Consider the following 230,686-nt stretch of genomic DNA (forward strand, 5'->3'; position numbering starts at 1 on the left):
ACAACATCACTTTTGATGATATTTCTGCTGTCATGGATGCAGGCGCACAAGCAGGTGTATTATTAAAGCAAGAACATCACTTTATTGAAAATGTGCTTGAACTTGAAGAACGCAATGTCCCTTCAAGTATGACTACACGTGAAAATGTCATTTACTTTACCTTAAATGAAGCAGAAGACAGTATTCGACAAAAACTGGCTGAATACCCATATTCTAAATTTCTCGTTTGTAATGAAAATATTGATCAAGTGATTGGTTATGTCGATGCCAAAGATATTTTGGTGCGTATCCTCAATAACCAAAAAATTAATCAACTCAATGAATCGACTATTCGTAATGTACTCACTATTCCAGATACCTTAACGCTTTCTGAAGTACTTGATCGATTCCGTGCGAGTAAGGAGAAATTTGCGGTTGTTATTAATGAATATGCATTGGTCGTCGGCGTCATTACCCTCTCTGATATTATGATTACAGTCATGGGTGACTGGGTTACCCCGATTGAAGCAGAGCAACAAATTATTAAGCGCGATGATAATTCATGGTTGATTGATGGCAGCACCCCCATTGAGGATATGAAACATGCTCTCGAAATTGATGAAATGCCTGATGAAGAAAACTACGAAACACTCGCTGGCTTTATGATGTACCGCTTACGTAAAATTCCACGCCCTGCGGATGTTGTAATTTTTGGTGGTTATAAATTTGAAGTGGTGGATGTAGACCATTTTAAGATCGACCAGCTGTTAGTGACTCGCTTGCTTCCAGAACCTAAAGATGCAAGTGACACAGAACCACAAGAATAAGTACTAGCTGTTCTTCATAGCTAAAGCCTTACAAACCCTGTAAGGCTTTTTTACATTCATTCAATACTCGTCCATAGCAATTTTGCACCTAGACATATTAGATAAATGTATTTTATTGAATAGAAAAAAGAATGGGGTTGTTAAAAATATTTAAAAATCAGCATGATTTAAATACGACTGATTTCACTTCAATATTAAATAAAGCGAACACACTCAAAGGTGATTGCCTTAAAGTATGGTACACCATTTGATTCCAATCCATGCAATCACTAATACACCTTTACCTTTTGATGTCAAAACGATGCTTTCTATTTTTGCGTCTTGCACACACTGTCGGAAGCTATTAGGTATATGGTATTAGCTTTGTGGAAATGGGCATGTTTGACAATTGCTGGACAATCAATACATCTCTTGCCACCTTTAGTCCTATCAACTTATTTATTGTGTGGGCTAGCAGTAATCCATTTTGATGAACGCTAATAATTCACAATTAAGGGAGCTGTTATTATTTGCTTTCTGATGCTGGTCACCGCTGTAATTTTTGAAATATTTCCACTTTATTTAATACTGGTATTAAAACTTCCCCCCCAAAAAAAAGAGCAACTCATAGTACTCTTTTTTATTTTTAAGGCTTATTAAAAGATTAATACTTTTCTAATAAAGCCTCTAAAACAGCTTGATAGTGGATCAAAATATCATCTTCTAGAATTTTGTATGCATTGTCGAACTGTACCATTGGCCAACCTTGCTTCCAGAAAGGGAAAACATTATGTAAATCTTCAGTAACTGTGGCATCTTCACGAGTAATCGCTTGCGCAATTTGAGCCAGAACTTGTGCAGTTTCAGCACCATCAATTGCTAAATAATCAATCCCTTGCGCTTTTAAAATACGAATACGGTCTTTTTTATAGCGAATTTTTTTCGCTTGAGTCGAATTCAAATGTAACGCCAAAGTTACCGCTTCAACGAATTTCTCTTCAAAAGATTGATGTAATGCTACTAAAGCTTGTTTGTGTGCTTCCTGACGTCCAGCCTTGCCTCCATCACGAATGATTTGATTGGCTTCAACATTGAGCTTATCGTTTTTCATAGACTTTAAGATGTCTAAAATTTCGATATCACTTAATTGCTCAGGAGATTGTTCAGTCATGCACTGCTCATTTACATTAAAAGGAATTGGGTATTCTCTCATATTTCCAACATAAAGAGCAGTCTTAACTTGATGTGTAGCCATGCACCATGAGGAGAAGCTTCAATATATGCGCATTACACAATATTCAAGCTCACTTCACGATCAATCATGCTCTTGATTAAATGACTTCAACCACGATTTTACCAATATGCTCACCTGTATCCATAGCACGATGTGCATCTTGAATTTGGTCAAACTTAAAAGTTTTGTAAATCATCGGAACGCATTGACCTTGCTCCAACAACGGCCAAACATGCTCTTGTAAACCTTGGCTAATCTCTGCTTTCTCAGCCGTATTTCGCGCACGCATAGTTGAACCAGTAATGGTCAAACGCTTCATCATAATTTGACCAAGCTTGACCTCTTTGGCTTTTGCTCCACCAAGGAAGGCGATATAAACCAACCGACCCTCTTTACGCAATAAATTCAAGTTTTGTTCAAGATAAGGTGCACCCACAATATCTAAAATGACATCAACCCCTGCCTGATCGGTTTTTTCTAAAATATAACTTTCAAAATTTTGTATTTTATAATTAATAGCATCCGTTAAGTGAGCAATGGCTTGAACTTTTTCATCCGAACCTACGGTTGCAAAGGTTTTCAGACCCAGTGCATTACACAACATTAATGCTGTAGTCCCAATACCGCTGGTGCCACCATGAATGAGTACAGTTTCTCCTGCTTTAGCTTTCCCCATTTGAAACACGTTAGCCCATACGGTAAAAAATGTTTCTGGAATTGCGGCAGCCTGTACATAACTTAGGCCAGTTGGAATATTTAAAGTTTGGCTTTCAGGCACAACACAATATTCAGCATAACCACCACCATTGGTTAAACCACACACCTGATCACCAACTTTAAACATTTGAACACCTGATCCAACTGCAACAACTTCACCAGCAACTTCCAAACCCGGTACAGGGGTCACGCCTTTCGGCATTGGATATAAACCTTGACGCTGCAAAATATCTGGTCGATTCAATCCAAAAGCATGGACTTGCACCAAAACCTCATCGGCTTTAGGTTCTGGCACTGTAGTTTGCTCAATGGCTAATTTTTCTGGTCCACCTACTTCGGTAATCACTATCTGATGCATCATTGGATTTGTCATGGTGTTTCCCTATATTGCTTTATATTTTCACGTTGTATTTGACCATAAATGAATAAACGAATGAAGTAAAACGTCCTTATCAATTCGCCTAAGTGAGTTTACGCTAGGCCTAAAAAAGCCCCTTTTCAGGAGCTTTTTTAGAACATTTATCTTTGTGGTAATGGAATATATTGCGAATCCGAATTCTGAACTTTACGCTCCCCAACCACCACATCCAGAGTTAATGGTTTACCAGCACGTTCGACTTGAATTTTGACTGTACTATTCGGCGCTTGCAATGCAACATAATTAATCAAATGCGCTGCAGAGGTAATTTTCTCTTCATTCACTTGCGTAATTTTATCGCCTTTTAATAATCCTGCTTGTGCTGCGGGTCCATTTTTCAGTACGTCTGCAACCACCACGCCTGCCTGTTTCGGCTCGATAATATTTTCTTGCTGTATAGGCATTAAGCTAATACCTAACCAACCACGAACTACACGACCATCTTTCAAAATTGAGTTAAGTACTTGCTGACAGATTTTTGCAGGAATCGCAAAACCAATACCCAATGAGCCACCCGATTGCGAGAAAATAGCCGTATTGACCCCAATCAAATTACCAGCCACATCAATCAAGGCTCCACCTGAGTTACCAGGATTAATTGCCGCATCAGTTTGAATAAAGTCTTCATAAGTATTAATGCCTAAATCTGAACGCCCTGTTGCAGAGATAATCCCTTGGGTCACCGTTTGACCAACACCAAATGGGTTACCAATCGCTAGTACCACATCCCCCACTTCATTACCACTCAGCTTAAAAGGTAATACAGGCAGTTTATCCAGCTCAATTTTAATCACAGCTAAATCAGTATCAGGATCTGTCCCAATAATTTTAGCAGCCGCACGTCGACCATCTTGAAGTGCAACAATAATTTGATCGGCCTGAGAGATGACATGATTGTTAGTTAAAATATAACCGTCCGGACGGACAATCACCCCAGAACCCAGACTATTTTCATTTTGTTCAGGATTTAATTGTTCTGGAAGTTGATTACCAAAAAACTCTCTAAATGCTGGATCATTCATAAGTGGGTGATCAAGTTGCTTAACTTTCTGTGTGGTAAAAATATTGACTACCGCAGGTGCAGCAACTTTTACCGCTGCACTATAAGACACTACCCCACCCGTTCTGGACGTATCGATCAATGGTTCAACTTTTTCAGCAGGCATTTTTACGCCATCAGGAGCAACTGGCGCTTTTGGTTTTTGATATTGTTGCCATGCAATAAAACCAATAATCACAATAATGAGTAACACCCAAGGTAACCATGTAAAGGTCCGGCGCACGTTTCTATCCTCTTAAAATATTTTAATTTCTTAATGACGAAGAATTTATGCTTATTGTAAAGGCAAATACAGTTCGATACACAAAATTCATGCAAGAGTTTTGTGATGCTTTAGTTACAATTTAAAGTATATTTTGATGATATTAATTCGTAACTTAAGAGACTTTTATGGCGACTCTGCAAGAAATTCTGCAATGGTGTAATGACACGTTAAAAACTCAAGAGTTTAAAGACTATGCGCCCAATGGTTTACAAATTGAAGGACGCTCTGAAGTTAAAAAAATTCTCTGCGCAGTCACTGCTTCTCAAGAGGCAATTGATGCTGCGATTGCACAGCAAGCTGATCTACTTTTAGTGCATCATGGTTATTTTTGGAAAGGCGAACCCTACCCAATTACAGGAATGCGTGGAAATCGTATTAAGACACTGATCTGCAATGATATTTCATTGGTCGCTTATCACCTCCCTTTAGATTCACACCCAATACTCGGCAATAATGCTGCAATTGCCGACATTTTAGAGCTAGAAAATATTGAGGCTCTAGATCCTTCGGAGCGTCACCCTATTGGCAACATAGGTTATTTAAAACAAGCAATTTCTCCAGAATCTTTTAAACAAATCCTCACGGAACGTTTAGGCTTTAACACTATTCATTTAAATGCGAATAAAAAAACCATTCAAAAAGTGGGTTTTTGTACAGGCGCTGCACAAGACTTTATTAGCAAAGCTGCTGATCAACTTTGTGATGCCTACATATCTGGAGAAGTGAGTGAACGAACGTATTATGAAGCGAAGGAATTGGATGTTCATTACTACGCTTGCGGACATCATGCAACTGAACGCTATGGTGTACAACGCCTAGGACAAGCTGTTTCACAACAGTTCAATCTTGAGTATAGTTATTTCGAATTAAACAATCCGATTTAATTTGGGCTTGGCAAATTTTCCTTACTTAAAATATGGATTTACCGTATTTTTTATATACGTATAAATTCGAGCGTTATTCTGTATTGTTATTTAAAAGTATTGCGCAAATTTAGCCTAGAATCCTTTACAATAGTGCCACTTAATGTCAAAACCCAGCAAAATGCAAGGAATTGAAATCATGACAACGATCACTTTACCAGCACTTCCATATGGCTATGAAGATCTTGCTCCTCATATCAGCAAAGAAACTTTAGAATACCATCACGACAAACACCACAATACTTATGTTGTTAACTTAAACAACCTAATCAAAGGTACTGACCTTGAAGGTAAAACTTTAGAAGAAATCATCAAAGCTTCTGCTGGTGATGCAGCTAAAGTAGGTGTTTTCAACAATGCAGCTCAGGTTTGGAACCACACGTTCTACTGGAACTGTATGGCTAAAAACGGTGGCGGTAAAGCGACTGGCGCATTAGCAGCTAAAATTGATGAAACTTTTGGTTCATACGAAAAATTTGCTGAAGAGTTTGCTGCTGCAGCTACAACTCAGTTCGGTTCTGGCTGGGCTTGGTTAGTTGCTGACGAAGTAAATGGCGCGCTTTCTATCATGAAAACTTCAAATGCAGATACTCCACTTGCTCACGGTAAAGTTGCAGTATTAACAATTGACGTTTGGGAACATGCTTACTACATCGATTTCCGTAATGCTCGTCCTAAATACATCACAACTTTCTTAGAAAGCCTAGTGAACTGGGACTATGCAAACGCGAAATATGCTGGTCAAGCAGCTGGTGTTGAAAAATAATTTTTATTTTTCTGTATAAAAAATCACCCTTTACGGGTGATTTTTTCATTTTTAGGCTTTAGCTGCATAATTATAAATCAAATAAAACAATTATCTTCATGAACGGGTTGACGACACCTACTTTCATCCCTAAAATGCGCATCAGATTCTCCAATAGCTCAGTCGGTAGAGCGACGGACTGTTAATCCGCAGGTCCCTGGTTCGAGCCCAGGTTGAAGAGCCAAGATTCTAAAAAACCCACACATTATGTTGTGGGTTTTTTATTGCCTATATTTTAAAATCAATCTAATTGAAAATTGTAATTTCGTTGCATTTTGAATATCTTCACTACAGAACAACAGTACAGAGAATAAGAATGAATCTGCCTTGGCTAAAATCCCTGATTTTTTGGATTATTATCATTGTGGTTATTTTTGCAGCCTTTCAATGCACGCAAAAGTCTGAAAATAATAAGTCCGCTTCTGCCCTCATGTACGAACGCTTATATCAATGTAGCCGTGATTTAGCTGGAAAAAACCCTAGCGTCTTAACCGCTATTCAAAAGCAAATTCATACCAATATGACTCAACAAGAACTCATGCAATTAATCAATTCATGTCGCCAAGCCAATCCTCTCAAAACGCAAGCCACTTATATTGAAGCAATACAGCATATTAAATAATCTTTTTGTCTATTTTTAATTCATTTAACTGAAAATGTTGGAATTTTTTAACTTTTTACTTGACCTCTTAGACTTAGCCCCCTAAAATGCGTTCCAGATTCTCCAATAGCTCAGTCGGTAGAGCGACGGACTGTTAATCCGCAGGTCCCTGGTTCGAGCCCAGGTTGGAGAGCCAAGATTCTAAAGACCCACTCACTTTGTAGTGGGTTTTTTATTGAGTTCAATTTGTGTTTACATCGATTCAAACGCTGTTTTTTATTATTGGCTGTCTGGCAAGTTCCGTTTTGCTTTTGATGCTATTGCAACATTTATTTTGGAAACGTCAGCAATTTTATCAAAAGCCCCTCATTACAGCCTTTGAACAGAAAATGTTTATTCGACTGAATGAAGCACTGCCTGAACATCATATTTTGGCACAAGTTGCCTTTAGTGCCCTCATTACCAGCAACCATTTCAAAATACGTCAACAATTCAATCGAAAGGTCACAGATTTTGTGGTGTTAAATCGCGATATGAAAGTGATAGCAATTGTTGAATTGGATGACCCAAGTCATATTGGTAAAGAAGATGAAGACCAGCAACGCGACGCCATGCTTACCGAAGCGGGTTACACGGTATTTCGTTATACTTCTATACCTAGTGCACGTGAACTACGTAAAGATTTACTTTAATTGTCTTAAATAATAATATTGATGAACATTTACCCTAAAAAGAATCTCAACAAATTACCTAAAATTCACAACAAAATTAAAACCATTTTCAATTAATTTTTATTCAACAAATACTTACACTAGCAGCAGAGATCAAAAATCCCAATTTACAGGTATAGAACATTTTTGGCATTTAGAACACAGTCAAAAGATAATTGGATGCTCAAGTTTAGGACAACAAAATAGTGAATGAGCTTTTACTCCCAGCACCAGTATTAATTCTCTCAGAAGAAATAAATTTAGACCTTCGCCTTAAAATATTATTGATGGAGTTAGGCTACCCTGCGCACTTAATTCACTCTACACCCTATCTAGATGATGCCCTTGAAATCTATCGTTTGCATTTACCCAATATTGCGCTGATCGATCTGAATTTTACTCAAGTGCCTTTACACGATTTAATACGTTCACTAAAAGCGTACCATCCTTATGTCATTATTATTTTGATGGCACCACAGGGACAAACTGAGCAGATTTTCCGTGGCATTCAATCGGGTGCACATGGTTACTTTTTTATAGAACAGACTGACCGTGAGATTTTACAGCAGATCAGAACAATTTTAAGGGGCGGTGCCACCTTACATAGTGAATTAGCACAGTATATTCTTAATGCACAGACTCAAAGCCAAGCTCGGCAATTCATTAACCAATTTAAAGAAGCACCAAGTCAATTATTCACGGCAATAGAGTTAGAAATTTTATCTTTACTTGCTAAACAGCTTAATACTCGAGAAATCGCCCATCAACTTGGGATTCCACTTTACAGCGTAGAAGGACGGATTAAATCGATTTACCGACATTTAACCCATAAATAAGAAAGAGCCTACTTGAGGCTCTTTCATTTGACTACTATTTAATAATTTCTAACAAAGTACGTTGGGCATTATGTGGCTCATCCCCTTCTGCAACTTGAGCACGTACCCATGAACCATCACCTTTTAATAACCATGCTTGCTGATTGTCTTTTAGATAATTGAGTAAGCCTTGTTGATAAATCCGCTTTTTCAATGCTGGATCTTCAATTGGGAAACATGCTTCAACACGGTTAAACAAGTTACGATCCATCCAATCCGCACTCGAACAATACACATGCGGATTACCATTATTACTAAAATAGTAAACACGTGTATGTTCCAAGAAGCGTCCTACAATAGACCGCACACGAATATTTTCAGACAAGCCTGGTAACTCTGGACGCAAGCAACAAATTGAACGAATAATCAGGTCTATTTGAACACCAGCCTGTGAAGCCTCATACAGCTTATTAATTAACTGCACTTCCGTTAGCGCATTCACTTTCACAATAATCTGTGCAGGTTTTCCTGCTTTGGCATTGGCAATTTCATCGTCAATAAAATTGATTAATTGCGCATGTAGCGTAAATGGTGCATGCAAAAGTTTTTTCAACTTTGCCATTTTGCCCATACCTGTCAACTCTTGGAAAATGCGATGTACATCTTCACACAACTCTTTGTCAGTTGTCAGCAAACCATAGTCGGTATAAATACGGGCATTACCCGCATGGTAATTTCCTGTACCTAAATGGACATAGCGTACCAATTTATTATTTTCACGGCGGACGACTAAAATCATTTTGGCATGTGTCTTATACCCGACAATACCATACACCACCACAGCACCTGCTTCTTGTAAAACATTGGCCACTGCAATATTCGACTCTTCATCAAAACGAGCACGTAACTCAATCACCGCGGTGACTTCTTTACCATTCCGCGCTGCCTCTGCCAAGACTTGTACAATCTCAGAATCGGCTCCACTTCGGTACAACGTTTGCTTAATCGCTAGAACTTGTGGATCTCGTGCAGCTTCACGCAAAAAGTTAATGACTGGAGCAAAGGATTCAAACGGATGGTGCAATAAAATATCTTGCTTTTGCATCGCTGAAAAAATGTTTTCAGCTTTTTTCAATACTTTTGGAATCACAGGTGTATGTGAATCATAGCGTAAATGAGGACGTTTAAAATTTGACAATAATCGTGCCAAATTTACTGGACCATCCACTTTATACAACTGCTCTTCTTCTAAATCGAATTCATCAAGCAAGTAGTCATAAATATGTTTAGGACAATTTTCGGTCACTTCCAAGCGTACCGCACGACCAAAACGACGTGAATTTAGCTCACCTTTTAACGCTTTCGCTAAATCTTCGACATCTTCATTTAAAGCCAAGTCCGCATTCCGCGTTACACGGAACTGATAACAACCCGTTGCAGTCATTCCTGGGAATAGGTCGGAAACATGCTCATGAATAATTGCAGATAGCATGACATGGTGTTCTTTGCCACCCGTCAACTCATCGGGTAAACGTACAACACGTGGCAATGAACGTGGTGCGGGAACAACAGCTAAATCAATTTGACGACCAAAGGCATCTTTACCTTCCAAAGTCACAATGAAGTTCAAACTTTTGTTAACTAAACGAGGGAATGGGTGTGCAGGGTCTAAACTAATCGGGGTTAATACTGGGGCAACCTGTTCTTGGAAATACTTTTTCACCCAAGCAGATTGAGCGGGGGTAAGCTCACCACGACGCAAGAAACAAATGTCTTCTTCACGCAACTTCGCTAAGATTTCTTCATTTAAAATACGGTATTGGCGTTCAATTGCAGCATGTGTTGTTTGAGAAATTTGATCCAAAACCTGTTTAGGGGTTAGACCATCGGGGGTATGACTTTCATTGCCCAAATCCAACTGTTCCAACATGCCCGCAACACGAATTTCAAAGAACTCATCTAAATTTCTTGAAAAAATCAGCAAGAAATTCATGCGTTCTAGCAATGGATGCAACGGATCGACAGCTTGCTCAAGAACACGTAAATGGAAATCTAAAATAGAAAGTTCACGATTAATAAATCGATCATTATAAGTATATTCAACTGGCTCTAATGGAGTCTGTGCCGCCGTATTCATAATCAACCCATGATTTTAAGACGTTATCTGTATAGTCATAAGTATGCTTCAATTTTGTGACATTTTCATAAAAAAGCCCAAAATAATTTGGGCTTATAGTGCTTTATGCTTATCGCTGAATTCGGTCACCTTAAGGGATTTGGCTATAACGCATATATTTGCGAATCATTTTTTTACGAATTTGGACTTTTCGATCATTCTGATGATCTTGATAATATTTGGGGTTGGGTAAAATTGCAGCTAAAAATGCTGCCTGATCACGCGTTAAACTTCGCGCACTTTTGCCAAAATAATGCTGTGTTGCTGCTTCAACCCCGTAAATATTTTCACCAAACTCAACCGAGTTTAAATAGACTTCAAGAATTCGCTGTTTAGACCACATACGCTCCATCATCCAAGTAGCGACGGCCTCTTGCCCTTTACGAATAAAAGAACGCTTATTGTATAAAAATAAGTTTTTCGCCAACTGCTGAGAAATAGTCGATCCGCCCGCAACCACTTTGCCTTTGTCTTGGTTACGTTCTAAAGCGTATTGCATGCCTTCCCAGTCAAAACCATGATGGTGCATGAATTTTCCATCTTCAGATGTGACCACAGCACGTTTTACATAATCGCTAATCTCATCATAATCCCGCCATGTGTGCTGAATTGGTTTTGATGGTTCAGACCAGTAATCTAGACGCATGAACATAGTTGTTTCGACTGGATGTGTACGCCACCACAGCAAACTGCTAAATATCCATAGCTGTACAAGTAGAATAAAACTGACAATGACTAACAAAGTTCGAACAAAAAAAGCTTTCATGTCAGTAAGTTGCTCCAAATATTTCCATTCTTTCGTGCTAAGCTTGGTCAAAATATAGATTCAAAGTCAAACAATAGCATGTCTCATTCAACACCACCTTGGCTTCCAAGCAAACTGAATATGCAAGATTGGTGGCTCACAACCCTTTTCATTGCGGTCAATGTCGGGTTATTTCTCTGGCAAATTTTCTCTGGAGTCAATGTCAGTGATCCAAGCCTACCAGATGCCATACGCTGGGGAGCTGATTATGCACCTTTAACCTTTTTAGAGGAACCCATCCGCCTATTCACGAGCATGTTTTTTCATTTTGGACTTATTCATTTAATGTTAAACATGTGGGCATTGTATATTTTTGGCAGTGTCGCAGAACAGCTCTTTGGTCGTTTTTATTATTTCATGCTCTATCTTTCAGCAGGATTAATGGGCAGTCTCTTTAGTGGTTCTTTGGCAATACATGACACAGTAAATATGTTGAATCAGCAAGTAATTGATCCCTCTTTACTGCCACATGTCAGTGCAGGCGCTTCTGGTGCTGTGATGGGCTTAGGTGGTGCTTTAACCTTACTTTCTCTCTTTCCTGTTCTACCACAACAACGCTTTATTCTAGATAAAAAGACCTTAATTATGGTCATGGGCATTAACTTGGTGATTGGACTCACGATCTCTGGAATTAATAATGCTGCGCATGTTGGCGGAATGCTGATGGGCGCAGTCCTTGCAGGTATTTGGTATCTGTGCCAAAAGTCGCAAAAACCTGCCCTAAGCTTCATTTTGGGTACAACTGTAGCTATCGTGAGCTGCTGGTTTCTATACCAGTATTGCCTGCAACAAGTTCAACTGATTCAACCAATTTGGGCTGAATTATTACAGGCTATGCGTCAACGCTATCATTTTTAAAGACAGAGAGATGAATCTTAAGATTGATTCATCTCTCTTAAACTTTGTAATGGTGGGATATCACAGAGATAACTCAAACGATAACGCCCAATCAATGCGCATAACACCATCATATTCACAGGTAGAATCAACCAGATTTCCCAATGGGCTTGAATGCTTAGATTCATTCGATAACTAGCAATTGCACTGATCAATTCGGCAAAGAAACAAGCCACAATACCTGCCAGTAACCCCATAAATCCAATTTCCAGTGTCAGCATATTTTTGAGCATACGTTTGGAGCTACCAAATGAACGAAGTAAAGCGACTTCCCTTTTCCGCTCATCCATCAATAAATTAAGACAGGCAATTAAGACCAAAATGCCTGCAAGGCTGACCAGTGTAGCCAGAATGGTCACAACCTGAATCAACACATTCATCAAGCGCTTAATTTCATCCAGTATTAAGCCCACATCTATAAAGACCGTATTACTAAATTGCTGAATTAATTGAATCAGTTGTGGTCTGTCTTGCTCTGGAACATAGAAACTGCCTAAATAACTACCTGCATTTTCATCCAAAGTTTGTGGAGAAAAAATAAAGAAAAAGTTCGGGCTAAAACTTTCCCATTCAACTTCTCTTAAATTGACTACTTTGGCGTGTAGCATGCCTTCAGGCAAACTAAAGCTTAACCGATCACCCACCTGTATACCCAATTCTGTCGCAGTTTTTGCTTCTACAGAAACCTCTCCGACATGCGTGAAATTTGCTTGTCCTTGTACAATTTTATTATCCGTTGGTAGGCTACTGCTTTGAGTTAGATTCAATTCACGACGCAATGAGTTATTTTCCTTGACCAATTGTTCCGAAAAAGGTTGTTCATTTTTTGCGACTAATCGACCACGAATATTGGGATATAAAGGCGTGCTGTTCCAGCCATGTGCCAGTAATTGCTGCTTGAATTGGGGTACATCAAATGGTGGCAAACCGTAAACAAATTGATTTGGCGTACCTTGTGGCAACTGCTGTTGCCAACGCTCTAACAAATCAGTACGCAGGACAGCCAAAACAGTGATTAAACTCAGACCTAACGCCAACGCCGTAATCTGAAACGCAGTCTGATAAGGTACTTTGACATAAGCCGAAACTGCCATTTTTAAGCGTTTTAAAGCTTTCAAAACCAGCCAGACCAAACCATACAAAAGTACACTCAGGGCAATGATGCCACCAATCACCAAACTGGTCAGTGGCAAATTTTCGGTAAGAATGATACTAAAAATAAATAAACTCAGTGTACCCGACACTAAGGTCCACAAGAAAACATGCATAGATTGTGTTTGCTGACGAATCACACGGATTGGCGGGGTGTACATCAACTGCCACAAATTCGGCAAAATAAAACCTGTCAATACCACTGCACTGGTCAATATGGCAATCGGCAAAGGGCCTTTCAGCATTGCCCATGCAGAAAATTGTAGCTGCAAGTTCGGAATCAGTTGTAGCATGAGCTGTAATAAGCCATAACCCAATACAACGCCAAGTAATACACCAATCAAAATCGCGATGCTCAACATAAATAATAAAAGATAAGCATAGACTTTTAAGATTTGGGATTTAGAAGCCCCCATACAACGCAATAACGCAATATAGTCTTGATTTTGTTGTACATAGCGTTGACTGGTCAATGCAATCGCGATACCACACAGCAAAATAGTCAGAATATTCGCCAACTGTAAAAAGGTATCTAAATTCTCTATTGGGCGTATCAGACGAGTATTGCCTTCGGTAGCATTACGAAGCTTCAAGCCATTCACATCTTCTGCATTAACTCCTGTGACATTCTTTGTCGTTTTCTGTTGTTGTTTGAATTGTGTTTGAAACTGTTGAATATTATTCGTATCGCCCGCCATCAATAGACGGTAATCAATTCGACTGCCGACTTGAATAGCATTGGTTCGTGCAATATCTTGTTGTGCAATCATCACTGTCGGTGAAAAACTTGAAAAGCCAAGCTCCTGATTGGAGTCATGTTGAATCTTTGCAGTGACTTTAAACGTACCATCTGCAATTTGAATTTGGTCTCCCAACTTTACCCGTAATAAGTCCATCACCCGTGGACTTAACCATACCTCCCCACTTTGAATAGGACGATGTAGCTCAGGTTGTAACTGAAGCTTACCCCGCAGCGGGAAATGTGCATCAACCGCTTTCACATTCACCATGACAAATTGCGACTCTGTATGCGCCATGGAGTTAAACACGGTGACTTGCGACTGTTTTAAGTGTTGGGCTGTCGCCAGATCTTTCCAACGTTGTTCAATTTTCGACTGATCTGACAACACCAAATCTGCCGCCATCAGCTCTGCGGCTTGTAAAGTCACTGCATTCTGGATTTGCTCATTACTAAATTTCAGTGCAGTCGTCACACTAATCGCCAGTACTAAAGCAATAATCAGCAAATACATCCCACTACTTTTCAGACTTTGCTGCAATAAAGGTCGAAATAGAGCACTCATACGTGATCACCACCCTGCACGTGTTCATGCAACTGACCTTCAAATAAATGGAGATGACGTTGGCATTGTCTTGCCAATTTCAAATCATGAGTAACCAGTACCAAGGTGGTGCCTAGTTCCTGATTTAAAGCAAACAGTAACTGCTCAATCTCTTTGGCTGTTTGACTATCTAAATTACCTGTAGGTTCATCTGCAAAAATAATTTTAGGTTGGCTAATTAAAGCACGTGCAATCGCCACACGCTGTTGTTCCCCACCAGAAAGTACTTTTGGCGTTTGCTCTGCCTGTCGCTCTAATCCGACCTTTTTAAGTAGCTCTAAAGCACGGTGTTCTGCCTCTGCATATTGAAAATTAGCGTGCAAACGCAAAGGTAACATGACATTTTCTAATGCGGTTAAGTGAGGCAAAAGTTGAAAAGATTGAAAAACAAAACCAATATATTTCAAACGGACAAGCGCTCGTTGTTCTTCATTAAGCGCAGCAATATTTTCTCCACAAACAGTTAATTCACCACCACTGGCTTGATCTAAAGTAGCCAAAATTCCCAATAGAGTTGACTTACCAGAACCCGAACGCCCTGTAATGGCAATTTGTTCACCTTTCATAATATCGAGATTTAGATTTTCAAAAATTGAGAGACTTTTATCTGCAAGTTGTATTTTTTGTGTCAAATTCTGGGCAGAAATTACGGCTTGTGGCATGATGAATCTCTCTTCTATTGTGCTCAGGTTTTCGTCAGTTACTATGCGTCAATCTCGTTTTAAAGTATTCGTTTATTCTTGGGTGATAGGGCTAATGCTCTGCCTAAGTCCAGTGATGGTTTCAGCTAAAACTATTCTGATTCTCGGTGATAGTATTAGCGCAGGTTATGGTTTGCAGCCACAGCAAGGATGGGTCACACTGTTACAAAAACGATTAGACCAACAGTATCCGAAACAACATCAAGTGGTCAATGCAAGTGTGAGTGGTGAAACTACCAGTGGTGCTTTAGCACGTTTACCCAAATTACTTGCAACTTATAAGCCAAATATTGTGGTTATCGAACTGGGCGGAAATGATGGTTTACGTGGTCAACCACCACAAATGATTCAACAAAATCTAGCACGATTAGTTGAGCAAAGCCAAAAGACGAAAGCCAAAGTCATTTTGTTTGGAATGAAAATTCCGCCCAATTATGGCACAGCCTATAGCAAGGCTTTTCAACAAAACTACACGGTTGTCAGTCAACGCTATCAAGTGAAATTACTGCCCTTCTTTTTAGAAGGCATCGCGGGTCATAAAAATTTAATGCAAAAAGATTTAATTCATCCTAATGTTCAAGCACAGACTCAATTACTGAATTTAGCTTATCCATATATTAAAGGCGCTTTATAAAGCGCCTTTAATCACATCTATATTTTTATAGATCAGATGTCTTAGAAATCAAAAAAAATCACTTCACCTGTTTCAAGTGAATATTCCGCACCGACAACAATCATCTTGCCTTTCGCAATTAATTGTTCCAATACAGCCGAACCATGACGTAATTGATTAACTGAAGCAAACACATTTGAACGAACAGCATGGTTCGAAAGTTTTTTCAAATCGTTTTTCAACTCAGTTTGCATCAAGGTTTCAACAGAAGGACGCACACGGTTCACAATCGACATCAAATTATTTGATGGTGGACACTCTGGGTTCATTAAAGTGTCAATGGTCGCTTGAATGGCACCACAATGGCTATGACCAAGAACAACTACTACTGCACAGTCATAACGTTCAGCAGCAAATTCCACACTACCCACTTGCGAAGGAGCAACCACGTTACCCGCGACACGAATAACAAATAAATCACCTAAGCCTTGGTCAAAAACCATCTCGGCAGGAACACGCGAGTCTGAACAACCAAGTATAATTGCAAAAGGATTTTGATCTTCTGCCATTTCAGCACGTTCTTGGTGCGTCAATTGTTTAGGAAGGGTTGTTTCCCCAGAAACAAAACGTTGGTTTCCTTTTTTAAGACGGTCTAATGCTTCTTGAGCCGTTAGCATTCTTTTTTCCACCATGATTTGAAGTTTCAATATTCTAATACCAGCAAAAAGGAATGTCACTTGCAAAAAAGAATACGGCTGAGCCTTTTTAGATTGGCAAAAAAGTTCAAGTGCTTTTTGTTGTTACCTTGAAGTAAATCACATTATTTTATTTTTATATCAATCATTTCAATAAACTTGTTCGTGACATTTTAGTGATTGTATTTACAATAGATCTTTATAAAGTCAAAGATTATTCTTTATACCAATTCCAGTTTTTTGCAGTTTCAAGAATAGATTTTCTACAACAAAATTTTAGCGATAAGGATTTAAGTCAATGACACAAACTCGTAAATATTTTTCTCATTTTGTTACTGCAATGGGAATCCTAATTACGATGTCATTGCCCAATGTTGCTTCAGCTAAAAATCCACAACTTTCTCCCGAGCAAATTACGCTACAAAATTTTTTACAACAAGAACGTGAAGACTGTGGATTAAAAACCAAAACCCTCAAAGTCGGAGATATTTTTTGGAGCTATAACGAAGGAGGATCGAGCCAGAAACCTACTGTTTTACTGATTCATGGGTTTGGAGGAAATCGTGACAATTGGAATCGCGTTGCTTCTTATCTCACTCCCAACTATCACGTCATTGTGCCCGACCTACCCATTTATGGGGACACCAAAGTTCCATCCAATTTTGATATTGCTGTTCCGAACGTCACCTCCAGCCTTCGACAATTTGCTGAAGCTATAGATATCGAGAATAAATTGAATATCGCAGGTCACTCTTTAGGTGGTTCAATTGCAACTCTTTATGCTGCGCAATATCCTTTTGATACACAAAGTTTATTTCTATTAAATAGTGCAGGCATCTACAAAAAAGCCAACACCCCCTACACGAGAGACCCACATTTTTTAAAGCATATTATTATGTCAAAACCTGGTGATTATGATGAGGTTCGTCATGAGATCATGCAGAATCCCCCCAAACTTTCTCCAGAACTTAAACATGCTAAAGAACAACTCTTGATTGCACAATCAGGTATAAATAATCTCGTCATTGAGCAAATTTCGACATTAAATCGCATCTATACCCCTGAAACATTTGCTCGAATTACCCGCAATGTAGAAGCACCGACTTTAATTTTGTGGGGCAAACAAGATAAAATCTTTAATGTTGAAGTTGCAGATGAATTAAAATCTCTGTTGAAACGTGCCGAAGCACCTGTCATCCTGAACAATGTGGGTCATATGCCTTTATTGGAAGCAGATAAACAAGTTGCGAATTATTACCTCCCATTTCTCGCAAAGACCCAAAATCTGAAAAATCCATTGGCGGATCAACTGATTCCTTTACATTAAATTTGAGCTTTTATGCAAAAACACCCGATGATTGAGCAACTGATCGAAGCTCATCTACAATTTTTAAATCATGAATTTACTCAGTCAGAAACCATTAAAAATGAATTTGTTGAGTTTTATCATTGGTTCAGAAAACAAAAATTAAAACAAATTTGGACAGTTGAACAGATTCATCAATTGATTGATCAGCAAATCTTAAAGACACCTGCCAGTGATTTTTTAATTGAACAAATTGCAGAACATATTCGCTTTGCCTTGGTTCATCCCGCAAATGACCAAACTAAAATCGCAGATGCCATTCCTGTGCTTACTGTCGATAAAATTGCTCAATACGTTGCCAGTAAAAGTGGGCATAGACAACGCTTAATTCATACCGTTGTGAATAACCCTGCTTTCGCTGCCATGATCACGCAACTGATTCAACACGCGATTCATGACTATTTAGATAATTCTGTCATGGTCAAGCATGTGCCGGGCGTTTCTCGTTTTATGAAAATGGGGAAATCTGTTTTAGAAAGTGTGACTGATTCAAACTTAGATCAAGCCATTCAGCATTATTTACAAAAAAATATTCAGAAACTCAGTCAAATGAGTGAACAAGTGTTAAATCAGCATTTTAATGACGATAAGCTTTATCATTTTCAAGCCAATTTATGGCATAAAATTAAAGACCTTCCGCTCAATGTGTTAAAAAATTATATCGAAATTGATGACTTACAACACACTGTTGGTTTAGGTCATGAAATTTGGGATCACTTACGTCAAAGTGAATACATGGCACAACAAGTGAAAGATGGCATCTCTGCATGGTATGCACGGAATCAAGACCGAAGCTTTGATTTATTGTTCCGTGACTTAAATATTGATGAAGCATTAATCCAAAATCAGTTACAACATCTGTTAGAACCGATTATTCAGAATATGCTGCAATCAGATTACCTCACTCAACGTGCACGTCATTATTTAGAGAAGTTCTATTATTCTGACAGTACCTTAGCAATCTTGAAAAAAGGCGCTGAATAGCGCCCTTTTGTTCTACATTTAAATCAGCTTAAAACTCATATTTCAGACTTGCATAATAAGCACGACCTGGTTCGTTATAAGTTTGGTTCACAGAGTTATCACGTAATAATTTTTCATCAAACAAATTGCTAACACCAAGACGACCACTGATTTGATCCGTAAATTTATAGCCTGCATTAATGCCTGCTATACCATAACTTTTCACGGCAGTAACATTCATAGCGCCATTTTCAGTATTCGATTCTGCATATTGACGTGGCTTTTGGCGACCATACTGGGTATATACAAAGTTCACATCCATGGCATCGGTCACGTTATAGTTAAAGATGGAGTTAATCGTATAATTCGGTACAATCGACAGCGGATTACCTGTTTTTTTATTCTCCGAATCCATCATATACGTTACATTATTGGTCCAACTTGCATTATCAAAGCTTAAGGTTACACTTCCTTCGAGCCCTTGAATCAATGCTTCAGGCACATTTTCCCACTGTAAAATGTTATGACCCGCTGTTGAAGTGGCTAAAACAGTTTCTCCTGCTGTAATTTTATTTTCATAATCGTTTCTAAACCACGTTAAGCTGGCATTGACCATATCTTTTTCGAATTGAACACCCAGTTCTTTATTAATCGAGGTTTCAGGTTTTAGATCCGCATTACCGATTAAATAGCATTGGGAAATTTGTGTGGCTTTAATTGGGCAACCATTACCACGGGTATATAACAAATAACCTTCTGAAGTTTGATACATATTTGGCGCTTTATACGCCTTTGCAATGCCACCTTTCAGGGTAAAGTAATCGCCCAATTTTTGGGTAATGTTTAAGCTCGGACTCCAATTCGAACCTGATTTATCATGATCATCAAAACGAACACCAAGGACTAAATCAGTACTATCTGTCACCTTAAAGTTATCTTCAATATAGGCAGAAGCGATTCGTGATTGCATGCTTTCACGGTCAGCAGATAAGTTGATGAGTCCAGAAGCATCAGTTTGTACTGTGCTCGATGGATCCTTGAAGTCATCTTCTACCCATTCAGCACCCACAGTTAAAACTTGAGGAACAACAATCTCTAAAGGAATATTCGTTTCCGCATTAAAACGCAACGTCTCTAATGTAGAAGTCTTTTTATTAAATGAATTTGGACTCCCTTCTGGCCCACCAGCAAGAGATTCTGGAATACGTTTATTCTTGGTTTTATCGTATTGTGCGATGAGTTTAGTATCGCCCCAGTCCCATTTTCCTTCATGCGTTAAAGCATAACTGTCCCGATACATGGTATTGGTTTCTTGGCCTAATAAGCCTCGGACATAATCTGCATTGCTAAAGCTTCCACCTGTACCAGCAGCATCAAAGTTACTGTTTTGAATATCACCTGTATATTCATTGCCTTGTCGGCCTGTTGCAATATCCAACAAAAGGGTTTGCTGATCATTCACTTGCCAAGCCAGTCGTCCTGCAATATCTTGATTTTCTACACCTTCACGACCTGCCGCACGCGTTCCCGACGCAGTGAGCGGATTAATATCTGGTGCATCTGCATCGGTCTGGTTGTAATTACCATACAAACGATAAGACAAAACATCTTTAACAATCGGACCACTTAAATTAAAGCCAACACGATTGGTTGCTCCCTCTTTGGAATCTTCAGGCTGATTGGTATAAAGCTCAACCGAACCATGTACTTCATTGGTTACTTTCTTGGTTTTAATATTGACCACACCACCCATGGCACCTGAACCATAACGTGCAGCAGCAGGACCACGTAACACTTCAATCGATTCAATTGCATCTGCTGGAACCCAGTTTGAATCTCCACGTGTATCACGTTCACCACGCCAACCATAACGAACTGAGTTTCTAGAGTTAACGGGCTTACCATCAATCAAAATTAAGGTATTTTCGGGCCCCATACCACGAATATCGATTTGACGGTTATTGCCACGTTGCCCTGTTGCACTGTTGCCTGTCAAATTCACACCAGGCATACGACGAACATATTCAGAAATGTCATTCACTACAGGAAGCTTATCTAAATCTTCTTCAGTAATGATAGATGCCCCTAGGGATTGCTTTACTTGCTCTTCGGCAGTCAGAACAATTTTTTCAAGTTTGGTTGGATCTGTTTGTTGTGTCGTAATTTGCGCAGTTGAAGAAGTTTGCTGTTCTGTCTGTAAATCTTCAGCATTACTCATCACACTCATGACCGACAAAATTGAAAGTGTTAATGCTGATTGGACAATACGTCTGTTCATACAAATATCCCAAAGGTGTGGAAGATAGAAAAAAACGTGAAATTTCGGTTTCAGAGTGTAACAAACATAAATATAAATGCAATTATTATTAATAATGATTCTCATTACTATTTAATATTTATTGAAAATTAGGGGAGTTTTGTATGCAACAGGCATAAAAAAACCTCCATATTATGGAGGTTTTTAATGTATTACGCTCAAGTAATTACTTGAAATATGCACCTTCTGCTTGGGTATGATCTGTCTGGTCAATCACACGCTGTAACTCTGGAACGTGTTGTTTCAAAGTCGTTTCTACCCCTTGTTTCAAGGTCACATCAATTGCTGAACAACCTTGGCAACCACCACCAAATTTAAGTACAGCAGTTAGACCATGCTCTTCATCTTCAACCACTTCAACCAAAGCACAGTTGCCACCGTGACCTGCTAAACCTGGATTGATTTCAGATTGTAAAACATAAGTAATACGCTCTTCGACAGAAGCATCAGGCCCAACACGTGGAACTTTTGAATTTGGCGCACGGAAAGTCAACTGACCACCAAAACGATCTTTGTTGTAGTCAATGACTGCATCTAATAAATATGGAATAGATGGTGCGTCAACATAAGCAGGGAAATCTGGATAGTCTTGCTTATAATCTGTTGGCACAACTTCTTCAGGCGCACTATATGCCATACAACATTCAGCACGAGGTGTTCCAGGATTCTCCACAAAAACACGTACACCAATACCTGGAGTATTTTGTTTCGCCAGTAAATCACGCAAATACTCTTGTGCAGTTGGTGTAATCAATAAGTTTGGAATTTCTTCTGCAACTGCAGTGCTGGTGTTCTCAGTCGACATAACAATATTTCCTCAAGCTGAAGTCGCTATTTTAACTGAAGATGCGGGTAAATTAAAAAAAATCAACTAAAATTGTCGGATTTATTCTAAAAGTCCTGTGCAATGAATCAATTAATGGCATTATTGAAGTTGAGTCATTAAAAATTGAACCTTTTCTATATGCTAAATCTGCCTTTCAACCATACTGTTGCGCTGATTATCATTACTGTGGTGGTTTCCCTTCTGGCATTCTCTAATCAGAAATTGATGAGTCGCTTGATCTTTTGGCCACCTGCAATGCAAAAAGGACAATATGACCGTTTTATCACGCATGGTTTTGTTCATGCGGATGGCGCTCATTTGCTCTTCAACATGATTACCCTATTTTTCTTTGGGAGTATTATTGAAAGCTTTTATCGTCAGTATTTTTACGACCTTGGCTTTGCCCTGTTTTATTTGGGTGGATTAATTTTTGCTATTTTACCCAGTTACTTAAAACACAAAAACGACTTCCAATGGGCCAGTCTTGGCGCTTCAGGTGCCGTGTCTGCGGTTCTGTTTGCTTATATCCTGTTTGAACCATGGAAGCTGATTTTTGTATTCTTTATTCCTGTACCTGCGATTATTTTTGCGGTGCTCTATATTGCCTATAGCATTTGGTCAGGAAAACGGGGCAACTCTCATATTAATCATAGTGCACATTTATGGGGTGCAGCTTATGGCGTTGTTGTGACCATTTTACTTGAACCCCGTTTAATTCCACACTTCTTCAATAAACTGACTCAACTGCCATTTTAAATATGTTGGATGCAGGCTTTATGTCATTAATAAAGGGGCGAAGACCTAATAGTCTCTGCCACTTCTCTCTTCTTTTTTTAAAATAAATTTTTATCTCATCTCAGCTTTTACATAAAACAAATCGCAGCAATAAAGCAATTTGACTAAAATTAAGTTTAAAACAATAGAATATGGAGAATAAATATATGTATAAATTTCTCATGATTATCGCTACTTGTCTCAGCTTAAACATACTCACGGCTTGTGCTGTACATACACGCGAAGGCAGTATTGTTGTTGACCCGAATGGAAACTTAGGACACTACGAACATGGTGGTGATTTCTGCCCACCAGGTCAAGCCAAGAAAGGGCGTTGCTAAGTCACAGCTTAACTTGAATTTTTCTTTGACTGTCAGTCGATTGACTAGACTGACAGTGCCTGATGATTTCAACTTTCCTTAATATCTATGCAAATTTTTGCGCACTCTTCCAAGCTTTTCACAAACTGAGTTTAAAACTTTAGACGCTCGGGACATAAATTGGTAGTTAATGCCACCCCAAACTTTAATTTGGCATAGATAATGAATACATCTGTATATTAATACTGTTATCAGACGAGATTTTTTGCATGTCCAGCTCTTTAGAGGGTCTACAGTTCCCTGTTCAACCCGATACTCAAAAACCAAGTACAACTCGCACAGGCAAGGAAATTATTGCTGAGGCATTATCGATTGTAGACAATCAATCTGCCCAGCAAGTGCTCAAAGAAAAGAAATGGCGTAAAAACTATCCAAAGTACTTTAAAGCCTTGGTCGAACATGGTATTCGCAATTGCAGCAATCCGATTAGCATTGCAAGACAAGGTCTGCATAAAGCTCAACATAGTTTTGAGTTTTACCGTAATGGTCAACGTTATTTATTAAAAGAAATGATGGATGTGCCCTTAGCTCAGTTACATACTGTTCAGTTAAAAGGTGAAAGCTTAATTGAACCAGAATGGTACATTCCTTATCATGGGCAAAACCTCAAAGGTGAAGCTTTACTTGCACAAGTTCAAAAATGGGAAGATGACGGCATTATTGAACCTTCTCATGCAGACGCCTTGCGTTTAGCCAATGCACACCCTGAATGGTTCGATCTTTCTGACCGCACAATGGTGCTATTTGGTGCAGGTTCTGAAGCAGGTCCACTGACATGGCTGTCTAAATGGAAAGCCAATATTGTGGCTGTAGACTTACCGAATACCAAAGTTTGGCAAAAAATTCTCAATACCATTCAAAATGGTAATGCAACCTTATATGCACCAAGTCAGACTTCCCTTCCCGACCAAACACCAACTCGTGAACTCAGTGCAAAGCTTGGGGCAAATTTACTGACTCAAACTCCTGAAATTGCACAATGGCTATTACAAAGCGAACATCAACTGGATTTGGCAGCAATTGCTTATCTCGATGGTGAAAAACATGTCCGCGTTGCTATGGCCATGGACAGCATTATGAAAGTCGTCAGTGAACAAAAAGCCGATACCAGCTTAATGTTTATGTGTACGCCGACTGATGTCTATGCTGTACCCAAAGAAGTCGTTGAATCTTCAGCAGACAAATTCCGTTATCGCTCTCAAATTCAGAAGCTACTGACCAAGGGCATGGCAACGGCATCTTTACAGCATTTTTTCCAGAAAAACCTGCATGACCTAATTAAATCTGACAATGGTCAAGCTTATGGAATTGCAGACTGTTTGGTCATCGAGCAAGGTCCAAACTACGCGTTAGCGAAACGTATTCAGCAATGGCGCGCAACTCTGGCTCGTCATGAAGGGCAACGTGTAAGTATTAATATTGCCCCATCGACCACCACACACTCGGTAACCAAAAATCCGCTGCTCAAAGCCGCTTTTAATGGTGCCAGTTTATTTGATGTCGAAGCATTTAAACCTGAAACGACCAATGCCATTATGGCAGCGCTGTGGATTCATGATTTACGTAATCCTGACTCGGTCGCAAATCCTGAAACTGTAATGAATCATCCTTTAGAGTTGATGATGCAGGGGGCCAATCATGGTGGATTATGGCGTGTAGCTTATTTGGCACGAACAGCGCTACCGTTTGCTGCAATTTATGGCTTTGCGACAGATAAACTTCCACTAAAAAAAGCGTTGGCGAAGTTAAAGAGCTAAATATTATAAAATCTAGGTAAATCAGGCCTAATCGCTTGGAATAGCAAAGGGCGCCATCTAGTCTGGCGCCCTTTGCTGATCTCCGTCCCAAATAAGTTTAAACAGTTAAATTCTTTTTTAATTCATCTTCAACAATCGTCAATTCAATTTCACTGAACTTACGAATTTCCCCTTCAGCATGTTTTTCTAATATTCCACCGATTAAAGGTACTTTCACTTTGACAGTCCATTCTAATTGAAATTCAATATGTTGATCTGAGCCTTTAACTGAACGATTGCAACTGGCTTGTAAAGGTAAATTCGCACCTAAATCGACAGTAGATGTCATGGCTTCGAGATTACTAACATCTGTACGGTGCAAGCGAAATGCATCTTTTAATAGTTTTTTGGCAATGTCTGGAATGTTTACGTCTAAATTATAAGCACGTTTCAGAGTGTAGATGTCGCCTACTTTTTTTGATTCTAAAATTTCCGAATTTTCACCTGGAATTCGGCGACAAACTTGTTCATGTAGGGTCGTATCAGCAGCTAAACGTTTAAATTCTTCTAGAGATACACCCTGTATGGTTGCATTGACAATAAACTGATGTGCCATGACGGTTCCTTCTTTTTTTGTTTTATCCTGTTGGAAAAGCGCGAGTATTTTCATTACAAAACAACGTTGACTATACGTTGATATCATGACTGATTAAAGTCAATTCTGTTTAGACTGTCATTGACCCATTTTTTATTTTACGTATTGGAAATGCCAAAAGTCACACTGATTTCTGATAAGCACTTGATCTTTAAATAATGATGCTGAAATTCAATGATGGCGTAGAATTCTGTTGCACCATCATCTAAACCTGTTACAGCCCAAGTTGTACCTTTAGGAAAAAGGTCAAGCCAAGCTCCTTGATAAAAGTCTGAAACTGAATCAAATTGTAAATATTGTTCTGGATTTTGAATAATTTTACGGGCAAGTTCATCAAACTGCTGTAACTTGGCTTGATTAAAATGGATCAACATTCTCTTGCACAATCCTACTATTCAGCTTTTATGCCTGCCAATTGTTGTTTTTTCTGGACTTTAATCCATTGCCACCAACCAAAAGCGGCTAAACCAACAAAGGCAGCGTATAAACCTGCAGTCAAAAACAGATCTTTATAAATAAACATCCCGACATAAACAATATCTACAAACACCCAAAGTACCCATGTCGCAATATGTTTGCGGCTAGTCCAATAGGTTGCCAATAAGCTAAATGCTGCCAATTGTGCATCTAACATCGGCACCGCTGCATCTGTCCAGAATTTCAGACTTAATCCAAAGGCCAATCCAGCCAGTGCAGATAACAATATTTGCCAAATTACCCTACTAGTTTTAATCGGCTCGATACGGATATCATGGTCTTGCTGCTTACCTTTCAGCCAATGATAAAACCCGTAGAAATTCACCACCATAAAGAAAAACTGTAAAATTGTTTCTCCATACAATTTAAAAGTATAGAACAAATAAGCATATAAAACGAAAGCGAGAAAATTAAACCACCAACACCACATATTGCGTTTAATGGTTAACGCCACGCCAATCACGCTGATGATGACAGCAAAAATTTCCAGTCCAGACATCAATGGTTCACTTTAAAAACTGATGGCACATTATGAGAAATTTTTCATAGAACGCAAGTTGCAATAAAAAGAGGCAAACTAGATGATATTGAAACTTTTGATGCGATTAAAAGACGAGATCTGTGGATTCAGGATGCGTCTTAAACTCAGACTTATGTTCTGCACCATTTCGGTCAACATGGCTACAAAACACGCCATACTTTCCAACATAATATTCAAGTGACTGGTCATAGAAATTCCAATAAATCGACCACTCATTTAAATCTAGCTTGCGAATTTGGGTTAACGCTTTAGCAGGTAATTTTTTAAGCAGATTATGTTGGATTTCTTCTGCTGCTTGAATATCGCGAATATGAATATTTTGCTCAAAAAACTGTTTCACAGCATCATCAAACAGCAATTGATCATAATATTCAATTTCGATTACTTTGCTTTCTATTAATTTTGTTTCCGTCAGTTCTGTTTGAGCATCTTCGGGTAGGGTTTTAGAAAAATAGCGAGCACGATACTTTTCAGTCACTTTGATTTTGATAAAAATCTGCCACGCTGCTGTCAGGGCAAAGCCTAATAAACACAAAACAATAATTTTAAACATATTGTCCCCCTATTCAGGCATATCTTCAGCATTACAGTCACTTATATCATACGCTGTTTTATATTTTGGATGAGCCCAATTATCTTAAAAATCAGTTAAATGCATATACAGTTCGTTAAAATTTGTGATTTACTTCAAATTTAAGGGCTACTTTTTATTAAAAGATCAAACCTAAAACACACCAAAAAAACAACAAATCTCTACTGTTCCAATGTCACGAATTCACATGAAATAAGCGTGTTTTCAGGAAATAAGAACAAACAATGATTAGGGCAGCAAAAATTCAGGATATTCCTGAGATTCTTCATGTATTGCAGGAAAGTATCCGTTCCTGTGTACAAGATCATCAACGTGTGGAAAGTAAAATTCAGGCTTGGCTGGAAAACAAAACACATAGTAATTTATTGTTATGGATGCATTATAACGACAGTTGGATTTACAGCATCAATCAACAAACTGTCGGCTTTATTATGGTCAGTGACACTGGCAAAATACTGCTGAATTATACGCTGCCAGAAATGCAACATCAGGGTATAGGTTCTGCCTTACTCAACAGCGCTATTTCCCATTTGAAACTCAGAAATTTGCAACAAATCACCCTTGATAGCACACAAACAGCAATGTCGTTTTACCAAAAGCATGGCTTCCAAATCCGTGCATATGCAACTCCAGAGCAACACACTATCCCCATGATTAAATATATTTAGTCTTTTACATTTTCAATTGATCTCGCCCTGCATTTTTGGCGAGATAAAGCTGCTGATCTGCCGCTTTCATTAGTTCATGAATATCAGGGTAATGGTGATTTCGATCAATATAAGCAGCACCAACACTTATGGTCACGTATTGTTTATGATCGCCACGATTCATATGTTCGAACTGATGCTGACGAATAATTTGAAGCAAATGCTGCAATGATTTTTCAACCACCACCACAGGCATATTCCGCAATATAACCGCAAATTCCTCACCGCCGTAACGGGCTAAATAAGCGTGCTCAGGCAAATTACGTTGAATTACTTGGACCAATTGTTGCAGGATTTCATCTCCTTTGAGATGTCCATAATAATCATTATATTTTTTAAAATAATCAACATCTAACATAGCAAAAGCCAACACAGCATTATGCTGCTGTGCAGTTTCATTAAACTGACGCTGAATTTCTGAATTCAAGGCACGGCGGTTAAAAGCCCCTGTTAGTGCATCGGTTTGCGCCTGTATCTCTAGCCTTTCATTTAGCTCACTTAACTGTACAGTGCGTTCTTTTACTTTTTGATCCAATGAGGAATTAAGTTCTAATAAATTATTATTCAACTTCTCAATTCGATCGGAGTGATAAGCATAATTTCTTGATTGTTGTACCATGATTAAAAAAGCATAAAAACTGGTCGAAGCAAAAGATAAGTTAACTGAATCGATCCAATTTAAACTCAGTAAAAAATCATGTAGAAAAGTGACACACAACAACACCACTGCCCATAAATTAATAGTGGAATATGGTTCGTGCCTATTTACGGTTTGATAGAATCCGTAAGCGAAGTTCAGCACCACAATAATTCCCAACAAAAAACTATAAAATGCCAATTTTTCAAAAACTTCAGGCATTGATAAACAAGTAATGACTATGTCAAAACTCAATACAAATACAGCTATGGTAAAAACTGCGGGATGCAAATAGCGCTGATTGAGTAAAAACATGTAATTGATAAAGAAAAACGCCGATAGATAGGTAAAAATATATTCGAGCCGTGTTCCCCATAACCAATCAATATTGGTAAACACCGTATAGACATAGGGTGCAGAAAATAAATTGTGTAAAGCTAAAAAAATAATAAAGACGCCAAACACTAAGAAACCATGGCTTTGGTTATGTCTGGCCCCTCGGAAAATGGCAAATAATATGGTGAATACACCAACGCCAATGACTGCACCGCATACGCCCGCAATGCTCATCATTAGTTGTTGGAATTGGCGGTTCACTGTTTGACTCACCCCAATTCGCATTGGATTTTCTAAACCGCCATGTAAACTCTGAAAACTCGATACCTGCATGGTGACAGTAAAATATTCACTTTCGGCAATGAAATAAGCAAAGCGTGGTGCATTTTCGGTTTTATGAGTTTGAATGGTTTTGCCAACCTTACCTAGTCTTAATAGAAAGTCACCATTTAAATACATCCGATAAGCGCCATATTGATTTGGAATCCAAATGGCAATACGGCGTCCTATAAACTCTTTCGGTATCTTAAAATGACCAACAAAAGTGCCATAAGTATTTTGCGGGTAACCCATTTCTTTAAAGGAAATCGGTAAAAGTACGGTTCTAGAGGATCTGGTCGGTGTTGCGGTTTGCAATAATTGCTTTGGATAATACTGCCATTGTCCTGACAAATACGTGGTCGTATTTTCTTCAAATGGGACTGAATTAATATTCTTTTGATGCGCGTAATAAGACTCGGCAACTGGTTCATACAGTGCCCAACTGGATTGCTGTAACAGCAACATGAAACATGTCAGCGCATAAAGGATAAAATGCAATATCGTATATGGCTTAAATATTCTTATCTTCAAGTCGCGTTTATTCCTTATTCGCGAATTTGATTTTTAATATAAAATAAAATGCACTAAAAAACGTTTATTTTCAGTAGCAAGTTTAACCATAGCACGCTTTTTCCTAAATATGCTATGGTTTATTTTTCAAATATTATTAGTCACGTGTTTTCACGTCATATAATTCAATTTCAAAAATTAAATTCGAGTTGGCTGGAATAATATTACCCATTTTTCGCTCACCATAGGCTAAATGCGCAGGTACAATCAGTTTACGTTTACCACCCACTTTCATGCCCATAATGCCCTGATCCCAGCCCTTAATCACACGGCCCGTACCAATCACACATTCAAAATAGTTGCCACGGTCAAGTGAAGAATCGAATTTAGTTCCGTCTTCCAACCAGCCTGTGTAATGTGTGGTAATTAAAGCGCCTTTTACAGCTTCTTTACCTTCGCCTACAACTAAATCAATAATTTCTAATTCGTTTGACATATTCAATACTCCTCGAACACGCTTAAGTTTACTGTAACTGAATCCACTCAATTTGTGCTTGAGCATGATCACCTATGAGCGTCCACTCACCATCCATCACATTCAACTGCAATTGCATGGTACGTTCGCACAATTGCTGAATGGCTTCGGTAGTCGCTGGTGATAATTGCCAAACTTCAACATTACTGAGGGTTTTTAATTTGCTATTGCGTTTATACCACTCTTCAACTGCCGTACCGTAAGCAACCACGGCAACCGACTTACAACGTGCGCTGGCTTTTTTGACTTTATCTTCGTCAGGACAACCCACCTCAATCCAATGTACCAACTGACCTGTCAGGTCTTTTTCCCAGAGTGCAGGTTCATCAGTTTCAAATAGATCTTTGGTAAATTCCAACTGTTCGCTCGCGTAACGTGCAAATGCCAAAATTCGAACCATCAAACGTTCAATGGTTTCTGATGGGTGCAATGCCATGGTGAGTTGATAATCACCATATTGGTGAATATCCATGTTGGCAATATTTAAATCTGCCTTATAAATTGTTGCTTTTAACGCCATGAAATGATCCTCAAATTTGGCGCCTAGCATATAAGATTTAACACAATTTTGCTGAACAGTTTTAATCCGTTTCCGTATCTATACGGCAGGCAAGTAACTGAGTTTCGAATAACGCCCAATCTCGTTCAGTTTGTACAATTACTTCAATACGGTTATCGACATTTTCAGGTGCAGACTGATAATTAAACTGATTCGGATTAAAATTAAAACTTTTCCAACCTTGATTGGTATTAAAAATACCCTTGATTCTGAGCCACTGCTGCTGTTCGCATAACAGGTCAAGTAAATCGTAGAAATCAAATTGCCAACGCTTGGAAAACTTCCACCCTGCCACACTATAACCCTGCGCAGTTTCTACATAATGATAAGGTAGTTGCTTAATTTCAGGTAATGCAGACTCATTACTGTACTTTTTTTGAATCTGAATTAATGGCTGGATTTTGCGTTGTATACCTTGATATGGCAAATCAATTTCTACCAGTTGGAGTTGCCCCAAAGTAGGTTTTAACCATGTCTGAGCATAGGCCAGATATTCCTGCTGCAACTGTTGTAAAGCCTGTTCATCAACCGCTTGCATATGTTCCGCATGTGAAATCACCACGATTTGCGCGGCTTTCAACTGATCAGCATACAGATTCTGTTTCACCCATTCCTGTTCATGCAAACGCGAACCATCCACCACCGTAACTAAAGCACGCATTTGAATTTGGCTTTGCCAATGTGGTTCAGTCAGTTGCTCTAACAGTTGAGCTGGATGACCCAAACCTGTAGGTTCTATGAATAAACGATCAGGTTGAGTTTCAGACAATAAACGAGATAATGCAATTTGCATGGGCAATTGACTGCTGCAACACAAACAACCGCCTAAAAGCTCCTTTACGGCATAACCTTCGGTTTGCGGAAGCAGATTTTGATCCACCCCTATTTGACCAAACTCATTCATCAAGACAGCCCAGACTTCGCCTTTAGGCTTTTGTGCCAATAAGCTATTCAGTAATGTAGTTTTTCCTGCACCTAAAAATCCAGAAATAATATGGGTCGGTACGGATTTTTGTGGGGTCAACAGTTTCAAAATGAGATGCTCGCAAGCCAAACAAAAAGTGAAGATTAATGTAATAGTATAACAAAATCTTCACTTTCGCTGCATGTACATATTACGAACTCATATGTCGTCGAATGTATTTTTAAACCGATATTGAATATAAATTTAAACAAACTGGCTCGGATCCAACATGTGTAAGGTAATCTTTTTCACCTCATCTCGACTTTGCTGAATATGGGTGGCAATTGCCGCGATTGCTTCTTCAGTTTTTTGCTCAAAAATTAATTTTAAAATATGTTGATGTTCCTGATATGTGGCTTCAATACGGTACTGTTTAGAAAAATCTAAACGGCGGATAATCCGTATTTTTTCACTTAAGTCTAAGTGAATTCGCGCCATCTCATTATTGCCTGCTGCACGAACCAAAGCGCAGTGAAAATCCTCATCCAGTTGCGAGAGTTGCTTTATGTCATTCAGATAATCTTGCGGTTCCACCATCCAAATTGCTTTCAGTCTTGCCAACTCACTGGATTGCTCACAATCTTGCTGTGACAACTTATAAATGGCATCTTTTTCCAGCACAATCCGCACATCATACAGTTCTTCATAATAGCGGAAGTTCAGTGGTCGGACTTGCCAACCACTGCGGAAACTGACCTCGACATAGCCTTCTTGCTGCAAGCGATACAAAGCTTGCCGAATTGGAGTTCGACTCACCTCATATGCTTGTGCAACTTCAGACTCAGTAAAACGTTCACCTGGCATTAATTTGAAATCGAAAATATCGTTCTTAATGCGTTGATACACCAGCGCGGACAAATTGTCTGCACTTTTACTTGTCGCGCTTTTCATTTCCTCTACTCAACTCTATTCCATATACACCAAAGGTTCTCCGCTGTGTACGGTTTGTCCCGCACGACAAATGACCGCTTTAACGATGCCATCTTCAGTCGCATACACAGGCAGCTCCATTTTCATGGCTTCAATAATAGCAACTGTTTCACCTTTTTTAATCTCCTGACCAGACTCAACAAAAATTTTCCAAATATTCCCCGTCATAGACGCATTCACAGCCAAGAAATCTCCAAAGTCCTCGAACTGTTGCTGAACGATTTCTTCGGGTTGCGTGCTATGTTCCTCTTTCCAACGCCCGACTTCTGCACTGAAAGCGTGTTGTTGCTGTTGCTTGAATGCGGCAATGCTTTCCGCTTCGTCCTGTAAAAATTGGGTATAATTGGCAAAATCAAACTCAGTTTCTTCAATTTGAATCTGCGCTACACCATGTGCAAAATCGGTACGCCATTGATTCAATTCTGCTTCGGTAACAGGGAAAAATTTAATTTGGTCGAAGAACTGCAAGAACCATTGCTTATCACCAAATTGTTTGTTTTGTTTAAATTTATTCCAGATAGGCAAAGTACGCCCCACCAACTGATAGCCACCCGGTGAGTCCATACCATAAATACACATGTACATACCGCCAATACCGACCGTCCCTTCCGCAGTAAAGGTACGTGCAGGATTATATTTCGAACTGAGTAAACGATGACGCGGATCAATTGGCACCGCACAAGGTGCAGTCAAATAGACATCACCTAAGCCAAGCACCAAATAATTGGCATCAAAAATAATGTCGCGGACTTGTTCACGGCTGTCTAAGCCATTAATCCGTTGAATAAAATCAACATTGTTGGGCAGCCATGGTGCTTTGGCGCAGACACTTTCCTGATAACGCTCCACAGCGCCCAAAGTCGCACTGTCCTCAAATGCCATTGGCAAATGCACAATCCGAGATGGAATTTTGAGCTGGCTTAAATCTCCCATTGAAGATTCCAACTCAAGTAAATGTGCAATCAGTTGTGGCTGTGAAATCACCAGACCATCATATTTAATTTGCAGTGAACGCACCCCAGGTGACAGTTCTAAAATGCCATCTTGGTTGGCATTACGAATCATTTGCATCAATTGATGCACGCGTAAACGTAGCGCCAAATCTAATACATTTTCACCATATTCCAGTAGAATATAACTGTCTCCTGCCTGACGATAGATTGTTTTTGGTGTTGTTGTGGTTTCCTCACGTAAAGACAGTATGGTACTACCTAGCTCGATTTCTGCTGGTCTTTCTGCAACCATTTGAGCAGTAGCAAAATGCTCAATCTGTTCAATTTGCTGACGTTCTAAAGCATTGGCTTGCTCGACTGTCATCGGGTAAAAACTAATTTTATCATCAGCTTTTAATTGTCCTACTTTCCACAGCTCTGCTTTGGCAATCGTCACTGGACAAACAAAACCACCCAGACTCGGGCCATCTTTTGCCAAGATTACAGGAAAATCTCCCGTGAAGTTAATTGCCCCAATTGCATATTCACAGTCATGTACATTGGAGGGATGTAAGCCTGCTTCACCACCATTTTCACGTGCCCAACTTGGTGTAGGACCCGATAGACGAACCCCTAAACGGTTCGAGTTAAAATGTACTGTCCATTCGGTTTGGAAAAACTCTTCAATATATTCTGCTTTAAAAAAATCTGGGGCACCATGCGGACCGTAAAGCACACCAATTTTCCATTCACGCCCATAACTTGGAATTAAATCAAGTGCGAGATCTTGAGGCTCTGCTGCCGCCAAAGTTAATCCAGTATGCGGCATATCAGGATCAACCAGTTTAATCATATCTCCAGTACGTAATGTACGACCTGCATGTCCGCCAAAGTTACCTAAAGCAAAAGTTGCACGACTGCCTAAATATAGTGGGACATCCAAACCATGACGTACAGCCAAATACGTTCGACATCCCGACTCAACTTGACCCAGTTTAAGCACCTGCCCCGCCTTCACCTGAATCGCCGACCAGAATGTAATCGGCTGATCATCCAAGGTTGCACAACAAGGTGCACCTGTTAAAGCAATGGTCGTTGCTGTGTGGAACTTGAGTGTAGGTCCGAGTAAGGTAAATTCAAACCCAGCAGCATTTTGTGGATTACCCACAATTTTATTGCCCAATTGGAAGGCATAATCATCCATTGGCCCTGAAGGTGGCACACCAATATCCCAATAGCCTGTCCGTCCCGGATAATCTTGAATCGAGCTTAAAGTTCCCGGCTGCAAAACTTCAATTACTTTGGGCACATACGTAAAATCATCTAACATCCGTGTCCAAATGTTCATTTCGGCAAAACGCTGATCAGCAATGACTGCACGGGCATAATCCAAGTTGGTACTAATACCATTAAGGCGTGTTTCACTCAGCACTTGCTGTAATTTTGCAATCGCTTGTTCACGGTTTTCCGCATGCACAATGATTTTGGCAATCATCGGATCAAAGTATTGTGAAATTTCTGTGCCCGTCGCCACCCATGTATCTACACGAGCGTGTTCAGGAAAATAAACTTCAGTTAATACCCCTGGACTAGGCTGGAAATTTTTAACTGGGTCTTCAGCATAAATACGCACTTCAATCGCTGCGCCTTGTGGCTGAATATTCTGTAATTTTTCCCAATCTAAGCCATCACCCGCAGCCACTTTGAGCATACATTCAATTAAATCCAGCCCTGTTACCATTTCTGTCACAGGATGTTCGACTTGTAGACGAGTATTGACTTCCAAGAAATAAAACTCATCACGTGCAGCATCATAAATAAACTCGACGGTGCCCGCGCTACGATAGTTAACCGAAGCACCTAGTTCTACTGCCGCTTGATGCAACTTTTGACGCGTCGCTTCAGGCAATAATGCAGCAGGCGTTTCTTCCACCACTTTCTGGTTACGGCGCTGCAATGAGCAATCACGCTCACCTACTGCCACTACTTGACCCAAGCCATCGCCAAAAATCTGGACTTCAACATGACGTGCTTTATCGACAAAACGTTCTAAAAACACGCCTGCATCTTTAAAAAATTGTTCACCTAAACGTTTGACACTAGCATAGGCATCTTGCAGTGCTTCAGGCGTATCACAGCGGGTTAAACCAATACCGCCGCCTCCTGCGGTGCTTTTCAGCATAATTGGATAACCTATTTCTGCCGCAGCAACCAATGCTTCTTCTAAACTATTGAGCAAACCTGTCCCCGGTGTCATTGGGACATGTGCAGCAGCAGCCAATTCACGCGCACGATGTTTCAGACCAAATTCCAAAATCTGTTCGGCAGTTGGCCCCATAAAAGCAATATGGTTGGCTTCACAGGCTTGTGCAAATTCAGCACTTTCAGACAAAAAACCATAGCCTGGAAAAATTGCTTCAGCACCTGTTTGTTTAGCAGCAGCAATTAATTTTTCAATCGATAAATAGGTATCAGCGGGTTTGGTTCCTTGTAAGTCCACTGCCAGATCAGCATTTTGAACATGCTGCGCATAACGGTCACTGTCCGAATACACCGCAACACTAGTGATTCCTAATTTTTTTAAGGTACGAATCGCACGTACAGCAATTTCACCACGGTTGGCAATTAATACGGTTTTAAACATGAGTGTTCCTATTTTTTTAATATGTTGTTTGTAGTTGTTGTGCAGTACGATGCTGAATATAGGCGCGCCAGCCCCCAAAGTGACTGATGTTCTCAGCATCGGCTAAACCATAAGGCTCGCAAATAAAACCCTTGACCCAACGCCCATCACTCAGCTCAACATTGCCCATCCCCAATGGCGTTGGAATTTCAGCGACAAACTCACCAAATCGAGCTGTTGGCACATCCCAGAGTTCCACGATAATTTCCTGTCCGTTACTTTGACGTGCCAAACCAGGTTTTGGCGGAATCGTGCCATTCAGTGCATACAAGGCATAATTGGCTGAGGTTTTAGTAGTTTCAACATGCACTGCTTGGCGTGTGCTAAGTTGGAAATTCAGGGGCATGCCTGTTAAATGTGCACCTACTACCGCCACACGAATATGCTGTGCAGATGGTGTTGAAATTGGCTTTACATTTTCAGGATAAGGACGTCCTGTCGCACCTAAAGGCAATTGCAGATGCGCTTGCCATTGACGACCAAAATCTGCCAAAGCACGGTCATGCCATGCTGGTGCAATCAAGCTGATGCCAAACGGTAAACCATCTTCGCGGAAACCCGCAGGGAGTGCCAAAGCACTTAAGTCGGCAAGATTGGTAAAATTTGTATAAGTGCCAAAATGTGAATTATATTGAATCGGCTCCTGCTGCATTTCTGTAAGGGTATGAATGGTTGGTGATGTAGGTACAACCAAGGCATCAAACTCTGACAGCAACTCTTGAATTTGTCGCGCCAAATCATTTTTGAGATATTCGGCTTTATAAGCATCGAGTGCCGTATAGTTTTTGCCTTGTTGAACAATCTCCAAGACGGTTGGATCAAATGCTTCTGGAGATTGTGAGAGTAATGTTTCAACTGCTATCGTACGCTCAGCCACCCACGGGCCTTGATAAAGCTGTGTTGCCAATTGTTCAAAAATTGAAAATTCAATTTCAGTCAACGTGACATTCATTTGCTTTAGCTGTGCAAGGGCTTGCTGAAAAGCCTGCTCTGCTTGCACATCACCAAAGAATTGCAAAGTTTTTGGAATCGCAAAATGAAGTGCCGAAGATAATTTTGCGGGTGCTGTTTTAGGGTTATGTCGTGAGTAACTATCACGCACATCAAATTGTTCCAGTACCTGCGCCACGACCTCCGCATCGTCTACCGTTAAGGCAAATATGGAAATACAGTCAATACTTTTTACGGCTGGCATTAAACCATAATTTGAAAAACGTCCTTTGGTTGGTTTTAACCCCACGATATTGTTAAAAGCGGCAGGTACACGACCAGAACCTGCGGTATCTGTGCCTAATGAGAATGGTACCAAACCACGTGCCACCACACTGGCAGAACCTGAACTTGAACCGCCACTAACATACTCAGAGTTAAAACTATTCGGGACTGCCCCAAATGGAGAACGTGTACCGACCAAGCCTGTTGCAAATTGATCAAGATTGGTTTTGCCCACCACTATCGCACCAGCCTGTTTCAGCAAACGTACAGTTTCCGCATCTTCAGTCACCATATCTTTTAAAAGCATACAACCTGCTGTTGATGCAAAACCGACAACATCAATGTTGTCTTTTACTGCAAATGGAATGCCATACAGGGGAAACTGTTCAAATAATGCTGTACTTGCCGCACTATGTTTTTCTAATTCTTCAATCTGTTGTTGCAAAATTTGGGGAGTCGCCAGGGAAATCCACGCTGTATCTTCTGTATCAAAAGCCTGTACCCAGTTGATTAAATCCGTCAATTGAATATGTTGTGTTTTATAGGCATTTTGCCATTCTGCGATGGTCCAGCCAAAAGATTGAAGTATGCTCACTTTATGCATCCTATCTTGTATACAAGTTAAGATTCATAAAGCGAATTTTATGCCAATATTTATTTATTATTAAAAATCAATATTTTGATTAAATTTACATACAAACCTACATTTAAATGAGTACTTGGAAATAAAAGGATGCATTTTTTTAATACAGTAAAACATACGTTATGCACTAAAGCGTGCTGCATTTTAAAACATGAATAAGCCAATAGAAGGTAGAAATAAAAAAGCAGCAAAAAAACGTGATGGTAAATTTAAAAGACCATGAGTAAAAAATTTCCTTCCCCCATTTTCAGGGAGAAGGAAGGACCTAAACTGGTAAATATTTTTATTGATTATTTAGATGAATAAGAAATTTTCATCCCCACGGCATAACCAGTATTATCTTTGAAATCACCAACGACACGGCCATCTGATACCTCACCTTTTACATCACCAAACCACATATAACGACCACCTAAACTAAAAGCGACATTTTGGTTAATGTTGTATTTAGCCGCTAAACCCACACCCCAATAACCTTCAACAGGACCTAAAGTTGGTGCAGGTGCACCTGCACCAGAGTCCCATAAACCAGAAACAGACATTGCAAGTTTTGGTGATAAGCGCTTACCAACACCAAGTTCAACAGCGGTTTGGTCATCATGATACGTTACTAAAGGCAACCCTCGTCCATTTTGTAACGCATATGCAGTGGTCGCTTTTAATGCTGGTGGATAGTAAGCAAAATCACTCCATGGCACCCAACGGACTCTAGCAAATACAGCCGTAGTCTGATTTAAACCCGTTTGCAGATTTAAGTTCACAGACTCTGGCGTTGTCACACTGCCTCTATTGGTATGTGAATAATCGAAGCCAATTAGGTCTTCCAAAGGAACATCTTCTTTAATTGCTGTTTTATGTTCAATTTCAGAACGATAAGTTAACGATGCAAGAATACCTAGCTCAGGCTTGGCATAGCTCATACCCGCAACCCAACCTACAGCCATATCATCAAAACTATTGTTATATCCACTTGAGGCTTGATACGTTAAACCACGTAAATGTACATCTGCTTGTAGTTCTTGTAATGCAGGACCACCATAGATCATAAAGTTTTTATTGAGGTTATAACCCAATAAAGTTGTGAGGTTTTTTGACTTTACCTCAACGCGTGTATAGGCATCAGATGCAGGTAAATTGGTCGCGATAAAATTATTCTCGCCTTCAAATTTTACTTTTGCACCATATGGCTCATCATAAATGAGCGCCAAACGGAAGCTTGGGTTTAAGTCAGTTTTTACGGCATAACCCATTGTTTGAAAATCTTCTGTCAGATCAGATATATGATTTCCACTCGTGTCAGTCCCCTGTACATCAGGATCAATATGCGTATAACTTACTTCTGCATAGGTACCCTTTTCAAACAGCGCATCGATTTGCTGTGGCGAGCGCTCTAAACCAGCAGCAAAAGTTTGACCAGACAATACCGCAATATTGAGGTATTTTTTCTTATTGAATTTCATCTCTATTCCTTTAGTCAATTTAAACAAGTGAACGTGTTTCGATCCTATAAATACACGCACTTATTAAAGATTAAATAGTGAACTACTTAATCTCGGTGGTTACCCATGTGGGGTAATTCAGATAGTTTTAGCTTGCTGCTATTACGCAGTATTTTTAATACTCAAAACTGTAATCCAGAAAATAACGCTCACTATTTTAGATGCTCAATTCGATCCGATGAGCTCAAGTAAACAAAGCTATATTTGAATTAAGAGAGTTCTGCTCACGATTACGGTATAGAGCCCCAAAAATGGAATGATACTCATGTCCTTGTCATGAAACAGTGATGTACTTTTTTTTTACACCAAAATCTGTTATTTCTTATTTATCATCCTGATTCCAAATTCTTTTTAGCAGCAAACTCTTGTAATCCCACAAGAGCAAAATATCTATGTTCTTTTCGAATCCAATAGTTACTATCTTTAATCGTTCGATTTCACATCGATATTTTTCAACAAGTAACATATTTCTAAGAAAACCATAGTCATCCTTAATTATGGATTTCTTAAAAATATTACTTACGAATTTCACTCATTCACTGAGATGCAATCGGCATCTGAAGATTAGCAGTCTCAAAGAATGAAACACCCATGCAAAAGAATGGTTAGTGAATGGTTTTGAAGGAGAAAAAATTAAAAAAATGCTGCATAAATAATCCAGAAAAAATGCACTAGACCATATGCTACTATTCATCAATCATGATTAAATTTTAAACCTTCAATTTAACATCAAGATGTCACAACTTAATGATCATCATCAGAAACAAAGCCCTTTAAAATTCTTGATTTTTTAATTGCTTAACAATGGATGTCACAGCAATAAAATTGCTACTTTTACGATCTACTCTCTAGTTCTGTTATGCAATTTTAAAACCCAATTGTTGACTTATAATCAAGAATATTTTGCAGATTCATCGATTTTTCAGCATCAAAGACTTAATTATACTTTTGCCCAATTCAAAAAATTTGGTTGAGTCATTCAATGAAAAACATTCTGATTGTCAATGGTGCAAAACAATTCGCGCATTCAAATGGCGAACTTAACGACACACTAGCCAATTTTGCAAACACCCATTTAAGTCAACAGGGACACAATGTTCGTATTACAAGAACAGATGCTCAATATGACATTCAGCAAGAAGTTGAAAACTATGTTTGGGCGGATGTAATTATTTATCAAATGCCAGGTTGGTGGATGGGTGCGCCATGGACTATGAAGAAATACATCGACGATGTTTTTACTATAGGTCATGGTACGTTGTATGCCAATGATGGGCGTTCACGTAGTGATGCCAGCAAAAAATATGGATCAGGTGGTTTAATTCACGACAAAAAATATATGCTTTCTCTCACGTGGAATGCTCCGATCGAAGCATTTGAAGATCAAGAACAATTCTTTGAGGGAGTTGGGGTCGATGGTGTCTATCTACCCTTTCACAAAGCAAATCAATTCTTAGGTATGCAAGGTTTAGACACGTTTATTGTCAATGACGTCATTAAAGCACCGAATGTACCTCAATATTTAGAAGCCTATCGCGCACACTTAGACACGATTTTTACAGTATAAAGGACATCACCATGTTAACTGTCATTGCAGAAATTCAAATTCATGAAGGTATAGTACATTTTGAAACTGTCCTGAATGCATTTAAGAATGTCACGCCTAAAGTGCTACAGGAAGCAGGTTGTTTTGGTTATGAGCTTTATATTGATCAAGACAGTAACGCCAGTTTCCAGTACAAACCTAAAAATTCGATTATTATGTTTGAAAAATGGCTGTCTTTAGCGCATTTGGAGCAGCATTTAAACACGGCGCATATGCAAGACTTTCAACAAAAGGTGAAAGATGCCGTAAAAGAAACAAAAATTCGGATTATGCACTTGGGGCTAAATAATAATTAAATCCTTCGTAGCATGATGATTGTGTATGAAATTATCACAAGACAGTTAAAAACTGATAAAGTAGCCTGCGCTTAGCAGGCTTTTTTATGCCAAACTCAAATATAGGCACTCAATTTAAAACGGGTAACCAAACGGGTAACAATCAAAGCGCTAAGTTATAAAATTATGCAACTCAAGAGGTTACATCTGAAATGCTTCTCATGATCGACAATTATGACTCCTTTACTTACAACATCGTGCAATATTTTGGCGAGTTGAACCAAGAAGTAAAAGTAGTCCGTAATGATGCCGTGACCTTGGAAGACATTGAACGATGGCAACCGAAGTATTTGGTCATTGGTCCGGGACCTTGCTCACCTACTGAAGCAGGCATTTCTATTCCAGCCATTCAACATTTTGCTGGAAAAATTCCATTACTCGGTGTGTGCTTAGGTCATCAAAGTATCGGACAAGCTTTTGGCGGTAATATCGTTCGCGCCAAAACCGTTATGCATGGGCGTTTATCAGACATGTATCACAGTGACAAGGGAATTTTTAGCAATCTACCTTCACCCTTCTCTGCAACCCGCTATCACTCTTTGGTGATTGATCAAGCGAGCTTGCCAGATTGCCTAGAAGTTACTTGCTGGACCCAAGAAGCTGATGGCTCAATGGAAGAAATTATGGGCGTAAAACATAAGACACTGCCTGTCGAAGGTGTGCAGTTCCATCCAGAATCGATCCTCAGCCAACACGGACACCAAATCTTCAAAAACTTTTTAGAGATTTATGCATAAATGAATATTCAACAAGCTTTAAATCATATTACCAAGAATATCCACCTGACTCAGCCACAAATGGAAGAGGTCATGCGGACTATCATGAGTGGTGAAGCCACCGATGCACAAATTGGTGCGCTCATGATGGGACTGCGCTTAAAAGGCGAAAGCATTGATGAAATTACGGCAGCTGCACGCGTGATGCGTGAGTTCGCCACAAAAATTGATGTGAGCGATGTCCCAAATCTGATTGATATTGTCGGAACGGGTGGTGATGGGCAGAATTTATTTAACGTTTCTACCGCTTCAGCTTTTGTCATCGCTGCGGCTGGTGCCACCATCGCCAAACATGGTAACCGCGGTGTATCAACCAAATCTGGCTCATCTGACTTATTAGAACAAGCAGGCATTAATCTTGATTTGAACATGCAACAAACTGAGCGTTGCATTCGTGAAATTGGCGTTGGCTTCCTGTTTGCACCCAACCATCATAAAGCCATGAAATATGCAGTGGGTCCACGTAAGGAACTCGGTATCCGTAGCATCTTCAACTTACTCGGCCCGCTTACGAATCCAGCTGGAGTAAAACGTCTGGTGATTGGTGTGTTCTCGAATGAATTGTGTCGACCAATTGCAGAAGTGATGAAGCAACTTGGCGCTGAACACGTGATGGTGGTGCATTCTAAAGACGGACTAGATGAAATTAGCCTCGCATCATCAACTTATGTTGCTGAACTAAAAGATGGCGAAGTGACTGAATGGGTGATTAATCCTGAAGATGTCGGGATTGAATCGCAAACCCTCACAGGCTTAATTATTGAAGATTCTGCTGAAAGTTTAGCCCTGATTAAAGATGCGCTCGGCCGAAAAAAATCTGATCGTGGCGCCAAAGCCGCAGACATGATTGCCTTAAATGCAGGCGCAGGCATTTATATCTCTGGTTTAGCCAAAACTTATAAACAAGGTGTGGCTTTAGCACATGACATTATTTACGGTGGGCAGGCTTTAGAAAAAATGAGTGTGCTATCTGAATTTACCAAAACACTCAAACAATACGAAGCTTAAGGAAGGATGCTCACATGGTTGATATCGCAAATACAATTTTAGGCAAAATTGTTGATCGTAAACATGAAGAACTGGCAGCACGCCTCAAGCAACGTAGCCTGCATGATGTGGAACAATGGGCACAAGAAGCAACACCCGTGCGTGGTTTTGCTCAAGCATTGATGAAGAAGCGCCCAGGTGTCATTGCTGAAATCAAAAAAGCATCACCTTCAAAGGGGATTATTCGTGAAAACTTTAATCCTGCTGAAATTGCAGCACAATATGAACAAGCGGGTGCGGCTTGCCTATCGGTTTTAACTGATGTCGATTTTTTCCAAGGTGCAGATGAGAATATTCAAATCGCGCGTACACACTGTGCTTTGCCAGCACTGCGCAAAGATTTTCTAGTAGACCCGTACAATGTCATCGAGGCGCGTGCCCTGCATGCTGACTGTATTTTACTGATTGTCGCCTGCTTGTCGGACCAACAATTAGAAGAAATGTCAAAAACCGCATTCGAGCACAATTTGGATGTCTTGGTTGAAGTACATGATGAGGAAGAACTTGAGCGTGCTCTACAACTTTCTGAGCGCTGCTTGTTAGGGGTGAATAACCGTAATCTTAAAACCTTTGATGTGGATTTAAATACATCAATTCGTTTGAAGAAATTACTCGATCCCTCTCGCTTACTCATTACTGAAAGTGGCATTGCAACCCCAGAAGATGTTCGTATGATGCAAGAGCATGATATTCATAGCTTCTTGGTCGGTGAAAGCTTCATGAAGCAAACTCGTCCAGATCATGCCTTCACCGCATTATTTGGTCAGCCTGTCGAAATTTAAACGGATGCCATCAGAATAAATTTTGTACTCTGATGGCAACTTAGTCGTATTCAACTCAAGCCCACCCTTCCATAAGATCAATTCAAATAAAAGTTTCCAAACTAGGCAATCACGACTTAGCCGACTCCTCAGGTACTTGAACAATCAACATCAAAACTTTTCTAACTAAGGGAATAAAGATTAAAATCAGTGGATAAGCGATGAGCCAAGACATCGCCCATGTTAGCAACCACTTTTCTACGAAACCATGCATTAAGCCTTTATTCACAAAAAGATTAAAACAAGACAGGGAGCCACTCATCAGCCCCGATAAGAACAAAGGCATGAGCCAAGACATATGCTTAACATGAATTTTTGCCATAAGAATCACCTTTTTGATTTACGATTTACAGAAGAAGTCATACAAATGGAGTAAGAGGCTAGGCTCAATGGTTTAAATCCCTCTAAGTTTCCGCTATAGCTCAACGAGCTATCTCAAGTCAAATCCGCAACTTTTCTAATGTAATCAACTCTTTTTTTTCATAAAAGATCTTTCCCTGTTGATGTATTAGGAGAACCAATCACTCAATAAGATATATCTTAATATATCTTTTATGTTTTTCCATCCCATTATTGTTATCGAATCATTCAACTTCTTTTCTTACCAACCAAACCGCATAAAAACATCTTTCCCATAAATCAGTGCTTCACTTGGTGTTATTTTAGAAAAACAAAAAAACTCACCAGCAATCTCTTATTTACATTCTACACAACAGCCAATGTATGTAATTCAGTTCAATTTACTGCAAAATCCGACTATAATTGCCGTTTAAACCCCATCTTGCAGTTATTTCTGGACATTATGAGCAAACATGATTCATCGCTTTCTAAAGATCAGTACAACTTACTGAAGGCTTTTAAAAAGCAAATTAATCATCCACATTCAACCCCTGCTGAACAGCAAGTTGAAGCGAAAAAGCAAGCTGCAATAGCTGAGCCAGATGATGCCGAATTATTTCTAAAATCCATGCAAGGTGTACAAAAAATAGAGGCAGGCAACATCGCTCAAATTGCCAAAAGTCCAAAAAAGAAATTAGACGCTCAGGTTTTAGCAAAGCGAGCAGCGGCTGTTGGTCCAACTGAATCTGAAATGGCTGAACTTTCCGATACACAAGCCATGCTTAACCCTGTAGCCAGTCAAGCAAACTTGAGTTACCGTATTGCGACGTTGCAACATAAAGTTTTTGAAGATTTAAAAGCTGGTAAATTACGCTGGTTTGAAGCTGTAGATTTGCATGGCTGTACTGTAGAACAAGCCCGTGCTGCCGTATTACAAATTATTCAAATGGCAAAAGATGAAAATCAAAATGTCATTAAAATTGTCCACGGCAAAGGGCCTGAAGCCATTTTAAAAACCTATGTCAACGGTTGGTTACGTCAACATCGTGACGTACTGGCATTTGTCAGCGCACCTGATAATCAGGGGGGTACGGGCGCGGTTTTAGTTCTACTTAAACGTTCAGAAAAAAATCCGAAGCACAAACAGTAATCGGATTTTGATATTAAACACGGTATTTTTTCGGTTTTCTGGTACAATGCCGTCCTTGTTCAATATAAGAGTAAGTGAAAACGTCTTATGTCTATGCAGCAATCCTACGCAAATATTTTAACTGCCGTTGGTGAAGACCTGAATCGTCCAGGTTTGGTTGATACACCTGTGCGTGCTGCTAAAGCGTTTTCGTATTTAACGTCTGGTTATAGTAAGACGCTAGAAGAAGTCACCAATAAAGCGGTGTTTCCATCAGACAACCGTGAAATGGTCTTGGTGAAAAATATTGAATTTTATTCGCTCTGCGAACACCATCTCCTACCTTTTTATGGTCGTGTACATATTGCCTATTTACCTGAAGGCCATGTGCTTGGCTTGTCTAAATTTGCTCGCATTACTGAAATGTTCGCACGTCGTTTGCAAATTCAAGAAAACTTGACCCAGCAAATTGCAGAAGCGGTTGCTGAAGTCACTCAAGCACGTGGTGTTGCTGTGGTGATTGATTCTGCGCATATGTGCATGATGATGCGCGGTGTCGGTAAACAAGAGTCAACAACTCGTACCGTTTCATTTATTGGTGAATTTAAAACCGATAAAGAATCACGCCGTGAATTCCTCAGTGCAGTGCCTGAAAGTTACTGATTCATCTCAAATGAATTAAAAAATAAACCCCGAATCTTTCGGGGTTTATTTTTATCTTATTGCGAACGCTGATTCACACGCTTCGACAACTGCTCAGCGGTTTCAACACGTTCTGAATAACGATCTGTTAAATAGGCTGCCTGACCACGAGTCAACAAAGTAAATTTATACAATTCTTCCATCACATCCACAATACGTGTGTAGAAAGAGGAATCTTTCATGGAGCCATCTTCTTCAAATTCCAAGAATGCTTTTGGAATCGAAGACTGATTTGGAATGGTGATCATACGCATCCAGCGTCCTAAAATACGCATTTGATTGAGCGCATTGAACGATTGCGAACCACCACACACTTGCATCAAGGCCAGCGTTTTACCTTGTGTAGCACGAATGGCACCTGCTGCCAGTGGAATCCAGTCAATCTGTGCTTTAAAAATCGAACTCATGGAACCATGACGTTCTGGTGAACACCAAACCATGCCTTCAGACCAAGCCAACAGTTCATGCAACTCTTTGACTTTTGCATGTTCCAGATCAGCATCCTCTGGCAAAGGTAAGCCTTTAGGGTGGAAAATTTTCACTTCAGCGCCGAAGTATTCCAGAATTCGACCCGCTTCCTGTATTGCTAAACGGCTATAAGAACGCTCACGGTTTGAACCATACAACAGCAAAATGCGTGGCGGATGCTGAATAGCTTTCGCTTGGACTTGCTCTAGTGTCGGCTTTGGTAATAACGCTAAATCAATATTTGCAAAACTCATCCCAGAACCTCAGTTTTAAAATATTTTTTGCGTAACCATAAAGACACACTGACCAATGCAATTAACACAGGAACTTCCACTAAAGGGCCAATAACCGTGGTAAATGCGACTGGAGAAGCCAAACCAAAGGTTGCAATCGCAACAGCCAATGCCAATTCAAAGTTGTTGCCCGCAGCCGTAAATGAAATCGCAGTGGTACGCGCGTAGTTATTGCCCATCCATTTACTCATAAAGAAGCTGATAAAAAACATCACCACAAAATAAATGGTCAATGGAATCGCAATACGCAATACATCCATCGGCAGACTGACCACTTCACCACCTTTGAGGCTAAACATCGCTACAATGGTGAAGAGCAATGCCATTAAACTGAGTGGACCAATTTTTGGCAGAAAATGGGTTTGATACCACGCCAAGCCTTTTTGTTTGACTAAAATCAGTCGGGTTAAAAAGCCCAATAAAAATGGAATGCCCAAATAGATCAGTACCGCTTGGGTAATCATCCAAAAACTAACTTGAATGACTTGAGCATCAACCCCGAAATATGGCGGTAAGAAACTCAGGAATAACCATGCATAACTGCTGAAGAATAAAATCTGGAAAATACTGTTAAATGCAACTAATGCTGCAACATATTGGTTATCGCCACATGCCAGATCATTCCAAACCAAAACCATGGCAATACAACGTGCCAGCCCAATTAAGATCAGTCCTGTCATGTATTCGGGATAAGATTGTAAAAATATGATTGCCAAGACAAACATCAGACACGGTGCAATCAACCAGTTTTGTACCAGTGACAGCATCAAGGTTCGCTTATCTTTAAAAACTTCTGGTAAAGCTGCATAGTCCACCTTTGCCAACGGTGGATACATCATCACAATAAGACCAATGGCAATTGGAATATTGATACTGCCGACATGCATTTGATTTAAAGTAACCGAAGCTTGAGGGATAAATACCCCTATTGCCACTCCAAGCGCCATGGCAATAAAAATCCACAAGGTTAAATTGCGGTCTAAAAAAGAAAGTCTAGAAGTCGACATGTATTTTCTCAATCAGGGAGATATGTTTTTGTATCGAATAGATCTCATTCGATAGATTTTTTGATCAGCTTAAAACAAACAAGCATCCAATCTTCTAAATACAAGACACCTTCGACTCTGATTTTATTTAATCAGGACTCCATCTAGGTATTAAATTCATTCAAACATCAGTTATCGGACAATAGACCTACTGAATAAAGTGAATCAATCACAATGGACATTGGTCGAAGTATTCAAATAAAGAGTTTCTCTGTCTGTTTGCGCTGACTGAGCAATGATCTTTAACACCGCATTCGCCCATTCAGGTAAGTCTGGATTTACGCGGTAATATACCCACTGCCCTTTGCGCTGATCTAATAAAACCGACAAATTTCTTAACAATGCCAAATGTCGTGAAATCTTAGGCTGACTCAATTGCAATAATTCCGTCAGTTCACATACACAGACATTTTCTCTCACGAGTACCCATTTAATGATATCTAAGCGAGTGGGGTCAGAGAGACATTTAAAGAAATCAGTTTGATCCATTTTACAGCCCAAAAATTAATAATTGCAAATATACGTATATCCATATATAAATGCAATAAAGTTTATTTAACAAAAGATGATGTCTAAAAAATGATTAAGATTTATCATAATCCTGCTTGTGGTACGTCCAGAAATACCCTTGGTCTGATACAAAATACAGGTCAAGAACCAGAAATTATTGAATATCTTAAAACTCCGCCTACTAAAGAGGAACTGATTGATTTAATCAATCGCTCAGGATTATCAGTACGGGACGTTTTACGCAAGAATGTTCCACCTTATGAAGAATTACAACTAGAGCAGTCAACGCATACCGATGACCAACTCATTGATTTTATGTTGCAATATCCAATTTTAATCAATCGTCCTTTTGTGGTAACGGAACTTGGCGTAAGGTTATGCCGTCCCTCTGAAGTCGTTCTTGAAATTCTTTCTGCTCCACAACGTGGTTCTTTTAGCAAAGAGGATGGTGAATTACTCATCGATGAACAGGGACAACTGATCAAAAAATAAAATAGACTGCAAAAAAGGCACTTCGAAAGTGCCTTTTTCTTCGCTTAAGTTCAGAAGAATCGAACATAGCCCAAGCTCAATTTATTCCAGTCCTGATGATCTTGATATTGGTATTCCCACCCTACACGTAATGCATTCTGCGCATTCAAAGCATATTGTACTTGTGAATTCAATCGAACTTGCCACTGGTGCGAATCTTCCCAATATGGCAATTCGACCTGCACAATCGAATTAATATGGTCTGCCCAAATGTTCTGACAACCGACCGTCGGCCCCATACCCAATCGCCAGCCTTTATCTAATGATTTTCCACCTTGAAGATAGGTTTGCATTTGCGCATAACATAGATTCTCTCGTTTTGAATCTGCATAGCTATAACCCATCTGCATTTTTAAACTGGCAACACCATGTTGATCCTGTTCACTAAAACGCCCTGAAGAATCTGTCGCTTCTTGTTGCCAACCTAGATTAAATCCCCATGTCAACGGGGTTTTAAACGCTGTAATCGGGTTATAAGAATTTACTGTCAGAAAGTCGAGATGTTCGACCTTTAACTCATCCTCACGCAATTGAATGGCGCCATCCCAAAACAACAATTGTGTTCCGACGCGGTAACCGCCTTGAGGATCAATCAAATCATGATAGGCTTGACGGTGTCCCAACTCAATAAATTCATCGCCTTGCACAGTTCCTGCTTTTACCGAGAAATTTCGAGCGTCATGTGATTGTGTCGGATCAATATGTGGACGTTCAGGTTCTTTACGTTGCCTCTCTAAATCAATCGCACTGCGTAAAGTCAGTAATTCACGTAGATTAGGCTGTGCAAAAGCAACATCCACTTTACGTGCAACCAATTGTAAGTACAAATCGTCATAGGCCATTTCTAAAATTTTGGCACGATCTTCCACAGAATAAGCTGCCAAAATATCTAATCTTTGTTTTTGTTCAGCAAAAGCAACCTGATGGGCTGTTTTAGCCAAACTTTGCCCATGCTGTTTGGCTTGCGCCAATAATTGAGTTTCTAAGGCAGGACGATAGACTGTTTCACGAACAATTCCTTGCTGATCAATCGCTTTAATGGTCTGCATTGGAATTGCTGCGACTTTAAACTGCTGACTTAAATTGAGTTCGGGACGTACCAAATCAATCAATCCTAACAGTCGGTAAGCACAGTTATCACTAACAAAATAATAGGGAAAAGTCACATGTTGCATTTCCCAAATATGCTGTACCAAAAAGCGTGTTTCTTCTGGATTTAAATTAAGTTCATATTCCCACAAATCACGACTTTCTAAATCACCATATTCTTTTACTTTGCGATAATACGGCATTAAAGAATATTCACCGGGGTATTGCCCTGTTAAACCTTTCCAAGCAAAAGACCAACCATCCGCGCTTGCGACCGTGGCTGCATAGTTCACAGCATAGGAAACCAAATTTAATTCTTTCTGATCTTTGGGGTCTAAACGCAATAAAGTATGCCCAAACATCGAACTCGGATTACCCATAAAGTCAGTTGCATAAATTAAAGTCGCTTTATAGGGCTTAATTTCGCCAATCCATTTGTCTAATTCAGGACATTCAACGTGTGGTAAATCTGTCGCGGGAATATTCAGTCGCTTGATTAACCATTGACTGCGTGCTGGAAATTTACAACGTACTGATTGATTCGGCGCTGCGGATAAAAACAATGCTTCGATATTGGCATTTAATTCATTTTGTAAATGTCCACCTCTTTCTGGGCTAAGAAAGTAACCTGCATAATGAACTTCACTTTGCCCTTTGGCATTGGCATACATTAATCTTTGCCAAGTTGTTTCTTGCGCTAGATGTTTCTGGGTCGCCATTTCAACATAGTGGATAGATGATGTCGGTTCAACGGCATACGCCAGACTAGAACCGAATAAAGCCGTAAATAAAGCAATCTTTTTCATTCAAATTTAATTTTTTAGATATAAAAAACCCTGTCAGATTGACAGGGTTTTACAACAATCGATTAGACGTAAGCTTTGAGGACTTGGTCTTTTGCCATTACAGCTTGTAGCGATGTGAGTACTTGGTAGGAATCTTTATTCTCTGTAGAGTAAATCTCAGCAAAGTTTTGCTTAGATACGGCAAAGAAACGCGCTTTATCTTCTGCTTTAATATTGAGTAATTCAGCTAACACATTCAAGCTTTCGCCCTGACCTACCGCCATATCACGCGCCAATGCTTCTGCATTTTCATTGGTAAATGTGACTGCTTGTGCAGTGACTGTACCCGAACCACTACAACCGAGAGTACCAAAAGTGATACCAAATAATTGGTTAGCAAATAAACCATTTGTTGTAGCAGCAAGTAACTTCGGCACTTTACCTGATTGGCCCGCCCAAATCTCAGAACCAATACCGCAACCTGCATCGCTATCTGCAAATGCTGCTGTAGAACCTATTGCCAATACTGCTGCTAACGCTACTTTTTTTAACATTGCACTTCTCCAGAATTATTCTCTGAGTGTTCTAATTATTTACATGTAATAATGGATTACACAAACTTAGATTATCCGCATATCTTTAATAACGCAAAACAATTTATATTAAAGTTAAAAAAATAAAACTAAATTATTAATATTCATCATTATTTAACTGCCAATCACCCTTTGAGTTGCGTATTCCAAGTATTTTCAAGACTAAAACTAGACTTAACAATAGCAACAAATACCATGAACCTAGCTTGCCCCAACCCACCATATGCCAAGCATCAACCTGACTTGGATAAAGCCAGATTTTGTAAAAAGTACTCACGTTTTCTGCAAGCCAGATAATAAAAGCCAAGACCCACAAAATAGGCAACATCGGCAATTGAATGGTGTGATGTTGCAACTCAAAACGAATCTTAGTTTTCCAAAACATCACAATACTCCAGCCAAACAGTACATAGCGAATATCTGGAATAAAGAATTTGCTCATAAAATTCAAATAAGACAACACTGCCAAGGTCAACATATGACTGAATTTTGGCAAAGCCTTAAAAGACACGGTATAAAGCCGTAAAGAACGCGCAAAAAAACTTCCGACGGCTGAATACATAAACCCAGCAAATAAAGGCACTGTCCACAGTTTAAAAATTGCAGGTTGTGGATATTGCCATGAAGCAATGGCTGGATGCGTAAGGAAAATTTCCATCCCCATTGCCATAATGTGAAATAGGGCAATGACTCTGGCTTCTGCCCAAGATTCTAATTTTAAATATAATAAGCAGCACTGAATAATTAAGGCATAAAACAACAGGTAGTCATAACGATAAAAACCATAATGTTGTTCATAACCTAATGGCGCAGTAAATACAAAAGCCAATAATAAAAGTATTCCAAATAAGGCAGCCGAAGCTGCCTTATAAGAAAACTCAACACAAGATTGAGCAACACGCAACACTGTAAATACTCAACCTAAATTTATAGATACTTTGCGCTATATTCATGTACGGTGTCGATGAACACTTTCGGATGATCTGGGTTCACCCATTGGGTAATACCATGACCCAAATTCGCAATATATCCCGTTTTTTCACCATTGGCATACGCGTCATCTAACATGGCTTGAGTGGCTTTTTGAATCGTTTGTGAAGAACCATATAAAGTTGCAGGGTCTAAGTTACCTTGTAATGCTGCACGACCATTGACAATTTTACGTGCTACAGACAGTGGCGTCGTCCAGTCTAATCCAAGTGCATCTGCACCTGTTGCAACCATTGGCTCTAGCCATTGACCACCACCTTTAGTGAATAAAATCACTGGAATTTTGCGACCATCTTTTTCACGTTTTAAGCCACAAACAATTTTTTGCATGTAATTTAATGAAAATTCGATATATTCACGATGTGCTAATGCCCCGCCCCAACTATCAAAGATTTGAACAGCTTGTGCGCCCGCATCAATTTGTGCGTTTAAATAGTCAATGACTGCTATAGCCAATCGATCAAGCAAAGCATGTAAAACTTCAGGCTGTGCGTACATCATGTTCTTGGTAAAGCGGAAGTCTTTGCTAGAACCACCTTCAACCATATAAGTCGCTAAAGTCCATGGGCTTCCCGAAAAACCAATTAAGGGTACCTGACCGCCTAAAGCAGAACGAATGGTCGATACCGCATTCATGACATAATCTAAATCCGACTTTGCATTGAATGTCGGTAAATTCATGACATCTTGTTCAGTACGCACAGTTTTATGAAACTTGGGACCTTCGCCTGCCTCAAAATACAGACCTAAACCTAAGGCATCTGGAACAGTCAAAATATCTGAAAATAAAATTGCGGCATCTAAGTCATAACGACGTAAAGGTTGTAAGGTTACTTCACATGCAAACTCAGTATTTTTACATAAAGAAAGGAAATCACCTGCCTTTGCACGTGTTTCACGATACTCAGGTAAATAGCGTCCTGCCTGACGCATCATCCATACAGGCGTAGTATCAACAGGCTCACGCAATAAAGCACGCAGAAAACGATCATTTTTTAAGGTCGCCATTGACTTTCCTAACTTAATTTAATCTTTGCAGCATCATAACAAAAAGGATTAAATTTTAATAACTTCTCGCATGATTAAAATTTAATGTTCTTGTTGGACAAACGTCTATTTAAACAAAACAAATACTGCATCTGCCATTTTTTTCTGCAATACTTGCGTAGTTTGTCACTTAGTAAATGAATAATTCTTAAGGTTGAATTACATGTTCGTTCGCACAATACTCGCAATGAGTTTAGGCTGCCTTTTTGCTGGCACAGCTTTTGCCACAGCTACTACTGCTGAACAACCATTAAAGCCCAAAGTCGTTACCAATACTGCCGTAGAAGACCCAATTAATCCTCTTGCTGTAGGCGCAGCATCTTCAGCACAAGATGCACAAATTACGCCTCAAGAACAGCAAGACTTAAATAAAGCGTCACAGACTTTACAAAATCTTCAACAATCTGAAGATAACACAGCAGATATTGGAACTGCTCCAGCTAGCGCGGCTGTAGCAACGAGTTCAGCAACAGCAACTACCTCTCCTGCTGCAAAAGCTTCTTGGACACTTGATGGTCTGAATAATGCATCTTGGTTTGACAACATTGGTAAAGGTCAATTCCCTGTTTATGCACGAAGTCAAGTCATGTTGAATAACTCACATGCTTCACCAGGTGCGATTGACGGTACCAGTGGTAAAAATACATTAAAAGCACTTGCTACTTTTCAGCAAATGAATGGTTTACAACCAACTGGGACTTTAACTAAACAAACTTGGGATGCCTTAGTGGCTAAACAAGGGAATCGTCCAGCATTCGTAGAATACACCATTACCGATGCTGACCTTAAAGGTCCATATGCACCATCTATTCCACACGACTATGCATTACAAGCCAAAATGAAAGGTTTGTACTACACTCGTGTGACAGAGATGTTAGGTGAAAAATTCCACATGGATGAAGATTTCTTGAAGAAACTTAATCCAAAAGCAACATTCAAGAAAGCTGGTGAAAAGATTATTGTGACGAATATTCGCAATGAACTCCCAGAAGACATTCATTTAATTGTTGCGCATAAAGGTGCAAAACAACTGTATCTATTTAATAGTCGCAACCAAATGATTGCTTCTTTCCCAGCGACTATTGGTAGCTCGGATACCCCATCACCAGAAGGCACCTATAAAGTAACTGGCGTAGCACCAAACCCTTGGTATAGCTATTCTCCAAGCAACTTTGTACAAGGTAAAAACTTAAAGCCACTTTCTTTACCACCTGGTCCAAATGGCCCTGTAGGTAACATTTGGATTGGTTTAAGCAAAAAATCATTCGGTATTCACGGTACACCTAACCCATCTGCAATTTCAAAAACTGCATCGCATGGTTGTATCCGTTTAACCAACTGGGATGCCAACGACCTCGGTAAAAAAGTTCGTTCTGGCGTAACGGTGAAATTCTTAGAATAATTCTAGAAAATAGCGCTGAATAGCCTGCATGTGCAGGCTATTTTTTTAAGTTAAATTTCTGATGATATTTAATGTTGCAAAAATAGAATGAATTGTCGCTTATATAAGATTTAAACCACATAATCGAAACGCTATGATGAATCCATGAACAAATTAAAAATAGGATAACGATCATGCAAAGTTATTTACATCGTAGTGAAAATCGCGGTCATGTCAAAGCAGGATGGCTAGAGTCTAAACATAGTTTTTCTTTTGGTAGTTGGTACGATCCAAAATATATGGGTGTAAGCGTATTACGTGTCATTAATGATGACTTAATTGCAGCCCATAATGGCTTCGGCACACACCCACATGACAATATGGAAATTTTGACCTGTGTACTTGAAGGGACTATTTCTCATAAAGACAGTATGGGTAATGAGCGTCATATTTCTGCGGGTGAATGGCAGCTCATGAGTGCGGGTACAGGTGTACAACATAGCGAAATTAATCAGGGCGATATTCCTGTACACATGCTACAAATTTGGATACATCCTGATATCCGTAATGCTGAACCTAATTATCAACAGATTCAACGTGATCCAAAATTACAGCCGAATCAATGGCATGTGATTGCAGGACCCAATAGTGATGCGGCAATGCATATTCGTCAGCAGGCTGAAGTCAAAACTGCCTTTATACAAGCGACGAATACTTTGGCGATCAAAGCGACGCAGAAACTCAATTATGTCCACGTAATATCTGGCGAGCTTGAAATTGCGGGTGAGACCTTAAAAGCTGGTGATGCTTTAGCATTTGCTGAAGAGGCTGAAATCCAAGCGTTGACAGACAGTCAATTGATTTGGTTTGATTTACCGGTTTAATCAGTACATGCTTTTCTAAGTATGAGATTGATTTAATAATTTCTTTGAATACGACTCACATTGATAGCTCTAAAATAAAAAACCTCACAATTGTGAGGTTTTTTATTCTATTTAGAAATTAATAGCCCCATGCTTTTGGGTCTAATGGTAAATCTACAGCAACTGAAAGCCCTGTATCATTACCATGCATATCTGAATCGCTCACCCACCCATTTAATTTCAAAGGAATATCTGGGCGAAGATAATGTGACCATGTTAAATCGAGTGCTTTCACTTCATCTTTTTCTGGAAATGCTTGGTTAATATCCAGATTAGATTGATTAACTTTAGCCACTAAAACACGTCCAGACACACGGTTCATAGGATCCAAACGAATATTACCGCCGACTGAATACATTTCACCATCACCGCCCATTGCATGACCTAATGGGAAACCATGTTGGTAATAACCATCTTTATATACATAATGATTATACGAAATACCTTTCACATCACCATTTGTACGGGTGTCCGCCCACTCTGTATACAGTTGGAATGGCTTATTTTTAAAACTTGAAGAATAATCTATACCAGCTAAATACATTTTTTTAGATGGAAGCAATCCAGCCTCATCTTCACCCACGTACTGACCATAAACGCTCAGCGGTGTATTCAACCATTGGTTTAGATTTAAACGCGCATCAAAACCTGCAAGTTGGTTTGATTTATCATCATCGGAATTATAGAAATTATCATTGCCTTTAATTGCATTCCATAATGAATCCCAACTTTCCGAGCGTCCTTCACCACCCCATTGAATCATGCGCGATGCACCTAACTCTAAATAAGGCAAAGGCTGTGCGGTTAAACGTAATCCAATCAGTTTTGTGTCTGGAATAGCATCATAATCTGCGAGTTGACCTGCAAATGCTTGATACTGCCAAGGTCCAATCCATGACAACCATTTCGTTTCAAATGCACTTTGGTCTGCACGTTGCATGGTCAAACCATAAACAGGACGGCTTGCATCACCACGGATTAAACTCCCCTCATGTCCTGGTCCCCAATACGTTGGCATTTGACCAGCAATCAGCCACTGGTTCCAAAGCTTGCCTGCCAAGTATGATCCTTCAACATTTACATATTCCCCGTTATCGATCATCGGGTCATGTTCAACGTTTATTTTTAATTTGGCATCCCAATTCTCGCTACCCGCATTTAATTCCAATGCACCCACATATTGAGATTTGTTACTTGCAGCAAACGCTTGTGGAAATTGCTTTTCATCTGTTGCCGCGTAAAGACTCACTTTCGCCAGATGATTATCCGCTTTTAAACTCGCCAAAACAGAGTCAATTACTTTTTGTTGTTCTGGTTGACTAACACGTGCTTGGGATAATGCACGTTGAATTTCATCCCCACTCATTGGCCATGTTGAGGTACTAATTTGAATAACGCCTTGTTGATTTAACCAGTTCAAATCCGAACGTAAATCTTCATTATTCACGACAATCCCTTGCGCAAAACCCGATGACGCTGACACCATCAACAACGCCGAAACTAAAGCTCTTTTTAAAAACATTATCGTGACTTTCTCGTTACTTAATTCTGCCGACTACCATATTTTCTTTGATTGAATATTGCAACCTGAGTATTGATTTTTGTTGTAAATCATCAACAAAAAACCCGCCGAAGCGGGTTTTTTTATAAATATAGACCTTAGTCTTTACGGCGCATGTGTGGGAATAAAATCACATCACGGATACTCGGCGCATCAGCAAATAACATGACTAAACGGTCAATACCAATACCTTCACCCGCAGTAGGAGGCAAACCGTATTCAAGTGCTTCAACAAACTCTGCATCATAGTGCATGGCTTCATCATCACCCGCATCTTTTTCCGCAACTTGTGCTTGGAAACGTTCAGCTTGATCAATTGGGTCATTTAACTCAGAGAAACCATTTGCTAATTCACGACCACCGATAAAGAATTCAAAACGGTCAGTAATATGTGGATTATCATCATTACGACGTGCTAATGGTGAAGTTTCAGCTGGGTATTCAGTAATAAAGGTTGGTTGACGTAATTTAGTTTCAACCGTTTCTTCAAATACAATCGTTTGTAATTTACCTAAACCAAAACCTGGCTTCACTTGTTCTTTTAATTCTTCACGAATAAATTGAGCAAGGAACTCACGGTCACCTACATTTTCAGGGGTAAACTGTGGGTTATTCTCTAAAATCGCATCAAACATAGAGATTTTTTTGAATGGCCCTTTGAAGCTAAACACTTCACCTTGGTAAGGCACATCAGTTGTACCTAAAATATCCAAAGCCAACTTTTCAAGCATATTTTCAGTCAATGCCATCAAGTCTTTATAATCAGCGTAAGCTTGGTAAAACTCGATCATTGTAAATTCAGGGTTGTGACGCGTTGACACCCCTTCATTACGGAAGTTACGGTTAATCTCAAACACACGTTCAAAACCACCAACCACTAAACGTTTTAAATAAAGTTCAGGCGCAATACGCAAGAATAAAGGCATATCTAAAGCATTATGATGCGTTTCGAATGGACGCGCAGATGCACCACCCGGAATGACATGCATCATTGGTGTTTCAACTTCCATGAAACGTTCGTTGTTTAAGAATGCACGGATCCCTGCAACAACTTTGGCACGAATTTCAAACGTCTTACGTGTTTCTTCATTTACAATCAGGTCAAGATAACGCTTACGGTATTTAACTTCTGTGTCATTTAGACCATGGAACTTATCTGGCAGTGGACGTAGTGATTTGGTCAATAATTCAAAATGTTGAATGTGAACATATAAATCGCCTTTGCCCGAACGACCAATATAACCTTCTACTGCAATAATATCACCAAGGTCTAAACCTTTGATGGTTGCCAAAGTAGCTTCGTCTAACTCTTTACGTGCAACATAAAGCTGAATACGACCTGTCATATCTTGAATCACGATAAATGATCCACGGTTCAACATGACACGACCTGCAACTTTCACATAAACATGCTCAGCTGCTTCAATCTGTTCTTTCGATTGATCTTTAAATTGTTCTTGTAAATCTTGTGCATAATGTTCGCGCTTGAACGAGTTCGGCCATGGGCTAACGCCCGTTTGTTTGGCTTGCTCTTCAATTTGCTTCAACTTGGCATGACGCTGTGCAATTAAATCGTTTTCGGAAATAGGTTGTTCAGAAGTCGATTGAGCGTTGTTTTGCGTCATCTCTGCCTCGTAAAAAATACTAAAAAATGAAGTGCTATAGCATAGCAGATTCATTCATGATTTCGTATGATTTCTCTTAAACAAAATAATGACCGTGAATTTAACTTTCTTTTCTACAACTCTATTATTCTATTGTTCTGCTAGTTCTCGAACACGCTGCAATCCTTGTTCAAAAGCTTGCTCCATCATGTATTTATAATCTTCTGTCGTTTCCAGTTCGACACTCAGTATTGTTTTTCCATCAACTTCTTCTAAAGAATATTGTTCGAGCAATCCTTGCCACTGCTGAACTTCAGGGCTAGTTAAATCCTCCACCCCATCTTGTAATAGACCTTGATATTGAAAAATAACTGAACAATTCGGTAAATAAACTAAAATGGTAGCAATCAAACCATCGCCATGACTGTCTATAAATAAAGTTCTTCCACCCACTGTCCAATCAGACTGTATTTTTGACCCTTCCGTAAAGAACTTGGTCCATTCAGTATAAGTATCTGCTGACCAAAGAATCTTCCATATCTTTTCAGGACTTGCATCTATACAAACACTAAAACGAAGATGTTCCATCATTTCATTTTCTCAAGCGAGTTGCTTCTTTCCAAACTACTGAATAATTTCTACATGTAGTAAAATAAATCGTTAAAAAATATTTATAAACTTAGCGAATTACTCCAAAAATACAATATATCTCTCTGTTTTATCTATTATTAAAAACTACATCACCATATTGCACATACTACTCTTAGACCAAATGCTAAGATCAATGCCAACTGAAGATTCGTAAAATGAAGATAATTTAAAAAAGTTGAAAAGTGAACGTTTATTAATCCGTTCTATCTTTGCAAAAAGAGAGCCTATGAATGCGATAACAATCAATATAGACCAATCGAAAATTCTTTTTTTTCATGGATTAGACTCTTCTAAAGAATCGACTAAATTCCATGCAATTGACTCAGCAAAAAAATATTGCATTGATGTGGATTATAGAAATTTAAACTATTCCACTGTTGCCGAATTTTATCAAAATGCTTTAGCGACTATTAAACCTGACTTATTAATAGGTCACTGTTTAGGTGGATATTGGGCGCTCAAAATGTCCTTACAGCACAGAATTCCTTGCATTGTAGCGAATCCCACTCTAACTCCAGATTTCCGCACAGATTATCCTGCAATTACTGAATTCGATTTAGAACATGATATTCCTCAAATTGCCTATATTGAACTTGGTGATGAGGTTTTAGACATGTACGCGACCACAGCTTTTTTAGAACCCTACATGCAAGTTGAAGCAGTTGAAGGTGGACATCATCGACTGGCTGCTCCAGAACGCGTCAACCAACTGATTCATTATATGGAACAGACCTTTTTTTAGCGCAATAAAAAAGCCAATCAAACGCAGTTGATTGGCTTTTTCTCTACAGCTCTAACACGCCTAAGCGACAGCAGCGTGTAATGGCTTTGAGTTTTCTTCCAACACTGTCCACACTTTGAAGCCTAAATCTTGATGCAAAGTTGGTAAATCTAAGAAAATGCTCGCACCCAATACTTGATGCTGACATTTATCCATTAATTGTTTCACCGCTTTTAAGGTTCCACCTGTGGCAAGGACATCATCTACGATAATCACTTTTTGTGGCTGAATATTGGCTGCAATTTCTAAACGATCGACACCATATTCAAGGCTATAACCTACACCAACCACTGGAGGTGGTAGCTTTCCTGCTTTACGAACCAATAAAAGTCCTTTGTTTAAGCGTTGCGCCAATAGACTTGCCAACACAAAACCACGTGCTTCTACCGCCACAAAACTTTCTACTTCAGCCAACTGTTCTTCTGGAATACTTTCAATCAATGCATCGGCTAATGGGCCAATATTACTCATAAATAATGGAGTCAAATCGTAGAAGCAAATCCCAGGTTTTGGGAAATCTTGGACAGTACGAATGTGCGACCACAATACAGCAGACAAATTTTTCATGGGAGAGAATTTAAGAACGGAAGGAATAGGTGAATTTTAACGCTTTTTCAACGCTCAGGATAGATAATCATCAGGTTTTCAGCCGAAAACAATTTTAATCACTTTTTATAACATTATGATTTTTATAAATAATTTTTATATAAAATATTAACTATAGACTTATATGATTATAAAATAGCATTTTCACAGTTTTAAATCTGCTCGACTTTAGTCGCAGAAAATTGGACTTGTTCTGTTGCTCATCAAGCCTCTCTAGATTGTCTAACAAAAATACAGCGCAGTGATTGAATTGATAAGTTTTGTCCCACTCAGCCATTCCGATTCAGAATTCTCTAATTAAAATCCGATATTTGCTTTACATTCGTCCTAGAACTGCGTAAAAATTTAGGCGAAAATAACGCTAGCCATTAGATCATTAGAGCCATGCGGTATATGAGTTATTACTGATCTAAATGACCCGATCAGAATTGGAGAATCAGATGAAAAAGTATCAATGCATCGTTTGTGGATGGATTTACGACGAAGCAGAAGGCTGGCCGCAAGACGGTATTGTTGCGGGCACTAAATGGGACGATATTCCAGATGACTGGACCTGCCCAGATTGTGGTGTTTCTAAAGCCGACTTTGAAATGATTGAAATTTAATAATAACTAAAAGACCCTTCTAGTGGTCTTTTTTTACACCTTATCTTTGGAGAAAGAAATGCAGCCTATCGTTATCATTGGTTCAGGCATGGCTGGCTATACCGTGGCACGTGAGTTTCGTAAACTCAATGCGGAACAAGAACTTATTATGATTACCGCTGATGATGCCAGCAACTATGCGAAGCCAACCTTATCTAATGCATTAGCAGGCAAAAAATCTCCTGAACAAATCGCCTTAGGTGATGCTGAAAAAATGAGCTCACAACTCAATATGCGTATTGAAACGCATACTTGGGTTAAAGAAATTCGCAGTGAGCAAAATCAACTTGTCTTAGAAAAAGATGGTCAATCGAGTACCTTAGACTATGCAAAACTGATTCTTGCTATAGGTGCAAATCCAATTCGTTTAGCAATTGCTGGAGATGGCAGTGATGATATTCATGTAGTCAACTCTCTCAATGACTATAAAGCATTCCGTGAAAACCTAGACAAACGTCAAGATAAACGTGTGGTGATTTTAGGTGCTGGATTAATTGGCTGCGAGTTTGCCAATGATCTACAAAATACGGGATATCATGCCACAGTCATCGATTTGGCTGCCCAACCTTTAGGTCGACTACTGCCTGCACATATTGCTTCTGCCTTCCAAGAAAATCTGGAAGAAACAGGCATTCATTTTGTATTGGGTACGACTGTTGAGAAAGTATCTAAAGTCGAAAATGGCGATTATCTTGTCACTTTAGCCAATGGACAATCTGTAATCGCTGATATAGTACTTTCAGCAATTGGTTTACAGCCAAATATTAGCTTGGCTAAAACAGGCAACATTCACACCAGTCGTGGCATTTTGACCAATAGCCATTTGGAAACCAATCAAGCGAATATTTACGCAGTGGGTGACTGTGCAGAAGTGAATGGCACACTACTTCCATATGTAATGCCAATCATGCAACAGGCACGAGCACTGGCAAAAACCTTAAATGGTGAACATACCGCAGTACATTATCCTGCGATGCCTGTAGCAGTCAAAACGCCTGCAGCACCACTCACAGTTTTACCAGCGCCGATTGATGTTGACGTTAATTGGGAAACAGAAGAATTTGACGATGGTATGTTAGCCAAAGCCTTTGATAGCTCAGGGACTTTGCGTGGTTTTGTACTGTTAGGTGCAACTGCAGCGAAACAACGATTAGCACTAACCAAGTTAGTTCCAGACTTGATTCCTGTATCAATTTAAGTTCAAAATAGAGAGGACGTTCACATTTTTGAATGTCCTCTTATTAGGGGAGAAAGAAGAATGAATAGCGCATTACAATTCAAAAATTCACCTTATACCCCGTTTATGCATGAAACCAAGGTAAACTTGGGGAATGGAATTGAATTACACGTCGAAGTTGGCGGTCAACCTGAACATCCAACCATCTTACTCATTATGGGGTTAGGTGCTCAATTATTATTCTGGCCCGATTTCTTTTGTAAAACACTGATTGATCATGGCTATCGTGTTGTTCGTTACGATAATCGTGATATTGGATTGTCTTCTAAAATACGCCATCAGGGACCACGTCTAAATACCATTAAATTGATGGGTCGTTTTGCACTAGGCTTAGAAAACCAAGGTGCACCTTATAATTTACATGATATGGCCGATGATGCCGCCTTGCTCATTGAACGCATGGGACTGGAAAATGTCTTTGTTTTGGGTGCATCTATGGGCGGAATGATCGCACAAATTCTAGCTGCAAAAAATCCAGATAAAGTCAGCAAATTAGGACTGGTGTTTACCAGCAACAATCAACCTTTACTTCCTCCTCCTTTTCCAAAGCAATTGTTCAGCCTTATTGGCCGACCAGAATCGAATGATGAGGAAGGAATTATTAACCACAGCTTAAAAGTATTTAACATTATTGGTTCACCTGGTTATATCAATCAGCTGGAAACCATGCAAACCGCTCGTAAATTATATCAACGAAGTTATTACCCAGCGGGTGTACTTCAACAGTTTTTAGCAATATTATGTACAGGCTCCTTGCTACATCTGGACAAGCAGATTCAACAACCGACTCTTGTAGTTCATGGTTCACGTGATCGCTTGCTCCCGCCTAGCCATGGTAAAGCTGTTGCAAAAGCAATTACAGGCGCTAAATTTGAATTAATTGATGGAATGGGGCATGATATCCCACCGCATTTCATTCCTCATCTTAGCGGATTATTTGCTCATCATTTTAAATCTTAAACATTAGGACACTATGGCTGCATTACCATCCCTGAGACAGCTGTCATACCTTGTAACACTGTCTGAAACGCTGCACTTTACTGAAGCGGCGCGTCGTTCGTTCGTGACCCAATCTACCCTTTCGGGTGGGATCATGGAACTTGAACGCTTACTGGGTGGCGTCCTCGTTGAACGCGATCGCCAAAATGTACGTTTAACCCCGCTTGGCGAACAAGTTGTCGCTCGAGCCCGTGTTCTACTTGCTGATGCTCAAGACTTAATGCGCTTAAGTCGTGAAATGAGTGAGCCTTTGACTGGCGATCTACATTTAGGTGTTATTCCAACGATCGCGCCTTTTATTTTGTCGCAGTTACTTGACGAAGTGCATAAGCAACTTCCTAAAATTCAGTTGCATCTGCACGAAGCACAAAGCGAAAAAATTGTTGAAAAACTTGAGCATGGTAACTTAGACATGGTGTTGTTGGCACTGCCATTTGACACGCGTGGACTTAAAGTTGCTGATATTGCAAAAGAAGACTTGTTCTTGGTATGTCATAAATCTGACCACCGTTCGGCACAAGCGGTAACGCTGGAAGATTTAGATTTATCACGTTTGATGTTGCTGGAAGAAGGTCACTGCTTACGTGATCATGCTTTAAGTGCTTGTCCGATTGGCGAGCGTAAAAATGATCATCGCTTAAAGGCAAGCTCATTACCAACTTTAATTGAAATGGTCTCTGCAAACTTGGGCTTTACCCTTTTGCCGGAAATTGCGTTGCATACCAATATGATTAAAGCCAACTCTGATTTGGTTGTGAAATCTATTCAAGATGCTCCAAGCCGTACTTTGGCCCTGATTACACGTAAGAGTACACCCTTGCAAAGCGAATTTGATGTGCTGTTGCAAATTCTGCAAAAAATTACCTAAGAACGAATTTTCAAATTCAAGCTTTAAAAACCCAGTGTCCGCGCTGGGTTTTCCATTTTTACAGTACTAATACTCTTAAAATCACTCGGCATCACTTAATACAATATATCTGCAATTAATTGTTTTTATTTTGTATCACCTCTTTAAATAATGCGTTTTTTAAGAAAACTTTCAGGTTCAGAATTTATAAATGCGCAATGAACAAAAGACCTTAGTCGACTCTCAAAAATAAGAACAATTTTGAGTTTTTGTGATCGCTAATCTCCCGTACTAAAAGTTTTTAGAAGATATCTCTATGCTTGCTCGCTTTGCATCTCCTTGGTTTCCACTTTCACTAGGATTAATATGTTCGCTCAGTGCGTCATTCAGTATGGCAGCCGAGCCTCCCAAAGTTGACCCCTCTACTCTGACTATTATTGGCTATCATGAAATTACCGATCAGAAAAATGCCCTGATCCCTGATTATGCAGTAACGCCACAACAGTTTAGTCAGCACCTTGATTGGCTACAGAACAATGGTTTTCACTTTATCAATGTCAACCAACTTATCCAAGCTCACCAAGGCAAATACCGTTTGCCGAGCAAACCTGTATTATTGACCGTAGATGATGGCTATCAATCATTTTACACTCATGCTTACCCTATTCTAAAAGCCAAACATATTCCTGTAGTACTTGCTGTCGTTGGTTCGTGGCTTACCCCAAAAGCCAATCAAGCAGTACATTTTGGTGATGATATTATTTCACGTGACAAAATTCTGACTTGGTCAGAACTGAAAGAAATGCAGGACAGTGGTTTGGTCGAAATTGGGAATCACAGTTTTAATTTACATTGTGGCATCAATGCCAATCCACAAGGTAACTCTGAACCTGCGGCCATTACACGTCAATATGATGCAAAACACCAGCGCTATGAAAATGATCAACAATATACCACCCGTATCACCCAAGATCTAAAGCATAACAACGAGTTACTCCAAGCTCATGGTTTAAAAGCACCGCGTGTCATGGTTTGGCCATATGGTCGCTATAACATGCAGGATGTGAATATTGCGAAACAGTTAGGTATGCCAATTACCATCACTCTGGATGATGGCCCCGATCATGTGCATGGTTCTTTGCAAACGCTGAACCGGGTTTTGGTTGAAGGCAATATGAGTACCGCCGATCTGGCACAAGAAATTAAAAATCGTGAAATGAATTTGGGCGATAACAACCGCCCACAGAAAGTCATGCATATTGATTTAGACTATGTTTATGACCCTAATCCTAAACAACAAGAACGCAACCTTGACATTTTGCTAGATCGCATTCGTGCTATGGGAGTCAATACTGTTTATCTTCAGGCATTTTCAGATTCTGATGGTGATGGTTCTGCCAACATGGTGTATTTCCCAAATCGTCATTTACCGATGCGTGCCGATCTATTTAATCATGTGGCTTGGCAAATTCAGACTCGAACCCAAGTCAGCCGTATTTATGCTTGGATGCCTCTCTTGGCATGGGAACTCCCTCAAACCGACCCTGTAAGCAAAGATGTGGTTGAGACCCAACAAGTCAGCCAAGATCATTTAAACATGGGGTATTTACGTTTATCGCCTTATTCTCCACGCGCACGCCAAACCATCAGTGAGATCTATCAAGATTTAGCAAAATCTACACCGTTTAATGGCATTCTGTTCCATGACGATACCACCCTATCCGATTATGAAGATGCCAGCCCAAATGCTTTAACGGCCTATGCAGCACAAGGCTTACCGGCTGATTTAGCAAAAATTCGTGCAGATGATGCATTGTTGCAAAAATGGACTGCATATAAAACCAAAACCATTGATGATTTTGCCATGCAGCTTGCCAGCCAAGTCCGTCAGTACGAACCCTTCCTGCTCACTGCACGTAATTTATATGCGCAAGTTGCATTAAAACCTTATGCAGAAAACTGGTATTCACAGTCACTCGAAGAGTCCTTAAAACGTTATGACTTCACTGCCATTATGGCAATGCCGTATATGGAACAAGCGCCTGATACAGACCAGTTTTATCGTGACATCGTTCAACGGGTTAATTCTTTCCCAAATGGTATGAAAAAAACGGTCTTTGAGCTGCAAGCGACCAACTGGCGTAATAACCAGAAAGTTCCTTCACAAGAACTGGCAAGTACCATTCAGTCTTTATATACCCAAGGTGTTATGCATGTTGCCTATTACCCTGACGACCCAATTCAAGGACATCCAGACCCAAAAGTCATGCATGATGTCTTTGCAACCAAATCTTCTCAATTAATTCCATAAAGGCAGTTGAGTATGTTACCTCATTTCAATCTTTGGCTGCGTCACGCGCTCAACTTTGTGTTTTATTACCCGTTGTTCATGTCTTACCTGTGGATGTTAGGTGCACTGATTTTCTATCGTAAAGAACGCAAACAACCTGCCTATCAACAACCCAAGACATTACCGCACTACCCTCTAGTTGCAGTACTAATCCCTTGTTTTAATGAGGGTGATAATGCAGAAGAAACCATTAGTCATGCTTTAAAACTCGACTATCCGAATTTTGAAGTCATTGCGATTAATGATGGTAGTTCAGATAACACCGCTGAAGTATTGAATCGATTGGCACATCAACATGAACGCTTACGTGTGGTACACCTTGCGAAAAATCAAGGTAAAGCCATGGCGTTACAAGCGGGCAGCCTAGTAACAGAAGCAGAGTTCTTATTAGGAATTGATGGGGATGCACTCCTTGATCCTCATGCAGCGACATGGATGATGCAACATTTTATTGCAAATCCCAAAATTGCAGCAGTGACAGGCAATCCACGTATTCGGACCCGTTCAACACTCTTGGGACGTATTCAAGTGGGTGAGTTTTCTTCAATTGTGGGAATGATCAAACGTGCTCAGCGCAGCTTCGGACGACTATTTACAGTCTCAGGAGTGATTACCGCATTTCGTAAAACTGCCGTACATCAAGTTGGATATTGGTCGCCAAACATGCTCACCGAAGACATTGACATCACTTGGAAATTGCAGCGTGCAGGTTGGGACATTCAGTTTGAACCGAATGCACTGGTGTGGATTTTAATGCCTGAAACGCTTTCTGGACTTTGGAAACAACGTCTACGTTGGGCAATGGGTGGCGCTCAGGTCTTAATCAAAAATTTGGATGTATTCATTCAACCCAAACTCAATTTTTTATGGCCACTAATGTTAGAGCTTTGCCTGACTTTGGTTTGGTCTTATTTAATGTTGTTATTGGCAATTCTATGGATCATTCATTTAATTTTCCCAATCGCTGCACTCAGTGGAATTAGCTCACCATTTTTACCTTATGGCAGTGGTGTTTTACTGGGAGCAACCTGTCTCATTCAGTTTGCTTTAAGCAAATGGATGGATAGTCGTTATGAACCGAACCTAGGCAAGAACTACTTCTGGATGATTTGGTATCCATTTGTATTCTGGCTCATTACTATAAGTGCCACCATTATGGCTTTTCCAAAAGTACTGTTACGTGGTGAAGATAAGCGCGCGCGCTGGGTCAGCCCAGACCGTGGTATCCGTTTATAATACGCAACACGATTAGAGTATCTCAAAATGAAATCTCAACATGATTTAGTGATTGATTTGCGTCATTTATTGCCTTGGCATAAACGCTATATGTCGAATACCACTACGGCATTAATGTGGGGTGCGTGGCTTCTGCTTTGGCGTCCCTTCTTACTGGTATGGATTCTCATACAATTACAGAAAAGTACAGCGGTACACCATCTGATCAATGCGCTAAGTATAAGCATTGAATATGGTGGATTAGAACTGCTGCTCTGTAGTGTGGGTTTATTGCTCTGGAGTCGATTTATGCCGTCTGCGAGTGATAAAATGGCACACTCAGAACACCCCTTAGCCACACAGCAATATGCTGACTATTTTGAGCTCAGCAACCAAAAAATTGTACAATCCAGACAGCATAAAATCACCGTGGTTCATCATAATGACCAAGGACAAATCGTTGATTTAGAATAATGAAATACGTTTTTTAACGTACTCTAATCTTATAAATTGACCTCAAGCTATCTTGGGGTCTTTTTCATCTCTATTAGATTGAAGTCTAAACAAAGCGTGCAACAAGTTTCGATTGCTGTTCCATCCTAAACATGAAATCTAATCTTTCTGTATCTATCCCTTAACACTTCAATTTTTCAGCTCTAATCACGCTAGAGTTTAAATGTTTTACGTAGTCCTATACCTCTAACCATATAAATGAAAGCTCTTAACTCGACAATACTCATCACATCTTCATGAGTCTTTTCATAAACCTTCAATCTCCCCCCTTGATGGGGCGATGTTTCAGACACAAAAAAAGCGCTGACGATGCAGCGCTTTAATTCCGTCTCTTAGGAACTTTAAGAAACGAACTGGAGGAAAATCCAGTATAAACCACCTGATAAACAAATGGTGGCAGGAAGTGTAAAAATCCATGCCGAAAGAATTGTTTTCACAGTTGCAAAATTCAAACCTGATTTGTTCGCGACCATCGTACCTGCAACTGCACTGTTTAATACGTGAGTTGTTGACACAGGCATACCAAAACCATCGGCTGCTGCAATTGTTGACATTGCTACAAGTTCAGCAGACATCCCTTGACCATACGTCATGTGATGCTTACCAATACGTTCGCCTACAGTCACTACGATACGCTTCCAACCTACCATTGTACCTAGACCTAAAGCCAATGCCACAGCCACTTTTACCCAAGTTGGGATGTACTGTAAAAAGCTATCCAAATTGCTACGGTACTCTTTTACCACCTTTTGCTGCGCTTCTGGCATCGCAGGTAACTGGTCTGCTTTATCCAAACGCTTAAACGCAGTCGTACTCAAATACATATCATTGCGGATAGATGAGATTGCATCTTCAGGAATATTCTTTAAGTCGCCATATTGAGCAACACGGTCACCTAAATGATCGGTCAAACTTGCCAAAGCAGGCACCACTTCTGGGGTGATTTCTTTGGTTTGAATATAAGCTGTAATGGTTTGACGCGCTTGTTCATCTGGAATATCTGCATGTGCAGGATACATCGCCACAGCAGCTTGAGATGACAATTGTTCAAATGACTGAATATGGGCGTGGTCTAAATTCTTGTTGAGTGAATACGCCAATGGTACTAAACCAATCAAAATTAACATGATTAAGCCCATGCCCTTTTGACCGTCGTTTGAACCATGTGCAAAACTTACACCTGTACAAGTAAAAATTAGAATTGCACGAATAAGTGGCGGTGGTGGTTTGTTGCCTTCAGGTGGCTGGAACAACTCCAACTGGCGTTTGAAGATTGTTTTTACCAACAAGAAAACCACAGCAGCAAATGCAAAACCAATTAATGGAGAAAACAGTAATGCTTTACCCACTTTAATTACTTGGTCCATATCTACACCGCTAGCACCACTACCTGAGTGTAATAGGTAATTCATAATCCCTACACCCAGAATAGAACCAATCAAAGTGTGTGAACTCGATGCAGGAATCCCCAAGAACCAAGTGCCTAAATTCCATAGAATTGCAGCAATCAGCATGGCAAAGACCATAGCAAAGCCTGCCCCTGAACTCACATTCATGATCAGTTCAACTGGCAATAAGGCGATAATGCCGTAAGCAACCGCACCACTGGCAACCATAACCCCAAGGAAATTACAAAAACCAGCCCACATCACTGCAACAGGTGCAGAAAGAGCATTGGTATAAATTACTGTTGCTACTGCATTGGCTGTGTCATGGAAACCATTGACAAACTCAAAGCCCAGTGCAATTAGTAATGCCGTCGCTAAAAGAATAACAGAATACAAACTTAATGGTGGTACATGCGACAAGTCAGCAGATACCTGAAACCCAATATAAATGAGGGTCGCAATAATGACCGTAAAAAACACCGGCATAAAAAACTTCGGTGTTGGAACATGCACATTCGTCGACTTGTTCGATGCTGAATGCATACGATCTTGGACGGGAGGAGTTTTTGAATTCATGCAGACGGTTAAGAGGATAATAAAATCCCCTTATTGTTAAATTAAATTATGACAATTATATGACAAACAGGTGTCATATAAAGCCAAATTTTTAACAATTGACCTGTTTTAAATCACTCCGCGCTACAATGGGGAGGATTTTTGACTGTAAATCTGTTTTTTTCAAATACTTATAACAAAAAAATATTTCATGTAAAAAAGTAGTTGATTTTCAGAATTGTAAATAAAATTATCACTCTCCGATGCGCTTTCACCTTGAAATTGAAACCGATTCATCATGCCTATGTAATATTGCATTTCAATGAAATAGCAAAGTAACTGTTATTTCTTACATGAAAACTGCTAACTTGACAGTCAAAAAGCTGAATTAAAATAAAATTAGCCCTGAGTTCTGCTAAAATATGCTCCATTTCAAGACTTGCCGTGTATTGGGGTTATTTATGTCCACGCTTACCACCCTTAGAAAACTTCTCGCTGAGCGTATATTGATCATCGATGGTGCGATGGGCACCATGATTCAGCGTCATAAGCTTGAAGAAGAAGATTATCGTGGTGAGCGTTTTGCCGATTGGGCACATGACTTAAAAGGTAACAATGACCTTTTGGTTCTGACACAGCCTCAAATCATTCAAGGTATTCACGAAGCTTATCTTGATGCTGGTGCAGATATTATTGAAACCAACAGTTTTAACGGCACACGTGTTTCTATGTCTGATTACCACATGGAAGATCTTGTTCCAGAGATTAACCGCGAAGCAGCACGTTTAGCCAAAGCAGCTTGTGAAAAGTATTCAACTCCAGACAAGCCGCGTTTTGTAGCAGGTGTACTTGGGCCAACATCGCGTACTTGTTCCATTTCACCGAATGTAAATGACCCTGCCTTTCGTAACATTACTTTTGATGAGTTAAAAGAAAACTATATTGAAGCGACACATGCGCTCATTGAAGGCGGTGCAGATATCATTTTGATTGAAACCGTTTTTGATACATTAAACTGTAAAGCAGCGATTTTTGCGGTCAAAGAAGTGTTTAAACAAATTGGTCGCGAATTACCAATCATGATTTCAGGGACCATTACCGATGCATCGGGTCGTACCTTAACAGGTCAAACTGCGGAAGCGTTCTGGAACTCTGTACGTCATGGTGACTTACTATCGATTGGTTTTAACTGTGCGCTTGGTGCAGATGCCATGCGTCCTCACGTAAAAACCATTTCCGATGTCGCAGATACTTTCGTTTCAGCTCACCCAAATGCGGGCTTACCAAACGCTTTTGGTGAATATGATGAAACGCCGGAACAAACTGCGGCATTCTTAAAAGAATTTGCAGAAAGCGGCTTAATCAATATTACTGGTGGTTGCTGTGGTACAACACCAGATCATATCCGTGCGATTGCCAATGCGGTAAAAGATATTACTCCTCGTCAAGTTCCTGAAACTGTACCTGCATGTCGTTTGAGTGGTTTAGAACCATTTAATATTTATGATGACTCACTTTTCGTGAACGTGGGGGAACGTACTAACGTTACAGGTTCAAAAAAATTCTTACGCTTAATTCGTGAAGAAAACTTTGCTGAAGCTTTAGAGGTTGCACAGCAACAAGTGGAAGCTGGCGCACAGATTATCGACATTAACATGGATGAAGGGATGCTCGATTCGCAAAATGCGATGGTGCATTTCTTAAACCTTGTAGCTTCTGAGCCAGATATTTCACGTGTGCCAATCATGATTGACTCATCAAAATGGGAAATCATTGAAGCTGGCTTAAAATGCGTGCAAGGTAAACCCGTTGTTAACTCGATTTCATTAAAAGAAGGTTATGACGAGTTTGTCGAAAAAGCTCGACTTTGCCGTCAATATGGTGCCGCAATTATTGTGATGGCCTTTGACGAAGCTGGGCAGGCCGATACTGCTGAACGTAAACGCGAAATCTGTAAACGCTCATACGATATTTTAGTGAATGAAGTGGGCTTCCCTGCCGAAGATATTATTTTTGACCCGAACGTGTTCGCAGTGGCAACTGGTATTGAGGAACACAACAACTACGCGGTCGATTTTATTGAGGCGACAGGTTGGATTAAACAGAACTTACCGCATGCCATGATTTCTGGTGGTGTATCGAACGTTTCATTCTCGTTCCGTGGTAATGAACCCGTTCGTGAAGCGATTCACTCTGTGTTCTTGTACCATGCCATTAAGCAAGGCATGACCATGGGTATTGTGAATGCTGGTCAAATGGCAATTTATGATGATATTCCAGCCGAGCTAAAAGAAGCTGTTGAAGATGTCATCTTAAACCAAAACCAAGGTGAATCTGGTCAAGCTGCGACTGAGAAACTGCTTGAAGTAGCAGAAAAATACCGCGGACAAGGCGGTGCTGCCAAAGAAGCCGAGAACCTTGAATGGCGTAATGAGTCAGTCGAAAAACGTCTTGAATATGCATTGGTTAAAGGTATTACCACTTATATTGACCAAGACACCGAAGAAGCTCGCTTAAAATCAAAACGTCCTTTAGATGTGATTGAAGGGCCGCTGATGGACGGTATGAACGTTGTCGGTGACTTGTTCGGTTCAGGCAAAATGTTCTTACCACAGGTTGTAAAGTCTGCCCGTGTAATGAAACAAGCTGTAGCATGGCTCAACCCATACATTGAAGCTGAAAAGGCTGAAGGACAATCTAAAGGTAAAGTCCTCATGGCAACGGTTAAGGGTGACGTACACGATATTGGTAAAAATATTGTAGGCGTGGTACTTGGCTGTAATGGTTATGACATTGTTGACCTTGGGGTGATGGTCCCTTGCGAGAAGATCTTACAAACTGCAATTGATGAAAAATGTGACATCATTGGCTTGTCTGGTCTGATCACTCCATCTTTAGATGAAATGGTATTTGTTGCGAAAGAAATGCAACGTAAAGGTTTTAACATTCCTTTATTGATTGGTGGTGCGACGACGTCTAAAGCACACACGGCAGTAAAAATTGACCCTCAGTACCAAAATGATGCGGTGATTTATGTTGCCGATGCTTCACGTGCTGTAGGTGTTGCAACCACTCTATTATCGAGAGAAATGCGTGGAAACTTTATTGCAGAGCACCGTGCTGAATATGCCAAAATCCGTGAGCGCTTAGCCAACAAACAACCAAAAGCTGCCAAATTGACTTATAAAGAGTCGGTTGAGAATGGCTTTAAAATTGATGAAAGCTATGTACCACCAAAACCAAATCTTTTGGGAACACAGGTTCTTACCAACTACCCGCTTGCGACGCTCGTAGACTATTTTGACTGGACACCATTCTTCATTTCTTGGAGCTTGGCAGGTAAATTCCCGAAAATTTTAGAAGATGAAGTGGTGGGTGAAGCGGCAACTGACCTTTACAACCAAGCACAAGCGATGTTGAAAGATATTATCGATAACAACCGTTTTGATGCTCGTGCTGTATTTGGTATGTTCCCTGCTCAGCGCACTGACGCCGACACAGTAAGTGTATTTGATGAAGCAGGTCAAAATATTACGCACACCTTTGAACACTTACGTCAGCAATCTGACAAAGTGACAGGTAAACCAAACTTGTCTTTAGCAGATTACATTCGTACTGATCGTGAGCAGCAGGACTACTTAGGCGGATTCACTGTATCAATTTTTGGTGCAGAAGAATTGGCAAATGAATACAAAGCCAAAGGTGATGACTACTCTGCAATTTTAGTTCAGTCATTGGCTGACCGTTTTGCTGAGGCCTTTGCAGAACATTTACATGAACGTATTCGTAAAGAGTTCTGGGGTTATAAAGCGGATGAACAGCTCAGCAATGAAGAACTGATTAAAGAGAAATATGTCGGTATTCGACCTGCACCGGGTTACCCTGCTTGCCCTGAGCACTCTGAAAAAGCAGTGTTGTTTGACTGGTTAGGTTCTACAGACAAAATTGGCACCAAACTGACTGAACATTTTGCAATGATGCCACCATCTTCAGTCAGTGGTTTCTATTATTCACATCCACAAAGTGAATACTTTAACGTGGGTAAAATCTCTCAAGACCAACTTGAAGATTATGCAAAGCGTAAAGGTTGGTCACTTGATGAAGCAAAACGCTGGTTAGGACCGAATTTAGATGATTCGATTGTTTAAATCCCCCTTTAATAAAGGGGGAAGAAAATCAATTTTTATCAAATAAAAGAATCTCCCCCAACCCCTCTTTAAAAAGAGGGGGACTTTCGCGTATCACTTGAATTACGTGACAGTTCCTCCCTTTTTTAAAGGGAGGTTGGGTGGGATTAAAATTTGACAAATAATTGTAGATCAGATACTTTCAAAAAAATTCAGACGCTACAGACTCAAGAGAGCTGAATATTGATGAATATTAAATTAGAAATATCTTATTTAATAAGGGTTTGGTGACCGATATCAATTGGGCATTTTCCATAGGAAATGCAGTAGTGCCTCTTAAATAAAAGCATGGTTTTATTTAAGAGCTATATTACATCCATGTATCCGTGAATTGATAGCCAAAACGACTTACGGCATTAAAAGCTTTAAGGAGTTTTTATGCCTGTTCGTCAGACTGCGCTTAAAGAACAAACCCTATCTCAATACAAAAATCATTCTTATGAATATTTACTACTCTCTTGGCTCTTAAGTGATGGCTGGGATGCAAGTATGCCTAGTTTGGATGTATATGCCAAAACTGATATTCAAATTTTAGATGGCCGTACTGTATATCGTATCCAAGTCAAAAGCTTATATTCTGTAGATGATAATATTGTTGTTGAAAATAAATGGGAAGATGCTGATATTGACTATGTCATATATTTCTCTAGAAATGCAGAATGGGGCTATATTGTTCCAGCATTCAAGGAAAAAAAGCGAAATTTAAAATCCCAAAATCATATTCGCTTTCATCAACATCCTACTAATTTTTTGAAAAATTTTAATAAAATCTAATTTACACCTCCCTTTAAAAAGGGAGGAACCCCTCGAATTCAAAACCTCAACAAAATTCACGTAAAGTCCCCCTTTCCCAAAGGGGGATTTAGGGGGATTCCAATCTATGTTTAGCAATCCAATAAATCTGCTCCACCACAGCATCAGTTTCAGTCAAAATCTGCCTGTTACTAAACCTCAGCACCACAAGTCCTAATTCACTTAAAGCTTGATCACGAATTTGATCAGCCGAACGACCATCTTCGGTGTAATGTTGCCCTCCATCACACTCAACAACAAGCTTCGCAGTGGAACAATAAAAATCTACGATGAAGTTAAGAATTGGCTTTTGCCGATAAAACTGTAATCCTAAAATTTGCTTACGGCGTAATCTTTGCCATAGCCAGTGTTCAGCATCGGTCATATTGTTGCGTAAAGCACGCGATGGAAGTTTTAAGTATTTGTTATAAGGTTGCATCACGACGCTCTTTTTTTAAATATTCTTTTAAGAATCTTGGCATAATATCTGCCAGAGAATAACAATGCACGAAACATCATCATGAACGCAACCCAACTTTTTCTCGGCGTGATCTTTAGCTCAATTGGTTTAGGCTATTTTCTCTATGGCAAAAAACAAAAACTGACTGTGCCCTTTGTAGTCGGTCTGGTTCTAATGGTTTTCCCTTATTTTATAGAAAGTAATGTTTTGCTGAGTGGCATTGGGATTCTACTGTCGATCATTCCTTATTTTTTACGTTTTTAGAATGACTTAGCGGTTTCAAGCGATTCAAATTTAATGTCGGTCACATTCCAGTGATGCATCATTTCACGTAAAAACACAAAGTAAACCAAGCTAAATATTCCTTGTTTCGTGACCTTAGCCAAATAATATTCCCGACACTCAAGAAATGCATTAAAGCCACTTTCAAGCTGTATTCGACCTATGCTGTGTTGATTCGGAAAAAATAAACTCAAAACTTGCTCAAATAAAGTATCCGTACTGATTGCACTTTTAGGCTGAGCATATTGGATGGGAACCGATTCTAATATTTCTTCAATTACATAGATCATCAATTCAATGGCAAGTTCATCTAGTACCCCATGACGCATACTGTTCGACTGAATAAAACTTAAGCCTTTATTGATCTGAAAATGCCGCCCTTCTATGTCAAAACTAAGCTGTTCCAAGCCTAAGGAAAATTTGATTGGAAAATCTGGATCTGTCATTACATCTATCCTCCAGAATCGAAGCGCGTAATGATCCGTTATATTCAGTCATTCATTACAACAAAGATGCCAAAAAACAACGCGCGACCTTATTCTTCTCACAAGATAGCGCGTCTAAATGTAAAGTTCTGCTGTAATCAGTTTAATTTGCTTGGGTCTTAGGTAAAAATGCGGTGGCAAAACCCAGTAATGGCAATAACGAACACACGCCAAATACCCATTCAATGCCTTTCAAGTCTGCCAAATAGCCCAAACCTGCTGCGGCAATACCGCTCACGCCAAACATTAAGCCGAACATTAAGCCCGCAATCATGCCCACTCGTCCAGGTACAGCTTCTTGTGCATACACCACCATGGCAGCAAAAGCAGAAGACAGCACCAAACCAGTCATGACAGACAATACCGTAGTCCAAAACAGATTGGCAAAAGGCATCATTAATGCAAACGGTGCCATGCCTACAAATGAAACCCAAATCACCGCTTTACGTCCAATTTTGTCGCCAATTGGGCCGCCTGCAAAGGTTCCCAATGCCACCGCAGCTAAGAACGCAAACAAATGTAACTGTGCCGATTGCAGGCTGATATGGAATTTATGCATCAAGTAAAAAGTAAAGTAATTACTGATACTGGCAATATAAGTAAATTTGGCAAACATCAGCACGCAGATGGTCGAAAGTGCGATTACTAACTGGCGCCCGTGCAATTTACTTTGCACTTGTTGTGCTTTGGCTGCCAGTTGTTTTTTACTGTGACTAATACTCCAACGACTCACGCCAAATAATACCCAAATGGCAAGTAGTGCAAATACAATCAACAAGGCCACTGCATGTTGCCCAAAGGGCACAATAATCAGTGCAGCTAATAAGGGTCCAATTGCAGTTCCTGTATTACCTCCCACCTGAAAGGTCGATTGTGCTGTACCAAAACGCCCACCCGATGCCATACGCGCCACACGCGAAGCCTCAGGATGAAAGGTCGATGACCCCACCCCAATCAGAGCAGACCCGATAAGCAATACTGTAAAACTAGGAGAAAACGCCAACAATAAAATACCACTCAAGGTCACCAGCATACCCAGTGGCAATAAATACGGTTTGGGATTTTTGTCGGTATAAAGACCAATCCAAGGTTGCAGCAATGATCCAGTAATTTGATATACCAATGAAATGAGTCCAACTTGTGCGAAACTCAGTGAAAAGTTGGTTTTCAGCATCGGATAAATCGCAGGCAGAACGGCTTGAATCAAGTCATTCAGTAAATGTGCCAGTGCCACAGCACCTACAATTTTCACAATCATCCCTTGTGGCTGAAGACTTGCCACAGCTTCATCCATGCTTTCCTTCGTCTGTATTGAAGACGTCATAGCTGAAAAACTCCAATCATTGATATTTCAAACAATATTGTAAATTGTCATTCACAACGTTATCTTCCAATAATCCCTGTATAAGTGACAAATTTCATGAAAATATCAGATTCACTGATTGAAACAGAAATGTCTGAACTGGTGATTGGACTTTCCTCTGAACATACTTACCGCGAAATTACTCCTGCCCATCACCATTCACGGGCACAATTCCTGTATGCCTCGACTGGGATTATTCAGGTCTTTACTCCAAATCATGTTTGGTTGATTCCACCTATGTGTGCACTGTGGATTCCGGCTTATGTCGAACATAGTGTGATTTCTTTAAGTCGGGTCAAAATGAATACCGCCCTCGTAGAATCCCAAGCGGCATCAGTATTGGGTCAACAGTGTTTTATTATTCGGGTCAGTAAGTTATTGCACGAACTCCTCATTCGTTTAAATGTGATTGAGCAAATTCCTACGTCAGAATTATTGAGTTCGGATGAGCTTTCCCGTGCAATACAAATTTTAATTTTTGATGAAATTCAGAAAGCCAATTCTTTACCGATTCAGATTCCTTGGCCCCAAGACAAACGGCTATTGAATATCTGTCAAACGCTCTTACATGAACCACAATATCCTAAAGATTTAAGCACATGGGCAGATGAAATTGGCACCAGCACCAGAACCCTGATGCGGATGTTCCAAAAGGAAACTGGGATGTCATATCGGGCATGGCTACAACAAATGCACATTGCTCAAGCCCTGAGTAAAATCGCCAGTGGTGAGTCGATTGCACAAATTTCAAGGGGACTGGGATACAGTAATCCAAGTGCATTTAGTGCCATGTTTAAACGGCATTTAGGACAGACACCACAGCAATTTAAATATAAAGATGAATAATACAGCCCATATCGCTTAGGCTTTTAATCGGTCAACAAACAAAATACCATTGAGATGATCTACTTCATGTTGCACGATGCGTGCTGGAAATCCTTCAAACGTTGTTTCCATAACATCACCTTCTAATGTGTGATAGAGCACTCTAATGACTTGCGCTCGCTCCACCTGCGCACGTTGATTGGGCACACTTAAACAACCTTCTTCACCCAGACACGTGGTTTCAGAAAACTCTAATATTTGCGGATTAATCATGACCACAGGTTGCATTTCAGGTGCGTCGGGGTATCGTAGATTCGGGCGCGAAGCAGCAATAATAACCTGTTTAGAAATATACAATTGTGGTGCGGCGATACCGACACCATTACGCTCTAACATCGTTGCATGCATAACTGAAGCCAATTGCATCAACCATTCGCTATTAAACTCTGCTTCAGCAACAGGCGCAGCTTTTAATTTTAAGATCTCTTCTCCGCGTTGGGCAACGGGTAAAATTACACTCATGCGCTGTTCCTAATGTCAGGACTCAATGATTGGTTTCTGTCTATTCTGAACCAGTTATACGTAAATTGAAATCATCAGTTTAATGATGAATTTCTAAGCTTTATCTATTTTTGTGCAGCTTTTGGCAGTTCAAATGGGCTTTTACTGCACTGTTTATTCAAGTCTAAGCCAACATACGTCGAGTGTCGGATTCAATATGCATTTTATTCTATTAAATTTTGCTTAATTCAATCCAGCAACATTGCCGTTCAGCAGATGTAGGAAAAACAAGATGTTTCACATTCTGATTGGAATGCATGTAGATGCTCTGGTGTTGCTCAAGTCTAAAGTGATGGCCATCCACAAACAATTCGAGTGTTGAAATACTTTGATTAAAGATAAACACCACATCTGCTGAGGAGAAAAACTCAAGCGCGGATGAAGTTTCTATCCATTGATAGCGGGCAGTATAACGCTGCGGTGAATAGATTAAATTAAAGTCACGGATCACCTCTGCCAGTAGATTACAACTGACTAAACTATCACCACTAAACTGTACCGACTGTAGTGTCTTTAAAGTGAGCGCTACTCCATCAATATTCAGATGAATGCCAGTGCCATCCAATACCGTCAAAAAGCGTTGCATACCGTTAAACTGAGAAAAGGTTCCCGAAGTCGTGACGTCTGCCATGGAAATGCGCCAATCAAAATCGGTTAAACTCTCACCTGCACTACGTGCCAGTTCTAGGGTATACCCTGCTCCATTTTTCCAAGGCATTTTTTTATAGTGATTTGCTGTAAGCAACTCGATCATGGCGTAAATTTCCCTTTTAAATCGTAATGATTGGCTAGACAAAACAGTCATGCATGTGTAATAAGCTACTGGTTTGACCATGCACGGCGAAAAATGAATAAAAATATTCTTTATTTTAAATTTTCAAACCTTTACACACTTGAATTAGCGATGAAACAGCAGTAGCAATGTGTTCTTTACATCCCGCAGCAATCAACCTTCGTCCGTTAATTCTGCTAATTCAGGGTTAACCCTCCAATGGCTACAATTCAATCCATCATCTGATTTATCTTAACGTAGCACACACTTATTTGTATATACAGGATTATACATAATAACTAATCTTGCCATGATGGCTCAGCGTTGCGACTTGAGCACCCATTCATGGATTTGTTGCAGAAAGCTATTCGTAAATCCTTATTCAGCAGTATAATTCTCAGATAAGTACACCACAGCAAAATCTATCGTTCTAGTAATTCGTTTATTGAAAACCAAACTCAGATCAACCAAGAAACTTTATCAATCTCGTTTAATTCCTATTCTGCTAAGTGAAAATGGAAACTTGGAGGAATATAAGAACTTTACCGCAAGCAAGAAGAGGGCTGCTGCAAATAGTGAACTGATTAGGCAGGTCATCTACCTGAGTGGTCACTTAAATTTGAGTAGATCAAGATACATTTACCTTTTGAATCTTTGCACAACAGCGCCGATTAAACATAACAACTATATAAACCCAATCAGCATGAGCTTAGAAATTTTCTTATAAACTCAACCACCTGCTAAATTAATATTGGTAAAATACAAAGGGTTATTCCAATTCTCAGAATAACCCTTTGTTGTAATAATGTTCTGAATCAGATCTATTTAAATGATGACAAAATTTTAGAATTCCTTGGTAATACTAAAAATTACTGCATCATCAGCATAAGTTAAATCTTTATTAATATTTGAATCGACATAATACAAATCAAAAATAAAGTCATTATAGTTATAATTACCACCTACTTTATAATCATAATATGAATCTTCTTGGTCTGTTGCCCATAAAACATCATAAGCATCATGACTTGAAAACTTGTTGTAACCTACTTGGGCATAAGTATTCCAATTTTTAGCTATTGGATAGTTATAACTGGCTTCATAACGTAACATTTTCCCAGTATTGAAAAAATACTCTGGAGAATAATAAAAAGTAAAATTTAATGCATCATCTTCAGTTAATAAACTCATACCTGTTGCAGCAATAGAATATTCTTCATAATCCGCATCGGTTAAAGATTTATCCGAACCAGGGTAATTAATATCCCCATACTGAATATTGAGCTTGAAATGATCATTAACGAGATAATCATATCCTAAATAATAATCTAGCTCTATGCTACTCCCAATATCAAGTTCACTATTGGAGGCAAAAATTTGTGCATATAAACCCGAATCATGATCTATGCGTAAAGTACCTTGTATTGCTGGATCACCTTCTGTTTGTGAATAACCACGCGAATAGTAATCAGTTAAAAATGAAACTGTACCACTGGTTGAAAAATCCTTAAAAACACTTGATTCTTCAACATTTTCTGCGTGTACACTCGAAATTGCCATGACCAACCATAAACCGCATACTAGCTTATTTTTCAACTTTTGCATTCCATCAATTCCATGATTTTTATTTTGTTTTTTTATTGTCATTATTTTTTAACAAAAACATAGAACCAATTCCTATAAATCAATAGGAACCATTAGAGAATAGATAACCAATGATCGTGATTTTTCCAACATAAATAATAGAAAATATTAAATAGTACAAAAATTTAAGATAAAATTTAAAAAACACTGATTAAATTTTCTCAAATAGTGACTATCACAAAGAGTGAACATCCTTATAAAAAAGAGCTTATTCAATAAACTCATCCACATCATAAATATATTTACATCAATAATTAATAGAAAGTCTCTCTCACAAATCAAAAGTGATCATGCTTTTATTTTATTTAAAAGATCTAATGTATAAATTTCTTGCTTCGATCAGATTCAAAATATAATAACTCAATCCCTTTATACAATTTTTTTATTTATTGAAACACAGTAACTTTTATTTAAATTCAAGCATAAAGTTTGCATTTTCTATATCTATGACTTATGAAATATCAAAACTAAGTGAAATAAAACAAGGTCTGAAGAGATGGGTCCTCCCCTTCAGACCTTAAGAAGCATTTGGTGTTTGCTCTATGCCATTAATTTGAACTTTTTCAGCTGAAGATGCGAGAGCCATTTAATTGCAGCTTAAGAGTGCCAATTAATTTTATTCTTCAAGCTGACTAGCGCTGCACCCTAGCTTGTCTATTACGATTTTGTTTAAAAGTTAAATCCAAGCACGATTATGATTGAAATTCATCATTATTATTGGACAAATATCATATTAAGCGAATTATACAATATTTATCCTATCGAAAATTTTCTACTTAATTTAAACATTTTTCTAGCAACACTGATAACATCCACTTTATTCATTAACTTGGTTTATTGAAGTATCGGACACCTCAACACAAAAGAATATATTTTTATGGAAATCAAGCAAATAAAATATTTTTTGACGGTGGTTGAAGCAGGCAGTATTGGTAAAGCTGCCCAAAAACTCGATGTCGGCGCTTCGGCCATTAGTCAGCAAATTAGTAAGCTCGAACAAGAGCTAAGCATTCGCTTATTACAGCGTAATGCTTTTGGCGTCACGCCTACACCCGCGGGTCTGGCCTTTTTAAAACACTCTCAACTTATTTTGCGTCAAGTTAACTTCGCAATAGACGCTGCGCATTCAGCTCGGCTTTCAGGCCATGTCAGCCTTGGTTTTCCGCCAACTATTACTGCTTTAATTGGCATCCCTTTAATGAAACTAATGTCTGAACGCTATCCAGACATTCGTCTAGAAATTGTGGAAACCTTGTCTGGGAATCTAATTCAGTCGATTAATTCGCGTCAGCTTGATATTGCCATTATTTTTACCAATGAAATTGATAAACAGTGGTCGATACAGCCTTTGGTACGTGAACAAATGTATTTAATGGCACGCAAAGAAGTGCTCGAAAAATACGGTCTTGCCGACTGTATCAAAAGCGGAATTATTCAGTCGCAGCAAATTGGTGATATTCCTTTAGTACTACCAAGGCAGCGTCATAGCTTAAGAAAGCTGCTTGAGCACAAGATTGGACAGCTTAATGTTGTCTATGAAATTGATGGTCTACACTTACTCATGGACAGTCTAATTCACCTTGACCTTGCGAGTGTCCGCCCCGGAAGTGCTTGTTTGCAAGAATACAAACATAAACTTCAATTACTAAAATTGATCGATCCTGAAGTTGAGCGAATCAATTACTTGGTGAGCCTTGCCGAAGAAGAATTATCACCTGCTGCACTTGCTGCAAAATCGGCAATTAAAGCGTGTGTGAAAGAACTGATTCAAAACCAAATTTGGCCGTGTTCTGAAATTATTTTATAAGGGGTCATTAATTTTATTAAATACCTGATTAATTTTTCCCCCTCACTCCCTCCTGCTTTTTAAGATTACATTTTCCTTGGAATGATAAGTGGATTTCTGCTTATCACAATATAGATGTGTAGTTTGAACTGGAAACAAGGCATCACATTTTCTACGAAGGATACCTTTAAATCTCATCTCTACCCCATTTCCTATTTAGGTTTATTGAATGAGTCAATTTTAAAGCCCTCAATTGAAGATCGTGAATGTTTCCATTTTGTCAGGCCAAGGAGGTCTCCAATGGATGTCGTGAATAACCGTAGGGCTACTTTTAAAAAAATATTAAATGTAACGAGTGGCAACTTTTTAGAACAGTACGATTTTTTTCTTTTTGGTTTCTATGCTACTTATATCGCAGCAAAATTTTTCCACTCTGAAAATGAATATGTCTCTTTAATGATGACATTTACCGTATTTGCTGCGGGTTTTCTTATGCGTCCTCTCGGCGCTATTTTCTTGGGCGCTTATGTCGACAGAGTTGGTCGACGTAAAGGTCTTATTGTGACTTTAAGCCTTATGGCAATCGGAACCATCTTAATTACCTTTGTACCAGGTTATGAAACCATTGGTATTATTGCGCCAATTTTGGTGGTGATTGGACGTCTATTACAAGGCTTCTCGGCAGGTGTTGAATCTGGTGGTGTATCGATTTATCTAGCTGAAATTGCAACAGATAAAAACCGTGGATTTATCACAAGCTGGCAATCTGGCAGCCAACAAATTGCGGTTGTATTTGCAGCATTACTTGGCTACTGGCTCAACACCATTTTAACTACTGCTCAAGTGGGTGAATGGGGCTGGCGTATTCCGTTCTTAATTGGTTGTTTGATTATTCCTTTAATCTTCTTGTTCCGCCGTACGTTAGAAGAAACTGAAGACTTTAAAGCGCAAAAAACTCATCCATCGACCAAAGAAATTTTCAGCACGCTTGCGAGTAACTGGCGCATTGTACTTGCAGGTATGATGATGAGTGCCATGACCACAACCACGTTCTATTTCATTACGGTTTACACCACAGTATACGCAAAACGTACTTTAGAAATGTCGGTCACAGATAGCCTTTTAGCAACCGTATTTGTAGGTTTATCGAATTTCTTCTGGTTACCAATGGGTGGCTTACTTTCAGACAAAATTGGTCGCCGTCCAGTGTTAGTGGGTATTACGACACTTGCGATCTTTACCAGTTATCCAGTTTTAAGCTGGTTGGTGAGCGACATTAGTTTTTCAAACTTACTGATCACGCTTGCTTACTTCTCGTTCTTCTTTGGTATGTACAATGGGACTATGGTAGCAACCCTTGCCGAAGTAATGCCAAAACGTGTTCGTACCGTTGGCTTCTCTTTAGCGTTCAGTCTTGCAGCCGCTATTTTTGGTGGTATGACGCCAATGGCATGTACTTACCTTGTGGAAAACACAGGCAATGCAAGCACCCCAGCTTTCTGGCTCATGCTTGCTGCGGTATGTAGTCTCATCTCAAGCTTGTATTTATGTCGCGGTTCTAAGCAGAACAAATCTGACGCGATTGCTGAACCTGCAAAGGTTAGCGCTTAAAACAACTAACTACTTAACCTGAAATTTTAATGAACAGTACGGCGCATGTTGCAGCCGTACTGTGCTCTCCTGTCATTAAAAGTGAGATACTATGAAAAAGTCCCCTATCTTCATGACCATCTGCCTAGCTAGTGCAGGCTTAGGTTCAACGCTTGCTAACGCAGATACCCTCGAAGTGATTAGCTCTGGCGGTTTCTATTCATCTATGGAAAAACTCATTCCAATATTTGAAAAGCAAACTGGTCATACGGTTCACCTTTCGTCTGGTTCATCAATGGGTGCATCGCCAACTGCAATTCCAAACCGTCTCGATCGTGGTGAACGTTTTGACATGGTGGTCTTGGCTGCTCCTGAACTCAGTAAGCTTGCAGAAAAAGGTTATGTCGACCCAAATTCACAAAGCGCTTTAGTCAATTCAAGCATTGGTATGGCTGTACCTAAAGGTGCGCCAAAGCCAGACATTAGCTCTGCGGCAAAGTTTGAAAAAGTTTTATTAAATGCTAAGCACATCGGCTATTCGGCAAGTGCGAGCGGTACACATCTTGAAAAAGATGTTTTTCCAAGCTTTCCACCTGTCGAGTACAAAGTGATTGCTGGTAAAGCAGAAAAAGTAGTCGGTGACCGCGTGGCAAAACGTATTGCTGAAGGTCAGTTTGATATTGGTTTCCAGCAAATTAGTGAAATCAAACCTTTTACTGGCCAATATGGTCAAGTTGATTTAGTCGGCCCAATTCCTGCCCCTTATCAAAAAGTCACCGTGTTTGCTGCTGGTATTGGTAAAAACTCTGAACATGCAAAAGTCGCAAAAGAACTTATTCAATTTGTGAAATCACCTCAAGCGACACAAATTATTGAAGAACAGGGTCTTGAGCAGGTTAAACAATAAAAGCTCTAAAAGGCAGCATTTTGAGAGAATGTTGCCTTTACTCTTTGAGCGGTTTACGCAGCACAATAGAACAAAATGTATAGCAACAAACCAGTGTAGAATAATGAACAAAGGACAATGTAGTATTTGCCGTGGAACTCAAACAATTAAAATATTTTATTGCAGTGATCGAGTCTGGAAGCTTGGGTAAAGCTGCAAAAAATCTCGATATTGGAACTTCTGCATTAAGTCAGCAAATCTCAAAATTAGAAAGCGAGCTTTCTATTCGCCTTTTACAACGTACTGCTTTGGGTACAGTTCCTACCCCTGCGGGTTTAGCTTTTTTTCAACAGGTTCAACTGGCACTTAGGCACTTAGACCATGCTGTAGATTCTGCACATTCTTCACGTTTAAGTGGTCATGTTACCGTCGGTTTTTCGCCAAGTGTCGCGTCGGTTATTGGCACGCACTTTTTAAAACTCATGAGAAACCGCTACCCCGACATTAAAGTCCGTCTCATTGAAGGCTTATCGGGTGACTTAAAAGCTTTAGTTAATGCAAGACAGCTCGATGTTGCCATCATCTTTAGTGACGATGTCGACCCACAGTGGGCCATACAGCCTTTAGTCAAAGAGCAAATGTTTTTAATCTCGCCTAAAGAAGTGCTGAGTCAGTACCACCTTGAAAGCTGTATCGACACTCAAACCATTACGCATACACAGCTAAAAGAACTTCCGCTGATTTTACCGAGTCAACGACATGGACTGCGTTTGTTACTCGAACAGAAAATTCATCAGCTTAAAGTGGCCTATGAAATTGATGGACTGCACTTACTCATGGAAAGTATTAGCCAACTTGAAATGGCAACTATTCAACCTGCGGGCGCATCGTTAAACTCGCGGCAAGACCTCTGTTTACTACGCATTGTAGAACCTGCCATTGAACGTATTAACTATTTAATTAGTCTATCTGAAGAAGAACTCTCACCTGCTACTTTAGCCACCAAAGTAGTGATTCGTGCTTGTGTGACTAACTTAATTAATGAAAAGCGCTGGCCCGGTGCGAAACTCATAAACACTTAAGCGCTTAGTGTTTATTTTTACTAAACACCCATTCAAGCTTAGCCTCTCACTTCACCTTCCTTTTTAAAGCTACATTAACCTTAGCTGAGAAAGGGAGAAATCCATGCATGATGTAATTGTGATTGGTGGTGGGAATGCCGCACTGTGTGCCGCGCTCACGGCAAAAGAAAGTGGCGCGTCTGTGCTTGTCATAGAAGCAGCACCTAAAGAATGGCGTGGTGGTAACTCACAACACACTCGTAACCTCCGTTGCATGCATGATGCTCCTCAAGATGTATTGGTTGATGCCTACCCCGAAGAAGAATATTGGCAAGACCTACTTAAAGTCACTGCCGGAAAAACCAATGAGCACTTAGCTCGTCTGGTTATTCGTAGCACGGCGACCTGTCGCGACTGGATGCGTAAACATGGCGTGAATTTTCAGCCACCACTATCGGGTGCTTTACACGTTGCACGTACCAATGCCTTTTTTATGGGTGGTGGTAAAGCCCTCATTAATGCGTATTACCGAAGTGCCCAAGAGCTTGGCATCGAGATTTTATACAACACAAAAATTAAAGATCTAAAGTTAAACCAAGGACATTTTGAAGCTGCAATTGCGGAAGATGGCCGTGTGTTTAAAGCGAAAAGCTGTGTATTGGCCGCAGGTGGTTTTGAGTCAAATCTGGAATGGTTAAGAGAAGCATGGGGACAAAATGAAAACGGCGAGTGGCCTGCCGATAATTTCATTATTCGCGGAACCCGCTTTAATCAAGGCAACTTACTCAAATTTATGATAGATCAAGGCGCCGATATTATTGGTGACCCATCACAATCGCACTGTGTCGCCGTAGATGCACGCGCACCGTTATATGACGGCGGCATCTGCACCCGTATTGACTGCGTTTCTTTGGGTATTGTGGTCAATAACAAAGCCGAACGTTTTTACGATGAGGGCGAAGACTTCTGGCCAAAACGTTATGCGATTTGGGGTCGCCTTGTTGCCAAACAACCTCAGCAAATTGCTTATTCCATTATCGACTCAAAAGCCATTGGTCGCTTTATGCCACCTGTGTTTGCGGGTGTGAAAGCAAATAGCATTCAAGAACTGGCCGAAAAAATCGGACTAGATGCAAAAACCTTATGTCACACCGTAGAAGAATTTAACCAAGCCTGTTTACAAGGCACCTTTAACCACACGGTTTTAGATGACTGCAGCACCCAAAATATTGTTCCAAACAAAACCCATTGGGCCGTTCCTCTCGATCGCCCGCCGTTCTATGCCTATGCGCTTAAACCCGGCATTACCTTTACCTATTTAGGCTTAAAAGTTGAAGACGATGCTGCTGTACGTTTTAACAATAAGCCAAGCCGCAACCTATTTGTCGCAGGTGAAATGATGGCAGGTAACGTACTCGGTCAAGGTTATACCGCAGGCGTTGGTATGTCGATTGGCACAACGTTTGGACGCATTGCCGGAAAAAATGCAGCCCACTATGCACTTTCACAAGGAGTTGAACATGAATGCTAGTACTAAAGCCCTAATTCCAGTTGTTCAGCTCTCTGACCATGAGCAGGAAGTTCAAAGAGCCCTACAAATTTGTAATGCTTGTCGCTACTGTGAGTCATTTTGTGCTGTATTTGCAGCGATGACCAAGCGTCTTGAGTTTAATCAAGCCGATATTCATTACCTCGCAAACCTGTGCCATAACTGTGGTGCATGTTTACATGCTTGCCAATATGCCCCGCCGCATGAGTTTGGTGTAAACATTCCAAAAGCGATGGCGCAAGTACGCTTGGAAACTTACCAAGAGTTTGCTACCCCTCAACCGCTAGGCCGACTTTATAAGTCTGTTGGGATTCCATTCGTTTCGGCGTTATCAGTTATTTTCTTTTTATGCATGTTAGCTGTGGTTTGGTACAAAGGCACCGACCTATTTGCAGGCTATCAAGGTAATTTCTATGCGATTTTCCCGCATAACTTTTTAGCTCTATTGTTTGGAGCGACCTTTACAGTTGCGATTGTTTTGCTCGGCATTGGGATTAGTAAATTTTGGAGACAGACGTCTAAAGTTATTCACGGCAAAGTTGAGAAACCCGACCTTATTCAAGCCTCTCAAAATGTGTTAACGCTTAAATATTTAGATGGTGGACATGGCAAAGGCTGTAATGAGCAAGATGACCGTTACACCCAAATCCGCCGCGTGTTCCATCACCTGACTTTTTATGGCTTTATGCTCTGCTTTGCAGCCACAGGCGTAGCGACTTTATATCACTATTTCCTTAACCTGCATGCGCCGTACCCTATCTTTAGCTTGCCTGTAATTTTAGGTACGTTGGGTGGGCTTGGCTTAGTGATTGGACCATCTGGCTTACTCTATTTAAATCTTAAACGCCATCCATTACATGGTGACCGTGAGCAAAAACCAGTAGATCGAGGCTTTATTTTCCTTTTAATTTTAGTCAGTGCTTCAGGCTTAGCTCTTATGGCATTTCGCAATACACCTTACATGGCACTTTTACTGATTTTCCATTTAGCTACGGTCATGACATTCTTTATTACTATGCCATTTGGAAAGTTCGCACACGGTTTTTACCGCAGTGCTTCTTTACTCAAATTTGCCATCGAAGAACGTATTTCTAAAAAGTCATAATTTCATTCAAAAGTATTCACTATCTTGGCGTAGTGAATACTTTCATTATTTTAAGCTCAAAATACTTCATAGCTTGCCTATTTCTTACTATTTAAAATTCCCAAGCCATAGATTGGCCACTTGGTACTCGCTTTAATGTTATTAATCAGCATCGCTACCAAAACTAAAGACACTGCACCGACCAAAACAGGGAAAATTAGAAAACTCCACTGGTAATGTATGCTGCTCGCAGTAAGCAAAATAACCAACGGATTAGCCCCTGCAGGTGGATGAACGCATTTAAACACTTGCATGAGCGCAATTGCGCAGCCCACTGATAAAGCAATTGTAAAAATAGAAACACCAACAAATTTTAGAAAAAACAAACCTACAAAAGCCGAAATAAGATGCCCAAATATAATATTTCTCGGCTGTGCCAAAGGCGACTGCGACACGGTATAGAGCAATACACAGGTCGCGCCAAACGGCGCCATGATAAAGATATTATGAGTGAGCTTGCTCAACCACAGAAGTATAAAAATACTGACTGTCCCCCCAACAAGGCTTCTTAAAACATCAATTTTAGTGGGCGATCGAGCCAGTTTTTCTTTGCCATAAAAAATCGAGAACATGGTTTTTTTCCTCAAACAAAAATTTGCTTTTTAAAAAGCATATAGATAAAATTTCAAATAGTACAGATCTGTACTATTTTATTTTTTGGAAAAGTTTTATGTCAAAATCTGCCTTAAAAATATTAGATACAGCCGAGAAGTTATTTAATGAAAATAGTTTTGTCGGGGTTGGCGTTGACTTGATTCGCGATGAATCTGGTTGCTCTAAAACCACTATGTACACGTACTATAAAAATAAAAATCAACTAGTTAAGTCTGTACTCGTTGCACGTGATGAACGGTTTAAGCAAAGCCTTTTGGGCTATGTGGGAGATGCAACAGGGTTGGAAGCCATCAATAAAATTCTGGATTGGCACACCAATTGGTTTAGACAAGATTTTTTTAAAGGCTGTTTATTTGTAAGAGCAGTCGCTGAATCTAACCAAGATGATCAAGACATTATTTCTATTTCTAAAGCTCATAAACAATGGATTAAAGTATTGATTGCGGAAAACTGCAATATACCGAATGGTGAAGCTTTATCTGAGCTGATCTATACGGTGATTGAAGGCTTAATTAGCCGCTTTTTAGTCGATGGTTTCGATGAAATACTTGCGATAAACATGAAAAATTCTATTAATCAATTATTTAATATTCATCAACATTAGCATGAGAACTTAAAATGGAAGTGGACCATATTTTTATTTGTGTACAATCAGGCGCTCCCGAAGCTGAAACTTTAAAAAAATTCGGTCTAACAGAAGGTTCATCCAATAAGCACCCAGGTCAAGGTACCGAAAACAGACGCTTTTTCTTTAAAAATAGCTTTATCGAATTAATCTTTTTAAATAACCCAGAAGAAGCCTCAAGTGATCTCACAAAACCGACTCTGCTTTTTGAACGACTCAGTGCTCAAAATAATATTGCGTCCCCTTTTGGTATTTGTTTTCGCCCTAAAAATAAAGATGATAACGGTGCAAAATTTCCTAATTGGGTTTACAAGCCAAGCTATTTACCAGCCAGCTTAGAAGTAAATGTTGCCAAAGATTCTGTGGTATCTGAACCGATGTGGTTCTTCCTTTCATTTGCTTCACGACCAGACCTTGCTGCAAAAGAAAAACAACAACCACTTGTTCATAGCAAAGATTTATCAGAAATCACTGCGATTAAAGTTTCTATTCCAAACCTTGAAAAGCACCCTACTTCATTGCTGTTCAATTCGCTTGATGATTTTGAAGTGACTAATGGATCGGAGCATTTAATGGAAATTAGTTTTGATCATGAACATCAAGGAATAATTCATGATTTCAGACCAGAGCTGCCGCTTATTTTTAAATATTAAAAACGCTTAGTTTCTAATAAAAAACTGTGATTTATTGCAAATCACAGTTTTTATTTAAATTGAATCACATTAAAAACGACAATAGCTTAAGCAATTTTTCCATCAATAATGCCTTTCTCTTTTAACTTAGCCAGTTCTTCTACTGTTTTAAATCTCGATAAGATTTGAGCCGTATGTTCACCTAGCTCTGGCGGTGCATGATGATATTCAACTGGAGTATCAGACAACTTGATGGGTGAGCCAATCGTTTGGAATTTTTCATTTAAACGATGAGGAATATTCACCACCAAGTTGCGATGTACGATTTGTGGTCTGACAGGAGAATGGATTTTCCTGTGATAGTTTAATATTTTATTGAGGTTGCCCAATTCAATTTGGGCTATTACCAGCCTTTTTTCCATTTAATGATTCATTCATAAGCTCTTTTTTATCTATTTAAAACATCTTTCCGAAGCCGTAAGTTTAGGATGATTCATATTTTTATACTTATTTCCTAAATCATCCTGTTTTTGCTTTTCACATCCAAAATTTGATGAGGGGTAGATTGAGAGGTAAAACCACAGACAAAAAAATAAGCCCTTGTAATTACAAGGGCTTATTTAGATATTTGGCGGAAGCGGTGAGATTCGAACTCACGGAGGACTCACACCCTCGTCGGTTTTCAAGACCGGTGCATTAAACCGCTCTGCCACGCTTCCATGTGCGCAAGAATACTAAGCTTTTTCATTTTAGACAAGTAAAAAATAGCGTTAAAGCATTCAAGTGCATATTGTTTCATCAATTCCTTAAAGTTTGGCTGCAATTTCAGCACCATCGCGGATTGCGCGCTTTGCATCAAGCTCTGCTGCAAGTTTTGCACCACCAATAATATGATAATTGGCTAAAGTAACTTGCCCTTCATTTGGCATTAAATCTTTTACAGATTCTTGCCCTGCACACACCACGATGGTATCGACTCGAAGCAACTGATCCTGACCATTCGTTTCAACCCACAAGCCTTCATTAGTTACCGCTTTATATTGCACACCACGTAACATGCGTACCGCATGCTTTTTTAATTGGGCTCGATGGACCCAACCCGAAGTCTTACCCAATCCAATGCCTAACGGCGTGGTTTTACGTTGTAATAAATAAATTTCACGGACAGGCGCTTCAACTTCTGCGCGCTGTAAGCCACCTTCTGTCATATAGTGCGCTTCAGCATCGACGCCCCACTCTCGCTTCCACTCTGCCAAAGGTTGTGGCTGCGGTTGGTGTGGAGGTTTTAATAAAAACTCAGACACATCAAAACCAATTCCCCCAGCGCCAATCACGGCAACACGGTGACCGACTGCTGCTCCACGCAATACTTCAGCATAAGAAAGTATATTCGGTGCATCACCACCTTTAATCTTTAAGGCTCGTGGCACGACTCCCGTAGCCACAATAATCTCATCAAAACCTTCACGCTCTAATTGCTCTCGGTTTACTTTGGTATTTAAGCGTAGCTCAACCCCTGTTTTTTCGATTTGTACTTTAAAGTAACGAATGGTCTCGTGAAATTCTTCTTTACCTGGAATGACTTTGGCTAAATTAAATTGCCCACCCACTTCATGACTGGCTTCAAACAATGTCACTTGATGTCCACGTTCTGCCGCAACTGTCGCTGCCGACATGCCTGCCACACCGCCCCCGACCACAGCAACCCGTTTTGGTTTTGCAGTTTTGACATAAACCAATTCAGTTTCAAATGCTGCACGTGGGTTGACCAAACAGGTTGCACGTTGGTTTTTAAAAGTATGATCTAAACACGCCTGATTGCAGGCAATACAGGTATTAATCTCATCTACCCGATTAGTCGCAGTTTTATTGACCCAATAAGGATCTGCCAAGAATGGACGCGCCATCTGTACCATATCAGCTTTGCCTTGTGCCAATATTTCTTCTGCTGTGTCTGGCATGTTAATTCGGTTTGAGGCAATCACAGGCACTGTCACATGCTTTTTCACTTCTGCAGTATAGTCAGCAAAAGCCGCACGTGGCACCGAAGTCACAATAGTTGGAATGCGTGCTTCGTGCCAGCCAATACCTGTATTCAATAACGTAATGCCTGCTTTTTCTAAGGCCTGTGCAACGGCAATCACCTCTTGCATGGTGTTACCATCATGGACCAAATCCAACATGGATAAACGGAAACAGATAATAAATTTTTCACCGACCTTTTGACGGATTGCACGAACAATTTCAACCGCAAAACGCATCCGATTATCAATCGAACCACCCCAACGATCTTGTCGTTGATTAACATGGCGACTCAAAAATTGATTCAGCAAATAGCCTTCAGAACCCATAATTTCCACACCATCATAACCTGCCAATTTTGCAAGATGTGATGTTTCGGCATAATCTCGAATAGTCGCCAAAATCTGCTTTTCGCTCATTTGACGTGGTTTGAATGGTGAAATTGGTGATTTGATAGGGCTGGCAGACACCACGAAAGGTTGATAACCATAACGCCCTGAATGCAAAATCTGCATCAAAATTTTTGCGCCATGCTTATGCACAGCATGTGTCACCAAACGATGTGGTGCAATATCCCCCATGGTATTCATGGTACCACCTGCTGGAAGTAGCCAACCTTGACGGTTCGGTGAGATTCCGCCCGTGATGATTAGCCCGACGCCCCCTTTCGCACGCTCGCCAAAATAGGCTGCCAATTTAGGATAATTATAAAAACGGTCTTCTAAACCTGTATGCATAGAACCCATCACCATGCGATTTTTGATGGTGGTAAACCCCAAATGAAGAGGTTTCAAAATATTTGCATAGGGCGTTGTCATGGCGAATCCTTATAATTTATTAGCTGTGCAACTTGTTGCATAATACTTTAACGTGAATTTTTATTTTGTTTATGACTTTATCAGACTGATTCTTTAAATAATCAGTCAATACAAAAAAAAGTGTAGCCCTATTCTATTTCTAGTGGGCTACACTTTTATTATCTAGCAATACAGTGCTGAAGGTTTACTTCCAGTATTTTAACTTCGACGTCTGGCCAATCCCCACATTAAAACTATTGGTTGGGTCGAGTTTTTGGTAGTGCTGTTTTAACGCAGGCTTCGCCACATATAAATGACCAACATTGTGCTCCGCAGGATATTCAGCACCACGATCATCCAGCAAATGCCACATTTGATGCTCCATCGCCAAAGGATCAACGCCTTTTTTGACGATGTAGTCTTGATGGAATACATGGCATAAGAAATGACCGTAATACAGTTTATGTATGATCAGCTCATCCATATCTTTCGGCAAAGTTTCTACCCACTCGCGGTCATTACGGCGCAAAGCTATGTCAAGTGCCACAATATCTTCCACTTCACTCCGATGGGTATCTCGGTAGCGAATAGCTGCGCCTGCGACCGCAAAACGATGTAAAAAAGCTTTGCGTCCCTCTTCCTCTGTACAATGGAAAAAATTGCCTGTCGTACGCTGAGCGAAATAGTCACTCAGGAATTGCTGTACTAGCTCTACATCCTGATTTTCAATACGTAAAATCAAATGATGTTCATACTGATCACGGAATTGGTTCATGCGTTCAGGCAAATGATTCGGCATAAACTTGGTAATCAATTGCAGAACTTTATCTGACAACCCTTTCATGCCAACTTTTTCTAAGTAACCATCAACTTTGTCTTTCATGGCAAAAGCAGCAGGCACTTTGGCAGTACCGAATTTTTCAATAAAGACAAAGGTATCTTTACCGTATTCTGCGCCAATGTCATAGGCCACGCGGTGAATGTATTCACCTGCAATGGGTAAGCGCGGTAAATCAGTTAATAGAAAACGACGAATCTCAGTTAAGTCATCCTGTGAGTTGGTTCCCACATAAAACACCTGACTCGGAATCTTCTCAAAAGTATCTAGTCGAACCGCAAATACGCAGATTTTACCTGCTGAACCTGATGCTTCAAATAAGCGTGATGGATCGGCATTGAATCGTGCAGGAGTTGCCTCATTCACCTGTTTCACGTCATGTGCATAACGCTGGTCAGATGCACAACAACTTGGATTATGCTGTACATCCGCAGTTTGGTATTGCTGATTTTGCAAACGTGAAAGAATTTCTTCTGGTGTATGTCCTAAGTCCACACCCAAATGGTTAATCAGCTCCAGTTGACCCGATTCATTAACTCGTGCATACAGCGCCAACTCAGTATATGCTGGACCACGACGTACCAACGCACCACCTGAGTTGTTGCATACCCCACCTAAAACTGATGCACCAATACACGAAGAACCAATCACTGAATGCGGTTCACGATTAAAGGGCGCCAGTTCTTTTTCTAAACGGTCTAATGTTGCTCCAGGAAGGCAAATTACCTGCTGCCCATCACGGATGATTTGAATACCTGCCAAACGTCGCGTGCTCATCAGTACCACAGGTCGGTCATAATCATCACCAAAAGGCGTTGAGCCACCGGTCAATCCAGTATTAGCCGCTTGCATAATCACAATACAGTCTGCATCCACAGCCGCTTGCAACACTTGCCATTGTTCCAATAAAGTTCCCGGAACGACAACTGCAAGCACTTGACCTGCACCATAGCGGCGTCCTTGGCGGTACAAGCGCGTTTCACTTTCTTGCGTCAGAACATGTTGCTTTCCAACAATGTCGATGAGTTTTTGAATCGTTTGCTGTGAATCTGAATGGGGTTGCATAAGGAATGTTCCTCTCCCAAATTTGAATATGGAATCGTATATATTGAAATTTTTGGATACTTGCCCCCTTTTCCAAAGAGGCAAGCAATTTAAAGCGACAAGCTCAAATCAAAAATAGTCAGGCCCTCCCTTTTTAAAGGGAGGTTGGGAAGGATGTCATCTTACTTAATGAATTATTTTAAGAATAAAATCACTCGACTAATTCACGCTCTAAATGGACCAAGCAATCCTCAGTAATATCTGCAATGGTCTTCGCCCCCGTTAAGGTCATGGCGACACGCATTTCTTTATCAATCAACTCTAAAAGATTTGAAACACCCGCACCGCCCGCTGCACCTAATGCATAAACGAAAGCACGACCAAGCATACAGGTGTCCGCACCCATCGCCAGCATACGCACCACATCTAGACCATTACGAATACCAGAGTCAGCAAGAATTTTAATATCACCCTTCACTGCATCAGCAATTGGAGGCAATGCACGTGTTGTCGATAACACACCATCAAGCTGACGACCACCATGATTTGACACCACAATACCATCTGCACCAAAGCGGACTGCATCTTTGGCATCTTCAGGGTCTAGAATCCCTTTAATCACCATTGGGCCATCCCAGAATTCACGGATCCATTCTAGATCTTTCCATGAAATTGACGGATCAAAGTTGGTGCCTAACCAACCAATATAATCTTCTAAACCTGTCGGTTTGCCCAAATATTTAGAAATGTTGCCTAAATCATGTGGACGTCCCATCAAGCCTACATTCCATGCCCAATGCGGGTGGAAACAAGACTGCATATAACGACGCATCGCGGCATTCGGACCACTCATCCCTGAATGTGCATCACGGTAACGCGCGCCCGGTACAGGCATATCCACAGTAAACACCAAGGTTGAACAGCCTGCTGCTTTGGCACGCTCCAAAGCATTGCGCATAAAGCCACGGTCACGCAACACATATAACTGGAACCACATTGGGCGCTGAATGGCAGGTGCCACTTCTTCAATTGGACACACTGAAACAGTCGACAACGTAAATGGAATGCCTTTTTTATCCGCTGCCACAGCCGCCTGCACTTCACCGCGACGCGCATACATACCAGTTAAACCCACTGGCGACAATGCCACAGGCATCGACAAAGTTTCATCAAACAGTTTGGTTTCAAGACTCAGCTCTGACATATCGTTCAGAACGCGTTGTCTTAAAGCAATTTTAGAAAGATCTTCTACATTTCGCTTCAGGGTATATTCTGCATATGCTCCACCATCAATATAGTGGAAAAGGAATGGCGGTAAACGACGTCTCGCAGCTTCGCGATAATCATTTGCAGATGAAATAATCATGGTTATATCCTGTTTAAACGGCTCGAACGTTGTCGACGAGCTTCTTCCTCATCAATCGAACGTACTTGCTGAACTACAAACTCAATGTGTCCACACACAGCCTTGCGTGCGGCTTCTGGGTCTCGGCGCTCAATGGCATCAATCACTTGCAAATGCTGTTCATGCAATTGATCAAAACGGTGCGCTTCGGAATAGACTTTACGTCGGCCTAAAGCCACGTTAAATTGCAACAAATCGAACACGCCTCGCATGACTTGAATCAGCACCAAATTGTGTGAAGCTTCTGCAATCGCCAGATGAAAATTGGCATCGGCACGTGCCGCTTGCTCATCATCGCCCAAAGACTGGAAGTGAGTGATTTGGTCATAACAATCACGGATGTGCTGAATATCTTCAGGAGTAGCACGCAAAGCTGCATGCCAAGCGGTGCCACCCTCCAAAATAATTCGAGCTTCCTGCACATCGAAACGATAAGCAGGATCTTCATCAATCAATTCACTCAGTGGTTGCACGATTTGATGTTGTGACCAAGAGCTTGGTAATTGCTGTAAATAAGTTCCCGCTCCGACTTTGCTGACCAGCATGCCCTGACTGGTCAGTTGCTGAATAGCCTCACGCAAAGAGGAACGGGAGACACCGAGTTGTTCACACAACTTTCTTTCAGCGGGTAAACGATCTCCGACTTTCATTTGTTGGGTTTCAATCAAATGACGCAAACTTTGTAAAACTCTATCAGAGACCTTCATACCGCTGTCCTTCAATCTACGGGTGTTATGGAATCATCCATGGGAACACATATGCTTGTAAGGTAATAATAATACCGATCATTACCGTAAAAGTGATACTGTGTTTCACTGTAAAACGGAACAAATCAGATTCTTTACCAACCAAGCCTACTGCCGCACAGGCAATTGCAATAGATTGAGGGGAAATCATTTTACCTGTCACACCACCACTGGTATTGGCAGCCACCAATAACACTTCTGGTACACCAATTTGTTGTGCAGTCGTTGCTTGTAGCGCACTGAACAAGGCATTTGCAGACGTATCTGAACCTGTTAGGAACACCCCGATCCAGCCCAAGAATGGCGAGAAGAAAGTAAATGCATGTCCAGTATGCGCCAATGCCAATGCCAAAGTCGCAGACATGCCTGAATAGTTAGCAATAAAGGCAAACGCCAATACCATTCCAATTGAATAAATTGGAGTTTTTAATTCATTCAGGGTTTCGCCAAAAGTCACTACCGCTTCACGTGGTTTCATTTTTAAATAAATGATGGTGATTACCGCGGCAATCATGATTGCAGTGCCCGTCGCAGACAACCAATCAAACTTGAAAATGGCGTCATAGTCTTTGATTTCAGGCACAACAGGTGGCATTTTTTGTACCACTTGATGCAAGAACGGTACCTTAATTGCAATCACAAGGTCATGCAATGCACCATCTTTAGCGAATAAATCTTTAAATGGTTTGATACTCCAAATCGTCACCATCACGGTTAAGATCATGAATGGAGACCATGCCTTCGCGATTTGACCAATTGAATATTTCTTCTGTTGATCTGCATTCAAGCTATTTGCATCAATATGCATATCTTCAGCTTTGAAACGGAAAATATGTTTCGGTTTCCAGTATTTCAATAAAATGGTCAAACTCACCAAAGAAGCAATCGCAGCGGTAATGTCTGGTAACTCTGGACCTACAAAGTTAGAGGTAAGGAATTGTGCCAACGCGAATGAACCGCCACCAACCAATACCGCAGGCCAAGTTTCTTTAACACCGCGCCAACCATCCATAATTGCCATAATCCAGAACAGTACGATTGGCACCATAAACGGAAGTTGGCGACCCACCATCTGGCTGATTTCATGAGTGTCTACACCAGACACCTGACCCGCCACAATAATTGGAATACCCATCGCACCAAACGCTACAGGTGCAGTGTTCACAATTAAACACAAGCCTGCTGCATATAATGGTTTAAAGCCAAGGCCCACCAATAAAGCCGCAGTAATCGCGACAGGCGCACCAAAGCCTGCTGCACCTTCTAAGAAAGTACCAAAGGCAAAGCCCACCAACAGCATTTGTAAACGCTGATCTTCAGTAATGGACAGAATGGATGAACGGATAATGTCAAATTGGCCCGTTTTCACCGAAATTTTGTACAGGAAAACCGCACCAATAATAATCCATGCGATTGGCCACAAACCGTAAAAGAAGCCATAAATCAAAGAAGCAAATGCCATCATGGTCGGCATTTGATAGGCAAATAAAGAAACCAACAATGCTAAAACAACAGTAATTGTTCCAGCTACGCTGCCCTTCATACGAAATACAGCCAGCGCTAAAAAGAAAAAGATAATTGGAATAAGTGCAATTAAGCTGGAAAGCCAGATATTGCCAATAGGATCGTAAACTTGTTGCCAATGTTGAAGCATTGTCATCTCCTTGAAATGCTTGCCAGAACCTCGAGTTGGTCCAATCATCCTGTGGTAAAATACCAAATTGGTCAGACCAATAAACCAAAAGCGTAAAAAAATAATAGCTGTTTGCACCATTATAGTAATTTCAAACACCAAACAGGTCAATAAAAAAGCATAACAAATATATTGGTCAGACCAATATATTAAATCAATAAACACAACACATTTCATTTAGAAAAAATTAACAATATTGGTAAAACTATTGTTTTTATTTATTTTTTCAGCCATGTAAGCTTCGGATTAAACAATTACTCAACTTTAGTCGCATTCATTCGTTTGTTGAGGATTTATCCAGTTTTAAAAGCATTCCTCTGATTTTTATATAAATTACAAACCTCAAAAATGCACCAAGATGTTGCTTTTTCAGACGTCAATTTCTGCTTATCGATCAGAAAATTTATTGTTTTTTTTATTTTGACTTTGTTTTGCGAAAACAAGCGTCTGGAAAAGTGCTACAATCGCAAAAATATGTATTCTTTCAGGCCACCTATTCTCGGTGCCTATATTTATATCGTTAGGATTAACAATGACTGATAATGCAACTATCTTGCAGAATGTCCCAGTTGGCAAAAAAGTTGGTATTGCCTTCTCTGGTGGTCTAGATACTTCAGCTGCTTTATTGTGGATGAAACAAAAAGGCGCAGAGCCTTATGCATATACGGCAAACTTAGGCCAGCCTGATGAGGATGACTACGATGCTATTCCGAAAAAAGCGGAAGCATATGGTGCCGTTAAAGCACGTTTAGTGGACTGCCGTTTGCAACTTGCACTTGAAGGTATTGCAGCGATTCAATGTGGTGCATTCCATATCAGCACTGGTGGTATGCCATATTTCAACACGACTCCACTGGGTCGTGCAGTAACAGGTACTATGCTTGTTACCGCGATGAAAGAAGATGACGTGAACATCTGGGGTGATGGTTCAACGTATAAAGGGAACGACATTGAGCGTTTCTACCGTTATGGCTTATTGACTAACCCTGCACTTAAAATTTACAAACCGTGGTTAGACCAAACTTTTATTGATGAATTAGGCGGCCGTGCAGAAATGTCACAGTTCCTCATCGACAATGGTTTTGACTACAAAATGTCGAAAGAGAAAGCTTACTCAACTGACTCAAACATGTTGGGTGCAACTCATGAAGCAAAAGATCTTGAATACCTCAATGCAGGTATCAAAATTGTAGACCCAATCATGGGCGTTGCATTCTGGAAAGATGACGTAAAAATTGATGCTGAAGAAGTATCTGTTACTTTTGAAGAAGGCTTCCCTGTTGCGCTTAATGGTCAACGTTTTGAAAATCCGGTTGACTTCATTCTTGAAGCGAACCGTATCGGTGGTCGTCATGGTTTAGGTATGTCTGACCAAATCGAAAACCGTATTATCGAAGCAAAATCTCGTGGTATTTATGAAGCACCAGGCATGGCGTTACTTCATATTGCTTATGAGCGTTTGGTTACAGGTATTCATAACGAAGACACGATTGAACAATACCGTATTAACGGTTTACGTTTAGGTCGTTTGTTATACCAAGGACGTTGGTTCGATTCTCAAGCACTTATGTTGCGTGAAACTGCACAACGTTGGGTTGCTAAAGCGATTACAGGTACAGTCACTTTAGAATTACGTCGTGGTAATGACTACACCATCATGAATACCGAATCTCCTAACCTCACTTATGAAGCTGAGCGTTTAACTATGGAGAAAGGTGATTCAATGTTTACGCCGATGGATCGTATTGGTCAGCTTACTATGCGTAACCTTGATATTACAGATACACGCGCAAAACTCGGTATTTATACCAACTCTGGTTTGTTGGCTGTAGGTACTGGTTCTGCAGTGCCACAATTGAAAGACAAAAACTAAGTTTTCAATTGCTCAATAGCTAAAGAAAAAAACCGCCTTAAATTGGCGGTTTTTTTCTTTATCAAGCTCATCTTACATATCTTGATACTTCACAGATGAAATAGCTTCAATTAAAGCACTGCTTATATTCCACAATCACAAAAAAACAATAAAAAGCTTTTTGTATTTACCAGAATTAAGCCATTTATACGTAAATCAGCTTAGCATTACTGAGTGATATAGATTATCATCTGATTTATTTTTTAGTCCGAAATCGCCTTGAATACGATTACTCTTTTGCAGCCAGACGATTGGCATGCCCACTTACGTGACGGCCTCGCCCTGAAACGCACAGTTCCAGATTTAGCAGCCCAATTTAAGCGTGCGATTTGTATGCCAAATCTTGTTCCACCTGTGAAAACTGTGGAAGAGGCGCTTGCTTATCGTGAGCGAATTATGGCTCATGTGCCTGAAGGCAATGCATTTGACCCGCGTATGGTGTTGTATTTTACGGATAGCACTCCTGCAAGCGAAGTCAAAAAAATCAAAGATTCTGAATTTGTAAATGCCATCAAACTTTATCCAGCGGGTGCAACCACCAACTCGGACAATGGCGTAAGTGATATTCGTAAAGTCTATGCGGTAATTGAGCAACTTGAAGAACATCAAGTGCCATTACTGTTACATGGTGAAGTTACCCATAACCATGTCGATATTTTTGACCGTGAAAAACGCTTCTTAGATGAAGTTTTAGCACCATTATTAAAGCAGTTCCCGCAGTTAAAACTGGTACTCGAACACATTACCACCAGTGAGGCTGCACATTTTGTGCTAGAACAAGACCGTAATGTGGCTGCCACGATTACCCCTCAACATTTATTGTTTAATCGCAATGACATGTTGGTCGGTGGCATCAAGCCGCACTTCTACTGCTTACCAATTTTAAAACGCCAAACACACCAACAAACCTTGTTGGAAGTGGCAACCAGTGGTAATCCTAAGTTCTTCTTAGGTACAGATAGTGCACCTCATTCAAAAAATGCCAAAGAGAATGCTTGTGGTTGTGCAGGTTGCTACAGTGCGCCAACGGCAATTGAACTGTATGCTCAAGCTTTTGACCAAGTTAATAAACTCGAACGTCTAGAAGGCTTCGCGAGCCACTTTGGTGCAGACTTCTATGGTCTTCCACGTAATACTGAAACCATTACGTTAGTCAAAGAAGAACAAGTCATTCCTGAAAGTTTTGATTATTTAGATGGTGACAAGATTATCCCGCTTTATGCTGGTAAAACCATCCAATGGAGAAAAGTGTGACAAATGAAACTCTACCAGTAATTGGTCAGCGTTTCCGTGGTTTTTTACCTGTGGTGGTCGATGTCGAGACTGCAGGTTTTAATTCACAAACTGACGCGCTGCTAGAAATAGCCGCGATTCCAATTATTTATGATGCAGAAGGCAAATTCGTTCCAGGTGAAGCCCATCATGCACACATTAATCCATTTGAAGGCGCAAATCTGGACCGCCGTTCGTTGGATTTTATTGGAATTGATCCATTTAATCCCATGCGTGTTGCGATGGCTGAAGATGAAAAATCGGCACTAAAACGTATTTTCAAAGCAGTGAATGACGTACGCCGTCAACAAAATTGCACCCACGCGATTTTGGTCGGCCACAATGCGCACTTTGATTTAGGTTTTGTTCAGGCTGCGATCGCGCGTACTGGCACTAAAAATCAAAATCCATTTCACAGCTTCTCTGTATTTGATACGGTAACCTTAAGTGCAATTACTTTTGGTCAAACAGTACTTGCTAAGTCATGTATACAAGCTGGAATTGAGTTTGATGGTAAAGAAGCTCACTCGGCTTTGTACGATACAAAAAAGACTGCTGAACTGTTTTGCTATATTTTAAACAAACTCTCTCCTCACCTACTTGACACTTTGGTGGCGGATCAATAAGATACCGCCATCTTCTAAACGTCCCTATCGTCTAGAGGCCTAGGACATCGCCCTTTCACGGCGGTAACCGGGGTTCGAATCCCCGTAGGGACGCCATCTATTTGCTCTCGCAAATCTTTTTAAAAAATTTCATCGAATTCTATTTTTAGAATCATTTATACTCTTGTGTTTTATTTTTCACCCTAAACTTATGTTAAAGAAAATATTACTGGTTTTACTCATTCTTTCCCCTTCAGCTGTTTATCTTTATATTGCCAATAAAGAACAGAAATCTGCACCATCCGCAGCTAATGCCACACCATCAGAAAAAGCACACGATCCATACCAAACGCCAGAACATTAAATTTGCTTAGGCTTTTCACTTATCAATAATTCAAGCCTGTTGAAATTTCAGTTTTCTTAGTATTAACCATATGAAATCTCATTCAACTTAGTCTCATAGCTTGATCAAACCCTTCATCTCTTGGCTATTGAATGAATAAAGCTTTACCTTTATCAATAAAAAAGATCGAGATATCGAATCTTTAGAAACATAAAAAAATTGCGTTATATCCTGTAAGCAAGACATTTTTTACACAAACAAACCCTTATTTTCGAAATATTGTAATAACTTATTTGACAGTAAAGAAAAAAATACATAATATACGCATCACCTCGCAACGTCCCTATCGTCTAGAGGCCTAGGACATCGCCCTTTCACGGCGGTAACCGGGGTTCGAATCCCCGTAGGGACGCCATCTTATCGTTTATACGATCATTCAAAACTCACAATTCATTATTATTCGATTGCAGATTTGTAGTTTTGCACTACAATAGCGCGCTTCATTATTCTATTTTTTTCTCTCTTATGCAGTCATCTCAATCTCCGAATGATGCTATGCATCAGGGCAATTCTGCGCCTTTAAAACGCGCTATGAGTACTCGACATCTAGTCATGATTTCACTTGGTGGTGCAATCGGGACTGGCCTATTTTTAGGGTCGGGTGAAGTCATTGCACAAACGGGGCCTGTAGGTGCCATCATCGCTTATATTTTAGGTGGAATTATTGCCTATATGGTGATGCTATGTCTGGGAGAACTCGCGGTACATATGCCTGTATCGGGTTCTTTCGGCGCTTATGCACAAAAGTATATTGGTCCAGGGACAGGCTACACGATTACATGGTTATATTGGCTAACATGGACAGCAACACTCGGCACAGAATTCACTGCTGCCGCTTTGCTGATGCAAGAATGGTTTCCACACATATCTGTCTGGATTTGGACGCTCATCTTTGCTGCCATTATTTTTGGCTTAAACATGAGTTCAACCCGATTATTTGCTGAATCAGAGTTTTGGCTATCTCTAGTCAAAGTCGTTACTGTCATCAGCTTCATTATTTTAGGTCTATTGGCCATTTTTGGCGTGCTATCTTTTCATGGTTATAGCTCTGCGCCCTTATTTAGCAATATTACCGCAGAGGGCTGGTTTCCACAGGGTTTCTTCCCTATTTTTGCCACCATGTTGATTGTGAATTTTGCCTTCTCTGGAACAGAACTGATTGGTGTTGCTGCGGGTGAAACTCAAGACCCCGCGAAAAATGTACCTAAAGCGATTAATGCAGCCATTTGGCGCCTATTAATTTTCTTCGTAGGCACAATTGTCGTGATCAGTGCTCTATTGCCACACGAAATGGCGGGATTAGGTGGTAATGGCGTGAGCAGCAGCCCCTTTGTGACCGTGTTTAACTATATTGGTATTCCCCATGCAGAAGACATTATTCGCTTTGTGATTATTACCGCACTTCTATCAGCTGCGAATTCAGGCTTATATGCCGCTTCCCGTATGATGTGGGCTTTATCTGACAAGAAACAATTACCCGCAGTATTCTCAAAGGTGAATCACAAAGGTATTCCTTTTGTTGCCATTATTGTGACCATGTTTGGCGCAATTCCAGGTTTGCTGTCTGAACAATTTGCGCCTGAAACCATTTTCAAAAACCTGCTGGGTGTAGCCGCATTTACGATGGTCGTGGTGTGGATGAGCATCTGCTTAAGTCAGTTCAATTTCCGTCGCCAATGGTATAAACAAGGTCATACAGCGAAAGAATTAGGCTTTGCAGCGCCATTATTTCCAATTGTGCCGATTTTAGGCTTTGTATTCTGTTTTATTACTGGCATCAGTATGGCCGCAGATCCTGAAATGCTAGCGGGCTTTATTGGCTGTTTAATTTTTATTGCCTTGTGTTATCTCAGCTATTACGTGTTTTATCGAAAGCAAAACTAACACATAAAAAGAGTGGTCAAAGACCACTCTTTTTTTTAAGCTAAATATAAATAATGTTCTCTATAAAAAGCCTGCCCCTGTATGAAAATCATTTTTATTCATGGTATGAATCAACAACATTATGATGAAGAGACTTTAAAACAGCATTGGTTAAATTTATTTAAAACGGGCTTGAGTCATGCCGAGCAAAATATCGAACTTAAATCACTGGATATCAAACTCCCTTTTTATGGCGATTTACTCACTAAACACCAACTCAATAACAGTTTAGATTTAAATACAATGCTTCCTAAATCACTGTCGTATTTACATTTTCCTTTTCATCTTTGGCATAACACGTCAATTATTGAAGAGCATAGTCCATGTATTACCCCTTTGCCTTGTTTTAATCCAGAACAATCGGAGTCACTTACTCAACGTTTATCTGTCATTACAGCACTCACCAAAGATCATGCATTCAAAGAATTGATCATGTTCCTCAATCATTACCCTAAACTCCATGAAACACTCATGCATAAATTTCTCATCGAGACCTACTTATACTTGTCAAATTCTGATTTTATGCATGAAGTTCACCACAGAATTATGTCTCATCTTCATCCAAGCAAAGATCATATTATTGTGGCACATTCATTGGGTACAGTGATTGCCTATAACTTATTACATCAATTTAACCATTTTAGAGTACATCGTTTTATTACTCTCGGTTCACCGCTTGCCTTTAAGGTGATCCAAGAAAAACTTACCTTACCGATTTCTCGGCCACCTCAACTACATGGCGATTGGTTTAATTTTTATTCTCCTGATGATTTCCTGACCGCCTTCCCCTTATCTGAAGCACCTTTCAATTTTGAACCACCGATCATTAATCAGGCAATCACAACACTTGTAGATAAGCCTCATCAAATTACAGGTTATTTAGCACATCCAGCCGTTATCAAAAGCATTGTGGATGCATTAAAGCTCGGAAAATAAACAATCTAAATTGTATTTCCATATTTTGTATTCTTTTTACCCACTCAAACCTTTTTTAATGATTATCTTCAAAAAAATGTTTGACACCCCCCTATATTCACCCTAATATACGCCCACCTCTGAAACGTCCCTATCGTCTAGAGGCCTAGGACATCGCCCTTTCACGGCGGTAACCGGGGTTCGAATCCCCGTAGGGACGCCATCTAATTTATGGTTTAGTTTTCAGAAGTACCTGCCTCATTAAGTCCCTATCGTCTAGAGGCCTAGGACATCGCCCTTTCACGGCGGTAACCGGGGTTCGAATCCCCGTAGGGACGCCATATTCAGAGATGTTTATCTCTTAAAAAAACCTGAGCATAATGACTCAGGTTTTTTTATGCCTATATTTTGAGTTATGCTCTCTTTGAGCAAAATAAAAAACATATTGAATAAAAGGCAATTGAAACAACAAAATGCAGATTCAACTTTATCATAAACCCAATTCTCGCTCACAACGTATTGTCTGGCTTTTCGAAGAACTTGGTCTCGATTATGACATTCTGGTTTGCGACACACTAGACGATGCCAATACGCATCAATTACAGCAAGCACATCCTTTAGCAAAATTTCCAACAGTCAAAATAACAGAACTTGAACATACTTTTTTCTTATCTGAAACCAGCGCTATTGCCGAATGGTTCAGTACTCACCAGCAAAGTTTAGGTGCAATGAATTTAGACAGTTCTGCCTTAGTGGATTATTACTATTGGAAAAACTTCGCTGAAGCCACATTTATGCCAAATTTGGCATTAAAACAGATCTTTTCCCAATTGGCGATCCGAACACCTTGGCTTATCCGTTTTATTCCACGAGCCATTCAATATGGATTTAATCAAGGCTATTTAAATCCCCTACTGCAACAACAAATGCAAATGATCAATCAGCATCTCACCACACAACCGTGGGTCGCAGGCTCTCAATTCACCATCGCTGATATCTTACTCTGGTTTCCATTACACTCCTGCACCCATCTAAATGACCGTTATATGCGCTACCCTGCGATTAATAGTTATTTACAACAGATTGAAGATAGACCCGCCTTTCAACGGGCTTTGTCAAAAGGTCAATGGTCTGCCCCAATCTTCAAACAGTATTGGGCCGTAGCCAACTAATATTAAGCACTTTTGCGGGAGTTGATTTGCCCTTGAATCACGGCTTTTAAATTCCCCTTCACATAATGGAAGAACACTTTAAGCGGAGAAAGTTTCGGATTTGGCTGTTTACCCTGCGCAATGGTCTTAAATTGAGCGGCATACCAAATAATTTCCATAATGGCCATTTTATCCACTATTGGAATACCTGTTTTAATCTTATCCACCGCATAACGGACATCTAGCCCAACCAATAAACGTTCGGTCAAATCGGTTTCTACGGCAAATGGACGTGCAATCCCGATAAAATCACAGGCGCCACTATCAAGTGCAGCATTCATGCCTTGCGCTGTACGGAAGCCACCTGTCACCATCAAGTGACAACTGACTTGTTGACGGATTTTTTCAGCAAAGTCGAGGAAATAGGCTTCGCGAGCGATGGTGCTGGCTTTACGTTTATCTTCTTTTGCTCCTGCCATGGCAGGTGCTTCATAGGTACCGCCCGAAATTTCAATCAGGTCAATACCTGCTGCATCAATCGCTTTAAACACAGCAATCACATCTTCTTCAGTGATGCCACCACGTTGGAAATCAGCAGAATTCAGTTTAACCGAAATAATAAAGTTATCTGATGTCGCTGCACGAACAGCTTGGTAAATTTCTAGCAAAAAGCGCATACGATTTTCAATGCTACCGCCCCATTGATCTTGACGTTTGTTGGTCAAGGGCGAGAGAAACTGACTAATCAGATAACCATGTGCACCATGCAGTTGCACACCTTCAAATCCCGCTTTTTCACAGACCTGCGCTGCATGGGCAAAGCGTTGAATAATGTCTAAAATTTCATCTTCACGAAGTTCACGTGGTGTACCAAAAGTGGTAGCAAGCATTGGACTAAACGGCACTGCCGAAGGGGCTACGGTTTCTTTATTTAAACCTTTCGGGCATTGTCGCCCTGGATGGGATAGCTGAACCAACTGCACCATCCCATATTGCTTACCCAAAGCTGCCCATTGACTCAGCTCAGCCATGTCACGTTCAGATTCAACTACAACAACACCGGGCTCATTCTTGGCACGAAAATCTACCATGACATTCCCCGTAATTGCACAGCCCAAGCCCCCTTTTGCCCAAGCTTCGTATAAACCTAAATGTAATCGATTCGGTTGTCCCGCATGGTTGGCTAAAGCCTCACTCATTGCGCCTTTAATAATACGGTTTTTAAAGGTTGTATTTCGAATTTGCAAAGACGCTGCAATATGACTCATGGGAACTTCCTCATTTTTTTATTTAGGTGTTTTACTCTAATCAGTTTGTTACTGAGGTCAAGTCATTTCTGACAATTTATTTTGTCAACTTTGTCAATTGAATGATATTGACTGGCTTGGATCAATTGCTGGGTATACAGATGTAAAGGATGAGCAAATAGTGCTTCCGTGGTCTGCATTTCAATCATTTGCGATGCACGTAATACCAAAACTTTTTGACTAATCGCACGTACCACATGTAGGTCATGGCTAATCAATAAATAACTCAGTTGATACCGCTGCTGTAAGCGGCGCAATAGCTGCACAATTGCTCGCTGTGTCGTACGGTCTAAAGAAGATGTCGGTTCATCTAAGATAATCAACTGTGGTTTTAGCACCAACGCTCGCGCCAAAGCCACCCGCTGACGCTGACCACCTGATAGTTCATGAGGATAACGATGTTTGAACCTATCATCCAACTCAACATCCAATAGAGCCTGACTCACTTTCGCTTCAATATGATTTTCATGTTGATAACCGAGCGTCAATCCTTCAGCAATAATCTGTTGTACGGTTAAACGTGGGTTTAAGCTGCTAAAAGGATCTTGAAAAACAATCTGGAAATTGGCACGAAGCGGACGTAATTGTTTTTGATTCAGGGCATTTAAATTCTGCTGTTGAAACAGAATCTGTCCTTGACTCTGAATCAAACGCACAATAGCTAAGGCCAAAGAACTTTTACCCGACCCACTTTCCCCCACAATACCAATACATTCTCCTTGCATTAAGGTTAGATGAGGAATTTCAACTGCAATCTGCTGACCCTTCACACGATTCAGCCACCCCTGTTTAATTGGATACTGTACCAATAACTGTTCGAGTTGCAGTAGAGTCGGTGTCAGAGCAGGCGCCAGTGCCTCACCAAAATCATGGTTCATTAATTCACTAGTATAGGATGTTGCAGGATGTTGAAACACCTGCTCGGTAGCACCCTGTTGCTCGACACGTCCCTGATTCATCACAATCACATCATCCGCATATTGGCGAACCAAATTCAAATCATGGCTAATTAGAATCAGTGACATCTTGCGCTGCTGTTGCAGCGTCTTAATCAAATCTAGAATCTGTATTTGCAGGGTCACATCCAAAGCAGTTGTCGGTTCATCTGCAATTAAAATTTCAGGGTCTAATGCTAAGGCAGCAGCGATCATTACCCGCTGTCGTTGACCACCCGAAAGCTGATGAGGATAACGCTTTAGCAGAGCTTCTGTTTGAGTTAATCCAACATCATTTAATAACTGTATCACCCGCTGACGGACAACTTGTTTAGATAAGCCTTGTAGAATTAAGGTTTCTCCAACAATTTTTTCAACCTGATGTAATGGATTCAATGCAGCCATTGGGTCTTGGAAAATTAGGGCAATTTTATGACCACGAATAGACTGTAATTGCTGGGCAGAAAGTTTGAGTAAATCAATATCAGCATAATTGACTCTGCCTGATCTGAGCAAACTTGAGGGCAATAAACCTAGTAGCGCTAAACAACTGATCGTTTTACCCGAACCACTCTCCCCCACCAGAGCCAATGTTTTACCCCGATGCAATTGAAAGGATAAATTGTCCAGTAATGTCATTTGTTCGTGTTGAATATGCAATTTTTGGACATCTAAAATCACACTTGCTGCATGGTTATTGTCGTGGATCGAATGCATCTCGTGCAGCCTCCCCAATATAAATCAAAAGTGACAAGACAATTGCCAGCGTGAAGAAACCTGATAAAGCCAACCACGGTGCATTTAAATTGTTTTTACCCTGTAACAAGAGTTCCCCCAAGGAAGCCGTATCAGCAGGTAATCCAAGCCCCAAAAAGTCCAAAGCAGCTAAAGCAGTAATATTGGCAGTTAACATAAAAGGGAGCTGTGACAAACTGGAACTAATGACATTCGGTAAAATATGCCGAACTATAATACGTGTATCAGAAACCCCTAGCGCACGCGCAGCTCGAACATAATCGAAATTTCGTGCACGTAAAAACTCCGTCCGAACTAAATTCACCAACGTGGTCCAACCGAAGAACAACATGATCAAAAATAACCAATACACACTCGGAGTAAAGATACTGACTAAAATCATCACCATAAACAGCATGGGCAAACCACCCCAAACTTCTAATATACGTTGACCAATTAAGTCGACCCAACCGCCATAATAGCCTTGTATTGCACCCACAAAGATACCAATCACCGCCGAAAATAGTGTTACAGCAAAACCGAACAATAGAGAAACACGTAAGGCATATAAAATTCTGGCGAGCACATCTCGGCCTTGATCATCCGTCCCTAACCAATTTTGCGCTGTTGGTTCAGACGGAACAGGGACAGCTAAATCTAAATTTGGCGTTTGTGCTGCGTACCGAATCACGGGCCATACCGCCCAGCCCTGATCAGCAATCAATTGCTGTACTACAGGATCTTTATAATCAGCTTCTGTTTCAAATACCCCGCCAAATGTGGTTTCGGGATAGCTCTTAAATACAGGAAAATAAAAAGACTGCTGATATTTGACCAATAAGGGTTTTTCATTGGCAATTAAATTTGCAGCTAAGGACACTGCAAAAATCAGACTAAATAAAATTAAGCAAAGAAACCCCAAACGGTTTTGTCGAAAACGTTGTAGACGTGTTTGAATCATGGGAGACATTAGTGTTTCCCTCGCGATTCAAAATCAATTCGTGGGTCAACCCATTGATAGAGCACATCACAAATTAAACGCAGAATTAAGCCCAATAAGGTGAAAATAAATAACGTCCCGAAGATGACGGGATAATCGCGCTGAATAATGGCTTCAAATCCTAACAACCCTAAGCCATCAAGGTTAAATACAATCTCGATAAATAAATTGCCGACAAAGAAAATACTGACGAATGCCTCGGGTAAACCCGCCATAATCACCAATACAGCATTCCGAAATATATGCCCATACTGAATACGAGATTCACTCAAGCCTTTAGCACGAGCTGCCCAAACATAAGGTTTGTTTAGTTCTTCCAAAAAAGAATATTTGGTTAAATAAGCCAAACTGGCAAAGCCTCCCAAAACCATCGCTAACAATGGCAAGCTTAAGTGCCAGAAATAGTCTTGAATTTTGCCCAGCAAACTCAATTGTTGAAAATTATCCGAGACCAAGCCTTGCAACGGGAACCATTGAAAATAGCTGCCACCTGCAAAAAAAACAATTAACAAAATAGCAAAAACAAAAGCTGGAACTGCATAGCCAATGGCTAAAATAAGCGAGGTAGTTTTATCAAACCATAAACCATGTTGCTTGGCTTTTTTAATCCCCAAGGGAATCGCAATAGAATAAATCAGCAAACTGCTCCACAACCCGAGTGAAACAGAGACGGGCATTTTTTCCCAAATTAATTGCGTCACAGGTTTATCTTTAAAAAAGCTCACGCCAAAATCCAAGCTGACATAATTCTTAAGCATTACGGCAAAACGCATATACGCTGGCTGATCAAAACCATACTGGGCTTCAATCTGACGAAGCATCTCCTGACTCAGCCCTTTTGCACCTTGATAATTACTGTTTTCTGTAGAGATACCTGCTTTTGCGGCTTGCAAGCGCTGAAAAGACTCTGCCTGCTGAATGGCACGCTCTACGGGACCACCGGGAGCAATCTGAATCACGGCAAAATTAATGCACAGAATAAAAAATAAGGTTGGAATGATCAGGAATAACCTTTTTAGAATATACGTACCCAATTACTTATCCTTATCTTCAGCATTATTTATCCCCAAATCTGGCTGCATCACTCAAAATGAAGATGCCCTCTCGTAGTTATTTACCGAGAAATTGACTGACTTTTTTGGCTTGTGCAGGGTCACTCCACCAATAGTCTAAGCCTAAAGATAATTTTGGCTTCACTTTAGGTTGATGATACATATTCCAATACGCATACCAATTGTCATTTTTACCATAGGTTAGGATTTGATAGTAACCTGCACGTAGTAATCGATCCAACACTCGGGTACGTAGAATTAATTGTTGCCGATTGGGTGCTTGAATCACCTGCTGAACAGCAGCATCGATGGCGGCATTTTGTATGCCTGCATAATTATAGTTACCAAACTCACGTGCTGCACTGCTACTCCACATTTGCGCTTGCTCGCTGCCAGGGGAAAGCGATTGTGGCATTTCCAAGGTGGTCACATCAAATTCGTAACGACGCATTCGTTCCATATATTGCGAGACATCAACCTGACGTAACTTCACATTGATACCTAATTTTTTTAGGTTTCGAACCCACGGCATAATCGTACGCTGTGCACCTTCTTGATAAAGCAACACTTCAAACTGGATCGCCCGTCCATTTTTACCATACAACTGCCCTTGTCGATATTGGTAACCCGCCTTCAGCAAAATAGTGCGTGCTTGGAGTAAATTCGGGCGATTGAATCCACCTGCATCCGATTTGGGATACCGCCAATTGGAGAGCGCACCTTGTCGCTGCACAGGATGTAACTTGGGTAAATAAGGTTGTAATAATTTTAACTCAGCAGCACTCGGTTGTCCCGTTGCTGCCAATTCGCTGTTCTGAAAATGGCTTTGCAAACGCTGATACTGTCCATAGAACAATGCTTTATTCAGCCATTCAAAATCATAGGCATAACTTAATGCCTGACGAAAATAAATATCATTAAATGGATCTTTCCGCGTATTCAAGACCAAACTCTGATTGACCACGGGTCGGGCAAAACGATGACTATATCGCTTGACCAATCCTGCTGTTACAGCAGGAAATTGATAGCCCGTGACCCATGTCTTGGTCTTCTTTTCTTCATGTAAAGTGTACTGTCCCGACTTAAAACCTTCAAAGGCAATATCATTATTACGGTAATAGACATATTTCAGCCGATCAAAATTATAACGACCACGATTGACCATTAAATCTTTTGCCCAATAATTTGGATTGCGTTTATAGGTAATACTGCGCCCTGCATCAATGCGTTCAATTAAATAAGGACCCGAGCCTAAGATGGGGTGTAAGGTAATTCGAGTAAAATCCTTATTTTTCCAATCTAATTTGGAATAAATGGGTAAACTCGCCACAATCAGTGGCATTTCCTTGTTTTTGCTCGACTTAAAAATAAATTTAACTTGTGATTTGGACAAGACTTCTGTTTTCGCCAAATTCGACAAATACATCTGTAAGCCCAAGTTGGCTTTGGTTTGATATGCATCAAAACTGAATTTAACATCCTCTGCCGTCACAGGTGTTCCATTGCTAAAACGTGCCCGAGGATTCAAATGAAAAATAATAAATTGTGGATTTACGGGGTCAAACGTGACTTGATCTGCCAATAACGGATACATCACCCCAGATTCATCTAAGGAATTATCCATCAACGTATCGAATAAATAATTGACACCTTCTGTTGCACTACCTTTGCCATTCATACTGTTGAGATTATCAAAAGTACCCGTTGCTGCAGTGCTGATATATCCGCCTTTTGGGGCCTGAGGGTTAGCATAAGGCATTGCCCTCAGTTTGGTATATTGGGGCTGACTATGTACAGCAATATACGGCGTAGTCTGCAAAGCCGACCACACCTGCTGCGTCACCATACTACTGCTTAAACATAGCAATAGCATGGCAACTTTTTGGCTCGTTAAACGAACATCTGACATCTTAGATTAACGAATTAAAGATTCGGAACTTTAATCACGTCACCAATTTTTAATTGCGCCGATGGCTTTAAATCATTCATTTCAGCCAAAGCACTCGCCTCAACACCATAACGTGCAGCCAAGCGAATCAGATTATCGCCTGATTTCACTTTATATTCTTTCACCGTTTTAGGAATTAGAATGGTTTGACCGACCTGTAAACCAGTACGCGAACTCATATCATTTAGACTTGCCAATTCAGCAACTGAAATACCCGTACGACTCGCAATTGAATTTAATGATTCACCCGATTTTACTGTATATTTTTCAGTATCTTTACTGCTTACACTGCTCTTTTTCACAGTTGCATCAGCTTTGGTCGTGGTCTTGCTCGGCAAATCACCTTCAATTTTTAAACGTTGTCCAACACGAACCGAAGCATTGGTTGACAAGTCATTTAGCGCCGCCAAATAACTTAACTGCAAGTGATATTTCTTGGCTATGCTGCTTAAGGTCTCACCTGATTTCACCACATGGAGGTCTTTTGTAGTAACCGAACTCTCAGCTGGCTGTTCAATCTCAGGAACTTCCCCTGTGAGTTTTAATCGCTGTCCAACACGAACATTGGCATTACGACTCAAGCCATTTAAGGTCGCTAAATTGGCTTGGTTTAAATTGTATTTACTGGCAATAGCGGACAAACTATCTCCTGACTGCACCACATAACTTTCTGGCACAGTAGAACCTGCTGGGACTTTAATAGTTTGTCCAACATAAACACCACTGTTGGTTGAAATCTTATTCAATTCAGCCAAATCACTGAGCGAAATTTTCGACTGTGATGCAATGCTATATAAAGTATCGCCACGCTGAACTTTATAGGTTTCAGTTTTAATGTGGGTATCCACATTTGGACTATCTACTTTTGCCACGACACTTTTTGCCGATGCATCCTGATTTACGGTATTGATCGGAACATTGATTTTTTGTCCAACCATTAAATTGCTACCTGCATTTAAGCCAGGCGTCAATTCAGCCAACTCTTGATTAGATAAAGCATAACGGTCAGCAATCAGCTTTAAATACTCACCGCGTTTCACCACGTAAGATTTAGTTTTAATGCTGCTCTTTGCGGTCGTTTTTTCAGTCGATTTCTTCTCTGTAGTTAAACCACTGTCCTTTAAAGACAATTTCTGCCCCACAAACAGACCACTGGTCACGGTCAAATCATTATAATCAGCCAACTGCTTCACCGATAAGCCAAACTGGTTTGCGACGCTGGTCAAATTATCATTGGCCTGCACCACATAACTGTCTGGTTTGCTATTCGCACTATTAGGAGTGCGATCTTGTGCAACAGGTTTAGCATCATATAAATAAATACTGGTGCCCACATATAACATCGCATTTGGATCAATCTGATTCCATTTGGCAACGTCACGCCAGTTCACGCCGTTTTTCAATGCAATCGTTGCTAAGGTATCACCTGGCAGAACTGTATAAGTGGTACGTTTACCTTTAGGTGGCACGACCACAATTTCCGAAGCCGTTTTGACGTAGTTCTTGTCTTTATTTAGCTGCGCTTCATCAGAATCAAGTTTGGTATTGTCTGTCACCGACTTTGGATAAGAGAAGCCTTTGGTTAACTCTTTACCTTGTTGCTCTGCGACAGATTGACTAGTCTGAATTGCGGTCAGTTTAATCTTGCCATCATAAGGATCGACAATTTCTGTTCCTTGCGGTGCAATCTGTTTGATCTCTGCAACCACTTGTTCTTGTTCAGCTTTGGTTGCTACAGGTTGCAAGACCTGATCGACAGTTTTGCGCACATCCTCAGCTTGAACTGCCGCCATAATTTGCTCACGCTCTGCGGCAGAAATTGGCGGTTCAACACTTACAGGCTTCACATCTTTGGCTGGTGTGACTGCAACAGGAATACGTGGCGCGCTCGGTACAATTGTACTCGAAGCGAAAGCAGCCAATGCATCTGCACCACGTGGTGTAGTCGATAAAGGACGTCCTGTGTTCGTTGTCACTGAAGTAGTGGTCTTAGTATCTGTGGTTTTTGGGTTATTACTTGCAACCAAAGCAGGTGGAGTCACTTTACTTGGCGTAATCACTGTCGCAGTCGAAGTATTAGTCATCGGAGCAGCACTCGCCCATAGACCGCCTGAGCTCGATTGCAATTTAGATAACTTGGCATCAATCGACGGACTAATATCCGCAGGGATCAAAATACGCATTGGGCTGGTCGTATCAATCTGATCACCACGATGACCTGGATTGAGCGCATACAATTCAGCGCGACTTAAACCTGTAACCGCAGCAATATCATTTAAGTTCGCTGGCCCTACACTAATTTCTCTAAAGTGTGGTCGGTTAGCAATCGGAGGTAATGTCACACCATAAGCATTCGGATTCTTAACAATTTGCGCGACTGCCAAGAAACGTGGCACATAGTTCATGGTTTCTTGTGGTAAACGTAAAGACCAATAATCAGTAGGTAAACCAGCCTCACGGTTACGGTTAATTGCTTGTTGAATACGGCCTGGACCCGCATTATATGCTGCCAAAGCCAATTCCCAAGAACCAAATTGGTTATACAGACTACCTAAGAATTCATAAGCTGCACGGGTAGATTCAACCACATCACGACGACCATCATACATACCTGACTGTTTAAGTCCGTAAATACGTCCCGTACTTGGAATAAACTGCCAAAGTCCTGCTGCTGCTGCACTACTGGTTGCCGCAGGGTCATAAGAACTTTCAATAATTGGTAATAGTGCGAGTTCAGTCGGTAAACCACGACGCTCGGCTTCTTTTACAGTATGGTAAAGATAACGTGAGGCACGCGCACTTAAACGCTCAATATAAGGCTGTCGAGAGACAAACCAACTGCGCTGCGCTTCAATACGTGAATCCCAGTGATTAAGATCCATTTTAAAACCGACAGTCATGCGCTTCCACACATCACCATGTTTTAAAATAAGTAAACGATCCCCTTCTACAGCACGCATATCGGTTGCAGATAAAAGATCTTCCAAAGAATCTAAACTATTTGCATCTAAATAATTTGAGCCAACCTGTTTTGATGCGGCAGCCTTGGTCGCACTTTGGCTCGATGCACAACCTGTGGTTAATCCTAATGCAGCGAGGGCAGAGCCCAATATAGTAATCTTAAATAATGTCGGAACCGAGGGCTGCCACAAGAACGTGGTTGGTTTATACATAAAAAAATCCAAACAACTCGTATAAAATTTATTTTTTAGCACTGCCATTGTAGTGGAGCATGACAGAGACTCAAGGCAATAATTTAGCGCGATTCAATGATAAATGTTACAAGAAATTAAAAATTAACCATGTAATACACTTCCAAAGCACAAATGCGTTATACAATATAAGATTGAATTCGCTTCTGTTAACTTTCTTTGCTGGCTGGATGACCCTTTATGTCTGAAACAATTACGCTCTATGTCGATGGCGCTTGTCGTGGAAATGGTAAGGATGGCGCACTCGGAGGTTGGGGAGCCTATATCGTTACAGCAACTGAAGAACGCAAAATTTTTGGTGGAGAAACACAGACCACCAACAACCGCATGGAATTGACCGCGGCAATTGAAGGCGTACTCGCTTGTCCAAAATCAGCCAAGTTAATTATCTGGACTGACTCCAACTATGTTAAACAAGGCATAACTGAATGGATTCATGGTTGGAAAAAGAAAAACTGGAAAGATGTCAAAAATCCAGATTTATGGCAAAAACTCGATAGCGTTTGCCAAGGTCGAGACATCGAATGGAACTGGATTAAAGGTCATGCAGGTCACCCTGGCAATGAAATGGCGGATCAACTGGCAAATTTAGGCGCTGACCAAGCAGCTAAAACACAAGTCGTAGTGACCGCAAGTCCAACGGAAGATAAAAAAAAAGCTGAGTCCGACTGGTTATTTGACGACCCTTTCGGACTAGATTTCGCAGTTGAAGAAACCGAATTGGCTGAACCTGAAATCATTGAAGAAATCACGGAGACCATAATTCATGTGGAAGCTCCTCTAGTGGCTCAGACTTCTACAACAGCGACAACGACCAGTTCTCATCCACATATTGTAATTACCCCTGCAACTGTCGAAGCCTTTGGTCCACGTCAATTAATTCTAGATACAGAAACCACAGGTTTTTACTTTCAGGACAGCGATCGCATTATTGAAGTTGGCGCAATTGAGATGATCAATCGCAAACTCACGGGCAGTTCCATTCATATTTATATCAATCCTGAGAAGGAAGTCGGGGACTCCGTCAATGTCCACGGCATTACCGATGATTTTTTAAAAGATAAGCCCAAATATGCAGAAATTGCAGATGTCTTATTTGACTACTTAAAAGGCGCCGAGATTATTGCGCATAACGCGACCTTCGATATGAACTTCTTAAATATGGAGTTTAAGCGTACAGGTCATGGGGCACTTTCCGAAGTCTGTGAAGTCACAGATACTTTAGCGATGGCAAAAAGCAAACATCCTGGGCAAAAGAACTCTTTGGATGCTTTGGTGCGGCGCTACGAAATCGCACAACGTGATCGTACTTTCCATGGCGCATTGCTCGATGCTGAAATTTTAGCAGACGTCTATTTGGCAATGACGGGCGGACAAGTGTCATTTGATATCGATGCGCTATCACAAAGTGAACAACAGCAAGGTACAAGTGGGCGACGCCAAATTGACCAAACAGGCTTAGCCGTTATTCTACCCTCTGCCGAAGAATTGGCCGCACATGAGACTTGGGTCAAACAAATTGAGGAAAAACAGGGAAAATCTTGCTTTTTTTCAAAATAATTTCTAGAGATTCTGTTATTTTTTGTATTTAAACTTTGGGGACATCAGTTATAGTTGAATACAAGAAATAACGCTCTAACTCAGCCACACATAAACAGATAATACATTAGGAAAGGTGCAGATAAATGTCTTACCAAACCTCTATTCATTTTGATCCTACAGCCTTACTGATAATAAAAAATGAGGTTGATAACTCGATCAAGTTAGTTGAATCTGCGGTCAGCACCTTAGCAGAGGATCATACTCTACCATTTGGTATTGATGATGCGCTGAATCAATTTGAACAATGTGCACAGGTTTTGGTCTTAATTGATATGCCAAACTTGGGACAAATTGCTCAATACGCTGCAGAACTCATGCGTAAAATCATGGCACATCCTGAAAATATCAACACGCAAGATGTGGTCGCACTCAGTGAAGGCACCACTATGCTAAAACGCTACATTGAGTTTATCTGCTTGCGTGAAGTTAAAATTCCTCAATTTCTACTCGATACTTTAAACCGCTTAGAATTGGCTTTAGGTAAACCGCTCACTCATGAAGGTCAACATCTTGAATCACTGTTGAACCATATAGAACCTACATTCCAGTTGGCTCAAGTTCCGACACTCGAAAAGTCAGCATATGTACACCGCTTATATAAACTTGCATTGAACAAATTGCTCCAGCAACAAGAAACCGAACTTGATTTGCAAGCAATTCGAATTGTGGGCACTTATTTAGCAGGTTTAGCCAACCAGTTAGCAAGTCAACAATATTGGGGACTGGTTCATGTAGCATTTAATCAAATTGATAATCTGCTGTTCACAGATGCACGTTTACGCAGTTTGATTGATATTGAACGTAATATGGCAGCATTACTCCAAGCACCAGAAAACTTCAATGCCAACCTGAAAGATTTATCGAATATTCTCAGTTTATGTATTAGCCAAGAAGATGAGACATCTCAAAGCATCCGTGAGCAGTTGAATATTGGAGAAGATGCCTTAACCGATACGCAACTCCAAGTGTTTAGTCGTCATCTTTATGGTCCAGATTTCAATACCATGCACAACATTAGCGAACTTGTGACTGCTGAACTAGCGCAAATCCGCAATGAGATTGAATATAACTACCAAACAATGTCGTCTGAGAAAACACAAGAATTACAGACGAAAATTAAAGAATTGGCCAATATCTTCAAAGTCTTGAATTTAAATGAAGCATATCAGGACTTATCGCGTCAGGCCGAAGCATTGAATCAAAGCGATGTATTAAAAGACGAAAACTTTGCGCAGCAATTAATGAAAGGCATTTTATCTGCCACGAATTCAATTGGGGTATTAGAACGTCACCATACTTCAAATCGCTTACAACATCGTGTGAACAACTTGAATGTTTCTCTAGATCGCCTAGATGAAGCTCATGATGCTTTACTCAATGAAACTAAAATATTGGTTGATCACGCTGCTGCTGCATTAATTCAGTATCTTCAAGATCAATTCTTGGGTGCATTAGGCAACCTGTCTACACAGCTTAGTGAAATTAGCGGTGCTTTACTCTTCCTTAATGCCAGTGAAGGTCAGCAAGCATTAAAAAATGCTGCGCAATTTGTGCAACAAAAAATTGAAGCATCAAGCAGTATTTCTGAACAAGAAATCAACTACATTTTAGATACTCTCGCGAGTGCAGAAATGATGATTGATAATTTAAAGAATAAACAGCCTGTATTACATTCGATGTTTGATGTAGCATTAAGCAGCAGTCAGAAACTTAATGCCGAAGTAGTTGCCTAATGTCTGAATTATCACTTGCCTATATTTTTCATCAACAACAACTTCTGGTTGATGAACATCTGCAACTGCCAAAAGTTGAACGCTTGGCAAGTGATCTACACTTACATACGGGCAATACTGTTATTGCCCGTGATTTGCAAGCCAATGAAAACATTCCAACTGGACTGCAATTGGTGCCGATTCGTCAACTGTTGACCCAATGGACCACTAAAGAGTTTGAACAAGCCAGTCGTGCCATGCAGCTATTAGAATGGCGTCGCAACCATAAATTCTGTAGCCATTGTGGACATGAAACTCAGGTTCATGCGAATGAATATGCGATGGTCTGCCCTGCGTGCCATTATCATCAATATCCACGGGTACAACCTTGTGTTATTACTGTAATCACACGAGGAAAAGATGAAATTCTTTTAGCTAAAAATGCCAAGAATACAAACAATATGTATGGTTTGATTGCGGGTTTTGTTGAAGTCGGTGAAACCTTAGAGGATGCGGTACGACGCGAAACAGAAGAAGAAGTTGGCTTAAAACTCAAAAATATTCAATATTTAGCGAGCCAGCCTTGGCCCTTCCCAAGTAATTTAATGATTGCCTTCCGTGCTGAATATGCTGCGGGTGATATTCAATTACAAGAAGAAGAAATCAGCGATGCACAATTTTTCAAATTTGACCAACTCCCTCAGATTCCCTTCAAAGGAAGTATCGCACACGCCATGATTATGCATGTGACTCAAGGTCACCCTGTTGCCGATGACACACATCTATGGCTTTAAGGCTTCCTCGATAGAAATCAAAATTTGTTCTTTAGTTTCAAAATAACGACTGAATAAACTTGATACTGATCCCATCACCGTAATATGTCCTGTGCGTGGAATTACAATCATTTTGCTGTGATTGCCTTTTTCTTTCAGTACTCGGTCAAAATCTTCCGTATTGTTGTGTCCCACAATCTGGTCATTTTCAGCCATGAGCAAATAATGCTTAATGCTATTCGATGCCACAAAGTAATAAGGCATAACTTGCTGAAAAGGGACGCTTTGATCGAACGCCTCGGCACATAACGGATCTCCCTTATAATCAAAATGATATGGGCCTGCCACCCCGATGATGGCACGAATTTGTGCGCGACATTGCAATTCATACTGCTGCGGATGGTAAACCGCAGACATCACATTAAATGCACCTGCAGAATGTCCCATAAGTACAACATCGTCGGTACGAATAGCCAATTTTTGCTGATGCAGACTCAAAAAGTTGAGTGCAAGGGTTAAATCGTCTACATAGCTCGGGAAAATGTACTGTGGCGCAAGATGATAGTTGATTACTGCAACGTCATAACCTTCACGGGCAAAAGCTTCACCCACAAAGCGATATGAACTTTTATCGCCATGTGTCCAAGCACCACCATGCACAAAAATAATTAAAGGTTGATTTAACTGTGGTTTATGCGTTTTGAATAAATCGAGACGATGCCGTGCCTTTAAACCATACGCAATATTTTCATGCAGTGTATATCCCTCACGCGGTGTGAGTTGATTTAATGCATAACTACCAACATCGTAGATGCGAAAGTCTCGAATAAAGTCTTTCGCATTACCCATGGTGTCATTTAACTGTTTAATCCAATATTCGGATTTATTGAACATTCGTCGGTTCTACCTGATCTGGGTCAATAGCTACAGGCGTTTGAACTTCAGGCTGCGCATTGCTTGCGACTGGGCTTACAAAACTAGAATTTATCGATTTCTGTCCTTGATCGACATTATCAACCAATGTCACAATTTTGGTTACATTACCCACTTGCTGTAACACGTTGTTCAAATCATTGATTTCAGCATTATTCAAACGCCCCATCACGTACAACACACCATCTTCTGTATGTACACGAACTTTACTGTCGGCAACCACAGGGGCTTTCATAATCAAGCCACGGGTATTTGCTGTGGCGGACGCGTCCTGCATGATGGTGTTATATCCAATTTTATCACCCACGGTAATAAAATTATGCACATTTTTTACATCACTCATCGCACGGACATTGTCTTCAGCCAATTGTTTTAAATGCTGATCTGGGACTTGTCCTGTCAAAAGCACATTGCCATAAAAACTTTCAATATTGACACGCGACTGTTTAAAACGAGAGTCTAATTTGTATAAATTAATATTCGCTGTACGTTCAATTGAGGAATCAATAAATACCTGACCCAATGAGCGTACCCCACTTTCAGTTCCAACTGGTGCAGTCCCTGTACCACCTGAAATAAAACTCGCACAGCCTGATAAACTTAGACCTGCGACACAAAGCACTGTCATTGCAATACGATTCAACACTCAGCAAGACTCCTCACTTATTTCATTCATTTTTCTATAGCATTGATGCTTCCTGTTACTTCAAAGATTAATGAACTCTGAATCAAAAGTAAAAGCATTTTCTATCCATTGCTGATCATAAGTGAAACTTGAAAAGTCATACTGTACTGTTTTTGCAAATTGTTGATAAAAATCAAAACAAATTACATCAAATCGACAATAGAACTGCTGAAATTCAGGATATTCATTCAGAAAACATAACGCTGTTTTGATGAGTTTGCGCTGTTTTGAAAGTGATACCACTTCATTGGCATGTGCATAACGGGTCAACGCTCGTGCCTTCACTTCAACTAAAAGTAATTCTTCACCTTGTTGCACAACCAAATCTAGCTCGCCATATCGGCTATGATAGTTTCTTTGCACGAGTTGAAAGCCTTGTTGCTGCAAAAGAATTAAAGCTTGCTGTTCTGCCCAATCCCCCAAAGCTTGTGATGTTGTTTTAAGATTCAATTTTTCTTCCACTTAGTAAAACCCACTTATTTCTTGTTGTAATGCAATGAATATCAAAATTTTTGCTCTTTTTTATTTTAGTTGAAGCTCAGATGCAATCTCAAATGTATATCATCAATTCAAGCAATTAGAACATTACCATCTGCCTTTTATCAAAATATGCCAAGTTTCAAATACTATTCATTTACATCACAGCATTGAATATAAGATCTTCACAGAATCTAATTCGCGTCTGAGCAATGGATTCAGGTAGAATGTAAGTATTCTAACGCGTTTGCGGATTCAAACTCCCATATCACTTACATCGCGTCATTCTTTTTAAATTCTATTTTGGTATGGAGACTTCACATGAGTGCTCAGTTATTTGTTGTAGCAACCCCTATCGGGCACTTAGATGATATGACTTTTCGCGCCATTGAGACCCTAAAATCAGTGAGCATTATTGCAGCCGAAGATACGCGCACATCGGCACAATTACTCAAGCATTTTAATATTTCAACACCACTGACCGCCTGCCACGACCATAATGAAAGCAACAAAATTGATGTGTTAGTGCAACGCCTATTAAAAGGCGAAAATATGGCGTTAATTAGTGATGCAGGCACCCCTTTAATTAGTGATCCTGGATTCAAACTGGTTCGTGCTGCTCAGGAACACGGCATTCGTGTAATTCCAGTGCCTGGCGCTTGCGCCGCGATTGCTGCCTTAAGTACGGTAGGTTTACCGAGTGACCGTTTTAGTTTCGAAGGCTTTTTATCCTCAAAAGCTTCACAACGTTTATTACAACTCGAAAAGTTGAAAGACGAAACACAAACCCTAATTTTTTACGAGGCCCCTCATCGAATTTTGGAATGCGTGAAAAATATGGCTGATGTGTTTGGTGCAGACCGTCCCGTCGGCTTTGCTCGTGAAATTACCAAAACTTTTGAAACCATTCGCAAAATGACTTTGGGTGAATTGGTCAAGTTTATTGAGTCGGACCATAATCAGCAAAAAGGTGAAATTGTGCTGGTGGTCGGTGGTGCAACACAAGAAAAAGACATGGAACAAGAGAAATTAGACCAGCTTCTCACCCGTCTTTTACAGGATTTATCAGTCAAAGCTGCATCGCAACTGGCTGCGGATTTGACTGGGATTAAGAAAAAAGTGGCGTATCAACGTGCTTTAGAGCTAACTGCAAAATAAAACCAAAGCTTTGATATTTTACCTAATAAAAAACCACTCTCAAGAGTGGTTTTTAGTTCTGCTAGATTAGTCGTGTGCAGATTCGTCTGGTGGAACTTCGGTGATACGTCCACCACGTGCCAAAAATGCAGCCACTTCATCTTCCAAAGCCTGACGTTGCTTTTGCTTTGCAGTCACGGTTAATGTTTCTGCCTCAGCAAGATCACCATCAGAAGCACCTTCAGCTTCGTCAGATGCACCTTTTTCAGCAGCCTTCGCTTCATCCTCATCCACTGCTGAGTCTTCTACGTCGTCATAATCATTCATATCCGTCATCTTTCTCTCCCCACAATGACTTCTATTTACTTCATTTCGAATTGCTTTCGAATTACGATGAAATTTATCAATCTAAATCGCTTTCGCATAGTACTTAATACAAAAAAATCGTATTTTTTTTAATCAAATTCGTAATCAGATTTAACTAGATGTCTAAAAATTATCTGTTTAAAACGAATTTGCATAACGGGTATTTTTTAGAGCCTGCAAACCGTTGGCTTGCATCATAAAAGCATCTTTCAATACAGGTTGTTGCTCAACTTGTTTTAAACCAAAGTTACGCGCCCAAATAATCGGAAAGAATTCCGTAGTTTCTAACCAACCAATGGCCGACATACTATGCATCATGGCATCGTTCTGGCCTTTACGGCGATGCTCATAACGTTGCAAAGTTTGCTCATGTGCCCAGACTCCACGCGATAAATCGTGCAATAATGCATCACACAGTACAGCCGCATCTAAACAGCCAATATTCACCCCTTGACCTGCTAACGGATGGATCACATGTGCTGCATCGCCGATTAAAGCTAACCCCGAAGTCACATATTGCTGTGCAGCTCGGGCTTTCAGCGGGAACATCGCCCGTGGTGTTGCTTCTAAAACTTCACCCAACATGTGCTGACTTTCTCGTGTCAGCAGTTGTAAAAAAGCTTGATCATCTAGTGCAGTATATTCCTCGGCATAATCATCGGGCAACGTCCAAACAATCGACTGCCAATAACCATCCTGCTCTGATTTTAGGCTTGCCATCGGTAAAAATGCTAACGGACCCGTTTCCAAGAAAATTTGTCGTGCCATATGTTGATGTGGCTGCGCAGTACGAATGGCACAGGTCACGCCTGCTTGATGATAATCCAAGACATCCAGATCAATAAATGCCTGCTCACGTACAAATGAGTTGGCACCGTCAGCACCGATCACCAGTTTGGTGGTGAGTTGTGTGCCATCCGCTAGATGAATATGCCAAACACCAACGCCACGCTCTACACGCGTAACTTTAACTTGTGTTCGATAGTCTTTGACTTCGCTTAGCATACGTTTTTGAATGGCTAAATTCAAAATACTCGGCTCGACCATTGAACCCAATGCTTGCTCTATGGAAGGCGTTTTTTCTGCGGCATCACCAAAATGAATGTCACCATAGCCATTTTTATTCCAGACCTGCATACCACTATAGGGCATTTGACGCGCCAATAACTCCCAGACCTTTACTGTTTTGAGTAAATGAATCGTCGCTTGGCTCAGTGCCAAGACACGTGGATTAACAACCGCTAAAACTTTGCCCTCATCCAAAATTGGTGCAGCATCTAAAACCGTAGCTTGCACGCCACCTTGAGCCAACAACAAGGCGGTCAATCCACCGACTAAACCACCACCAACAATCACGACATCAAAAACTTGGCTCATGCTTTTAGTCCCATTGCGTAGGTAGCCACCAATGGTTTAATACCCGGAATTAAATCGAAAGCAATCAGTCCTGTATTACGTAATAATTTCAGCATCGGATTTTGATTGCTAAAACCTCGTACTACACTGTCACAGAACTTAATTACACGTTGCTGATCTTTTAAACGGGCTTGTTCATATTCAAGTAAAATACTTGGTTCACCGAGGTCAGCACCCGCACTCTGTTGTGCTTCTAAATAGCGCAGCAATACATAAGCATCACGCATACACAGGTTAAAACCCTGTCCTGCAACAGGGTGAATGGTATGTGCCGCATTTCCCATCAGCACTACACGCCCTACTGCCTGCTTTTCTGCTAAAACTTGTGACAATGGATAACTAAAACGCTTGCCTGTTTTCTGGAATTTTCCTGCACGGTCACCATAGGTTTGCTGCAAAGCACCCAAGAAATGTTGGTCATTTTCTTCACCTAACCATTCTTGTTCTGTACCCTTTTTCACTGGCCAAACCACTGAACGACGGTATTCACCCGGTAAAGGCAACAATGCCAATGGCCCAAGAGGACTAAAACGCTCAAAGCCAATATGTTGATGCGGTTTCGAAGTTTGTACGGTGGTGACAATCGCCACTTGATCATAATCATGCTCAGATACACCAATACCCAAAGCTTGACGACAGAACGAATCTCGACCATCTGCCGCAATCACCAACTTGGCTTGTAGTTGCAACTGTTCTTCACCACGTCGCGCTTCAATATAAGCATGCTCTGCATCTTGGGTAAGTGAGGTGACCTGCACACCATCAATCAATTCAATCAATGGCTGTTGGCGAACTTGAGTTAGTAACACACGCCCTAACCACGCATTTTCAATGACTTGTCCAAAGCTTTCGACTTTTTCTTGCTCTGCAATTAAACGCGCCTTACCAAAGCTGCCTTCTTCAGTAATATGTACTTGTAAAATTGGTGTTGCATGTTGTTGCAAGGCATTCCATAAACCCAGTTCTTGGTAAATTTGCACGCTACGGCGTGACAAAGCGCTGTTTCGTGCATCGAAACTAGAATGATAAGGTGCAAGATTGATATCATCATAATTTGGGTATTTGATGGCTTCGAGCAGTTTGACTGCAATATTTGCTTTCGCCAACATGAGTGCCAGACTCAGCCCGACCATTCCACCACCGACAATGACGACTTCTTGCTGCATGCTTGTATCCTTTTATGGCGTATTCGAAGGAGAAAACCTCAAAATACCTATAAGTTTTAATGGATTTTATATTACATCAAAGCGTTTTATTTTTATAATGAAATGGACTTTTTTACGTACGATCAAGGTAAAGGGGCCTACCATGATTTTGAGAATGAATGTTGTGTCTGCTCTTTAAAAATATATTTAGGACACTGTTTAGACCAACTTATCAAACTTATGGAACTTTGACCGAGTTGTAATCGTGGAACATGAATAATCATGAAAAAGACCAATCGGCGAGGATTAGGTCTGCAAGACAAAGTATAAGATTTTGAATTATAAAAGCTAATTATAAAAATTTCGTATGACGTGTACTATGTTAATTTTAGAAAAGCTTAAACATTCTTAATGTGACAGAACATTTTAGGAAATAGTAATATTGCGATATTTTAAAATAGATTTATTGATCATTTTTATTCAGGTTATTCTACTTTTTCTCTCTATCCTTTTTACAAGGAATCATCCTGTCATTTCACATGATAATAGTATGATGGGAATAGTCTTTTTTCCGCAAATCTTGGTTATGGCTTTTATATCAATTCTACCTTTTATTTTAACTTCAAAAATGCCTAAACAAAAAGGTTTATTTATAAAAAAATTTTTACTTTCAATATTTTATATATTTATGAGTGCAATTATTAGCATTAATATTTGGAATACTGAACTATTTTATTCCACACCAATATTTTTTTTACTCAGTTTAATCATTTATATATTGAGTTTTTACTTTTCAAATAAATACGGTTCAATATAGGAACTGGGGGAGACATTAAGTATCAGGTGTAAAAATGGTACTATAGCTAGATAATTTCTTTAGGCTACAACACATATAAATTTAAATAATTTAACCCGAATCCTGTTGGGCTTTTTATTCGAATTGAGATCAGCTATAACAATGAAAATACTGTAAATAGAAAAATTCATGATTAAGTTAAATTTTGCGGAAAGCATCTTATTTGTTTCCCTAATTTTTTGGCCAGCAACATTATTTATTTTAGCTATCTTAATTGCTATTAGTTATGCATATAAAAAACATCCTTTTGGTCAATATTCACTGTATTTTTTCATCGTTGTTTTGATCATTTTTTCAGGAACAGCTTTATACATGATTCTGCAATTTTGAATAATTTTCAATCAATTTATTAACAGAAGATACCAAACATGCTTAAAAAGCAGCCAAATTATTTCTAGTTTGGCTTTTTCTGTTTTTTAAGTTATTAGAAAATTTCTAATGCATTGATTTAAAATAATTTTATAAAAACAAATTTGGATAACGACCATTATGTTAAATGGTGGAGCCAATATATGTTTCTATTTCTGTTAGAGCATTTTCTGGAGTAAGTTTAGCTGTATCTATTATTAATCTTTTATCTGTTCTCAATTGATAATCATGTACTTGAACAGACCGCCAATCTGGTAGTTTAAAATTTTCTATATCAGATGACCTCGTTTCAATACGTCTCTTATGCTCGGCCTTGTCACTACAAACAACTTCAATTTCAATAATCTTAACATTAGCTTTCTGAGCTATTTCTTTCCATTTAAGCCTGCTTTCTATGACAGGATTAACGTTGTCAGCTACAACTGTATTTCCAAGTTTTAGATTAGATAATGCTATAGAAAATGCAATTGCATAACCAATAGCTCCAATTTTTTCAGAAGAGTTATTACATTGTTGAATCGCAAATTCTATTTCGTCAATTCGGATATAAGTAAACCCTTTCTTTTTTATTAAAGCCTGACATAAAGTTGTTTTTCCTGTGCCTGGTAACCCACTAAATACTATGAGCATTAATTTCTCCTAAAATTAACATAATGGTGATTATACGAAGTAAATTCATATATTCAATTAAATATCAACAACTTAAAGCATAAATACCATTAAAAATTCACAAAATACTAACTTTGAAACCAGTCATCGTTTATGCCTAATTTTTATATTCTTGCGCAAAGCTAATACGAAAACACACCTATTTTTAATGTGTCTTAAACCTCAAACATGAATTTTACTCACTTTAGGTTGAGACTAAATCATTTTTATTCATGTTGTGATTGCGGTATAAATTACACCATTCAAGAAATTTAGATTTAATCTCAAAAATTAGGATGACCATCACCATGAGTAAAGAGTTTGCATGTTCAATCAAACGCATTCGTTTTGATGAAAACTATCAACCAGCAGATAGCACACGCCTAACGACTAACTTTGCTAACCTAGCGCGTGGTGAAAGCCGTGAGCAAAATCTACGTAATACGCTTCGAATGATTAACAATCGTTTTAATGCTTTAGCGCAAACAGATAACTCAAATGGTGATCGTTATTCGCTTGAAATTGATATTATTTCTGCGGATTTAGATATTGAAGGCAATGGTCAAACCTTCCCAATCATTGAAATGCTGAAAAGCACTATTATCGATCATCATACCAATCAGCGTATTGAAGGCATGATTGGCAATAGCTTCTCTTCTTATGTACGTGACTACGATTTTAGTGTGGTACTTAAAGAACATAATAAAGAGAACTCAACCTCTTATGCACCTGAAGGTTTTGGTGATTTACATGGCAAGCTTTATCAATATTTAGTGAATTCTGATACCTTTAAAGCTGAGTTTAATCAACAACCTGTGATTTGTTTGAGTGTTTCAACCGCACGTAAATATTACCGTACGACCAATGAACATCCGATTTTGGGTGTTGAGTATAAACAAGATCAGTACTCACGTACCGATGAGTATTTCCACAAAATGGGCTTACAGGTTCGCTTCTTTATGCCGAAAGGAAGCGTGGCACCTTTAGCATTCTATTTTGCGGGTGATTTACTGCGTGATTACACCGATTTTGAACTGATCAGCGCGATTAGCACCATGGAAACGTTCCAAAAAATTTATCGTCCTGAAATTTACAATGCAAATTCATCAGCAGCTCAAGTTTATCAGGCAAGTTTAGAGTACCCCGATTATTCATTGACGCGCATTGTCTATGACCGAGTTGAACGTGGTCAGCTCGCAGTCAAACAAGGCAAATGGACTGAAGAAAACTTTATTAAGCCTTACCGAGATATTCTTGAGCAATGGGCTGCAAATTACAACGTAGAGCGTAACGCTGCTTAATTTACCTGAAATAGAACATAGAGATAGAAGATTTAAAATGGCAATTTTATTACCAACATCAACGGCTGGCAGCTTACCAAAACCTTCTTGGCTTGCAGAACCTGAAAAACTTTGGTCACCTTGGAAACTTGAAGGTGAGCAACTGATTGAAGCCAAACAAGATGCTTTACGTCTGTCATTGCAAGAACAGCAACATGCTGGCATTGATATTGTCAGTGATGGCGAACAAACCCGCCAACATTTTGTGACCACGTTCATTGAACATCTAGATGGCGTGGATTTTGAGAAGCGCGAAACAGTTCGTATCCGTAACCGTTATGATGCCAGTGTGCCATCAGTGGTGGGTGCAGTTTCTCGTCAAAAGCCAGTGTTTGTGGAAGATGCTAAATTTTTACGCAGCCAAACCACCCAACCAATTAAATGGGCACTGCCTGGCCCAATGACCATGATTGATACGCTGTATGATGGTCACTACAAAAGCCGTGAAAAACTGGCTTGGGAATTTGCCAAAATCTTGAACCAAGAAGCCTTAGAACTCGAAGCTGCTGGTGTTGATATCATCCAGTTCGATGAACCTGCATTTAATGTGTTCTTTGATGAAGTAAATGATTGGGGTGTGGCAACTTTAGAGCGTGCTCTTGAAGGTTTAAAGTGTGAAACTGCAGTCCATATTTGCTATGGTTACGGCATTAAAGCCAATACCGACTGGAAAAAGACTTTAGGTTCAGAATGGCGCCAATACGAAGAAGCATTCCCTAAACTTCAGAAATCTAAAATTGATATCGTTTCACTTGAATGTCAAAACTCACGTGTACCAATGGATCTGATTGAACTGATTCGTGGTAAAAAAGTCATGGTGGGTGCGATTGATGTTGCAACCAATACCATTGAAACACCAGAAGAAGTTGCCAATACTTTACGTAAAGCACTTCAATTTGTTGATGCAGATAAACTTTACCCATCAACGAACTGTGGTATGGCGCCTTTGGCACGTGAAGTGGCACGCGGTAAACTCAATGCTTTAAGTGCAGGTGCTGAAATCATTCGTAAAGAACTTTCGACTTCATACGCATCTATCGCATGATGTGAAAGAGCTACGCATTAGATAAAATGGGTAGCTCTTATCTCAGTAAAAAGCATGCGTCAGCGCTCCCCCAGAATACCTTCTAATCCAGTTGTTATATGACCGAATTGCGTGATATAGCCCAATTTAAACCAAATGTACGGTTCAATTTAGGAATAAAGTGATGATTGAAGCAACAGACTTTAGAAATGCTATGTCTTCGTTAACCAGCGCAGTAAGTGTTGTGACCACGGCAGGTATGTCTGATCGTCATGGTTTCACTGCATCTGCCGTATGTAGCGTTACCGATACTCCCCCAACTTTATTGGTCTGTATGAATAAAGCTTCTCGATCACATGAGCATTTTATCGAAAATAAGATTTTAACGGTAAATGTTTTAGGTGCACAGCATGAGCATATTTCTAACGTATTTTCATCTAAACTCAGTTCAGAAGAACGTTTTAAGCATGGTGTTTGGAAAGAGTTGGAAACAGGCGCACCAGTATTGGAAGATGCTTTGGTCAATTTTGATTGTGAAATTGACCAAATTCAGGAAGTCGGTACACATACCATTTTTATCTGCCGTATTGTTGCAATTCAACAAAGCCAGCAAGATCAGAGTCTAGTTTATTTTAATCGTGCTTATCATCAAGTTGGGCAGACAGAAATCGCTTAAATAATAGTTTCTCGATAGAGTATATTTTGAAGAAAACCAATGCCAAAAATAAAAAAAGCCAATCATAAGATTGGCTTTCATATTATTGATGCTTAAGCCATTAATGCTTCAATCTCTTCAATCGATTTCACCACATCTTTGGTTAAAACCAGTGGACCATTAGCAGTTACAACAACATCATCTTCAATACGAATACCAATGCCGCGCCATTTCGCATCCACGGTTTCATCATCTGGTGCAATATAAAGACCTGGTTCAATCGTTACGACCATGCCTTCTTCATAAGGACGCCATTCGCCAGCTTGTTTGTATGCGCCTACATCATGCACATCCATCCCCAACCAGTGACCTGTTCCATGCATATAAAACTGACGGTAAGCCTCAGTTTCAATAATTTTCTCGATATCTCCCTGCATGATGCCGAGTGACAATAAACCTTCTACCAAAATACGCACTGCAACATTATGTGGTTCTTTATATGAGTTGCCAATTTTGACTGCATCAATCGCTGCAAGCTGCGCGTTTAATACAATTTCATATAATGCTTTTTGTTCAGCACTAAACTTGCCGTTTACAGGGAAAGTACGGGTAATGTCTGATGCATATAACTCGTATTCGCAAGCTGCATCAATCAGAACCAAATCACCATCTTTTAATTCTTGATTATTTTCAACATAGTGCAAAATACAGGCATTGGCACCCCCGCCTACAATACTGTTATAGGCAGGTACGCAACCTTGTTGCCCAAATACATAATTCAGCTCCGCTTCCAATGCATATTCCATCATACCCACATGCACAGTTTGCATAGCACGGGTCTGGGCTTTTGCACTAATGTTCGATGCGATTTGCATCAATTCAATTTCTTGTGGTGTTTTAAATAAACGGATTTCATCTAAAATACGATCCAGTTGAATCACTTGTGCTGGAGATTCATTACCACGACGTTGTTGCGCATCTGCTTGCTGAATCCATTTGCTGACACGAACATCAAACTCAGAACTGTGTCCAATCCGATAAAATAGTTTTTGTTTATTGACTAATTTTTCAATGATTTCTTCATCAAGTAGATCAATCGCATAAGCTTCATCGGCTTCATAATCATCAATCGCGCCATCAATTCCTGCACGGTAACCATTCCAGATTTCCATCTCACGATTACGTTCACGGCAGAACAAACTATAGGTATAACCTTCATCTAAAGATTCATACGTTTCAATCACAGCAACCGCTTCTGGTTCTGCAAAACCCGTCAAATAGAAAAAACTGCTGTCCGCTCGAAATTTATAGTCTGCATCCCGATTACGGATGGCCACTGGGCTGGTGGCAATAATCGCAATGCTGTGTGGTCCCAATTCCTCTGCGAGGCGGTCACGACGTTCCTTAAAATCTACTTGAGTCAGTTTTTTCATTGAATGTTCTTCGGTCTTGTTGAATAAAGAATAGGGTTGCTGTGTTTGTGATCTTAAAGCAAAAAATCGACCAAAATTAACTTGGTCGATGTGGTGTAAACATTTCTACAACATTGTTTTCAGCGCTAGTTTTATGCTTCTGCATTTTCGCATGAAAGTTTTGTAATAATGAACTTTCATCTACCGCTACTTTGGTGCGCCCTAAAGCCAAGCTCACAGGAATCAAGCGTACAAATTCATACAACTCTTGATAACTGTCCTCACCTTCTTCGTCATTGTCAGATTCTTCAAACTCAACTGCAGCGACATCCTGTAAATGCTCAATTAATTCCATTTCATCAGCACGAATATGACCTGAGGCTAAACCAAAGCCCAATACTACACCTGCACACCAATCAGCCAGTGCTTGCACGCGATCGGCTAACACATGTTCATCATCTGGCAACAAAGGTAAGTAGTCTAGTTCATCTTCCGATAATGCATGTGACACATCTTCCGCTTCATCTGTAAGCACAGTTAAAGCCATATCACTTAATTCTGGCACATTAAGGGTCGATAAAATTTGTTGCCACTCTTCACGTGTCGGCGATTGAGTCACACAAACGATACCTGTCAGTAACCCATGTAACTCACTTGGGCTTGAAATCTCATCAATTTGTGAAAAATGTTGGTGCCATTCTGACCAACCTGAAATATCGTCTTGCATTCGTTTATCCAATCTCTATACTTCTTATATATTACCTTTGTTTGCAACACTGTGCGACTACGTTATGTTAGAAGAATTACAGCGTCTACAGGCGCATATTGGCGTTTTAAAAACCCGACTCGCGCATTATGAAACCGAAAATAATGCACTAACCGAAGCCAGCGCAACTGCCGCTGAGCAACACCATGCCCAAGTTGTGCATAAAAACGGCATTATTACCAAAAAACAAGAAGAAATTGATAACCTTACGGAACAACTGACTGAGGTCCAGACTCAATTTAAACAACTGAATACTGATGCAACGGCATTGGCCGATCGTTATAGCCGTTTAGAGAAAAGCTGTACCGATTTAAAGAATCGTTTTCAGGACATTCTAAGTGAACGTAATGAATTACGTGTCATTAAAGAAAAAATGCAGAATGAGCAACGTCACGCACAACAAGAAATTCAAGGTTTGCAGCAGGAACGTGATAGATTGTTACAAAAAAATGAGTTGGCGCGCACCAAAGTTGAAACCATCATTCAACGCTTATCGATTTTAGGTACTGAACAAGACCAAAATGCGCAAGAAATTCAACAATTGGCTCATCCCACCGAAGTAAATGAGGAAATGCAATCATGAGTGAACAAATTCCTGTTGAACTGCGTGTATTGGGACATAGCTTTCGTTTAGCCACCACGGAAGAGAAAAAACCTGAGTTGGAACGTGCTGCACAATTGCTGAATGACAAATATGATGAATTTCGACGTCAAGCTCCTCGTGTTGAACCCAGCAAACTGATCATTATGGTTGCACTTGAGCTCATGCAAGAAGTGCTCGCAATGAATAAGTCCCTACAGGAATATGCTCATTGTGAACGTTTACTCAGCACTATCCTTGAAGATGTTAAAACACTTACCTAGTTTCACGTTTATTTGCATAATCTCTCGACAAACAGCACTTAACTTTACAGTTCTTTGCCTATGATGATTTGCCAGTATTGGTTTATCCGTTATACTAGGCTTAACTCTGAGATGTTCGCCAGCGGGTCTATTCCCCTGCCGATACTTAAACTTATGGATTGCGTTCTGTATATTTAGAGTGTATGCCCACCTTCGAGTGGGAAACCCAGCAAGTATACGTCGCGTCCACCTTGAACTCATCGGGTTCAGGGTAACGACACATGCAGCGGCATCATCGGAGTACTTTCTTTTATATATAAGAATAATAGCTTATCCCCCCTCTCCGTTAAAATCACTTTTAGTCGATGTATCGACTATATATAGCGTTCAAAAATAGTATCCTCTGTTGCTTATGCCTATTTGAATTTGCTTTTGACCATGCATAGCTGAGTCACATTAAAAATTAAAATTTTCCCCAATCATTTAATTTGAAGCCAAAATTAAGATATAGAATCAGCCTACTTCTATAAATGTGTTTAGCGTAGCTACCGAACGCTCACTTCTTTCACTAACTTTGAAAATACTAGGCACCGAGTTAGCAAGCAAATAATTTAATGAGCAATTTCTTAGCTTTCATCGATTAAGCGCATAATAGCCAATCAATTTGCCAAGTCCTTCCATCTATGCATTTTACTATTGAGTACTCAATAAGCCCTTATAGATAGATTTTCTGCATAAAACCAACATGAATATGAAGCATTTAAATCCAACACTACTTTTATGGCTTGATATAAGAAAATTGTTATAGAATCTATTTGAACATATGAAATGTGTGACTATCTGATTAATTTACACACCAATTCTTGGCGACTATTTACATTTAATTTCTGATAAATATGTTGGACATACGTTTTTATGGTCGACAAACTACAATTGAGTTTTTGCGAAATTTGAATGGCTTCCAAATTTGTAAATAATTCTTCTAAAACCACAATTTCTTTTTTAGTTAATTGATATTGATCCATAATTTTATCTCTATTAATCATGTCGACATGATGATGAAAATGATCAATAGACAATCGATAAAAAGATTCAAATATTTTCTTTTCTTGCTGATTAAATTTGGCTTTGCCTTGTTCCCTAAAAATACTCAAACCAAAGATCAGTTTTCCATCACGTTTTCTGAAGAAAAATTCAGCAGTATCTTCAACTTGCCAACGCTGCATAAAATTTACAAATATTTCGTTAGGTTGATGCTCGCCCAGAAGCGCAATGTTCTGATGACCATGATAAAAGTGCCGAAAGCTCACTGGATCATATTCAATTTTTCCATTTAAATATTCGTCGATTGCACTTTTTGATATGCCATCTTGCTCAAAATCATAAGCATGTTGAATATTATCGGTTTTATAAGTCAAAAAACCATCTATAGGTGAAACATGCTGAATCTGAGCAATAAAGTTCTGACTAAATTGCTGAATAAAATCACGATTGAACATAAATTTTCATCATCCTTTTGAAAATTTAATAGCGTCGATAGATCAATGAAATTGGCTTCCTGCCAATATATAGCCTTACTGATGTCAATTTTAAAACATCAATTCTATATAATAAGTTATGGCTTCAATATGCTTCATATCCAAGCCATCCACCTAATGCATCAGTAAGACCGATGAATCTGTTTACTTGATTATTGAGAAATATGGATCGCTTGTTTATGCGTAAACAATAATAAGCCATTTAAACCAAATGAATATCCGAGGCCAGACATTTTCCAACCACCAAACTCAGCTGCTGGAGAGACATCCGAATGACTGTTAATCCAAACTGTACCCGTCTCAAGTTTACTGGCTATTTCTTGTGCACGATCAAGGTCTTTGCTCCACACTGAACCACCTAAACCAAATTCACTGTTATTGGCACGTTCAATTACAGTGTCTACATCACTAAACTTAATGATTGGTAATACAGGACCAAATTGTTCTTCATCAACCAAAGGCATACCTTCTTTGACATTGGTTATAAGCGTAGGTGGAATAAAATAGCCATGCTCACTTAATTTTTTCGCCTCTGTGATAATCTGACCACCTTGCGCCACAGCATCTTCAATCATGCCTTTTACTTTGTGGTATTGAACATGATTTTGAATTGGGCCAAATGTTGTCGTTGAATCTAATCCATTGCCAACCACTTGTGCATTCGCGATTTGGGTCAATTTTTGTGTTAATGCATCATAAACATTTTCATGTACATATAGACGCTTTAATGCTGCACAGGTTTGCCCCATATTTAAGAATGCTGAACCAAAGATTTTCTCGGCCGCTGTATCCACATCAACATCGTCTAAAACAATTCCGACATCATTACCACCTAATTCAAGCACGACACTCTTTAAGGTATTTACGGAATGCTTCAGGATACTTTGACCTGTCCGAGTAGATCCCGTAAATGTTACCTTGTCTACATCACTGTGTTCACTGAGTGCCTGACCTACATCACCCTTTCCTAAGACAATATTGCATACACCCTTAGGTAAATGGCGGTTAATAATTTCGACCAGTTTAATGGTACTGAGAGGTGTAAACTCAGACGGTTTATTCACCACCGTATTTTTGGTTTTTAATGCTGGGAAGAAATGCCAAATAGCAATCATAAATGGCCAGTTCCAAGGCGTAATTGAAGCCACAACACCTAATGGGCGGTTATAAACTTTAATCGTTTTGCCACTTGGGTCTGTAATGGTTTCTACAGGAACTTCTAGACTGGTAATATATTGAATCCAATTTGCCCCTGCTTCGACCTCAAACTGAGACAAAGCCAGTGGTTTACCTTGTTCAATAGTAATCAGTTTTGCAATTTCTTCACTTTCTGCACGAATATCTTGTGCAATTTTCAGGAAACTTTCATTTATTGTCTCATCTGAAACATGTTGCCATGTTTTAAACGCTGTACGCGCCGCATGCACAGCTTGATCTACTTGGTCCACCGTGGCACTGTTAATTTTGGCAATGGTTTCCTCTGTTGCTGGATTTAGTACCGCAAAAGGCTCGCCTTGACCTACTACCGTTTTACCATTAAACAACATGTTGCTATTCATCTGATTCATATCCATATTGATGTTCTTTTGCATGAAGTTTATCGCTGATAATTATTTATAAACTCATCCTTTAGGATGATTTTAACGTAACTTAATAGAAAAACAATACAATTAATTTTTTTATTTTTTAATTTGGTATCGTTATTTTTCAATGTAATTTTACATTTATTTTAGTAAAAATAAGATGCCTATCAACATTTCATCTCAAAATATAATACCGTGAGATTATGCTTTATACATGGCTTCTCGGTATCCAACTCGACAGATTTTCCAGATAAATACTCGCAGCAATCTCCGACTTTACAGTTATGCCTATGTCTTCCGAGATATTTAATAGAATGCTTTTATTACTTATTTTTATTTGACATTCTGCTTAGTTGAATGGAAGTATGCATTCAATAAAATCTTGAATGTTAAAAAAGGAACAACTAAAACTTAAATTATATTTTTAGTTGGGTTATCTGATTTTGAGCGAGCAATTTAGACCAATCCTGATGCTAAAGCGCAAAACACATTGCTCAAAAGTATGAAAATAGAATAGCACCTTAAACCGTATTTAAGTAAAAAATACCAATCTCAATTTGGGCATTGCATGAATAATCTTCAGGAGCAAGCCTTTTTTTAATCCATTTCAATATGCTACTAAAACCAAACATAGCTTACTAAATATTGATGATCTCTATAAAAGTATTTTTCCAACTCCCATCATCTTTCCTTGAATTATTTACTTCCTTTTTTGCACTGTTAAGCAAAAACTTAAAAATAAAAAACCCTGACATAGTCAGGGTTTTTTGAATTTGGCGGAAGCGGTGAGATTCGAACTCACGGAGGACTCACACCCTCGTCGGTTTTCAAGACCGGTGCATTAAACCGCTCTGCCACGCTTCCAATGGCGGCTATCATATAAATATTTTTCTACCTTGGCAAATACTTTTGCATATTTTTCTATTCAATTGCACAAAATAAAATCAAAACACCTGATTAAAGCATGATTTCTGGCTTTTCATAACGGATTGTATTGATATACCATGTCTTTTTTCCTGAGGGAGTCATGACTTCAACCTCATCATCCACTTGTTTGGAAAGTAATGCACGTGCCATAGGTGAATCTATGGAAATATGTTGCGGATGATGATCATAAATTTCATCGACACCGACTATGCGCAGTTGTTTTCGCTCACCTTGTTCATTTTCAATTTCGACCCATGCACCAAAGTAAACTTTGCCTTCTTGCTCAGGAGCAAAGTCAACAATTCTTAACTCTTCTAACCTTTTTCCGAGGTAACGGACACGGCGGTCAATTTTTCTTAACAGCTGTTTATTATACTGGTAGTCAGCATTTTCACTACGATCACCAAGACTCGCTGCCCAGTTCACTTTTTTGGTAATTTCTGGACGTTCTTCACGCCATAAATGCTGAAGTTCGGCCACCAATTTATCGTGCCCAGAACGTGTAATTAAGTTAGATTTCATATTGCAAATTGACTTTTCAAGGTACGAAATAGATACATTTTTAAGCTATTTTATGCCCATTTTCACCACAACAAAAGAGTATAAAAATAATTTATTAATTAAATTAGATAGTTATGTTACATTTTTCACTATTTTTTATACTAAATTTGACAATCTAAATTTCCGACTTTATTATGCCTTCATCTTTTGTTTAGTGTAATTTTTAACCTATGTGGTTTTTGACTGCATAATTTCATTTTTTCCCATGTCATTTTGAATGACGTCCATGACTGCCCACCCCTTATTGAATTTATCAAACTTGTAAAAGTTTAAGGCCTCGTTTGCTTTGGATTTTTTGGGCATAAATTACTTGTAGCGGAGACAACATGCACAGTAGTTCATCTTCTGGGTCGAGGCTTAGCCTTAACTCATTAACTTTCTCTCTCCCTTTAAAAGCCTTAGCACTCACCGTCGCCTTAATTCCTTTTCATACGATTAACGCGAGCAAGGCTTACCAATATGACGCTGTTGTCAATAACAACAAACTCACAGTGGTTGGTGTAGAAAATCCATCGACTGTTTTTAAAGATGGGCAGTATTTACATGGCTTTGGTTATGACCTTGCACGTAATTATGCTGACAGTATGAATGTTGAACTGGTGTTTACTACAGTTCCTGATGATGCAACAGCATTAAAATTGGTTGATCAAGGTAAAGCGAACTTTGCCATTACCACAACAAGCATTCAAAACATTGAAAGTAAAAAGCTAACCTCGTTTTCAGCCACCTGTGGTGATTTGTATAGCCTGCAGAAAAATGGCTTAAATACACAACTAAGTTGGGTATTTAAACACGCCGATGACCCCTTGACTCAGACTGCCAGTGGCTTTGTCTGCCAAGGCAAACAATCAGGTTCGATCAGCCAATTGGCTTCTTTTTATAATCGTAATGTCGTGCAAGCCGAGTCATGGGATTCTATTGAACGTGACCTGACCAAACGTATGCCGATTTATAAAGCCAGCTTTCAGCGTACTGCTGAGAAATACGACCTCGATTGGCATTTCTTAGCGGCTATTGGCTATCAAGAATCGTACTTAAAACCCGATTCAATTTCGCCCACAGGTGTGCGTGGCATTATGATGCTGACCAACAGCACAGCTAAAGCGATGGGTGTGAGTAATCGTACCGATCCTGCACAAAGTATTCAGGGTGGTGCAAAGTACTACGACCTGATGCTGAGCAAGTTTGAGGAAGTTCCTTATCCAGATCGTAACTGGTATGCCTTAGTTGCCTATAACATGGGACCAGGAGCCGTAGATCAGATTCAGAAACGTATCAGTGCTCAAGGCAAAGATCCGAATAACTGGGTGAACCTATATAGTTATTTAGATGGTAATAAAGCCCAAAATGGTCGCTATCGCCAAGCCGTACAATATGTCACGCGTATTCGTTCTTATTTGGAATACATCAAAAATACGCCTCAACTGGTGAATATATAAATAGTCATTAATTGAAGCAAAAAAAAGCTTACCCTAGGGTAAGCTTTTTTTTGAAAAATCTTAAGCGGTGTGCTCAAGTACTTTCTTAAATAAATCTTTTTGCTCTTGGCTTGGTTTAGCAGTTTGTAACGCCATCAACTGAGACATGTCTCCTTGCACTTTAATTTTTCCAGTCATGAATGCTTGCATTGCAGCAGCCATATCAAACTCTAGAAAAACTTTACGTAAAGTTTCTGCGTCCATATTGAGTGTAGTTTTGGCATTTGAAGACAAACCTTTCAAGATTTTGCCGCCATCTAACGCCAATTCGGTATTACCACTTGTATCTGTCACCACCAAGTTAATGGCCAAATTTGCCAAAGCAGGTGGCAAATTCAAATCCCCTGCTTGCGCAGTCAAAGTTTCTACAGTTGAAAACCAATCATCAGTTAAAAAGGCCGGCATGATGTTTCCTCAAATTTATTTGTTCATTTTGTGTCACCTATCCAGACGACATCATTGTGAAGCTAAAATACGCTTGCTGATTGTTATAGCATGTATATCCGATATGTGCCTAAAGTTTTTTGCACGTACCGTTCATATTTTATATTTCTTATACAAAACTTATCAAAATCATTCACATAAAAAAAACACCAATCATAGATTGGTGTTTTGCATTGGCTTAAATGACGAAATTATTCTGCGGCAAAGCCAAGATTCACCATATTAATACGTTTGTTTCCAGATTCAGCTTCAGTCGAACAACTTTCGCCTTTGAAGTCGAATTCACGTTGCGAATCCAGCACTTCAAAATCAAACAATTCACGATCGGCTAACTGAGATGGTGAAACGTTCTGTAATGCACCAAAAATACTGTGTAAGCGCTTCGGATGCTCTTTGTCCCATGCACGCAACATGTCATTAATAATGGCACGCTGTAAGTTTTCCTGCGAACCACACAAGTTACACGGAATAATTGGGAATTTACGCATTTCCGCATATTTAATAATGTCTTTCTCTTCCACATAAGCCAGTGGACGAATCAACATATTCTTCTTATCTGTAGATAACAATTTTGGTGGCATTGCTTTTAAGCTGCCGCCATGGAACAAGTTTAGAAAAAACGTCGCTAAGATATCATCACGGTGATGCCCTAGTGCCACTTTGGTTGCACCAATCTCTTGTGCAAAGCCATACAAAGAGCCACGGCGTAAACGCGAACACACCGCACAGTAAGTTTTGCCTTCTGGGGTTAACTTTTTAGTGATGCTGTAAGTGTCTTTTTCCAAAATATAGTATGGAATGTTATTTTCTTCTAAATAACGAGGTAGTACATCTTCAGGGAAACCTGGTTGTTTTTGGTCAAGGTTAACCGCAACCACGTCAAAATTAATCGGGGCAATACGTTTAAACTGCAATAAGATATCCAGCAAGGTATAACTGTCTTTACCACCAGAAATGCAGACCATGACCTTATCGCCATCTTCGATCATTTTAAAATCACGAATAGCATGCCCCACTTGGCGGCGAAGTTTCTTTAACAAACGATAGTAGGCAGAGCTGGTTGGGAGTTCTGGCTTGAAATTAAACCCTTGTTCGGACTCAACTGGCGAGTACATAGGCACGATTAACCCATAAATAAAAATACCGCGCAATTTTATATGATTCGTCAGGCAATCGCATCTAAAGAATGTAAATTCTCATGACCAAATCTTATTGTCATTTTTCCTTATTAGAAAAAGGGTAAATTTGAACGTTGCAGTTCATTTTTTATCCCAAATGCTTATCTTTTGGACTTTTCCACAGTTGTCCACAAAAGCTGTGGATAACTTTGTGGATTTCAAAACACTTGACAGGTGATTCTTCCCATAGTTTAAGGCTTCTATTTAAATTGATCATTTTTTGATCAATTTTATTTTATATAAATATCAGTAACTTATCATAGTCAAGCAATCCCGATTAAAAATAAATTAAATTTTTTTTTGATTATTAACTCCGCAATTAAGCTTGATTTTTACGAAGTCATGAAAAATAAAATTCAGTAGCGCTTTTTATCTAAGTATTTTTTGCTAAACTTAACTTGACTGTTTGGGGACAGAAAAATTGATAAAAAATGAAAAATAAATGGCATAACGTTCTAGCTTACCTTCTTGGCTGTGCATCAGTCTTACTCATAAGTCCTGCCTGCATGGCTGGTGAAACCATTTATCAACTGACCGATTCAAATGGTACGACCCTGCTCACCAATAAAAAAAGTAAATATAGCCATTTGAAAGTCGAAAAAAAAACCTATTATCCTGACAGTAATATGCACAGTTACAGCAACTGGGGAAACTCAGAAGCTTCCGTATTGCCTAGCTACAGCCGCAATCGAAATGCGTTTGATAGCATGATTCGCCAAGCCGCTCAAACGCATGGCGTTTCAGAAGGTTTGATTAAAGCCGTAATGCATACTGAATCTGGTTTTAATGTGAATGCTCGATCTCCTGTTGGTGCATTAGGCTTAATGCAACTGATGCCTGCAACAGCAAAACGTTTTAATGTCTCTAATGCTTATGACCCTCAGCAAAATATTATGGGGGGTGCAAAATATTTAAGCTGGTTATTAAAGCGCTTCAATGGTAATACTTCTTTGGCTTTGGCTGCTTATAATGCGGGTGAAGGCAATGTCGACAAATATGGCGGTATCCCCCCATTTAAAGAAACCCAAGACTATGTGCGCCGTGTGAGCAGCCGTTATAGCAATCTGTATTCAGGTGGTCTCATTAGCAGTGGGAGTAGCTCAGGGAAAATCGTCGCCCAGTCTGTAAGTTACAATGTTCCATCAGCACAGGCTGAATCCATTCCAAATCCTTCATCCAGAAGTAGTCAACGTCAGATCATCATTGCAGCCGATGGTAGTTATACAGATGCACCGCGTTCTGGGACTTATTCGACAGAACATGCTTCGGCATCTGCGCGAATCTATTAATAGAAAAATGTTATTTTTAGCGACGAATCGCGTTTTTTCCTTGAATTTTTGCAATATTCACCGCATATTGATCCTTATGATTTATAAGTTATAAATCAGATTATATTTCTATATTAAGAGGATTTTCTCAATGATGCGGATTGGTTTGTTCTTGCTAACCAACCTCGCGGTACTGGTTGTAGCTGGCATTATTTTGTCACTCTTCGGTGTCGGTAGTTACCATGGCGCGGGTGGCTTGAATCTAGGCAACCTTTTAGTCGTCTGTTTCGTGTTTGGTATGGTTGGCTCTTTAGTGTCTCTGTTCATGTCGAAATGGATGGCGAAAAAAACAACTGGCACTGAACTTATTGACCCTAATGCTCCACGTAGCCAAGCAGAAGTTTGGTTGCTACAAACAGTTGCGGAATTGTCTCAACGCGCTGGTATTAATATGCCAGAAGTGGGTATTTTCCCATCTTACCAATCGAATGCCTTTGCAACAGGTTGGAATAAAAATGATGCGCTCGTTGCCGTTTCAACAGGTCTACTAGAGCGTATGAACAAAGATGAATTACGCGCAGTACTGGCTCACGAGATTGGCCACGTTGCCAACGGTGATATGGTCACGCTTGCATTGATTCAAGGTGTTGTCAATGCCTTTGTTATGTTCTTTGCTCGTGTAGTCGGTGATTTCATTGACCGTAATGTTTTCGGTCGTGAAGATGGTGAAGCACCTGGCTTAGCTTACTTCGGTATTACAATTGTTCTTGATATCGTCTTTGGTATTTTAGCTTCTGCCATCGTGATGTGGTTCTCTCGCTACCGTGAATATCGTGCCGATGAAGCGGGTGCACGTTTAGCAGGTAAACAAGCCATGATTTCTGCCCTATTACGTCTTCAAGCAGAATCAGAGCTTCCAGATCAAATGCCAAAAGAAATGAAAGCATTCTCTATTGCGGAAGGTAAAGAACAAGGTTTTAGCTTAGCAGCCTTATTCCAAACTCACCCATCAATTGAACAACGTGTAGCAGCCTTACAACAGTTAGACTGCGCATAAGTTTAAAGATTCAAAAAGCCTCCAATATGGAGGCTTTTTTATTAGATTAATCGGTTTAAGACCAGTTTTGATACCAAGACCATACCGCAGTAAATCCATACCAAGAGGCAACAAGCAGCAAAACTATCACTACCAAACCAATCAAATCTGGAATATGTAGCCATAACCACGCAATTACAGGCTGACGCCAAAAGGCTGAATGTTGCTGTTTCTGTTCTAACTTTTCATGTAAATATGGATGAATTACATGCGTCGTGTCGCTGATCTGATATTCGTCCCGAATATGCTCATGTACGACATCGAGTGCTTTTCGGCTTGGACGAATAAAAATATCAAATAGGGTTCCTACTATAGGAATAAACCCCACTACCAAGTCCATTACTGCCAGTTTATACACTACATTTAATTTATGTTGTGGTACACCAATCTGCTTGGCTTTATACACTGCATAACAGGTTAATGCAAAACCTGCGACATCCCCAGCCACGGGAATAGTCCCCAATGCGGCATCTGCACCTACGCCTTGTTTGGTAAATGGAATTCGAATCACTGAATCCATCAAATTGGCATATTTCGCTAAATCACGCTCTAAACGAATGACTTCTTGCGGTGTTTTTTTTGTAGCTGATGGCTGTGAAGGCATATGCATGTCGATAGGATGATGATTTATCTGTAGCTTAGATCATTTTGATCTTTAAAAAAGTAACAAAGGGTTATTCAATATTCCAGCAAACTGAATAACCGCTGTTCATTGATCTCAATGCTTTTCAGTATAAATATGGATTGTCCTATACAGAAAACGATCAGCAGCTTACAGAACTATAACTGCTGTTGTTTATTTCCAAACATAGAGCGAATCAACACGTAAATGAATGGAATAAAAATCAATACCAAGACTGTCCCGAAAATCACACCGCCTAAGACGCTAATACCTATTTCCTGACGACTTGCCGCCCCAGCACCGAAAGCAAATACCAAAGGAATTACCCCTGCACCAAAAGCCAAAGAAGTCATCAAAATCGGGCGTAAGCGCAAACTCGCCCCTTCCATAGCTGCTTGAATGATGGTAAGACCACGTGTTTGTGCGATAGAAGCAAATTCCACAATCAAAATGGCATTTTTACAGGACAGACCAATCGTGGTGAGTAAGGCTATCTGGAAATAAATGTCATTTGGAAAACCCACAAAATAACTAAAGAGAATATTTCCTCCAATACCTAAAGGAATAGCACTCATCACCGCAGTGGGAATCGTCCAGCTCTCATACAGCGCAGCCAAACATAAAAAGATAAAACCAATCGAAATTAAATATAGCCATAAAGCCTGATGACTGGATTTTTGTTCTTCAAATGAAAGTCCACTCCATGCCAAGTCAATATCAGGCTGCTGCTCCACCAGTTTCTGAATATCGCCCATAGCGACACCAGAGCTAACATTCTTGGCTGTATCAGCTTCCATCTCTAAAGCGGTATAGCCCATAAAGCGTTTCACGACTTCTGGCCCACCGCCCCAATTCACGTTGGCAAAATTGGCAAATGACACCATCTGATTGGTATCATTGCGGACATACCATTGCTGCAAATCTTCAGGTTTGGACCGATATTCGGCATCCCCTTGCATCATCACACGTTTAACCCGCCCACGATCAATGAAATCATTCACATAAGAACCGCCCCATGCTGCCGATAAGGTACTATTAATCGCAGACTGAGATAAACCTAGAGCCAATGCTTGTTTTTGATCAATTTTGACTTGTAATTCAGCTTTATCAGGGTTCGCCTTGTTATCCAGATTTTCAAAGCTCTTATATTGTTCCGCGGCAGTTTGTAACTTTTTAAACTCTGAATCTAAGAATTGACGTCCATTGCCGTTAATATCTCGAATCCAGAACTCTAAACCATCTGTCTGACCTAGCCCACTCACAGATGAAGGCATATTTACCATAATTTTGGCATTACGATTCTGACGGAAATGTTTGATTGCACGTTCACGAATTGCTTGAGCTGAATTGTGTTGACCACTACGTTCGTCCCAATGTTTCAAGGCAATGAAACCTTGCCCTAAATTCTGTCCCGTTCCAGAGTAATTACGCCCATAACGCACCATCACCAAATTGACATTGTCTTTTTCTTGACTCAAGAAATACTGTCGAATTTCCTCACCAACTTCGCGACTTTTGGACAGCGGTGCGCCATTAATCAGCTCAAATTGCACACTTAATATGCCCTGATCTTCACTCGGAATAAAACTGGTGGGCAAAGCACGATAAAACAAGGCAAATACGGCGATTAACGCAGTAAATATCGCCAAACTGATGCGTTTATGGTTTATGGTCAATTGCGCGAGTTTAAGATAGCGTGTTTTTAACTGGTCTAACTTTTGATTGAACCACACCGCCCATTTTTTTTGCTTATTACTGGGCTGCAAAATTAAAGCACATATGGCTGGCGTTAACACCAAAGCCACTATTAAGGAAAGCCCCATGGCAGCCACTAAAGTGATGGAAAACTGACGGTAAATTACCCCAGTTGATCCACCAAAAAATGCCATCGGAATAAAGACTGCGGTAAGCACCAAAGTAATCCCAATTAAAGCGCCACTAATTTCCTGCATGGATTCAACAGCAGCATCTTTGGCAGATAAATGCTGTTCATGCATCAGACGCTCTACATTTTCAACCACCACAATCGCATCATCGACCAATAACCCGATGGCTAAAACCAAAGCAAATAGGGTTAAGGTATTAATGCTCATGCCTAAAACATACAGAATTGCCATGGTGCCCAAAATCACCACGGGTACAGTAATGGTGGGAATTAAAGTAGCGCGCCAATTCTGTAAAAACAGGAACATGACAATCACCACCAAAATGACTGCTTCAAGCAGCGTTTTGACAACTTCCTTAATCGACTCTTGTACAAAGGGTGTATTATCTCGCGGATAAACAATTTTATAGCCCGCAGGTAATTTACTAGATAAGTGCTCAACTTCGGCCTTAATCAATGCAGAAGTTGCTAGGGCATTTGCTCCAGATGACAACGAAATCCCCATCCCCGCTGATGCAAAACCATTGATGGTGTTAAAGGATTGATAGTTTTCCGCACCAAGTTCAATACGCGCCACATCTTTTAAATAGACAAAACTACCATCACGGTTTGATTTCACAATGATCTGCTCAAATTCAGGCACTGTTTTGAGGCGTGATCCAGATGTGACTTTAGCATTTAGATATTGATTTTCAACTGTAGGTAAATCACCAATCCCCCCAGCAGCCACTTGAGTATTCTGCGCCTCTATTGCAGTCCTAATGTCTGATGGCATTAAATTATATTGCTTTAATTTTGTAGGATTGAGCCAAATACGCATCGCATATTGCGAACCAAATACATCGACCTCGCCCACCCCTTCAATACGGGCAATATCTTGTTCCAAATGAGTCATCATATAGTCAGACAACTCAATATTGTCACTACGACCAGAAGCATCGTACAAACCAATCACCATATGGGTATCCCCCAGTGATTTATAGACATTTACGCCTTGGCGCTGTACATCTTCTGGTAATCGGCTGACGACACCATTAATTGCATTCTGAACTTGTACCTGCGCCGTGTCTGGATCTGTACCGTTTTCAAAACTGATGCTAATTCGGCTACGCCCAGAAGAATCACTACTGGAACTAAAATATAAAAGGTGATCGATCCCTTTGATTTGTTGTTCTAAAATTTGTGTAACGCTTTCTTCCATGGTTTCGGCAGATGCACCAGTATAACTTGCACTTACAGTAATTCTTGGTGGCGCAATATCGGGATAACGTTCTACCGGCAAATTTAGAACGGCAAAAAGCCCCAAAGCCATCACAATAATTGCAAGTACACCCGCGAAAATGGGACGTTGTATAAAAAACTTAGACAACATAGGTCTGCGCCACTAATCAAGAAGAAGTAAAAAGGAAGATTCGAAAAACTAGCAAATTTATGTTGATATTCAATGACTCAACTTTAAAACACAATCATTATTAACATAGTTACGGATTTATTGTTCAATTATGGAGGAATTGTGAAGAGGTCATATTCAATCCCTCTCAAATTAATCTATGAGGACCAGAGCCAATCTTCTGATTCTGTAGGTTGATATTTCTTCAAATGTAACTCTACTTACTTTTTAAAAGTTCTTCACAAATTAAAAAACAACATCATTGTCTAAATTGAATTGCCACTTTTGGCTCATTTGCTTGTGGAAAATCCATGTTAAACTTTACAAGATAGAGCGTGGTATTTTAAGCCCTCTTTAATATATTGCCGCTATTCTTAACTTATCTCAAACGACTTAATTCATCATGAGCGAATACTCTCCACTTAAAGGTAAAACTGGTTTTAAACGAATCTTTAATGCAACTAGCTATTCTATCGCTGGCTTTAAAGCCGCTTTTCAACATGAAGCCGCTTTTCGACAAATTATTTATATCAATCTTGTTTTAATTCCAGTCACATTTTTTCTTAATGTGAGCCGTAGTGAGCAAGCTATTCTTATCGCCGTTTGTTTGTTAGCAATTATTGTCGAACTTTTCAATTCAGCTTTGGAAGCTATTGTCGATCGTGTTTCTTTAGAACGACATCCGCTTTCTAAAAATGCCAAGGACATGGGTAGCGCAGCACAATTTGTTGCCTTAAGCATAATTGCCATCACTTGGGCACTTATTTTACTGGCTTAATCTTCAGTTAAGGCATGTGCTCAAAATCTGATGCAAGCTTGCCAATAAGAGAAATAGCTCGACTTAAGTTGAACAGGTACTTTTGGTAGAAATTTTGATATATGTCCCTGCTGAACTGTAATAAATATCATTGAACATGCTATGGCAATTGCCTCTAGCTTGTATTGATTAACAAATAGCGCGCAAATTTTGATTTCATGTTATGTAAGCTAATTGTCGTGCTTTAAAAAGCACTCATCACTTGATACAACCAATTTGACTCAATTAAAAATTTAACTCCTTTTTATTCTATCAGCTACGGATGCTGCATTTTCTGTGAAGCATAGAAAAATAGTACGATAAAATGCTCTATATAATATTTTAACATTCTGTTTTTTATGACTTTTAAATCTTTTTATACTTCAATAGTAGCGGCAAAAATAAAAAATCCCCACATGAAGTGAGGATTTTTTTAAATGGGTCAGTTTGGACTGATAATTACATCATGCCGCCCATACCACCCATGCCACCCATATCAGGCATCGCAGGTTTGTCTTCTGGAATATCTGTGATCATGCATTCAGTTGTGAGCATTAGACCAGCAACAGAAGCAGCATGTTCAAGTGCAGAACGTGTTACTTTTGCAGGATCAAGGATACCCATTTCTAGCATGTCGCCATACTCAGAAGTTGCAGCGTTGTAACCGAAGTTACCTTCGCCATTTTTCACCGCATTAATCACAACAGAAGGTTCATCACCCGCATTTGCAACAATTTGACGAAGTGGTGCTTCAATTGCACGACGAAGAATGTTGATACCTACATTTTGGTCATCATTCGCGCCAGTTACACCGTCAAGCGCAGTTGCAGCACGTACAAGTGCAACACCACCACCAGCGACTACACCTTCTTCAACCGCAGCACGCGTTGCATGTAATGCATCGTCAACACGGTCTTTCTTCTCTTTCATTTCAACTTCAGTTGCTGCACCAATTTTGATTACAGCCACACCGCCAGCTAATTTAGCAACGCGTTCTTGAAGTTTTTCTTTGTCGTATTCAGACGTAGATTCTTCAATTTGTGCACGGATTTGTTGAACACGCTCCGCGATTTGAGCAGCATCACCAGCACCATCCACAATCACAGTATTTTCTTTAGAAACCGTGATTTTGTGTGCAGTACCTAAATCTTGAAGAGAAGCTTGCTCTAAAGACATGCCTACTTCTTCAGAAATCACTGTCGCACCAGTTAAGATTGCGATGTCTTGAAGCATTGCTTTACGACGGTCACCAAAGCCAGGCGCTTTAACCGCACATACTTTAATAATGCCGCGCATGTTGTTCACAACAAGAGTAGCTAACGCCTCACCTTCAACATCTTCAGCGATGATTAAAAGCGGTTTGCCAGTTTTAGCAACTGCTTCTAAAACAGTAATCAATTCACGGATGTTGCTGATTTTCTTATCAACCAACAAGATGAACGGATTTTCCAATTCAGCAGTTAATGTATCTTGTTTGTTTGCAAAGTATGGAGAGATGTAACCACGGTCAAACTGCATACCTTCTACAACGTCAAGCGCATCTTCAAAGCCTGAACCTTCTTCAACAGTGATTACACCTTCTTTACCAACGCGTTCCATTGCTTGCGCAATCAATTTACCTACTGTTTCATCAGAGTTTGCAGAGATCGAACCTACTTGCTCAATCGCTTTCGTATCAGATGCAGGTTTTGCAGTTGCTTTAATTTCAGCAACCAATGCTTTAACTGCAAGGTCGATACCACGTTTAAGATCCATTGGGTTCATACCTGCTGTTACAGATTTGATCCCTTCATTTAAGATTGCTTGAGCAAGTACAGTTGCAGTTGTTGTACCGTCACCTGCGATGTCATTAGTTTTTGAAGACACTTCACGAACAAGTTGAGCACCCATGTTTTCAAACTTGTCTTTAAGTGAAATTTCTTTTGCAACAGTAACACCATCTTTAGTGATGTGCGGTGCACCGAAAGAACGGTCGATAACAACGTTACGACCTTTAGGGCCTAAAGTAACTTTTACAGCATCTGCAAGAACGTTAACGCCTGCAATCATTTTTGCGCGAGCTGAATCACCAAATTTTACATCTTTAGCTGACATTTATAGACTCCGAAATTTTTAATCTTTACCAATCTGATATTGAACGAGTAAGGACAGAATTAGCCTTCTAATACAGCTAAAATGTCAGACTCTTTCATGATAAGAAGTTCTTCACCTTGTACTTTTACAGTTGTACCTGCATAAGTACCGAACAATACTTTATCGCCAACTTTTACATCTAAAGCGCGAACACCGTTGTCCGTAATTTGACCATTACCTACAGCAATAATTTCACCTTGTGCTGGTTTTTCTGCTGCAGAACCTGGCAATAAAATACCGCCAGCGGTTTTCGTTTCTTCTTCAACACGACGAATAACTACACGGTCATGTAATGGACGAATGTTGCTCATAAATAACTCCATCAGACTAAGTCTATTAAGATGACTGATGACGACTTATTTATTCCTTTGGTCATCATCAAAATGAATTTAGATGACACTTTTGTGGGGATGGAAAAGAACGCTTCAAGGGCTGCTTTAAAAAAAAAGCATCTTTTTTGTATTTTTTTTGGGCAACATGAATGATTCGTTGATTAATTCAGCAATTTATACCAATACAAATTCTAAATCTTGAAGGCTAAATTGATAATGTCGGACATCAGCCTGTGCATCAATCACATTAAAACTATTACTTAAAGCATGATGTAAACGATAAGACGTTGCTGTTCCTGCATGAATATCAAGCACAGGATGCTCAACACCCAAACGATATAAACAATTTAAATCGAATACAGCTGACTGGTGTAAATGCCCATGTAGCAGTGCCTTTAAACCACTTTTACTCCAAACATCTAGTGCCATACGTCCAAGTACAGGACAGTCTTTAATACCATGTGGATCTTCTGGTGATGTATAAAAAGGCTGATGTGCTGCAATAATTTTTATTTTATGTTGAGGTGCACGTTTTAAAATTTGATCAATCTGTTGAATTTGTTCTAAAGAAATATGCCCACGCGTATGATAACGTCGACGAATACTGTTCACGCCAATCACATAAAAATGCTCAGTTTCCAAAGTCATTTCCATATTGCCAAAAAACAATTGGTAACGGGTAAAGGGATTAAAAATACGGTCCCATAAATGGTACAGCGGAATATCATGGTTACCTGGCACGACCAAATAAGGGCAATTCAAGCTGTCGAGAAATTGTTTACAGTGAAAAAATTCCCTATAACGTGCACGCTGAGTAAGATCCCCACTCACGACCACTAGTTCAGGTCGTTGTTCACGACAAAACTGCTGAATTGCCGTAAGACATTCGGGGCGCTCCGTACCAAAATGCAAATCAGACAGATGTAACAACATAGGGCACCATTATGTTGACTGCATTTTTTTGTACAGTGATATGTAGTGGTGGACGCATTTCTACAATTTCACCATCAAGTGCAACCGTTAATTTTTCGCGTCGCGAAAAGACTTTGACATCATCTGCGGCAAAACTATACACATCAGGCGCTTGTTCTAATTCACCACGAATTAACTGTAATAACATCCGAAACAAGGTCAATTTATCACTTTTTGCAACCACGACACCTGCAACCTGCCCTTGCTCTGCACATTTGGCGATACGCAATTTCATTTCTGCTAACTGTAGTTGATTATTACCAAAAAAGATTAAAGGCGTTTTTACAGGATAGATTTTACCATCGACTTCCACCTCCAATTTCAACTCTTTACGATCTCGGATTAACACATCCAGACCCGAAGTGTAGGCATGTAAAGGGAAACGTCCAAACTTGGCATTATAAAGTTCACGACGTTGAATAAATAAAGGATATAAACCCAAACTGGCATTATTTAAGTAAATCTGGTCATTAATTTTAGCCACATGAATGGAGCGTATTTGCCCTGTAGCAATCACTTCTGCCGCTTGCATAATATCGATTGGAATATTTAAAACCCGAGCAACATAATTGAATGTCCCTAAAGGAAGAATACCTAAAGGGATGTTACTGCCCAATAGTGCTTTAGCAACTGCATTTAAAGTGCCATCACCACCAGCAGCAACAATAACACCTATACTCTCTGAAGATTGATGCCGCTGGATAATGGATTGCATCAAAGTAGGAAAATCTTTTTTTTCACCCAACTCAAAAGCCTGAATTTCAAAACCTTGTTCAGTGAAATATGTTAGCAATTGCTCATAGACTTGTTCTTTATTGCTGGCATGAAAACCAGAGCGTGCATTGTAAATAATAGAAAGAGGTTTTAAAGTCATGCAAGCAATTCACTTCTATGAAGTATTTGCTCTAATTTTGTCCAATTTATCATCAATTAACAATGCCTTTATGCAAAATTCAAATTACAACCATTTATTTAATCAATAATAATTCTCATAAAAAAATTAGTTATAAATCATTGTAAATAAACAAAATAATTAAAATAAATGATACTCATAAACAAAATAAATATAAAAGCCAATCAAAGCCATCAAAGATAAGATATTGATTTATATAAAATAAACTAAAGTCCAATACAAATTATCGATATCTACAAGTAGGTAGGGGTGTCTTATTTTTTTCATCGTTTTGTGCTTTAATACTGCCACTTTTTTTTACTTTCATCTAGGTAACCTCATTACTTAGATTGCACTTTGTACAAAATTTGTACACTTTTAAGATAGGCCTCACCATGACCCAAGTGAACGCACCAGAATTCGTTCGTCACCCTAAGCTTATTGCATGGGTTGAAGAAATTGCGAAATTAACCAAACCAGCAAAGATTGAATGGTGTGACGGCAGCGAAGAAGAATATCAACGTCTTATCGACTTGATGATCGCTAACGGCACTATGCAAGCTTTAAATCAAGAAAAACACCCTGGTTCTTATCTTGCAAATTCTGACCCTTCTGACGTTGCTCGTGTTGAAGGTCGTACATACATCTGCTCTGAAAAAGAAGAGGATGCTGGTGCGACAAACAACTGGGAAGCTCCTGCAGAAATGCGCGCTCGTTTAAATGGTTTATTTGACGGTGCTATGCAAGGTCGTACAATGTACGTTGTACCTTTTTCTATGGGTCCGTTGGGCAGTCACATTGCGCACATCGGTATCGAATTAACAGACTCTCCTTACGTTGCAGTAAGCATGTCTAAAATGGCACGTATGGGTAAAGCCGTTTATGACGTTCTTGGTACTGATGGCGAATATGTTCCTTGCGTACATACAGTAGGCGCTCCGCTTGCTGAAGGTGAGAAAGACGTTGCATGGCCATGCAACCCTGAAAAATATATCGTACATTATCCAGAAACTCGTGAAATTTGGTCATACGGTTCTGGCTACGGCGGCAATGCATTATTGGGTAAAAAATGCTTAGCTCTCCGTATTGCTTCTGCAATGGGCCGTGAACAAGGCTGGTTAGCTGAACACATGTTGATCCTTGGCGTAACGAATCCTCAAGGTGAGAAACACTACATCGCAGCAGCATTCCCTTCTGCTTGTGGTAAAACAAACTTTGCAATGTTGATCCCACCAGCTGGTTACGAAGGTTGGAAAATTGAAACTGTAGGTGATGATATTGCTTGGATTAAACCAGGTGAAGACGGTCGCTTATATGCAATTAACCCAGAAGCAGGTTTCTTCGGTGTTGCTCCTGGTACAAATACCAAGACTAACCCGAACTGTATGGCGACACTTCATAAAGACGTGATCTATACCAACGTTGCTGTGACTGACAATGGCGAAGTTTGGTGGGAAGGTCTTACTAAAGAAGCACCTACAAACCTAACTAACTGGAAAGGTCAACCTCACACAGGTACTGAAAAAGCGGCTCATCCAAATGCGCGCTTTACTGTTGCTGCAGGTCAATGCCCTTCTATTGATGCTGACTGGGAAAATCCAGCAGGTGTACCAATTTCTGCGTTCATCTTCGGTGGTCGCCGTGCAGACACAGTTCCATTAGTTTCAGAAGCATTTGACTGGGTTGATGGCGTATACAAAGCTGCAACTATGGGTTCTGAAACTACTGCAGCTGCTGTGGGCCAACAAGGTATTGTTCGTCGTGATCCATTTGCTATGCTTCCGTTCGCGGGCTACAACATGGCAGACTACTTCTCTCACTGGTTAGAACTTGGTGCAGAAGTTGAAGCAAAAGCAAAAGCTGCTGGTAACAAACTTCCAGGCATCTACAATGTAAACTGGTTCCGCCGTGATGCAGAAGGCAACTTCGTATGGCCTGGTTTCGGTCAAAACATGCGTGTGCTTGAGTGGATCATTGATCGTTGCGAAGGTCGTGCAAGCGCTGTTGAAACACCAATTGGCTTAGTACCAACTTACGAACAATTAAACTGGACAGGTTCTGATTTCACTAAAGAGCAGTTTGAACTTGTAACTTCTCAAGATAAAGATCAATGGATCAAAGAAATTGAGAGCCACACTGAATTGTTCAGCCAATTAGGTGACCGTCTTCCAGAAGCACTAAAAGTTCGTCAAAACCAACTTTTAGAAGCAGTTAAGCAATCAGCTTAAGTACAAAATAAGACTCAGAAAAAAGACCGTATAAACGGTCTTTTTTCTGCCTATTTTATAAACTTTATAATTCAACAAAAACATAAAAGGGGAAATTCATGCTAAAAGCACTCACACTGACAACTTGTTTATTTGGTCTATCTGGTCTTGCTCTAGCCAACACAGAAACAACAGAACAATCAGCTCCACGAATCTGTACCATCAAAGGTACGCCTGATTCTAGCCAGTTTCAGATTAAAAAACGCATTAAAGTCGCTAAAGGAACCTATGGGAGTGTAGAAGAGCTCTATCCTCGCTTTGCTGAACGCGCACATCAAGTGGGCGGTAATGTGGTTATCAATTACAATGCTAGTCAAAGATTTGGTTTCTGGCCTTGGCGTATTGTACGTCCAGTTGTATGGGGTACAGCTGTTAAATGGAATACGCCTGTAAACTGCCAGCAAATTGGTGGTATCGAGATCTAAATGTAGAAAAGCCGCTTACGCGGCTTTTTTTTAACAGCTAAATAACCAGCTTTTCCTTAGGTCAGAAGCCAATATAAATTCAAAGAATATTAAGCTGCTATTTCTTGTGCACGGCGCTTATGTAATTCAACCAGATATTCGTCCAATTGAGTAATCTGGTCTTGGCCAAATTTTAAATAAAGCTTAGTACGGCGTTTTAAAATATCTTCACTATTCACTGCCCATTCGTTAGCCACGAGATAGTTAACCTCCTGCTGGTATAACTCATGTCCAAAGTGCTGCCCAAGTGCAGAAATACTTTCACAACCATCCAACATTCTCCAAACACGCGAACCATAAGTATGTATCCAACGCTGCGCAAGTGATTGAGTTATACCTTGTACATGCTGTTGTAACTCTTCAACCAAACGAATCTCATCATAAAAATTTTCTCCGCCTGGTAACAGGGCTTTAGCAGTCCAATTCGGTTTTAATTTACTAAAAAAAGGCTTAAGTTGATGCATGGCAGATTCCGCCAATTTACGATAAGTCGTAAGCTTTCCCCCATACACTGAAAGCAATGGGGCATGCTGCTGTTGAGTCAACACCAAGGTATAATCGCGGGTCATAGCAGATGGATTATCAGATTCATCATCACACAGTGGACGTACACCTGAATAGGTCGCAATAATATCCTGACGGGTGAGTTGATGCTGAAAATGTGCATTCATGACCTGCAACAGATAATCAATTTCACTCTCTGTAATGTCTACTTGATCTGGATTACCTAAATAACGCTGATCTGTGGTACCAATTAAGGTGTATTCATCTAAGTATGGAATAGCAAAAACAATTCGTTGATCATCATTTTGCAAAATAAATGCCTTATCTCCCGCATAAATCTTCGGCACAATAATATGGCTACCTTGAATCAATCGAATACTATAAGAGGCCTTCATCTTTAAGTCTTGCTGGATAAATTCAGTCACCCAAGGCCCTGCAGCATTGACCAATATTTTGGCACGTACCGTAAATGTACTCTGTGCATTTTGTAACTGTACCATCCACGTATTCTGCTCTGCCTGTGCAGTAATACAGCGTGTGCGTGTCTGTATACTTGCTCCATTTTCATGGGCTTGGATTGCATTCGCAATCACCAGACGCGCATCATCTACCGCACAATCCGAATACTCGAATCCTTTTACAATTTCAGGCTTAAATAGGCTGGTTTTCGGATCAAAATCCACCAAATTTGAACCTGCTAACTTTTCCCGCTTACCTAAATGATCATAGAAAAATAAACCTGTCCGAATGAGCCACGCAGGACGTAAATGTGGACGATGTGGCATAATAAATCGCATAGCACGAATAAGATGTGGCGCTTTGGCCATCAGCACTTCACGTTCCGCTAAAGCCTCTCGTACCAAGCGGAATTCTTTATGCTCCAAATAACGCAAACCACCATGAATTAATTTACTGCTAGCTGACGAGGTATGACTGGCTAAATCATCCTTTTCACACAACAAAACAGATAAACCTCGCCCTGCGGCATCAGCAGCAATCCCCACACCGTTGATTCCCCCACCGATAACCACTAGGTCATATGTATGATGTTGATCCATATTCAGGTTCCTCCTATTTTGCGCGCTTTAAGCACCTTTTATTTTGTTATTTAATTCTTTCTTCAATCCTAACAGAAAACCCAAATCACTATAGATTAATTGTCCAACCAAGACGGTTAAATTGAATTATTTTATCTCAAAAGCTTTTTCAAGCTTAACCATCTTCCAGATTTAACATCTGTCCAGCATTTATACGATTCATCGGCAAACATAGACTTAAGTGCGACGAATGTCTAATGCAGATTCATCCGCATCGGCGTATAAAAGATTATGTGAAAAGTAACATATACCCTCTTTTTCAAAATACATGTTTTTAGATTTTTCTCCCCCTTTCTGAAGAATTTAAAAGAATGTGTTTTGCCACAGCTTTGGAATTTCTTGTGTCAAACTCATCCCCACAAATTGTACACACGCCATTTGATCGAAAAACACGTTTTAAATCTATTTTAGGTGGCTCCGCTGGAAACCTTGTAGAATGGTACGATTGGTACGTTTATGCAGCCTTCACACTTTATTTTGCGCCTGTTTTCTTTCCAGAAGGTAATGAAACCGTCAAACTATTGCAGGCCGCAGCCGTATTTGCCTTAGGCTTTTTAATGCGCCCTATTGGCGCTTGGATTATGGGCATCTATGCTGATCGCAAAGGCCGTAAAGCAGGTTTAACACTCTCTGTATCCTTAATGTGTATTGGCTCACTGATGATTGCCTGCGCGCCTTCCTATGATGCCGCTGGAATGTTGGCTCCTGCGATTTTATTGTTTGCACGTTTGCTACAAGGCCTAAGTGTTGGTGGAGAATATGGCTCTAGTGCAACATATTTAACAGAAATGGCAGGTAAAAATCATCGTGGGTTTTTCTCTAGTTTTCAGTATGTAACCTTAATTTCTGGACAACTCATCGCTCTGTGCGTACTGATTATTTTGCAACATACACTTTCTGAACAAGCACTACATGCTTGGGGATGGCGTATTCCCTTCCTGATTGGTGCAATGCTAGCAATTGTTGTGTTCTGGATTCGTCGTGGACTGGTTGAAACCCAATCTTCAAAAGAAGCTCAGGAGCAAGCCAAACAAGGTGGACCAAAATCAGGGGCGATCGAGTTATTTACCAAACACCCTAAAGCCGCTTTTACCGTCATTATGCTGACTGCGGGTGGCACACTTGCATTCAATACCTTTACCACCTACCTACAGAAATATTTGGTGAATACTTCTGGTTTTGACAAAAGCACTGCCACTGAAATCACCACAGCAGCCATCTTTATTTTTATGCTGATTCAACCTGCGGTAGGCGCCTTGTCCGATAAAATCGGGCGTAAACCCATTATGATCGCTTTCGGTATTTGTGGCGTACTCTTTACCGTACCGATTTTCAATCGTTTAGGCACCACCACAGATGCAACCACTGCATTCTTGCTGTGTATGAGTGGCATGATTATTGTCACAGGATATACCGCGATTAACGCAGTCGTGAAAGCTGAATTATTTCCACCACACATCCGTGCTTTGGGTGTCGCACTGCCTTATGCAATTGCCAACACCATTTTTGGGGGTACAGCAGAACTGATCGCTTTAAGTTTTAAAAATGCAGGGCATGAAAGCTATTTCTTTTACTATATTACCATCATGATCGGCTTATCCTTAATTACCTATGTTTTTATGAAAGACACTAAAAAACACAGTTTAATTACCGATCATTAATTACCCTTATAGCCGCGCTCGACCATCCTGATTTTTGTTACAGGAGGGTCGTTTTGCTTTGAACTACATCGTTATTTTCACAGGCTTATGGCATACTGTGCGCAAGAATAAAACACGGAACTTTCACCATGAAAAAAACGTTTCAATTTTTAGGGCTTAGTTTTATCGTTGTTGGACTTGCAGCCTGCCAAAGCACGCCTCAACAGTATAATGGTCAAGTCGGTTACCGTGTAGAAAGCCAAACAGCGGACTCTGCAACCCTCGCGTATACCCTTGCTGGTCGTCAAAATCAGGACCTAGATGCCAAAAAACTACAACGCGCTTGCCAAAAAGTTTTAGGAACAAATAAAGCCTTTAAACTGCAAATTTTAAGTGTGAACGAAGTCGCCAACCCTGCTGCGATGGCATCTGATAGTTATGGTCGTCAGATCGGTAACTCACGTACTTCTATCGGACTCAGCAACACGCCAGACCTACATAATGGCGAAGACTACGCAACACGTCAGGCTTTAGAAGCACGACCAAGTACTTTGCGTATTGTGCGCTATAGCTGCTCATAAAATCAAAATCTTATAAGACGCTATGCGTTATAGCGTCTTATAAAAGCTCACATTGCGAAACTCTTTTGCTTCATCCAAATCAGGCCAAGTTGTGGCACTGCGCTCATCAATTTTCATATATTTTGGATGACTAAAATTTTTCACTCGACTGTCTGCCACCCAAACTTCAGGGGCAAACTTTAAGAATTCGTCTAAGAAAAAACGGTTACATTGATCATATAAGACATCCGCTGCTAACAATACATCGACTTGTTCTGATTGATACAGATCTTCCAAATATTCCAGTTCGACCTGATTCAAAATCGCATTCTCCTTACACGACTCCAAACTCACCTTATCGATATCACAACAAATCACACGTTTCGCACCCGCCATTTTGGCAGCAATCGCGACCACGCCTGAACCTGCACCGAAATCAAGGACTACTTTATCTTTCACATGATGCGGCTCTGCCAATAACCACTGTGCCATTGCTAACCCCGAAGCCCAGCAAAAAATCCAATATGGCGTTTCATTCCAAATACGACGAATCACCTCATCATCTAGACGATCTGTTGGAAAGACAGGTGGAATGAGCCACAAAGAAATAGGTGTTTCTGGCAACTGTTGCGCCAATAGCTCCGCCTGAGGAATGACCTCATGCAATGCATCCAATAAATGTTGTGGTGCTTTCGCCATTTGAAAAGTACAGCTCATTAAATTTATAAACCTTTAACGCTATGCAAAATATGCATCGTCCAGAAACAACGAATCGTATAGAAACAGCAATTTAAATAAAGCTATTGCTGTCGCTAGAATCAATAGATCAGGCGATCATAATCTAGCTGCGCATGACTGAAAAGTAATACTCCGCTGAGTAAACCTACGCACTCACGCAAAGTGGCTTAAACAGAAGATTTTCCGACTAAACCTAAAGTCCTCCTAAATGGAGTTTACCCCATAAAAAAGCCGTATAGTTTTATGCTATACGGCTTTTTAGAAGCACACTTAAAGTATTAGCCTAAAGCTTTCTCAGCGGCTTCAACTGTTTGACGAATTAAAGTCGTAATGGTCATTGGACCTACACCACCTGGAACAGGCGTATAAGCAGATGCAATCTCTTCAATACCTACCAATTGAATGTCACCCACACCACCGCCATCACGTGGATGGAAGCCTGCATCAACCACAACAGCGCCTTGCTTAATCCAGTCTTTTTGAATCAGCTCAGCTTTACCTACCGCACCCACAATAATATCGGCTTGTTTAACAAACTCAGAAAGGTTTTGAGTACGTGAATGGCAAATCGTTACTGTAGCATTTGCTTCCAGCAGCATTGCAGCCATTGGTTTACCTAAAATTGCAGAACGGCCAACAACCACAGCATGTTTGCCTGCAATTTCAATGTTGTTTTCTTTTAGGATGGTCATAATTCCCGCTGGTGTTGCAGAACCATAAGCCGCTTCACCCATTGCCATACGACCGTAGCCAAGGCAAGTTACACCATCTACATCTTTTTCTAAAGAAATGGCATCGAAACATGCACGCTCATCAATTTGCTCAGGCACTGGGTGCTGCAACAAAATACCGTGCACATCTGGATTCGCATTTAATTTTTCAATTTCAGCCAATAATTGTTCCGTTGTTGTTTCTTTCGGCAGCTCAACTTTTAATGAATCCATACCTACACGGCGGCAGGCATTTCCCTTCATGCGCACGTAAGTCGCTGATGCACCATCGTCACCAACCAAAATCGTTGCCAAAATTGGGGTACGACCTGATTTTGCTTTTAACGCTTCAACGCGGGTTAACAAGTCAGTTTCAATTTGTTTAGCCAATGCACGACCATCTAAAACTAATGCCACAGCACATCTCCAAGGTAGATATGAATCAATTTTGCAAATAATACATGATTATTTAGGCAATTTTATTCTACATGCTGATTTTATGTGCATATGCACAATTTAAAGTATTGTAATTTTTTTAAAGGTTGTTAATATGTGCATCAACAAGACATGGCGGGGTGGCAGAGTGGTCATGCAGCGGACTGCAACTCCGTGTACGCCGGTTCGATTCCGACCTCCGCCTCCAATCTTGTTAAAACGCCCGGGTGGTGAAATAGGTAGACACAGGGGATTTAAAATCCCCCGCCCTCAAAGCGTGCCGGTTCGAGTCCGGCCCCGGGCACCATTTTAATACTTCTTAAAATGGTGTAATAAAGAATCCAGCGAAAGTTGGTTTTTTTATGTCTAAAATATCCCCCATTACTCTATCCAGCAAAGTTAAATTTGACAAAATGCTGTAGCGAGTATTACACGTAGTCCTTTAACTCCCGAAAGAAATCCAGTAATACACGCAATGCTTTAGACCAGTGATAGAAATAGACAAGTTTAAATCCGTATTGTCATTTCTTTAATAATAATCTGTTTGATAAATTGTATTAGATCTTCAAAACCACAACCTTTTGGCATATCTGATTGCTAAGTAATAACAAATAAAAAAGCAGCTCCCAAGGTTTATGCAAATTATGTAATGCCGCAGCAGTAACTCTCATAAAATACTCTAATCAATTATAGTTTTTAAGTATGCTAATTCGATCGCGTCATGGTTTTACTTCACGATCAAATTTTAAAATCTTCTAATCGATTTTAAGATCAGTTAAACAAAAAGTGCATTTCTGATTTATAATGCCGTAACTTTCAAGTACACATTTTTATGGTCAGTGATAAGCAGGCAGCACTTTTTTTAAAGCCATTACAAATGCAGTATCCCGCAGCATTTAAACGTAATTTTTTATTGTATGGCATGCTCAAAACTAAAGGTTTAATGGATGAAATCAAAGAGTTTATCCCTTGGATTTTAGCGATTATGATTTTTGTTTCTCTGTCCATAAGTCTAGGACATTATTTCGAAATATATTTTCCTCGCTTTACCCCCTTTCAAGCACATGGCTTTGCTGTATTATGCTTTATGTTGTTATTTATGCTGTACGTTCCGATTGTACTCAAACAAATGAAACACAGCTCAAGCTCTTGTTATGAACAACAACAACATGCGCCCATTAAAATCGCTGCATTAATTATTCTACAAGCAATTAATATCGCATTTATTGAAAGTACTTTTCTGCAAATTGTGCTGTTTTTCTTTGCTATGGGTTTTGGCTTTGTGAAGTTTTATAAAGAAAATCTTTTTCGCAACAGCGTAACTCACGTTGGACTGTATTATTTACAGGAATTAAGACGTTTTAATTTCTGGAGCTATAAACAGACAGTTAAACTCAAATTTATCCTTCAATTTACAAGAAAAGATACTGAGAAATATCAGCAAAAATTAAAACAATTACAGCACTTTCATGCTTTGCATTTAAAATCTATGCATATGGAACAGCAACTTTGCCAAACACATAAACATCAAGATTTAGAAAATTATCTAGATAGCTTGATGTAATAAAAAAACTGGGAAAATCCCAGTTTTTTTATCATTTCATTTAAGCCGATTGTGGTAATGATTCTAGCACTTGTAGCTGTGCATTGAATATCAACTGATATCCCCTGGTTTCATCAACCACATAACTTTTTTGCTTGATACTATCAACAAAGATCCAATCAGCTTGCATGTTCTGTTCAGTAAAACTCACCAATAGATAGCCGCGCTGATTCAAATTACAATAAGCTAAATCGTTAATCAGTGTTTGAAAGGCATATTCAAATTGCTGCAATTGTGCCAAAGGAATACTTAAATATTTTTCCAAGCCAGGTGAAGAAACAGAACTCGTCGCCAATTCGACACCAACCACATCTTGATCCTTGCTCAGTAATTTAGAATACCAAGCATTATGTGTATCCCCCGCCAAAACTACTACTTTCTTATTTAATGCTTTAAGTGTGGTATACAACACTTCTCGTTCATAAAAATAACCATCCCATGCATCCAAATTATAAGGTGCTAGTGTATTTACCCGCGCCTTTTCCAAATCGGTTAATGTAGGATCACCTGCTTGTGCACGCAATTTAATGCTCACTAACTCTGTAATTTGCGTATTCATTTTTGTGAGTGTTTCAGCACTGACTGAGCCACTGGTAATTTCCGCCAAAGATAAAAGCAACTCAGCAGGAATAAACATCTTTGACATTAAAATTTGTTGCCCCAATACGTTCCACTGCGCATTGCTTTGCATCATTTTCTGCAACAACCAATCACGCTGCTCATAGCCAAGCAAAGTTCGGTCTTGTGCTAACAAATCTTGCTGAAACTGCACCGTATTTAAGCCCTGCGCCGTCATATAATTGGCATAATCCAATTGCTGATCACGCGCAATAATTCGAGTGTCCAACATGGTGAGCTGTATCAATGAACCAAAATTAAACTGACGATAGATATGTAAATGATCATCCTCTGAAACAGGACGTATAGGCATCCACTCAAAATAAGCTTGTAATGCCGCCAGTTTACGCTCTGAGAACTTACCTTCATTTTGTGCCTGAGCTGTTGCCTCAGTATGATTTTCTGCTCCATTACGCCACGTATCATTAGCTAGCTCATGGTCATCCCAAATCACAATAAAAGGATGTCTCTGATGTAATGCTTGTAAATCCGCATCTTGACGATACAAAGCATAACGTTTGCGATAATCTTCCAAGCTCAATATTTCTTGCTGATTATCTGCTGCCAGTAAGCGTCCTAACTTTTCCGAATCTTCTGTCGCATAACCATTTTGACCATATTCATAAATATAGTCCCCCAGATGCAGCACCACATCAACATCTTGTTTAGCCATTTCACGATACACATAAAAATAGCCCGCAGGATAATTTGAACAGGAACAGACGGCTAATTTCACCTGATTGGTTTGCAACGGCAAGGTTTTGGTTTGCCCAATCGGTGAAACCGTCTGCCCAAAGCGGAAACGATAGAAATAGCGCTGCTGTGCGTGTAAGCCAGTAACATCTACTTTTACAGTAAAATCTTGTGCTGGGCTGGTTTGTACTTTTCCTGAGGTTTTAATTTGAGTAAATTGTGCATCTAAAGCAACTTCCCAAACAATTTCTAAGCGGGCTTGCACATCACTAGGTGTAGCACGCGTCCAAATAATGACGCGGTCTTGTAAAGGGTCACCACTGGCCACACCATGCTCAAATTGAACGCTCACACCCGAACCTGAAGAATCATCCGAGTCATCACCACATGCGGTGAGTGAAATAGGTAAAGAAACTGCACCAAAACCCGCTAAAGTTTTTTGAATGAGTTCACGGCGCGTTAAAGTATTTGTCATTTTTTTAATCCACTACAAACGTGAGTTAAAAATAGGCAATAATTATTTAATGATGATCTCAATTACATGAACATATGATGACAATAAAAACTAGATTGGCGTTGAAATTGTGATTTTTTTGAGCACAAGCTTCTGAATTGTCTGAAAATAAAGCAAATACAAAGAAATAGTCTTGCAAAGAATAAATTCGTACTCTATTATTGCGCTCATGCCCGGGTGGTGAAATAGGTAGACACAGGGGATTTAAAATCCCCCGCCCTCAAAGCGTGCCGGTTCGAGTCCGGCCCCGGGCACCATTTTAATACTTCTTAAAATGGTGTAATAAAGAATCCAGCGAAAGCTGTTTTTTTTATATCTAAAATAAATAAAAAAGAGAGTGTTACCACTCTCGATTTGCAATCAACTCTTCCATTTCTATATCGAAATGACCGTGCTCCTGCACCACCATCATCATCGCCTCAGCAATATAATCCGCAGCAGTATCATCTAACGATGAATCTAAATCTTCAAATTGTGGTTTCATTTCATTAATTGCCACAACTGCTTCATTAGCAAAACGATAAATTTCGGCTGTGCTTTCTTTCACCTTTGCGACTTTCTTAGCAAATTGCACAATGCATTGTTGTACTTCAGCCACCAATACATCAGGGTAATAATCATCATCAAACATTGGGAGAAGTAAATCTGCAAACATACAGCCACTCAAAACTACTTATAAACGCGAGCCTATATAGCATAAAGATGAACATTTACCAAATAAAAAATGGGCAGTATAAATACTACCCAGTTATCTTAATAAGAAAATAACGTGAATACTTAGGGTTTTACAGACTCCGCACTTAAGCTTTTTGCCGCTTTCACCAAGTCTATAAATTCGGCACGTAAGCCAAATTCATCTGGTAAAGCCGCACTTTGAGCTAATTTTAAAATATCATCCCACTTCATATTGGCATTATATTGCCCACCACGTAACTGTTGAGCATAAGATGCAACCGCAATAGCAAAACGCGTATCTGAAGATGCCTGTGCTAATGCCACGCTACGTGCTGGTACAGGTTGACTCAGTAAAACACTTTGACTTTTTTGTGGTTGTTTATAACGCACATTCACATAAGCGTATTCTTGTTTATTAGCTTTAGATGAATTACTTGGTGCTTGATAGCGTGATTCACTTAGCCAACCTTTCTGACCGACAGGAATAACTTCGTATAGGGCTGTGACCGTATGCCCCGCACCAATATCTCCCGCATCGACACGATCATTATTAAAATCTTCATTCTTTAATACACGATTTTCGTAGCCAATTAAGCGGTATTCTTTAACCGTAGCAGGATTAAATTCCACCTGAATTTTTACATCTTGAGCAACCGTTGCCAATGTTGAACTCAGTTGTCGCTGCAATACTTTTTCTGCTTCACGCTCATTATCAATATAACTATAGTTGCCATCGCCCGCATCAGCCAATTGTTCCATCAACTGTTCATCATAATTGCCTGTTCCAAAACCAAAGGTAGAGAAAGAAATCCCTGATTTTCTTTTCTCAGCGATCATCCCCTTTAAGGTTTCAAAATTGGTAATTCCAACATTAAAATCACCATCCGTTGCAATTAGAATTCGATTGATACCACCCTGAATATAAGACTTTTGTGCTTGTTCATAGGCCAATTGAATTGCTCGCTCGCCCGAAGTAGCTCCATCCGCTTTTAATCGGTGAATAACTTTTAAAATTTTATCCTTGTTTGCACCAGAAGTGGGTGCCAATGCCAAATCTTCACCACTCGCATAGGTCACAATGGTGACTTTATCTTGTGGACGCAATTGCTCAGTGAGTAAAGTTAGGGTCTTTTTGACTAAAGGCAGTTTATTTTCCGCATCCATACTTCCCGAAACATCCACCAAAAATACCAAATTAGCAGCTGGTAATTGTTTCATTTCCAAGTCTTTGGCTTTAATACCAATTTTTATAATCTTAGCATTTGGCTGCCATGGCGAATTCACAACCTCAGTATTTACAGAAAATGGATGCTGTCCTGTAGGATTGGGATAATCATAGTTGAAATAATTCACCATTTCCTCAATCCGAACTGCATCTACAGGGGGCAACTGACCCTCACGTGTTAAAAACCGCCTTACATTGCTGTAACTCCCCGTATCCACATCAACACTAAAGGTAGAGACGGGCTGTTGTGCAACAACATATACTGGATTGGTTTCTACTTTTTGATAGTTTTCAGTATTCTCAATAGGTTGGGGCATACTTTCATAAGCATTTACCATTGAGGGTGCTGGCATTCCCACTTCCACAGCTGCCATTTTGCCCATAGACATCTGTTGAGCAGGCATTTTCCCACAAGCCACCAACAATAAACCACTCAGGCTCACAACCAACAATTTCGGTTTCACAATCATCATTATTCCCGTGTTATTTTAATTTCAAGTATTTAACAAACTCATCTACATCTTTACAGCACACACTTACTGCGTGACAACCCAAAAAGATTAAAGCAATAATCCTTTTATTTCTTTGAAAAATTCAATCAACAACTAAGCCAATTGCATAGCTTGCCACACTTTAATTGCATCCGACATCGCTTTAACATCATGTGCACGCACCATACATGCACCTTGCTGAATGCTGAGTAAATGTGCAGCGACTGAACCTATTGCTCGCTGCCCTGCGTCAGCTCCTCCTAATGCTTCACCAATAAAACGCTTACGTGACAATGCCGAGAGAATTGGATAACCCATAGCATTCAACTTCCAAAACTCTTTAAGCAGTTTAAGGTTTTGTTGGGCATTTTTAGCAAAACCAAAACCTGGATCAATCAAAATATGCTCAGGTTTCACTCCAGCAGCCAATGCATCATCAACTCGTTGATGCAATTCAGCCATCACATCTTCCGTGACATCTTTGTATTGATCTAAATTATTCATCGTCGTTGGTTCACCACGCATGTGCATAATAATAATCGGTATATTCAGTTCAGCAGCAGTTTGAAGAGCTTGAGGGCGAGTTAATGCCCGCACATCATTCCAAATATGGGCACCCGCTGCCACAGCCGCACGAATGACCTCTGGCGCTGAAGTATCAATAGAAATGATCACATCATGTTGTGCAAGTGCTTCCACTACAGGAATCACTCGACGAATTTCTTCATCCACATCAACGATTGCTGCGCCTGGACGGGTAGATTCCCCACCCACATCAATTACAGTCGCACCCTCAGTGATCATCTGCAATGCACGCGCTACGGCTGCATCCTTGGTATTATGCAACCCACCATCACTAAAAGAATCTGGTGTCACATTCAAAATACCCATTACCCTTGGTATAGACAAATCTAAACTTAAACAACCACAGGTTAAAACGCGATTTGGCAAGGGCATAAGCTGCATGAAGATACTCCAGAAACAAGTATTCCTAGTGTAACAATTCAGGGGGATCTCTGGCTGAAAAGTTTTAAGTTAAACTCCATTCAAAACAGCAGCACAAAAAAAGAGCCTCTTAATAGAGGCTCTTTTTATTAACTTTTAAAATTAACTTGCTGGTAGTGGTGGTGGAGTAGATGGACCATTTGTTGGCGTCACATCAATCACTGGGTTCTCAGCAACATACACTTTTGGTGGTTGTGGTTCACGACCTTCCATAATGTCACGGATTTGTTCTCGATCAATGGTTTCCCATTCCATCAAAGCTTTTACCATAGCATGTGCAATATCTTTGTGATTTTCTAAGACTTCACGTGCTACACGGTACTGCTCATCCAAAATACGACGTACTTCTTCATCTACTTTTTGCTGTGTAGCTTCTGAAATGGTACGGCTACCAACATTACCAAAGAAACCGTTTTGGTTTTCATCTTCATAAACCATCACACCAAGCTTGTCCGACATACCATATTTGGTCACCATCGCACGTGCCATTTTAGTTGCACGCTCGAAGTCGTTCGAAGCACCAGTAGATTGTTGGTTAATAAAAATTTCTTCAGCAATACGACCACCAAACAAGATTGAAAGTTCATTCAGCATCTTATCTTTATAGTGGCTAATTTGGTCTTGTTCAGGCAACTGCCAAGTTACACCCAATGCCCAACCTCGTGGCATAATTGTGACTTTATGAACAGGGTCTGTACCTGGCAAAATTTCAGCAACAATGGCATGACCAGCTTCATGGTAAGCCGTTGCACGACGCTCTTCTTCACGAAGAACCATCGATTTACGCTCTGGTCCCATGTAAATTTTATCTTTCGCATCTTCAAAGTCATGCATATCAACCGTATTTTTATTACGGCGAGCAGCAAACAATGCAGCCTCATTCACCAAATTTGCCAATTGTGCACCAGAGAAACCTGGCGTACCACGTGCAAGAACTTTTAGATCTACACCAGTCACAGAAGGTAATTTTTTCAAGTGAACATTTAATATTTGCTCACGACCTTTAATATCTGGAAGACCCACCATGACTTGACGGTCAAAACGACCAGGTCGTAGTAAAGCTTTATCTAATACATCTGCACGGTTCGTTGCAGCAATAACGATAATACCTTCATTACCTTCAAAGCCATCCATTTCAACCAACATCTGGTTCAAGGTTTGTTCACGTTCGTCGTGACCACCACCTGTACCCGAACCACGATGACGACCTACGGCATCAATTTCATCAATAAAAATGATACATGGCGCATGGCGTTTCGCTTGTTCGAACATATCACGGACACGTGATGCACCAACACCCACGAACATCTCAACGAAGTCAGAACCAGAAATACTAAAGAATGGAACTTTTGCCTCACCTGCAATCGCTTTTGCAAGTAAAGTCTTACCTGTACCCGGTGGACCCACCATTAAAACGCCTTTTGGAATGGTTGCACCTAGACGTTTAAACTTCGCAGGATCTTTCAAGAAGTCTACAATTTCGACAACTTCTTGCTTTGCTTCATCACAGCCTGCTACATCCGTAAATGTAATTTTAATTTGGTCTTCAGAAAGCATTTTTGCTTTTGACTTACCAAAACTCATCGGGCCGTTTTTACCACCTGCTCCGCCACCCATGTTGCGCATAAAGAACATGAATAACAAAATGATTAAAAGTACAGGGAAGCTTGCAATCAGAAGTTGCATCAACAAACCTTGACGTTGTGGTGCAGTTCCTTCAACGACAACATTGTTTTTAATCAGGCTAGGCATCAATTCAGGATCTTGCACCGCTGGACGGATACTTTCAAATTCAGATCCATTTGATTTAGTGCCACTAATTCTTTCACCATCAATTGTGACTTGCTTAATTTGACCAGCATTCACCGCTGTAACGAACTCTGAATAGTTCATTGCAGTTGGCTTATCACGGTCACTGATGTTACTGAAAATCAAAATCAGCACACCTAGTATAATGAGCCACAAGACGGCATTCTTGAAGAGATCGCTCAAAGCTTTATTCCCATATCAATCTAATTTGATCATGCCCAAGGATGGGTGACCTTAATAATGTAAGCTGTAAACCCAGCTGTTCAATAATGTAAAAAAGTACAAAATGCACAATTTTTAACGCGTTGGCAAGTAAACTTTATTTCAAAGCCTTCTTGCGCCCTTGGCCGATTAAAAAAACTTCTTTCGAACGAGCACGTGATGCAGCGGGCTTAGCCGTCTTCAACACGTCAAAACTATCGACCACTTGTTTACGGAATTCGTCAAAGCCTGAGCCTTGGAAAACTTTCACTACAAACTGCCCATTTGGTCCTAGAACCTTATTGGCAAAATCTAATGCAAGCTCACAAAGGTAGATTTGACGAGGTTGATCTACAGCTCTATTACCAGATGTATTGGGGGCCATATCAGAAATTACAACATCAACAACACGCCCATTTAAAATATTTAACAATTTTTCGAAGACTTCTTCCTCACGAAAGTCACCTTGTAAAAAGGTTACATCTGGTAAAGCATCCATTTCTAAAATATCCGATGCAATGACTAAACCTTTGTCACCGACCAGTTTTCCAGCGATTTGAGACCAACTCCCAGGAGCAGCCCCCAAATCCACCACAGTCATACTGGGCTTAATAATTTTATATTTTTCTTGAATTTCCAATAATTTATAAGCAGCTCGTGCTCGATAACCTTCCTTTTGTGCTCTTTTCACAAAGGGATCATCAAGATGTTCTCTCATCCACGCACGACTACTTTTGGATAATTTTTGGTTGGTAATGCGTGTTGCCATAACTCTCTATGTGTATAAAAACTTCTAATTTTTCATTGTACGTGAAAAACCAAGTGCTTGCAGTATACATCTGTATCTAAATCGACTTTATCCTGCTGTTTTTTTCAATCAACAAGATCGATTATTTCAACCGCTTCAACTCAATTTTGCTATACTAGGTCGTTTTTAAAATTAGGTTATCTTTCATGGCGGCTTTATCTATTCAGGAACGCAAGCGTTTACGTCAAATTGGTCATGCCCTTAATCCTGTAGTAATGATTGGTGGGCAAGGTTTGACTGAAAATGTCGTTGAGGAAACTAACCGTGCATTAAATGATCACGAACTCATCAAAGTTAAAATTGCAGGTGAAGATCGTGAAGCACGTGTAGCTGTTATTGCTGAAATCTCGGAAGTGACAGGCGCTGAAGTCGTGCAAACGATTGGCAAAATTGCCCTGCTTTATAAAAAAGCAAAGCAACAAAATCCAAAACTTTCGAACCTTGTTCGTCACGCACATTTATCTAAGTAATTTCAATTTATGGCAAGCTACGAGCTCAGTGCATTTGATCGCCGCTTCCAAGCGATTTCAGTAGTCAGCGCGATTGAACAAGTCAGCCCTTTTACACTGAATGTCGGTTTTTGGATTCGAGACCCGAACCAGTGGATTGAGTGGCCTGCATTAATTGCTGCTCATCCTCGTCAGGATTTTCTTTGGAAAAACACCTGCTTTGAGATTTTCATTGGTGTAAAACACGAAGATTTTTATCGTGAAATCAATTTATCACCTTCTCAAGCATGGCAAGTTTATCAATTTGAAGAATATCGTTATCCTGAAGAGATGCCTCCACTTGCTGCGTATGATATTGAATTAAATCAGCTTAAGCGTACGCACTATGGACTGAATGTTAGTTTAGATTTAACAGAATTTATGCTGAAGTATAAATTGAAATGGTCTGACTTATTTATTGGTTTGACGGCTGTACTGAAAACCGCCCAAGGTGAACAGTTCTACGCCATGCAGCATAGCAGTCCGAGTGCTGATTTCCATAATAAACGTGATTGGCTTCATCTATTCTAAAGCAGTTTAACTCCTCTCCTTTTACAAGGAGAGGTGAAGATTGTGACTTAAACACTTTTATTTATGAACGCGCTCAAGATACATCTTTACTTGATACTTTGTTCCAAGCTTCAAGCGTATGCTCCTTAGAACGTTTAAAAGTTTCAGTGAGTTGATCTTTGTGCTTAACCGAAATCTGACTCACATCATCCTTTAACTCTTTACCAAATTTGCTCAAATCTTCAATCACAGCATTGACTTCCGTTTTTACAAAGTCTTTTAAATCTGTTAAATCTTTCTGCGACAAATTTAATTGTGATTTTAAACTTTCAATGCGCTGTAATACATCTTCTTTGAGTTGACGAATTTGGTCTTGCACCGTTGCGTTTAATTGCTTCGCTTCCTCCGTCACTTTCTCTTGAGTCTCAACGACCGCTTCCGTTACTTGTTGTTTGGCCTGTTTTGCTACTTTCTCAAGTTTTTCTGAACTTTCAGAAACAACTTCTTTAAGTGATTCTGTAGCTTCTGTTGGTTTTTTTTCTGCTGTCATAATACATAACCTATTCTTATTTAGTGTGAAGACTGCAAGCTTAACTGGACTTGATCAAATTTAAATCTTGATTTGTCAGACAATTCTTAATTGCTTACATTTTTTATTTTGCTCAACAAAACAGCTTTTGAATAAAAGCAAGCCTTTTATCTTTTTATTATTTCGTTTTGACGTGGACTTTTTCACAGTTGATGCGTATAATGCGCTGTTAAGTTACAAGCGAGCAGACGCAAGGGAGGATAGGTTTTTTTACGACCTTCCTTTTTTTTCGTCTACTCGCTTTTTTACAGCCCTATTTTTGTGGTTTTAGTTCAGGAGCTTTGGTTTGAGCATCCCCGCCATTTTAGCCCTCGCCGACGGTACAATCTTTAAAGGTACCTCTATCGGCGCAACGGGAAGTACGACTGGTGAAGTCGTTTTCAACACAGCCATGACTGGCTATCAAGAAATTTTGACCGATCCAAGTTATGCACAACAACTTGTGACATTAACTTATCCGCATATCGGTAATACAGGTTGTAACTCTGAAGATGCAGAGTCTGGCCGTATTCATAAAGTGTGGGCAAACGGTTTAATTATCCGTGACTTACCTTTATTGCATAGTAACTTCCGTGCAGAACAATCTCTTGGCGAATACCTTGTAGAGCACAATGTCGTTGCAATTGCAGATATTGATACACGTAAATTAACACGTATTTTGCGTGCCAAAGGTGCGCAGAATGGTTGTATTCTAGCTGGCGAAAATATTACTGAAGAAGAGGCTTTAGCAAAAGCTCGTGCATTCGGTGGCTTGAATGGTTTAGACCTTGCGAAAGAATGCTGTGATCCTGAAGGGTTCGAATGGACTGAAGGTTCTTGGGTTCTAGGTCAAGGCTTTACTCAACCTGAACATAAATTCCATGTTGTTGCATACGACTACGGTGTCAAAACCAACATCTTACGTATGCTCGCAGACCGCGGTTGCAAACTCACTGTTGTTCCTGCGCAAACTCCTGCAGAGAAAGTACTCGCATTAAATCCAGATGGCGTGTTCTTATCGAACGGTCCTGGCGATCCTGCTGCATGTGACTACGCTATTGAAGCTGTAAAAACAATTATTGAAGATGCTCGCAATCTACCTGTATTTGGTATTTGCTTGGGTCACCAAATTCTTGCACTCGCTTCTGGCGCTAAAACCGTGAAAATGCCACATGGTCACCACGGTGCAAACCATCCAGTACAGAACATTGAAGATGGTACTGTGATGATTACTTCTCAGAACCACGGCTTCGCAGTTGATGCAGAAACTCTACCTGCAAACCTGAAAGCTACGCACAAGTCTTTATTCGACCAAACCTTACAAGGTATCCATCGTTTAGACAAACCAGCGTTCAGCTTCCAAGGTCACCCTGAAGCAAGCCCAGGTCCACATGACTGTGCCCCATTGTTCGATCATTTCATCGAACTTATCGAAGCATCTAAGAAGTAATTAAGGAGCGAAATAATGCCTAAACGTACGGATATTAAAAGCATCTTAATTATTGGTGCTGGTCCGATTGTGATTGGTCAAGCCTGCGAGTTTGACTACTCTGGTGCGCAAGCTTGTAAAGCCCTTCGTGAAGAAGGCTACCGTGTTATTTTGGTGAACTCTAACCCAGCGACCATTATGACTGACCCTTCAATGGCTGATGCAACCTATATTGAGCCGATTACTTGGCAAACTGTTGCACAGATCATTGAGAAAGAACGGCCAGACGCAGTTCTTCCAACGATGGGGGGCCAAACTGCATTGAACTGTGCCCTTGCACTTGATGAGCATGGCATTTTAGAAAAATTCAATGTTGAATTAATTGGTGCAACCAAAGAAGCGATTGAAAAAGCGGAAGACCGTAAACTTTTCGATATCGCGATGCGTAAAATTGGCCTTGAATGTCCAAAAGCTGACATTGCTGAGTCAATGGAACAAGCTTTAGAAATTCAAGCGCGCTTTGGCTTCCCTGTGATTATCCGTCCATCATTCACAATGGGTGGTTCAGGTGGTGGTATCGCCTACAACAAAGAAGAATTCATCGAAATTTGCGAACGTGGTTTCGATCTTTCTCCAACTAAACAATTATTGATCGATGAATCTTTAATTGGTTGGAAAGAGTACGAAATGGAAGTTGTTCGTGACAAAAACGACAACTGTATCATCGTATGTTCGATTGAAAACTTTGACCCAATGGGCGTGCACACAGGTGACTCAATCACTGTTGCTCCTGCACAAACTCTAACGGACAAAGAATACCAGTTGATGCGTAATGCTTCTTTAGCAGTTTTACGTGAAATTGGTGTGGAAACAGGTGGTTCTAACGTTCAGTTCGGTATTAACCCGAAAGATGGTCGTATGGTGATCATCGAGATGAACCCACGTGTATCTCGTTCATCGGCTTTAGCATCTAAAGCAACTGGTTTCCCAATTGCGAAGATTGCAGCAAAACTTGCTGTAGGCTATACCCTTGATGAATTGAAAAATGACATCACTGGCGGTACAACTCCTGCATCATTCGAACCTGCGATTGACTACGTCGTAACTAAAATTCCACGTTTCAACTTCGAAAAATTCCCACAAGCGGAACCAGTATTGACGACACAGATGAAATCTGTGGGTGAAGTCATGGCGATTGGCCGTAACTTCCAAGAATCGATGAACAAAGCTCTTCGTGGTTTAGAAGTTGGTGTTTGTGGTTTCGATGAAAAAATCGAAGTCGGTGCTGAAGGTGCGCGTGAAAAGATTCTGGTTGAACTTAAAGTTCCAGGTCCAGAGCGTATTTGGCATGTTGCGGATGCATTCCGCCACGGCTTCACTTTAGATGAAGTGTTTGAAGCTACCAAAATTGACAAATGGTTCTTGATTCAAATCGAAGACATCATCAAAACTGAAAATGAAATTAAAACTTTAGGTTTTGGTGATTTAACTGCTGAAAACATCCGTTCATTCAAACGTAAAGGTTTATCTGACCTTCGTATTGCAAACTTGATGGGTATTTCGCAAAAGCAATTCCGTAAGCATCGTTGGAACTTGGGCGTCACTCCAGTTTACAAACGTGTAGATACATGTGCCGCTGAATTCGAATCTGATACAGCCTACATGTACTCAACTTATGACGAAGAGTGTGAAGCAAACCCGTCAACTAAAGACAAAATCATGGTCATCGGTGGTGGTCCTAACCGTATTGGTCAAGGTATTGAATTTGACTACTGCTGTGTACACGCTGCTTTAGCTATGCGTGAAGACGGTTACGAAACCATTATGGTGAACTGTAACCCTGAAACAGTTTCAACTGACTATGACACTTCTGATCGCTTGTACTTCGAACCGATTACACTTGAAGATGTATTAGAAATCGTTCGTACGGAAAAGCCAAAAGGCATTATCGTTCAGTACGGCGGTCAAACTCCGTTGAAATTGGCGCGTGCTTTAGAAGAAGCAGGTGCTCCAATTATCGGTACATCTCCAGATGCCATTGACCGTGCAGAAGACCGTGAACGTTTCCAGCAAATGATCCAGCGTTTACAGCTTCGTCAACCAAACAACAGCATTGTAAAATCTGCTGAAGAAGGTATCTCTGAAGCTGCAAAAGTAGGTTATCCGTTAGTTGTTCGCCCATCTTATGTATTAGGTGGCCGTGCAATGGAAATCGTATATAACGAAGAAGAACTTAAACGTTACCTTCGTGAAGCAGTTCAGGCATCTAACGAAGCCCCTGTTCTTCTTGACCGTTTCCTAGATGACGCAACTGAAGTTGATGTTGACTGTGTTTCTGATGGTAAAGACGTTGTAATCGGCGGTATCATGCAGCACATCGAACAAGCGGGTATTCACTCAGGTGACTCTGCATGTTCAATTCCTCCTTATTCTTTATCTAAAGAAATTCAGGATGAGATGCGTCGTCAAACTGTTGCGATGGCAAAAGAACTTGGTGTGGTTGGTTTGATGAACGTTCAGTTCGCAGTTAAAGGCGATGATGTTTACGTTCTTGAAGTTAACCCACGTGCTTCACGTACAGTTCCATTCGTATCAAAATGTATTGGCGAATCTTTAGCAAAAGTTGCTGCACGTTGTATGGCAGGTCAGTCTTTAGAATCTCAAGGTTTCACTAAAGAGATTATTCCGACTCACTTTGCTGTAAAAGAAGCTGTCTTCCCATTTGCTAAATTCCCTGGCGTAGACCCAATGCTTGGCCCTGAGATGAAATCTACAGGTGAAGTGATGGGTGTAGGTAAAACATTTGGTGAAGCATTCTACAAAGCAGTGCTTGGTTCAAATGAACGCTTACCAGGTTTACCAACAGAAGGCGAAGTTAAACACGCATTCTTGTCTGTACGTGAATCTGACAAGAAATACATCGTTGATATTGCGAAGAAACTTGTTTCTTTCGGCTTCAAACTTGTAGCTACTGGTGGTACACATGATGTACTTAGCCAAGCAGGTTTAGCATGTGAACGTGTAAATAAAGTAACCGAAGGCCGTCCGCACATTGTAGACCGCTTGAAAAATGGTGAAATACACCTTATTGTCAATACCACTGAGGGCAAACGTGCTCAGTATGACTCAGCGATGATTCGTCGTGCTGCGTTACAAGGTAAAGTGTATTACACAACCACCATTAACGGTGCTGAAGCAGTTTGCCAAGCATTTGGAATCCAATTACCAATGGATGTATACCGTTTGCAAGATTTACAAACCGTAGTTTAATTCGTTTCCGATAAGTCCCGTCACCTTATCGGTGGCGGGCTTTTTTCATTTATAAACCTGTATTTTTTACACTCACAAACTTGAGGGACAACAATGCAACGTTATCCTATGACTCCCCAAGGCAAAGAAGCCTTAGAGAAAGAATTACATCAATTAAAAAGTATTGAACGTCCACGTATTACAGCAGCCATTGCTGAAGCACGTGAACATGGGGATTTAAAAGAAAACGCGGAATACCATGCTGCACGTGAGCAACAAGGTTTCTGTGAAGGTCGTATCCAAGACATCGAAGGTAAATTGGGTGCAGCTCAAGTTATTGATGTAAAAGAACTTGAACAAAATGGTCGTGTTGTTTTTGGTGTAACGGTGACGATTGAAAACTTAGATACCGAAGAACAAAAGACGTATATGATCGTGGGTGATGACGAAGCAGATTTCAAAATTAATAAGATTTCTGTCAATTCTCCAATTGCACGTGGTCTTTTAGGAAAAAGTGAAGGTGACGAAGCCAAGATTCAAACACCAAATGGCGAAGTTGAATACGAAATTGTTAGCGTTGAGTATCTCTAATTTTATGTAATTAGCGATTCAAGCCCCTCTTTTGAGGGGCTTTTTTGTACAAAAGGATTTATGATAAGAACAAATCCAAAACTACAACTTAAATAATGGACAACAGAATTATTCAAGCGTTCTACTACGCGATTGGTGGATTCTTTTTAGGATTCCTCGTGACAATTATATGGTCACTTTACATCAACAGTAATATCAACACTGTGATGATTATTCTGATCACAACAATACTTTCATCTATAGGTGGTTTCCTGTTACCCAATTCGATTCAACATTGGTTTAGATTATTTTGGAATCTTTTTCGCTAAACGACCGAATCAACCATGAATCAAGTAAATAGTTCATCGTCAGCCTTGCACAATAGGGAAATAGTACACAATCCGCTATAATCCAGATATCCAAACCTTTTGATGTACGCCATGTCTGAACCTTTGATTAACTCCCCTGTCAAACACTGGTGCGAATTCGAATTCATCTCAAAAACCGTGAAGAATCCGAATATTCATATCAAAGGGAATTATTCATATTATTCAGCCTATTGGGACCAAGGTTTTGAACGTTGTGTCGTGCGTTATTTACATGACAAACCTTCTACACCCGAAAAACCAATTGACCAACTTTATATTGGAAATTTTGTCTGTTTTGGTGCTGAATGCATAATTATGATGGGAGGAAATCAACTGCATCGTACCGACTGGATTTCAGCCTTCCCTTTTGATACGCGTAGTTTTGTCCCTGCTGGAAATACTATTATTGGCGATGGTTGCTGGATTGGCTCTCGTGCCATGATTATGCAAGGGGTTACACTAGGTGAAGGGGCTGTGGTTGCGACGGGTGCTGTAGTCACTAAAGACGTGCCACCTTATGCGGTTGTAGGTGGTGTACCTGCAAAAATTATTAAATACCGATTTCCAGAAGATGATATTCAAAAACTGCTTGCCCTCAAACTTTATGACTTAGATGAAAAGCAGTTTTTAAAAATGCGCGAGCAATTGCAGACGAATGATGTAGAAGCCCTAATACAATACCTCGCAAAGAGTAGTTGAGTGAATCAATTCAAGCATCTTAGTTTTCAATAAAGTTCGCTGCCTAGATACAATTCCTATAATTTTCGCCCCCCTTCTTTTCTCTTTTTAATAGCCATTTCATTTTTCTCACAATTTTTACCCGACTTTAGTACAACAATGCATACTTTTTAGGCAAAAAACATGCTAAGTTAAGTTATGGAATCGACGGTTTATAAAGCCTTATCCCTATGAAAATACTAGGTTTTATAAAATCAAAATTAGCGTTAGTATAAAAGTATAAACAATAGTTTTGAGTCGCAACTCTCAAATAAAGCAGCTTCTAAAAAGTTTTTAATGAAAACAAGGAGTAATACAGATGGCTTATCAAAATATTTTAGTTCCAGTTGACGGTTCAGACACTTCTTTTGCAGCAGTAAAACAAGCAGCAGAACTCGCCAAAGTATTTGGTAGTAAAATTACTGTTGTTCAAGTACTTGCCTTAGACCCATACATTGCTGCCGAATATATTACTGCGGCACAGACCAATGATTTGATTGAACGTGCTCGTTCATCAATTGAAGGTACACTTCAAGATGCCAAAGCTAAATTTAGTGCGGAAGGCTTAAATGTTGAAACGCGTTTACTTGAAGGGCAAATGATCCATCAAGAGATTATTAATGCTGCTAAAGAAATCAATGCTGATTTAATCGTGATTGGTTCACATGGCCGTACAGGATTGAAAAAATTCTTCTTAGGTAGTGTCGCACAAAAAATTCTGGGGGAGACTAGCGTACCTGTATTGGTGGTTCGTCAATAATTTGATTCATCAACTTGGTCTTACATTCATACTCAGCATTGGATGTAAGACCCTTCAAATAACTTTAGAAATTTCTCCATCCCACTGATAGAGCTTCAAATTTATCTTCCCTGCATTCACAACAATATTCTCTGCTTGTAATTTTACAATTTGAAGATTATCTCCCCGAGCATCCAGCTTACTTAGGCTAATTTTACCTTGTGAATTAATTACACGATACCAAGGCAAGTGCTTATCTTCAACTTGTTGCAATACACGCCCAACCAAACGAGCATGTTTAGGCAAACCCGCCATCTTGGCAATTTGTCCATAGGTTGCAACTTTTCCATAAGGAATTAAAGCAACCACTTGCAGAATTAACTGTGCTAATTCTTTTGAAGATGACTGAGTCATTGACATCAATATAACCCCTTCGTAACAGAGAAGTTAGAAGTTTCCAGGACTTTCTAGACGTTTCACTTCTTGGACTTTTTCTGGATTATGTACAGCAGCAACACCATCTTCTGCTTTTACATCGACAAAGGCATCTGGGTTATAAATAGTGATGGTTTCATTGCCAGTCGCATCTTCCCCGACAATATACTGAAAACCTTTACGGTTCATCTTATGACACAAACGCTGATACCAACCTTTAAAGCCCTCTGTCTCTTCATTCGGATTGTAATAAAAAGCATTCATCACAGCAGGGAGCCCTAATCCACAGACTAAACCCGATAGAAGTACACTAATAAAAGTGTATCCAATCAGGATACTGCTGTATTCACTCAATTGCGGAATATTGGCAACAGCAAGAATTAAAGCCAGTGAAATTCCACCACGCACCCCACCCCAAGACAGAATTGCTAGACTTCCGTTATAACTTTTATGTCGGAAACTTGGGAAAAAAGCAAAGGCAAGATAATTCGCTGCAAAACGTGATGCATGCAAAATAATAAAGGCAATAATGCCACCCAAAATCAGACTCACACTTAAATCTAAAATAAAGAGTTCTAAACCAATCAGGGTAAATAAGAATGAATTGATAATCCCTTCAACGGTATGCCAAAAGTGATTGACCTCCCGAATTTCACGTTCTTGTAAGATTTCTTTCCAACGATTCCCGACAATTAATCCACCAAATACGCAAGCAATTGGCGCAGAAGCATGTGCAAACAGTGCGACCAAGTAAGATCCACATGCCAGTAAAGCGGTAGTTAAAATAAGAGATTCCATTTCATGTTTGCCACGAAGCAATCTCAGAATAGCCAGACCAAAACCCCAACCAATAATAATTGCAACGACAATTTCATAGAGTAAAGTTTGTAGTGTACCGATTAAACTAAAATGCTCGCCTTGTAACACATTCAGCAAGGTCATGAATAAGGCAATACACATAGCATCATTAAATAAGGATTCGCCTTCTAGCTTGACCATTAAATGGTGCGGTGCACGAACCGAACTTAATACTCCCTTAATCCCAATCGGATCGGTTGCCCCCAATGCTGCACCCAAAAGCAACAATACCAATAGGTCGACATGCTGCCCAACTAAGAATTGATAGCCATAAAGTACCACTCCAAAAAACACGGCACAGAGTACCAATGCGATACTGGCTAAAATACTGATCGGCTTCCAATAACTGCGCAAATCAGACACTTTGAACTTCAAAGCAGAAGAGGTCAGAATAAAACAAATCACCCCGTTGATCAGAAAATCATAGAAATCGATGTGACGTACGGCATTTTCAATATTATGAATATTGATGGTAATAAACTGATTACCATTTAACAGGCTTGCGCCCCACTGCAAAATAAAGACAAAAATTGCGGAGACAATCGGAACACCTATGGCTTGTGGAAAACCTAAAATTCGCTTGTTAAAAATCGTGGTCGCAATTGATAATGCAAAAATAACCGTGAAAATTTGAAGAAATAAAAAATTACCCATGCGAGTTCCGATGCTAACCAAGAGATAAAATCAAGCGAATGAACTCAATGATTTGCGAACTAAATATTGACTTAAACACTATTCTTTACACTTCAGTGTACCGTCTTTTAAAGCTAGCCTCCTAGTTTCGTTAAATTTTTTTAACATAAAACTTGTACAGGATTAAACAAAGCGTTTAGATTGAATCCCTATTCAAATGACTCCCACTATTTTGCCCTTTAAACTTTTAGGAGATTGGCTAATTTATGCACCAGACCATTAAAACCGTATTTCGCCTATGTTTCGCAACCAGTATTTTTTTAATTACGTTGGCATTGGTCTGGACATGTATCGTCAAAACATTAGAAATTAAAAATGCGACTCAAGCTTTGGCTCAAGCGCAACAGTTTGAACTAAAGTCAACTAGAGCTAAACCTCTGGTACTGGTTACCAATAATCAGAAACCCGATGAATCTGTTTTTATTCTCGTCGCTAACCAAGGCTTTATCGCCAAAATGAGCTGTGAGCACTATGCACAAGACTTGTGTATCGATGCAGAGAATCAAACCCATCGACGTCAAATTGACACTTTGGGTTTAAAAAAAATTGGACAGCAACATTATATTCAACATATTCAATTTCATGACAGCCAAACTCAGAAAGTCAGCCGTTTTAATTATAATGATGCGCAAATCCAAACATTCTTCCAGCAAGACATTCAGCAGTTAAAATATGTGGTCTTCGGGATTGCTATCTTTGCGCTGATTGCTTTGTATGTCAGCTTCCGTATTCTGCGCAACTTTAAGCAATTTCTACGTAAATAGCCCATAGCTCCATATCCAAAGACAGCCATCTTTTTTTAATCATGATGATGGCTGTCTTACTTCGCTTCAGCCCTATGATTGAGCCATTACTTTTTCTGGAGACAAACCAAAGATTGCTAACATTGCGATGGCAATGAAACACAGCATCAAGGTTGCCATATTCATTAAGTCTGTCCAAACCAAGAAATTCAGAATCACTCCGCCTAGCAAGCCGCAAGCAAATTGCATACTGCCCATCACCGCACTGGCGGTTCCTGCACGTGCACCTTGTTCAGACATCGCCAATGCCATCGCATTTGGCCCCGTAAAACCAATCCCTGAAACCGCCAAGAACATGCCCACATACACCAGTTCAATTGGAGCTTGTTGCAACAAACCTGCAAGCACTAACACTAAAGCACCTGTAAGCTGAATAAATCCGCCAATTTTCAGACGGGTAAAGACAGAGAGATGTTTACCCATTTTTTTGTTTAGGGTCGATAACAACATAATCCCAAAGGCATTCGAACCAAAAGCAATTGCAAAGTGCTGTTGATTTAAACCATAGCCATTCATCAACACCGATGCTGATGAGCTGATATAACAAAACAGCACCCCTCCCGAGAAACAACCCGCCAGCATTGGAATACGGAAACTACGATCTTGAAAAATAGCTGCATACAATTGGAAAACTTGAGGTAAACTCAAACGTAGGCGATGTTCAGGCTGTAAGGTTTCCTGAAAGAGGAAATGAATACACAACCAGCATGCAGCGCCAATCATCATTAGAAAAACAAAAATGGCGTGCCAATTAAAATAACTAAGCACCAATGCTCCCAAAGTAGGTGCCAAAATTGGTGCCACCCCCATCACAATCATCATACTGGCAAAAGCCTGCGCAGAGGCATTCATATCTAAACGATCTCGAATAGCAGCTCGTGCAATCACCACCCCTACACACCCCCCAAGTGCCTGTAAGACACGTGCCGCAATAAGTGCCCATTCATTACTCGCAAGCACACAGAGTAGACTAGCAACGACATATAGACTTAAGCCAAAGTACAGCGGTTTCTTACGCCCAATCCGATCACTCAATGGTCCATAAATGAGCTGCCCAACCGCAAGCCCCAAAAAATAAGCAGGTAACGTATTTGCCACCATTTGGGTACTGACCCCAAAGTCTTTGGCCATTTGTGGCAAAGCAGGTAAATACATATCAATGGAGAGTGGACCTAAGGCGGTTAATAGCGCCAACAACATAATCCAAGAAGTCGAATAGGTTTTTTTTACGGGAGATTGAGCAGCATTCATATTTAATTTTTAACTACGAAGAAACAAGACAAGCTTACACTCTCCATAGTATTATTTCTTGATCAAAAAAGTGAAATTAAATCCTGACTCAAGCCTACTTTTTGCATAAAGGTTTGATGTACATCTCTTAAAGGAAACCACTTGAACACTTGGCTTACTCGTCTGAAGCAAACCACTTATAACACCACTTTTATGTATAACGTGCGCATGATTATTGCGTTCGCAGGGACTGCATTTGTTCCCTATTTTTTAGACTATCAACTAGCCACCATCCCACTCACGCTGGGTGTTGTTGCCGCAGGTCTCAGTGATATTGATGACCGCTTCTCGGTGCGTCTTTTAAATTTGGTTTATACCTATATCGGTTTTTTTGTTACAGCAACCTCTATTTATTTTCTTTTCCCGCACCCGATTCTATTCGCCATCGGGCTGATCATCTCTTGTATTGGCTTTATTTTATTGGGTTCTTTGGGTCGACGCTATGCCACCATTTCTTATGGTTGTTTGGTCATTTCCGTGTATTCCATGTTGGGCGTACATTTATTTGACCAATGGTATATGCAACCTTCGCTGCTGGTTGCAGGTGCCGCATGGTATGGCGTCATTTCTACCATCAGCTTCTTGTTATTCCCTGTGCGTCAGGTGCAAGACAAATTATCCGAATGCTATTCCTCTCTGGGCAATTTCCTCTTTGCCAAATCCAATCTATTTGATGTAGACATGACCCCACAAAGCTACCAACAAAGCATGATTGATTTGTCGCTGGAAAATGGCAAATTGGTGGGCATTTTCAACGAAATGAAAACTGCCCTGCTCACTCGCTTAAAAGGTGACCGCGGTCAACGCGATACTCGACGCAGTTTACAATATTATTTTGTCGCACAAGATATCCATGAACGTGCAGATTCCGCCCATATTGACTATCAAATTTTAACCAAGGTTTTTGAACACAGCGATATTCTATTTCGCTTCCAACGAATTTTGACTATTCAGGGTAAAGCCTGTAAAGATTTGAGCGAAAGCATCTTATTACGGAAAAACTATAAACATAACAAGCGTTTTAAACATTCTTTTCAAAACCTAAAGGTGTCTTTAGAAAAATTACGCGACGATAACCATTACGATCCGATTTGGGTGAATGCCCTGTTCTCTTTATACCAAAACCTTAAGTCAATCGATGCACAACTGCGTAACTTGGAAACTGAACAAAATATCGTTTTTGATAAAAGTAAACAACTTGAAAACCAGCTTAAAGATGATGATCTTAAAGGTTGGGATGATATTGTCATCCGAATCAAACAACATCTTACACCTGAATCTGTGTTGTTCCGTCACGCTATCCGACTCTCAATTGTTTTACTGGTCGGCTATATTTTTGTACAAGTCACGCAGATTCAATACGGATACTGGATTATTCTAACCGCATTATTTGTCTGCCAACCCAACTTTAATGCCACCAAACGCCGACTCCGTCTACGAGTCATCGGCACACTCATCGGAATCATCATTGGTGAAGCGGTGTTGTATTTTATTCCTTCGGTTGAAGGTCAGTTACTGCTGCTAGTTTTGAGTGGCGTGCTGTTTTTTGAATTACGCAGTAAACAGTATGCACAAGCGACAGCTTTTATCACCATTTTGGCTTTAATTAATTTTAATTTAGATGGTCTTGGTTTTTCAGCCGCTGTACCTCGAATGATTGATACCTTGATCGGTTGTGCCTTGGCATGGTTAGGCGTGAGTTTTATTTTTCCAGATTGGAAATTCCGTCGGCTACCGCATAGTATTCAACGTAGCTTACAGGCGCAATGTGCCTACTTAAATGAAGTGATTCAGCAATATAAACAAGGGCGTAATAATGGTCTGAATTATCGTGTCGTGCGACGTGCCGCACATAACACCGATGCCGATGTCGCCTCCCTGATTTCAACCCTTGCCACCGAACCCGACTTTGACCCTACGCAAAAAAGTCAGGCATTTGAGTTTCTTTGTTTGAATCACACCTTTTTGAGTTATATTGCGGCCCTCGGTGCACATCGTGCCCAAATCATAGATCCTGAAATTCTAAATTTACTCAGTCAGGCGCAGGAAGATATTCAAGGTGCATTACTGAAAGATGAAATGCCCGATTTAACTGCACAAAATATGTTGCAAACCATTCGGCAGCGCCTCACACAAGATAAAAAAGAAGATCAATTGTCTTTGATTATTTTGCAGCAATTATCGTTAATGTTCAGTATTTTGCAGCAATTGAGTCACCTCAAGCAAAACTTGAGCAATGAACGTGATGATCAGGCGACTGAGTTTGCATCTTTATAATGAATATCGAATTTTACAAATCATAGATTGGCTGGCGGGGCATCCAAAATTTTGCTGTTAAAAAAGCAGCAATTTCCCCGCAATACAATGCATTTATAACGTATCAACCCTGACTATTTAATGCTAAACTTTCTCTAGTTTTAAATTTGCTCTTTTCACTATGACCGCAAAAAATTTATACGCTTACACGCTACAACCTGTGAACTACGAAATCTCTGAAGCTGAGCAACGCCATGCTCAGATGGTGATTTGGCGTAGTACCAATAAAATTAGCACCAAAGCATGGATGATTATGGGTGCCATCGTAGCTCTTGCGATTGTGGGCATCATCTTATTAAAAAACTACTCAACTATTTTTTGCTGGGTGGCAATTGTCGGGGTGGCTTTATACCTTGCAATCCGCACTTATGGCTTAGAGTGGTATGTTAAACGCAAAATGAATGAGTTTCCTGTTCAGGAAATTAAAGGTGTAAAACTGGGTGTACAACCTCACGGTATCGTGATGCGCCAGCAAATGGGTATGCAAGAAGGCGTTGGTGCAATTGGCTGGAAAGACATTTATGAATGGTACAACACGCCAGAATTTATGTTGTTGAACTTTAAAGTAAAAGGTCAACAAGGTGCCTATATTTTACCTAAGCGCATGGACTCACGTAATTTCTCTTTTGAAACCATACGCAAGCATTTAAATGAATCTGTAGGTGAAGCGAAGAAAATCTAAGCGACCCGATTCCTGAAAAGCCTTCTGAAATATGAAGGCTTTTTTACAAAACCAATTAAAAACGATAATGAGAATAAATATTATCCTCAAAATCCACATTATCTGCCAAATCTTAAGTTATAATTTCGCCAATTTTTTGACACTTCCAACACTTGACCATCATGTTGAAAAAAATATTTTTCCAAATTCATTGGTTTATGGGGATTACCGCTGGATTAATACTGTCCATTATGGGCGTGACTGGCGCTATTTATTCTTATGATCAGCAAATCCTTCAATGGATCAATACGGATAGCTATGCTGTACAGGCGGAAAATCGAGATAAGCTTACACCAGCTGAACTCTATTTACATTTTCAGCAAGTCGATCCAAAGATCCAGATTAATAGCATCACAATTGCGAAAGACCCGACAGCATCAAGCACGGTCAATATTGTCAAAGAAGGGGCACGACGCGGCTATAACATGATGGTCAACCCCTACTCTGCTGAAGTTCTGCCAGAAATAAAAGGACAAGGTTTTTTCCAGTTTGTGCAGCAATTGCATCGTAATTTAACTGTCGGACCTATAGGTAAACAAATTACGGCAGCGTGTACACTCATGCTGATTTTCTTTGTCCTGAGTGGATTATATTTACGCTGGCCCAAAAAACATTCGGTTAAACAATGGCTTTTTGTTAAGCCAAAACTCAAAGGTCGTAATTTCCTGTGGGACTTACATGCCGTAGTGGGTACATGGGTGGTGGTATTTTATTTACTAATGGCATGTACAGGACTTTACTGGTCTTATGATTGGTGGCGTAGTGGCATGTTTAAAGTGATGGGTGTGGAACAACCGAAACCAGAAATGCAAGGCGGTAAACCTGAAGGACAACGAGGCCCACGTGGAGCGTCAGGTGAACACGCCTCACAAGGTCGTTCTCATAATGCCAATATACAAGCTGGGAGCAGTGCTGAGCTTAGTCCAGTACAAATGCAAACGGTACTTTCACAAACTTGGACAGGTGTTCAAGCCAAACTAGGACATGACTACTCAACACTCACTTTAAACCTGCCTAAAAAAACAGATGGTCAAGTTGAACTTGTTTTTGTCGATCCAGTTCCACAACATGAACGAGCACGAAATAAAGCCGTCTATAATTATCAAACTGCAACCATACAAAATATTGAATTATATGCAGACAAAAAGCTCAATGAGAAAATCATGAGCAGTATGCTGCCCGTACACCGTGGTAGCTTCTTTGGGCCTGTATATCACTTCTTTGCCATGCTTGCTGCACTTGCAATGCCATTGTTCTTTGTCACTGGGTGGATGCTGTATCTTAAACGTCGTAAGCAGAAAAAATTAACCTTAGCAGCCCGTGTAAGCAATCACAGCATCACTGTAGATCCAAATGCAAAACCTTGGCTGATTGCTTATGCTTCCCAAACAGGTGTGGCTGAGCAGTTGGCTTGGCGTACAGCCACGAGTTTACAAGAGGCTCGCCAACCTGTTACGGTTAAAACGGTACAACAACTAACTCTTGAAGATCTGCAATCGGCTCAACAAATCTTGTTTGTTGCGAGTACCTACGGTACGGGAGATGCACCTGATCTTGCTTCAGGTTTTGCTAAGAAAATACTGAACAGTAAAATAGATTTAAGCCATGTGCATTTTGCAGTATTGGCCTTAGGCTCCAAAGAATATCCAGACAGTTATTGTAGCTTCGGACATGCCATTGCGGCTTGGCTTAAACAAAATCAAGCACACGCACTGTTCGACACCATAGAAGTCGATAATGCCAACCCTGAAGATATACAGCGTTGGAATCACGCACTAGCAAAAAGTAGCAAGCTAGATTTACAAGCCATGCACATCGATAAAACGTTTGATCGATGGACATTAACCCAACGTGATTTATTGAACCCAAATAGTCTGGGTGCACCTGCATTTAATATCGAACTGCAAGCCCAGCATGAAGCACATTGGCAAGCGGGTGATATTGCCGAAATTCAACCCGGCAACAGTGCGAAGCGTATTGCTGAATTTATGGCGAAACATCAAATTTCCCCCCAAACTCAGGTGGAGTCCTTAGCCGTTTCAATTGAGCAGGCATTATGGGATAAACAACTAAATACCGATGTTGAACCTTTTGCCAACATGGAACACCTACTTGAGCAACTACACACTTTAGCTTCACGCGAATATTCCATTGCCAGTATTCCCTCGCAGCAAACACTACGTTTAGTGGTACGTCAGCAAAGTGATCATACGGGTGAACTTGGCTTAGGTTCGGGTTGGCTAACAGCACATACTGAAATTGGTCAAGAGATTGCACTTCGTATTCGTAATAATGAGTCATTCCACCTCATTGATGACAATCGTCCAATCATTTGTATTGGTAATGGCACAGGCATTGCAGGACTGATGAGTCTATTACATGCGCGTGTCCGTGCTGATTACACCCAAAACTGGCTGATCTTCGGTGAACGGCAACGAGAACATGACTTTTTCTATCAAACTACGATTGAAGCGTGGCAAAACACAGGCATGTTAGAGCGTCTGGATTTGGCTTTCTCACGTGATCAAGCGGAAAAGGTCTATGTACACCATGTTTTGCGTAATCAAGCAGCAGAGCTAATCTCATGGTTCAATCGTGGTGCAGTCATTTATGTCTGTGGTAGCATTCAGGGAATGGCCCAAGATGTCGAGCATGCGCTCATCGACATTCTGGGTGAAAATACGGTAGAACAACTTCGTCATGAAGGGCGCTATCGTCGTGATGTATACTAAAAAGCAGTAGCATAAAATAAAAAACCGAGCTTAAATAGGCTCGGTTTTTTATTCATCATTTTATTTATCCATTCCACAATACGTTTCATGTCATAAGCATTTATCTTCAACACATCAAACCAATCTAGAATTATGCAATCAATACGATTAAAAAGACTATTCGCAGCAATTATTGGAACTGCACTCTTCCTAGATGGGGCTTATTTAATTAGTCTCAATAAGATTCATTTAGGTACTGTACTGCCGTTGTTAATTGGATCAGGACTGCTAGTCTTTGCACTTTTCTACCCTAAAATTCAACTCTTTGTTCACCAAACTCGATACAGACATATCCTCTGGCGTATAGGTTGCTGGGGATTTTTGCTTTGGAGTACAAGCGTACTTTGCTTTTTTATCTATTTGCATCTAGCAAGCCAAAATAATGCTCAACTCACGCCTGTAAAAGTTATTATTGTTTTGGGAAGTGGTATCGAGCATGGTCAACCTTCTGCAACCTTAGCGCAGCGCTTAAATCGAGCTGCCGTACTGGCAAAACAACAACCCAACATCCCCCTCATTATGACGGGCGGTTTAGATTTTCGAGAAAAATTCACTGAAGCAGAAGTAATGTCAAAGTACGTTCAGCAAAACTTCTCGATATCCCCTACTCGTATTTGGTTAGAAGACAAAAGCACCAGTACAGATTTAAATCTAAAGAACAGCAAACCCATTCTTGCTCAGCTCAATATTCAATTGAATGAACCTATTGCTATCGTTACCAGTGATTTCCATACCTTAAGAGCTGCTGCAATTGCCCATAAACAAGGCTATCGTCATATCATTACTGTAGCCGCGCCCACACCTTTAATTAACCGTTATAATTCATCGCTTAGAGAATATTTTGCTTATGGTAGTGGTTGGCTCTTAAATGAGTTTTAAGGATTAATTCAGACGAATATGACGAGGAAGAGGAAGCTTCATGTCCTGAAACAACTCAGGTTTTTGCATATAGACTTGGTATAAATAGTTTTTTAAATCTAACAACAATTTCTCTGGCGCAACCAAGATATTTTGCCCCTCAGGCGTTAAGTCCAAAGAAATGGTGGTCTGTTCCTTTCTTAAATATGGAATCAGTTTTTCTACCAAATCTTTGAGGCTGATCTCTTTCAATTGATAATCTGCCCAATTGTCTCTAATCAACAATTTAGCTAAATTCTTATTTTGCCAAATTGCAAATGCACGTTGCCCTGTTGGGGTCGCACATAACGCCCAACCATCCTGATATAAAGCACTCACAGATCCTTGAGCAACCATGTTTTCAATAAATTGCTGATAGATATTCTTCGCACTCGGGCTAGAATTATGACTTTTAGATGCAGCTTTACGCTGATAAGGATTTCTCATATCAATGATATATATTGAATTATTATTGAATAATAAATTCTATATAAAAGACTGAGTTTAAACAACATGAAGGAGATATATGGTGGGCGCTGACGGGATCGAACCGCCGACATTCTGCTTGTAAGGCAGACGCTCTACCAACTGAGCTAAGCGCCCTGAAGAATAAAAATAGAGACCTATTTTTACAAAACCGAGATAAAGGTGCTTTATCTGGATTAAACATCTTATTCAGGGAAATAAGATATTAAAATGGCGCAGCGGACGGGGCTCGAACCCGCGACCCTCGGCGTGACAGGCCGATATTCTAACCAACTGAACTACCGCTGCAACACGGAATTCTTAAAACCAAATCCACAACATGTCAAAATTATGGTGGGCGCTGACGGGATCGAACCGCCGACATTCTGCTTGTAAGGCAGACGCTCTACCAACTGAGCTAAGCGCCCTAAGGCATTAAAAATAGCATCACTATTTTTAGGATGCAAGATAAACACTAAGGATTATCTTTTAAAACACAGCTTGTCAAACTGTTAAACTTCTCTGAAATGGCGCAGCGGACGGGGCTCGAACCCGCGACCCCCGGCGTGACAGGCCGGTATTCTAACCAACTGAACTACCACTGCATCGCAAAGAATATGGTGGGCGCTGACGGGATCGAACCGCCGACATTCTGCTTGTAAGGCAGACGCTCTACCAACTGAGCTAAGCGCCCTCAAAAGCTATTTTGTATAAATGGCGCAGCGGACGGGGCTCGAACCCGCGACCCTCGGCGTGACAGGCCGATATTCTAACCAACTGAACTACCGCTGCACTTACACAATATCGCATTTGTGGTACAAACAATTATTAAACTCATCAAGTGGCGCAGCGGACGGGGCTCGAACCCGCGACCCCCGGCGTGACAGGCCGGTATTCTAACCAACTGAACTACCGCTGCACTGAGAGTTTAACGTAAAGGCTTGGTGGGCGCTGACGGGATCGAACCGCCGACATTCTGCTTGTAAGGCAGACGCTCTACCAACTGAGCTAAGCGCCCTTAACGTCTTCATCGTTTGTGTGGTGCATTATAGAGAATCCTGACCGAGTGTCAAACGCTTTTCTCACTGTTTTCATAATTTTATGTTTGAGTGATTAAAAAATAAGTGTTTTGCTATAAAAACAAGCAAATTCTGCAAGTTATTTCAAAAGTATGCGTATTTTTTACACATAGCCTCTATCTTTATTTTTAAACATTTTTAACGCCATAGATGAAAATGACGACGCTTTAACTTAAATTTAATGTTTGTTCCGAAATATAGACCAACGCATTTTCAGGAATCAGTTCAAATAATTCGATGACATCTTGATTGCGCATGCGGATACAACCATGTGACATTGGAATACCCATGGGTTCGCTATCTGGTGTACCGTGAATATAAATATAACGATTGAAGGTATCGCATCCCTCACCTTGATTAAACTGTGGCTCTAAACCAGCAAGCCATAAAATACGTGACAAGATCCAGTCACGTTCTGGAAATGCTGTGGCAAGCTCCAGATCATAAACCTCCCCTGTTTCTTTACGTGCAATAAAGACTGCATTAATTGGTGAAAACTCACCAAACTTTAACGCCACTTTGTGCCATCCTCTTGGTGTCTTGCCACTATTTTCTTGTTCACCAATCCCATTTTTACCCGATGAAATCACATAGAATTTATTATGCTTAGGCAGTTGCAAAGTCTGCTCTGCTAAATCGATTAAAATATCTGCTTGTTGTAATGAATATTGCATTGAACTGTCCTAAAAAACGTGCAATTAGTTATGAGCATTATCTATCGTGCTTCACTCGAAACTGGTTCCGGGCGCAACCATAACCAGATTGCAACAATCAACATGGTCAAATCTGTAAAGACTTTGACCGCAAAAGGCGCTGTTGTAAATAGCATCAATACGCCACTGAGCAGCATCATGCTGGAAGCAATCCATTTAGCTTTGCGTGGTACAGTGCCATTTTCACGCCAAGCTCGAAGTGTTGCGCCATGCTTTGGATGATTTAACAACCAATCATCTACTTGTGGCCAACCTTTTGAGGCTGCCCACGCGGCTAAAATTAAAAATACTGTTGTTGGCATACCAGGTAGTACAGCACCAATAAAGCCAAGGATGACAAAAAGCACCACTAAACTTCGCCAAAACACTATCTTCATCTTCAAGCCCTAATCTAGAATTGCGCTAGTATAAAATGTTTTTACACTTTATCCTTTTTAAATTCTGTACATTGTTCTGCCGTTTCGGTTTTCACTATGTTTCCAACCTTACAACAAGACCATCTTTTTGAACCATGGCTCAATTTTAAAAATCCGCTGGTGAGGCAATTGGCTTTTAGCCTTGCCAGCCCCAATATTCTAAGTGCCTATCCCGATCAATTTGACGTTCAACAGTCATTTCAATTTCATACAGAGTCGTTTTGGACTCAGTACTTTCACCTCTACCAAACTCGTTTAGATTATTTAGATCAACATCCAACTGAATTAGAAAACTTTTTAAATCAATTAAAAAGCACTCGACTAGGATTACGCTTTGAAATGTTTATTTGGTTTTGGTTATGTGATCATAATTATCACCCTTATGAACTTTTAGGGCACAGCATCCAACAAATTGCTGGCCCTAAAACTTTAGGCGAATTGGATTTTTTACTTAAAAATACGCAGACCAATCAAATTGAACATTGGGAAGTGGCTTTAAAATACTATTTAGCAGAATGTGATTTTTCTTTTCCGCATTGGTATGGGCTTAATCGGACAGATACATTAAAACGTAAATTAAACCATTTTACCCAAAAGCAGTTTCAATTTGATCAAGCACTGAATTACCCAATACAACAACGCTTTGTCATCTTAAAGGGGCAACTATATTTGCCTTTGCATGCAACCACACAGCAAATCCCACATTGGCTGAACTCACATAGAAGAATAGGCTTGTGGGGCTATGATTTTATTCCTCAAACAGCATTCCCCTATCGCTTACAACGCCACGAATGGCTCTGCCCTCATGCTGCTGCAACCAGTGTAACACCTCTGCTCTGGACTGATGGTTTGTATTGTTATTTGGATAAAGATGGGGAACAAAATTTTTATATGTATCGCAACCGCCCTCTGCTACAGCATTACGTTCAGCATTAAAATGACGCCATATACATTCTTTAACTTTTTTATAATAAAATCATGGTACTGTTTATGCTGAATGTTTTTTAATCTATATGTGCTCAAGATAATAATTCATGTTTTGGAGAACACTATGAAAAAAGCAATCGCGATCTCATTACTACTCACTTTTTTTCTAGCAGGCTGTAATACGGTCGCAGGTGTAGGTAAAGACGTTTCCAAAGTTGGAGATGTGGTTACAGACAGCGCAGAAAAATCAGCAGACAAATTATAATCCCCCAAAAGAACATCAAGACCTTATCAAAACGATAAGGTTTTTTTTATATCAAAACTCCCTTTCTTGATTCGATTCGCCTATCATAGCAGCATATTTTTCATTTGCTTTTCTGTATGAACCACTCCGAAACACTCGAACTTAGTCTGCAATTACTCCGCCAACCCTCTGTTACGCCTGTCGATCATGACTGTCAAAACATGATGGCTGAGCGTTTAGCAAAAATTGGTTTTAACATTGAACCTATGCGTTTTGATGATGTTGATAATCTTTGGGCGCGCAAAGGGACTGAAGCTCCTGTCTTCTGTTTCGCAGGGCATACAGATGTAGTACCAACAGGCAATTTAAATGCTTGGCACTCAGAACCGTTTATTCCAGAAATCCGTGATGGAAAACTTTATGGTCGTGGTAGTGCAGATATGAAAACTGCATTGGCGGCAATGGTAGTAGCATCAGAACGCTTTGTTGCTAAGCACCCAAATCACAAAGGCTCAATCGCATTTTTAATCACCTCTGATGAAGAAGGTCCTGCGATTAATGGAACTGTCAAAGTTATTGAAACGCTAGAAGCTCGCCAAGAAAAAATGACTTGGTGCCTTGTGGGTGAGCCATCAAGTACGCATCATTTAGGTGATATTGTAAAAAATGGTCGTCGTGGTTCATTGAATGCAGTACTGACTGTAAAAGGAAAGCAAGGACACGTAGCTTACCCTCACCTTGCCATTAATCCAATTCACATGGCTTCTAAAGCTGTTGCAGAACTATGCGATACCGTTTGGGATCAAGGGAATGAGTACTTCCCTGCAACTTCTTTCCAAGTTTCTAATATCCAAGCGGGTACAGGTGCAACCAATGTGGTACCTGGGACAATGACGGTAACATTTAACTTCCGCTATTCGACAGAAGTCACAGCAGAAGAATTAAAAGCACGTGTGTTAGAAATTTTAGATCGTCATGGTTTAACTTACGAAATCCAATGGACACATTCTGGCTTACCATTCCTCACCCCAGTAGGCGAGTTGGTAAATGCTGCGAAAAATGCAATTCGGAATGTTACTGGTCGTGAAACTGAGTTATCGACCAGTGGCGGAACATCAGATGGTCGTTTTATTGCACCTACAGGCGCCCAAGTACTTGAACTAGGTGTACTTAATGCCAGCATACATCAAATTGATGAGCACGTTAATGTAGCAGATTTAGAACCTTTGGCTGAAATTTATGAGCAAATTTTAGAAGGCTTATTAGCTTAAGACTTTTGAATAAACAGAGAATAAAAAACCCATGTTGAACATGGGTTTTTTATTGTTGAAGCTTTTATGAGTTAATACCTAAACTGGCTTGAATCTGGACTACATTCGGGACTTGGAACGTTTGTTCGCCCATTCTCACATACTGAAACACCATAGGATCAGTAACTGTCATTTCTTCGTCAACCACCTCAGAAATACGAACACGTACAGATTTCGGCATTTCATTACACATCAAGGCAAAACGCTGATCTACTTCATCACCTTCAATCACCAATGCAACACCTGTCTCTTTTGCAGGATCATTCACCGCATAAACAGGTAATTTTACATCGTGCCACTCTACTGAAGAAACATGTGTCTGGCTATCCAATGCGGAAAGTACAATGTTTTGAGGTAATAACATCGCAACTTTGCCATAACACTGAATGATATAAGCATCAATAAATCCAGTAGAAACTGTAATAAGATGATGTAACTCTTGCTGACTAATTTGGTCTAAAACCGATTTATTCGCGATTTTTCCACTCATCAAATTACCCCTGTTTCACAGTCAAAAGACTTTCTATGTTATTCAACAATTCAGCCTCTTGGAATGGTTTACCCATATAATGAGTTACACCCAAACTAAATGCTCGTTCACGATGCTTTTCACCCGTACGTGATGTAATCATGATAATTGGGAGTTGCTTATGAACTTCGTGGTGACGAATTAAGTTAGTTACTTCAAATCCGTCCATACGTGGCATTTCAATATCTAACAGCATTAAATCAGGTTTGACATTTTCTAACTGCTCCATGGCATCCACACCATCTTTCGCAGTGACGACATCATAACCTTGGCGCTCTAATAGACGTGAAGTAACTTTACGTACTGTAACCGAGTCATCGACAATCATGATTAAACGACGTGTATTGCTATAACGATAAGAATCACGTTGATCATGGCCATGTTTCACACGTTGTGTGGTTTGCACTTGACGGGCAATATTTTGTCCATCCAAAATCAAACACACTTGTCCATCACCTAGAATCGTTGCACCTGCTATCGCACCAATTGCAGCAAATTGCTGGCCAATTGGTTTCACGACAATTTGCGCACGTGAACCAATCAATTGATCAACCAATAAGGCAATCGTTTGACCACTATTACCCTTAATTAACAATACAGGTAACGAATGAGCAATATTGCTTAAACGCGGTAAAGGCTGATTGGAAACAAATTCAGAAAGATAACGTAACTTATAGCTTTGATTATCAATTTTGAAATAATCTTCTTTACTATTAAAGTAAGTTTCCAAAGTCGTTGGTGCAATTCGAATGATGCGCTCAATTTGTGCCAAAGGAATTGCAAATTGCTGATCCCCAGATTTCACCATTAAGGCATCACTTACTGCTACAGTCGTTGGAACGCGGATACTAAAACTTGTTCCTTTTCCAAGGGTTGAATCTACAGTGACATGACCACCCAACGCCTTAATCGAGCTTTGTACGACATCCAGACCAACACCTCGCCCAGAAATTTGAGTTACTTGCTGTGCAGTACTGAAACCAGGATGGAAAATCAACTGCAGAATTTCTTCTTTTTCAAGTAATTGATCTTCTTTCATCAAACCTAAAGAAATGGCTTTTTCTTTAATTCGATTTACGTCAATCCCTTTACCATCGTCATGGAATTCAACCATAACATCCGTACCTTGACGGCTAATATTGAGTTCAATTTTCCCAACTTCAGGTTTATTTGCCAACTGACGCTGCGCGGGATCTTCAATACCGTGGTCGATGGCATTTCGTAACATATGCTCAAGTGGCGTGACTAACCGCTCAAGAATAGTACGATCCAACTCTCCTTCAGTATTATTTACAATTAACTCAGCAGGTCTATTTAAGGTTGAAGCTGTCTGACGCACAATACGTTGCAAACGAGGCAATAAGCGTGAGAATGGAACCAAGCGGGTTCGCATTAAGCCTTCTTGAATTTCGGCCTGAATACGAGATTGCTGTAATAACAAACCCTCTGTATCGCGAATTTTTTCAGCCAAAGTACTCTTGAAGTCGACCAAATCCGAAGCAGATTCTGCCAATGATTTAGACAACTGATTTAATGATGAATATTGGTCCATTTCCAATGGGTCAAAGTCGGCGTATCGACCACCTTCACTGCCATGTTTGGCAATAATTTGCGACTCTAATTCCCCTTCCATTCGACGTAACTGGTCAGCAAGACGCTTAATCGCCAATTCCATTTCATTCAATGTATTGCCTAATTGACCAAGATCCATCTCGATACGTGAACGGTTAATCGAATTTTCGCCTGATAAATCAATCATCTTCTCAATCAAATCGGCTGAAATTCGGATCATTTCATTCGATTGATCATTGGCTCCAAAACTTTCCCACTCACCCATCATTGCTGGTGGCTCTGCTCCATCCCCTTGAATAAATTCAAAACTTGGTGCAGTTATTGGCGAGTAATCTGAGCTGCTTCGCGTTGGTAATTGAACAGTGACATCTGTATATTCAATCGCTTCCAAGCCTGCTTTTAAACTGTCAAAATTACTATAATCATGATCAAAAATAGCATGTCTTAACCATGTAATCGTGGTTTTGAGCAGCGGATCATAAACATTTGAATTGAAGTGATGTACGGCGAACTGTTCGAAAGCACTTTCTAAACGATATGCAATCGCTCCTACAGGCTCAATTTCAACCATGCGTGCACCACCTTTAAGGCTGTGCGCTGCACGTTGTAATTGAAGTAATAAACTACGGTCACTACGTTGCTCGAACCAATGCTGCAACAGTTTTTCCATCGTATCGAAAATTTCTGCAGCTTCTTCGAAGAATGTTTCTTCAACAATTGAACGTACACTCTCATCAAATGCTAAAGATTCAATATCTTGAATTGATGGTTCAACAATGTTCGGTTCTGATACTGCTTCAACCCAATTTTGAGTTTCGGATTCTTCTTCAAATGAACTAACTTCTGCATGTACAGGCTGTACAACTGGAGACTCATTGGTCGCGGCTTCATATAGAGCCATATGCTCAACAGCAGGCAGTTTTTGTTCTGTAACCACTTCGGTGTCTGTAGATACCACAGCACCAGCAACCAATGCATGAATATTATTTAAAATATCAATTGCTTCAGGAGCCGGATAATCAACTTTTTCTTCTCGAATCGTTTGAATACGATCAGCAATGTTGTCCTGAACCAGACGAACAATCTGAATCAGCGCAGGTGATACCTGAATTTGCTGATTGATAATACGTTCATAAATGGTTTCTAATTCATGTGCAATTAAACCAATATGCGTCGCTTGAATCATGTTTGCACCACCCTTCAAGGTGTGCAAATAACGCATTAAATTATTTAATGCTGCAGTATTAGACTGATCACTGCTCCATGTATGTACATCCTGATCAATCCCCATGAGCAGCTCATCAGCTTCCTCGAGGAAGATATCCAACAGGTCTTCGTCAAATTGTCGATTAGCTTCATCTGCATCTACTAATTTCGCATCACTGTGCAAGCGCTTTGACAAAGCCGCAAAGTCAACAACTGCAGTCTGAGGGCCAGACTCACTCATTAACTCTGTTTCAAGTTCAGAAGTATTCTCTACAGATGGATTTTCTTCAACTGAATCAAAAATTTCCAGGTCTTGCTGCACAAATGCAGTTAAATTCTGAAGCACTTGTTCTGCTGGTGTAGATAAACTTATGCGCTGACCCGCAGCCAGCGTATCAAACAGATAAATAAATTCTTGATGCGCCTGAGCGAATAGCTCATATGCATAGTCAATGTTGAGTAATGTTGGTTTAGCTAAAAGAGCTTGGTAACACTTATCTAAAACCTGAATAAAATCATGAATCCCTTGTGAAGCACGGTTATTGGTATGCTCCGCGAGTAAATTCGCTTTTTGACTTAATTGCTCTACATAAATAGGAAATTCATTTTTAATGCGTTTTTCAAACTCTAGCTCTGCATCCAATAACAGATCAATATCTAATTCTATTAATTTCGATACCAAACCTTGTGGATTTGCACTAGATTCAAATTCTTCTTGATTAAAACCGTAATTTTCCCATGCCTGATTAAATGTTTGATCAATTTGATTTAAATTTTCAACTTTACCCTGACGTAAAATATGTAAATAGTCACGCACAAATTCAGCATATTGAATAAGTAATGCTGTCTCATTTGAAGTTGAAACGATTTCTTCTTGTAAAAGCGTCTTAAATAAATTTTCAACTTTTGAACTGGCATCAAAAATTTGCTGGATATGCGCCATAGACGAACTACCACGCAAAGTATGCAAGGCACGAATCAGTCCATTATAATCAAGCACTTCGTCAGTATCTTGTTTCAAGAAGCGGTCAATCGTTGCAAGATGTTCTTCAGCTTCTTCAATGAAAATGGATGTCGTCACTTCTTGTAGATCGCTTGATTCAGCAACCACTGCTTCTTCCACCAATGCAATTTCTGCTCGAGAAGAATTTAATTCCAGTCCAGTCAAATCATCTGGAGATCTGAGTTGATCTGCTAAAGATAACAATTCTTCAAGTGCAGGTTCAATTGATTGACCTTGTTGTAGCTGCTGCCCCAATAGCACCAGAGGTCTTAAATCAATTTCTATGGGTTTGACCGCTTTGAACTGAGGATAAAGCTTAAATTGAAAAACGCGATAAACCGTTTCAGCAAATTTCTGAATCTTAAGCTCTAAAGGTACAGAACCGAAAATAACACGATTTAAAGTATCTTCAACGGCCCAAGCCACCTCACCAGCAGACTTTGCCCCCACCATTCGCCCCGAGCCTTTCAATGTATGAAAATGGCGTCGAATGATCGTTAAAGTATCCTGATCAGAAGGATTTGCTAACCACTGTTCAAAAATGGTATATAATTCTTCAAAAATTTCTTCAATTTCTTCTACAAAGATCTCTAGAATTTCAGCATCTTGGTCAAGATAACTATCTTCTGGAAGCGTTGTCGTATCGACTAAATTTTTTAATATTTCTTTCATAGCTTTGGCTTCTTACGTTTCTCGCCACCATAAAAGGCGCTAAAACCTGAGTGTAATCATCACGCTGTACCACATTTGCAAATACAGCGCTTCGATGCTTAAAACTAGATGCATATTCCGACCTATGTCAGATCGGAATACCATAGATTAGCTAACTTATTCAGGTAGTTTGAAGTCAGTTACAGATTCACGTAGTGATTCCGCCATATTGGCAAGTTCAGAAACCGAACGTGCTGTGTCGAAAGTCGCTGTTGTAGTCTGTGACGTAATTTCTTGTACAACGTTCATCGTGGTTGCAATATGACCCGCTGATGCTGATTGCAGTTTTGCTGCATCCGAAATGCTTGCAATCAGTTTTGCCAAGTTCCCCGATACGTTTTGAATCTCATCTAGTGCTACACCAGCATCTTTAGACAAGTTCGCACCACGGACAACTTCCGAAGTCGTTTGTTCCATTGAAATAACGGCTTCGTTGGTATCTGTTTGAATCGTTTTTACCAGTGTTTCAATCTGCTTAGTTGCAGAAGCAGAACGTTCCGCAAGACGTTGTACCTCATCGGCTACAACCGCGAAACCACGACCCGCTTCACCCGCCATAGATGCCTGAATGGCTGCATTTAATGCCAAGATGTTCGTTTGGTCTGCAATATCGTTAATCAGGGCAACAATGTTACCAATTTCTTGAGATGATTCACCCAAACGTTTAATACGTTTTGATGTTTCTTGAATCTGCTCACGAATGATATCCATACCTTCAATTGAACGGTTTACAACTTCTGCACCATTGGTCGCAATCTGTACTGAACGTTCTGCTACCGTAGCTGATTCTGATGCGTTGGCAGATACTTGGTCAATCGACATTGCCATTTCATTAATTGCCGCTGATGCGCCTGCAATTTCTTGTGCTTGGTGCTCAGAAGCTTCGGCTAACTGGTTGGTAATGACCTGTGTATTTTGCGTATAGTGTGCAACCTCTGCTGAAGTTTCAGTAATACGCGAAACTAACTCACGTAATTGGTCTATCGCGAAGTTAATCGAGTCGGCAATTGCGCCTGTAAAATCTTCAGATACCGTTGCATATGAACGTAAGTCACCATCTGCTAAGTCGGCAATTTCATCTAGTAAACGTAAAATCGCATTCTGGTTACGGTCATATTCTTCTTGTAAACGTGATACACGAACCTTATCGGCTTCACCGCGAAGTGCTAGTAATTTAAATCCGCAGAATAAGAAACCAATCAATGCCAGAATTAGGCCCAAGGCAGGAATTGCAATTAACCAACCTGTACCGCCAGATAACTTGTTTAAGTTTGTTAACAATGCATCTGATTGTTCAAAAATTGAAGAAGAAGCTTGACGTACTTTTACAATTTGCGTGGAGTTCTTTAAAACTGTTGCTGCCGCAGATTTTAATACTTCATCATATTCCGCTTTAATACCGTCTAAAGATTCACGTAAAGCAGGTTCTGTAATCTGTTGTACACCTAGTTCTGCACTACCATTAATTTGCGCATTCAAATACGAACCAAATGTTTCAGTATCCGCACTAAAGTCATCTGCTGATGCACTTGAGTTAGTAGTACCTGTTAATACCGAGTTAATCGAACGTAAAATACGTTCCGCAATAAACACCTGGTTTTTCGCAATAACTACCTGGCTACTTGGCATATTTTGACGTGCCATTTGATCAACCATCAAGTTATATTCAGCCTGAATACCTGGAATACTTTCACTGATTGCAATGTTAGTATCATATAACTGATTAATGATTTTTTGTTGTGAAGCAATTAAATCAATATTTTCAGAAACTTTTTTCCATTGTGCATCGACTTCACGTAGTGCAGGAGTACTCGCTTGGATATCATTAACCGTTTCAAGGTTTTCAGCGAAAGCCTTCTGCGAATCTGTCAATTTTTTAATCGCTTCTGGTGTACCTGAAGCAGTCGCCTCTGTCGCTTGACGCGAAATCGTTTGCGATAAAAGACGTAAATCACCCAAACTACGGGTAAATTCGTTATTACGCGGTACGCTATAGAATAGATATAACAGAAGGAATAGGGCCAAGATGATACAAAACGCTGCACCCAAAATTAATGGTTTGGACTTTTCACTGTCACCGAATACACGTGAAAACTGTTCCGTCTGTGATTGAATTTTTGCTACTAAAGCATTACCACCCGCACGGTTGGTACTTTCACCTGCATTTTTCTTTTTTAGTTTAAAGCCCATGCAGCTTCTCCCCGAATATTGCCTTCATTCTTAATGAGTTGGACTATTTAATTTATAAGTTTTATAGATGCGTTCATATATTTTGGATTTTGCAATAAACGACTAAATAAGAAAACATGCCATTGTTGGTTATGTTGATGAAAATACCCTTGGCAATATTCTTGTAAATTACTATCTAAATCTTTGTGTTTAGAAAAGAAACTTTTCTTATTAAAGTGTTGAATGCCCAAAACCTGATCGACGACTAATCCGACATAATGATCATGATGACTGATACATAAGACTTTTTGTGTCGGTGAATATTGGCTTCGGTGTCCAGAAATATAATGTGACAAATCTGCAACAGAGAGCAATCGTCCACGAATATTAGCCAATCCCATCACCCATGACTGGGTATTTGGCACTGGCGTATATTTAGGTGGATAAATAACTTCCGAAACCTCACCTAGAGGAGCAACGAAATATTGCCCCATCATTTCAAATGCAATCCCTGACCATCGGTTCACTTCATTCTCAGTCGAAACGTAGTTTTTATTACCACGTTTCGCCAAGCGAAGTAATTCGATAAATCCGTTCGCTGCCATAGTTTATCCTGCGTTGAGGTGCTGCTTAATGGTATCAATCAATTGCTGTTCATCAATTGGCTTAGTTAAGTAATCACATGCCCCCTGACGTTTACCCCAAACGCGGTCAGTAGCCTGATCTTTGGTACTCACAATCACAACTGGAATGTGTTTGGTGGTTTCACCACGTGCAATTTGACGCGTAGCCTGAAAACCATTTACACCAGGCATCACCACATCCATAAGTACCAGATCAGGAAGTTCTGCTTGCGCCATTGTTACCCCATCTGCACCATTTGAAGCTTCAATGACTTCAAATCCGTGCTTGCCTAATATCTCTCTGAAACGAAATGTTTCTGTAGGCGAATCATCTACAACCAAAATACGAGCCATGCTCTTCCCCAATACAAAACTTATGCTGTTACGTGATTACGAATTGCGTTTAAAAGTTCATCTTTACTGAATGGTTTTGTTAAATATTCATCAGAACCGACAACACGTCCTTTAGCCTGATCAAATAAACCATCTTTACTCGATAGCATAATGACAGGAATATTTTGATAATTTTGCGAATTTTTAATCAATGCACAAGTTTGATAGCCATCTAGACGTGGCATCATGATGTCGACAAAAACAATATCTGGATTTGCTTCAGCAATCTTTGACAAAGCCTCAAAACCATCTACTGCGGTAACAACTTCACAACCTTCGCGTTGTAATAATGTTTCTGCTGTACGGCGAATGGTTTTTGAATCATCAATCACCATGACTTTTAGATTTTGAAATTTATCGTCCATTTAATGACCCGTCCAATTTTTAGAATGTACATACATTTGGTATATGAAGTTTTATTACAAGTTGCTAACATTTTTAACATATATTTACTTGTATTTTCAATGAACAGTTTCGAACTAATTCGACACTTTTGATTAATTTAACCTACAATTTCACACTTTCATTCATTCCAATATTTTTTTTAATGAATAGAGGTTTTTTCTTCGCCAGATTAGTTCTAATATAACTTTATTATTACTTAAAAATAAGTAATTTAGTCAACTTTAACTTTTTGTGGGGGATTCAATGAAAAGTCAGTTTAGTCGAAAACTTGCTTTCATTGCAGAAAAGGAAACGGCATTTAAACTTTTGCTGATTAGTCTGTTGCTCCTCCAATCAGCATTTACTTTTGCTGACGGAGTAAAAGCTGTTTGGTATCGTTACTACGATAGCAAAGGTGTAGCCAATATCAGCACCAGTGTAACCCCCAATCATATTCGTTATGGTTATGAAGCTCTCGACCGCAATATGCAGGTGATTAAACGTAATCGTCCCTATAATGCGGAAACCGAAGAAAAAAAAGCACCTCAACGTGCTGCTCAGGCAAAACAACGTGAAGCAGATTTACGCTTAAAACGCGCCTACACCAACAGCCAAGTGGCAACCCAAAAACGTAATGATGCTTTAGCTTATCTCAAAAAGCAGATCAGTTTTCAACAAGACCAGCTCAAACAATTACAAAGTGATCGTATTGTATTTAAACGACAAGAAATGGAATATTTACGTAAAGGTGATCCCGTTCCAGCAATCTTAAAAAGTAACCTCAACAATAATGCGGCCAATATCAGTAATAAAAAAGAGCAAATTCAGACGTTACAAACCAACTATCACAATACGCAAGCAGAATACGCGAATATAATTGCACGCTTAAAAGCCATGGAAAACTAATCCTGCAATGAAGTAAGGACATTTTTGATGCAGTATGCACCCCGTTTATTTAGATCATCCGCTCTCACGATTTGTCTTTTACTCGCTGCTTGTCAAAAACAACCCGAAACACTTCCCCCCAGTGGAAATAAGAAGATTGAGCTTATTCAACAAGATCTAGTTGCAATTAATTTCAGTCAATCTGTAGAAAGAACCTCATTTACAGGCAGCATTCGTGCTGTAAATCAAAGCAGCTTGCAATCTCAAGTGACAGCAACCGCAACTTCAGTCCGTGCCAATGTTGGTGATGCTGTACAGCAAGGTCAGATCTTAATTCAACTCAACAATCAAGATAATGAAGCTCGTCTAGCTCAAGCGAAAGCAAATTTGGCAGCAGCTAAAGCACAAGCCAACCTTGCTCAGAACATGATGAGACGTAAGCAACGGTTACTTGATCAGGGCTTTATCTCTAGAGTTGAATTTGAACAAAGTCAAGTGGACTATCAGGCGCAATTAGAAAATGCTAAGGCGCAACAAGCTGCTGTTGATATTGCGCTGAAAGCTGAACAAGATGGGACTTTGCATAGCCCTATAACAGGCGTTGTCACCAAACGTCAGGTTGAACCTGGTCAAACCGTCACGGCGGGGCAAACCTTATTTGAAATCGTTGACCCAACAAAGTTAGAACTTCAAGCGCGTTTACCGAGTGATCAGCGCAATGCTTTAAAAGTAGGGCAAAAAATTGAATACTGCATACAAGGAAGTCCTGAAACACTGACCGCAACACTCAGTCGTATTTCACCACTGGCGGATTTAAATAGTCGTCAAATTGAGTTTTATGCCACACCAAACTCTGAGCTTAATCCATTAAGTATAGGCGCATTTGTTGAAGGTAATATTCTGGCAGTACCTTCTGCATCGGGACAATTAATTCCCTTAGACACGATTCAAAACCTTGAACAAAAGCCTTATGTCTGGGTGATTCGCCAGCAAAAAATTGAACGCGTTCCTATACAAATACTTGAACAGCGCTATAGCGAAAATACGGCTGTCGTCTCTGGACTGACCAGTGGCGATCAAATTAGCCGCGTAAAGTTCAACGATGATGATCTTCATAAAACCGTTACGATTCAGCGAACTAAATAAGTTTAGGGTCTCAATATGTGGTTAACCCGTATCAGCGTAAAATATCCTGTCTTTACTATCATGATGATGTTATCGCTGATGGTGCTCGGCTTAGCTTCTTGGCAACGCATGAGCGTGGAGGAATTTCCTGATGTCGACTTTCCATTTGTTGTTGTGCATACCACTTATCCCGGTGCTTCGCCTGAAACCATTGAATCTGAAATTACCAAAAAAATGGAAGATCAGATCAATACCATTTCAGGGCTAAAGCAGGTCATTTCACAGTCCAGTGAAGGGCTTTCCACCATCATTGTTGAGTTTAACTTAGACGTTCCCTCTGCTGTTGCTGCTCAAGATATTCGTGACAAAATAGCACCTGTGACTGCTGAATTTAGAGATGAAATTCAGGATCCTGTGATAGAACGCTATGACCCTACTGCCAGTGCAATTATGTCAATTGTATTTGAGTCCAATAGCCAGTCCTTACGTGAGCTCAGTACCTATATTGACCAGCGGATTGTGCCTGAATTACAAACAGTATCTGGCGTGGGTGCAGTCAACTTATTAGGCGATAGCCAGCGTCAAATTCGAATTGTTATTGATCCATACAAATTACAAAGCTACGGCATTGGCATCGATCAAGTCATTAACACCTTAAAAAGTGAAAATATTGAAGTTCCAGGCGGCACCCTCAAACAAGCCAATTCCGAACTTGTGGTCGAAATCAAATCCAAAGTGATTCATCCCTACGCTTTTGGGGATTTAATTGTTGCCACCAAAAATGGCAGTCCGATTTTTTTAAAACAAGTTGCGACTGTTGAAGACAGTCAGGCAGAACTTGACTCTAGCGCTTTTTTAAATGGCAACCCTGCTGTCGCGGTTGATGTATTGCGCAACTCCGATTCAAATATTATTCAAGTGGTGGATGGCACCCGTAAAGCCTTAGCTAAGATTGAACAACAACTCCCCAAGGGCATCAGCGTCAAAGTCGTAGTCGATAGCTCTCAAGGCATTCGTGGCAGCATTCAAGATGTCACTCGAACCATTCTTGAGGGTGCAATACTCGCGGTGTTCATCGTCTTACTTTTTCTTGGCTCCTTCCGCTCTACCATTATTACAGGCATGACCCTACCCATCTCTTTATTGGGTACTTTAGCCATGATTTGGGCTTTCGGCTTCAGCATTAATATGATGACGCTCTTAGCTTTGTCGCTCAGCATTGGCTTACTGATTGATGATGCGATTGTGGTTAGGGAGAATATTGTTCGCCATGCCGATATGGGTAAAGATCACGTTAGTGCTGCCTTGGATGGAACCAAAGAAATTGGCTTAGCGGTCTTAGCCACCACCTTAACCATTATGGCAGTATTTTTACCTGTTGCTTTTATGGGCGGTATTATCGGTCGTTTCTTTTACCAATTTGGAGTAACGGTCAGTACAGCCGTACTGATTTCCATGTTTGTCAGTTTCACCCTTGATCCCATGCTCTCTGCGCATTGGACAGATTCAGGCAAAAAATCTAAAAAACCAAACCTATTAAGCCGCTTCTTTGATGTCATTGCACATCTGCTAGAGCGTATCACCCACGTTTACGAGTACTTATTAAAACTGGCACTGCGTTTTCGGTTAATCACGCTCATGATTGCGATTGCCTCCCTTTTTGGAGCTCTCGCTTTATCTAAAATGATTGGTACCGAATTTGTACCTACGCCAGATAAAGCTCAGATTCGCATAAAATTTGAAACGCCAGTCAATGCCTCTTTGGAATATTCGCAGGCCAAACTGTTACAGGTCGAGCAAATTCTAAGACAGAACCCTGAAGTACTCGGTACTTATGGCGTGATTAATGGCGTTACAGATCGTGGGAAAAACCACGTTAGCCTACATGTGACAGTAACGCCACGCCAACAGCGTAATAAAACACTGATTCAATTGAATAATGAATTCCGTGATCGACTTAAAAGCATTGCAGGAATTCGTGTGACTTCGGTTGCCTCTGCCGATGAAAATGTTTCTGGCGGACAAAAACCGATCATGATTTCGATTAAAGGACCTGACTTAAACCAACTACAAAAAATATCAGATCAGTTCATGCAACAAGTTGCTCAAGTTCGAGGCGTGGTCGATTTAGAAAGTTCACTCAAAGAACCTAAAGCCACTTTGGCCGTCCATATTAATCGGGTTTTAGCGAATGATTTAGGTTTATCTGTCAGCCAAATTGCTAATGTGGTGCGCCCGTTAATTGCAGGAGATGATGTCACGTCTTGGCAAGATGACAAAGGTGAAACCTATGATGTCAATGTTCGATTAGCTGAAAGCCAACGTAGCCTACCGAATGATTTAGGCAATTTATACATTAACTCTGCGAAACAAGATCAGTCAGGACAAAATATTTTAGTACCTCTTGGCAGTATCGCGAGCCTAGAACAAACCTTAGGGGCTTCTCAGATTAATCGTCGTGATTTGGCACGAGAAGTCTTAGTTGAAGCCAATACGGCTGGGCGCCCTGCGGGTGATATTGGTGCCGATATACAAAAAATTCAGGATAGTTTTAAACTGCCTGCGGGCTATAGCTTCGATACTCAAGGAGCAAATGCCGATATGGCTGAATCGGCGGGCTATGCACTCACAGCAATTACCTTATCAATTGTGTTTATTTATATTGTTTTAGGTTCACAGTTTAATAGCTTTATTCACCCTGCTGCGATTATGGCCTCTCTCCCACTATCGCTGATTGGGGTATTTTTAGCCCTGTTCTTGTTCAATTCGACCATGAATCTATTCTCCATTATTGGCATCATTATGCTGATGGGACTGGTCACCAAAAATGCCATCTTACTCATCGATTTTATTAAAAAAGCCATGGAGTCTGGCAGCAGCCGTTATGATGCGATTTTACAAGCAGGTAAAACCCGTTTACGTCCAATTTTAATGACCACCAGTGCCATGGTCATGGGTATGATTCCACTTGCGCTCGGACTTGGTGAAGGTGGTGAGCAAAGTGCCCCTATGGCACATGCTGTGATTGGTGGAGTCATTACCTCTACCCTGCTCACCTTGGTGGTGGTTCCTGTGATCTTTACCTACTTAGATGACTTTAAGAATTTTCTACTTCGTCTCAAACAAAAAATCATGGCATAATCCATGGCAGTTCAATGGACAGTCAGCATCGAATGGCTGTTTCATTTTAGATTGGATTATCCTTCACGATTAATATTAGGACAGTATTCATGCGCGCGAGTCGCTTTTTATTTGCAACGTTAAGAGAAACCCCAAACGATGCTGAAGTTATTTCACATCAACTTATGCTCCGTGCGGGCATGATTCGTAAATTGGCTTCAGGTTTATACACTTGGCTGCCGATGGGCGTACGTGTGCTAAATAAAGTTGAAGCGATTGTACGTGAAGAAATGAACCGTTCAGGCTCACTTGAAGTATTCATGCCCGTAGCACAACCAGCCAGCCTATGGGAAGAGTCTGGTCGTTATGTACAATACGGTCCAGAATTATTACGTTTTAAAGATCGTCACGATAATCCTTTCGTTTTGGGCCCTACCCATGAAGAAGTGATTACAGATTTAGCACGTAATGAATTAAAAAGTTATAAGCAATTACCAATTAATTTCTACCAAATTCAGACCAAATTCCGTGACGAAATTCGTCCACGCTTTGGTGTAATGCGTTCACGCGAATTCATTATGAAAGATGCTTACTCTTTCCATGCAGATCAAGCCTCTTTGCAAGAAACTTATGATTTAATGTATCAAACCTATTGCAACATTTTCACCCGTTTAGGTTTGGATTTCCGTCCAGTACAAGCGGATACAGGTTCAATTGGTGGTTCAGGTTCACATGAATTCCACGTTTTGGCTTCAAGCGGTGAAGATGATATCGCTTTCTCAACCGAATCAGACTATGCAGCCAACATTGAAATGGCTGAAGCAATATTGGTCGGTGAACGCGCTGCTCCAACCCAAGCGTTGGAAATTGTCGATACACCAAATCAGAAAACCATTGCAGATGTCTCTGCATTCTTAAATTCTGATCCTGCACACTCTGTTAAAGCATTGTTGGTACAAGGTGTAACAGATGAGAACGGTCAAACTCCAGTTATCGCTTTATTCTTGCGTGGCGATCATGAGCTGAATGAAATTAAAGCTGAGAAGCACCCACTCATTGCATCGCCATTAACATTTGCAACAGACGAGCAACTTGCAGCGTTTGGTTTAACTGCTGGTTTCTGTGGACCACAAGGTTTAGTTGAAAAAGGTTTAACGGTAATTGTTGACCGTGCTGCATCGGTACTGTCTGACTTTGTAGCGGGTGCCAATGAAGCAGACAAACATGCAACTGGCGTAAACTGGGAACGTGATGCTCAATTCACCGAAGTTTATGACTTACGTAATGTGGTTGAAGGCGATCCATCTCCAGACGGCAAAGGTACGCTGCAAATTAAACGCGGAATTGAAGTTGGTCATATTTTCCAATTGGGTCAAAAATACTCAGAAGCTTTAGGCTGCAAGGTATTGGGCGAAGATGGCAAACCATTTACTGTCACTATGGGTTGTTATGGCATTGGGGTTACCCGTGTGGTGGCTTCTGCAATTGAACAGAATTTTGATGAGAAAGGCATCATTTGGCCAGCAGCAATTGCACCGTTTGAAGTCGCAATTGTGCCGATGAATGCACACAAATCTCCGCGTACTTTAGAAGCTGCTGAAGCTTTATATGCGGAGTTAACTGCTGCGGGTTATGATGTATTACTCGATGATCGTAATGAACGTCCAGGTGTAAAATTCTCAGATCTTGAGTTAACAGGTATTCCACACCGTATCGTGATTGGCGAGAAAGGTCTGGATGCAGGTACGTTTGAATATAAAGGCCGTACCGATGCCGAATCTGTAAACATTTCTAAAGATGAATTATTAGCAAAAATTGCCAAGTAATTTTTTCCTTAGAATAAAAAATCCCGCAAGTTGCGGGATTTTTTATGTTAAAACTTAAAACTGAATTAACAAAATTTCATGCCACCAAAACAGTTGGAACGGAAATTTTGCCCTTGCAAGGTTAAGTTGGTCAGTGGGAAATCCAAAGTCGTGCTATTCATAGGTACATTACCCACCACTAATGCAGAACCGCCTACACATCCTGTTAATAAATTTCCACAATTTCGCGGGTTTTCAGTTAAGTCTTTATTAATCCCAGCAATGGTTTGCTTTAACACCTCATTGGTAATCGCAACTTGCGTCGTTGGACTTAAACTTCCCAATTCCACTTCATCTTCCATAGACAACCACCACCCCTGATTGGCTGCAACAGCGGCACCCGGCCATAAGATCTTTTGTGATTGTAATGATAAGGATGCAGGGTTATTTAAGTATAAAGCATGAATTAAACCCAAATTCTGATTGACCGTAATGTCAGTTTTCAAACCTGTAATGTTGCCTGTTACCTGCTTATCCAAATTCAAAAAACCAGCCACTGTTGCCTTTAATTGTCCGCTAAAGTCAATCTGCCCAACTGTCCCGCTGCCTTTTAAAACTACATCTTTTAGTCTCGTTCCCGACACAATGGTAGAGTTAATCGTAAAAGGAGCCGAAGTTGAAGAAAGGCTTAAATTATAATTATTCGAGGTATAAGAAATATCATAACAAGGGTCTAAAAAACCATCGACACACGTTGTTCCAGAACTACTTCCCAATAATCGGCCTTGCACAATACCATTAATCGTTAACCCTGTATCTACATACGTCATGTTACGTGCCTGAGTTACAGCTGTACCAGAGGCGGTTTTAGTCTTCATGTAGCCACTAAAAGTGTTAATTCCATTTGGTGTTGCCGTGTTTTCTGTACCCAAAGTCATCAGTCCTGAAATCTTCTCGGCACTGACTCGAAATCCCACCACTTCACGCGTCGCTGCCGAACTTGGATTTTTTATCGCAAATTGTAAAAATGGATTGGTAATTTTAGCCGAAGTTGCTGCTCGTTCATCAGAAGTATAATTTGCGTTCGCAGGTAAACCACTTAAAGAAATATTATCAATATCAATATCACAACTACTGGCACGCACGCTGTTGTTGACCCCACCACAGCCTAATGCCAATTTATTGATATTGGCATTCAACTCCATAACTGCTTCCAAACCTAACTTATAAAAACCAATATTAGATTGATTATAAGTATCCCCTTTTTGATCGGTTTGTGTCGTGCCCTGTAAATACTGCAAGGTTAATAAAGCTTGACCCGATACATCCGATAGCTCCTGATCAGATAGGCTTTGCAAACTCTTTGCCATGACAGGTGTAACAGCGGTAGCCAGTAAAATGCTTAATAATAATTTCGTCTTCATGACCACTTAAATTCCTTTCATTCTTTTTATCTTGGTGTAATGCCAAAACTGCTACGAATATTCCCACCAGTAAACACCATTGTGCCTAAATTCTGAGCGCGATCTGCTGTCGGGTATAAATTAACATCGGCTTTTAAGACACCTGCTGCCTGATTAGTCGGGTTCAAGCGAATATTATTATTAAATTTAACCTGATCCTTCTCTACCAAAATTTTGGCATTCAAATCAAGCTCACCTTGAATTCGGTCAAAACCAATGGTGGCATTATCCTGCACATTGGTAAAATGCAGGTAGTTTTTATTGGTGGTAGCATCAGAAGCATTCAGCTTAATATTGCCCTGAATCGCCAAATGATTATCTGCTGCTGTACCGGGTAAAATGTTCAATTGTGCTGAAGAGTCCAAACGTAATGCCAAGCCAAATAACACATCATCCGTATTGGTAAAACTATTGGCAGGAACAAAACAATTTAAGCTGGTTGTTGCGACATTCGCACAAGCAGCGGCCTCGTAGCGACTCCCCGGTAATTGCCCCAATGCAATTTCAGCCCCCATTGCAATGACTAAACGAGGCAAGTCTAGCTTAATACCTGATTGCTCCATAGCAAGCACGCCTTGCGTATCCATGAAGAAATCAATATTGCGTAGCCCAGTATAATAGTTCACCTCTTCCGCAGTATTAAAACTATTTGGTGCACCATCAATCAGAATAATAGAGGTCGTTTTAGTGCCTGCTGCATCACGCCCCTGTGTGGACATGGTTAAACCAAAACCAATCGCTTCAGCATTATTTGCCCCATAAGTTGTACCATATAAACCTAAATTGGCATTCAAATTATAGATGGGAATGCCCAGCCCCCATGTTGCACTTTGGGAAGTAATTTGATGGCTCGCATCATTACCGTTATTGGCAATAAACTTAGCATTTCGTGCAATGGCTTGGAAATCCATACCCCGTACTGCAATCGCAACAGCATTCTGCGCATTATTGCTTAAGTTATAACGACCAATACCTGCTTGCTTACCTAATAATTTGGCAATATTTTGCCCAATTTCAAACTCTAATGATTTGGTTTGTACCGCATTAATATAAATGTCACCAAAATTAATATAAGCCAAATTAGTGTTGGCAACTAAACTCGCGCCGCTTTGAGTACGAATTTGTAAGGGGGTTAAATTCCCAAACTCTATGGCATAGGAATTTTTACCTGTATGTCCCAGTTCAAATTTTGTCCCTTCCGCAGTCACAACACCAGATGAATTTTTCTCATCACGAGTAAAACTGGTTTTCACGTTCAAGTGCAATCCAGTTGAACCCGTCATTTGATTACTTGATGTTGAAGCCCCTTCGGCTCCACCCAAATTTGTACGATCAGCATTGACAGAGATTTCTGCATCTCGGAGTCGTCCCGATGCACCTAAACGAATAATAGAATTGAGTTGGTCAGTATTCTCATTGGCGGTATACAATTTTCCATCATTGCCGACATTGGTTTTATACCGCACATCAATATTAAAACCAGGGCGAGTCTTGCCTGGATTATCCAAGTCTTGAACACGCTCAAGGACAACTTCATTCACTGTACTGTCCGAAGCATTTGGAGAGTTAGTCGATAACACCATGCCTTTATTGGCATCTAGATATAAATAACCTGTACCTTTAAAATTAAAATTAAAATCTTTTAAAATAAATTGGTTATATTCATTGCCATTTTTTAGTGTATGAAAAATATTGGCATTTTGTAGGCCAAATTCCAAATAGGCTTTATCTTTTGAGTTAAATAAACCACTTCGGGTTTCTAAGACAAAATTCATCGGTGCCCGATTTTGCAAAGTTAAAGCACCCAAGGTGTTTTGGTTCGCACAATCTGCACCACGTGTGCCATCGCCGCAAACAGCCACTTTGGCAATATGTATATTGGCAGGATTAACCACCGCCTCTATGCGCATTCCAGTCTTATTAGCATTGGTACCCACATCAAGCTTAACTTTTCCGCCAATTTTATTATTATCAATTTTACTCACTTCAATATTATTCAAGGAAAGATTCAAATTCCCTGAAGTACCATTTGAGAAATTGGTATTGTCTTTCCAATTTAATTGGTCAATGGTGACTCGGTCAGTTTCATAACTTAAGCTAATTCCATCCTGCCCTGAAACAGTACGCAAGCTTTGATCTGACAGTGCTTCTAAAGCATAAATCTGCTGCGCCAATAAAACACTCGAAGCCAACACACTGAGTTTTATAATTTTGTTTGTACTCATTCACAGTTCCTTATGTGATTGAATTAACAACGTGAAGTCGCAGTAGAATTACAGCTAAAAAACTTCATTGTTCCCGATAGGGCTAAATTTCCATGCATATTTAAGCCCGTAAAGCCTGTCTCTAAACCACGATCAAACACAGACTCATGCGATGAACTATAAGTCGTTTGTTTTAAATAACCTTTTTGTGCATCACTCGTACCTGAGTCTTTTTCAATGGCCAGTGCTTCAAAACCAAAATTACGAATCTGGATTGGATAACCGTCTAGAAAGGTCAATTTCATCGCCGTTTTATAGCCTGCACTGGTCGTTACAGTGGTGCCATCTAATTGAAATTTATCGATCGCAATTGTGCCCTGTATTTTTTTGAAAACTAACCAATACAAGTTTCCACTGGCATCTTTACGATTACTCACGTTAAAGGCTAAACGGCAAAATTCATTACCTGCGCCATTACAGGAATACTCATAAGGGACTTCGGTAGTATTGGTCGGCAAGTTATGATTTAAAGAAAATGACCAACTTAAATCTGCCCCACCTTGTCCACGTATATTCGATAATTGGTTCGCATCTAATGCATCTAAGGCTGCCGAAGCACTCTGAGAACTTAACATTAGGGCAGCAAAAATATAATGTTTCATTTATTTCTCCTTATAGCCCTGTCGTCGTAATTTTCAGATGTTGAATTAACATTCCATCGATCGCTGCGGATCCTAAATTGGTCTTGGTTCCTGTTGGGGTAACAAAACTCACCCCTACTGCATTGGTACTGGTGTCTGCTTTTAAAAATTTATTGTTATTGGTAAAACCTACCGTACCAATAGAGATACTACTGTGTGTGGCTGTATTGCCTTGATAAGTTTGCCCCATACTGATTGGATCACCACAGTATTGAACATTACAGGTTGAACCCTTATAAGCTGAAGCCGCACCACTCGCCAATGCAGTGTAGTCCGTATAAATTTGTTGATAAACATTGGCTTTGTTCGGAATACGGGTCAATTCAATCACAAAGTTTTGACCATCTGCTGCGGTATCAACAATCAAAGGCTGATAAACACTTCCTAGCACCAAATTAATATTTGGACTATATAAAAACACGCCATCATTCGCATTAAAATTTGGTGCAGAGGTTTTAGAAATCGCAGGCGTAGTTAAATCATTGGTTATATCTGTGCCTAAGGTTTCCGCTGTACTAATACGCAATGCTTTGGATTTATCTTCAGTTGCAGTGCTTGGATTATCATTGGTATTTAATCGAATGAGTGCCGCCAAACCTAAAGTATTGTTATAAGATGTGGGTAGTGATGAGCTGGCTGCGCCTCCCAAAGTCTGAAATAACTTTAAATTAGATCCATTCAAAGACAAACCATTGGCCACCATTTGCAGTCTTAAACGACTGTCTAAACCATTTAAATTCGCAGGTGCGCCGTTTTTAGCATCGACAGCTGCAGCAACCAAAGGATTACGTGCAAAGAAGTCTCCCCACAAGCCTAATTTAATATTATTATCCGCTACAGTGTTGGCAGCACCATCAAGTGCATAAGGGGCTTCTAAAGATAAATAACTAAAATCTTGTGCAACTCCTGCAAAGTCATATACCACGCGGTTGGCAGTAGTACTAATAGACTTCACACTAAATACCCAAGGATTGGTTTCTTGCCCCCAATTGAAGCCCAGATTGCTGAAACGAGAGTTTAGATCATTATCGGATGCCGATAGCGCTAAACCGTACAGGAAGACATCTGCTTTTTTGGCACCCGCAGTTTTAGCCGTGTCTGAAAGTGGCCCCACTGGAATAAAACGCACAAAACCTGTGTCATAGTTTCGGTTGGCTAAACGACTTTGATTCTGAGCCGCGCTCAAACCATCTTCGGCAGTTTGAAATACCATTTTAAAATTTTCAGGCAGAATAGCAATGCCTTCACCTGTAGAATTACTTAATACCTGATCTGAAAGTACTTCTAAAGCAAAACTATAAGAACAACAGAGCCCAATCATGCTCGCCAGCAATGTTTTACGCAAAATTGTCGTATGCCGATCCGTCATCGCGACCTTCCTTATTATTTGATGCTCCGCATCATTATTTTGTTCATCCTAGACTTGGTTATGCTTTGTTTTACTGTCAAATGTTCCGTATTAGGTCCATTTCACCAAGACATTTTTAACCCTCATTATGCTGAATAATTACACGATTGCAAAAAAAACTCAGGAAATGTCGACATTTTCCGATGAATGAAGATTCAGAACTTGAGGTGTTTTTAGCGATAAAAAAAACCTGTTTGATTGAACAAACAGGTTTTTTGGATGTCATACCAAATACAAATTAAGCTTTTGGTAAAGTTACACCCGTTTGACCTTGGTACTTACCACCACGGTCTTTATAGGAAGTCTCACATACTTCATCACTTTCAAAAAAGAGCATTTGCGCAACACCTTCGCCCGCATAAATACGCGCTGGTAAATTGGTGGTGTTAGAAAACTCAAGCGTGACATGACCTTCCCACTCAGGTTCTAACGGCGTCACGTTCACAATAATACCGCAGCGTGCATAGGTTGATTTGCCCAGACACACGGTTAATACATTACGGGGAATACGGAAATATTCCACGGTACGCGCTAAGGCAAATGAGTTTGGTGGAATGATACAAACATCAGATTCGATATCAATAAAACTTTTTTCATCGAAATGTTTTGGATCGACAATTGCAGAGTGAACATTGGTGAACACTTTGAATTCACGTGCACAACGAACATCATAGCCATAACTCGACACGCCATAAGAAATGAGCTTTTCGCCATTCTCATCAAAACGCACTTGATTTTCCGCATACGGTTCAATCATGCCGTGTTTTTCGCTCATTTCGCGAATCCAACGATCAGACTTAATAGCCATTATTCTATTTCCAAAACTTCAAGCAATTCTTGCGCTGTACTTTAACTTAATTCAGCCGCAATGGAAATACAGACAGGGTTGATCCAGCATGCTTTCAAAATGCGAATTCAACTACGCTCTCGTAAAATTAAAGGCTTAATAATGCCGAATAACTCAATGGAATAGAAAAACTAACCAACACAATCGATGCTGTTTTTTGCAAATTAGATTTAGTTAACCAACGTACTCGATTGGTTGCCAAAATCGAACCGATAAAAGTCCAGAAAAAAGCAATAGGAACAATTAAAATTAAAAATACCAACATATGTGCAATGTAAGCATCCACACTGCTCCAAACCACGGCGGGGAAAATAGCTGATGCAAAAAGCAAAGCTTTCGGATTCAACAATGTTGCACAAAATAGCTCACGAGCACGAATGGTCGGTTGATTATAACTTTCTTCTACATCTGCCGTTTTCCACAGTTTAATCGCTAAAAATAAAATATAGCTCGCACTAAAAAGTTTAAGGACGGTGGGAATGACAGGATAATGACGCGATACGGTACCAATGATGATACCCCACACGGTGATAGAAATTAGATAGCCAAATGCTTCTGCAGGAATAAGACGAAATGATTTTCGAATACCAACCTGAATACCAGATGAAGCAAGTAGAGTATTAGTAGGACCTGGGGTTAATAATAAAGAAACCACTAACCCTATAAAGAACAAAGAAACCATACCCTTACCTCACATTTGAGCAAATGAAGCGTAGTTGAATTGTTTCAATATAGCAAAAAAAATATTGTAAAGGAAAATCGGGAAAGTTCTTAAGACTTTAACATATTCGATAAAAATCATCATTTTAATAACAATAAACCCAATAAAACCTATGGGTCACGCTATGAAGATATTTTATATTTTTTGTCACAATTCATTTAATTTTTATGTCGTGCCATACAATTTAAAGCCATGATTCAGCAGTTTTTTTAAGTTTACTTTCAGTTTGGTATGTAACTCTAAAGCACAGTTCCTTATAGCAAAAAGGTGAATCAACTATCGTTTTTCACTTAAATCATGCACAATACCCTGTCCTGAAAAGCTGATTTCGTATGGCAAAGAAATTTTTCCAATCGTGGCTTCCCTCTCCTGAAAAAGTCAATCAACTTAAGTTTATGCGGATTTTTGGTCAACGCACCTTGAATCCTGTGCTTTGGTACGTCAATCGAAAATCAATTTCCCATGCCGTTTTTATTGGCACTTTTTGGGGCATTCTACCTGTGCCGTTTCACAGTGTATTTATTGTACTGACTGTATTACTCATTGAAGTCAATCTACCGCTAAGCTTAACCCTTGCATGGTTATCTAACCCACTTACTGTTGTGCCAATTTTGTATTTAGGTTTTTGGCTAGGCAGCAAAATATTCCACGTCAATATGATTGATAAAGATATGATTTTAGGGGTATTACACCAAATTTTAAACTGGGTTAAAAACTTTGGGCATGGTCATATTGATTTACATCTGGCCAAAATTTTAGTGACAGGATTAGTGTTAGAAGCCTTGTTAAGCGCTTTTGTTCTATATATTTGTACACGTATTATTTGGCGTTGGTCAGTTCTACGTAAATGGAATAAAAGATTTCATCCCTAAAAAAACACCCTGATAAAATCATTATGTAAAAAAGGGGATGCTGCTAACATCCCCTTTTAGACTTTAGAAAATCCGATTTTTATCTCTATCTGACTTAGTTAATTGAGCCGCGATTTTTTCTGCAATCGCCAAATAACTTTCTGCTGCTGCATCACCTGCTATTACAGAAGGCTGACCTGCATCTGCATTTTCACGGATGGCTGCATCAAGCGGTAAACGCCCCAACAATGGAATGTGATATTGCTCTGACAATTTATCGCCCCCACCTGTACCGAAAATTTGCTCTTCAAATCCACAATTCGAGCAAATATGGGTCGACATATTTTCAATCACACCCATCACTGGAATTTTCACGCGGTTGAACAACTCAATACCTTTCGTTGCATCCAGAAGTGCCACATTTTGTGGCGTAGTCACAATCACCGCACCAGTCACTGGAATACGCTGTGCCAAAGTCAATTGAATATCTCCAGTTCCTGGAGGCATATCAATCATTAGCACATCCAAATCTGGCCATAAGGTTTGATTGAATAGCTGCATTAATGCACCTGTTGCTTTAGGACCACGCCATGCCACAGGAGTATTATTGTCGCCTGTTAAATGCCCAATCGAAAGTACAGCAAGCCCATAAGCATCAAGCGGAACAAAGTTTTCCGCTTCAATCATTGGGGTTTTACCAGCATTACCCAACATGGTAGGAATACTTGGGCCATAAATGTCAGCATCTAATACACCAACTTTTAATCCCAATTGCTGTAATGCCAACGCCAGATTCACCGTTGTCGTAGATTTTCCAACGCCACCTTTACCTGAAGATATCAAAATCACATTTTGAATCCGTGGGTGTTTAGGTACATCACGTTGCTGTGGTGCAGCTTTAGCAATTGGAGGATTATTCGGATCGGTTTCTGTTTCAGTCTGAGTCGATGCAGCGGCATCCATCACTGGAGGTAAATTACTTTTTTCATTTTTGGCAGGCGTAGAACAACTCTCACCTTGGGCATGATCATGTCCACAACCACCCGCCTTATGTCCTGTTTTTTGCTGAATTACATGCATATTGAGTTCCTGAATGCCACATTTTTCAAGGGCATCTGCCAGATCATCATGAATTTGCTGTAAATGATCGGCTTCTTCAGGGTAGGTATTAATGGTGATTTGTAAGACTCGACCTTGCACATTAATTTGCGAAATACGGTCTTTTAATGCGTGATTTGAATTCGGCAGAAGATATTGTTGTAAAACTTGCTGGATTTCTTCTTCTTTCACCTCCTGAGCGGGTGAAAAAACGGATTTAAGTGAAGAAAGCCACGACATACATTTACTCCAAGTCTGGATATACAGCTGAATGACATAGTTTAACGGTTATTTTCAATCAGGTTAAGCGTTGTACTACGTTGCTTTTGAAATCAATCACTAAAAACCGAGTAAATTTGTCAGATTTTAAACAAAAAACTATTCTGGAGATACAAATGACTGTTCCTATTTTATTGATACATCACCTTGTAATCGCCTAAAAGAATAAAGACAAAGTAATAGATTGTGTTCATGAAATAGACAAAAACTGTATTTTCTAACTGTGCTTGATCATCAGATTTGTTAGATCAAATGGATGAGTTTTGATTGCTCAACTCACTCAACATCCATGCCGAGTGAGAGATTGTAACAACTCATTAAATTAAGATTGATCGTGATCATCTTTCTTAAATTTGTTTAGGGTATCGGTTGCAGCTTTTTTCAGTTCATCAAACTTTTCTGTTGCTTGAACTTTTAATTCGTCAAATTTGACCGAAGCTTCCTGTTTCAGCTCTGCTGATTTGACCTTAGCTTCATCAAGTAAATGACTCGCTTCTGCTTTTAAATGCTCGTACTTTTCTTGCGCCTGATGTTGTACTTCAGCCCATTTGGCTTTGGCATCATCAATGGTACTGTCAAAACCTGCATCTTGGTCCGCAGCCTGTTGCTCGTCCAGTTTCTGCTTCACATCATCCAGTTTTTGTTCCGCATCTTGTTTTACTTCAACCGCAGCACTTTTTAAATCGCCAATTGCCTTTTCACCTTCTGCTTGTGCATCTTTTGCGGCTTGTTTCAAGTCATCGCCAAGTTCCACAGCCTTATCTTTTATTTCATCAATCTTATTTTCAACGGTCATTTTTACACCTTTTTCTGTTATAGCACCTGTCTATAGTTATACCGTGATCTGAATTGAATAAAATACAAAACAGCATATTGAAACAATAGCTGTACAGGATGCAGCAATTTAACCTCCACCCTATATACCCATATAGAAGAAATTAACGTTTTAAAGTGCTGATAAAACTGATGACTGCAAACAACCAAATAAACAGAATAAAACTGCGTGCCTGAGTAAAATGAGTGACGTCTGCACCGTGTACCATATTATGACGGCTGGCAGTAACACTTGAACTGGTATCCATTTTTAAGGCTTCAAGGCTCAGAAAATATGGATTGATTTCACTGGCAATTTTAACTTTATGCCATAAGCTTTTTACTTCATGGCCTTTCAGACCTGGCACGATTTTATAGACATCAACAAACTTGGTTTGATTTTGCTGTAAATAACCATGCTCAATCAACGCATCCGTCAAAATGCCTTCAATTTGACCATAAATAACTGTAATACAACCTGCATAACACTGCTGTTGATACAGTTTGAAGGTTTCTTCAATCACGCTGCGGCGCTGAGCTTGAAACGTGCCCAAATCCATTGCGTCGTAAGCTTCAAGCAAAGCCGCTTGAAAATAGTCGGTTTGGATTAAAGTAGGCAATTGAAACTCAACCATGGCCGCTTCTTTTTGATTGGCCATTTGCCAAAAATACAACAGATTGAGCACGTCATTGGCCATCGGCTCATCACTTTCGTACTCAAGCTGATTGGCCATTACTGCAAAATACGGATCTTCAGACTCAAGCTGACGGAGCGACTCGAGCAATTGTGCATGAGGTCGGCTACCCATTGAAGCAAGATATTGCTCAGCAGTTTTTAGGATATGGCTGCCCAATTGTTTTTGATTATCTGCATTTTGCTTAATGCGTGTGACGGGTTGGTCGAAATCAAAATCATCGTCGATCATGGACGGCTGGCTCATTTAAGTGGATGCAATAGCACTATTATCCACGATTCTGTCCTGATCTATAGGCTTAAGTCATATGTTTTAACGATTTAAATAAATAACTGCTTCTCGATCACCTTCATTTCAGCTCATTCACGCTAAATAGTAGATTTTGTTGCTCAGCGATTGCCCAATATTGGTAATAGCTGTCCTTTTCCTGCTTAGGAATGACTTTGAATGCTGTTTCCATACAACCCTGTTCAACTGTTTTAATCTGCTTTTCTGAACCGAACACAATAAACGAGTCATGGTTTTTGAAATCACGATGATCTCTATACATCTCTGAAGGCTGGACATAATGAATATTTGAATGTCTTGTACGCCACCGCTTTTTAATGGTGGGTTTTATGCATTCAATACTTTGACTTGTTTTCGCTTCACTGGCCTGCCATTGCTTTAAAAATGCTTGTTTGGTCTTCGTATCAAGTGGATATACCATTACCCAAGCACCTGAGTCCCCCCCATCACGACGCGTAAAATAAAAGATAGGTTCAAATAAATTTGGAAAATATTGCCGATCAATATGCACAGAACGATCCCATTTCTCTTGATATTGTTCCTCAACAAATTTGAAATAACCAATTATATAAAGGTACATAGTTATCCCTACAACCAGCAATGCAAAAGAGGACACGATAGAAATCAGAAATATCAAAGCGTATTTTAAAATTCTCAGCATTCTTGAATCCGTTCTTATTTTCATTGATATATAAAAAAGCTTAACAAATTTATATCGATGGATTATGCACTGACAAGCATTTTTAAAGAATTCCCCGAAAGGATTATGCAACTTTTGCTTATCTCAGGTAAAATCATCCACCTTGCATAATATACGAATGAGAGAGTTATATCCGTGCGCAATATTTTAGTCACTAACGCCCTTCCATACGCCAATGGTCCGATCCATATGGGTCACCTACTCGGTTATATCCAAGCAGATATCTGGGTTCGCGCCATGCGTGCAATGGGACATGATGTGACTTATGTCTGTGCGGATGATGCTCACGGTACCGCAATCATGTTGCGTGCTGAAGCGAATGGCATTAGCCCAGAACAACAAATTGCCAATGTTCAGAAAGAACACATTCGTGACTTTGACGGTTTTGGTGTACATTTTGACCACTATGATTCCACCCATAGTGACACCAACCGTGCCCGTGCTTCTGAAATTTATGTAAAAAACCGCGAAGCTGGCAACATTGCAGTTCGCCCTGTATCACAACTGTTTGACCCAGAAAAAGGCATGTTCTTGTCTGATCGTTTCATTAAAGGCACTTGCCCGAAATGTAAAGCGGAAGATCAATATGGCGATTCATGTGAAGTTTGCGGTACAACCTATAACGCAACAGAACTATTAAATCCAAAATCGACTTTAAGCGGTGCAACACCAGTCGAGAAATCTTCAGATCACTACTTCTTTAAATTGCCAAACTTTGGTGAATATTTACAGAAGTGGACCCGTGATGAAGGTCGATTACCTGTTTCAATTGCCAACAAGTTAGATGAATGGTTTGAAGCAGGTTTGGCAGATTGGGATATTTCTCGTGATGCACCGTATTTCGGTTTTGAAATTCCAGATGCGCCAAACAAATATTTCTATGTTTGGGTCGATGCACCGATTGGTTATATGTCGAGTTTTGAAAACTACATTAAAACCAAACGTCCTGAACTCAACTTCGATGATTTCTGGACAAAAGACAGTGACAAAGAAGTCTATCACTTCATTGGTAAAGACATTGTTTACTTCCATGCCCTGTTCTGGCCTGCAATGCTAGAAGGCGCAAACTACCGTACACCGTCAGGTTTATTTGTGAATGGTTTCTTGACCGTGAATGGTCAGAAGATGTCGAAGTCTCGCGGTACATTCATTAAAGCTGAAACTTATTTACAGCACTTAAACCCTGAATATTTACGTTACTACTTCGCATCTAAACTTTCAGACAAAGTTGAAGACTCTGATTTAAACTTGGATGATTTTGTTCAGAAAGTAAACTCAGACTTGGTCGGTAAAGTGGTCAACATTGCCAGCCGTTGTGCGAAATTCATTAACACTAAGTTTGATAATAAACTCTCTGCAACTTGTGCAGAGCCTGAATTGGTTCAAAGCTTTATTGATGCAGGCGATTCAATTGCCAAAGCCTATGAAGCACGCGAATTCTCTACTGCCATTCGTGAAATCATGGCACTTGCAGATAAAGCCAACCAATATATTGATGAGAAAAAACCTTGGGCTTTAGCGAAAGTTGAAGGCGAAGAGCAACAAGTACACAATGTTTGTTCGGTGGGGATTAACCTGTTCCGTCAATTGGCTGTGTACCTTGCACCTGTACTTCCGACTTTAGCGGCTCAAGTGCAAGAGTTCTTAAAACTAGACCGCTTTGACTTTGCTTCAGCAAAAACTGCATTAGTAGATCATGAAATTGCATTGTTCCAACCTTTAATGCAACGTGTAGACCCGAAAGCAGTTGCGGCAATGGTCGATGCTTCCAAAGACTCTTTAGCGGCTGCGGCTGAACCTGTAAAAGTGGAAAAGAAGAAAGAAAAGAAAGTCGAGAAAAAACCTGAGCCTAAAGTCGGTGAAGCGGAAATTATTGGTATTGAAGACTTTATGAAAGTTGACCTACGTGTTGCTGAAGTTTTAGAAGCAGCTACGGTAGAAGGTTCAGACAAACTTCTTCAGTTAACTTTAAATGTGGGTGAAGCTGAACCACGTAATGTGTTCAGTGGTATTCGTGAGTTTTACCAACCAGAAGACCTAAAAGGCAAATTGGTGGTGATGGTGGCTAACCTTGCACCACGTAAGATGCGTTTTGGTATTTCTAACGGTATGGTACTGGCAGCGGGTAATGGCGAAGGTGTTTGGGTGATTTCACCTGAATCTGGCGCTAAAGCGGGTGATAAAGTTTCGTAAGGTTTAGACACTTATAAAAAGCCCTGCTATATTTTAGTGGGGCTTTTTTTAAAATTAGAAATGAAACTTTCACTAGAAAAAATTAATGAAGCAATAAATTCTATTTCTAACTCTATCGATCAAGGTGAATGGGTAGAAGCTTTATTAGGCTCTGAAATGATGCTGAGTGAATTAGAAAAACATGAGACAAGCAATATTGTTTTGAAACTTTACTTTAATCTAGCTAGTCAATTTATAGATGTTGGAACTTATTTAAAAAATACAGATTCTATTTTAAAAGGCATCCAAATTTTAGAAAAAAATTCTGAATACTTTGAAAAAGACTTCAATATTACTTATTTTTATAATTTAGCAAATGGAAAGCTCTCTCTTGCAAATAACTGTGGTTATTCCAAAGAAGAAGTGAGTTTTAAAAACATAGAATTATTTAATGAAGTAAAAAACTTATATTGGAAGGCTTTTAAACTAATCAATAAGAGTCAGGATTATGACCTATATCAACAAAATTTGATTAATCTTGCTAATGTTCTCAAACAGCAATTTCGATTTTCTGAAGCACTACAAATTTATAATTTGGTCATAAAGCAAAATACAATCTATCCTCAGGCATGGCTTAATAGGAGTTCCTGCTTAGAGCAATTTGATAGATTATTAGATCATAGATCACATAAGATGATTATTGAAATTATCAAAGGCTATGATTTTTCTAGTAAATCAAAACTAGTACCTAGTGATTGGAAACCTTACTACGCACATAAAAGTAAATTCTTAAGTAGCCAACTAGGCTCTAAAAGTCTAGAACAAGATGAGCTAGAAACTCGCAAAGAATATTCTTCAATGAGCCACTTTAGACAATGGTGTATAGAAGAAAATTTAACTTTAAATATTCATGGAATGTATTGTCCATGCATTGCTAATGAACGAGATAATTTAACTCTTTTAGAGGGTGTAATTTCTTCGGGAAATATTCTTCAATTTGAACAATACTTGAATCGTATTAAGGCTGAGTTTTCTTTAATTCGAGTACTTTACTATGAGTCTAAATTCACCGATAACTCTCAGTTTGATTACGAAAGTTGTTATTCGGAACTAGATGACCAAGAAATCATTAATATAAGATATGAAAAGCTAAGAACTTGTTTCAGATTGTGTTTCTCAATATTGGATAAGTTGTCAATCTTCTTATGTCAGTATTTTTCACTTTCTACTGATAAAAATACAGCTTTTAATAATTTTTGGTACAAAAATAAATCTTCTCTTGAAAATAAAACCAACTTTGGCTTAATCGCAATTAACAGTCTTATATGTGACTTAAATGAAAAAAATGGCCAATTTGGATTCTATAAAATTTGGAGAAATGCACTAGAACATCACCTTTTATTTTTAGTCCCTGATACATTCGAACTGTCCAATGATTCAAGTCATACATATGTAAAAATAAGTGACTTTGAAAATGGTCTAGATAACTTACTCCAGTTTACTAGATCATCTATTTTCTCAACAGTATTCGCAATTGTTGAGGATTTACGCCAAAAAGCACCTAAAGATAAACAAAATTTGATTGAGGTAACGGTTCATAAAAAAGAATTCAAAAGCTTTCAATAATTTTTTTGAAATTAGCAGTCCCCTCATCCTAACCTTCTCCCAAAGGGAGAAGGAACTTC

General features: G+C 40.0%; 196 protein-coding genes, 19 tRNA genes, 1 other RNA gene and 1 pseudogene (1 of these 217 running past the window's edge). 101 read left to right on the forward strand and 116 right to left on the reverse strand.

Going from position 1 to position 230,686, the window contains the following annotated elements; genetic code table 11:
• Positions 1-806, forward strand: partial view of a polyamine export protein PaeA gene (locus I593_RS07090; protein ID WP_016166892.1) — the 3' portion only. Its footprint begins 523 nt before the window's first position; the window shows 806 of its 1,329 coding nt (coding positions 524-1,329); its start codon lies beyond the left edge, outside the window; the stop codon is at positions 804-806.
• Between the two features lie 643 nt (positions 807-1,449).
• Here the strand turns inward: I593_RS07090 and I593_RS07095 are convergent.
• The 3 genes from I593_RS07095 to I593_RS07105 all read right to left on the reverse strand — a co-directional run bounded on the left by I593_RS07095 (position 1,450) and on the right by I593_RS07105 (position 4,437).
• Entirely contained in the window at positions 1,450-1,956 is a 507-nt protein-coding gene (locus I593_RS07095) for a hypothetical protein (RefSeq protein ID WP_016166893.1), read from the reverse strand.
• Positions 1,957-2,116: 160 nt separating this feature from the next.
• A complete protein-coding gene (locus I593_RS07100) occupies positions 2,117-3,109 on the reverse strand; it encodes an NAD(P)H-quinone oxidoreductase (RefSeq protein WP_016166894.1) in 993 nt (330 codons plus the stop codon).
• Positions 3,110-3,255: 146 nt separating this feature from the next.
• A complete protein-coding gene (locus I593_RS07105; RefSeq protein WP_016166895.1) occupies positions 3,256-4,437 on the reverse strand; it encodes a S1C family serine protease in 1,182 nt (393 codons plus the stop codon).
• Positions 4,438-4,604: 167 nt separating this feature from the next.
• On the opposite strand from I593_RS07105, the gene I593_RS07110 reads away from it, so the two are divergent.
• The 7 genes from I593_RS07110 (at position 4,605) to I593_RS07140 (ending at position 8,354) form a co-directional block, all read left to right on the forward strand.
• The gene (locus I593_RS07110) at positions 4,605-5,363 is read left to right on the forward strand and encodes a Nif3-like dinuclear metal center hexameric protein (RefSeq protein WP_016166896.1); all 759 of its coding nucleotides are present in this window, start codon (positions 4,605-4,607) and stop codon (positions 5,361-5,363) included.
• A gap of 178 nt (positions 5,364-5,541) precedes the next feature.
• Positions 5,542-6,168: a superoxide dismutase gene (locus I593_RS07115; RefSeq protein WP_016166897.1), complete on the forward strand. Its 627-nt coding sequence runs from the start codon at positions 5,542-5,544 to the stop codon at positions 6,166-6,168.
• 147 nt (positions 6,169-6,315) lie between these two features.
• Positions 6,316-6,391: transfer RNA gene (locus I593_RS07120), tRNA-Asn, on the forward strand.
• Between the two features lie 132 nt (positions 6,392-6,523).
• Complete coding sequence (locus I593_RS07125; protein WP_016166898.1) at positions 6,524-6,829, forward strand: hypothetical protein; 306 nt, start codon at positions 6,524-6,526, stop codon at positions 6,827-6,829.
• A gap of 99 nt (positions 6,830-6,928) precedes the next feature.
• Positions 6,929-7,004 (forward strand) — tRNA-Asn (locus I593_RS07130).
• Positions 7,005-7,056: 52 nt separating this feature from the next.
• Positions 7,057-7,500, forward strand: a complete 444-nt coding sequence (locus I593_RS07135; protein WP_016166899.1) for a DUF2726 domain-containing protein — start codon at positions 7,057-7,059, stop codon at positions 7,498-7,500.
• Positions 7,501-7,724: 224 nt separating this feature from the next.
• Entirely contained in the window at positions 7,725-8,354 is a 630-nt protein-coding gene (locus tag I593_RS07140; RefSeq protein WP_016166900.1) for a helix-turn-helix domain-containing protein, read from the forward strand.
• Between the two features lie 34 nt (positions 8,355-8,388).
• Here I593_RS07140 and ppk1 read toward each other — a convergent pair whose 3' ends face one another.
• Both ppk1 and mtgA read right to left on the reverse strand, forming a co-directional pair.
• Positions 8,389-10,470: a polyphosphate kinase 1 gene (ppk1, locus tag I593_RS07145; RefSeq protein ID WP_016166901.1), complete on the reverse strand. Its 2,082-nt coding sequence runs from the start codon at positions 10,468-10,470 to the stop codon at positions 8,389-8,391.
• Positions 10,471-10,600: 130 nt separating this feature from the next.
• The gene (mtgA, locus tag I593_RS07150) at positions 10,601-11,275 is read right to left on the reverse strand and encodes a monofunctional biosynthetic peptidoglycan transglycosylase (protein WP_016166902.1); all 675 of its coding nucleotides are present in this window, start codon (positions 11,273-11,275) and stop codon (positions 10,601-10,603) included.
• Between the two features lie 78 nt (positions 11,276-11,353).
• Here mtgA and I593_RS07155 point away from each other — a divergent pair, with 78 nt between their 5' ends.
• Complete coding sequence (locus I593_RS07155; RefSeq protein WP_016166903.1) at positions 11,354-12,172, forward strand: rhomboid family intramembrane serine protease; 819 nt, start codon at positions 11,354-11,356, stop codon at positions 12,170-12,172.
• Between the two features lie 17 nt (positions 12,173-12,189).
• On the opposite strand, the gene I593_RS07160 is transcribed toward I593_RS07155, so the two are convergent.
• Together I593_RS07160 and I593_RS07165 are read right to left on the reverse strand one after the other, a co-directional pair.
• Entirely contained in the window at positions 12,190-14,667 is a 2,478-nt protein-coding gene (locus I593_RS07160; protein WP_016166904.1) for an ABC transporter permease, read from the reverse strand.
• Entirely contained in the window at positions 14,664-15,368 is a 705-nt protein-coding gene (locus tag I593_RS07165; RefSeq protein ID WP_016166905.1) for an ABC transporter ATP-binding protein, read from the reverse strand. Before I593_RS07165 ends, I593_RS07160 begins: the two co-directional genes overlap by 4 nt.
• Before the next feature lie 94 nt (positions 15,369-15,462).
• Here I593_RS07165 and I593_RS07170 point away from each other — a divergent pair, with 94 nt between their 5' ends.
• Positions 15,463-16,041 carry an arylesterase gene (locus I593_RS07170; RefSeq protein ID WP_042069005.1) on the forward strand — a complete coding sequence of 193 codons (579 nt, stop codon included), beginning with the start codon at positions 15,463-15,465 and terminating at the stop codon, positions 16,039-16,041.
• A gap of 41 nt (positions 16,042-16,082) precedes the next feature.
• Here I593_RS07170 and I593_RS07175 read toward each other — a convergent pair whose 3' ends face one another.
• Entirely contained in the window at positions 16,083-16,697 is a 615-nt protein-coding gene (locus I593_RS07175) for a carbonic anhydrase (protein WP_016166907.1), read from the reverse strand.
• A gap of 316 nt (positions 16,698-17,013) precedes the next feature.
• On the opposite strand from I593_RS07175, the gene I593_RS07180 reads away from it, so the two are divergent.
• Both I593_RS07180 and I593_RS07185 read left to right on the forward strand, forming a co-directional pair.
• The gene (locus tag I593_RS07180; protein WP_016166908.1) at positions 17,014-18,042 is read left to right on the forward strand and encodes an alpha/beta fold hydrolase; all 1,029 of its coding nucleotides are present in this window, start codon (positions 17,014-17,016) and stop codon (positions 18,040-18,042) included.
• 12 nt (positions 18,043-18,054) lie between these two features.
• On the forward strand, positions 18,055-19,065 hold the full coding sequence (locus tag I593_RS07185; protein WP_016166909.1) for a hypothetical protein: 1,011 nt from the start codon (positions 18,055-18,057) through the stop codon (positions 19,063-19,065).
• 28 nt (positions 19,066-19,093) lie between these two features.
• On the opposite strand, the gene I593_RS07190 is transcribed toward I593_RS07185, so the two are convergent.
• Both I593_RS07190 and nfuA read right to left on the reverse strand, forming a co-directional pair.
• Positions 19,094-21,322, reverse strand: coding sequence for a TonB-dependent siderophore receptor (locus I593_RS07190; RefSeq protein ID WP_016166910.1), 2,229 nt, complete (start codon positions 21,320-21,322; stop codon positions 19,094-19,096).
• A gap of 205 nt (positions 21,323-21,527) precedes the next feature.
• Positions 21,528-22,166 carry a Fe-S biogenesis protein NfuA gene (gene nfuA, locus I593_RS07195; RefSeq protein WP_016166911.1) on the reverse strand — a complete coding sequence of 213 codons (639 nt, stop codon included), beginning with the start codon at positions 22,164-22,166 and terminating at the stop codon, positions 21,528-21,530.
• 159 nt (positions 22,167-22,325) lie between these two features.
• Between nfuA and I593_RS07200 the strand changes: the two genes are divergently transcribed.
• The 3 genes from I593_RS07200 (at position 22,326) to I593_RS07210 (ending at position 25,098) form a co-directional block, all read left to right on the forward strand.
• Complete coding sequence (locus I593_RS07200) at positions 22,326-22,943, forward strand: rhomboid family intramembrane serine protease (protein ID WP_016166912.1); 618 nt, start codon at positions 22,326-22,328, stop codon at positions 22,941-22,943.
• 185 nt (positions 22,944-23,128) lie between these two features.
• Complete coding sequence (locus tag I593_RS20380) at positions 23,129-23,302, forward strand: hypothetical protein (protein ID WP_016166913.1); 174 nt, start codon at positions 23,129-23,131, stop codon at positions 23,300-23,302.
• Positions 23,303-23,550: 248 nt separating this feature from the next.
• Complete coding sequence (locus I593_RS07210; RefSeq protein WP_016166914.1) at positions 23,551-25,098, forward strand: hypothetical protein; 1,548 nt, start codon at positions 23,551-23,553, stop codon at positions 25,096-25,098.
• Between the two features lie 97 nt (positions 25,099-25,195).
• On the opposite strand, the gene I593_RS07215 is transcribed toward I593_RS07210, so the two are convergent.
• The 4 genes from I593_RS07215 to I593_RS07230 form a co-directional block, all read right to left on the reverse strand.
• A complete protein-coding gene (locus I593_RS07215) occupies positions 25,196-25,693 on the reverse strand; it encodes a DUF2505 family protein (RefSeq protein ID WP_016166915.1) in 498 nt (165 codons plus the stop codon).
• A 137-nt stretch (positions 25,694-25,830) separates the two neighbouring features.
• Complete coding sequence (locus tag I593_RS07220) at positions 25,831-26,106, reverse strand: hypothetical protein (protein ID WP_016166916.1); 276 nt, start codon at positions 26,104-26,106, stop codon at positions 25,831-25,833.
• A gap of 17 nt (positions 26,107-26,123) precedes the next feature.
• The gene (gene pnuC, locus I593_RS07225) at positions 26,124-26,708 is read right to left on the reverse strand and encodes a nicotinamide riboside transporter PnuC (protein ID WP_016166917.1); all 585 of its coding nucleotides are present in this window, start codon (positions 26,706-26,708) and stop codon (positions 26,124-26,126) included.
• A 106-nt stretch (positions 26,709-26,814) separates the two neighbouring features.
• Positions 26,815-27,303: a hypothetical protein gene (locus I593_RS07230; protein ID WP_016166918.1), complete on the reverse strand. Its 489-nt coding sequence runs from the start codon at positions 27,301-27,303 to the stop codon at positions 26,815-26,817.
• 263 nt (positions 27,304-27,566) lie between these two features.
• Between I593_RS07230 and I593_RS07235 the strand changes: the two genes are divergently transcribed.
• A complete protein-coding gene (locus tag I593_RS07235) occupies positions 27,567-28,010 on the forward strand; it encodes a GNAT family N-acetyltransferase (protein ID WP_016166919.1) in 444 nt (147 codons plus the stop codon).
• 4 nt (positions 28,011-28,014) lie between these two features.
• On the opposite strand, the gene I593_RS07240 is transcribed toward I593_RS07235, so the two are convergent.
• The 8 genes from I593_RS07240 to I593_RS07275 form a co-directional block, all read right to left on the reverse strand.
• Positions 28,015-29,808, reverse strand: a complete 1,794-nt coding sequence (locus I593_RS07240; RefSeq protein WP_016166920.1) for a sensor domain-containing diguanylate cyclase — start codon at positions 29,806-29,808, stop codon at positions 28,015-28,017.
• A gap of 202 nt (positions 29,809-30,010) precedes the next feature.
• Positions 30,011-30,349, reverse strand: a complete 339-nt coding sequence (locus tag I593_RS07245; RefSeq protein ID WP_016166921.1) for an FKBP-type peptidyl-prolyl cis-trans isomerase — start codon at positions 30,347-30,349, stop codon at positions 30,011-30,013.
• A 28-nt stretch (positions 30,350-30,377) separates the two neighbouring features.
• Positions 30,378-30,908, reverse strand: coding sequence for a YaeQ family protein (locus I593_RS07250; protein WP_016166922.1), 531 nt, complete (start codon positions 30,906-30,908; stop codon positions 30,378-30,380).
• Positions 30,909-30,969: 61 nt separating this feature from the next.
• Positions 30,970-31,980, reverse strand: a complete 1,011-nt coding sequence (locus I593_RS07255; protein WP_016166923.1) for a CobW family GTP-binding protein — start codon at positions 31,978-31,980, stop codon at positions 30,970-30,972.
• A 135-nt stretch (positions 31,981-32,115) separates the two neighbouring features.
• Positions 32,116-32,802 (reverse strand): GntR family transcriptional regulator, encoded by a 687-nt coding sequence (locus I593_RS07260; protein WP_016166924.1) that lies wholly within the window; start codon positions 32,800-32,802, stop codon positions 32,116-32,118.
• 15 nt (positions 32,803-32,817) lie between these two features.
• The gene (gene uca, locus I593_RS07265; RefSeq protein ID WP_016166925.1) at positions 32,818-36,417 is read right to left on the reverse strand and encodes an urea carboxylase; all 3,600 of its coding nucleotides are present in this window, start codon (positions 36,415-36,417) and stop codon (positions 32,818-32,820) included.
• Positions 36,418-36,433: 16 nt separating this feature from the next.
• The gene (atzF, locus tag I593_RS07270) at positions 36,434-38,266 is read right to left on the reverse strand and encodes an allophanate hydrolase (RefSeq protein ID WP_016166926.1); all 1,833 of its coding nucleotides are present in this window, start codon (positions 38,264-38,266) and stop codon (positions 36,434-36,436) included.
• A 338-nt stretch (positions 38,267-38,604) separates the two neighbouring features.
• A complete protein-coding gene (locus I593_RS07275) occupies positions 38,605-39,774 on the reverse strand; it encodes an OmpP1/FadL family transporter (RefSeq protein ID WP_016166927.1) in 1,170 nt (389 codons plus the stop codon).
• A gap of 1,021 nt (positions 39,775-40,795) precedes the next feature.
• On the opposite strand from I593_RS07275, the gene I593_RS07285 reads away from it, so the two are divergent.
• The 5 genes from I593_RS07285 to trpC all read left to right on the forward strand — a co-directional run bounded on the left by I593_RS07285 (position 40,796) and on the right by trpC (position 44,359).
• Positions 40,796-41,380 carry an NAD(P)H-dependent oxidoreductase gene (locus I593_RS07285; protein ID WP_016166928.1) on the forward strand — a complete coding sequence of 195 codons (585 nt, stop codon included), beginning with the start codon at positions 40,796-40,798 and terminating at the stop codon, positions 41,378-41,380.
• A gap of 11 nt (positions 41,381-41,391) precedes the next feature.
• Complete coding sequence (locus tag I593_RS07290; protein WP_016166929.1) at positions 41,392-41,715, forward strand: putative quinol monooxygenase; 324 nt, start codon at positions 41,392-41,394, stop codon at positions 41,713-41,715.
• A 191-nt stretch (positions 41,716-41,906) separates the two neighbouring features.
• Positions 41,907-42,491 (forward strand): anthranilate synthase component II, encoded by a 585-nt coding sequence (locus I593_RS07295; protein ID WP_016166930.1) that lies wholly within the window; start codon positions 41,907-41,909, stop codon positions 42,489-42,491.
• Positions 42,492-43,538, forward strand: coding sequence for an anthranilate phosphoribosyltransferase (trpD, locus tag I593_RS07300; protein ID WP_016166931.1), 1,047 nt, complete (start codon positions 42,492-42,494; stop codon positions 43,536-43,538).
• Positions 43,539-43,552: 14 nt separating this feature from the next.
• Positions 43,553-44,359 (forward strand): indole-3-glycerol phosphate synthase TrpC, encoded by an 807-nt coding sequence (gene trpC, locus I593_RS07305; protein WP_016166932.1) that lies wholly within the window; start codon positions 43,553-43,555, stop codon positions 44,357-44,359.
• Between the two features lie 109 nt (positions 44,360-44,468).
• On the opposite strand, the gene I593_RS07310 is transcribed toward trpC, so the two are convergent.
• On the reverse strand, positions 44,469-44,720 hold the full coding sequence (locus I593_RS07310) for a DUF2798 domain-containing protein (protein WP_016166933.1): 252 nt from the start codon (positions 44,718-44,720) through the stop codon (positions 44,469-44,471).
• A gap of 480 nt (positions 44,721-45,200) precedes the next feature.
• Between I593_RS07310 and I593_RS07315 the strand changes: the two genes are divergently transcribed.
• Together I593_RS07315 and folE are read left to right on the forward strand one after the other, a co-directional pair.
• Complete coding sequence (locus I593_RS07315) at positions 45,201-45,887, forward strand: Smr/MutS family protein (protein ID WP_016166934.1); 687 nt, start codon at positions 45,201-45,203, stop codon at positions 45,885-45,887.
• Positions 45,888-45,980: 93 nt separating this feature from the next.
• Positions 45,981-46,529 (forward strand): GTP cyclohydrolase I FolE, encoded by a 549-nt coding sequence (gene folE, locus I593_RS07320; protein ID WP_171069590.1) that lies wholly within the window; start codon positions 45,981-45,983, stop codon positions 46,527-46,529.
• Positions 46,530-46,585: 56 nt separating this feature from the next.
• Here folE and arsH read toward each other — a convergent pair whose 3' ends face one another.
• The 3 genes from arsH to I593_RS07335 form a co-directional block, all read right to left on the reverse strand.
• Positions 46,586-47,290, reverse strand: coding sequence for an arsenical resistance protein ArsH (gene arsH / locus I593_RS07325; RefSeq protein ID WP_016166936.1), 705 nt, complete (start codon positions 47,288-47,290; stop codon positions 46,586-46,588).
• Positions 47,287-48,336, reverse strand: coding sequence for an ACR3 family arsenite efflux transporter (arsB, locus tag I593_RS07330; protein WP_016166937.1), 1,050 nt, complete (start codon positions 48,334-48,336; stop codon positions 47,287-47,289). Before arsB ends, arsH begins: the two co-directional genes overlap by 4 nt.
• A 204-nt stretch (positions 48,337-48,540) precedes the next feature.
• Complete coding sequence (locus tag I593_RS07335) at positions 48,541-48,864, reverse strand: ArsR/SmtB family transcription factor (protein WP_016166938.1); 324 nt, start codon at positions 48,862-48,864, stop codon at positions 48,541-48,543.
• A 90-nt stretch (positions 48,865-48,954) separates the two neighbouring features.
• Here I593_RS07335 and arsC point away from each other — a divergent pair, with 90 nt between their 5' ends.
• Positions 48,955-49,377: an arsenate reductase (glutaredoxin) gene (arsC, locus tag I593_RS07340; RefSeq protein ID WP_016166939.1), complete on the forward strand. Its 423-nt coding sequence runs from the start codon at positions 48,955-48,957 to the stop codon at positions 49,375-49,377.
• Positions 49,378-49,427: 50 nt separating this feature from the next.
• Here arsC and I593_RS07345 read toward each other — a convergent pair whose 3' ends face one another.
• The 4 genes from I593_RS07345 to hemE all read right to left on the reverse strand — a co-directional run bounded on the left by I593_RS07345 (position 49,428) and on the right by hemE (position 53,881).
• The gene (locus I593_RS07345) at positions 49,428-51,311 is read right to left on the reverse strand and encodes an Lnb N-terminal periplasmic domain-containing protein (RefSeq protein ID WP_016166940.1); all 1,884 of its coding nucleotides are present in this window, start codon (positions 51,309-51,311) and stop codon (positions 49,428-49,430) included.
• Positions 51,312-51,373: 62 nt separating this feature from the next.
• Positions 51,374-51,844: a DUF3015 family protein gene (locus I593_RS07350; RefSeq protein WP_016166941.1), complete on the reverse strand. Its 471-nt coding sequence runs from the start codon at positions 51,842-51,844 to the stop codon at positions 51,374-51,376.
• A gap of 136 nt (positions 51,845-51,980) precedes the next feature.
• A complete protein-coding gene (locus tag I593_RS07355; RefSeq protein WP_228130573.1) occupies positions 51,981-52,787 on the reverse strand; it encodes a DUF817 family protein in 807 nt (268 codons plus the stop codon).
• A 23-nt stretch (positions 52,788-52,810) separates the two neighbouring features.
• Positions 52,811-53,881, reverse strand: coding sequence for a uroporphyrinogen decarboxylase (gene hemE, locus I593_RS07360; protein WP_016166943.1), 1,071 nt, complete (start codon positions 53,879-53,881; stop codon positions 52,811-52,813).
• A gap of 202 nt (positions 53,882-54,083) precedes the next feature.
• Here hemE and I593_RS07365 point away from each other — a divergent pair, with 202 nt between their 5' ends.
• Both I593_RS07365 and I593_RS07370 read left to right on the forward strand, forming a co-directional pair.
• Positions 54,084-55,322, forward strand: coding sequence for a L,D-transpeptidase family protein (locus tag I593_RS07365; RefSeq protein ID WP_016166944.1), 1,239 nt, complete (start codon positions 54,084-54,086; stop codon positions 55,320-55,322).
• A 173-nt stretch (positions 55,323-55,495) separates the two neighbouring features.
• Positions 55,496-56,185 (forward strand): pirin family protein, encoded by a 690-nt coding sequence (locus I593_RS07370; protein WP_016166945.1) that lies wholly within the window; start codon positions 55,496-55,498, stop codon positions 56,183-56,185.
• 118 nt (positions 56,186-56,303) lie between these two features.
• On the opposite strand, the gene I593_RS07375 is transcribed toward I593_RS07370, so the two are convergent.
• The 3 genes from I593_RS07375 to I593_RS07385 form a co-directional block, all read right to left on the reverse strand.
• Positions 56,304-57,746, reverse strand: coding sequence for a capsule assembly Wzi family protein (locus tag I593_RS07375; protein ID WP_016166946.1), 1,443 nt, complete (start codon positions 57,744-57,746; stop codon positions 56,304-56,306).
• 137 nt (positions 57,747-57,883) lie between these two features.
• Entirely contained in the window at positions 57,884-59,410 is a 1,527-nt protein-coding gene (gene lysS, locus I593_RS07380) for a lysine--tRNA ligase (protein WP_016166947.1), read from the reverse strand.
• Between the two features lie 129 nt (positions 59,411-59,539).
• The gene (locus I593_RS07385; RefSeq protein WP_016166948.1) at positions 59,540-59,980 is read right to left on the reverse strand and encodes an SRPBCC family protein; all 441 of its coding nucleotides are present in this window, start codon (positions 59,978-59,980) and stop codon (positions 59,540-59,542) included.
• A 286-nt stretch (positions 59,981-60,266) separates the two neighbouring features.
• Between I593_RS07385 and I593_RS07390 the strand changes: the two genes are divergently transcribed.
• Positions 60,267-60,782 carry a YqiA/YcfP family alpha/beta fold hydrolase gene (locus I593_RS07390; protein ID WP_016166949.1) on the forward strand — a complete coding sequence of 172 codons (516 nt, stop codon included), beginning with the start codon at positions 60,267-60,269 and terminating at the stop codon, positions 60,780-60,782.
• A gap of 60 nt (positions 60,783-60,842) precedes the next feature.
• On the opposite strand, the gene I593_RS07395 is transcribed toward I593_RS07390, so the two are convergent.
• Positions 60,843-61,388: an adenine phosphoribosyltransferase gene (locus tag I593_RS07395; protein WP_016166950.1), complete on the reverse strand. Its 546-nt coding sequence runs from the start codon at positions 61,386-61,388 to the stop codon at positions 60,843-60,845.
• Positions 61,389-61,867: 479 nt separating this feature from the next.
• On the opposite strand from I593_RS07395, the gene rubA reads away from it, so the two are divergent.
• The 7 genes from rubA (at position 61,868) to pgaD (ending at position 69,193) form a co-directional block, all read left to right on the forward strand.
• Positions 61,868-62,032, forward strand: coding sequence for a rubredoxin RubA (gene rubA, locus I593_RS07400; RefSeq protein ID WP_016166951.1), 165 nt, complete (start codon positions 61,868-61,870; stop codon positions 62,030-62,032).
• A 58-nt stretch (positions 62,033-62,090) separates the two neighbouring features.
• On the forward strand, positions 62,091-63,269 hold the full coding sequence (locus I593_RS07405; RefSeq protein WP_016166952.1) for an FAD-dependent oxidoreductase: 1,179 nt from the start codon (positions 62,091-62,093) through the stop codon (positions 63,267-63,269).
• Positions 63,270-63,329: 60 nt separating this feature from the next.
• Positions 63,330-64,268, forward strand: coding sequence for an esterase EstB (gene estB / locus I593_RS07410; protein ID WP_016166953.1), 939 nt, complete (start codon positions 63,330-63,332; stop codon positions 64,266-64,268).
• 13 nt (positions 64,269-64,281) lie between these two features.
• Entirely contained in the window at positions 64,282-65,175 is an 894-nt protein-coding gene (oxyR, locus tag I593_RS07415; protein WP_016166954.1) for a LysR family transcriptional regulator OxyR, read from the forward strand.
• A gap of 295 nt (positions 65,176-65,470) precedes the next feature.
• Positions 65,471-67,465 carry a poly-beta-1,6-N-acetyl-D-glucosamine N-deacetylase PgaB gene (gene pgaB, locus I593_RS07420; protein ID WP_016166955.1) on the forward strand — a complete coding sequence of 665 codons (1,995 nt, stop codon included), beginning with the start codon at positions 65,471-65,473 and terminating at the stop codon, positions 67,463-67,465.
• A gap of 12 nt (positions 67,466-67,477) precedes the next feature.
• Complete coding sequence (gene pgaC, locus I593_RS07425; protein WP_016166956.1) at positions 67,478-68,740, forward strand: poly-beta-1,6-N-acetyl-D-glucosamine synthase; 1,263 nt, start codon at positions 67,478-67,480, stop codon at positions 68,738-68,740.
• 27 nt (positions 68,741-68,767) lie between these two features.
• A complete protein-coding gene (gene pgaD, locus I593_RS07430) occupies positions 68,768-69,193 on the forward strand; it encodes a poly-beta-1,6-N-acetyl-D-glucosamine biosynthesis protein PgaD (protein ID WP_016166957.1) in 426 nt (141 codons plus the stop codon).
• Between the two features lie 380 nt (positions 69,194-69,573).
• On the opposite strand, the gene I593_RS07435 is transcribed toward pgaD, so the two are convergent.
• The gene (locus I593_RS07435) at positions 69,574-71,196 is read right to left on the reverse strand and encodes an inorganic phosphate transporter (protein ID WP_016166958.1); all 1,623 of its coding nucleotides are present in this window, start codon (positions 71,194-71,196) and stop codon (positions 69,574-69,576) included.
• Positions 71,197-71,636: 440 nt separating this feature from the next.
• Between I593_RS07435 and metH the strand changes: the two genes are divergently transcribed.
• Positions 71,637-75,323, forward strand: a complete 3,687-nt coding sequence (gene metH, locus I593_RS07440; protein WP_026440864.1) for a methionine synthase — start codon at positions 71,637-71,639, stop codon at positions 75,321-75,323.
• Positions 75,324-75,740: 417 nt separating this feature from the next.
• Positions 75,741-76,136: a hypothetical protein gene (locus I593_RS07445; RefSeq protein ID WP_016166960.1), complete on the forward strand. Its 396-nt coding sequence runs from the start codon at positions 75,741-75,743 to the stop codon at positions 76,134-76,136.
• A gap of 88 nt (positions 76,137-76,224) precedes the next feature.
• Here I593_RS07445 and I593_RS07450 read toward each other — a convergent pair whose 3' ends face one another.
• Entirely contained in the window at positions 76,225-76,593 is a 369-nt protein-coding gene (locus I593_RS07450) for an endonuclease domain-containing protein (RefSeq protein ID WP_016166961.1), read from the reverse strand.
• Positions 76,594-76,674: 81 nt separating this feature from the next.
• Between I593_RS07450 and I593_RS07455 the strand changes: the two genes are divergently transcribed.
• Positions 76,675-76,878, forward strand: coding sequence for a hypothetical protein (locus tag I593_RS07455; RefSeq protein ID WP_016166962.1), 204 nt, complete (start codon positions 76,675-76,677; stop codon positions 76,876-76,878).
• Here the strand turns inward: I593_RS07455 and I593_RS07460 are convergent.
• Positions 76,875-77,342, reverse strand: a complete 468-nt coding sequence (locus tag I593_RS07460) for a hypothetical protein (RefSeq protein WP_016166963.1) — start codon at positions 77,340-77,342, stop codon at positions 76,875-76,877. The genes I593_RS07455 and I593_RS07460 overlap by 4 nt on opposite strands.
• Positions 77,343-77,484: 142 nt before the next feature.
• Complete coding sequence (locus I593_RS07465) at positions 77,485-78,705, reverse strand: MFS transporter (RefSeq protein WP_016166964.1); 1,221 nt, start codon at positions 78,703-78,705, stop codon at positions 77,485-77,487.
• Positions 78,706-78,807: 102 nt separating this feature from the next.
• Between I593_RS07465 and I593_RS07470 the strand changes: the two genes are divergently transcribed.
• Entirely contained in the window at positions 78,808-79,590 is a 783-nt protein-coding gene (locus tag I593_RS07470; RefSeq protein ID WP_026440863.1) for an AraC family transcriptional regulator, read from the forward strand.
• A 15-nt stretch (positions 79,591-79,605) separates the two neighbouring features.
• On the opposite strand, the gene def is transcribed toward I593_RS07470, so the two are convergent.
• The 3 genes from def to I593_RS07485 all read right to left on the reverse strand — a co-directional run bounded on the left by def (position 79,606) and on the right by I593_RS07485 (position 82,549).
• Positions 79,606-80,091 carry a peptide deformylase gene (def, locus tag I593_RS07475; protein WP_016166966.1) on the reverse strand — a complete coding sequence of 162 codons (486 nt, stop codon included), beginning with the start codon at positions 80,089-80,091 and terminating at the stop codon, positions 79,606-79,608.
• A gap of 211 nt (positions 80,092-80,302) precedes the next feature.
• Positions 80,303-80,884 (reverse strand): HutD/Ves family protein, encoded by a 582-nt coding sequence (locus I593_RS07480; protein ID WP_016166967.1) that lies wholly within the window; start codon positions 80,882-80,884, stop codon positions 80,303-80,305.
• A gap of 861 nt (positions 80,885-81,745) precedes the next feature.
• Positions 81,746-82,549: a TorF family putative porin gene (locus I593_RS07485; RefSeq protein ID WP_228130567.1), complete on the reverse strand. Its 804-nt coding sequence runs from the start codon at positions 82,547-82,549 to the stop codon at positions 81,746-81,748.
• A gap of 874 nt (positions 82,550-83,423) precedes the next feature.
• Between I593_RS07485 and I593_RS07490 the strand changes: the two genes are divergently transcribed.
• The 6 genes from I593_RS07490 (at position 83,424) to tcuB (ending at position 90,523) form a co-directional block, all read left to right on the forward strand.
• Entirely contained in the window at positions 83,424-84,353 is a 930-nt protein-coding gene (locus I593_RS07490) for a LysR family transcriptional regulator (RefSeq protein ID WP_005302915.1), read from the forward strand.
• Positions 84,354-84,632: 279 nt separating this feature from the next.
• Complete coding sequence (gene tcuC / locus I593_RS07495) at positions 84,633-85,943, forward strand: MFS transporter (RefSeq protein WP_016166969.1); 1,311 nt, start codon at positions 84,633-84,635, stop codon at positions 85,941-85,943.
• 91 nt (positions 85,944-86,034) lie between these two features.
• The gene (locus tag I593_RS07500; RefSeq protein ID WP_016166970.1) at positions 86,035-86,829 is read left to right on the forward strand and encodes a substrate-binding domain-containing protein; all 795 of its coding nucleotides are present in this window, start codon (positions 86,035-86,037) and stop codon (positions 86,827-86,829) included.
• Positions 86,830-86,960: 131 nt separating this feature from the next.
• A complete protein-coding gene (locus tag I593_RS07505) occupies positions 86,961-87,890 on the forward strand; it encodes a LysR family transcriptional regulator (RefSeq protein ID WP_016166971.1) in 930 nt (309 codons plus the stop codon).
• A 103-nt stretch (positions 87,891-87,993) separates the two neighbouring features.
• Positions 87,994-89,400, forward strand: coding sequence for an FAD-dependent tricarballylate dehydrogenase TcuA (tcuA, locus tag I593_RS07510; protein WP_016166972.1), 1,407 nt, complete (start codon positions 87,994-87,996; stop codon positions 89,398-89,400).
• On the forward strand, positions 89,390-90,523 hold the full coding sequence (gene tcuB, locus I593_RS07515) for a tricarballylate utilization 4Fe-4S protein TcuB (RefSeq protein WP_016166973.1): 1,134 nt from the start codon (positions 89,390-89,392) through the stop codon (positions 90,521-90,523). Before tcuA ends, tcuB begins: the two co-directional genes overlap by 11 nt.
• A 77-nt stretch (positions 90,524-90,600) precedes the next feature.
• On the opposite strand, the gene I593_RS07520 is transcribed toward tcuB, so the two are convergent.
• The gene (locus I593_RS07520) at positions 90,601-91,134 is read right to left on the reverse strand and encodes an HPP family protein (protein WP_016166974.1); all 534 of its coding nucleotides are present in this window, start codon (positions 91,132-91,134) and stop codon (positions 90,601-90,603) included.
• 98 nt (positions 91,135-91,232) lie between these two features.
• Here I593_RS07520 and I593_RS07525 point away from each other — a divergent pair, with 98 nt between their 5' ends.
• Positions 91,233-91,781 (forward strand): TetR/AcrR family transcriptional regulator, encoded by a 549-nt coding sequence (locus I593_RS07525; protein ID WP_016166975.1) that lies wholly within the window; start codon positions 91,233-91,235, stop codon positions 91,779-91,781.
• A 14-nt stretch (positions 91,782-91,795) separates the two neighbouring features.
• Positions 91,796-92,455: a VOC family protein gene (locus I593_RS07530; protein ID WP_016166976.1), complete on the forward strand. Its 660-nt coding sequence runs from the start codon at positions 91,796-91,798 to the stop codon at positions 92,453-92,455.
• Positions 92,456-92,541: 86 nt separating this feature from the next.
• Here I593_RS07530 and I593_RS07535 read toward each other — a convergent pair.
• From I593_RS07535 to lldP, 7 genes and pseudogenes are all read right to left on the reverse strand, one after another.
• Positions 92,542-92,766, reverse strand: a pseudogene (locus tag I593_RS07535) (CoA transferase); the annotation flags it as partial.
• A 297-nt stretch (positions 92,767-93,063) separates the two neighbouring features.
• Positions 93,064-93,153 (reverse strand) — tRNA-Ser (locus tag I593_RS07540).
• Positions 93,154-93,240: 87 nt separating this feature from the next.
• Entirely contained in the window at positions 93,241-95,274 is a 2,034-nt protein-coding gene (locus tag I593_RS07545) for an NADPH-dependent 2,4-dienoyl-CoA reductase (protein WP_016166978.1), read from the reverse strand.
• 184 nt (positions 95,275-95,458) lie between these two features.
• Complete coding sequence (gene dld / locus I593_RS07550) at positions 95,459-97,156, reverse strand: D-lactate dehydrogenase (RefSeq protein ID WP_016166979.1); 1,698 nt, start codon at positions 97,154-97,156, stop codon at positions 95,459-95,461.
• A 190-nt stretch (positions 97,157-97,346) separates the two neighbouring features.
• Positions 97,347-98,501, reverse strand: coding sequence for an FMN-dependent L-lactate dehydrogenase LldD (lldD, locus tag I593_RS07555; RefSeq protein WP_016166980.1), 1,155 nt, complete (start codon positions 98,499-98,501; stop codon positions 97,347-97,349).
• 2 nt (positions 98,502-98,503) lie between these two features.
• Positions 98,504-99,247, reverse strand: a complete 744-nt coding sequence (gene lldR, locus I593_RS07560) for a transcriptional regulator LldR (RefSeq protein WP_016166981.1) — start codon at positions 99,245-99,247, stop codon at positions 98,504-98,506.
• A 25-nt stretch (positions 99,248-99,272) separates the two neighbouring features.
• Positions 99,273-100,946, reverse strand: a complete 1,674-nt coding sequence (lldP, locus tag I593_RS07565; protein WP_171069587.1) for an L-lactate permease — start codon at positions 100,944-100,946, stop codon at positions 99,273-99,275.
• 565 nt (positions 100,947-101,511) lie between these two features.
• On the opposite strand from lldP, the gene argG reads away from it, so the two are divergent.
• The 11 genes from argG (at position 101,512) to I593_RS07620 (ending at position 109,181) form a co-directional block, all read left to right on the forward strand.
• Positions 101,512-102,852 carry an argininosuccinate synthase gene (gene argG, locus I593_RS07570; RefSeq protein ID WP_016166983.1) on the forward strand — a complete coding sequence of 447 codons (1,341 nt, stop codon included), beginning with the start codon at positions 101,512-101,514 and terminating at the stop codon, positions 102,850-102,852.
• Between the two features lie 258 nt (positions 102,853-103,110).
• A complete protein-coding gene (pyrC, locus tag I593_RS07575) occupies positions 103,111-104,145 on the forward strand; it encodes a dihydroorotase (protein ID WP_016166984.1) in 1,035 nt (344 codons plus the stop codon).
• Positions 104,130-104,789, forward strand: a complete 660-nt coding sequence (gene rnt / locus I593_RS07580; protein WP_035301865.1) for a ribonuclease T — start codon at positions 104,130-104,132, stop codon at positions 104,787-104,789. Before pyrC ends, rnt begins: the two co-directional genes overlap by 16 nt.
• A 20-nt stretch (positions 104,790-104,809) precedes the next feature.
• A tRNA-Glu gene (locus I593_RS07585) sits at positions 104,810-104,885 on the forward strand.
• Between the two features lie 94 nt (positions 104,886-104,979).
• Positions 104,980-105,132, forward strand: coding sequence for a hypothetical protein (locus I593_RS20620; protein WP_167539537.1), 153 nt, complete (start codon positions 104,980-104,982; stop codon positions 105,130-105,132).
• A gap of 318 nt (positions 105,133-105,450) precedes the next feature.
• Positions 105,451-105,526 (forward strand) — tRNA-Glu (locus tag I593_RS07595).
• 110 nt (positions 105,527-105,636) lie between these two features.
• Complete coding sequence (locus tag I593_RS07600; RefSeq protein ID WP_016166986.1) at positions 105,637-107,055, forward strand: amino acid permease; 1,419 nt, start codon at positions 105,637-105,639, stop codon at positions 107,053-107,055.
• Between the two features lie 81 nt (positions 107,056-107,136).
• Positions 107,137-108,030 (forward strand): lipase family protein, encoded by an 894-nt coding sequence (locus I593_RS07605; protein ID WP_016166987.1) that lies wholly within the window; start codon positions 107,137-107,139, stop codon positions 108,028-108,030.
• A gap of 126 nt (positions 108,031-108,156) precedes the next feature.
• Positions 108,157-108,232: transfer RNA gene (locus I593_RS07610), tRNA-Glu, on the forward strand.
• Positions 108,233-108,274: 42 nt separating this feature from the next.
• A tRNA-Glu gene (locus tag I593_RS07615) sits at positions 108,275-108,350 on the forward strand.
• 132 nt (positions 108,351-108,482) lie between these two features.
• Entirely contained in the window at positions 108,483-109,181 is a 699-nt protein-coding gene (locus I593_RS07620; RefSeq protein ID WP_016166988.1) for a glutathione S-transferase family protein, read from the forward strand.
• A gap of 2 nt (positions 109,182-109,183) precedes the next feature.
• Here the strand turns inward: I593_RS07620 and I593_RS07625 are convergent, their stop codons facing one another.
• The 6 genes from I593_RS07625 to I593_RS07650 form a co-directional block, all read right to left on the reverse strand.
• Positions 109,184-110,428 carry an NADH:flavin oxidoreductase/NADH oxidase family protein gene (locus I593_RS07625; RefSeq protein WP_016166989.1) on the reverse strand — a complete coding sequence of 415 codons (1,245 nt, stop codon included), beginning with the start codon at positions 110,426-110,428 and terminating at the stop codon, positions 109,184-109,186.
• Between the two features lie 62 nt (positions 110,429-110,490).
• Positions 110,491-112,119: a dipeptide ABC transporter ATP-binding protein gene (locus I593_RS07630; protein WP_016166990.1), complete on the reverse strand. Its 1,629-nt coding sequence runs from the start codon at positions 112,117-112,119 to the stop codon at positions 110,491-110,493.
• The gene (locus I593_RS07635) at positions 112,097-113,107 is read right to left on the reverse strand and encodes an ABC transporter permease (protein ID WP_016166991.1); all 1,011 of its coding nucleotides are present in this window, start codon (positions 113,105-113,107) and stop codon (positions 112,097-112,099) included. Before I593_RS07635 ends, I593_RS07630 begins: the two co-directional genes overlap by 23 nt.
• The gene (locus tag I593_RS07640) at positions 113,107-114,171 is read right to left on the reverse strand and encodes a microcin C ABC transporter permease YejB (RefSeq protein WP_016166992.1); all 1,065 of its coding nucleotides are present in this window, start codon (positions 114,169-114,171) and stop codon (positions 113,107-113,109) included. The genes I593_RS07635 and I593_RS07640 overlap by 1 nt, the downstream gene beginning before the upstream one ends.
• A 76-nt stretch (positions 114,172-114,247) precedes the next feature.
• A complete protein-coding gene (locus tag I593_RS07645) occupies positions 114,248-116,062 on the reverse strand; it encodes an extracellular solute-binding protein (protein ID WP_026440860.1) in 1,815 nt (604 codons plus the stop codon).
• Between the two features lie 50 nt (positions 116,063-116,112).
• The gene (locus tag I593_RS07650) at positions 116,113-119,310 is read right to left on the reverse strand and encodes a LysM peptidoglycan-binding domain-containing protein (RefSeq protein WP_016166994.1); all 3,198 of its coding nucleotides are present in this window, start codon (positions 119,308-119,310) and stop codon (positions 116,113-116,115) included.
• Positions 119,311-119,529: 219 nt separating this feature from the next.
• Here I593_RS07650 and dnaQ point away from each other — a divergent pair, with 219 nt between their 5' ends.
• From dnaQ to nudC, 3 genes are all read left to right on the forward strand, one after another.
• Entirely contained in the window at positions 119,530-120,909 is a 1,380-nt protein-coding gene (dnaQ, locus tag I593_RS07655) for a DNA polymerase III subunit epsilon (protein ID WP_016166995.1), read from the forward strand.
• 125 nt (positions 120,910-121,034) lie between these two features.
• On the forward strand, positions 121,035-122,684 hold the full coding sequence (locus tag I593_RS07660; protein WP_016166996.1) for a hypothetical protein: 1,650 nt from the start codon (positions 121,035-121,037) through the stop codon (positions 122,682-122,684).
• Positions 122,684-123,457 carry an NAD(+) diphosphatase gene (nudC, locus tag I593_RS07665; protein WP_016166997.1) on the forward strand — a complete coding sequence of 258 codons (774 nt, stop codon included), beginning with the start codon at positions 122,684-122,686 and terminating at the stop codon, positions 123,455-123,457. Before I593_RS07660 ends, nudC begins: the two co-directional genes overlap by 1 nt.
• Here the strand turns inward: nudC and I593_RS07670 are convergent.
• From I593_RS07670 to I593_RS07680, 3 genes are read right to left on the reverse strand one after another with little or no spacing between them, the layout of a single operon-like run.
• On the reverse strand, positions 123,446-124,330 hold the full coding sequence (locus tag I593_RS07670; RefSeq protein WP_016166998.1) for an alpha/beta hydrolase: 885 nt from the start codon (positions 124,328-124,330) through the stop codon (positions 123,446-123,448). The two genes, nudC and I593_RS07670, sit on opposite strands and share 12 nt — an antisense overlap.
• Positions 124,320-125,015, reverse strand: a complete 696-nt coding sequence (locus I593_RS07675) for a BON domain-containing protein (protein WP_016166999.1) — start codon at positions 125,013-125,015, stop codon at positions 124,320-124,322. The genes I593_RS07670 and I593_RS07675 overlap by 11 nt, the downstream gene beginning before the upstream one ends.
• Positions 125,016-125,075: 60 nt before the next feature.
• Positions 125,076-125,504, reverse strand: a complete 429-nt coding sequence (locus I593_RS07680; protein ID WP_016167000.1) for a YraN family protein — start codon at positions 125,502-125,504, stop codon at positions 125,076-125,078.
• 348 nt (positions 125,505-125,852) lie between these two features.
• On the opposite strand from I593_RS07680, the gene rsmI reads away from it, so the two are divergent.
• Positions 125,853-126,689, forward strand: a complete 837-nt coding sequence (rsmI, locus tag I593_RS07685) for a 16S rRNA (cytidine(1402)-2'-O)-methyltransferase (protein ID WP_016167001.1) — start codon at positions 125,853-125,855, stop codon at positions 126,687-126,689.
• Positions 126,690-126,755: 66 nt separating this feature from the next.
• Here the strand turns inward: rsmI and I593_RS07690 are convergent, their stop codons facing one another.
• From I593_RS07690 to I593_RS07715, 4 genes are all read right to left on the reverse strand, one after another.
• Positions 126,756-127,004, reverse strand: coding sequence for a hypothetical protein (locus I593_RS07690; RefSeq protein WP_016167002.1), 249 nt, complete (start codon positions 127,002-127,004; stop codon positions 126,756-126,758).
• Between the two features lie 168 nt (positions 127,005-127,172).
• Positions 127,173-128,411 (reverse strand): FAD-dependent monooxygenase, encoded by a 1,239-nt coding sequence (locus I593_RS07695; RefSeq protein ID WP_016167003.1) that lies wholly within the window; start codon positions 128,409-128,411, stop codon positions 127,173-127,175.
• Positions 128,408-129,616 carry a 2-octaprenyl-6-methoxyphenyl hydroxylase gene (gene ubiH / locus I593_RS07700; protein WP_016167004.1) on the reverse strand — a complete coding sequence of 403 codons (1,209 nt, stop codon included), beginning with the start codon at positions 129,614-129,616 and terminating at the stop codon, positions 128,408-128,410. The genes I593_RS07695 and ubiH overlap by 4 nt, the downstream gene beginning before the upstream one ends.
• Before the next feature lie 1,327 nt (positions 129,617-130,943).
• Complete coding sequence (locus I593_RS07715; RefSeq protein WP_016167006.1) at positions 130,944-131,450, reverse strand: P-loop nucleotide/nucleoside kinase family protein; 507 nt, start codon at positions 131,448-131,450, stop codon at positions 130,944-130,946.
• Positions 131,451-131,776: 326 nt separating this feature from the next.
• On the opposite strand from I593_RS07715, the gene I593_RS07720 reads away from it, so the two are divergent.
• The 3 genes from I593_RS07720 to I593_RS07730 all read left to right on the forward strand — a co-directional run bounded on the left by I593_RS07720 (position 131,777) and on the right by I593_RS07730 (position 134,508).
• Complete coding sequence (locus I593_RS07720) at positions 131,777-132,769, forward strand: DUF1852 domain-containing protein (RefSeq protein WP_016167007.1); 993 nt, start codon at positions 131,777-131,779, stop codon at positions 132,767-132,769.
• Between the two features lie 37 nt (positions 132,770-132,806).
• Entirely contained in the window at positions 132,807-133,853 is a 1,047-nt protein-coding gene (locus I593_RS07725) for a methionine synthase (RefSeq protein ID WP_016167008.1), read from the forward strand.
• Between the two features lie 163 nt (positions 133,854-134,016).
• Positions 134,017-134,508 carry a flavin reductase gene (locus tag I593_RS07730; RefSeq protein ID WP_016167009.1) on the forward strand — a complete coding sequence of 164 codons (492 nt, stop codon included), beginning with the start codon at positions 134,017-134,019 and terminating at the stop codon, positions 134,506-134,508.
• A gap of 92 nt (positions 134,509-134,600) precedes the next feature.
• Here the strand turns inward: I593_RS07730 and pepP are convergent, their stop codons facing one another.
• Positions 134,601-135,920 carry a Xaa-Pro aminopeptidase gene (gene pepP, locus I593_RS07735; RefSeq protein WP_016167010.1) on the reverse strand — a complete coding sequence of 440 codons (1,320 nt, stop codon included), beginning with the start codon at positions 135,918-135,920 and terminating at the stop codon, positions 134,601-134,603.
• Between the two features lie 76 nt (positions 135,921-135,996).
• Positions 135,997-136,626, reverse strand: a complete 630-nt coding sequence (locus I593_RS07740; RefSeq protein ID WP_016167011.1) for a UPF0149 family protein — start codon at positions 136,624-136,626, stop codon at positions 135,997-135,999.
• A 64-nt stretch (positions 136,627-136,690) separates the two neighbouring features.
• On the opposite strand from I593_RS07740, the gene I593_RS07745 reads away from it, so the two are divergent.
• From I593_RS07745 to ssrS, 3 genes are all read left to right on the forward strand, one after another.
• The gene (locus I593_RS07745) at positions 136,691-137,248 is read left to right on the forward strand and encodes a hypothetical protein (protein WP_016167012.1); all 558 of its coding nucleotides are present in this window, start codon (positions 136,691-136,693) and stop codon (positions 137,246-137,248) included.
• The gene (locus I593_RS07750) at positions 137,245-137,529 is read left to right on the forward strand and encodes a cell division protein ZapA (protein ID WP_016167013.1); all 285 of its coding nucleotides are present in this window, start codon (positions 137,245-137,247) and stop codon (positions 137,527-137,529) included. The genes I593_RS07745 and I593_RS07750 overlap by 4 nt, the downstream gene beginning before the upstream one ends.
• A 100-nt stretch (positions 137,530-137,629) precedes the next feature.
• Positions 137,630-137,814, forward strand: a non-coding RNA gene (gene ssrS / locus I593_RS20000) — 6S RNA.
• A gap of 530 nt (positions 137,815-138,344) precedes the next feature.
• Here ssrS and I593_RS07755 read toward each other — a convergent pair.
• The 4 genes from I593_RS07755 to greB form a co-directional block, all read right to left on the reverse strand.
• Positions 138,345-139,007: a helix-turn-helix transcriptional regulator gene (locus I593_RS07755; protein WP_016167014.1), complete on the reverse strand. Its 663-nt coding sequence runs from the start codon at positions 139,005-139,007 to the stop codon at positions 138,345-138,347.
• A gap of 191 nt (positions 139,008-139,198) precedes the next feature.
• Positions 139,199-140,605: an aldehyde dehydrogenase family protein gene (locus I593_RS07760; protein ID WP_016167015.1), complete on the reverse strand. Its 1,407-nt coding sequence runs from the start codon at positions 140,603-140,605 to the stop codon at positions 139,199-139,201.
• A gap of 798 nt (positions 140,606-141,403) precedes the next feature.
• A tRNA-Ser gene (locus tag I593_RS07765) sits at positions 141,404-141,493 on the reverse strand.
• 93 nt (positions 141,494-141,586) lie between these two features.
• Positions 141,587-142,078 (reverse strand): transcription elongation factor GreB, encoded by a 492-nt coding sequence (gene greB / locus I593_RS07770; protein ID WP_016167016.1) that lies wholly within the window; start codon positions 142,076-142,078, stop codon positions 141,587-141,589.
• 365 nt (positions 142,079-142,443) lie between these two features.
• Between greB and I593_RS07775 the strand changes: the two genes are divergently transcribed.
• A complete protein-coding gene (locus I593_RS07775; RefSeq protein ID WP_016167017.1) occupies positions 142,444-143,556 on the forward strand; it encodes a transglycosylase SLT domain-containing protein in 1,113 nt (370 codons plus the stop codon).
• 60 nt (positions 143,557-143,616) lie between these two features.
• On the opposite strand, the gene I593_RS07780 is transcribed toward I593_RS07775, so the two are convergent.
• On the reverse strand, positions 143,617-144,000 hold the full coding sequence (locus tag I593_RS07780) for an SCP2 sterol-binding domain-containing protein (RefSeq protein WP_016167018.1): 384 nt from the start codon (positions 143,998-144,000) through the stop codon (positions 143,617-143,619).
• Positions 144,001-144,230: 230 nt separating this feature from the next.
• Positions 144,231-145,154 (reverse strand): tRNA 2-thiocytidine(32) synthetase TtcA, encoded by a 924-nt coding sequence (gene ttcA, locus I593_RS07785; protein WP_016167019.1) that lies wholly within the window; start codon positions 145,152-145,154, stop codon positions 144,231-144,233.
• A gap of 494 nt (positions 145,155-145,648) precedes the next feature.
• Here ttcA and I593_RS07790 point away from each other — a divergent pair, with 494 nt between their 5' ends.
• The gene (locus I593_RS07790; protein ID WP_026440858.1) at positions 145,649-146,506 is read left to right on the forward strand and encodes a lytic transglycosylase domain-containing protein; all 858 of its coding nucleotides are present in this window, start codon (positions 145,649-145,651) and stop codon (positions 146,504-146,506) included.
• 130 nt (positions 146,507-146,636) lie between these two features.
• Positions 146,637-147,542 carry a protease HtpX gene (gene htpX, locus I593_RS07795; RefSeq protein WP_016167021.1) on the forward strand — a complete coding sequence of 302 codons (906 nt, stop codon included), beginning with the start codon at positions 146,637-146,639 and terminating at the stop codon, positions 147,540-147,542.
• A 55-nt stretch (positions 147,543-147,597) separates the two neighbouring features.
• Here htpX and I593_RS07800 read toward each other — a convergent pair whose 3' ends face one another.
• Both I593_RS07800 and I593_RS07805 read right to left on the reverse strand, forming a co-directional pair.
• Positions 147,598-148,185 carry a DUF4112 domain-containing protein gene (locus I593_RS07800; protein WP_026440857.1) on the reverse strand — a complete coding sequence of 196 codons (588 nt, stop codon included), beginning with the start codon at positions 148,183-148,185 and terminating at the stop codon, positions 147,598-147,600.
• Positions 148,186-148,361: 176 nt separating this feature from the next.
• Complete coding sequence (locus tag I593_RS07805) at positions 148,362-151,460, reverse strand: multidrug efflux RND transporter permease subunit (RefSeq protein WP_016167023.1); 3,099 nt, start codon at positions 151,458-151,460, stop codon at positions 148,362-148,364.
• A 421-nt stretch (positions 151,461-151,881) separates the two neighbouring features.
• Here I593_RS07805 and I593_RS07810 point away from each other — a divergent pair, with 421 nt between their 5' ends.
• A complete protein-coding gene (locus tag I593_RS07810) occupies positions 151,882-152,256 on the forward strand; it encodes a diacylglycerol kinase (protein WP_016167024.1) in 375 nt (124 codons plus the stop codon).
• A 477-nt stretch (positions 152,257-152,733) separates the two neighbouring features.
• Here I593_RS07810 and groL read toward each other — a convergent pair whose 3' ends face one another.
• From groL to I593_RS07830, 4 genes are all read right to left on the reverse strand, one after another.
• On the reverse strand, positions 152,734-154,368 hold the full coding sequence (gene groL / locus I593_RS07815) for a chaperonin GroEL (protein WP_016167025.1): 1,635 nt from the start codon (positions 154,366-154,368) through the stop codon (positions 152,734-152,736).
• 59 nt (positions 154,369-154,427) lie between these two features.
• Complete coding sequence (locus I593_RS07820; protein ID WP_016167026.1) at positions 154,428-154,718, reverse strand: co-chaperone GroES; 291 nt, start codon at positions 154,716-154,718, stop codon at positions 154,428-154,430.
• A gap of 195 nt (positions 154,719-154,913) precedes the next feature.
• Positions 154,914-155,672 (reverse strand): metallophosphoesterase family protein, encoded by a 759-nt coding sequence (locus I593_RS07825; protein WP_016167027.1) that lies wholly within the window; start codon positions 155,670-155,672, stop codon positions 154,914-154,916.
• Positions 155,653-156,585 (reverse strand): diacylglycerol/lipid kinase family protein, encoded by a 933-nt coding sequence (locus I593_RS07830; RefSeq protein ID WP_016167028.1) that lies wholly within the window; start codon positions 156,583-156,585, stop codon positions 155,653-155,655. The genes I593_RS07825 and I593_RS07830 overlap by 20 nt, the downstream gene beginning before the upstream one ends.
• Before the next feature lie 413 nt (positions 156,586-156,998).
• On the opposite strand from I593_RS07830, the gene I593_RS07835 reads away from it, so the two are divergent.
• Positions 156,999-158,831, forward strand: coding sequence for a phosphoenolpyruvate carboxykinase (GTP) (locus I593_RS07835; RefSeq protein WP_016167029.1), 1,833 nt, complete (start codon positions 156,999-157,001; stop codon positions 158,829-158,831).
• A gap of 98 nt (positions 158,832-158,929) precedes the next feature.
• Positions 158,930-159,295, forward strand: a complete 366-nt coding sequence (locus I593_RS07840) for a hypothetical protein (protein WP_016167030.1) — start codon at positions 158,930-158,932, stop codon at positions 159,293-159,295.
• 89 nt (positions 159,296-159,384) lie between these two features.
• On the opposite strand, the gene glpD is transcribed toward I593_RS07840, so the two are convergent.
• Positions 159,385-160,896: a glycerol-3-phosphate dehydrogenase gene (gene glpD / locus I593_RS07845; protein ID WP_016167031.1), complete on the reverse strand. Its 1,512-nt coding sequence runs from the start codon at positions 160,894-160,896 to the stop codon at positions 159,385-159,387.
• Between the two features lie 380 nt (positions 160,897-161,276).
• Between glpD and I593_RS07850 the strand changes: the two genes are divergently transcribed.
• Together I593_RS07850 and I593_RS07855 are read left to right on the forward strand one after the other, a co-directional pair.
• Positions 161,277-162,596, forward strand: coding sequence for an MFS transporter (locus I593_RS07850; protein ID WP_026440854.1), 1,320 nt, complete (start codon positions 161,277-161,279; stop codon positions 162,594-162,596).
• Between the two features lie 128 nt (positions 162,597-162,724).
• A complete protein-coding gene (locus tag I593_RS07855) occupies positions 162,725-163,156 on the forward strand; it encodes a hypothetical protein (RefSeq protein WP_016167033.1) in 432 nt (143 codons plus the stop codon).
• Between the two features lie 27 nt (positions 163,157-163,183).
• Here the strand turns inward: I593_RS07855 and I593_RS07860 are convergent, their stop codons facing one another.
• Together I593_RS07860 and folD are read right to left on the reverse strand one after the other, a co-directional pair.
• The gene (locus I593_RS07860) at positions 163,184-163,852 is read right to left on the reverse strand and encodes a class I SAM-dependent methyltransferase (RefSeq protein ID WP_016167034.1); all 669 of its coding nucleotides are present in this window, start codon (positions 163,850-163,852) and stop codon (positions 163,184-163,186) included.
• Between the two features lie 299 nt (positions 163,853-164,151).
• Entirely contained in the window at positions 164,152-165,000 is an 849-nt protein-coding gene (folD, locus tag I593_RS07865; protein WP_016167035.1) for a bifunctional methylenetetrahydrofolate dehydrogenase/methenyltetrahydrofolate cyclohydrolase FolD, read from the reverse strand.
• A 152-nt stretch (positions 165,001-165,152) separates the two neighbouring features.
• Here folD and I593_RS07870 point away from each other — a divergent pair.
• From I593_RS07870 to I593_RS07880, 3 genes are all read left to right on the forward strand, one after another.
• Positions 165,153-165,226: transfer RNA gene (locus I593_RS07870), tRNA-Cys, on the forward strand.
• Between the two features lie 13 nt (positions 165,227-165,239).
• Positions 165,240-165,325: transfer RNA gene (locus I593_RS07875), tRNA-Leu, on the forward strand.
• Positions 165,326-165,850: 525 nt separating this feature from the next.
• A complete protein-coding gene (locus I593_RS07880; protein WP_016167036.1) occupies positions 165,851-166,582 on the forward strand; it encodes a hypothetical protein in 732 nt (243 codons plus the stop codon).
• A 40-nt stretch (positions 166,583-166,622) separates the two neighbouring features.
• Here I593_RS07880 and I593_RS07885 read toward each other — a convergent pair whose 3' ends face one another.
• Positions 166,623-168,407: an alkaline phosphatase D family protein gene (locus I593_RS07885; protein ID WP_016167037.1), complete on the reverse strand. Its 1,785-nt coding sequence runs from the start codon at positions 168,405-168,407 to the stop codon at positions 166,623-166,625.
• A gap of 210 nt (positions 168,408-168,617) precedes the next feature.
• Here I593_RS07885 and I593_RS07890 point away from each other — a divergent pair.
• Positions 168,618-168,703: transfer RNA gene (locus tag I593_RS07890), tRNA-Leu, on the forward strand.
• Positions 168,704-168,786: 83 nt separating this feature from the next.
• Here I593_RS07890 and I593_RS07895 read toward each other — a convergent pair.
• From I593_RS07895 to rlmE, 5 genes are all read right to left on the reverse strand, one after another.
• Positions 168,787-169,101, reverse strand: a complete 315-nt coding sequence (locus I593_RS07895; protein ID WP_016167038.1) for a DUF5713 family protein — start codon at positions 169,099-169,101, stop codon at positions 168,787-168,789.
• A 122-nt stretch (positions 169,102-169,223) separates the two neighbouring features.
• A complete protein-coding gene (locus I593_RS07900; RefSeq protein ID WP_016167039.1) occupies positions 169,224-170,816 on the reverse strand; it encodes a vWA domain-containing protein in 1,593 nt (530 codons plus the stop codon).
• A 135-nt stretch (positions 170,817-170,951) separates the two neighbouring features.
• A complete protein-coding gene (folP, locus tag I593_RS07905; protein WP_016167040.1) occupies positions 170,952-171,803 on the reverse strand; it encodes a dihydropteroate synthase in 852 nt (283 codons plus the stop codon).
• Between the two features lie 141 nt (positions 171,804-171,944).
• Positions 171,945-173,834 (reverse strand): ATP-dependent zinc metalloprotease FtsH, encoded by a 1,890-nt coding sequence (ftsH, locus tag I593_RS07910; protein WP_016167041.1) that lies wholly within the window; start codon positions 173,832-173,834, stop codon positions 171,945-171,947.
• Positions 173,835-173,970: 136 nt separating this feature from the next.
• Positions 173,971-174,621 carry a 23S rRNA (uridine(2552)-2'-O)-methyltransferase RlmE gene (gene rlmE, locus I593_RS07915; RefSeq protein ID WP_016167042.1) on the reverse strand — a complete coding sequence of 217 codons (651 nt, stop codon included), beginning with the start codon at positions 174,619-174,621 and terminating at the stop codon, positions 173,971-173,973.
• 185 nt (positions 174,622-174,806) lie between these two features.
• Between rlmE and yhbY the strand changes: the two genes are divergently transcribed.
• Both yhbY and I593_RS07925 read left to right on the forward strand, forming a co-directional pair.
• Entirely contained in the window at positions 174,807-175,130 is a 324-nt protein-coding gene (yhbY, locus tag I593_RS07920; protein ID WP_016167043.1) for a ribosome assembly RNA-binding protein YhbY, read from the forward strand.
• A gap of 9 nt (positions 175,131-175,139) precedes the next feature.
• Positions 175,140-175,679, forward strand: a complete 540-nt coding sequence (locus I593_RS07925; RefSeq protein WP_016167044.1) for a DOMON-like domain-containing protein — start codon at positions 175,140-175,142, stop codon at positions 175,677-175,679.
• 73 nt (positions 175,680-175,752) lie between these two features.
• Here the strand turns inward: I593_RS07925 and I593_RS07930 are convergent, their stop codons facing one another.
• On the reverse strand, positions 175,753-176,208 hold the full coding sequence (locus I593_RS07930) for a hypothetical protein (RefSeq protein ID WP_016167045.1): 456 nt from the start codon (positions 176,206-176,208) through the stop codon (positions 175,753-175,755).
• Between the two features lie 325 nt (positions 176,209-176,533).
• On the opposite strand from I593_RS07930, the gene carA reads away from it, so the two are divergent.
• The 5 genes from carA to I593_RS07955 all read left to right on the forward strand — a co-directional run bounded on the left by carA (position 176,534) and on the right by I593_RS07955 (position 183,319).
• Positions 176,534-177,676 (forward strand): glutamine-hydrolyzing carbamoyl-phosphate synthase small subunit, encoded by a 1,143-nt coding sequence (gene carA, locus I593_RS07935; RefSeq protein ID WP_016167046.1) that lies wholly within the window; start codon positions 176,534-176,536, stop codon positions 177,674-177,676.
• 15 nt (positions 177,677-177,691) lie between these two features.
• On the forward strand, positions 177,692-180,925 hold the full coding sequence (carB, locus tag I593_RS07940; protein WP_016167047.1) for a carbamoyl-phosphate synthase large subunit: 3,234 nt from the start codon (positions 177,692-177,694) through the stop codon (positions 180,923-180,925).
• A gap of 93 nt (positions 180,926-181,018) precedes the next feature.
• The gene (gene greA, locus I593_RS07945) at positions 181,019-181,495 is read left to right on the forward strand and encodes a transcription elongation factor GreA (RefSeq protein ID WP_016167048.1); all 477 of its coding nucleotides are present in this window, start codon (positions 181,019-181,021) and stop codon (positions 181,493-181,495) included.
• 419 nt (positions 181,496-181,914) lie between these two features.
• Positions 181,915-182,541: a CatB-related O-acetyltransferase gene (locus I593_RS07950; protein WP_016167049.1), complete on the forward strand. Its 627-nt coding sequence runs from the start codon at positions 181,915-181,917 to the stop codon at positions 182,539-182,541.
• Between the two features lie 337 nt (positions 182,542-182,878).
• On the forward strand, positions 182,879-183,319 hold the full coding sequence (locus tag I593_RS07955) for a universal stress protein (RefSeq protein WP_016167050.1): 441 nt from the start codon (positions 182,879-182,881) through the stop codon (positions 183,317-183,319).
• Positions 183,320-183,373: 54 nt separating this feature from the next.
• Here I593_RS07955 and I593_RS07960 read toward each other — a convergent pair whose 3' ends face one another.
• Both I593_RS07960 and I593_RS07965 read right to left on the reverse strand, forming a co-directional pair.
• Complete coding sequence (locus tag I593_RS07960; protein ID WP_016167051.1) at positions 183,374-183,718, reverse strand: MGMT family protein; 345 nt, start codon at positions 183,716-183,718, stop codon at positions 183,374-183,376.
• Between the two features lie 27 nt (positions 183,719-183,745).
• A complete protein-coding gene (locus I593_RS07965; RefSeq protein ID WP_016167052.1) occupies positions 183,746-185,245 on the reverse strand; it encodes a cation:proton antiporter in 1,500 nt (499 codons plus the stop codon).
• A gap of 245 nt (positions 185,246-185,490) precedes the next feature.
• Between I593_RS07965 and I593_RS07970 the strand changes: the two genes are divergently transcribed.
• Positions 185,491-186,048 carry a hypothetical protein gene (locus I593_RS07970; protein WP_016167053.1) on the forward strand — a complete coding sequence of 186 codons (558 nt, stop codon included), beginning with the start codon at positions 185,491-185,493 and terminating at the stop codon, positions 186,046-186,048.
• 72 nt (positions 186,049-186,120) lie between these two features.
• Here the strand turns inward: I593_RS07970 and I593_RS07975 are convergent, their stop codons facing one another.
• Positions 186,121-187,338 carry a multidrug effflux MFS transporter gene (locus I593_RS07975; RefSeq protein ID WP_016167054.1) on the reverse strand — a complete coding sequence of 406 codons (1,218 nt, stop codon included), beginning with the start codon at positions 187,336-187,338 and terminating at the stop codon, positions 186,121-186,123.
• 141 nt (positions 187,339-187,479) lie between these two features.
• Here I593_RS07975 and yccS point away from each other — a divergent pair, with 141 nt between their 5' ends.
• The 4 genes from yccS to I593_RS07995 all read left to right on the forward strand — a co-directional run bounded on the left by yccS (position 187,480) and on the right by I593_RS07995 (position 194,064).
• Entirely contained in the window at positions 187,480-189,654 is a 2,175-nt protein-coding gene (yccS, locus tag I593_RS07980) for a YccS family putative transporter (protein WP_016167055.1), read from the forward strand.
• Positions 189,655-189,814: 160 nt separating this feature from the next.
• On the forward strand, positions 189,815-190,375 hold the full coding sequence (locus I593_RS07985) for a 6TM ABC transporter family protein (RefSeq protein ID WP_016167056.1): 561 nt from the start codon (positions 189,815-189,817) through the stop codon (positions 190,373-190,375).
• A gap of 161 nt (positions 190,376-190,536) precedes the next feature.
• Positions 190,537-193,146, forward strand: a complete 2,610-nt coding sequence (locus I593_RS07990; RefSeq protein ID WP_016167057.1) for a PepSY domain-containing protein — start codon at positions 190,537-190,539, stop codon at positions 193,144-193,146.
• Positions 193,147-193,278: 132 nt separating this feature from the next.
• Positions 193,279-194,064, forward strand: a complete 786-nt coding sequence (locus I593_RS07995; RefSeq protein WP_016167058.1) for a YdcF family protein — start codon at positions 193,279-193,281, stop codon at positions 194,062-194,064.
• 3 nt (positions 194,065-194,067) lie between these two features.
• On the opposite strand, the gene I593_RS08000 is transcribed toward I593_RS07995, so the two are convergent.
• The 11 genes from I593_RS08000 to I593_RS08050 all read right to left on the reverse strand — a co-directional run bounded on the left by I593_RS08000 (position 194,068) and on the right by I593_RS08050 (position 196,716).
• Positions 194,068-194,529, reverse strand: coding sequence for a DUF2750 domain-containing protein (locus I593_RS08000; RefSeq protein ID WP_016167059.1), 462 nt, complete (start codon positions 194,527-194,529; stop codon positions 194,068-194,070).
• Between the two features lie 80 nt (positions 194,530-194,609).
• Positions 194,610-194,685: transfer RNA gene (locus I593_RS08005), tRNA-Val, on the reverse strand.
• A gap of 94 nt (positions 194,686-194,779) precedes the next feature.
• A tRNA-Asp gene (locus I593_RS08010) sits at positions 194,780-194,856 on the reverse strand.
• 43 nt (positions 194,857-194,899) lie between these two features.
• Positions 194,900-194,975 (reverse strand) — tRNA-Val (locus I593_RS08015).
• 100 nt (positions 194,976-195,075) lie between these two features.
• Positions 195,076-195,152 (reverse strand) — tRNA-Asp (locus tag I593_RS08020).
• Between the two features lie 13 nt (positions 195,153-195,165).
• Positions 195,166-195,241 (reverse strand) — tRNA-Val (locus I593_RS08025).
• A gap of 21 nt (positions 195,242-195,262) precedes the next feature.
• Positions 195,263-195,339, reverse strand: a tRNA-Asp gene (locus tag I593_RS08030).
• A gap of 50 nt (positions 195,340-195,389) precedes the next feature.
• A tRNA-Asp gene (locus tag I593_RS08035) sits at positions 195,390-195,466 on the reverse strand.
• Positions 195,467-195,489: 23 nt separating this feature from the next.
• Positions 195,490-195,565 (reverse strand) — tRNA-Val (locus tag I593_RS08040).
• 228 nt (positions 195,566-195,793) lie between these two features.
• Complete coding sequence (gene elsL, locus I593_RS08045) at positions 195,794-196,300, reverse strand: cell wall-recycling L,D-carboxypeptidase ElsL (protein ID WP_016167060.1); 507 nt, start codon at positions 196,298-196,300, stop codon at positions 195,794-195,796.
• A gap of 41 nt (positions 196,301-196,341) precedes the next feature.
• Positions 196,342-196,716: a YbaN family protein gene (locus I593_RS08050; RefSeq protein ID WP_016167061.1), complete on the reverse strand. Its 375-nt coding sequence runs from the start codon at positions 196,714-196,716 to the stop codon at positions 196,342-196,344.
• 96 nt (positions 196,717-196,812) lie between these two features.
• Here I593_RS08050 and I593_RS08055 point away from each other — a divergent pair, with 96 nt between their 5' ends.
• The 3 genes from I593_RS08055 (at position 196,813) to dapE (ending at position 199,197) form a co-directional block, all read left to right on the forward strand.
• Complete coding sequence (locus I593_RS08055; RefSeq protein WP_016167062.1) at positions 196,813-197,691, forward strand: DUF1853 family protein; 879 nt, start codon at positions 196,813-196,815, stop codon at positions 197,689-197,691.
• 115 nt (positions 197,692-197,806) lie between these two features.
• A complete protein-coding gene (locus I593_RS08060) occupies positions 197,807-197,947 on the forward strand; it encodes an entericidin A/B family lipoprotein (RefSeq protein WP_016167063.1) in 141 nt (46 codons plus the stop codon).
• 116 nt (positions 197,948-198,063) lie between these two features.
• Positions 198,064-199,197, forward strand: coding sequence for a succinyl-diaminopimelate desuccinylase (gene dapE, locus I593_RS08065; RefSeq protein ID WP_016167064.1), 1,134 nt, complete (start codon positions 198,064-198,066; stop codon positions 199,195-199,197).
• A 64-nt stretch (positions 199,198-199,261) separates the two neighbouring features.
• Here the strand turns inward: dapE and I593_RS08070 are convergent, their stop codons facing one another.
• The 6 genes from I593_RS08070 to pilG form a co-directional block, all read right to left on the reverse strand.
• Complete coding sequence (locus I593_RS08070) at positions 199,262-199,726, reverse strand: hypothetical protein (protein WP_016167065.1); 465 nt, start codon at positions 199,724-199,726, stop codon at positions 199,262-199,264.
• Between the two features lie 4 nt (positions 199,727-199,730).
• Positions 199,731-204,218: a hybrid sensor histidine kinase/response regulator gene (locus tag I593_RS08075; protein ID WP_016167066.1), complete on the reverse strand. Its 4,488-nt coding sequence runs from the start codon at positions 204,216-204,218 to the stop codon at positions 199,731-199,733.
• Between the two features lie 156 nt (positions 204,219-204,374).
• Positions 204,375-206,447, reverse strand: coding sequence for a methyl-accepting chemotaxis protein (locus I593_RS08080; protein WP_016167067.1), 2,073 nt, complete (start codon positions 206,445-206,447; stop codon positions 204,375-204,377).
• A gap of 47 nt (positions 206,448-206,494) precedes the next feature.
• Positions 206,495-207,031, reverse strand: coding sequence for a chemotaxis protein CheW (locus I593_RS08085; protein WP_016167068.1), 537 nt, complete (start codon positions 207,029-207,031; stop codon positions 206,495-206,497).
• A 3-nt stretch (positions 207,032-207,034) separates the two neighbouring features.
• Positions 207,035-207,403 carry a response regulator gene (locus I593_RS08090; RefSeq protein WP_016167069.1) on the reverse strand — a complete coding sequence of 123 codons (369 nt, stop codon included), beginning with the start codon at positions 207,401-207,403 and terminating at the stop codon, positions 207,035-207,037.
• Between the two features lie 20 nt (positions 207,404-207,423).
• Positions 207,424-207,807: a twitching motility response regulator PilG gene (gene pilG, locus I593_RS08095; protein ID WP_004723803.1), complete on the reverse strand. Its 384-nt coding sequence runs from the start codon at positions 207,805-207,807 to the stop codon at positions 207,424-207,426.
• Positions 207,808-208,090: 283 nt separating this feature from the next.
• Here pilG and I593_RS20385 point away from each other — a divergent pair, with 283 nt between their 5' ends.
• The 4 genes from I593_RS20385 (at position 208,091) to I593_RS08115 (ending at position 214,782) form a co-directional block, all read left to right on the forward strand.
• Positions 208,091-208,732, forward strand: coding sequence for a hypothetical protein (locus I593_RS20385; RefSeq protein WP_016167070.1), 642 nt, complete (start codon positions 208,091-208,093; stop codon positions 208,730-208,732).
• A gap of 27 nt (positions 208,733-208,759) precedes the next feature.
• Positions 208,760-209,857, forward strand: a complete 1,098-nt coding sequence (locus I593_RS20390) for an efflux RND transporter periplasmic adaptor subunit (protein WP_016167071.1) — start codon at positions 208,760-208,762, stop codon at positions 209,855-209,857.
• A gap of 15 nt (positions 209,858-209,872) precedes the next feature.
• On the forward strand, positions 209,873-212,977 hold the full coding sequence (locus I593_RS08110) for an efflux RND transporter permease subunit (protein WP_016167072.1): 3,105 nt from the start codon (positions 209,873-209,875) through the stop codon (positions 212,975-212,977).
• An 89-nt stretch (positions 212,978-213,066) separates the two neighbouring features.
• On the forward strand, positions 213,067-214,782 hold the full coding sequence (locus I593_RS08115; RefSeq protein WP_016167073.1) for a proline--tRNA ligase: 1,716 nt from the start codon (positions 213,067-213,069) through the stop codon (positions 214,780-214,782).
• Positions 214,783-214,847: 65 nt separating this feature from the next.
• On the opposite strand, the gene I593_RS08120 is transcribed toward I593_RS08115, so the two are convergent.
• The 6 genes from I593_RS08120 to I593_RS08145 all read right to left on the reverse strand — a co-directional run bounded on the left by I593_RS08120 (position 214,848) and on the right by I593_RS08145 (position 222,066).
• Positions 214,848-216,185 (reverse strand): hypothetical protein, encoded by a 1,338-nt coding sequence (locus I593_RS08120; protein WP_016167074.1) that lies wholly within the window; start codon positions 216,183-216,185, stop codon positions 214,848-214,850.
• Positions 216,186-216,211: 26 nt separating this feature from the next.
• A complete protein-coding gene (locus I593_RS08125; RefSeq protein WP_016167075.1) occupies positions 216,212-218,449 on the reverse strand; it encodes a DUF6160 family protein in 2,238 nt (745 codons plus the stop codon).
• Positions 218,450-218,472: 23 nt separating this feature from the next.
• A complete protein-coding gene (locus I593_RS08130) occupies positions 218,473-219,090 on the reverse strand; it encodes a hypothetical protein (protein WP_016167076.1) in 618 nt (205 codons plus the stop codon).
• 10 nt (positions 219,091-219,100) lie between these two features.
• A complete protein-coding gene (locus I593_RS08135; RefSeq protein WP_016167077.1) occupies positions 219,101-220,498 on the reverse strand; it encodes a hypothetical protein in 1,398 nt (465 codons plus the stop codon).
• A gap of 277 nt (positions 220,499-220,775) precedes the next feature.
• Positions 220,776-221,345, reverse strand: a complete 570-nt coding sequence (gene dcd, locus I593_RS08140) for a dCTP deaminase (protein ID WP_004814752.1) — start codon at positions 221,343-221,345, stop codon at positions 220,776-220,778.
• A 127-nt stretch (positions 221,346-221,472) separates the two neighbouring features.
• Positions 221,473-222,066 (reverse strand): LysE family translocator, encoded by a 594-nt coding sequence (locus I593_RS08145; RefSeq protein WP_016167078.1) that lies wholly within the window; start codon positions 222,064-222,066, stop codon positions 221,473-221,475.
• 371 nt (positions 222,067-222,437) lie between these two features.
• On the opposite strand from I593_RS08145, the gene I593_RS08150 reads away from it, so the two are divergent.
• Positions 222,438-222,977: a DUF2062 domain-containing protein gene (locus I593_RS08150; RefSeq protein WP_016167079.1), complete on the forward strand. Its 540-nt coding sequence runs from the start codon at positions 222,438-222,440 to the stop codon at positions 222,975-222,977.
• A gap of 63 nt (positions 222,978-223,040) precedes the next feature.
• On the opposite strand, the gene apbC is transcribed toward I593_RS08150, so the two are convergent.
• From apbC to I593_RS08170, 4 genes are all read right to left on the reverse strand, one after another.
• Positions 223,041-224,294: an iron-sulfur cluster carrier protein ApbC gene (gene apbC / locus I593_RS08155; RefSeq protein WP_016167080.1), complete on the reverse strand. Its 1,254-nt coding sequence runs from the start codon at positions 224,292-224,294 to the stop codon at positions 223,041-223,043.
• A gap of 361 nt (positions 224,295-224,655) precedes the next feature.
• On the reverse strand, positions 224,656-225,129 hold the full coding sequence (locus tag I593_RS08160) for a hypothetical protein (protein ID WP_016167081.1): 474 nt from the start codon (positions 225,127-225,129) through the stop codon (positions 224,656-224,658).
• A gap of 142 nt (positions 225,130-225,271) precedes the next feature.
• Complete coding sequence (locus I593_RS08165; protein ID WP_016167082.1) at positions 225,272-226,072, reverse strand: hypothetical protein; 801 nt, start codon at positions 226,070-226,072, stop codon at positions 225,272-225,274.
• Between the two features lie 118 nt (positions 226,073-226,190).
• On the reverse strand, positions 226,191-226,709 hold the full coding sequence (locus I593_RS08170; RefSeq protein WP_051195112.1) for a hypothetical protein: 519 nt from the start codon (positions 226,707-226,709) through the stop codon (positions 226,191-226,193).
• Between the two features lie 255 nt (positions 226,710-226,964).
• Between I593_RS08170 and metG the strand changes: the two genes are divergently transcribed.
• Positions 226,965-229,022, forward strand: a complete 2,058-nt coding sequence (metG, locus tag I593_RS08175) for a methionine--tRNA ligase (RefSeq protein ID WP_016167084.1) — start codon at positions 226,965-226,967, stop codon at positions 229,020-229,022.
• Between the two features lie 60 nt (positions 229,023-229,082).
• Positions 229,083-230,627: an LA2681 family HEPN domain-containing protein gene (locus I593_RS08180; RefSeq protein WP_026440851.1), complete on the forward strand. Its 1,545-nt coding sequence runs from the start codon at positions 229,083-229,085 to the stop codon at positions 230,625-230,627.
• The last annotated feature ends 59 nt before the right edge of the window (positions 230,628-230,686 follow it).

This window comes from Acinetobacter tandoii DSM 14970 = CIP 107469 (assembly GCF_000400735.1).
In the GTDB taxonomy this organism is placed as follows: domain Bacteria; phylum Pseudomonadota; class Gammaproteobacteria; order Pseudomonadales; family Moraxellaceae; genus Acinetobacter; species Acinetobacter tandoii.

Coding starts and splice junctions, on each gene's coding strand:
- I593_RS07925 (WP_016167044.1), top strand. CDS start 175,140: ATGGCAAGCTACGAGCTCAGTGCATTTGATCGCCGCTTCCAAGCGATT.
- I593_RS08160 (WP_016167081.1), bottom strand. CDS start 225,129: ATGACCGTTGAAAATAAGATTGATGAAATAAAAGATAAGGCTGTGGAA.
- I593_RS07375 (WP_016166946.1), bottom strand. CDS start 57,746: ATGTTTTTAAAAAGAGCTTTAGTTTCGGCGTTGTTGATGGTGTCAGCG.
- I593_RS07405 (WP_016166952.1), top strand. CDS start 62,091: ATGCAGCCTATCGTTATCATTGGTTCAGGCATGGCTGGCTATACCGTG.
- I593_RS08085 (WP_016167068.1), bottom strand. CDS start 207,031: ATGGCAGCGAACGGATTTATCGAATTACTTCGCTTGGCGAAACGTGGT.
- I593_RS07930 (WP_016167045.1), bottom strand. CDS start 176,208: ATGACAGCAGAAAAAAAACCAACAGAAGCTACAGAATCACTTAAAGAA.
- I593_RS07695 (WP_016167003.1), bottom strand. CDS start 128,411: ATGAGCCAAGTTTTTGATGTCGTGATTGTTGGTGGTGGTTTAGTCGGT.
- I593_RS07885 (WP_016167037.1), bottom strand. CDS start 168,407: ATGACAAATACTTTAACGCGCCGTGAACTCATTCAAAAAACTTTAGCG.
- I593_RS08115 (WP_016167073.1), top strand. CDS start 213,067: ATGCGCGCGAGTCGCTTTTTATTTGCAACGTTAAGAGAAACCCCAAAC.
- I593_RS07210 (WP_016166914.1), top strand. CDS start 23,551: ATGTCCAGCTCTTTAGAGGGTCTACAGTTCCCTGTTCAACCCGATACT.
- rlmE (WP_016167042.1), bottom strand. CDS start 174,621: ATGGCAACACGCATTACCAACCAAAAATTATCCAAAAGTAGTCGTGCG.
- I593_RS07260 (WP_016166924.1), bottom strand. CDS start 32,802: ATGAAAAGCGCGACAAGTAAAAGTGCAGACAATTTGTCCGCGCTGGTG.
- I593_RS07955 (WP_016167050.1), top strand. CDS start 182,879: ATGGCTTATCAAAATATTTTAGTTCCAGTTGACGGTTCAGACACTTCT.
- I593_RS07975 (WP_016167054.1), bottom strand. CDS start 187,338: ATGAATGCTGCTCAATCTCCCGTAAAAAAAACCTATTCGACTTCTTGG.
- I593_RS07185 (WP_016166909.1), top strand. CDS start 18,055: ATGCAAAAACACCCGATGATTGAGCAACTGATCGAAGCTCATCTACAA.
- I593_RS20385 (WP_016167070.1), top strand. CDS start 208,091: ATGAAAAGTCAGTTTAGTCGAAAACTTGCTTTCATTGCAGAAAAGGAA.
- I593_RS07100 (WP_016166894.1), bottom strand. CDS start 3,109: ATGACAAATCCAATGATGCATCAGATAGTGATTACCGAAGTAGGTGGA.
- I593_RS07985 (WP_016167056.1), top strand. CDS start 189,815: ATGACCGCAAAAAATTTATACGCTTACACGCTACAACCTGTGAACTAC.
- I593_RS08125 (WP_016167075.1), bottom strand. CDS start 218,449: ATGAGTACAAACAAAATTATAAAACTCAGTGTGTTGGCTTCGAGTGTT.
- lldD (WP_016166980.1), bottom strand. CDS start 98,501: ATGATTATTTCATCTGCAAATGATTATCGCGAAGCTGCGAGACGTCGT.
- I593_RS07230 (WP_016166918.1), bottom strand. CDS start 27,303: ATGTTTAAAATTATTGTTTTGTGTTTATTAGGCTTTGCCCTGACAGCA.
- I593_RS08070 (WP_016167065.1), bottom strand. CDS start 199,726: ATGAGTGGAAAAATCGCGAATAAATCGGTTTTAGACCAAATTAGTCAG.
- I593_RS07760 (WP_016167015.1), bottom strand. CDS start 140,605: ATGAATAGCAACATGTTGTTTAATGGTAAAACGGTAGTAGGTCAAGGC.
- I593_RS07660 (WP_016166996.1), top strand. CDS start 121,035: ATGTCTTACCAAACCTCTATTCATTTTGATCCTACAGCCTTACTGATA.
- I593_RS07395 (WP_016166950.1), bottom strand. CDS start 61,388: ATGAAAAATTTGTCTGCTGTATTGTGGTCGCACATTCGTACTGTCCAA.
- folE (WP_171069590.1), top strand. CDS start 45,981: ATGCAGCAATCCTACGCAAATATTTTAACTGCCGTTGGTGAAGACCTG.
- I593_RS07465 (WP_016166964.1), bottom strand. CDS start 78,705: ATGACGTCTTCAATACAGACGAAGGAAAGCATGGATGAAGCTGTGGCA.
- I593_RS07295 (WP_016166930.1), top strand. CDS start 41,907: ATGCTTCTCATGATCGACAATTATGACTCCTTTACTTACAACATCGTG.
- folP (WP_016167040.1), bottom strand. CDS start 171,803: ATGCAGCTTATGCCCTTGCCAAATCGCGTTTTAACCTGTGGTTGTTTA.
- dapE (WP_016167064.1), top strand. CDS start 198,064: ATGAACCACTCCGAAACACTCGAACTTAGTCTGCAATTACTCCGCCAA.
- I593_RS07755 (WP_016167014.1), bottom strand. CDS start 139,007: ATGTTCAATCGTGATTTTATTCAGCAATTTAGTCAGAACTTTATTGCT.
- lldR (WP_016166981.1), bottom strand. CDS start 99,247: ATGAAGGTCTCTGATAGAGTTTTACAAAGTTTGCGTCATTTGATTGAA.
- nudC (WP_016166997.1), top strand. CDS start 122,684: ATGTCTGAATTATCACTTGCCTATATTTTTCATCAACAACAACTTCTG.
- pnuC (WP_016166917.1), bottom strand. CDS start 26,708: ATGTCTGGACTGGAAATTTTTGCTGTCATCATCAGCGTGATTGGCGTG.
- rubA (WP_016166951.1), top strand. CDS start 61,868: ATGAAAAAGTATCAATGCATCGTTTGTGGATGGATTTACGACGAAGCA.
- trpD (WP_016166931.1), top strand. CDS start 42,492: ATGAATATTCAACAAGCTTTAAATCATATTACCAAGAATATCCACCTG.
- trpC (WP_016166932.1), top strand. CDS start 43,553: ATGGTTGATATCGCAAATACAATTTTAGGCAAAATTGTTGATCGTAAA.
- I593_RS07460 (WP_016166963.1), bottom strand. CDS start 77,342: ATGACAGATCCAGATTTTCCAATCAAATTTTCCTTAGGCTTGGAACAG.
- glpD (WP_016167031.1), bottom strand. CDS start 160,896: ATGGATCAACATCATACATATGACCTAGTGGTTATCGGTGGGGGAATC.
- I593_RS07480 (WP_016166967.1), bottom strand. CDS start 80,884: ATGATCGAGTTGCTTACAGCAAATCACTATAAAAAAATGCCTTGGAAA.
- I593_RS08180 (WP_026440851.1), top strand. CDS start 229,083: ATGAAACTTTCACTAGAAAAAATTAATGAAGCAATAAATTCTATTTCT.
- I593_RS07175 (WP_016166907.1), bottom strand. CDS start 16,697: ATGCTAACGGCTCAAGAAGCATTAGACCGTCTTAAAAAAGGAAACCAA.
- arsH (WP_016166936.1), bottom strand. CDS start 47,290: ATGAGTTTTGCAAATATTGATTTAGCGTTATTACCAAAGCCGACACTA.
- I593_RS07160 (WP_016166904.1), bottom strand. CDS start 14,667: ATGAGTGCTCTATTTCGACCTTTATTGCAGCAAAGTCTGAAAAGTAGT.
- greB (WP_016167016.1), bottom strand. CDS start 142,078: ATGAAATCTAACTTAATTACACGTTCTGGGCACGATAAATTGGTGGCC.
- I593_RS07450 (WP_016166961.1), bottom strand. CDS start 76,593: ATGCAACCTTATAACAAATACTTAAAACTTCCATCGCGTGCTTTACGC.
- I593_RS07725 (WP_016167008.1), top strand. CDS start 132,807: ATGGCAATTTTATTACCAACATCAACGGCTGGCAGCTTACCAAAACCT.
- I593_RS07740 (WP_016167011.1), bottom strand. CDS start 136,626: ATGCAAGACGATATTTCAGGTTGGTCAGAATGGCACCAACATTTTTCA.
- I593_RS08150 (WP_016167079.1), top strand. CDS start 222,438: ATGGCAAAGAAATTTTTCCAATCGTGGCTTCCCTCTCCTGAAAAAGTC.
- I593_RS07800 (WP_026440857.1), bottom strand. CDS start 148,185: ATGCCTTCACAGCCATCAGCTACAAAAAAAACACCGCAAGAAGTCATT.
- I593_RS07790 (WP_026440858.1), top strand. CDS start 145,649: ATGAAAAATAAATGGCATAACGTTCTAGCTTACCTTCTTGGCTGTGCA.
- tcuA (WP_016166972.1), top strand. CDS start 87,994: ATGCATGATGTAATTGTGATTGGTGGTGGGAATGCCGCACTGTGTGCC.
- I593_RS08145 (WP_016167078.1), bottom strand. CDS start 222,066: ATGGTTTCTTTGTTCTTTATAGGGTTAGTGGTTTCTTTATTATTAACC.
- yhbY (WP_016167043.1), top strand. CDS start 174,807: ATGGCGGCTTTATCTATTCAGGAACGCAAGCGTTTACGTCAAATTGGT.
- I593_RS08130 (WP_016167076.1), bottom strand. CDS start 219,090: ATGAAACATTATATTTTTGCTGCCCTAATGTTAAGTTCTCAGAGTGCT.
- elsL (WP_016167060.1), bottom strand. CDS start 196,300: ATGCAATATTCATTACAACAAGCAGATATTTTAATCGATTTAGCAGAG.
- hemE (WP_016166943.1), bottom strand. CDS start 53,881: ATGGCGACCTTAAAAAATGATCGTTTTCTGCGTGCTTTATTGCGTGAG.
- greA (WP_016167048.1), top strand. CDS start 181,019: ATGCAACGTTATCCTATGACTCCCCAAGGCAAAGAAGCCTTAGAGAAA.
- I593_RS20620 (WP_167539537.1), top strand. CDS start 104,980: ATGTTAAAGAAAATATTACTGGTTTTACTCATTCTTTCCCCTTCAGCT.
- I593_RS07155 (WP_016166903.1), top strand. CDS start 11,354: ATGTCTCATTCAACACCACCTTGGCTTCCAAGCAAACTGAATATGCAA.
- I593_RS07860 (WP_016167034.1), bottom strand. CDS start 163,852: ATGAGCTGTACTTTTCAAATGGCGAAAGCACCACAACATTTATTGGAT.
- I593_RS07855 (WP_016167033.1), top strand. CDS start 162,725: ATGAAAAAAACGTTTCAATTTTTAGGGCTTAGTTTTATCGTTGTTGGA.
- I593_RS08075 (WP_016167066.1), bottom strand. CDS start 204,218: ATGAAAGAAATATTAAAAAATTTAGTCGATACGACAACGCTTCCAGAA.
- pepP (WP_016167010.1), bottom strand. CDS start 135,920: ATGAAAAAACTGACTCAAGTAGATTTTAAGGAACGTCGTGACCGCCTC.
- I593_RS08090 (WP_016167069.1), bottom strand. CDS start 207,403: ATGGCTCGTATTTTGGTTGTAGATGATTCGCCTACAGAAACATTTCGT.
- I593_RS07310 (WP_016166933.1), bottom strand. CDS start 44,720: ATGGCAAAAATTCATGTTAAGCATATGTCTTGGCTCATGCCTTTGTTC.
- metH (WP_026440864.1), top strand. CDS start 71,637: ATGTCCACGCTTACCACCCTTAGAAAACTTCTCGCTGAGCGTATATTG.
- I593_RS07960 (WP_016167051.1), bottom strand. CDS start 183,718: ATGTCAATGACTCAGTCATCTTCAAAAGAATTAGCACAGTTAATTCTG.
- I593_RS08080 (WP_016167067.1), bottom strand. CDS start 206,447: ATGGGCTTTAAACTAAAAAAGAAAAATGCAGGTGAAAGTACCAACCGT.
- ttcA (WP_016167019.1), bottom strand. CDS start 145,154: ATGTACTCGCCAGTTGAGTCCGAACAAGGGTTTAATTTCAAGCCAGAA.
- I593_RS07645 (WP_026440860.1), bottom strand. CDS start 116,062: ATGCTATTGCTATGTTTAAGCAGTAGTATGGTGACGCAGCAGGTGTGG.
- uca (WP_016166925.1), bottom strand. CDS start 36,417: ATGTTTAAAACCGTATTAATTGCCAACCGTGGTGAAATTGCTGTACGT.
- I593_RS07490 (WP_005302915.1), top strand. CDS start 83,424: ATGGAAATCAAGCAAATAAAATATTTTTTGACGGTGGTTGAAGCAGGC.
- I593_RS07840 (WP_016167030.1), top strand. CDS start 158,930: ATGCTAAAAGCACTCACACTGACAACTTGTTTATTTGGTCTATCTGGT.
- I593_RS07245 (WP_016166921.1), bottom strand. CDS start 30,349: ATGTCAAACGAATTAGAAATTATTGATTTAGTTGTAGGCGAAGGTAAA.
- I593_RS07485 (WP_228130567.1), bottom strand. CDS start 82,549: ATGACAATAAAAAAACAAAATAAAAATCATGGAATTGATGGAATGCAA.
- lldP (WP_171069587.1), bottom strand. CDS start 100,946: ATGACAATGCTTCAACATTGGCAACAAGTTTACGATCCTATTGGCAAT.
- estB (WP_016166953.1), top strand. CDS start 63,330: ATGAATAGCGCATTACAATTCAAAAATTCACCTTATACCCCGTTTATG.
- I593_RS08120 (WP_016167074.1), bottom strand. CDS start 216,185: ATGAAGACGAAATTATTATTAAGCATTTTACTGGCTACCGCTGTTACA.
- I593_RS07285 (WP_016166928.1), top strand. CDS start 40,796: ATGAAAAACATTCTGATTGTCAATGGTGCAAAACAATTCGCGCATTCA.
- apbC (WP_016167080.1), bottom strand. CDS start 224,294: ATGTCGTGGCTTTCTTCACTTAAATCCGTTTTTTCACCCGCTCAGGAG.
- I593_RS07715 (WP_016167006.1), bottom strand. CDS start 131,450: ATGCTCATAGTATTTAGTGGGTTACCAGGCACAGGAAAAACAACTTTA.
- I593_RS07670 (WP_016166998.1), bottom strand. CDS start 124,330: ATGTTCAATAAATCCGAATATTGGATTAAACAGTTAAATGACACCATG.
- I593_RS07805 (WP_016167023.1), bottom strand. CDS start 151,460: ATGTTGTCTAAGTTTTTTATACAACGTCCCATTTTCGCGGGTGTACTT.
- I593_RS08110 (WP_016167072.1), top strand. CDS start 209,873: ATGTGGTTAACCCGTATCAGCGTAAAATATCCTGTCTTTACTATCATG.
- I593_RS07825 (WP_016167027.1), bottom strand. CDS start 155,672: ATGTTGTTACATCTGTCTGATTTGCATTTTGGTACGGAGCGCCCCGAA.
- I593_RS07345 (WP_016166940.1), bottom strand. CDS start 51,311: ATGAAAAAGATTGCTTTATTTACGGCTTTATTCGGTTCTAGTCTGGCG.
- dcd (WP_004814752.1), bottom strand. CDS start 221,345: ATGGCTATTAAGTCTGATCGTTGGATTCGCGAAATGAGCGAAAAACAC.
- I593_RS07110 (WP_016166896.1), top strand. CDS start 4,605: ATGGCGACTCTGCAAGAAATTCTGCAATGGTGTAATGACACGTTAAAA.
- rsmI (WP_016167001.1), top strand. CDS start 125,853: ATGAGTGCTCAGTTATTTGTTGTAGCAACCCCTATCGGGCACTTAGAT.
- I593_RS07605 (WP_016166987.1), top strand. CDS start 107,137: ATGAAAATCATTTTTATTCATGGTATGAATCAACAACATTATGATGAA.
- I593_RS08135 (WP_016167077.1), bottom strand. CDS start 220,498: ATGACGGATCGGCATACGACAATTTTGCGTAAAACATTGCTGGCGAGC.
- I593_RS07435 (WP_016166958.1), bottom strand. CDS start 71,196: ATGAATTCAAAAACTCCTCCCGTCCAAGATCGTATGCATTCAGCATCG.
- mtgA (WP_016166902.1), bottom strand. CDS start 11,275: ATGAAAGCTTTTTTTGTTCGAACTTTGTTAGTCATTGTCAGTTTTATT.
- I593_RS07970 (WP_016167053.1), top strand. CDS start 185,491: ATGCACCAGACCATTAAAACCGTATTTCGCCTATGTTTCGCAACCAGT.
- I593_RS07500 (WP_016166970.1), top strand. CDS start 86,035: ATGAAAAAGTCCCCTATCTTCATGACCATCTGCCTAGCTAGTGCAGGC.
- I593_RS07690 (WP_016167002.1), bottom strand. CDS start 127,004: ATGACGGATATGAATGATTATGACGACGTAGAAGACTCAGCAGTGGAT.
- I593_RS07775 (WP_016167017.1), top strand. CDS start 142,444: ATGCACAGTAGTTCATCTTCTGGGTCGAGGCTTAGCCTTAACTCATTA.
- pgaB (WP_016166955.1), top strand. CDS start 65,471: ATGCTTGCTCGCTTTGCATCTCCTTGGTTTCCACTTTCACTAGGATTA.
- I593_RS07750 (WP_016167013.1), top strand. CDS start 137,245: ATGAGTGAACAAATTCCTGTTGAACTGCGTGTATTGGGACATAGCTTT.
- I593_RS07125 (WP_016166898.1), top strand. CDS start 6,524: ATGAATCTGCCTTGGCTAAAATCCCTGATTTTTTGGATTATTATCATT.
- I593_RS07180 (WP_016166908.1), top strand. CDS start 17,014: ATGACACAAACTCGTAAATATTTTTCTCATTTTGTTACTGCAATGGGA.
- I593_RS07650 (WP_016166994.1), bottom strand. CDS start 119,310: ATGTATAAACCAACCACGTTCTTGTGGCAGCCCTCGGTTCCGACATTA.
- I593_RS07895 (WP_016167038.1), bottom strand. CDS start 169,101: ATGTTTGCAGATTTACTTCTCCCAATGTTTGATGATGATTATTACCCT.
- I593_RS07350 (WP_016166941.1), bottom strand. CDS start 51,844: ATGTTAAAAAAAGTAGCGTTAGCAGCAGTATTGGCAATAGGTTCTACA.
- I593_RS07835 (WP_016167029.1), top strand. CDS start 156,999: ATGACCCAAGTGAACGCACCAGAATTCGTTCGTCACCCTAAGCTTATT.
- I593_RS08060 (WP_016167063.1), top strand. CDS start 197,807: ATGAAAAAAGCAATCGCGATCTCATTACTACTCACTTTTTTTCTAGCA.
- I593_RS07235 (WP_016166919.1), top strand. CDS start 27,567: ATGATTAGGGCAGCAAAAATTCAGGATATTCCTGAGATTCTTCATGTA.
- rnt (WP_035301865.1), top strand. CDS start 104,130: ATGGAGAAAAGTGTGACAAATGAAACTCTACCAGTAATTGGTCAGCGT.
- groL (WP_016167025.1), bottom strand. CDS start 154,368: ATGTCAGCTAAAGATGTAAAATTTGGTGATTCAGCTCGCGCAAAAATG.
- pilG (WP_004723803.1), bottom strand. CDS start 207,807: ATGGACGATAAATTTCAAAATCTAAAAGTCATGGTGATTGATGATTCA.
- I593_RS07950 (WP_016167049.1), top strand. CDS start 181,915: ATGTCTGAACCTTTGATTAACTCCCCTGTCAAACACTGGTGCGAATTC.
- pgaD (WP_016166957.1), top strand. CDS start 68,768: ATGAAATCTCAACATGATTTAGTGATTGATTTGCGTCATTTATTGCCT.
- I593_RS20390 (WP_016167071.1), top strand. CDS start 208,760: ATGCAGTATGCACCCCGTTTATTTAGATCATCCGCTCTCACGATTTGT.
- ubiH (WP_016167004.1), bottom strand. CDS start 129,616: ATGCAGCAAGAAGTCGTCATTGTCGGTGGTGGAATGGTCGGGCTGAGT.
- pgaC (WP_016166956.1), top strand. CDS start 67,478: ATGTTACCTCATTTCAATCTTTGGCTGCGTCACGCGCTCAACTTTGTG.
- I593_RS07455 (WP_016166962.1), top strand. CDS start 76,675: ATGAACGCAACCCAACTTTTTCTCGGCGTGATCTTTAGCTCAATTGGT.
- I593_RS07620 (WP_016166988.1), top strand. CDS start 108,483: ATGCAGATTCAACTTTATCATAAACCCAATTCTCGCTCACAACGTATT.
- I593_RS07780 (WP_016167018.1), bottom strand. CDS start 144,000: ATGCCGGCCTTTTTAACTGATGATTGGTTTTCAACTGTAGAAACTTTG.
- I593_RS07165 (WP_016166905.1), bottom strand. CDS start 15,368: ATGCCACAAGCCGTAATTTCTGCCCAGAATTTGACACAAAAAATACAA.
- I593_RS07600 (WP_016166986.1), top strand. CDS start 105,637: ATGCAGTCATCTCAATCTCCGAATGATGCTATGCATCAGGGCAATTCT.
- I593_RS07190 (WP_016166910.1), bottom strand. CDS start 21,322: ATGAACAGACGTATTGTCCAATCAGCATTAACACTTTCAATTTTGTCG.
- I593_RS07545 (WP_016166978.1), bottom strand. CDS start 95,274: ATGACAACGCCCTATGCAAATATTTTGAAACCTCTTCATTTGGGGTTT.
- I593_RS07995 (WP_016167058.1), top strand. CDS start 193,279: ATGCAATCAATACGATTAAAAAGACTATTCGCAGCAATTATTGGAACT.
- I593_RS07810 (WP_016167024.1), top strand. CDS start 151,882: ATGAGCGAATACTCTCCACTTAAAGGTAAAACTGGTTTTAAACGAATC.
- I593_RS07115 (WP_016166897.1), top strand. CDS start 5,542: ATGACAACGATCACTTTACCAGCACTTCCATATGGCTATGAAGATCTT.
- ppk1 (WP_016166901.1), bottom strand. CDS start 10,470: ATGAATACGGCGGCACAGACTCCATTAGAGCCAGTTGAATATACTTAT.
- I593_RS07370 (WP_016166945.1), top strand. CDS start 55,496: ATGCAAAGTTATTTACATCGTAGTGAAAATCGCGGTCATGTCAAAGCA.
- I593_RS07730 (WP_016167009.1), top strand. CDS start 134,017: ATGATTGAAGCAACAGACTTTAGAAATGCTATGTCTTCGTTAACCAGC.
- I593_RS07525 (WP_016166975.1), top strand. CDS start 91,233: ATGTCAAAATCTGCCTTAAAAATATTAGATACAGCCGAGAAGTTATTT.
- I593_RS07445 (WP_016166960.1), top strand. CDS start 75,741: ATGCCTGTTCGTCAGACTGCGCTTAAAGAACAAACCCTATCTCAATAC.
- I593_RS07095 (WP_016166893.1), bottom strand. CDS start 1,956: ATGACTGAACAATCTCCTGAGCAATTAAGTGATATCGAAATTTTAGAC.
- I593_RS07315 (WP_016166934.1), top strand. CDS start 45,201: ATGAGCAAACATGATTCATCGCTTTCTAAAGATCAGTACAACTTACTG.
- I593_RS20380 (WP_016166913.1), top strand. CDS start 23,129: ATGTATAAATTTCTCATGATTATCGCTACTTGTCTCAGCTTAAACATA.
- I593_RS07530 (WP_016166976.1), top strand. CDS start 91,796: ATGGAAGTGGACCATATTTTTATTTGTGTACAATCAGGCGCTCCCGAA.
- I593_RS07820 (WP_016167026.1), bottom strand. CDS start 154,718: ATGAGCAACATTCGTCCATTACATGACCGTGTAGTTATTCGTCGTGTT.
- I593_RS08000 (WP_016167059.1), bottom strand. CDS start 194,529: ATGAGAAATCCTTATCAGCGTAAAGCTGCATCTAAAAGTCATAATTCT.
- dnaQ (WP_016166995.1), top strand. CDS start 119,530: ATGTCTGAAACAATTACGCTCTATGTCGATGGCGCTTGTCGTGGAAAT.
- I593_RS07240 (WP_016166920.1), bottom strand. CDS start 29,808: ATGTTGCTGTTACAGCAATCCAGTTGGGCACTGTATGAACCAGTTGCC.
- I593_RS07965 (WP_016167052.1), bottom strand. CDS start 185,245: ATGGGTAATTTTTTATTTCTTCAAATTTTCACGGTTATTTTTGCATTA.
- I593_RS07220 (WP_016166916.1), bottom strand. CDS start 26,106: ATGTTGATCCATTTTAATCAAGCCAAGTTACAGCAGTTTGATGAACTT.
- nfuA (WP_016166911.1), bottom strand. CDS start 22,166: ATGTCGACTGAGAACACCAGCACTGCAGTTGCAGAAGAAATTCCAAAC.
- I593_RS07290 (WP_016166929.1), top strand. CDS start 41,392: ATGTTAACTGTCATTGCAGAAATTCAAATTCATGAAGGTATAGTACAT.
- arsC (WP_016166939.1), top strand. CDS start 48,955: ATGATTAAGATTTATCATAATCCTGCTTGTGGTACGTCCAGAAATACC.
- I593_RS07990 (WP_016167057.1), top strand. CDS start 190,537: ATGTTGAAAAAAATATTTTTCCAAATTCATTGGTTTATGGGGATTACC.
- I593_RS07630 (WP_016166990.1), bottom strand. CDS start 112,119: ATGCATTCGATCCACGACAATAACCATGCAGCAAGTGTGATTTTAGAT.
- I593_RS08170 (WP_051195112.1), bottom strand. CDS start 226,709: ATGTACCTTTATATAATTGGTTATTTCAAATTTGTTGAGGAACAATAT.
- argG (WP_016166983.1), top strand. CDS start 101,512: ATGACTGATAATGCAACTATCTTGCAGAATGTCCCAGTTGGCAAAAAA.
- def (WP_016166966.1), bottom strand. CDS start 80,091: ATGAGTGTAATTTTACCCGTTGCCCAACGCGGAGAAGAGATCTTAAAA.
- I593_RS07170 (WP_042069005.1), top strand. CDS start 15,463: ATGCTCTGCCTAAGTCCAGTGATGGTTTCAGCTAAAACTATTCTGATT.
- carB (WP_016167047.1), top strand. CDS start 177,692: ATGCCTAAACGTACGGATATTAAAAGCATCTTAATTATTGGTGCTGGT.
- I593_RS07830 (WP_016167028.1), bottom strand. CDS start 156,585: ATGACTTTAAAACCTCTTTCTATTATTTACAATGCACGCTCTGGTTTT.
- I593_RS07250 (WP_016166922.1), bottom strand. CDS start 30,908: ATGGCGTTAAAAGCAACAATTTATAAGGCAGATTTAAATATTGCCAAC.
- lysS (WP_016166947.1), bottom strand. CDS start 59,410: ATGACGCAAAACAACGCTCAATCGACTTCTGAACAACCTATTTCCGAA.
- I593_RS07520 (WP_016166974.1), bottom strand. CDS start 91,134: ATGTTCTCGATTTTTTATGGCAAAGAAAAACTGGCTCGATCGCCCACT.
- tcuB (WP_016166973.1), top strand. CDS start 89,390: ATGAATGCTAGTACTAAAGCCCTAATTCCAGTTGTTCAGCTCTCTGAC.
- I593_RS07635 (WP_016166991.1), bottom strand. CDS start 113,107: ATGTCTCCCATGATTCAAACACGTCTACAACGTTTTCGACAAAACCGT.
- I593_RS07275 (WP_016166927.1), bottom strand. CDS start 39,774: ATGAAATTCAATAAGAAAAAATACCTCAATATTGCGGTATTGTCTGGT.
- I593_RS07385 (WP_016166948.1), bottom strand. CDS start 59,980: ATGATGGAACATCTTCGTTTTAGTGTTTGTATAGATGCAAGTCCTGAA.
- I593_RS07745 (WP_016167012.1), top strand. CDS start 136,691: ATGTTAGAAGAATTACAGCGTCTACAGGCGCATATTGGCGTTTTAAAA.
- I593_RS07200 (WP_016166912.1), top strand. CDS start 22,326: ATGCTAAATCTGCCTTTCAACCATACTGTTGCGCTGATTATCATTACT.
- I593_RS08050 (WP_016167061.1), bottom strand. CDS start 196,716: ATGAAGATAGTGTTTTGGCGAAGTTTAGTGGTGCTTTTTGTCATCCTT.
- I593_RS07625 (WP_016166989.1), bottom strand. CDS start 110,428: ATGAGTCATATTGCAGCGTCTTTGCAAATTCGAAATACAACCTTTAAA.
- I593_RS07335 (WP_016166938.1), bottom strand. CDS start 48,864: ATGGATCAAACTGATTTCTTTAAATGTCTCTCTGACCCCACTCGCTTA.
- I593_RS07720 (WP_016167007.1), top strand. CDS start 131,777: ATGAGTAAAGAGTTTGCATGTTCAATCAAACGCATTCGTTTTGATGAA.
- I593_RS07215 (WP_016166915.1), bottom strand. CDS start 25,693: ATGGCACATCAGTTTATTGTCAATGCAACCATACAGGGTGTATCTCTA.
- tcuC (WP_016166969.1), top strand. CDS start 84,633: ATGGATGTCGTGAATAACCGTAGGGCTACTTTTAAAAAAATATTAAAT.
- oxyR (WP_016166954.1), top strand. CDS start 64,282: ATGGCTGCATTACCATCCCTGAGACAGCTGTCATACCTTGTAACACTG.
- dld (WP_016166979.1), bottom strand. CDS start 97,156: ATGCAACCCCATTCAGATTCACAGCAAACGATTCAAAAACTCATCGAC.
- I593_RS07880 (WP_016167036.1), top strand. CDS start 165,851: ATGGTCAGTGATAAGCAGGCAGCACTTTTTTTAAAGCCATTACAAATG.
- I593_RS08165 (WP_016167082.1), bottom strand. CDS start 226,072: ATGATCGACGATGATTTTGATTTCGACCAACCCGTCACACGCATTAAG.
- I593_RS08055 (WP_016167062.1), top strand. CDS start 196,813: ATGTTTCCAACCTTACAACAAGACCATCTTTTTGAACCATGGCTCAAT.
- htpX (WP_016167021.1), top strand. CDS start 146,637: ATGATGCGGATTGGTTTGTTCTTGCTAACCAACCTCGCGGTACTGGTT.
- arsB (WP_016166937.1), bottom strand. CDS start 48,336: ATGTCGACTTCTAGACTTTCTTTTTTAGACCGCAATTTAACCTTGTGG.
- I593_RS07365 (WP_016166944.1), top strand. CDS start 54,084: ATGTTCGTTCGCACAATACTCGCAATGAGTTTAGGCTGCCTTTTTGCT.
- I593_RS07390 (WP_016166949.1), top strand. CDS start 60,267: ATGAATGCGATAACAATCAATATAGACCAATCGAAAATTCTTTTTTTT.
- I593_RS07900 (WP_016167039.1), bottom strand. CDS start 170,816: ATGATTGTGAAACCGAAATTGTTGGTTGTGAGCCTGAGTGGTTTATTG.